This is a genomic window from Pseudoneobacillus rhizosphaerae, assembly GCF_917563885.1.
In the GTDB taxonomy this organism is placed as follows: domain Bacteria; phylum Bacillota; class Bacilli; order Bacillales; family Cytobacillaceae; genus Pseudoneobacillus; species Pseudoneobacillus rhizosphaerae.
This window is the reverse complement of record NZ_CAKJTG010000001.1, coordinates 1-230,686: the sequence shown is the minus strand read 5'-3', so window position 1 is coordinate 230,686 and position 230,686 is coordinate 1. Positions and strand designations below refer to the sequence as shown.

At 36.7% G+C, this 230,686-nt stretch carries 220 protein-coding genes, 1 tRNA gene, 3 pseudogenes and 2 riboswitches (1 of these 226 cut by a window edge); of the genes and pseudogenes, 125 read left to right on the top strand and 99 right to left on the bottom strand.

The genetic code is table 11. The features are described from left to right. On the bottom strand, window positions 1-486 hold the beginning of the coding sequence (gdhA, locus tag LRP83_RS01105; protein WP_230494817.1) for an NADP-specific glutamate dehydrogenase. Its footprint begins 897 nt before the window's first position; the window shows 486 of its 1,383 coding nt (coding positions 1-486); its start codon is at window positions 484-486; its stop codon lies beyond the left edge, outside the window. Between the two features lie 177 nt (window positions 487-663). Between gdhA and gltC the strand changes: the two genes are divergently transcribed. The 6 genes from gltC (at window position 664) to LRP83_RS01075 (ending at window position 13,330) form a co-directional block, all read left to right on the top strand. Further along, entirely contained in the window at window positions 664-1,566 is a 903-nt protein-coding gene (gltC, locus tag LRP83_RS01100; RefSeq protein WP_230494816.1) for a glutamate biosynthesis transcriptional regulator GltC, read from the top strand. 382 nt (window positions 1,567-1,948) lie between these two features. After that, window positions 1,949-3,958 (top strand): sigma-54 interaction domain-containing protein, encoded by a 2,010-nt coding sequence (locus tag LRP83_RS01095; protein WP_230494815.1) that lies wholly within the window; start codon window positions 1,949-1,951, stop codon window positions 3,956-3,958. A 424-nt stretch (window positions 3,959-4,382) separates the two neighbouring features. Next, on the top strand, window positions 4,383-5,633 hold the full coding sequence (locus LRP83_RS01090; RefSeq protein ID WP_230494814.1) for a M20 family metallopeptidase: 1,251 nt from the start codon (window positions 4,383-4,385) through the stop codon (window positions 5,631-5,633). Next, window positions 5,634-7,421: a S9 family peptidase gene (locus tag LRP83_RS01085; RefSeq protein ID WP_230494813.1), complete on the top strand. Its 1,788-nt coding sequence runs from the start codon at window positions 5,634-5,636 to the stop codon at window positions 7,419-7,421. It abuts the gene before it with no gap. Window positions 7,422-7,941: 520 nt separating this feature from the next. Then, on the top strand, window positions 7,942-11,865 hold the full coding sequence (locus LRP83_RS01080; protein WP_230494812.1) for an Ig-like domain-containing protein: 3,924 nt from the start codon (window positions 7,942-7,944) through the stop codon (window positions 11,863-11,865). 131 nt (window positions 11,866-11,996) lie between these two features. After that, window positions 11,997-13,330 (top strand): IS3 family transposase gene (locus tag LRP83_RS01075; protein ID WP_230494811.1). Its coding sequence is split into 2 segments (ribosomal slippage): window positions 11,997-12,378 and window positions 12,378-13,330, totalling 1,335 coding nucleotides; the frame shifts between segments, so codons are not numbered across the junction. A gap of 75 nt (window positions 13,331-13,405) precedes the next feature. Here LRP83_RS01075 and LRP83_RS01070 read toward each other — a convergent pair. Further along, the gene (locus LRP83_RS01070) at window positions 13,406-13,918 is read right to left on the bottom strand and encodes an acyl-CoA thioesterase (protein ID WP_230494810.1); all 513 of its coding nucleotides are present in this window, start codon (window positions 13,916-13,918) and stop codon (window positions 13,406-13,408) included. Window positions 13,919-14,256: 338 nt separating this feature from the next. Between LRP83_RS01070 and LRP83_RS01065 the strand changes: the two genes are divergently transcribed. From LRP83_RS01065 to LRP83_RS01010, 12 genes are all read left to right on the top strand, one after another. Continuing rightward, window positions 14,257-16,011, top strand: a complete 1,755-nt coding sequence (locus LRP83_RS01065; RefSeq protein ID WP_230494809.1) for a peptide ABC transporter substrate-binding protein — start codon at window positions 14,257-14,259, stop codon at window positions 16,009-16,011. A gap of 72 nt (window positions 16,012-16,083) precedes the next feature. After that, complete coding sequence (locus LRP83_RS01060; RefSeq protein WP_230494808.1) at window positions 16,084-17,013, top strand: ABC transporter permease; 930 nt, start codon at window positions 16,084-16,086, stop codon at window positions 17,011-17,013. Next, the gene (locus tag LRP83_RS01055; RefSeq protein WP_230494807.1) at window positions 17,013-17,942 is read left to right on the top strand and encodes an ABC transporter permease; all 930 of its coding nucleotides are present in this window, start codon (window positions 17,013-17,015) and stop codon (window positions 17,940-17,942) included. The genes LRP83_RS01060 and LRP83_RS01055 overlap by 1 nt, the downstream gene beginning before the upstream one ends. Before the next feature lie 15 nt (window positions 17,943-17,957). Beyond that, window positions 17,958-18,968: an ABC transporter ATP-binding protein gene (locus tag LRP83_RS01050; RefSeq protein ID WP_230494806.1), complete on the top strand. Its 1,011-nt coding sequence runs from the start codon at window positions 17,958-17,960 to the stop codon at window positions 18,966-18,968. Continuing rightward, window positions 18,968-19,936: an ABC transporter ATP-binding protein gene (locus LRP83_RS01045; protein WP_230494805.1), complete on the top strand. Its 969-nt coding sequence runs from the start codon at window positions 18,968-18,970 to the stop codon at window positions 19,934-19,936. Before LRP83_RS01050 ends, LRP83_RS01045 begins: the two co-directional genes overlap by 1 nt. A gap of 151 nt (window positions 19,937-20,087) precedes the next feature. Then, complete coding sequence (locus tag LRP83_RS01040; RefSeq protein WP_230494804.1) at window positions 20,088-20,825, top strand: GTP cyclohydrolase II; 738 nt, start codon at window positions 20,088-20,090, stop codon at window positions 20,823-20,825. Between the two features lie 155 nt (window positions 20,826-20,980). Next, on the top strand, window positions 20,981-21,658 hold the full coding sequence (locus tag LRP83_RS01035) for a hypothetical protein (protein WP_230494803.1): 678 nt from the start codon (window positions 20,981-20,983) through the stop codon (window positions 21,656-21,658). Window positions 21,659-21,920: 262 nt separating this feature from the next. Beyond that, window positions 21,921-22,721 carry an NUDIX domain-containing protein gene (locus LRP83_RS01030; RefSeq protein ID WP_230494802.1) on the top strand — a complete coding sequence of 267 codons (801 nt, stop codon included), beginning with the start codon at window positions 21,921-21,923 and terminating at the stop codon, window positions 22,719-22,721. Window positions 22,722-22,747: 26 nt separating this feature from the next. Beyond that, window positions 22,748-23,293, top strand: a complete 546-nt coding sequence (locus LRP83_RS01025; RefSeq protein ID WP_230494801.1) for a cysteine hydrolase family protein — start codon at window positions 22,748-22,750, stop codon at window positions 23,291-23,293. A gap of 30 nt (window positions 23,294-23,323) precedes the next feature. After that, window positions 23,324-24,802 (top strand): nicotinate phosphoribosyltransferase, encoded by a 1,479-nt coding sequence (locus LRP83_RS01020; RefSeq protein WP_230494800.1) that lies wholly within the window; start codon window positions 23,324-23,326, stop codon window positions 24,800-24,802. Between the two features lie 25 nt (window positions 24,803-24,827). Beyond that, the gene (nadE, locus tag LRP83_RS01015) at window positions 24,828-25,658 is read left to right on the top strand and encodes an NAD(+) synthase (RefSeq protein WP_230494799.1); all 831 of its coding nucleotides are present in this window, start codon (window positions 24,828-24,830) and stop codon (window positions 25,656-25,658) included. A 52-nt stretch (window positions 25,659-25,710) separates the two neighbouring features. Further along, on the top strand, window positions 25,711-26,262 hold the full coding sequence (locus LRP83_RS01010) for a GNAT family N-acetyltransferase (RefSeq protein ID WP_230494872.1): 552 nt from the start codon (window positions 25,711-25,713) through the stop codon (window positions 26,260-26,262). 563 nt (window positions 26,263-26,825) lie between these two features. On the opposite strand, the gene LRP83_RS01005 is transcribed toward LRP83_RS01010, so the two are convergent. Further along, window positions 26,826-27,035, bottom strand: a complete 210-nt coding sequence (locus tag LRP83_RS01005) for a hypothetical protein (RefSeq protein WP_230494798.1) — start codon at window positions 27,033-27,035, stop codon at window positions 26,826-26,828. 134 nt (window positions 27,036-27,169) lie between these two features. On the opposite strand from LRP83_RS01005, the gene LRP83_RS01000 reads away from it, so the two are divergent. After that, complete coding sequence (locus tag LRP83_RS01000) at window positions 27,170-27,625, top strand: GNAT family N-acetyltransferase (RefSeq protein WP_230494797.1); 456 nt, start codon at window positions 27,170-27,172, stop codon at window positions 27,623-27,625. 44 nt (window positions 27,626-27,669) lie between these two features. Here the strand turns inward: LRP83_RS01000 and LRP83_RS00995 are convergent, their stop codons facing one another. Next, window positions 27,670-27,888: a hypothetical protein gene (locus LRP83_RS00995; RefSeq protein ID WP_230494796.1), complete on the bottom strand. Its 219-nt coding sequence runs from the start codon at window positions 27,886-27,888 to the stop codon at window positions 27,670-27,672. Window positions 27,889-28,138: 250 nt separating this feature from the next. Between LRP83_RS00995 and LRP83_RS00990 the strand changes: the two genes are divergently transcribed. From LRP83_RS00990 to LRP83_RS00945, 11 genes and pseudogenes are all read left to right on the top strand, one after another. Next, entirely contained in the window at window positions 28,139-28,741 is a 603-nt protein-coding gene (locus LRP83_RS00990) for a class I SAM-dependent methyltransferase (protein WP_230494795.1), read from the top strand. 101 nt (window positions 28,742-28,842) lie between these two features. Continuing rightward, on the top strand, window positions 28,843-29,394 hold the full coding sequence (locus LRP83_RS00985) for a GNAT family N-acetyltransferase (protein WP_230494794.1): 552 nt from the start codon (window positions 28,843-28,845) through the stop codon (window positions 29,392-29,394). 17 nt (window positions 29,395-29,411) lie between these two features. After that, complete coding sequence (locus LRP83_RS00980) at window positions 29,412-30,083, top strand: AraC family transcriptional regulator (RefSeq protein WP_230494793.1); 672 nt, start codon at window positions 29,412-29,414, stop codon at window positions 30,081-30,083. Window positions 30,084-30,329: 246 nt separating this feature from the next. Continuing rightward, a complete protein-coding gene (locus tag LRP83_RS00975; RefSeq protein WP_230494792.1) occupies window positions 30,330-30,569 on the top strand; it encodes a hypothetical protein in 240 nt (79 codons plus the stop codon). A gap of 16 nt (window positions 30,570-30,585) precedes the next feature. Beyond that, window positions 30,586-30,792, top strand: coding sequence for a hypothetical protein (locus LRP83_RS00970; protein ID WP_230494791.1), 207 nt, complete (start codon window positions 30,586-30,588; stop codon window positions 30,790-30,792). A gap of 127 nt (window positions 30,793-30,919) precedes the next feature. Continuing rightward, window positions 30,920-32,257, top strand: a complete 1,338-nt coding sequence (locus tag LRP83_RS00965; protein WP_230494790.1) for an MFS transporter — start codon at window positions 30,920-30,922, stop codon at window positions 32,255-32,257. Window positions 32,258-32,570: 313 nt separating this feature from the next. Continuing rightward, window positions 32,571-32,990: pseudogene (locus LRP83_RS23395) on the top strand (DUF8729 domain-containing protein); the annotation flags it as partial. Between the two features lie 102 nt (window positions 32,991-33,092). Then, on the top strand, window positions 33,093-34,490 hold the full coding sequence (locus LRP83_RS00960) for a S8 family serine peptidase (RefSeq protein ID WP_494337127.1): 1,398 nt from the start codon (window positions 33,093-33,095) through the stop codon (window positions 34,488-34,490). A gap of 148 nt (window positions 34,491-34,638) precedes the next feature. Next, window positions 34,639-35,346 carry a DNA alkylation repair protein gene (locus LRP83_RS00955; RefSeq protein ID WP_230494788.1) on the top strand — a complete coding sequence of 236 codons (708 nt, stop codon included), beginning with the start codon at window positions 34,639-34,641 and terminating at the stop codon, window positions 35,344-35,346. A 530-nt stretch (window positions 35,347-35,876) separates the two neighbouring features. After that, entirely contained in the window at window positions 35,877-36,206 is a 330-nt protein-coding gene (locus LRP83_RS00950) for a VOC family protein (RefSeq protein WP_230494787.1), read from the top strand. 156 nt (window positions 36,207-36,362) lie between these two features. After that, the gene (locus LRP83_RS00945) at window positions 36,363-36,779 is read left to right on the top strand and encodes a VOC family protein (protein ID WP_230494786.1); all 417 of its coding nucleotides are present in this window, start codon (window positions 36,363-36,365) and stop codon (window positions 36,777-36,779) included. Window positions 36,780-36,909: 130 nt separating this feature from the next. Here the strand turns inward: LRP83_RS00945 and LRP83_RS00940 are convergent, their stop codons facing one another. After that, window positions 36,910-37,167 carry a zinc ribbon domain-containing protein gene (locus LRP83_RS00940; RefSeq protein ID WP_230494785.1) on the bottom strand — a complete coding sequence of 86 codons (258 nt, stop codon included), beginning with the start codon at window positions 37,165-37,167 and terminating at the stop codon, window positions 36,910-36,912. A gap of 244 nt (window positions 37,168-37,411) precedes the next feature. On the opposite strand from LRP83_RS00940, the gene LRP83_RS00935 reads away from it, so the two are divergent. Both LRP83_RS00935 and LRP83_RS00930 read left to right on the top strand, forming a co-directional pair. Then, window positions 37,412-37,870 carry a DUF3052 domain-containing protein gene (locus LRP83_RS00935; RefSeq protein WP_230494784.1) on the top strand — a complete coding sequence of 153 codons (459 nt, stop codon included), beginning with the start codon at window positions 37,412-37,414 and terminating at the stop codon, window positions 37,868-37,870. Window positions 37,871-37,903: 33 nt separating this feature from the next. Next, window positions 37,904-38,308: a DUF1761 domain-containing protein gene (locus LRP83_RS00930; protein ID WP_230494783.1), complete on the top strand. Its 405-nt coding sequence runs from the start codon at window positions 37,904-37,906 to the stop codon at window positions 38,306-38,308. A gap of 41 nt (window positions 38,309-38,349) precedes the next feature. On the opposite strand, the gene LRP83_RS00925 is transcribed toward LRP83_RS00930, so the two are convergent. Then, complete coding sequence (locus tag LRP83_RS00925) at window positions 38,350-38,733, bottom strand: hypothetical protein (protein WP_230494782.1); 384 nt, start codon at window positions 38,731-38,733, stop codon at window positions 38,350-38,352. A 231-nt stretch (window positions 38,734-38,964) separates the two neighbouring features. On the opposite strand from LRP83_RS00925, the gene LRP83_RS00920 reads away from it, so the two are divergent. The 8 genes from LRP83_RS00920 (at window position 38,965) to aspA (ending at window position 48,209) form a co-directional block, all read left to right on the top strand. Next, entirely contained in the window at window positions 38,965-39,894 is a 930-nt protein-coding gene (locus LRP83_RS00920) for a manganese-dependent inorganic pyrophosphatase (RefSeq protein WP_230494781.1), read from the top strand. 152 nt (window positions 39,895-40,046) lie between these two features. Continuing rightward, the gene (locus LRP83_RS00915; RefSeq protein ID WP_230494780.1) at window positions 40,047-40,790 is read left to right on the top strand and encodes a BsuPI-related putative proteinase inhibitor; all 744 of its coding nucleotides are present in this window, start codon (window positions 40,047-40,049) and stop codon (window positions 40,788-40,790) included. Between the two features lie 183 nt (window positions 40,791-40,973). After that, complete coding sequence (nirB, locus tag LRP83_RS00910; protein ID WP_230494779.1) at window positions 40,974-43,403, top strand: nitrite reductase large subunit NirB; 2,430 nt, start codon at window positions 40,974-40,976, stop codon at window positions 43,401-43,403. Between the two features lie 25 nt (window positions 43,404-43,428). Beyond that, window positions 43,429-43,749, top strand: a complete 321-nt coding sequence (locus LRP83_RS00905; RefSeq protein ID WP_230494778.1) for a nitrite reductase (NAD(P)H) small subunit — start codon at window positions 43,429-43,431, stop codon at window positions 43,747-43,749. Between the two features lie 94 nt (window positions 43,750-43,843). Beyond that, complete coding sequence (gene cobA, locus LRP83_RS00900) at window positions 43,844-45,286, top strand: uroporphyrinogen-III C-methyltransferase (RefSeq protein ID WP_230494777.1); 1,443 nt, start codon at window positions 43,844-43,846, stop codon at window positions 45,284-45,286. Window positions 45,287-45,311: 25 nt separating this feature from the next. Then, a complete protein-coding gene (locus tag LRP83_RS00895; protein WP_230494776.1) occupies window positions 45,312-45,998 on the top strand; it encodes a sirohydrochlorin chelatase in 687 nt (228 codons plus the stop codon). Further along, the gene (locus LRP83_RS00890) at window positions 45,999-46,634 is read left to right on the top strand and encodes a precorrin-2 dehydrogenase/sirohydrochlorin ferrochelatase family protein (protein WP_230494775.1); all 636 of its coding nucleotides are present in this window, start codon (window positions 45,999-46,001) and stop codon (window positions 46,632-46,634) included. It abuts the gene before it with no gap. A gap of 150 nt (window positions 46,635-46,784) precedes the next feature. Then, a complete protein-coding gene (aspA, locus tag LRP83_RS00885) occupies window positions 46,785-48,209 on the top strand; it encodes an aspartate ammonia-lyase (protein ID WP_230494774.1) in 1,425 nt (474 codons plus the stop codon). Between the two features lie 41 nt (window positions 48,210-48,250). Here aspA and LRP83_RS00880 read toward each other — a convergent pair whose 3' ends face one another. Then, complete coding sequence (locus LRP83_RS00880) at window positions 48,251-49,471, bottom strand: MFS transporter (protein WP_230494773.1); 1,221 nt, start codon at window positions 49,469-49,471, stop codon at window positions 48,251-48,253. A gap of 331 nt (window positions 49,472-49,802) precedes the next feature. On the opposite strand from LRP83_RS00880, the gene LRP83_RS00875 reads away from it, so the two are divergent. Further along, the gene (locus LRP83_RS00875) at window positions 49,803-50,147 is read left to right on the top strand and encodes a nuclear transport factor 2 family protein (protein WP_230494772.1); all 345 of its coding nucleotides are present in this window, start codon (window positions 49,803-49,805) and stop codon (window positions 50,145-50,147) included. 40 nt (window positions 50,148-50,187) lie between these two features. Here the strand turns inward: LRP83_RS00875 and LRP83_RS00870 are convergent, their stop codons facing one another. Then, window positions 50,188-51,255: a multicopper oxidase domain-containing protein gene (locus LRP83_RS00870; RefSeq protein WP_230494771.1), complete on the bottom strand. Its 1,068-nt coding sequence runs from the start codon at window positions 51,253-51,255 to the stop codon at window positions 50,188-50,190. A 297-nt stretch (window positions 51,256-51,552) separates the two neighbouring features. Beyond that, window positions 51,553-51,659: riboswitch (SAM riboswitch) on the top strand. A 116-nt stretch (window positions 51,660-51,775) separates the two neighbouring features. Here LRP83_RS00870 and LRP83_RS00865 point away from each other — a divergent pair. From LRP83_RS00865 to LRP83_RS00850, 5 genes are all read left to right on the top strand, one after another. Further along, window positions 51,776-51,928 (top strand): Fur-regulated basic protein FbpA, encoded by a 153-nt coding sequence (locus LRP83_RS00865; RefSeq protein ID WP_230494770.1) that lies wholly within the window; start codon window positions 51,776-51,778, stop codon window positions 51,926-51,928. Window positions 51,929-52,012: 84 nt separating this feature from the next. Then, the gene (locus tag LRP83_RS00860; RefSeq protein WP_230494769.1) at window positions 52,013-52,507 is read left to right on the top strand and encodes a L,D-transpeptidase family protein; all 495 of its coding nucleotides are present in this window, start codon (window positions 52,013-52,015) and stop codon (window positions 52,505-52,507) included. 235 nt (window positions 52,508-52,742) lie between these two features. Next, window positions 52,743-52,829 (top strand) — tRNA-OTHER (locus tag LRP83_RS00855). Between the two features lie 24 nt (window positions 52,830-52,853). Then, entirely contained in the window at window positions 52,854-52,985 is a 132-nt protein-coding gene (locus LRP83_RS23165) for a hypothetical protein (RefSeq protein WP_290369466.1), read from the top strand. A 153-nt stretch (window positions 52,986-53,138) separates the two neighbouring features. Further along, a complete protein-coding gene (locus tag LRP83_RS00850) occupies window positions 53,139-54,095 on the top strand; it encodes an ATP-grasp domain-containing protein (RefSeq protein WP_230494768.1) in 957 nt (318 codons plus the stop codon). Between the two features lie 353 nt (window positions 54,096-54,448). Here the strand turns inward: LRP83_RS00850 and LRP83_RS00845 are convergent, their stop codons facing one another. After that, a complete protein-coding gene (locus LRP83_RS00845) occupies window positions 54,449-55,711 on the bottom strand; it encodes an MFS transporter (protein WP_230494767.1) in 1,263 nt (420 codons plus the stop codon). 203 nt (window positions 55,712-55,914) lie between these two features. Here LRP83_RS00845 and recQ point away from each other — a divergent pair, with 203 nt between their 5' ends. From recQ to LRP83_RS00825, 4 genes are all read left to right on the top strand, one after another. Beyond that, on the top strand, window positions 55,915-58,068 hold the full coding sequence (gene recQ, locus LRP83_RS00840) for a DNA helicase RecQ (protein WP_230494766.1): 2,154 nt from the start codon (window positions 55,915-55,917) through the stop codon (window positions 58,066-58,068). A gap of 115 nt (window positions 58,069-58,183) precedes the next feature. Then, window positions 58,184-59,461, top strand: coding sequence for a glycosyl hydrolase family 18 protein (locus LRP83_RS00835; protein ID WP_230494765.1), 1,278 nt, complete (start codon window positions 58,184-58,186; stop codon window positions 59,459-59,461). A gap of 94 nt (window positions 59,462-59,555) precedes the next feature. Further along, a riboswitch (PreQ1 riboswitch) is annotated at window positions 59,556-59,598 on the top strand. A gap of 116 nt (window positions 59,599-59,714) precedes the next feature. Further along, window positions 59,715-60,254, top strand: a complete 540-nt coding sequence (locus LRP83_RS00830) for a VUT family protein (protein WP_230494764.1) — start codon at window positions 59,715-59,717, stop codon at window positions 60,252-60,254. A gap of 209 nt (window positions 60,255-60,463) precedes the next feature. After that, window positions 60,464-61,402 (top strand): NAD(P)H-dependent flavin oxidoreductase, encoded by a 939-nt coding sequence (locus LRP83_RS00825; protein ID WP_230494871.1) that lies wholly within the window; start codon window positions 60,464-60,466, stop codon window positions 61,400-61,402. 64 nt (window positions 61,403-61,466) lie between these two features. Here the strand turns inward: LRP83_RS00825 and LRP83_RS00820 are convergent, their stop codons facing one another. Both LRP83_RS00820 and LRP83_RS00815 read right to left on the bottom strand, forming a co-directional pair. Further along, window positions 61,467-61,667: a YwbE family protein gene (locus LRP83_RS00820; protein WP_230494763.1), complete on the bottom strand. Its 201-nt coding sequence runs from the start codon at window positions 61,665-61,667 to the stop codon at window positions 61,467-61,469. Next, window positions 61,667-61,852 carry a hypothetical protein gene (locus tag LRP83_RS00815; RefSeq protein WP_230494762.1) on the bottom strand — a complete coding sequence of 62 codons (186 nt, stop codon included), beginning with the start codon at window positions 61,850-61,852 and terminating at the stop codon, window positions 61,667-61,669. The genes LRP83_RS00820 and LRP83_RS00815 overlap by 1 nt, the downstream gene beginning before the upstream one ends. Before the next feature lie 263 nt (window positions 61,853-62,115). Between LRP83_RS00815 and LRP83_RS00810 the strand changes: the two genes are divergently transcribed. After that, on the top strand, window positions 62,116-62,724 hold the full coding sequence (locus LRP83_RS00810; protein WP_230494761.1) for an alpha/beta hydrolase: 609 nt from the start codon (window positions 62,116-62,118) through the stop codon (window positions 62,722-62,724). 191 nt (window positions 62,725-62,915) lie between these two features. On the opposite strand, the gene LRP83_RS00805 is transcribed toward LRP83_RS00810, so the two are convergent. Further along, window positions 62,916-64,142, bottom strand: coding sequence for an NAD(P)/FAD-dependent oxidoreductase (locus LRP83_RS00805; RefSeq protein WP_230494760.1), 1,227 nt, complete (start codon window positions 64,140-64,142; stop codon window positions 62,916-62,918). Between the two features lie 301 nt (window positions 64,143-64,443). Continuing rightward, on the bottom strand, window positions 64,444-65,601 hold the full coding sequence (locus LRP83_RS00800) for a TIGR04053 family radical SAM/SPASM domain-containing protein (RefSeq protein ID WP_230494870.1): 1,158 nt from the start codon (window positions 65,599-65,601) through the stop codon (window positions 64,444-64,446). Window positions 65,602-66,038: 437 nt separating this feature from the next. Here LRP83_RS00800 and LRP83_RS00795 point away from each other — a divergent pair, with 437 nt between their 5' ends. Beyond that, window positions 66,039-66,848, top strand: a complete 810-nt coding sequence (locus LRP83_RS00795) for a C40 family peptidase (protein ID WP_230494759.1) — start codon at window positions 66,039-66,041, stop codon at window positions 66,846-66,848. 35 nt (window positions 66,849-66,883) lie between these two features. Here the strand turns inward: LRP83_RS00795 and LRP83_RS00790 are convergent, their stop codons facing one another. Further along, window positions 66,884-67,528: a hypothetical protein gene (locus tag LRP83_RS00790; protein ID WP_230494758.1), complete on the bottom strand. Its 645-nt coding sequence runs from the start codon at window positions 67,526-67,528 to the stop codon at window positions 66,884-66,886. Between the two features lie 171 nt (window positions 67,529-67,699). Between LRP83_RS00790 and LRP83_RS00785 the strand changes: the two genes are divergently transcribed. The 5 genes from LRP83_RS00785 to LRP83_RS00765 all read left to right on the top strand — a co-directional run bounded on the left by LRP83_RS00785 (window position 67,700) and on the right by LRP83_RS00765 (window position 72,902). Then, window positions 67,700-68,956 carry an MFS transporter gene (locus tag LRP83_RS00785; protein ID WP_230494757.1) on the top strand — a complete coding sequence of 419 codons (1,257 nt, stop codon included), beginning with the start codon at window positions 67,700-67,702 and terminating at the stop codon, window positions 68,954-68,956. An 84-nt stretch (window positions 68,957-69,040) separates the two neighbouring features. Beyond that, window positions 69,041-69,268: a group-specific protein gene (locus LRP83_RS00780; RefSeq protein ID WP_230494756.1), complete on the top strand. Its 228-nt coding sequence runs from the start codon at window positions 69,041-69,043 to the stop codon at window positions 69,266-69,268. Window positions 69,269-69,329: 61 nt separating this feature from the next. After that, a complete protein-coding gene (locus tag LRP83_RS00775) occupies window positions 69,330-71,636 on the top strand; it encodes a helicase C-terminal domain-containing protein (protein ID WP_230494755.1) in 2,307 nt (768 codons plus the stop codon). Between the two features lie 62 nt (window positions 71,637-71,698). After that, on the top strand, window positions 71,699-71,875 hold the full coding sequence (locus tag LRP83_RS00770; RefSeq protein WP_230494754.1) for a hypothetical protein: 177 nt from the start codon (window positions 71,699-71,701) through the stop codon (window positions 71,873-71,875). A gap of 79 nt (window positions 71,876-71,954) precedes the next feature. Continuing rightward, window positions 71,955-72,902, top strand: a complete 948-nt coding sequence (locus LRP83_RS00765) for a Gfo/Idh/MocA family protein (RefSeq protein WP_230494753.1) — start codon at window positions 71,955-71,957, stop codon at window positions 72,900-72,902. A gap of 46 nt (window positions 72,903-72,948) precedes the next feature. On the opposite strand, the gene LRP83_RS00760 is transcribed toward LRP83_RS00765, so the two are convergent. From LRP83_RS00760 to LRP83_RS00750, 3 genes are all read right to left on the bottom strand, one after another. Further along, entirely contained in the window at window positions 72,949-74,322 is a 1,374-nt protein-coding gene (locus LRP83_RS00760) for a dipeptidase (protein ID WP_230494752.1), read from the bottom strand. Between the two features lie 122 nt (window positions 74,323-74,444). After that, window positions 74,445-75,908 carry a cbb3-type cytochrome c oxidase subunit I gene (locus tag LRP83_RS00755; protein ID WP_230494751.1) on the bottom strand — a complete coding sequence of 488 codons (1,464 nt, stop codon included), beginning with the start codon at window positions 75,906-75,908 and terminating at the stop codon, window positions 74,445-74,447. Beyond that, window positions 75,908-76,444: a cupredoxin domain-containing protein gene (locus LRP83_RS00750; RefSeq protein WP_230494750.1), complete on the bottom strand. Its 537-nt coding sequence runs from the start codon at window positions 76,442-76,444 to the stop codon at window positions 75,908-75,910. The genes LRP83_RS00755 and LRP83_RS00750 overlap by 1 nt, the downstream gene beginning before the upstream one ends. 379 nt (window positions 76,445-76,823) lie before the next feature. On the opposite strand from LRP83_RS00750, the gene paaA reads away from it, so the two are divergent. The 12 genes from paaA (at window position 76,824) to paaX (ending at window position 86,868) form a co-directional block, all read left to right on the top strand. Beyond that, on the top strand, window positions 76,824-77,786 hold the full coding sequence (paaA, locus tag LRP83_RS00745) for a 1,2-phenylacetyl-CoA epoxidase subunit PaaA (protein WP_230494749.1): 963 nt from the start codon (window positions 76,824-76,826) through the stop codon (window positions 77,784-77,786). A 22-nt stretch (window positions 77,787-77,808) separates the two neighbouring features. Then, window positions 77,809-78,168, top strand: coding sequence for a 1,2-phenylacetyl-CoA epoxidase subunit PaaB (paaB, locus tag LRP83_RS00740; protein WP_230494748.1), 360 nt, complete (start codon window positions 77,809-77,811; stop codon window positions 78,166-78,168). Beyond that, on the top strand, window positions 78,152-78,973 hold the full coding sequence (gene paaC, locus LRP83_RS00735; RefSeq protein ID WP_230494747.1) for a 1,2-phenylacetyl-CoA epoxidase subunit PaaC: 822 nt from the start codon (window positions 78,152-78,154) through the stop codon (window positions 78,971-78,973). The genes paaB and paaC overlap by 17 nt, the downstream gene beginning before the upstream one ends. Beyond that, window positions 78,967-79,482 (top strand): 1,2-phenylacetyl-CoA epoxidase subunit PaaD, encoded by a 516-nt coding sequence (paaD, locus tag LRP83_RS00730; protein ID WP_230494746.1) that lies wholly within the window; start codon window positions 78,967-78,969, stop codon window positions 79,480-79,482. The genes paaC and paaD overlap by 7 nt, the downstream gene beginning before the upstream one ends. Window positions 79,483-79,558: 76 nt before the next feature. Then, window positions 79,559-79,867, top strand: coding sequence for an EthD family reductase (locus LRP83_RS00725; RefSeq protein ID WP_230494745.1), 309 nt, complete (start codon window positions 79,559-79,561; stop codon window positions 79,865-79,867). Beyond that, on the top strand, window positions 79,860-80,639 hold the full coding sequence (locus LRP83_RS00720) for an enoyl-CoA hydratase/isomerase family protein (protein ID WP_230494744.1): 780 nt from the start codon (window positions 79,860-79,862) through the stop codon (window positions 80,637-80,639). The genes LRP83_RS00725 and LRP83_RS00720 overlap by 8 nt, the downstream gene beginning before the upstream one ends. A gap of 10 nt (window positions 80,640-80,649) precedes the next feature. After that, window positions 80,650-81,423: an enoyl-CoA hydratase-related protein gene (locus LRP83_RS00715; RefSeq protein WP_230494743.1), complete on the top strand. Its 774-nt coding sequence runs from the start codon at window positions 80,650-80,652 to the stop codon at window positions 81,421-81,423. Window positions 81,424-81,442: 19 nt separating this feature from the next. Next, complete coding sequence (locus LRP83_RS00710; RefSeq protein ID WP_230494742.1) at window positions 81,443-82,960, top strand: aldehyde dehydrogenase family protein; 1,518 nt, start codon at window positions 81,443-81,445, stop codon at window positions 82,958-82,960. 74 nt (window positions 82,961-83,034) lie between these two features. Beyond that, window positions 83,035-83,886, top strand: coding sequence for a 3-hydroxyacyl-CoA dehydrogenase (locus tag LRP83_RS00705; protein ID WP_290369465.1), 852 nt, complete (start codon window positions 83,035-83,037; stop codon window positions 83,884-83,886). 17 nt (window positions 83,887-83,903) lie between these two features. Beyond that, window positions 83,904-85,100, top strand: coding sequence for an acetyl-CoA C-acyltransferase (locus LRP83_RS00700; protein WP_230494741.1), 1,197 nt, complete (start codon window positions 83,904-83,906; stop codon window positions 85,098-85,100). A gap of 14 nt (window positions 85,101-85,114) precedes the next feature. Further along, window positions 85,115-85,891: an enoyl-CoA hydratase-related protein gene (locus tag LRP83_RS00695; RefSeq protein ID WP_230494740.1), complete on the top strand. Its 777-nt coding sequence runs from the start codon at window positions 85,115-85,117 to the stop codon at window positions 85,889-85,891. Window positions 85,892-85,992: 101 nt separating this feature from the next. Beyond that, the gene (gene paaX / locus LRP83_RS00690) at window positions 85,993-86,868 is read left to right on the top strand and encodes a phenylacetic acid degradation operon negative regulatory protein PaaX (RefSeq protein WP_230494739.1); all 876 of its coding nucleotides are present in this window, start codon (window positions 85,993-85,995) and stop codon (window positions 86,866-86,868) included. Between the two features lie 46 nt (window positions 86,869-86,914). Here paaX and LRP83_RS00685 read toward each other — a convergent pair whose 3' ends face one another. Next, window positions 86,915-87,436, bottom strand: coding sequence for a gamma carbonic anhydrase family protein (locus LRP83_RS00685; protein WP_230494738.1), 522 nt, complete (start codon window positions 87,434-87,436; stop codon window positions 86,915-86,917). A 230-nt stretch (window positions 87,437-87,666) separates the two neighbouring features. Between LRP83_RS00685 and LRP83_RS00680 the strand changes: the two genes are divergently transcribed. The 12 genes from LRP83_RS00680 (at window position 87,667) to LRP83_RS00625 (ending at window position 100,149) form a co-directional block, all read left to right on the top strand. Then, complete coding sequence (locus tag LRP83_RS00680) at window positions 87,667-88,620, top strand: NAD(P)H-dependent flavin oxidoreductase (protein ID WP_230494737.1); 954 nt, start codon at window positions 87,667-87,669, stop codon at window positions 88,618-88,620. 186 nt (window positions 88,621-88,806) lie between these two features. After that, entirely contained in the window at window positions 88,807-89,202 is a 396-nt protein-coding gene (locus tag LRP83_RS00675; protein WP_230494736.1) for a thioesterase family protein, read from the top strand. A gap of 114 nt (window positions 89,203-89,316) precedes the next feature. Then, window positions 89,317-90,423 (top strand): Leu/Phe/Val dehydrogenase, encoded by a 1,107-nt coding sequence (locus LRP83_RS00670; protein WP_230494735.1) that lies wholly within the window; start codon window positions 89,317-89,319, stop codon window positions 90,421-90,423. A gap of 31 nt (window positions 90,424-90,454) precedes the next feature. Beyond that, a complete protein-coding gene (gene pdhA, locus LRP83_RS00665) occupies window positions 90,455-91,522 on the top strand; it encodes a pyruvate dehydrogenase (acetyl-transferring) E1 component subunit alpha (RefSeq protein ID WP_230494734.1) in 1,068 nt (355 codons plus the stop codon). Beyond that, the gene (locus tag LRP83_RS00660) at window positions 91,522-92,517 is read left to right on the top strand and encodes an alpha-ketoacid dehydrogenase subunit beta (protein WP_230494868.1); all 996 of its coding nucleotides are present in this window, start codon (window positions 91,522-91,524) and stop codon (window positions 92,515-92,517) included. The genes pdhA and LRP83_RS00660 overlap by 1 nt, the downstream gene beginning before the upstream one ends. A gap of 13 nt (window positions 92,518-92,530) precedes the next feature. Next, entirely contained in the window at window positions 92,531-93,715 is a 1,185-nt protein-coding gene (locus LRP83_RS00655) for a dihydrolipoamide acetyltransferase family protein (protein ID WP_230494733.1), read from the top strand. Further along, window positions 93,715-95,148, top strand: coding sequence for a dihydrolipoyl dehydrogenase (gene lpdA, locus LRP83_RS00650; RefSeq protein ID WP_230494732.1), 1,434 nt, complete (start codon window positions 93,715-93,717; stop codon window positions 95,146-95,148). Before LRP83_RS00655 ends, lpdA begins: the two co-directional genes overlap by 1 nt. Before the next feature lie 19 nt (window positions 95,149-95,167). Next, a complete protein-coding gene (gene hppD, locus LRP83_RS00645; RefSeq protein ID WP_230494731.1) occupies window positions 95,168-96,286 on the top strand; it encodes a 4-hydroxyphenylpyruvate dioxygenase in 1,119 nt (372 codons plus the stop codon). A 49-nt stretch (window positions 96,287-96,335) separates the two neighbouring features. After that, window positions 96,336-97,466, top strand: a complete 1,131-nt coding sequence (gene hisC, locus LRP83_RS00640) for a histidinol-phosphate transaminase (RefSeq protein WP_230494730.1) — start codon at window positions 96,336-96,338, stop codon at window positions 97,464-97,466. Continuing rightward, complete coding sequence (locus tag LRP83_RS00635) at window positions 97,441-98,052, top strand: flavin reductase family protein (RefSeq protein ID WP_230494729.1); 612 nt, start codon at window positions 97,441-97,443, stop codon at window positions 98,050-98,052. Before hisC ends, LRP83_RS00635 begins: the two co-directional genes overlap by 26 nt. 11 nt (window positions 98,053-98,063) lie before the next feature. After that, window positions 98,064-98,987 (top strand): fumarylacetoacetate hydrolase family protein, encoded by a 924-nt coding sequence (locus LRP83_RS00630; RefSeq protein WP_230494728.1) that lies wholly within the window; start codon window positions 98,064-98,066, stop codon window positions 98,985-98,987. A 4-nt stretch (window positions 98,988-98,991) separates the two neighbouring features. After that, window positions 98,992-100,149 (top strand): homogentisate 1,2-dioxygenase, encoded by a 1,158-nt coding sequence (locus LRP83_RS00625; RefSeq protein WP_230494727.1) that lies wholly within the window; start codon window positions 98,992-98,994, stop codon window positions 100,147-100,149. Window positions 100,150-100,203: 54 nt separating this feature from the next. Here LRP83_RS00625 and LRP83_RS00620 read toward each other — a convergent pair whose 3' ends face one another. Further along, window positions 100,204-101,070: a DegV family protein gene (locus LRP83_RS00620; protein WP_230494726.1), complete on the bottom strand. Its 867-nt coding sequence runs from the start codon at window positions 101,068-101,070 to the stop codon at window positions 100,204-100,206. A gap of 259 nt (window positions 101,071-101,329) precedes the next feature. Here LRP83_RS00620 and LRP83_RS00615 point away from each other — a divergent pair, with 259 nt between their 5' ends. The 4 genes from LRP83_RS00615 (at window position 101,330) to LRP83_RS00600 (ending at window position 104,454) form a co-directional block, all read left to right on the top strand. Beyond that, a complete protein-coding gene (locus LRP83_RS00615; protein ID WP_230494725.1) occupies window positions 101,330-101,809 on the top strand; it encodes a GNAT family N-acetyltransferase in 480 nt (159 codons plus the stop codon). A gap of 7 nt (window positions 101,810-101,816) precedes the next feature. Continuing rightward, window positions 101,817-102,668: an arginase family protein gene (locus tag LRP83_RS00610; protein WP_230494724.1), complete on the top strand. Its 852-nt coding sequence runs from the start codon at window positions 101,817-101,819 to the stop codon at window positions 102,666-102,668. Window positions 102,669-102,812: 144 nt separating this feature from the next. Next, window positions 102,813-103,430, top strand: a complete 618-nt coding sequence (locus LRP83_RS00605) for a DUF47 domain-containing protein (protein ID WP_230494723.1) — start codon at window positions 102,813-102,815, stop codon at window positions 103,428-103,430. A 13-nt stretch (window positions 103,431-103,443) separates the two neighbouring features. Beyond that, on the top strand, window positions 103,444-104,454 hold the full coding sequence (locus LRP83_RS00600; protein WP_230494722.1) for an inorganic phosphate transporter: 1,011 nt from the start codon (window positions 103,444-103,446) through the stop codon (window positions 104,452-104,454). A 35-nt stretch (window positions 104,455-104,489) separates the two neighbouring features. Here LRP83_RS00600 and LRP83_RS00595 read toward each other — a convergent pair whose 3' ends face one another. The 3 genes from LRP83_RS00595 to LRP83_RS00585 are packed head-to-tail and all read right to left on the bottom strand — an operon-like array spanning window position 104,490 to window position 107,810. Further along, complete coding sequence (locus LRP83_RS00595; RefSeq protein WP_230494721.1) at window positions 104,490-106,142, bottom strand: PhnE/PtxC family ABC transporter permease; 1,653 nt, start codon at window positions 106,140-106,142, stop codon at window positions 104,490-104,492. Continuing rightward, on the bottom strand, window positions 106,139-106,894 hold the full coding sequence (locus LRP83_RS00590; protein WP_230494720.1) for a phosphonate ABC transporter ATP-binding protein: 756 nt from the start codon (window positions 106,892-106,894) through the stop codon (window positions 106,139-106,141). Before LRP83_RS00590 ends, LRP83_RS00595 begins: the two co-directional genes overlap by 4 nt. 16 nt (window positions 106,895-106,910) lie before the next feature. Beyond that, on the bottom strand, window positions 106,911-107,810 hold the full coding sequence (locus LRP83_RS00585) for a putative selenate ABC transporter substrate-binding protein (RefSeq protein ID WP_230494719.1): 900 nt from the start codon (window positions 107,808-107,810) through the stop codon (window positions 106,911-106,913). Between the two features lie 455 nt (window positions 107,811-108,265). Between LRP83_RS00585 and LRP83_RS00580 the strand changes: the two genes are divergently transcribed. From LRP83_RS00580 to LRP83_RS00570, 3 genes are all read left to right on the top strand, one after another. Then, window positions 108,266-109,456: a glycine C-acetyltransferase gene (locus LRP83_RS00580; RefSeq protein WP_230494718.1), complete on the top strand. Its 1,191-nt coding sequence runs from the start codon at window positions 108,266-108,268 to the stop codon at window positions 109,454-109,456. A 36-nt stretch (window positions 109,457-109,492) separates the two neighbouring features. Continuing rightward, window positions 109,493-110,440 (top strand): L-threonine 3-dehydrogenase, encoded by a 948-nt coding sequence (locus tag LRP83_RS00575; protein WP_230494717.1) that lies wholly within the window; start codon window positions 109,493-109,495, stop codon window positions 110,438-110,440. 162 nt (window positions 110,441-110,602) lie between these two features. Beyond that, window positions 110,603-112,090 (top strand): DASS family sodium-coupled anion symporter, encoded by a 1,488-nt coding sequence (locus tag LRP83_RS00570; protein ID WP_230494716.1) that lies wholly within the window; start codon window positions 110,603-110,605, stop codon window positions 112,088-112,090. A gap of 93 nt (window positions 112,091-112,183) precedes the next feature. Here the strand turns inward: LRP83_RS00570 and selD are convergent, their stop codons facing one another. Next, a complete protein-coding gene (selD, locus tag LRP83_RS00565; RefSeq protein WP_230494715.1) occupies window positions 112,184-113,233 on the bottom strand; it encodes a selenide, water dikinase SelD in 1,050 nt (349 codons plus the stop codon). A gap of 206 nt (window positions 113,234-113,439) precedes the next feature. On the opposite strand from selD, the pseudogene LRP83_RS23290 reads away from it, so the two are divergent. Continuing rightward, window positions 113,440-113,625, top strand: a pseudogene (locus tag LRP83_RS23290) (Rdx family protein); the annotation flags it as partial. 46 nt (window positions 113,626-113,671) lie between these two features. On the opposite strand, the gene LRP83_RS00560 reads toward LRP83_RS23290, so the two are convergent. Further along, the gene (locus LRP83_RS00560; RefSeq protein WP_230494714.1) at window positions 113,672-114,049 is read right to left on the bottom strand and encodes an Hsp20/alpha crystallin family protein; all 378 of its coding nucleotides are present in this window, start codon (window positions 114,047-114,049) and stop codon (window positions 113,672-113,674) included. 87 nt (window positions 114,050-114,136) lie between these two features. Here LRP83_RS00560 and selA point away from each other — a divergent pair, with 87 nt between their 5' ends. Next, window positions 114,137-115,549, top strand: a complete 1,413-nt coding sequence (gene selA / locus LRP83_RS00555) for an L-seryl-tRNA(Sec) selenium transferase (protein ID WP_230494713.1) — start codon at window positions 114,137-114,139, stop codon at window positions 115,547-115,549. Between the two features lie 65 nt (window positions 115,550-115,614). On the opposite strand, the gene LRP83_RS00550 is transcribed toward selA, so the two are convergent. Then, the gene (locus LRP83_RS00550) at window positions 115,615-115,755 is read right to left on the bottom strand and encodes a small acid-soluble spore protein P (RefSeq protein WP_230494712.1); all 141 of its coding nucleotides are present in this window, start codon (window positions 115,753-115,755) and stop codon (window positions 115,615-115,617) included. Between the two features lie 124 nt (window positions 115,756-115,879). On the opposite strand from LRP83_RS00550, the gene LRP83_RS00545 reads away from it, so the two are divergent. Next, window positions 115,880-116,137, top strand: coding sequence for a DUF2524 family protein (locus tag LRP83_RS00545; protein ID WP_230494711.1), 258 nt, complete (start codon window positions 115,880-115,882; stop codon window positions 116,135-116,137). Between the two features lie 87 nt (window positions 116,138-116,224). Here LRP83_RS00545 and sspO read toward each other — a convergent pair whose 3' ends face one another. Next, window positions 116,225-116,374: a small acid-soluble spore protein SspO gene (sspO, locus tag LRP83_RS00540; protein WP_230494710.1), complete on the bottom strand. Its 150-nt coding sequence runs from the start codon at window positions 116,372-116,374 to the stop codon at window positions 116,225-116,227. A gap of 327 nt (window positions 116,375-116,701) precedes the next feature. Between sspO and acnA the strand changes: the two genes are divergently transcribed. The 10 genes from acnA (at window position 116,702) to LRP83_RS00490 (ending at window position 126,310) form a co-directional block, all read left to right on the top strand. Beyond that, window positions 116,702-119,410 carry an aconitate hydratase AcnA gene (gene acnA, locus LRP83_RS00535; RefSeq protein ID WP_230494709.1) on the top strand — a complete coding sequence of 903 codons (2,709 nt, stop codon included), beginning with the start codon at window positions 116,702-116,704 and terminating at the stop codon, window positions 119,408-119,410. 203 nt (window positions 119,411-119,613) lie between these two features. After that, window positions 119,614-120,660 (top strand): S-methyl-5-thioribose-1-phosphate isomerase, encoded by a 1,047-nt coding sequence (mtnA, locus tag LRP83_RS00530; protein WP_230494708.1) that lies wholly within the window; start codon window positions 119,614-119,616, stop codon window positions 120,658-120,660. A 21-nt stretch (window positions 120,661-120,681) separates the two neighbouring features. After that, window positions 120,682-121,467, top strand: coding sequence for a class II aldolase/adducin family protein (locus LRP83_RS00525; protein ID WP_230494707.1), 786 nt, complete (start codon window positions 120,682-120,684; stop codon window positions 121,465-121,467). 199 nt (window positions 121,468-121,666) lie between these two features. After that, window positions 121,667-122,194 (top strand): redoxin domain-containing protein, encoded by a 528-nt coding sequence (locus LRP83_RS00520; protein ID WP_230494706.1) that lies wholly within the window; start codon window positions 121,667-121,669, stop codon window positions 122,192-122,194. A gap of 165 nt (window positions 122,195-122,359) precedes the next feature. Further along, window positions 122,360-122,491, top strand: a complete 132-nt coding sequence (locus LRP83_RS00515) for an FbpB family small basic protein (RefSeq protein ID WP_230494705.1) — start codon at window positions 122,360-122,362, stop codon at window positions 122,489-122,491. A 63-nt stretch (window positions 122,492-122,554) separates the two neighbouring features. After that, on the top strand, window positions 122,555-122,701 hold the full coding sequence (locus tag LRP83_RS00510) for an acid-soluble spore protein N (protein WP_230494704.1): 147 nt from the start codon (window positions 122,555-122,557) through the stop codon (window positions 122,699-122,701). A 179-nt stretch (window positions 122,702-122,880) separates the two neighbouring features. Continuing rightward, window positions 122,881-123,120 (top strand): small acid-soluble spore protein Tlp, encoded by a 240-nt coding sequence (gene tlp, locus LRP83_RS00505; protein ID WP_230494703.1) that lies wholly within the window; start codon window positions 122,881-122,883, stop codon window positions 123,118-123,120. 103 nt (window positions 123,121-123,223) lie between these two features. Then, on the top strand, window positions 123,224-125,572 hold the full coding sequence (locus tag LRP83_RS00500; protein WP_230494702.1) for an AAA family ATPase: 2,349 nt from the start codon (window positions 123,224-123,226) through the stop codon (window positions 125,570-125,572). A 3-nt stretch (window positions 125,573-125,575) separates the two neighbouring features. Further along, entirely contained in the window at window positions 125,576-125,995 is a 420-nt protein-coding gene (locus LRP83_RS00495) for an acyl-CoA thioesterase (RefSeq protein ID WP_230494701.1), read from the top strand. 24 nt (window positions 125,996-126,019) lie between these two features. Then, window positions 126,020-126,310, top strand: coding sequence for a hypothetical protein (locus LRP83_RS00490; RefSeq protein WP_230494700.1), 291 nt, complete (start codon window positions 126,020-126,022; stop codon window positions 126,308-126,310). A 77-nt stretch (window positions 126,311-126,387) separates the two neighbouring features. Here the strand turns inward: LRP83_RS00490 and LRP83_RS00485 are convergent, their stop codons facing one another. The 5 genes from LRP83_RS00485 to plsY form a co-directional block, all read right to left on the bottom strand. Continuing rightward, window positions 126,388-127,140 carry a CPBP family intramembrane glutamic endopeptidase gene (locus LRP83_RS00485; protein ID WP_230494699.1) on the bottom strand — a complete coding sequence of 251 codons (753 nt, stop codon included), beginning with the start codon at window positions 127,138-127,140 and terminating at the stop codon, window positions 126,388-126,390. A 73-nt stretch (window positions 127,141-127,213) separates the two neighbouring features. Further along, window positions 127,214-128,362 (bottom strand): CapA family protein, encoded by a 1,149-nt coding sequence (locus tag LRP83_RS00480; protein ID WP_230494698.1) that lies wholly within the window; start codon window positions 128,360-128,362, stop codon window positions 127,214-127,216. 456 nt (window positions 128,363-128,818) lie between these two features. Beyond that, window positions 128,819-128,995, bottom strand: a complete 177-nt coding sequence (locus tag LRP83_RS00475) for a hypothetical protein (protein ID WP_230494697.1) — start codon at window positions 128,993-128,995, stop codon at window positions 128,819-128,821. A 108-nt stretch (window positions 128,996-129,103) separates the two neighbouring features. Further along, window positions 129,104-129,811, bottom strand: a complete 708-nt coding sequence (locus LRP83_RS00470; protein ID WP_230494696.1) for an ATP-binding protein — start codon at window positions 129,809-129,811, stop codon at window positions 129,104-129,106. A 117-nt stretch (window positions 129,812-129,928) separates the two neighbouring features. Next, window positions 129,929-130,531, bottom strand: a complete 603-nt coding sequence (gene plsY, locus LRP83_RS00465; protein ID WP_435531315.1) for a glycerol-3-phosphate 1-O-acyltransferase PlsY — start codon at window positions 130,529-130,531, stop codon at window positions 129,929-129,931. A 152-nt stretch (window positions 130,532-130,683) separates the two neighbouring features. On the opposite strand from plsY, the gene LRP83_RS00460 reads away from it, so the two are divergent. The 6 genes from LRP83_RS00460 to LRP83_RS00435 all read left to right on the top strand — a co-directional run bounded on the left by LRP83_RS00460 (window position 130,684) and on the right by LRP83_RS00435 (window position 139,011). Next, window positions 130,684-132,426, top strand: coding sequence for a glycosyl hydrolase family 18 protein (locus LRP83_RS00460; RefSeq protein ID WP_230494694.1), 1,743 nt, complete (start codon window positions 130,684-130,686; stop codon window positions 132,424-132,426). 102 nt (window positions 132,427-132,528) lie between these two features. After that, complete coding sequence (locus tag LRP83_RS00455; protein ID WP_230494693.1) at window positions 132,529-132,936, top strand: CoA-binding protein; 408 nt, start codon at window positions 132,529-132,531, stop codon at window positions 132,934-132,936. A 359-nt stretch (window positions 132,937-133,295) separates the two neighbouring features. Then, window positions 133,296-135,278: a DNA topoisomerase IV subunit B gene (gene parE, locus LRP83_RS00450; RefSeq protein ID WP_230494692.1), complete on the top strand. Its 1,983-nt coding sequence runs from the start codon at window positions 133,296-133,298 to the stop codon at window positions 135,276-135,278. Then, entirely contained in the window at window positions 135,275-137,704 is a 2,430-nt protein-coding gene (gene parC, locus LRP83_RS00445) for a DNA topoisomerase IV subunit A (RefSeq protein ID WP_230494691.1), read from the top strand. The genes parE and parC overlap by 4 nt, the downstream gene beginning before the upstream one ends. Before the next feature lie 136 nt (window positions 137,705-137,840). Next, window positions 137,841-138,596 (top strand): YybI family spore inner coat protein, encoded by a 756-nt coding sequence (locus LRP83_RS00440; protein ID WP_230494690.1) that lies wholly within the window; start codon window positions 137,841-137,843, stop codon window positions 138,594-138,596. Window positions 138,597-138,846: 250 nt separating this feature from the next. Further along, window positions 138,847-139,011, top strand: a complete 165-nt coding sequence (locus LRP83_RS00435; RefSeq protein WP_230494689.1) for a hypothetical protein — start codon at window positions 138,847-138,849, stop codon at window positions 139,009-139,011. Window positions 139,012-139,300: 289 nt separating this feature from the next. Here the strand turns inward: LRP83_RS00435 and LRP83_RS00430 are convergent, their stop codons facing one another. From LRP83_RS00430 to LRP83_RS00400, 7 genes are all read right to left on the bottom strand, one after another. Then, complete coding sequence (locus LRP83_RS00430) at window positions 139,301-140,611, bottom strand: hypothetical protein (RefSeq protein ID WP_230494688.1); 1,311 nt, start codon at window positions 140,609-140,611, stop codon at window positions 139,301-139,303. A 39-nt stretch (window positions 140,612-140,650) separates the two neighbouring features. Next, on the bottom strand, window positions 140,651-141,544 hold the full coding sequence (locus LRP83_RS00425) for a hypothetical protein (protein ID WP_230494687.1): 894 nt from the start codon (window positions 141,542-141,544) through the stop codon (window positions 140,651-140,653). 784 nt (window positions 141,545-142,328) lie between these two features. Then, window positions 142,329-142,517, bottom strand: a complete 189-nt coding sequence (locus tag LRP83_RS00420; protein ID WP_230494686.1) for a hypothetical protein — start codon at window positions 142,515-142,517, stop codon at window positions 142,329-142,331. 45 nt (window positions 142,518-142,562) lie between these two features. After that, window positions 142,563-143,432: a hypothetical protein gene (locus LRP83_RS00415; protein ID WP_230494685.1), complete on the bottom strand. Its 870-nt coding sequence runs from the start codon at window positions 143,430-143,432 to the stop codon at window positions 142,563-142,565. A 164-nt stretch (window positions 143,433-143,596) separates the two neighbouring features. Beyond that, window positions 143,597-143,833, bottom strand: a complete 237-nt coding sequence (locus tag LRP83_RS00410; RefSeq protein WP_230494684.1) for a hypothetical protein — start codon at window positions 143,831-143,833, stop codon at window positions 143,597-143,599. Window positions 143,834-143,952: 119 nt separating this feature from the next. Continuing rightward, window positions 143,953-144,903 carry a nucleoside hydrolase gene (locus LRP83_RS00405; protein ID WP_230494683.1) on the bottom strand — a complete coding sequence of 317 codons (951 nt, stop codon included), beginning with the start codon at window positions 144,901-144,903 and terminating at the stop codon, window positions 143,953-143,955. 73 nt (window positions 144,904-144,976) lie between these two features. Beyond that, window positions 144,977-145,852 carry an amidohydrolase family protein gene (locus tag LRP83_RS00400; RefSeq protein ID WP_230494682.1) on the bottom strand — a complete coding sequence of 292 codons (876 nt, stop codon included), beginning with the start codon at window positions 145,850-145,852 and terminating at the stop codon, window positions 144,977-144,979. Between the two features lie 340 nt (window positions 145,853-146,192). Here LRP83_RS00400 and LRP83_RS00395 point away from each other — a divergent pair, with 340 nt between their 5' ends. Continuing rightward, a complete protein-coding gene (locus LRP83_RS00395) occupies window positions 146,193-147,146 on the top strand; it encodes a C40 family peptidase (RefSeq protein ID WP_230494681.1) in 954 nt (317 codons plus the stop codon). 84 nt (window positions 147,147-147,230) lie between these two features. On the opposite strand, the gene LRP83_RS00390 is transcribed toward LRP83_RS00395, so the two are convergent. The 3 genes from LRP83_RS00390 to LRP83_RS00380 all read right to left on the bottom strand — a co-directional run bounded on the left by LRP83_RS00390 (window position 147,231) and on the right by LRP83_RS00380 (window position 150,979). Further along, the gene (locus tag LRP83_RS00390; RefSeq protein WP_230494680.1) at window positions 147,231-147,665 is read right to left on the bottom strand and encodes a HEAT repeat domain-containing protein; all 435 of its coding nucleotides are present in this window, start codon (window positions 147,663-147,665) and stop codon (window positions 147,231-147,233) included. 99 nt (window positions 147,666-147,764) lie between these two features. After that, complete coding sequence (locus LRP83_RS00385) at window positions 147,765-148,901, bottom strand: metallophosphoesterase (protein ID WP_230494679.1); 1,137 nt, start codon at window positions 148,899-148,901, stop codon at window positions 147,765-147,767. 125 nt (window positions 148,902-149,026) lie between these two features. Further along, on the bottom strand, window positions 149,027-150,979 hold the full coding sequence (locus tag LRP83_RS00380; RefSeq protein ID WP_230494678.1) for a GTP-binding protein: 1,953 nt from the start codon (window positions 150,977-150,979) through the stop codon (window positions 149,027-149,029). A 152-nt stretch (window positions 150,980-151,131) separates the two neighbouring features. On the opposite strand from LRP83_RS00380, the gene LRP83_RS00375 reads away from it, so the two are divergent. Further along, window positions 151,132-152,127: a hypothetical protein gene (locus LRP83_RS00375; protein WP_230494677.1), complete on the top strand. Its 996-nt coding sequence runs from the start codon at window positions 151,132-151,134 to the stop codon at window positions 152,125-152,127. 80 nt (window positions 152,128-152,207) lie between these two features. On the opposite strand, the gene LRP83_RS00370 is transcribed toward LRP83_RS00375, so the two are convergent. Then, window positions 152,208-153,509 carry a serine hydrolase domain-containing protein gene (locus LRP83_RS00370; RefSeq protein WP_230494676.1) on the bottom strand — a complete coding sequence of 434 codons (1,302 nt, stop codon included), beginning with the start codon at window positions 153,507-153,509 and terminating at the stop codon, window positions 152,208-152,210. Window positions 153,510-153,551: 42 nt separating this feature from the next. Beyond that, a complete protein-coding gene (locus tag LRP83_RS00365) occupies window positions 153,552-154,019 on the bottom strand; it encodes a GNAT family N-acetyltransferase (RefSeq protein ID WP_230494675.1) in 468 nt (155 codons plus the stop codon). A gap of 104 nt (window positions 154,020-154,123) precedes the next feature. Between LRP83_RS00365 and LRP83_RS00360 the strand changes: the two genes are divergently transcribed. The 3 genes from LRP83_RS00360 (at window position 154,124) to hpt (ending at window position 156,770) form a co-directional block, all read left to right on the top strand. Next, a complete protein-coding gene (locus LRP83_RS00360) occupies window positions 154,124-154,807 on the top strand; it encodes a hypothetical protein (protein WP_230494674.1) in 684 nt (227 codons plus the stop codon). A gap of 131 nt (window positions 154,808-154,938) precedes the next feature. Continuing rightward, entirely contained in the window at window positions 154,939-156,090 is a 1,152-nt protein-coding gene (locus tag LRP83_RS00355) for a glycoside hydrolase family 18 protein (protein ID WP_230494673.1), read from the top strand. A gap of 176 nt (window positions 156,091-156,266) precedes the next feature. Next, on the top strand, window positions 156,267-156,770 hold the full coding sequence (gene hpt / locus LRP83_RS00350; RefSeq protein ID WP_435531314.1) for a hypoxanthine phosphoribosyltransferase: 504 nt from the start codon (window positions 156,267-156,269) through the stop codon (window positions 156,768-156,770). Window positions 156,771-156,806: 36 nt separating this feature from the next. Here hpt and LRP83_RS00345 read toward each other — a convergent pair whose 3' ends face one another. The 6 genes from LRP83_RS00345 to LRP83_RS00320 all read right to left on the bottom strand — a co-directional run bounded on the left by LRP83_RS00345 (window position 156,807) and on the right by LRP83_RS00320 (window position 162,403). Beyond that, on the bottom strand, window positions 156,807-157,076 hold the full coding sequence (locus LRP83_RS00345; RefSeq protein ID WP_230494671.1) for a DUF1292 domain-containing protein: 270 nt from the start codon (window positions 157,074-157,076) through the stop codon (window positions 156,807-156,809). A 75-nt stretch (window positions 157,077-157,151) separates the two neighbouring features. Then, window positions 157,152-158,063: a CBASS cGAMP-activated phospholipase gene (locus LRP83_RS00340; RefSeq protein WP_230494670.1), complete on the bottom strand. Its 912-nt coding sequence runs from the start codon at window positions 158,061-158,063 to the stop codon at window positions 157,152-157,154. 111 nt (window positions 158,064-158,174) lie between these two features. After that, window positions 158,175-158,777, bottom strand: a complete 603-nt coding sequence (locus tag LRP83_RS00335; protein WP_230494669.1) for a response regulator transcription factor — start codon at window positions 158,775-158,777, stop codon at window positions 158,175-158,177. A 12-nt stretch (window positions 158,778-158,789) separates the two neighbouring features. After that, a complete protein-coding gene (locus tag LRP83_RS00330; protein ID WP_230494668.1) occupies window positions 158,790-159,908 on the bottom strand; it encodes a sensor histidine kinase in 1,119 nt (372 codons plus the stop codon). 81 nt (window positions 159,909-159,989) lie between these two features. Further along, window positions 159,990-161,477 (bottom strand): D-alanyl-D-alanine carboxypeptidase/D-alanyl-D-alanine endopeptidase, encoded by a 1,488-nt coding sequence (dacB, locus tag LRP83_RS00325; RefSeq protein ID WP_230494667.1) that lies wholly within the window; start codon window positions 161,475-161,477, stop codon window positions 159,990-159,992. An 86-nt stretch (window positions 161,478-161,563) separates the two neighbouring features. After that, the gene (locus LRP83_RS00320; RefSeq protein WP_230494666.1) at window positions 161,564-162,403 is read right to left on the bottom strand and encodes an oxidoreductase; all 840 of its coding nucleotides are present in this window, start codon (window positions 162,401-162,403) and stop codon (window positions 161,564-161,566) included. Between the two features lie 181 nt (window positions 162,404-162,584). Between LRP83_RS00320 and LRP83_RS00315 the strand changes: the two genes are divergently transcribed. Then, on the top strand, window positions 162,585-162,743 hold the full coding sequence (locus LRP83_RS00315; protein WP_230494665.1) for a hypothetical protein: 159 nt from the start codon (window positions 162,585-162,587) through the stop codon (window positions 162,741-162,743). Here the strand turns inward: LRP83_RS00315 and LRP83_RS00310 are convergent. From LRP83_RS00310 to LRP83_RS00285, 6 genes are all read right to left on the bottom strand, one after another. Continuing rightward, on the bottom strand, window positions 162,740-163,336 hold the full coding sequence (locus LRP83_RS00310; protein WP_230494664.1) for an MFS transporter: 597 nt from the start codon (window positions 163,334-163,336) through the stop codon (window positions 162,740-162,742). The two genes, LRP83_RS00315 and LRP83_RS00310, sit on opposite strands and share 4 nt — an antisense overlap. Then, window positions 163,336-164,763, bottom strand: a complete 1,428-nt coding sequence (locus LRP83_RS00305; protein WP_230494663.1) for an FAD-binding oxidoreductase — start codon at window positions 164,761-164,763, stop codon at window positions 163,336-163,338. Before LRP83_RS00305 ends, LRP83_RS00310 begins: the two co-directional genes overlap by 1 nt. A gap of 84 nt (window positions 164,764-164,847) precedes the next feature. Continuing rightward, window positions 164,848-165,030, bottom strand: a complete 183-nt coding sequence (locus tag LRP83_RS00300) for a DUF6954 family protein (RefSeq protein WP_230494662.1) — start codon at window positions 165,028-165,030, stop codon at window positions 164,848-164,850. 126 nt (window positions 165,031-165,156) lie between these two features. Continuing rightward, window positions 165,157-165,753, bottom strand: a complete 597-nt coding sequence (locus LRP83_RS00295; protein WP_230494661.1) for a branched-chain amino acid aminotransferase — start codon at window positions 165,751-165,753, stop codon at window positions 165,157-165,159. Window positions 165,754-165,774: 21 nt separating this feature from the next. Continuing rightward, on the bottom strand, window positions 165,775-167,145 hold the full coding sequence (locus LRP83_RS00290) for an aldehyde dehydrogenase (protein ID WP_230494660.1): 1,371 nt from the start codon (window positions 167,143-167,145) through the stop codon (window positions 165,775-165,777). A gap of 195 nt (window positions 167,146-167,340) precedes the next feature. After that, a complete protein-coding gene (locus LRP83_RS00285; RefSeq protein WP_230494659.1) occupies window positions 167,341-167,889 on the bottom strand; it encodes a GbsR/MarR family transcriptional regulator in 549 nt (182 codons plus the stop codon). A 246-nt stretch (window positions 167,890-168,135) separates the two neighbouring features. On the opposite strand from LRP83_RS00285, the gene proV reads away from it, so the two are divergent. Genes proV through LRP83_RS00270 form a run of 3 tightly spaced genes read left to right on the top strand, consistent with a single transcriptional unit; the run spans window position 168,136 to window position 171,118 of the window. Beyond that, on the top strand, window positions 168,136-169,389 hold the full coding sequence (gene proV / locus LRP83_RS00280) for a glycine betaine/L-proline ABC transporter ATP-binding protein ProV (protein WP_230494658.1): 1,254 nt from the start codon (window positions 168,136-168,138) through the stop codon (window positions 169,387-169,389). After that, entirely contained in the window at window positions 169,386-170,219 is an 834-nt protein-coding gene (locus tag LRP83_RS00275; RefSeq protein ID WP_230494657.1) for an ABC transporter permease, read from the top strand. Before proV ends, LRP83_RS00275 begins: the two co-directional genes overlap by 4 nt. 11 nt (window positions 170,220-170,230) lie before the next feature. Further along, the gene (locus LRP83_RS00270) at window positions 170,231-171,118 is read left to right on the top strand and encodes a glycine betaine ABC transporter substrate-binding protein (RefSeq protein WP_230494656.1); all 888 of its coding nucleotides are present in this window, start codon (window positions 170,231-170,233) and stop codon (window positions 171,116-171,118) included. Window positions 171,119-171,176: 58 nt separating this feature from the next. Here the strand turns inward: LRP83_RS00270 and LRP83_RS00265 are convergent, their stop codons facing one another. Further along, a complete protein-coding gene (locus tag LRP83_RS00265) occupies window positions 171,177-174,227 on the bottom strand; it encodes an efflux RND transporter permease subunit (RefSeq protein ID WP_230494655.1) in 3,051 nt (1,016 codons plus the stop codon). 365 nt (window positions 174,228-174,592) lie between these two features. Between LRP83_RS00265 and LRP83_RS00260 the strand changes: the two genes are divergently transcribed. Next, window positions 174,593-174,982, top strand: a complete 390-nt coding sequence (locus tag LRP83_RS00260) for a VOC family protein (protein WP_230494654.1) — start codon at window positions 174,593-174,595, stop codon at window positions 174,980-174,982. A gap of 37 nt (window positions 174,983-175,019) precedes the next feature. Here the strand turns inward: LRP83_RS00260 and LRP83_RS00255 are convergent, their stop codons facing one another. The 4 genes from LRP83_RS00255 to LRP83_RS00240 all read right to left on the bottom strand — a co-directional run bounded on the left by LRP83_RS00255 (window position 175,020) and on the right by LRP83_RS00240 (window position 178,794). Then, window positions 175,020-175,286 carry a hypothetical protein gene (locus tag LRP83_RS00255; RefSeq protein ID WP_230494653.1) on the bottom strand — a complete coding sequence of 89 codons (267 nt, stop codon included), beginning with the start codon at window positions 175,284-175,286 and terminating at the stop codon, window positions 175,020-175,022. 122 nt (window positions 175,287-175,408) lie between these two features. Next, window positions 175,409-176,617 carry a DMT family transporter gene (locus tag LRP83_RS00250; RefSeq protein ID WP_230494652.1) on the bottom strand — a complete coding sequence of 403 codons (1,209 nt, stop codon included), beginning with the start codon at window positions 176,615-176,617 and terminating at the stop codon, window positions 175,409-175,411. Window positions 176,618-176,642: 25 nt separating this feature from the next. Continuing rightward, window positions 176,643-177,842 carry a DUF58 domain-containing protein gene (locus tag LRP83_RS00245; protein WP_230494651.1) on the bottom strand — a complete coding sequence of 400 codons (1,200 nt, stop codon included), beginning with the start codon at window positions 177,840-177,842 and terminating at the stop codon, window positions 176,643-176,645. A 1-nt stretch (window position 177,843) separates the two neighbouring features. Further along, window positions 177,844-178,794 carry an AAA family ATPase gene (locus LRP83_RS00240; RefSeq protein WP_230494650.1) on the bottom strand — a complete coding sequence of 317 codons (951 nt, stop codon included), beginning with the start codon at window positions 178,792-178,794 and terminating at the stop codon, window positions 177,844-177,846. A gap of 260 nt (window positions 178,795-179,054) precedes the next feature. On the opposite strand from LRP83_RS00240, the gene LRP83_RS00235 reads away from it, so the two are divergent. Beyond that, entirely contained in the window at window positions 179,055-179,678 is a 624-nt protein-coding gene (locus tag LRP83_RS00235; RefSeq protein ID WP_230494649.1) for a ribonuclease H1 domain-containing protein, read from the top strand. Between the two features lie 53 nt (window positions 179,679-179,731). Here the strand turns inward: LRP83_RS00235 and LRP83_RS00230 are convergent, their stop codons facing one another. Further along, entirely contained in the window at window positions 179,732-180,187 is a 456-nt protein-coding gene (locus tag LRP83_RS00230; protein WP_230494648.1) for an SRPBCC family protein, read from the bottom strand. A 148-nt stretch (window positions 180,188-180,335) separates the two neighbouring features. Here LRP83_RS00230 and LRP83_RS00225 point away from each other — a divergent pair, with 148 nt between their 5' ends. Then, window positions 180,336-181,412 carry a Gfo/Idh/MocA family protein gene (locus LRP83_RS00225; protein WP_230494647.1) on the top strand — a complete coding sequence of 359 codons (1,077 nt, stop codon included), beginning with the start codon at window positions 180,336-180,338 and terminating at the stop codon, window positions 181,410-181,412. A 54-nt stretch (window positions 181,413-181,466) separates the two neighbouring features. On the opposite strand, the gene LRP83_RS00220 is transcribed toward LRP83_RS00225, so the two are convergent. Both LRP83_RS00220 and LRP83_RS00215 read right to left on the bottom strand, forming a co-directional pair. Then, entirely contained in the window at window positions 181,467-181,904 is a 438-nt protein-coding gene (locus tag LRP83_RS00220) for a CBO0543 family protein (RefSeq protein ID WP_290369464.1), read from the bottom strand. Further along, complete coding sequence (locus LRP83_RS00215; protein WP_435531313.1) at window positions 181,837-182,967, bottom strand: DUF2515 family protein; 1,131 nt, start codon at window positions 182,965-182,967, stop codon at window positions 181,837-181,839. The genes LRP83_RS00220 and LRP83_RS00215 overlap by 68 nt, the downstream gene beginning before the upstream one ends. Window positions 182,968-183,047: 80 nt before the next feature. On the opposite strand from LRP83_RS00215, the gene shc reads away from it, so the two are divergent. Both shc and LRP83_RS00205 read left to right on the top strand, forming a co-directional pair. Beyond that, entirely contained in the window at window positions 183,048-184,940 is a 1,893-nt protein-coding gene (gene shc, locus LRP83_RS00210; RefSeq protein ID WP_230494645.1) for a squalene--hopene cyclase, read from the top strand. A 109-nt stretch (window positions 184,941-185,049) separates the two neighbouring features. Next, complete coding sequence (locus LRP83_RS00205) at window positions 185,050-185,985, top strand: VanW family protein (RefSeq protein ID WP_230494644.1); 936 nt, start codon at window positions 185,050-185,052, stop codon at window positions 185,983-185,985. Between the two features lie 16 nt (window positions 185,986-186,001). On the opposite strand, the gene LRP83_RS00200 is transcribed toward LRP83_RS00205, so the two are convergent. The 29 genes from LRP83_RS00200 to LRP83_RS00060 all read right to left on the bottom strand — a co-directional run bounded on the left by LRP83_RS00200 (window position 186,002) and on the right by LRP83_RS00060 (window position 218,940). Further along, the gene (locus tag LRP83_RS00200) at window positions 186,002-186,982 is read right to left on the bottom strand and encodes an ABC transporter permease (RefSeq protein ID WP_230494643.1); all 981 of its coding nucleotides are present in this window, start codon (window positions 186,980-186,982) and stop codon (window positions 186,002-186,004) included. Beyond that, complete coding sequence (locus LRP83_RS00195) at window positions 186,975-187,886, bottom strand: ABC transporter ATP-binding protein (RefSeq protein ID WP_230494642.1); 912 nt, start codon at window positions 187,884-187,886, stop codon at window positions 186,975-186,977. The genes LRP83_RS00200 and LRP83_RS00195 overlap by 8 nt, the downstream gene beginning before the upstream one ends. Before the next feature lie 12 nt (window positions 187,887-187,898). Continuing rightward, the gene (locus LRP83_RS00190) at window positions 187,899-188,678 is read right to left on the bottom strand and encodes an SGNH/GDSL hydrolase family protein (protein ID WP_230494641.1); all 780 of its coding nucleotides are present in this window, start codon (window positions 188,676-188,678) and stop codon (window positions 187,899-187,901) included. Between the two features lie 33 nt (window positions 188,679-188,711). Further along, entirely contained in the window at window positions 188,712-191,288 is a 2,577-nt protein-coding gene (locus LRP83_RS00185) for a DEAD/DEAH box helicase (RefSeq protein WP_230494640.1), read from the bottom strand. Window positions 191,289-191,387: 99 nt separating this feature from the next. Beyond that, complete coding sequence (locus tag LRP83_RS00180; RefSeq protein ID WP_230494639.1) at window positions 191,388-192,143, bottom strand: exodeoxyribonuclease III; 756 nt, start codon at window positions 192,141-192,143, stop codon at window positions 191,388-191,390. Between the two features lie 92 nt (window positions 192,144-192,235). After that, on the bottom strand, window positions 192,236-193,288 hold the full coding sequence (locus LRP83_RS00175) for a P1 family peptidase (protein ID WP_230494638.1): 1,053 nt from the start codon (window positions 193,286-193,288) through the stop codon (window positions 192,236-192,238). Between the two features lies 1 nt (window position 193,289). Then, on the bottom strand, window positions 193,290-194,234 hold the full coding sequence (locus LRP83_RS00170) for a dipeptidase (protein WP_230494637.1): 945 nt from the start codon (window positions 194,232-194,234) through the stop codon (window positions 193,290-193,292). Between the two features lie 23 nt (window positions 194,235-194,257). Beyond that, a complete protein-coding gene (gene dat, locus LRP83_RS00165) occupies window positions 194,258-195,088 on the bottom strand; it encodes a D-amino-acid transaminase (RefSeq protein WP_230494636.1) in 831 nt (276 codons plus the stop codon). Between the two features lie 131 nt (window positions 195,089-195,219). Further along, window positions 195,220-196,770 carry an ABC-F family ATP-binding cassette domain-containing protein gene (locus LRP83_RS00160; RefSeq protein WP_230494635.1) on the bottom strand — a complete coding sequence of 517 codons (1,551 nt, stop codon included), beginning with the start codon at window positions 196,768-196,770 and terminating at the stop codon, window positions 195,220-195,222. 609 nt (window positions 196,771-197,379) lie between these two features. Continuing rightward, a complete protein-coding gene (locus LRP83_RS00155; RefSeq protein ID WP_230494634.1) occupies window positions 197,380-198,726 on the bottom strand; it encodes an aspartate aminotransferase family protein in 1,347 nt (448 codons plus the stop codon). 11 nt (window positions 198,727-198,737) lie between these two features. Continuing rightward, window positions 198,738-200,204, bottom strand: coding sequence for a CoA-acylating methylmalonate-semialdehyde dehydrogenase (locus tag LRP83_RS00150; protein WP_230494633.1), 1,467 nt, complete (start codon window positions 200,202-200,204; stop codon window positions 198,738-198,740). Window positions 200,205-200,235: 31 nt separating this feature from the next. Further along, the gene (locus LRP83_RS00145) at window positions 200,236-200,466 is read right to left on the bottom strand and encodes a hypothetical protein (protein ID WP_230494632.1); all 231 of its coding nucleotides are present in this window, start codon (window positions 200,464-200,466) and stop codon (window positions 200,236-200,238) included. Window positions 200,467-200,524: 58 nt separating this feature from the next. Then, window positions 200,525-201,943, bottom strand: coding sequence for a dihydropyrimidinase (gene hydA / locus LRP83_RS00140; protein WP_230494631.1), 1,419 nt, complete (start codon window positions 201,941-201,943; stop codon window positions 200,525-200,527). 17 nt (window positions 201,944-201,960) lie between these two features. Beyond that, entirely contained in the window at window positions 201,961-203,247 is a 1,287-nt protein-coding gene (gene preA, locus LRP83_RS00135; protein WP_230494630.1) for an NAD-dependent dihydropyrimidine dehydrogenase subunit PreA, read from the bottom strand. A gap of 38 nt (window positions 203,248-203,285) precedes the next feature. Beyond that, complete coding sequence (locus LRP83_RS00130; protein ID WP_230494629.1) at window positions 203,286-204,656, bottom strand: NAD(P)-dependent oxidoreductase; 1,371 nt, start codon at window positions 204,654-204,656, stop codon at window positions 203,286-203,288. 482 nt (window positions 204,657-205,138) lie between these two features. Next, window positions 205,139-207,811, bottom strand: coding sequence for a pyruvate, phosphate dikinase (gene ppdK / locus LRP83_RS00125; RefSeq protein WP_230494628.1), 2,673 nt, complete (start codon window positions 207,809-207,811; stop codon window positions 205,139-205,141). Between the two features lie 3 nt (window positions 207,812-207,814). After that, window positions 207,815-208,627 (bottom strand): pyruvate, water dikinase regulatory protein, encoded by an 813-nt coding sequence (locus tag LRP83_RS00120; protein WP_230494627.1) that lies wholly within the window; start codon window positions 208,625-208,627, stop codon window positions 207,815-207,817. A 24-nt stretch (window positions 208,628-208,651) separates the two neighbouring features. Further along, complete coding sequence (gene ccpN, locus LRP83_RS00115; protein ID WP_290369467.1) at window positions 208,652-209,287, bottom strand: transcriptional regulator CcpN; 636 nt, start codon at window positions 209,285-209,287, stop codon at window positions 208,652-208,654. A 228-nt stretch (window positions 209,288-209,515) separates the two neighbouring features. After that, window positions 209,516-210,328 (bottom strand): Fpg/Nei family DNA glycosylase, encoded by an 813-nt coding sequence (locus LRP83_RS00110; RefSeq protein WP_230494626.1) that lies wholly within the window; start codon window positions 210,326-210,328, stop codon window positions 209,516-209,518. Between the two features lie 30 nt (window positions 210,329-210,358). Further along, the gene (locus tag LRP83_RS00105) at window positions 210,359-210,550 is read right to left on the bottom strand and encodes a YbxH family protein (RefSeq protein WP_230494625.1); all 192 of its coding nucleotides are present in this window, start codon (window positions 210,548-210,550) and stop codon (window positions 210,359-210,361) included. Window positions 210,551-210,691: 141 nt separating this feature from the next. Beyond that, window positions 210,692-211,195, bottom strand: coding sequence for a mismatch-specific DNA-glycosylase (locus tag LRP83_RS00100; RefSeq protein ID WP_230494624.1), 504 nt, complete (start codon window positions 211,193-211,195; stop codon window positions 210,692-210,694). 28 nt (window positions 211,196-211,223) lie between these two features. Continuing rightward, window positions 211,224-213,467, bottom strand: coding sequence for an AAA domain-containing protein (locus LRP83_RS00095; protein ID WP_230494623.1), 2,244 nt, complete (start codon window positions 213,465-213,467; stop codon window positions 211,224-211,226). Between the two features lie 273 nt (window positions 213,468-213,740). Next, window positions 213,741-213,971: a hypothetical protein gene (locus LRP83_RS00090; protein WP_230494622.1), complete on the bottom strand. Its 231-nt coding sequence runs from the start codon at window positions 213,969-213,971 to the stop codon at window positions 213,741-213,743. A gap of 304 nt (window positions 213,972-214,275) precedes the next feature. Next, window positions 214,276-215,784, bottom strand: coding sequence for a carboxypeptidase M32 (locus LRP83_RS00085; protein WP_230494621.1), 1,509 nt, complete (start codon window positions 215,782-215,784; stop codon window positions 214,276-214,278). Between the two features lie 192 nt (window positions 215,785-215,976). Next, window positions 215,977-217,191 carry an alanyl-tRNA editing protein gene (locus tag LRP83_RS00080; RefSeq protein ID WP_230494620.1) on the bottom strand — a complete coding sequence of 405 codons (1,215 nt, stop codon included), beginning with the start codon at window positions 217,189-217,191 and terminating at the stop codon, window positions 215,977-215,979. A gap of 32 nt (window positions 217,192-217,223) precedes the next feature. Continuing rightward, the gene (locus LRP83_RS00075; RefSeq protein ID WP_230494876.1) at window positions 217,224-217,421 is read right to left on the bottom strand and encodes a hypothetical protein; all 198 of its coding nucleotides are present in this window, start codon (window positions 217,419-217,421) and stop codon (window positions 217,224-217,226) included. Window positions 217,422-217,525: 104 nt separating this feature from the next. Continuing rightward, window positions 217,526-217,936: a hypothetical protein gene (locus LRP83_RS00070; protein WP_230494619.1), complete on the bottom strand. Its 411-nt coding sequence runs from the start codon at window positions 217,934-217,936 to the stop codon at window positions 217,526-217,528. A gap of 97 nt (window positions 217,937-218,033) precedes the next feature. Next, window positions 218,034-218,408 carry a VOC family protein gene (locus LRP83_RS00065; RefSeq protein WP_230494618.1) on the bottom strand — a complete coding sequence of 125 codons (375 nt, stop codon included), beginning with the start codon at window positions 218,406-218,408 and terminating at the stop codon, window positions 218,034-218,036. Window positions 218,409-218,532: 124 nt separating this feature from the next. Further along, entirely contained in the window at window positions 218,533-218,940 is a 408-nt protein-coding gene (locus LRP83_RS00060; protein ID WP_230494617.1) for a hypothetical protein, read from the bottom strand. Between the two features lie 168 nt (window positions 218,941-219,108). On the opposite strand from LRP83_RS00060, the gene LRP83_RS00055 reads away from it, so the two are divergent. Beyond that, window positions 219,109-219,276: a hypothetical protein gene (locus LRP83_RS00055; RefSeq protein WP_230494616.1), complete on the top strand. Its 168-nt coding sequence runs from the start codon at window positions 219,109-219,111 to the stop codon at window positions 219,274-219,276. Window positions 219,277-219,453: 177 nt separating this feature from the next. Here LRP83_RS00055 and LRP83_RS00050 read toward each other — a convergent pair whose 3' ends face one another. From LRP83_RS00050 to ltaE, 4 genes are all read right to left on the bottom strand, one after another. Continuing rightward, the gene (locus LRP83_RS00050; protein WP_230494865.1) at window positions 219,454-220,047 is read right to left on the bottom strand and encodes a peroxiredoxin; all 594 of its coding nucleotides are present in this window, start codon (window positions 220,045-220,047) and stop codon (window positions 219,454-219,456) included. A gap of 108 nt (window positions 220,048-220,155) precedes the next feature. Beyond that, complete coding sequence (locus tag LRP83_RS00045) at window positions 220,156-220,392, bottom strand: hypothetical protein (protein ID WP_230494615.1); 237 nt, start codon at window positions 220,390-220,392, stop codon at window positions 220,156-220,158. A gap of 102 nt (window positions 220,393-220,494) precedes the next feature. After that, entirely contained in the window at window positions 220,495-221,721 is a 1,227-nt protein-coding gene (locus LRP83_RS00040; protein ID WP_230494614.1) for a Na+/H+ antiporter NhaC family protein, read from the bottom strand. 176 nt (window positions 221,722-221,897) lie between these two features. Beyond that, window positions 221,898-222,914, bottom strand: a complete 1,017-nt coding sequence (gene ltaE / locus LRP83_RS00035) for a low-specificity L-threonine aldolase (RefSeq protein ID WP_230494613.1) — start codon at window positions 222,912-222,914, stop codon at window positions 221,898-221,900. Between the two features lie 123 nt (window positions 222,915-223,037). Between ltaE and LRP83_RS00030 the strand changes: the two genes are divergently transcribed. The 3 genes from LRP83_RS00030 to LRP83_RS00020 all read left to right on the top strand — a co-directional run bounded on the left by LRP83_RS00030 (window position 223,038) and on the right by LRP83_RS00020 (window position 225,696). After that, a complete protein-coding gene (locus LRP83_RS00030) occupies window positions 223,038-223,850 on the top strand; it encodes a hypothetical protein (protein WP_230494612.1) in 813 nt (270 codons plus the stop codon). 218 nt (window positions 223,851-224,068) lie between these two features. Continuing rightward, window positions 224,069-225,355, top strand: a complete 1,287-nt coding sequence (locus tag LRP83_RS00025; RefSeq protein ID WP_230494611.1) for a NarK family nitrate/nitrite MFS transporter — start codon at window positions 224,069-224,071, stop codon at window positions 225,353-225,355. Between the two features lie 161 nt (window positions 225,356-225,516). Beyond that, complete coding sequence (locus LRP83_RS00020; RefSeq protein ID WP_230494610.1) at window positions 225,517-225,696, top strand: hypothetical protein; 180 nt, start codon at window positions 225,517-225,519, stop codon at window positions 225,694-225,696. 80 nt (window positions 225,697-225,776) lie between these two features. Here LRP83_RS00020 and fdhF read toward each other — a convergent pair whose 3' ends face one another. The 3 genes and pseudogenes from fdhF to LRP83_RS23350 all read right to left on the bottom strand — a co-directional run. Continuing rightward, on the bottom strand, window positions 225,777-227,840 hold the full coding sequence (gene fdhF, locus LRP83_RS00010; protein WP_354002317.1) for a formate dehydrogenase subunit alpha: 2,064 nt from the start codon (window positions 227,838-227,840) through the stop codon (window positions 225,777-225,779). Window positions 227,841-228,000: 160 nt separating this feature from the next. Beyond that, the gene (locus tag LRP83_RS00005) at window positions 228,001-229,968 is read right to left on the bottom strand and encodes a PAS domain-containing protein (protein WP_435531311.1); all 1,968 of its coding nucleotides are present in this window, start codon (window positions 229,966-229,968) and stop codon (window positions 228,001-228,003) included. Window positions 229,969-230,226: 258 nt separating this feature from the next. Next, window positions 230,227-230,481 (bottom strand): annotated as a pseudogene (locus LRP83_RS23350) (MHYT domain-containing protein); the annotation flags it as partial. Window positions 230,482-230,686 lie beyond the last annotated feature (205 nt).

Here is a 230,686-nt window from a genome sequence, read left to right as displayed (position 1 = left end):
GAAGCTTTGTGTGAATCTCATGATTTCCCCGTCGGATTTTCCTTTAGGATCAAAATCAGATCCGCCTTTACCCCCGCCGATAGGTTGGCCCGTTAAAGAATTCTTAAAAATTTGCTCAAAGCCTAAAAATTTTATAATGCTTGCATTCACGGAAGGATGAAATCTTATCCCACCTTTGTAAGGTCCGATGGCACCATTAAATTGGACCCGAAACCCGCGATTTACTTTGACTTTCCCGTGATCATCAACCCATGGGACACGGAAAGTAATGATTCTTTCAGGTTCAACTAGACGTTCAAGAATTCCGCCTTCCATATATTTGGGGTGTTTAGCAAATACGGGTACAAGTGAGAAAAGGATTTCCTTAACAGCCTGATGGAATTCTTTTTCGTGTGGATCACGTTTTTTCACTGCTTCATATACTTCGTTGACATAATTTTTGGCTTTTTGCATTTCATATTGTTTGAAGTTTAATACAGTGGACATTATGAATCACTTCCCTCAATTATATATAAATTTGATTGTTTAATTTTTTTTGAAAATCATGTAGAAACGTATGATATTTATTAAAAGTATCTTATAAGTTATAATTAATCGAAACAATATGAAAATTAGATAATATTAATGCCGATATAAGATTAATTGAAATAGGGGTTGAATCTAATGGAATTAAGGCAAATTGAATATTTTATAGAAGTAGCCTTAAGGGAGCATGTAACGGAGGCTTCTCATGCACTACATGTCGCACAATCAGCCATTAGCCGACAGATTGTTAATTTGGAATCGGAATTGGGCGTTCCTTTGTTTATTAGGGAAGGAAGAAATGTAAAGTTAACTCCTATCGGGAGGATTTTTCTGGAACATATGCAGCATGCAATGAAGGTTATCGAAACAGCGCGGCGTGAAGTAGAAGAATATATAGACCCAGATCAAGGTACCATTCGAATTGGTTTCCCCAGTAGTTTGGCTACTTACATGCTTCCAAACGTCATTTCTGCCTTTCGAAAGTCTCATCCTCATGTAAAATTTCAGCTTAAACAAGCTTCTTATCATCAGTTGGTCGATTCCGTTATAAAGGGAGAAACGGATATGGCCCTTATCGGACCAGTTCCAAAGAACAATAAAAACATTAAAACAGATATATTATTTGTAGATAAAATCGTTGCTCTCTTGCCCTCTAATCACCCTCTAGCGGATAAACCTTTACTAAACCTTGGTCAATTGAGGGATGATTCATTCGTTTTATTTCCTGACGGTTTTATACTTAGGGATATTGTGGTTAACGCTTGCGGGCTTCAAGGATTCCAGCCAAAGGTATCATTTGAGGGGGAGGATATAGACGCCATTAAAGGGTTAGTTTCGGCAGGTCTAGGGGTAACCTTGATTCCTGAGATTACGTTAGTTGATAACATACCGCGGTCTACAGTCAAATTGCATCTAATGGATCAACAAGTTACCCGTACAGTTGGGGTTATTACACCCGGTGAGCGCAAATTACTTCCTACGGTAGAAATTTTTTATGATTTTATAAGGGAATTTTTTGAGAGAGTTGGGCGGTTTTCGTGACTGGGACAAGGGGGCGGGTTCCTTGTCCCACCACCTATTTTCCCTTGAATTATAGTAGTAAGAGGAAGCTGGCAGAGATTCTAGTCTACTCTCTGCCTGATTTTCTTTTTTCTATGGTGCCAAATATCGACAAAAGACAAAATAAAAGATTTGTACGTGTGGGAAATACACTGTCGTCGCTCTTTTATATAAGAATAGGGAGGGAGTTGATTTATTTCAATCAACTCCTCTTTTGCATGGCAAATAGTACTCTGTCACTAGGATCCAGGAAGGAATTTCTATTAAACTATCGAAATAGTACCATATACAAATTGAAAAAGAATGCTAAGAAATGGGACAGTAGTCATTAGCTTTTGTCCCCTGCGGTCTTGAGGTGATTAGGATGAAGAATATTTTACTTGTTACAAAGAGCGAGGAAGCCTTTTTGCTTGTGAAGAAGCAGTTGGAGGATTTGTTTTCCGGGTTGATTCAGGTTTTTGGAGAATTGGATGGTGGCTCTTTTCAGGGTAAGGCTGATTTGGTTGTGGCTACTTTTAATCATGAGAAATTAATAGAGTTCCCTAAAGAAAGAATCCTATTGGCCAAACGGACGATACATGTTTCTTGTATGGAAAAATTAATGCAAATTCCTAGTTCAACGTCTTGTTACGTTGCCAGTAATACATATGATGCGTCAGTAGAATCTATTGAAATGCTGAAGGGATTTGGAATTCAATTGAACATGATTCCTTATCCAGAAGGTGGAACGGATTTAAATAAAGATATTTCAACGGTTATTACTCATGATCTTAGCCTAATCAATCCAACTCGATTTTCAAACGTCATTGAAGTGGGCTTTCGTCCATTAGATTTTTCGACGATTGTAGAGATTGCCGTTTTCTTGAAGTTGCCGATAAGTACACAAAGTGTATATAAAGCGTCAAATATGGATGAAATTATCCGATTAAATATGAGTTTATCCCAATCCGTTCAACAATTAAAAAATATCAATCTACAAGTCGAAGCTATTGTGAATGCCTCCCAAGATGGAATTGTGACCCTTAATTCCGAAAAGAAGATTATTCAAATGAATAAAGCTATATTGGGCTTTTTACATAAGAGTGCAGGGAGTACAGAGCTGCTCGGAAGAGATTTTTCCGATGTTTTTCCTTCCTTTGATCAAATTCAAAATAGGGATCACTACCTTTACAGTTTGAATGAAACGCGATTTGTTGTGCAGCAATTACCCATTACGCTAGCGAACGGTGAAATTGGAACACTGATTGTTTTTCGAGAAATTAATCAGCTCCAACAACGGGAACAAGAGGTTCGACGTAAAATCCATGCGCCAGGTTTTATATCTAGATATCAATTTTCCCATTTGATTGGTTCATCCCCCCTCATAAAAGAAACGATTGAAAAAGCAACAAGGCTTGGGCAATTTGAACAGCCAATCCTAATTTCAGGAGAAAATGGGACCGGTAAGGAGATTTTTGCCCATTCGATCCACCATGTCTCAAAGCGAAGAGATCAGCCATTTGTTCCAATTAACTTTGCGGGACTGCCAGAATCATTAGCCGAAAGCGAATTATTTGGTTATGAGGACGGCGCCTTTACTGGAGCTAAAAAGGGTGGAAAACCTGGTTTTTTCGAATTGGCTCACAATGGAACGATTTTTCTAGATGAAATTGGGGATGCTTCCCCCTCGATTCAAGCTACTCTTTTACGAGTGATTCAGGAAAAGCAAATCTTACGTGTAGGTGGTACACAGCTTATTCCAATCAATGTTCGGATTATTGCCGCCACCAATAAAAATCTTTTGAAGTTAGTAGAGAATGGTCATTTCAGAGAGGATCTGTATTACCGATTGAATGTTTTACCGTTACATCTCCCACCTCTCCGGGAAAGAAAGGAAGATATTTTACCTTTGGTCGAGTACTTTCTTCGTAAGCAATTTTCAACCCCTGTTTTTCTGGAGGAAAAGGTAATCGAGCATTTTCGTTCGTACGATTGGCCCGGAAATATTAGGGAGTTAGAAAACTCGGTGTATTATTTGTCAGCGGTCATAAAAGGTCAAACGATCGGGATAGAGGATCTCCCGACGAAATTTTTAAAAATAAAACCAGAATCCGATTTTTCTATTGTTGAAAAGTTGGAGAAAGAGGGAAGTTTACAGGAGTTTTATTGGCTTTTATCGTACTTGTATTTGGCCAAGCAGCACCATTGGAATACCGGCCGACTTTCTATGGAATCGTACTTCATAAACGAAAAGAAAATTCGTTTTTCCGCGCAGCAAATTAAAAGTCGGATGCTGATTCTAAAAAAATATCAGTTAGTTGAAATCGGGTCGACACGCCAAGGAAGTTGGATTACCAATCTAGGTATCGAAGCAATGAACTCGATAAAATGTTAATTGAGTTGAATTGGGTTGTTTAAAATAACCTAATTCAACTTTTTTCTTGCAGAGCTTGGGATAAATAGTGGCTTATTTCAATATTTAGAAATTGGCACAATTCTTGCATTTTTCTTTTATTAAAAGCTCTATTGTTGTACCGTGTTGATATTTTGACAGGCAACCATTTTACGGACAGAGAATCCGTTATTTATCTAAAAGTGACCTATTTTCATTAGATTGCGGACATACAATCCGTTATTCCGATATTTACTATGAAAAAATACTTCTTTTTAGCTCAATAACGGAATCTATGTCCGCTTAACACCTTTAAGGTAACTTTTTGAACAATTAGCGGAACTGATGTCCGCAAAACCTATGTGATTGATAGAAAAATCAACACGGTACAATAACAGAGCCTTATTGAAAAAGGAGAGTGGAAGCAGTGAAAGATCATGTAATCAGCGCCGTTGATCTGTTGCAAAACGAAATCGTCACCCTTTTACAAGAAATGATTCAAATTCCTAGTGTCAATCCACCAGGTAACTATGACGAAATCAGTCACTATTTAGAAAAAAAACTATCCCATTATGGTTTCGTTGTAGAGGTATTAGACGTTCCTGAATCCCTCGTTATTGAAAAAAATTTATCCACCACGCGTAAAAATGTCATTGCCACTTTAAAAGGAAATGGAACGGGGCCATCACTGATATTGAACGCCCATCTTGATACCGTTCCTGAAGATGATGAATCGAAATGGACCCAATCCCCATTCTCTGGCCATTTGGAAAATGGAAAAATTTATGGACGCGGGGCAACGGACTCAAAAGGAAGATTAGCCTCCTACATTGGAGCCGCACTGGCCATGAAGCAGGCTGGAATTTTACTGAACGGAGATATTATCATCGCGGCTACATGTGATGAAGAGACAGGTGGAGAACTCGGTGCAGGTTATGTAACAAGCAATGGGTTACTAAAGGGAGATTTTGCACTTGTGGAAGGATATAGTCAAGAAATTATCCGGGCGATGGCGGGTGTCAAGCAATTACGGATCATCTCTAATGGAAAACCTGCCCATTCAGGATTCAAATGGAACGGAATCAATGCGATTGAAAAAATGGCTAAAGTCATTACAGGCTTAGAAGGCCTACAAACCGAGTTGAAAAATGAACCTTCCTCCATTGACGGAATGAAATACACCACGATCAATGTTGGTGTGATAACAGGAGGAACAAAATCAAACGTCGTTCCTGGAAGCTGTGAAATCGAAGTGGACCTCAGAATTATTCCCGAGCACTCGATTGATTACATCATCAATCGGATCGAAGCTATGATTCAACACTTACAAGACGAGGATCCTGAAATGAATATCACCATCGAGAACGGCGAGTTCGAAACCGTGCCTACCATTACCGAACCGAATCATCCTCTGATTATCGCTCTTCAAAAGGCAAGTGTTGAGGTGAATGGCAAAGAACTACCGGTGATTGGCGTAATGGGGCAATCAGATTCACGTTGGTTTATTCAAAACGGGATTCCGGCGATTAATTATGGACCTGGCACGCCAGCTAACCGGATACATGGCTATGACGAATGTATGGAAGTAGAAGATTTAATCAACACGACAAAGGTCATTTCTTTATTCTGTTTGAATGTTGTCGGTAGCGAAATCTCACTAAGTGAAGGAGTACGATAAATGTTAACTTCTAAATTAAACACCCTCAAGCAATTCCTTAGTCCTTATTCGATTTCAGCTTTTACAGTAAGTGAAGATGAATCTCATGCGATCGTCGGTTCCAACCAATCAGGCGTTTTTAATCTTTGGAAATTGGATTTACAAAATGGTAATAGGCTGTCTCAACTCACCTTTCATAATCAAAAAATTGGCGCTGTTGCTATTTCGGATTCCTCGATTTATTTTACAAGTGATAAGGATGGTAACGAGAATCTGCATATTTATTCCGTTGATCAAAATGGTGACAACTGGACGGATATTCGAACCGAAGCCAACTGTCTGTATCATTTTGGAGGATTCTCCGCGGATGGGTCCAAACTATTTTATACGTCTTCCAAGGATAATCCGCTCTATCTTTCGATTTTTTCCTATGATCTAAACTATGGCACGGAGGAGTTAGTCCATCAGGGAAGCGGAGCGGAGACATATTTATTGAACGTTAGCCCGAATAGTAAGGATATCGCTTATTTCGTTAGGTATAACCATAGTCATATGAACATTTTTATTAAAAAAAATGGCCAGGATATTGAGCTAATCCCCGGGGCAATTCAACCCTATCGCGTCTCGGATTTATCGTTTATCAATGAAGACAGAGTTATTTTTACAACCAATTATCAAGAAGAATTTACGTATTTGGCCAGTTACGAGATTTCATCTGGCACCTTTCGAAAAATACTAGAGTTAGATAGACAGGATATTGAAAAAATTCACTATCTCCCTAGTAGTGATGATGTTTATTTACAAACAAAGGCTGGTCCGATTGATCGTCTTTACGTATTTAATTTAGGCAGTGGTGAATTAGAGGCGGTGGAACTTCCAACCGATACCGTTCAACAATATGAGATTACGAATCAGGGATCCATCTATCTAATCGGTTCCTCTGCTACGAAGCCCCCTTCATTGTATCAAAAGCGTAGCGGTGAAAATTGGAACACGATTCTTGAAAATAACGTGCCAATGATTGCTGAAGACGAAATGATTAAACCTGAGCGGATCCACTACTTATCCTATGATGGTTTGAAAATTGAAGCGATGTTTTATCCTGCAAAAGCGGCGAACAGCAATGGCTATACGATTGTTTATCCACACGGCGGTCCGCAATATAATGAACAAATAGACTATTTTGGCTATTTTCAATACCTCCTTCATAGCGGTTTTAATATATTTGCACCTAATTTTAGGGGGACACCGAATTATGGAAGGACTTTTCTTCAGTTGATTGAAGGGGACTGGGGTGGTGGCCCAAGGATGGATGTGCTTTTCGGGATTGATCAACTTGTGAAGCAGAGGAAAGCAGACGCAGATAAGTTTATTTTGTTTGGCGCTAGCTATGGAGGATATTTATCTCTGCTATTATTTGGTCGACACCCAGAGCGATTCCGCGCTTGTATTGATATATGCGGTCCGGCAAATTTATTTACTTTTATAGAAAGTTGTCCGGATCATTGGAAAGCTAGAATGGATTCATGGATTGGGAACCCTGTAAGAGATCGCGAACGGTTAGTGGAGCATTCTCCTATCACCTATGTGGAGCAAATTTCTAATCCGTTACTGGTGATCCAAGGGGCCAATGATCCCCGGGTCAAAAAATCAGAATCAGACCAAATGGTAGCTGCCCTTAGAAACAAAGGAATCCCTGTGGAGTATATCGTATTTGAGGATGAGGGGCATGGCTTTTCGAAAAAAGAAAATGAACAGTTGGCTTACGAGGCGATTAGTCAGTTTTTGGCGGAGATTGTCTGGGAATAAGTGGGAGGGAGGACAAGGGGATAGGTGTACCTTGTCCTTTATTTTAGTTAAGGACAGGAAGGGGACAAATACATTAGAAGTCTTATATATTAGTAACTAGTGGTAGTTAAATCATAAGCGGAGATTTTCCGGTTAAACTGCGTATTAGGGCTGGATTAGGGGTAATTAAGCGGAGAATTTCCGCTTAAGCCAAGAAAAAGGGGCCCATTTTAACGTTTTTTGAGTAAATAAGCGGAATTCTTTCGTCTATTAAAGCCATTTTCAGTGCGATTTCGTAAATAAGGGAGAATTTCTCCGCTTATTTTTCAACCCTATATGGATCCCACTACTCTTCATGCTTATTTCAACCCAAGCTAGATCCCACTTCTCTTCATGCCTTTAATCAACCCCTCCCATCCTCATTTTTTATCCCCACTCCCCAATTCTAACAAAAACCTAACAATCACCCACCGAAGAAGGATAAGAAACAGAATTTATTGAATACTTTAATGTTTGTATTAAAAATAGGGGAGTATGATTTATGAAAGGATTTAGTAAGAAAAGTTTTACAGCATGGTTATTGATTTCAATGCTGATTCTTTCGGCTTTTGGTGGGCTAAGTAGTCCAGTGGCAGCTAATGAACAAGTAGTGAAAAGTCAGTTTGATTTGAAGGACCTTCAGTCGAAAGTGACGTCGAATGTACCAATTGATTTAGATTCAGCAGTCTCAGGTGACAATGAACCACAGCAAATTACGCAACAAACAGCTGTAGAATCCTTTCCACAAAAGTTAACGGACTGGGTATTGGATAAAGAGACAGGAATGATTTATGCGATATCTGAATCAACCAATAAGCTATATTTTATTAATAAGCAAACATTAGCCATCACTAATGAGCTACAGCTTAGTGGGGTACCGTCTGATTTGTACAAGTATGAAAATAAACTTTATATTTCGCAAGCTAACAATTTGATTCAAACTGTTGATATAGCAACGAAATCATTGGGTGAACAATTTCCAACAACCCAAGCACCTTTAGATGTGGCTGTATCAGCAACGCACATTTTTTTCGCTACAGATAGGGCATATGTTTACTCCATTGATCGGACTACTAAGGTTGTTAAATTTCACAATTTTAGAATGAGCGATACTATCGATATTCAGGTTGCCGATGATAATCGTACTCTATATATAGCGGATAGAAGATCGTCTAGAAGCACTTTCTATACCTTTGATATTGTCGAGGAAAAAGTAATTAGTTCTGCCAATTATGAATTCAACAGGCCTAATGAGGAAATTATCTTAGATGAGCAGAGCGCTTACTTTGCTGGCTACCGAATGAATAAAGGTGACCTATCACAATTTTGGGGTGAGTACCAAAAGGTAGGGGACAGTTCTTGGTATTATCATACAAGAATTTTAGGTGTGACAAGTAATCATGTTCTAACCAATCAAGGTATTTACGATAAAAATACGTATCTGAATCTGGCTACACTTCCATTTGAGCCAACACAAGGCATTTTGGAGGAAGATGGATCTGTATTACTTTTTAAATCAGAATCTTCAGATGTTAACAATAAAATCTATCGTTACTCGATAACGGTTAACCAAAATCCACAGGTCCAAATGAACAAGTTAGCCAACACGTTAGAAAGTAATTTTACCATTACGGATTGGGTAACAACCGAGGAATCTCCTTACATTTACGCTGTTTCGGATAAGGCCAATGCGTTAACGGTTATTAGAAAAAGTGATTTCAGCACCATTAAAAGTGTTTCGATTGGGTCTCGCCCAGTAGATGTTGAAATCAATAACGGGAAGGTGTATGTGGCCTTAAGAGGAGAAGCTTCTGTTGCTCAGTTCAATATTGCTGATACGGAAAATTCTAATATAGGTATCGAAAAGCGCATTGTTAAAGGCTTTCCGATAAAAATAGAACCTTTTAATGGGAAGATTTTTTATAGCGCTTATGGTGTTCAAGATACCATAAAGGTATTAACTGCAACGAATGAGCATAGTGTATTGCCATTTAGTGCAGATTATTATGATTTAGATGCTGAAGAAGAAGCCTTGTATCAGATTGAGAGTATGTATCACAGAAAAATAGACGCTAACACACATAGTGTTTTACTAATTGGTAATTACCACATAGGTGTTTCTTATGATACAGTTGATCTCCATAAAGATGGAAACTCCCTTTATTTTGACAGTAGAAGTTTGAGCGCAACTGATCTATCAACTTTAATGGGGGAATATCCAGAACACGTCCTTTATGCTAAGGATGAACTAGTCTTTGGAAGTAGAGCGGTATATGATCGTGATACTTCTTTGAAAATTATCGACTTACCAACGATTATTTCCAAAGCCTATGTAGCAGATGATCAATCCATCATCGTATCATCAGGAAAAAAGCTAATCAAATATGCAAATTTAAACGATGCTGACAAGAGTAGCATCACTCCTAGATACGCTTTATTTATGGATTCTGATGATAGAGAAGGATGGATTTCTGGGCAGTTAGCCATCGTTCCGACTGAAAATCCGAATACGATTCAATCTTATAATGCCTATTTTGTTGATGGTTGGGGAAATAAAACTGTAAAACTTAATATGACGTTAGAGTCACAACAGAATGGAGTATGGCTTTATAGAATATTAAGTACGTATTCGAGGCCATCGGTCGATAAAATTGGAATTTTTCCCGTTTCAGCAGGTGGAGTAGAAGCGGTTCAATATCTCAAAACAGAGCCTTGGGACTCACCGGCCTATCTGGCTAGAAACATTGTGTTAGATAATGCTACCATTACTAAAACCGGAGTCTCAGGAACACTAACCTGGGATAAGGGGCCACAACAACCAATAAACGCGTACCATCAAATTTATTTTATGGATGAGGATGGTTTGATTGGTGACCCAATCCAAACCGTAAAAGCAGATCAATATTTCTACTCAGTAGACATAGATAATGTCCCTATTCCAGATGGAGCGATTGGACTAGGTATTACCATCATAAAATCTAATGGGGAAGAGCCTCCATACTTCTCTGGTGTTCTTTTTGAGGAATTTATCAGTCCAGCACCATTATTCGAAAACATCACCATTACGAAAAATGATTCATCAGATGATACAGTAGCCGTAAGGGGACTTACTTCAGGTGATATCATTCGTGTTTATAATGAAGCGGAGACGACCCTTTTAGGTCAGGGAACGGTCGAAGCGGGTCAAACTTCGGTCACGATCTCGATTCCTAACCTTGGATCGGCTGGCCAGAAGATAAGTGTAACCCGTGAAACGATAGAATTATATGAAAGTGCGGGTACAGTGGTTGTCATTCCAACGACAGAAGCGGCACCAGTAGATCCGCCGCCGATCGTAACGCCGCCAGAAGATCCGCCACCGGTTGTAACGCCGCCAATGGATCCGCCACCGGTCGTAATACCACCAGTAGCACCACCAACTACTGGTCCAGCACCAACACCAAAGGTCCACACCATTACAGTAACGGCGGGTTCTCATGGAACCATTAGCCCGAGCGGTAGTGTATCAGTGGTTGAAGGAACAAATCAGACATTCACAATCACCCCTGAAACAGGGTATGAGATTGATCGATTACTGGTTGATGGAAAAGAAGAATCGGTAACAAATCATAGCTACACGTTTACTTCAGTAAAGGGCACTCATACGATTAGTGTAACGTTCAAAGCTACAAAAGATGGAACGGCACCAGTAGCACCTGATGTGAATGAAGTGACAGATAAGGTAACAACCATTACTGGTACTGCTGAAGCGGGAGCAAAAGTAACCGCTAAGGTTGGCGCAAAAGTGATCGGTGAAACCAAAGCAAGTACGTCTGGACAATTCAAAATGACCATTGCCAAGCAAGCGGCTGGTACTACTATTCTAGTAACTGCGACAGATGAAGCGAATAATGTCAGTGAACCTACTGAAGTGGTCGTGGAAGATGTAACATCACCAACAGCACCAGTGGTGAATGAAGTGAAAGATTATAATAGGAAGATTGCCGGGAAAGCCGAGGCAGGATCGACTGTAACGATTTATGTCGGCTCAAAGGTCATTGGAGAAACAACGGCTACTAGTAAAGGAACCTTCGCCGTCATGATCTCGGCACAAAAAGCCGGTACAGTCTTAAAGGTAGTGGCAACCGATTCTGCAGAAAATACTAGTAAGTCTACTAGTATTAAAGTAATCGATAAAACTCCACCAGCAAAACCAACAGTAAGCACCGTAACTACTGTTAGCACTAAAGTAACAGGAAAAGCAGAAGCGGGCGCAACTGTTATCGTAAAGGTTGGTAGCAAAGTAATTAGTACAGCAACAGTTGGAAAAGACGGAAAGTACAGTGTGAAAATTCCTAAGCAGAAAGTTAAAGTTGTGTTAACTGTTAGTGTGAAGGATAAAGGTGGCAATGAAAGTGTTGCTGTGAAAGTAGCAGTAAGGAAATAAACTTGTAGGGACAAGGGGACAGTAAACTGTACCCTATAGAGTAGACACCTTGATTAAGGGACGTCCTCTATAGGGTACTTTTTTTATTGTATAATAGGTGGAAATATAGAAGATACGGAGAGAGAAACCAGATGGATAAAAAAACTTTCACAGAAGCAGAAATAAAGAAGTTATTAGATAACCCCTATGTGGATGCGGTGTCGTCCTCCATAATTACGTATACAGATGAGTTTAAAAGGATCTTTATTGCTCAAGATAGAGATGGAAAATTGCCAAGGGACATTTTTAGAGATAACGGCTTTGATGTAGATCTAATAGGAGGAGCTAGAATAAAAAAGGCTGCTTATAGATGGCGTAAAGCCTATAAAGAACAAGGGCTTGATGGCTTGTCTGATACACGTAAATTTCCTAAAGAGAAACGTAATAAAAGAGAGTTGACCTTGGAAGAACAAAATGCAAAATTAGAAGCACAAATTCAGTTACTAAAAGCAGAGAATGAGTTATTAAAAAAGCTCGACATGTTGGAAAGGGGGCTGAAAACAGACAAGTAGTTTCTCCTGCACAAAAGTTTCTATTAATTAGTACAATCATAAATAAGTTTAATCTAAAGCACATGGTAAGTTATTTGTGTGAAGTAGCCGACGTGTCACGTTCGGGTTACTATAACTATTTTTCAAAAGAATCACATGAAAAGCGCAAGAAACGTGAAAAAGAAGACCTAGAAATAAAAATGATAATTCTAAAGGCATTTAACTTCAAGCGCCGTAAAAAGGGCGCAAGACAGATTAAAATGACTCTAGCTGGTCAATTTAAAATCAACTACAACCTTAAACGCATTGGCCGAATTATGAGGAAGTATAACATTGTGTGCCCCATCCGAAGAACAAATCCTTACAGAAAAATCATGAAAGCAACTCTAGAGCACACCGTTGTGCCTAATCTACTAAACCGTAGGTTTAAACAAGGTATACCAGGGAAAGTGTTACTAACGGATATAACGTATCTCCATTACTCTAAAGGTCAGAAAGCCTATTTATCTACTATACTAGATGGTTCGACGAGTGAGGTCCTAGCCTATTACGTCTCCACTAGCCTGAAAATGGACTTATCTACCGAAGCATTAAATCAATTAAAGAAGAACAGAAACTTTAAATTGGCAGAAGGAGCGCTCATTCATTCTGATCAAGGATTTCATTATACGAGCCCTATTTTCCAAGAGGAAGTAAAAAAATCAGGACTAAAGCAATCGATGTCACGCAGAGGAAACTGTTGGGATAACGCCCTACAGGAATCCTTTTTCGGCCATTTCAAAGATGAGGCAAATATCAAACAATGTAAAAATTTAACCGAACTTAAAAAGGAAATAAAAAGTTATATAACCCATTATAATCATACAAGATACCAATGGAATTTAAAGAAGATGACCCCTGTGGATTACAGAAATCATCTTCTTAGTATAGCTTGAAGTCCCTTATTGAAGTGTCCTTGACAAGGGGTACAGTTTACTGTCCCCCAGGCCTTTAAAGTGTTAAAGAAAAAACTAGTATTTTTCAATTTGTTCAGCTAAATAGATGCTAAGTTTTCTTCTGTTTTTTCTGAGCTGCATACGATCGACCGCCGAATCAAACAGATATTTTTCCTCTTCGGTTTCTGGAAACACCTCTGGCACTCTTTTTGGTTTGCCTTGTTCATCTAATGATACAAAGGTAATGAAGCTAGTCGCTGCTACCTTTGATTGCCCTGTGATTAAATGTTCAGCAATAACTTTAACAAATACTTCCATTGAACTACTTCCTGTATAGGTAACAAATGATTCTAAATGTATCGCATCAGTTGGCCGGATAGGATGCAGAAAGTCCACCGAATCCATCGAAGCTGTCACAATGCTTGCACGACAATGCTTTTGAGCGGATATGGAGGCAACAACATCTATGTAAGACATTAATTTTCCACCAAACAAGGTTTGGTGATTATTTGTATCAGGAGGTAACACTCGATTGGTTTGAAGAACCCTTGATGCAGAACATGGCTTGCGATTAGGTGTATTTGTCATTTCAATTATCCCCTTATTTAGCTGAGTATTCTAGCTACCTCTAAAAAATATATACTTTTTATCATAACACAATTTTACATAGACAATACTAATTGACTGCCCGCGAATACCCTAGCATTGATATTAATAATAGAACTAATTTTACATTTGTAATTTTTTTGTAATATTTATCCACATCTTGAAATATATTTAGTTTTAGCATTAGACTCGATATCTTCCCTTCTAAAAAATGGAAGTAGTAGGATATCAATCTGAGAGAAAGTAAAGGGGGGGGAGTTGGTTTTGCTACTAGTAGAATGATGAATATTTAAATTATAAATAATGCAGGAGGTTTAGGAATGAAGAAAAGATTAAATATCTTCATGTCGGTCTTTTTTGCTTTGATGCTAGTGTTAGCTGGGTGTACCACTACAGGTGATAAAGCAGACCCAGAAAAAGATGATGATAATAAAGATCCAAATGTAGAAACACCAGCTGAGAAGAAAGTTCTTCGTACGAATAACCATTCAGAGCCAGGTGCACTACACCCAGGTTTAGCTCAAGGTACACATGATTCATGGGTAATTGATCACGTGTTTGAAGGATTAACAGTAAAAGCTCCAGACGGAACGATTGCTCCTGGTATGGCTGAAACTTGGGATACTAGTGAAGATGGTTTAACTTGGACATTCCATTTAAGAGATGGTGTACAGTGGTCAAATGGGGATCCAGTTACAGCAGCTGATTTTGAATATGCATGGAAGTTTGCACTTGATCCAAACAATGCTTCCCAATATGCTTACCAAATGTATTATTTAGAAAACGGGCAAGCTTTTAACGAAGTTGGAGCTACCATTTTAAAAGAATACAATGAAGCTGTTGAAAAGGCTGAAAAGGATGGTACTGAACCACCAGAAAAGCCCGTCATCGCTGAAGCCGATCTTCAACCAGCTAGAGATAAAGTAGGTGTGAAGGCTTTAGATGAAAAAACTCTAGAAGTAAAATTAGCAACTGCAACTCCGTATTTCCTAGATTTAACTTCGTTCTATACTTATTATCCAATTAACAAAACAGTTGCAGAAAGCAATCCAGATTGGTTTAAAGAAGCTGCAACTTTTGTTTCCAACGGTGCATTTAAGCTAACAGAATGGAAGCATAAAGAAAGCTTAACTCTAGCAAAAAATGATTCTTATTATGATGCAGCTAAGGTTAATTTAGATGAAGTTGTATTATACGTTATTGAAGATAACAATACAGCATGGCAAATGTATCAAACAGGAGAAATTGACCTCCTTGATAACTTACCATCTGAAGTAACCGGAAAGTTAATTGCCGACCAAGCCCCTGATTTCCATAATGCTGCTGAGCTTTCTACTTACTACTACAATTTAAATTCTGATGTTAAGCCATTCAATAACCCTAAAGTACGTAGAGCATTTGGTATGGCCATTGACAGACAAACGATTGTTGAACACGTTGCACAAGGCGGACAAATGCCAGCTTATGGTGTAGTACCTCCAGGTATGCCAGATGTATCAGGAGACTTTAGAGAAAATGCAGGTGCTCTATTTGAAGAAAATTATGATGAAGCCAAAAAGCTACTTGCTGAAGGTTTAGCTGAGGAAGGACTCAAAAAACTTCCTGAACTAACATTACTATATAATACAAACGAAATTCATAAGGTAATCGCTGAAGCAATTCAAGAAATGTGGCGTAAAAACCTTGGTGTAGAAAACGTAACATTAGAAAACGTTGAATTCCAAGTGAAGCTTGATCGTGAACAATCTGGTGATTACATGATCAGCCGTGCTGGTTGGATTGGCGACTATGTAGACCCAATGACATATCTTGATCTTTGGGTTTCTGATGGACCATATAATGATGCTAACTATAGCAACCCTGAATACGATGCTCTAGTAAATACAGCTAAAACGTCAATGGATCCAACAGTACGTATGGAAGCGATGCATCAAGCAGAACAGATTTTAATGAATGATATGCCGATTATCCCAGTTTACTATTATACTAGACCACATGTTTACAAAGAAAATGTGACTGGTATTTATACACTGATTAATCGTCAACCTTCATTTAAATTTGCTGATATTGAATAATTAATAAAATTAAAAAAGGTCTGGGTATGCTGCTTTCGTTAGCATACCCAATCTTTTAAAAGAGGGGTATTCATGCTCAAATTTATCGTGAAGCGTATCCTTTGGGCCTTAGTCACAATCTGGGCAATCATATCGATTACATTTATTATTATGCATAGTATTCCTGGGGATCCATTTGCTAGAGAAGGCTCCATGCCAGAAGCAGTCTACCAAAACCTTCGATCCTTTTATAATTTAGATGAGCCACTTTATGTTCAATATGGACTCTACTTAAAGCAAATTGCACAATTCGATTTTGGACCATCCTTAAAGTCAAATACTCTAACAGTTAATGATTATATTGCAAATGGCTTTCCAGTTTCCTTACAACTTGGGGCACAAGCATTAATTTTAGCCGTATGTTTAGGATTAATACTTGGTGTCATTGCAGCGGTAAACCGAAATAAATGGCCAGATTACTTTGCAATGGTTCTAGCCATTATCGGCATATCCGTTCCAAGCTTTATTCTTGCCACTTTTTTAATTAACTTCTTAGCGGTTGAGTGGAGACTTTTCCCAGTTGCAACCTGGCAGACAATGAAACACACCGTACTTCCAACTATTTCCTTAGCGATGCTCCCTATGGCTTATATTGCCCGCTTAATGCGCTCTAGCATGCTTGAGGTATTAAATCAGGACTATATGATTACGGCAAAATCGAAGGGACTAAATAAAGGATTTATTTTAATAAAATATGGTCTTCGGAACGCGATTTTACCTGTTGTCACCGTTTTAGGCATCATTACAGCCAATTTAGTAACAGGTAGCTTTATCGTCGAACATATATTTGGAGTTCCAGGAATCGGGGAGCTATTTGTAAAAGGAATCTTTAATCGTGATTATCCAGTTATTTTAGGTTCTACCATTTTTTATAGCATCATCTTAATCTTTTTAATTCTCATTGTAGATATCGCTTATACATGGATTGATCCAAGAATTAAAGTAACGGGGGAGAGTAAATAATGGCTAATAAAATACAATTAACTGAAGATCTGTTTACCCCTGTAACGGATAACTTTAAAGATGCAGAAAAAATTGCTAGACCAAGTGTTTCCTATTGGCGAGACACATGGAGGCGTTTAAAAGAAAATAAATTAGCAATGTTTGGACTTGTGCTCATTATTATTTTGGCAATTATGGCTATCATTGGCCCTTATATAAGTGGTTATAGCTATTTCGAACAAGATTTTACTAGGAAAAATTTAAGACCGAATGCGGAGCATTGGTTTGGGACAGACACATCTGGTCGTGACTTATTTACAAGAGCTTGGTATGGAGCAAGAATTTCTTTATTTATCGGTTTAATGGCAGCCACGATAGATTTTGTTATTGGAATTATATATGGTGGTGTTTCTGCTATTCGTGGTGGAAGAATAGATAATTTCATGATGAGATTAGCAGAAGTATTATTTTCGATTCCTTATTTGTTAATGGTTATTTTAATGATGATTGTACTAGAAAGAGGAATTTGGCCAATCATTATTGCGATGACAATTACGGGTTGGATTCCGATGGCACGACTTGTTCGCGGACAGGTACTTCAACTGAAAGAACTAGATTACGTTCATGCAGCCAATGCGATGGGAGCTCCTACTAGCTGGAAATTACGAAAACATATGATTCCAAATACAATGGGACCTATTTTAGTAAATATTACTCTAACTGTTCCAACCGCGATCTTTGCTGAAGCAACATTAAGTTTCCTTGGATTAGGTATACCTGCACCACAGGCTAGTTGGGGAACAATGGCCAGCGATTCACTAAGTAGCATATTGGTAGGTAACTTCTATCAGTTAGCTATCCCTGCGCTACTAATATCTATCACAATGTTTGCCTTCAATGTTTTCGGTGATGGGCTAAGAGATGCGCTTGATCCGAAACTTAGAAACTAAAGCGAGGTGAAAAATATGGAAAAACTGTTGCAGATAGAAAATCTAAACGTTTCTTTTAACACCTATGGTGGAGAAGTGAAGGCAGTTAGGGGCGTTAGTTTTTCAGTTAAAAAAGGAGAGGCCGTTGCGATTGTCGGTGAATCGGGATGTGGAAAAAGTGTTACAGCTAAATCGATTATGAAACTATTAACGGCTCCTCCAGCCGAATATAAAGAAGGAAAAATTTTATTCCACGGTCAAGACCTTTTACCCTTACCTGAGAATGAAATGAAAAAGATTCGTGGAAATAAAATTAGTATGATCTTCCAAGATCCAATGTCCTCACTTAATCCAACTAGTAGAATCGGGGATCAATTAATCGAAGGACTAGTTAAGCATAATCGGATGTCAAGAGCAATCGCCCTACAACATGCTGTCCAGCTTTTAGAGCGAGTTGGAATTCCACATGCAAAAAGCCGTCTTAAGCATTACCCTCATGAATTTTCTGGTGGGATGAGGCAAAGGGTTATGATTGCGATCGCTTTAGCTTGTGACCCTGAATTAATTATTGCGGATGAGCCGACGACTGCTCTTGATGTAACGATTCAAGCTCAGGTTTTAACTTTAATGAAAAAACTTCAGAAAGAAACGAATACGTCGATTATTTTAATTACTCATGACTTAGGTGTGGTAGCAGAAGTTTGTGACAAGGTAATCGTGATGTATGCAGGTGAAGTGGTTGAGTCGGGTTCGGTAGAAGAAATTTTCAGTAACCCAACACATCCTTATACAAAAGGATTAATGAAGTCAATACCTCGTTTAGATATGGACCGCAGCTCTAGGTTATATTCAATTGTGGGAAGCCCTCCAGATTTATTAGATCCCCCAAAGGGATGCTCTTTTTATCCAAGATGTGAATACGCTATGAAGGTATGCAAAGATTATCATCCTGAGTTAGAGCTAGTTAGTGGAACCCAGCAATCGTCATGTTGGCTCCATCATCCAATGGCACAAGCTGCTGCAGCAAAGGTAAGGGAGGATCATTAATGTCAGTTCAAGAAGCAGACCAACCACTTATACAAATAAAAAACTTAAAAAAGTATTATAAAGTTTCGGGTCGTGAACTAAAAGCAGTTAATGATATCAACTTAGACATCTACAAAGGTGAAACAATTGGACTTGTTGGTGAAAGTGGCTGTGGAAAATCAACAGCTGGAAAAACAATTATTCGTATGCATGAAGCGACGGCTGGAGAAGTTCTTTTTAATGGAGAGGATATTTTTAAATTAAAAGGAAGAGCTCTTAATAAATTCAAGAAAGATATGCAAATTATCTTTCAAGACCCTTACTCTTCATTGAATCCAAGAATGACGGTTGAGGAAATCGTTGGAGAACCACTAGATCTACACCATATTGTTAAAGGGAAGGCTAGAAGGGACCGAATTGTCGAGCTACTTGAATTAGTCGGTCTAAAATCAGAACATTTTAGTCGCTATCCACATGAATTTAGTGGTGGCCAACGTCAAAGAATTGGTATTGCACGTGCGCTAGCATTAAATCCTAAATTTATTGTTTGTGATGAGCCCATTTCTGCTCTAGATGTATCCATTCAGGCACAGGTTGTTAATTTACTTAAAGACCTTCAAGATAAAATGGGATTAACTTATCTATTCATCGCTCATGATTTATCCATGGTCAAATACATTTCAGACCGGATATTAGTGATGTACTTAGGAAATATGGTTGAATTAACGGACAGTGACTCTCTATATAATGACCCACTACATCCGTACACACAAGCTTTGCTGTCTTCAGTTCCGATACCAGACCCAACTATTAAGAGAGAACGCATTGTCCTTGAAGGTGAAGTACCAAGTCCGATAGATCCTCCGAGCGGTTGTGTTTTCCGGACTAGATGCAATCGTGCTATGGAGTTATGTGCATCCTCCGTGCCAGAATGGCGAGAAGTGAAACAAGGTCATTTTACCGCTTGCCATTTGTATAATAATGCGTAACCCTGCCTGCTGCGGTAGGGTTTTTTTACCCCTTCACAGATTTATGAGTAAAAAAGTTCATTTCATGATGCACAACTTTTTCCAATTAGTAATAGTTTTTTTCCTATCCAAACATACTAAGATGAGATAATGGTTTCGAGGAGGAAGTTCAATGTTCGAAGAAAATGCATTTTCGGTATTGAAAAATAAGATACAGTTGATCCGTAATAAAGAAAAAGCCATTTACTTAGTTGGCCCTATTAAATTACCTGTGAACCTTTATGGGGAAACTGAAGTGTTCCAATGGTATTGTTGGCTTCATTGTGATGAAGTAACCGATAATATGGAGAGAATCATTGAAAAATTATCTTCCTCAAATTTAGCGGAAAAGCAACAATCTAGTGTGCTCGTTTACGGAGATTTTGCCAATGATGAAAATGCGTTAATTCGGATGCATAGCATCTGCCATACAGGTGATATTTTTGGCAGCAAACGCTGTGATTGTGGATACCAATTGAAACATTCGATGAAAATGATTACAGAGCATGGCTCAGGAGCACTTTTCTATTTAGCAAACCATGAAGGTAGGGGAATCGGACTTTTTAGTAAAGCTATGGCATACGTTCTGCAAGAAGAAGGATTTGACACAGTCGAAGCCAATCTATCGTTAGGATTTGTCGACGATGCACGAAATTATGACGATGCGATAGAGGTATTAAAGAACCTTCGTTCCAAACCTGTTACATTAATTACGAATAATCCAAAAAAATTGAATGCCCTTCAAAAAGCAGGACTAAATGTTTCTGGCAGGGAGCCTTTATGGGGAGACAAGTCTGAGTTTAATGAAAAATACCTTCAAACCAAAATAAACCGTTCAGGTCATTTCGAAGGGGAACAATCCGACGAGTGATAGGTGAAAATAACTACAAAGATGAGTTGTATATTCCATTATCGGAATTACAACTCTTTTATTTTGCGAAAAATGGTATAGTATGAATTGACTAATTTTTCTAAATTAAACATAATATTGAATTAAGAGATAGTTTAAAAAGGGGAGAAATTTCTGTGCGAATAAAGAAAAGTTACTTTATTCTAGGTGTAATACTAGTAGTAGCATTTATAGTTGGTATTTTGAGTGAGGATAAATTAAAAAAAGAAGAAACATGGCTATTTAACGAAAAAAATGTATACGAAACAAATATCAAAGATAGCTGGTCCGAATTTAAAAAGGAGCATGAATTTTCTAATGATGCTAGAATCGGAGAATTTTCGATGACCTTGAGTACCGTCGGAGATTTCGAATCTGTAAAATTTAGATTAGTGGAGCTCGAGGGAAAAAAATATAATATCTTTAACTATCAAGACTGCAGTACCTGCCCAGAGTTACAGGATGGTGAGATTACCATTTGGAAAGAAAAAGCCAAAAGTATCAAAAATTATTCTGAATTAATGAAAGCTGATGAATTTTTCGAAAAACTACAAGAGGTAAATCAACAAAAAGCATTAACTAAGGAAACGGCAAGTTCATTATTCTTAGTTAGAACACGACATTGGAGTGATGAAATTAACTCCCCGGGTGAATACTATTCCTTGGAAGGAAACCAACTGAACAAAATAGAAGCAGGAAGTGAGCAAAATCCACATAAGGGCTACAACTTGCAAATACTTGAAAACACCTTGAAAGATTTCATTCCAAATGAAAATACAGTTAATATTATTATTGGCGATAAGACGGAACAATAAAATTAATTTACGGGGAGGAAATCTTATTGATTTCCTCCTTTTATTTTACTCCTTGGACAGAACGAGGAAATATTTTTAGAAAATTCAATTATTTCTCGGGAAAGCGCAGAATTAGACATTTCCCGCATCTGAAGTGTCGATTTCTGCTTAAGTTAATAAAACTTGTTATAGATTAGAAAATAGTGTAAATTAAAATTAACAAAACGTTAATTAAAATCAACTTAGATAATTGTCCATTAAAGCTCCAATAGGAGGTGTACGAATGCAAAATAACCAATCTGATCAAGAAGTGTCCCTTAATGATACTCATAAAAAATATCGCACTCCTGATGGCTACACGAGTGATATTGCCATTTTCACAATCATCTCAGAACAAGCAGATATGTATAAACCACCTGAAAAGAACTTGAAATTGATGCTGATTCAACGTGCAAAAAAAAATGCCGAAGGTCTCCCAAATATCGAAGCAAGTAAATGGGCTTTACCTGGAGGATTTATCCAACCAACTGAAACTGCTTTAGAAGCTGCCAAACGAGAGCTAGAAGAAGAGACGGGAATTATTGGTGTCCATATCAAACATTTTGGTGTTTATGACACGCCAGGAAGAGATTCACGTGGATGGATCATTTCCAATGCACATTACGCTATTGTTCCGGAAATACAACTTTCTACTAGGAGAGCAGCAGATGATGCAGCGGAGGTTGAACTTTTTACTTTACAAGAGTTGGAAGGGCTAGAACTTGCTTTCGACCACAGGCAAATCATAGACGATGCCATTTGGTTCATCAAGAAAGACATGGCATTAACGACTTTAGCTAAAAACTTTCTCCCTGCTGAATTCGTTTTATCGGAATTACAAGGAGTATTGCTTACGGTATTAGATGATCCATCAATTAAAGTAGATTCAGCTTTTTTTAGAAAAGGACCCACACTTCCCTTTTTAGAAAAGGTGATCATTAATGGCAGACCGAAAAAGTCCAATAAATTCTCAAAGACCCCAGCACAGCTCTATAGATTTAATGATTACCAACCTTTTATATCGGTCTATCAGGGTAAATTTTAATTTAATAATACGAAGGAGTGGGGAGAATGAAAGCATTAATAAATATTGATTACACTTATGATTTTGTAGCAGATGCGGGTGCATTAACATGTGGGAAGCCTGGTCAGGAAATAGAAACTGAAATTGTCCGAATTACAGAGGAATTTATCTCAAATAAGGATTATACGGTTTTTGCCATTGATCTTCACATCGAAGGGGAAGAAAGACATCCTGAAACAAAGCTATACCCACCACATAACATCAAGGGTACAAGTGGACGAAATTTGTATGGACAACTACAAAATGTGTATGTGAGTAATAAGGAGAAGGAAAACGTGCATTATATGGATAAAACAAGATATAGTGCGTTCGCTGGCACGGACCTTGAAATCAAATTGCGTGAAAGAGGAATTACTGAGGTTCATTTAGTTGGAGTATGCACGGATATTTGTGTATTGCACACAGCCGTTGATGCTTATAATAAGGGGTTCCAGATCGTTATTTACGAAAAAGCAGTAGCTAGCTTTAATCAAACTGGTCATGAATGGGCACTTGGCCACTTCAAAAGCTGTTTAAATGCTAAAATAATATAAAAAAATAACTCCTAAGATGGAGGAGAACTCATGAGAAAAGAATATCCAGATGATAGTTTAATTTTGCATACAGATGCTTATCAAGTAAATATGATTGAAACGTATTGGCATGATGGAATTCATAATCGGAAAGCTGTTTTTGAATTGTTTTTCAGAAAGCTTCCATTTGGAAACGGTTACGGTATTTTTGCAGGATTAGAACGGATTATTCAATATATCCAAGATTTTCGCTTTACTGATAGTGACATCGAGTATTTAAGAGATGAATTTGGCTACGAGGAAGAGTTTTTAGCGTATTTAAAGGGATTAAAATTCACTGGTAAAATTCGTTCGATGCGAGAGGGCGAATTAGTATTTGGTAATGAAACAATCTTACAGGTAGATTCAACACTTGCTGAGGCTCAATTAGTGGAAACAGCTCTATTAAATATCGTAAATTATCAAACCTTGATCGCAACAAAAGCATCTCGAATCAAACAAATTATTGGTTCGGAGCAAGCGATGGAATTCGGTACACGTCGGGCGCAAGAAATGGATGCTGCGATATGGGGGACTAGAGCCGCTTTTATTGCTGGATTTTCTTCGACTAGTAATATGAGAGCTGGTAAGTTATTCGGAATTCCTGCTTCAGGAACACACGCGCATTCGATGATACAAGCTTATATGGATGACTATACAGCGATGAAAAAGTATGCAGAAAGCTGTGTTCGTCGAAAGAATAAAGCCTTTATTCCACTTGTTGACACATATGACACCCTTCGTTCTGGCGTTCCATCAGCTATTAAAGTGGCCAAGGAATTTGAAGGTAGAGTGAAATTTGATGGCATACGTTTAGATAGTGGTGATATGGCCTATCTTTCAAAAGAAGCTCGTAAAATGCTTGACGATGCGGGATTCCCAGATGCATGTATTGTCGCTTCGAACGATTTAGATGAATACACCATCATGAATCTAAAAGCACAAGGGGCAAAAATTAATGTGTGGGGTATAGGAACAAAACTTATTACAGCCTATGATCAGCCTGCTTTAGGTGCTGTGTATAAAATTGTTGCTATTGAAAATGAGCATGGAGAAATGCTAGATACGATAAAAATTTCCGGTAACCCTGAAAAAGTAACAACGCCAGGCATTAAAAAATTGTATCGAATCATCAATATGATTAACCAGCGTTCTGAAGGGGATTATATAGCATTAGATGAAGAGAATCCGAATGATGAGGACCATTTAAAAATGTTCCATCCCGTTCATACCTATATTAGTAAATTCGTTACAAATTTTGAAGCAAGAGACCTCCATCACGACATTTTTGTAGATGGGCAATTAGTTTACGAATTACCAGATATATTTGAAATTCAGAAGTTTGCTTTGAGTAATATGGATGTCCTGTGGGATGAATATAAACGTTCACTAAACCCAGAAGAATACCCTGTTGACTTAAGTCAAAAATGCTGGGATAACAAAATCGCTGTAATTCAAAAAGTAAAAGAACAGGTAGCTAATTTGAAATAAGGCATGAAGGGATCTGTTTTGATAAATGAATCGTTTACAAAAAGAAATCATTACTGTGCTGAAGACCCAACCAACGATTGATGTAAAGGCCGAAATCCGTAAAAGTGTAGACATGATGAAAAATTACTTAAAAAAGTATTCCTTTTTGGAATCCATGGTTTTAGGTATTTCTGGAGGTCAAGATTCAACATTAACTGGAAAATTAGCCCAGGTTGCTGTTAACGAGCTAAATGATGAACTAGGTACAAAAAAATATAAGTTTATTGCCGTAAGATTACCTTATGGCGTGCAACTTGATGAGGATGATTGCGAGGATGCCATCACTTTCATTCAACCAGATGAAGTTGTTATAGTTAATATAAAGGATTCTGTCGATGCTAGTGTTGCAGCCGTTGAAAAAGGGATGGGCAAAAAGTTGACCGATTTCCTAAAAGGGAATGTAAAGGCAAGACATCGGATGGAAACACAATATAGCATAGCAGGCGCAAACAATGGGATTGTATTAGGTACTGACCATTCTGCAGAAGCGATTACTGGTTTTTATACAAAGTTTGGAGATGGTGCGTCTGACATGGTTCCGATTTTCCGACTTAATAAGAGACAAGGAAAACTACTATTAAAAGAACTTGGCTGCCCAGAACATTTATATTTAAAAGTCCCAACAGCCGATTTAGAAGATGATCGACCATCCTTACCAGACGAAGTAGCACTTGGTGTCACCTACGAGGATATCGATGACTACTTAGAAGGTAAAGAAGTGAATGAACAAAGCAAAGCGAAAATTGAAGGTTGGTATACAAAGTCAGAGCATAAACGACAGCCACCCATTAATGTTTTTGACGATTGGTGGAAGTAGAATGAAGCGTTGTTCCTTGTGAACAACGCTTATTTTGAGGAGGAGAGTATTGGTGAAATTCATTACTGTTGACCATTGGGACGATGAGCTATGGGAAAAAGCAAAAATCATATACGAAGAGGCTTTTGGTAAAAGTGGAGCCAAGTCTGAAAAAATCATTCGAAATATGTTTGCCAAAGGAATTTGTTTCCTTCATGTCTTGTTTATCAATGATGAAATCGTTGGAATGGCCATAACCGGAAAACTTAAAAATACGAATGCTTTGCTTATAGATTACTTAGCTGTACGAATAAATAAACGTAAACAAGGAATTGGACAAAGACTTTTAGATTACATAAAAGAATGGAGTATTTCAGAGCAGCAGCTAGGTGCTGTCGTTATTGAAGTCGAATCTGATCCAACTCCAGAAAATCTTGCGAGAATTAATTTCTGGCAAAAAAATGAGTTTCAACTAACAGATTATATCCATCATTACATATGGGTACCGGAACCATACAAAGCCATGTACTGCAAGCTAGCTTCTGATGCAAAAACACCTCAAAATGGCGAAGAACTATTTCAGCTCATTGTTCAATTTCATAAAGAATCGTTTACATTAAATTGACAGGATAATTTTTAACTGTAGTAGGGTTTCTATTGGACACTTGGTTTGGTCGGGAGAGTGGATTTGTCCAATAGAGGGCTTCTATTGGACACTTTGTTTGTTTGAAAGAGTGCGTTTGTCCAATAGAGGGCTTCTATCGGACACTTTGTTTGTTTGAAAGAGTGCGTTTGTCCAATAGAGGGCTTCTATCGGACACTTGGTTTGTTTAGAACAGTGGGTTTGTCCAATAGAGGGCTTCTATCGGACACTTGGTTTGTTTAGAACAGTGGGTTTGTCCAATAGAGGGCTTCTATTGGACACTTTGTTTGTTTAGAACAATGGGTTTGTCCAATAGAGGGCTTCTATTGGACACTTTGTTTGTTTAGAACAGCGGGTTTGTCCAATAGAGGGCTTCTATCGGACACTTGGTTTGTTTAGAACAGTGGGTTTGTCCAATAGAGGGCTTCTATTGGACACTTTGTTTGTTAGAACAGCGGGTTTGTCCAATAGAGGGCTTCTATTGGACACTTTGTTTGTTTTGGGGACGCTGTTTGTCCTATTAACTGGCTCATGTACATTTCTTCTTAACTATCACGTTTTTCCCTCTTAAAGATGTTTATTCTCTTAAAATAATCATTCAGTTCTTTTTCAGAAACGATAATTTTTCCTTCTAATTTTTTTGTTTGTAATACAAACTCTTTTACACCAATAAACTCCGATTCAGATAGGACAAAAAACTTAGTCCCTTTTTTATAAAAATCCTTATAATCTTTCATTAATTTGTACCACTTCATTTACGTACCTCTAACGTGAGTTTTCTTTTGGCTATTATTTTACTCTTAGTTCTAAAAAGACACAATATTTGTGCAGGAAGAACCATTTTTATCACGAATAAAGTAAATGGATTTGTTAAAGGAGTGAACGATTAATGGAAATAAAATTAGATGATTTAACAGGGCCTGAAATAGCTCAATTATTGGATGAACATCTTCAAAACATGGCAAAACATTCACCACCAGAAAGTAGACATGCCCTGAATTTAGATGGGTTACGTAAACCTGAAATTACGTTTTGGAGTGTTTGGGAGAATGGACATTTAGTAGGTTGTGGGGCACTTAAAGAACTAGATTATAAACATGGTGAAATCAAATCAATGAGAACTTCTTCTTCACATTTAAGAAAAGGTGTAGCAAAAAAGGTACTTCAACACATCATTGCAGAAGCTAAAAACCGTAACTATCGACGCCTCAGTTTGGAAACAGGCTCCATGACTGCCTTTGAACCAGCAAGAAGGTTATACGCAAGTTTTGGCTTTCAATATTGTAAGCCGTTTTCAGATTACATCGAGGATCCGAATAGTGTATTTATGACAATGGAATTATGAGATAAATAAAAGAACGCACATAACGAAATGTACGTTCTTTTGAATTACCTTTTTTTCTTTTTTGAGTTATCTACAATAGGAGCATTTTTCTTAACACTTTCTAATGCAACTTGCACATGAACATTTTTTTCATCAATACTATTAACACTTGAAACTTTCCCTTTACGACCTTTAATCGTTAAATCTTCACCTACAGCTGGGACACTCTTTAGTAGCTGACTTAATAATAGATTTTTGTTATCGAAAAAATAAACAACAAACATTTCATTCTCACCTTTTTCATATGGAATGGTTTTACAAAAAAATGCTTATAATGTATCCTTTCTAATAAAATATATGATTATAGCTAGATTTAGACCAAAAAAATACTAAAATAAATAAATCTTTGATTCTACAAAATCGGAATGAAGAAAGGTTATAGTATTTTAAGAGAATACAAGTCGGAGTTTTATACCACATGTAGAAGAAATTACTATCAAACCTTCCAAATAGGCGTAAGGTGGGAATATCAAAATGGGAAAATTATTTGCTAAATGGTATGATTTTTTTATGAATCCTTTAGAGAAAACAGCGTTTAAAGCGCTACGAAAGAAACTCCTTTCAAACGCTACTGGCAGTGTATTAGAAATAGGTTCCGGAACTGGTGTGAATTTCCCCTTTTATATAGAAGCTAAGTCAGTAACGGCGATTGAGCCTAGTCAGTATATGCTTAAAAATTCTGTTTCAAAAATCCAACAGGCTACTGTACCCATTGAAGTAATTCAGGCAGGTGCTGAGCAACTTCCCTTTCCCGATCATTCCTTTGATTGCGTAGTGGCTACATTGGTATTTTGTACAATCCTTGATAGGGATAAGGCCATGATCGAAATCAAAAGAGTTTGCAAGCCTGACGGTCAAATTCTCTTGTTTGAACATGTGAGAATGGACAATCGTTTTCTTTCACATTTGCAGGATTTTTTTACACCAATTTGGAAAAAAATCTGCGATGGTTGTTGTTTGAACAGAGAAACATTGAAGCTTTTAATAGACCATAATTTAAAAATTATTAATGTTGAAAAGCATTATCAGGGATTATTTTTATTGATTGAGGCAAGGAATGTTCCAGAGAATAAATAGATGCAAGCCAGGAATACTACCAAATCGTAATGAATGAAACTGTTATACTATTTCTTCATATTCGTAGATATAAAAGTATAAAAAGAATTGGAGTGAAATGTATGAATATTAAATATGAAATAATTTCTGAGGAAAACATAGAAGACTGTCGTGATGCATGTAATGAACTCATGTCATATCAAAAATCGAAAGCATACATAAAACCTGAGCTGTTTGATAACATGAATTTCGATACACGCATGATACCATCAGTAAAAAGTGCCATACATAATTATATTGTAGTAGTTAAAGTTGAAGATAAAATTGTAGGATATGTTTATTCAAATATTTCTCCAAAAGAAACTTATTCAAATGCGTTTGCTACTTTTTTTGACCTTTCTTCCGTTAGTAAGGGTAATGTAGGCTGTTTATCTCAATTTTATATTAAGGAAGGGTATAGAAAATATGGCATAGGATCAACCCTTTTTAAGATGTCAATGGAGTGGCTGCAGCAATTTGATGATGTTGAAGACTATTTTATCTACGTCTCAAATGGAAATGATGACGCATTGGAATTCTATAAACGAAAAGGATTTTCTGTTAGCCATGACATATTGGATGGATTTATTACAGTGTTACGTAATAGTAAACAATCCAATCAGAACAGTAACTAAAGAAGGAGTTATAAGCAATGATTAATCAAAATACCTTAAATATTTTAAATGGACAAGCAATGTATAATTATTTCCAGAAGACCGATTTTCTCAAACAAGAAATCATGATCCCTTTTAATGAAGCCATGTGTTATGGAAACACGTCAAAAGATCTATTTTCAGACGAATTCGTTGAAATACGGTCAAATGTTCATCACGTCACACCTTCACAATATACTGAAATCGCTATATTACCATTGCAGCCGCTCTTTAGTAAAAACTTTACTAACATTGCATTATGGTTTGATGCCGATATGTTTTGTCAAATCAATCTGATCACCATTCTTGCATGGCTAGACAAAAACGAGTATAAGGGTAAAATTGTTCTTCATCTAGTCGGTGAAAATTTTGAACCTGAAGAACATTTTAACTTAGAGGCGAACGGGTATTATGAACTTTATAATCAAGTTTTGATTCATAAAACAAGTCCCGATTTTTTTGTTCCACCACCTTTAAAGAAGGGAATAGAATTATACTTACATTATCTAAATAATGATAGTGATCTAATGACGTATATTGAAATGAACCGAAATGTTTCAGAAAAAGAACTAGTGTATGCACTAATTGAAAATTTTAAGGATTATGGATTAGGAGATACACAATACTTAGAAATTATTAAGGGACATCACAAAACCAATCATAATATATAATAAATGAGAAGTTGCTATCCAATAATAGGGTAGCAATTTTTATTATCCAAATTTCTTGCTAGAGTTAAAAAAAGATGGCTCTATTGTTGGGATGAGTGATGATTTAATTCATTCCATACATAAAAATAAATTGGCCACCTTTTCTATGGAAATCCGATGTCAAAGTTACAAAATTTACATATCAGAAGAAGAGTAGGAAATATTAATGGATGAAATATGGATGATAAGAAAGGGGGAGGTGTTTATATGTCAGAATTGGAACCTTTAGAGTACGACACAGGAACGACGATTCGAGATTACGATATCATTACAATTACTCAAACAGCAGTGGGTTATGAAGTCCTACTTGATATTAACTTGGATAGTGGATATTCCTTAACTAGAACTAAATTGGAAATTTCTAATGAAGATTTGTTAGCGTATGAAACAAGCAATATTGAAGAGGGTATAAAATATGCTTTAGGATTCTTTGATGAAACCATATAAAAAATGAAAAAAAGATATGGGTGTATCAGTTTATTCAAACCAATTACATCCATATACTTTATCCTTTATTACAGAAACTCGACAATTCTTATTTTTGCACAACTATAAGGAGCAAGCTCTATTGTTACAAATCTTAATGGCGAATAATGCTTTGGATTTAATAGCGTTTCAAGCATTAGTAATTCTTACAATCTATGTTTATCCGTCTGCAGACGGAGGATAAGGTAGCAAAATATCAGTCTAAAAAACGAGAAAACCTCCGTTTATAGCTAGGTGACCCAATCCTGAATATTTACTAAACTAATAGTAAGAAATGATTGTTTACAATCAAAGAGAAAAGGAGCACCTAAATGAGAGAATATTCGTTCCGCACTTTTTTTACTATATGGTTTGGTCAGTTAGCTTCCATCATTGGTTCTGGGTTAACCAACTTCGGTCTTGGTGTGTGGGTATTAACGGAAACAGGTTCAGTCACTCAATTCGCATTAATTATTATGTTTGCAAGCGTACCAGCGATCGTCGCTGCACCCTTTGCAGGTGTCATTGTTGATAAATGGAAACGAAAATGGTTAATGGTGATAAGCGATTCTATTGCAGGTATAAGTACGATTATAATCTTCGTCCTCATCTATTTTAATGTATTCGAGGTATGGCATTTATATATTACAGCAGCAGTATCCTCCCTCTTCAGTTCGTTTCAAATGCCAGCTTACCAAGCAACGATTCCCTTACTGGTACCGAAAGCTCAGCTTGGTCGAGCTAACGGATTGGTTCAAATGGCAGACGCGCTTTCGATCGTGTTTGCACCTGTTATGGCTGGTTTTTTACTAGCTTCAATGGGGATTAAAGGAATTCTGATCATCGACTTCTTTACTTTTATTATTGCTTTATCCACCTTACTCTTTGTTAAATTCCCAGAATTGTCACTAAGTGAAAAGGATTCGAAAAAGGTTTCATTTTTTCAAGATGCTTTATTTGGATGGAGATATATTGTCGACCGTCCTGGTTTAAGAGGACTTCTCGTCTACTTTGCGGTTGTCAATTTATTATTAGGCTATTTCAACGTTCTCTTGCAACCACTCATCTTATCCTTTACCAATGAAAGAATGTTGGGAATTGCTCTTTCCATTACAGGTATAGGCATGCTTGTTGGGGGAATTACGATGAGCATTTGGGGAGGTCCGAAAAATCGAGTTTTAGCTGTAATTGGTTCTGGTGCGATTAGTGGACTTTTCTTAATGGTTCTAGGGTTTAAAGAATCTGTATTTTTAGTAACTCTCTCAACCTGTCTAATGTTTTTGTTTTTACCAATAGGTAATGCCGCCAGTCAAGTAATCTGGCAAAGTAAAGTTCCTTTAAACGTACAAGGTCGAGTTTTTGCACTTCGTCGGATGATTGCCATATCTCTATCGCCAATCGCTTATATCTCGGCTGGACCTCTTGTGGAAAAAGTCTTCGACCCAGCTGTACAAAATGGGGGATTCGCTCAAGGGTTAACAAAGCTCATTGGAACAGGTGATGGTCGAGGCATTGGGTTATTATTTATTCTTTTAGGGGCAGGGTGGATCGTAACTTCCTTAGTAGTATTTTTAAATCCAAGAGTAAGAGGGCTAGAAAGTGAAATTCCTGATGCCGCCGCTACTGGTAGTGAAGGTAAGGATGAGAAAGTATTGGCTGGTGCTCATTAATCTTCAAATCAGATTTCTCGTTAAGAGGAGTCTGTTTTTCCTATTTTTAAATCCTTTTTTTACTCTTCCTAGTATTTCAAATTGATAGATTCATAAACTTTCCCAATATTAAACCCTGTTTTCCGCTATAAATAATCATGATTATCTATCCATTCACTCAAAAATACGTTTTAAAATTAAAAAAGAAGCGCATATACCAAAAAATTACCAATGAAATTTTCCCGATTTAACTTTACTAAACTGCATGATAACTTAAGGTATGTGAATATTATCAATTTTCACAAAACCAATAAGTGAATGTGGAGGTAGTTAAATGAGAAGAACAAATTGGGCAATAGTAGGGCTTCTAGGTTTTACCTTAACAGCGTCAACCATTTTCTCATCACCATTAAAAACGCCAGCAAGTAATGGAGAGATCCTCTTTAAAGGAGTGGAAAGCGTTTCAATGGATGAATTCCAAGGTCAAAAAGAATATGGTGGAAAAGCTAAATTCTTAATTGATTCAGAAGTGGAAAAAAATATTCCAAAAGGATTACTAAAAAAATTAAAAGAAATTCCAGCCGATAATGATTTATATGTTGTCCAGTTTAGCGGCCCGATTTCCAAGGAGAACCAAGAATCCTTAGCTGCAAAGGGTGTAGAAATCCTAGAGTACATTCCTGCCTTTGCTTATATTGCCAAAATTAAAGATTCAGATACTTTGAATCAAGTAAAAACTTCCAAAGGTGTGACCGATGTAAAAGCATTCCTTCCGCTTTATAAATTTGATCCAGTTCTATTTGACAAAGGTGCTTCTAATCTAGTAAAAGCCGTTTTGAAAAAGTCGGATAAAAATATGGAAAAAGTCAGTGTAAAAGGAATCGATGAATTAGTTGATTATGCCTATCAAAATAATGTGTTAACCATTTCAGCAGAGCTTGAATATAAGCTAGCCAACGACCAAGCAGGCGTGATCACGAAAACGAATGTAGCACAAAGCGTATATGGATTAAGTGGCGCAGGTCAAATCGTTGCTGTTGCTGATACCGGTCTAGATACAGGTAATAACGATACGACAATGCACGAAAGCTTCCGTGGAAAAATTAATGCCATTTATTCATGGGGCAGAACAGGAAACGCTAATGACCCAAATGGCCATGGGACACATGTAGCGGGTTCTGTTTTAGGAAATGCTAGCTTTAAAGGAATGGCTCCAAGTGCAAATCTAGTATTCCAATCTATCATGGATTCTAATGGCGGCTTAGGTGGTCTTCCAACTGATTTAAAAACTTTATTCTCCCAAGCTTGGAATGCAGGAGCTAGAATCCATACGAATTCATGGGGAGCACCTGTTGGCGGAGCCTATACAATTGATTCTCAAGCGGTTGACCAATATGTCTACTCTAATGATATGACAATTCTTTTCGCAGCAGGAAATGAAGGACCAAATTCAAGAACCATTAGCTCACCGGGATCAGCTAAAAACGCAATTACTGTTGGTGCTTCTGAAAATAATCGTCCTACCTTTGGAAGCTACGCTGACAATATTAATCAAATCGCTGAATTCTCATCTAGAGGACCAACAAAAGACGGACGTGTTAAACCAGATATCGTAGCACCTGGTACGTACATTTTATCTTCCCGGTCTTCCTTGGCTCCAGATAGCAGTTTCTGGGCTAATTACAACAGCAAGTATGCCTACATGGGTGGAACATCAATGGCGACACCACTTACAGCAGGTAATGTAGCATTACTTAAAGAACATTTCTTGAAAAATAAAGGCATTGATGCAAAACCATCCTTAATTAAAGCAGCACTTGTAGCAGGTGCGACTAATCTTGGAACAACAACAGGAAATCAAGGCTGGGGTCGTGTAAATGTAGAGAAATCGATAAATGTTGCTTACGTGAATGAGTCGAAAGCCTTAACAACTGGAACTAAAGCAACTTATACGTTTAGTGCAACTAGTTCAAGACCATTAAAATTCACACTAGCTTGGACAGACTACCCAGGTAGCCCAAATGCAACCTATTCATTAGTCAATGATTTAGATTTCGTAGTGAAGTCACCATCAGGCAAAGTATACGTTGGTAACGACACAACATCCCCTTATAACGATAATTGGGATGGAGTAAATAACGTAGAAAGCGTATCCATTGCGGTTCCTGAAAACGGAACATACACAATCGAAGTTCAAGCCTACAACGTAGCAAATGGAGGATCGCAGGATTTCTCATTAGCATTAATTAACTAGTTTTCAAAGCTCAAAAAGCCATCATATTCGCTTTTTCTCTCTAAGATAATAGAACAGGCAGGTATTAACTTGCCTGTTTTTTCGTTTACAATTTTTTTTTAATATGGTAACAATGAGGTAGGAGATTATAAGGAAGGATGAATATAAGATGGATCTCGAAACGGTTATGCAGGAACTAGAAGCGCTTGGCAAGGAACGAATGAAGAAGATGTACATAAGTAATGGTGCACATGAGCCACTATTTGGTGTGGCTACAGGCGCAATGAAGCCATTTTCTAAGATAATCAAGAAGAATCAACCTTTGGCAGATGAGCTTTATGCCACAGGGAACTACGATGCTATGTATTTTGCTGGCGTTATTGCTGACCCGATGGCAATGACTGAGGAAGATTTTGAGCGTTGGATGGATGGGGCGTATTTTTATATGCTTTCCGATTATGTGGTTGCCGTTACTTTGGCAGAAACTGATATTGCGCAAGCTGTTGCAGATAAATGGATTGCAAGCGGTGAAGAGCTTAAAATGTCTGCAGGGTGGAGCTGTTACTGTTGGCTTTTGGGAAGCCGCAAAGACAGTGAATTTAGTGCAAGCAAGCTCTCTAACATGCTTGATCAAGTGGCAAATACGATTCACCATTCTCCAGAGCGTACAAAATCCGCAATGAATAATTTTATATACACAGTCGGAATTTCCTATTTACCTCTCCATGAAAAAGCATTTGAAACTGCAAAGGCAGTTGGACCCGTCGAAATGAAGCGTGAAAAGAAAAAAAGCAGTATCCTGCTCGCTTCTGAAAATATTCAAAAAGAATTAGATAGAGGAAGACTTGGTTTCAAACGCAAATATGTAAGGTGTTAGGATAGTTTTTATTGTAGCTATACTAACGATACTCACATGATTCGTAGATTACTGACAAATATGGTATAGGGGCTATCAGCAATCTGTCGCTTAATTGATTTAAATGAATTAAAGTCCAATTTGACTATATTGGGCTTTTTATATTAGAGAGGGGAAATACTTGTCCATTGATTATCCTTTTTTAATTTTATGCCTGATGGTAATGTTTTAATTGGAATAATAGTGGATGTGTCCAATAGAAGGGTTTTATCGGACAAAACGAGGGTAGTTAGTCATGGAAGTGTCCAATAGAAGAGCTCTATCGGACAAAACGTGGATGGTTATTGGTAGAAATGTCCAATAGAAGGGCTCTATCGGATAAAAGGCGGTCAGTGGAAGGTAGATGTGTCCAATAGAAGGGCTTTATCGGACAAAACGCGGTCAGTGGGAGGTAGATGTGTCCAACAGGACGGCTCATTAGCTGAAAATATTCAGGTTTTTAGTGAAGTGGAAGGACTACGATTAATCTAAATAACAGTAGGAGGAAGCAAATGAAATACACTGCTTCGAATAATATCGGTTTCCAGGTTAAAGATGTCGAAAAGGCGAAATTATTTTATGAAAAGGTTCTTGGATTTAAACAGCCTGAAGAAAGTTTTGTTAAAGAAATTGAGTTTAGGACTGATTCTAATAACATTTTTTTAATCCCAGGAGATGAAAATCTTGGTCCCGTCATGGAAGTGATTGTGGAAGATTTAGAAGCCGCCAAACATCATCTCCTTGAAAATGGTTGTGAAGTGATTCGGTGGCGTGGAAAAGGTCAGGATTGTTACGTAAAGGATCCATTTGGAATGATTTTTAATGTATGGGAAAGTAAGTGACAAGAGAAAGAATAACTCTGATTTGAAGAATATATCCAAAAAGGAACAAACGTTCGATAAAGTAAATATAGGTAATCATTCTATATAAAATGGGTAAAATGATTCCGAAACTATTTACAAGATATACATAGAAAAACTAATTGGAGGAAGACATGAATGAAAAAAATCATTCCACACTTTTCGATTCCTAATTGCCAGGAAGCATTAGAATATTACAAAGGAATTTTCGGTGGCGAAATTAAGAATACCCAAACTGGTGAAGGTATGGAGATGTTTAAAGGGCAAGAGGAGAAACTTATCCATGCTGAATTACATGTGAATGAAGAGTGCATTTTTTATTTCAATGATGTATTCCGACCTCAACATACATTAGGAACGAATGTAAGTAATGTATTAGATATGGATACTGAAGAGGAAATTGACAGAATTTATGATGCACTATCTACAGAAGGAACAATAATGATGGCATTACAAGATACTTTTTGGGGGGCAAAACATGCGGTAATAGTAGATAAAAACGGCCTACAATGGGATCTAAACTTTACAAGAGCAATGGACACCAGTATAGACTAACATGAACAGAAAAAATGGCTTGGCACCTTTGAAAGGGACAAGCCATTTTTTTTTATTATTTAAAAGCTTTAAAGTTTGGAAATGGATGCCCAGGTTCCCAGCAAAATAAATTTATGTAGTCTTTTATTCACTATTTCCAACGTTCAAGTTTATGAATATTCCTAGTGAAAACTCCAAGTAAGAACTTCGGAACACCCACTTCACTTAGTTTGCCTTTAACACGACACTTCATTTCATCCGCCGTTATATTCGGAAGAGTAAATTGACCTTCTGTATAACAATGACTACAATACTTCAGACTTTTCGTCCCATTCTTTTCAGTTCCGCCACCTTTTTCATCCCGTGATAAAGGCATCCCACAACTTTGACAGTTTTTGTAGGTGGTCAATGTATCACCTCCTTAAAAATTCAAAATCTTCAATAAAATAATACCATTAAAGAATTTAAATAACCAAATCATTTAAAATGTGTTTTCTTCACTATTTTTGTCGCTCAGTTATTGCTTAAATGTTGTTATCACTAAAATATATTCCAAAAATTATAAAAACTCTTTTTTTAGTCAATAATATCCTGTATTGTTATTATGTTAAAAGTAAACAAGCCTATTAACTAGAGAAAGGATCGAAAAACGCATGTTGGAAACACACCCTGTCATTAAAAAATTGAATTTCAAAGAACATGGCCAACCTGTTCTGATTGTAAATGCGCCTAAAGCCTATGAAGAAGTAATTGCTGCCTTTCAAGGTGATGTTCATAAAAAAGCATCAAACGAAAGTTACGATTTTGTCCAAGTTTTTGGTGCGACCAATGAAGAGCTTCAAACACTTGCCCGTAAAGCCATTCATCATGTAAGCGAAGATGGTTTGTTTTGGCTCTGTTATCCAAAAAAGTCCTCAAAGCAATATAAAGGATCAGATTGTAGCCGTGAGAGTGTCGCAGGAATGCTTGCCGCAGAAGGCTATGAACCTGTCCGCCAGGTTGCGATTGATGATGACTGGTCGGCTCTCCGGTTCCGAAAGCCTGAAAAAATCAAAAAGATGACCCGAGGTTTTGCCGTTACAGAACTAGGCAAACAACGAACAGAGAAATAACCATATTGGGAAATTAAAAGGAGAAATAAAAAGTTGATCGATTTCACAGAAATTAACTACTTAGCCGTTTTAATAGCAACAGTTGTCACAATGGGATTAGGATTCTTATGGTATTCGCCAGTCTTGTTCAGTAATGCTTGGGTAAAGGAAATGGGATTGAAACGGGAAGAAATGTCTGGTGGAAGTCCCTATACATATGTATTAACAGCTTTAACCGCTTTATTTGGAGCTTTTATATTAGCAATACTAGTCTCTATGGTTGGGGAAAAGACGATTGCGACTGGAATTACCGTCGGCTTACTTATTGGTATTAGTATCTCCGTTAAAATTGGGATGAATTTTTTATTTGAAAGTAGATCGCTAAAACTGTTTATAATCACGATTGGTTATCATTTAGTCACTTACTTATTAACTGGAATCATTATCGGGGCAATGTAATAGTTTTATAGACAAAAAGAGATAGGAAAAATCCTATCTCTTTATTGTGGTTTTACATAAATAGCCCCTGAAGAATGAACAGCGATACAGCCTTCAAGATCCTCATCCTTTAGAAATCCAAGGTTTAGCGCAGCCTTTACTTTTTCCTCATCAGGCTTCTTTATGACTTGAATCAAGTCCACCATATTTAAGCTCTCAAGACGGTCTACCGTTTTATCGATATCAAACTTTTCGACCTTACGTATGGCGCGTTGCAGCTTATATCCATCAATTGTCAGTTCACCTTTTTCATTAACCCCAACATTTTCATCAAAATATAGGTGAAAAGTCTTTTTCAACGCATCTAATCTTTTCTCTACATCTTTCTTCAACTCATTCAAATCCTCAAACTCACACAACATCTCTTTGGTAATCTCGTTCCTCATCGATTTACACTTCTCCCATCCCATTAATAGATATTTCATCATATGGTGACTGAAGAGAATTTATTCATAGATTAGTAGTGCAAGGAAAATGTAATTCACCAAAAGTGTACCTTTAAATGATTATTTAGTACGCAAAATAAAAAAATCTCCTTATCATTATTTACCTTTTAAAAGAAAATAAGTTAAGATAAGATTTGGATTAAATTAATTTTTACGAGGAGAGTCATCAAAATGGCAAAAGTACTTATATTCGGGCATAAAAACCCAGACACCGATACCATCTGTTCCGCAATCACGTATTCAGATTTAAAAAATAAATTAGGTTTTCAAACTGAACCAATCCGACTTGGAACCATTAGTGGAGAAACTCAGTTTGTACTCGATTACTTTAAAGTAGAAGCTCCACGCTTAGTAGAAAAAGTAGCAGCTGAAACGAAAGAGGTCATTCTTGTTGACCATAATGAATTCCAACAAAGCGCTGACGACATTACAGATGTTCAAGTTAAAGAAGTAATCGACCATCACCGTGTTGCTAATTTTGAAACAAAAGACCCTTTATATTTCCGCGTTGAACCAGTAGGCTGTACAGCGACGATTCTTAATAAAATGTACAAAGAGAATGGTATAAGTATCGAAAAAGAGATCGCTGGTTTAATGCTTTCAGCGATTATTTCGGATACACTCCTATTAAAATCACCTACTTGCACGCAACAGGATGTCGATGCAGCACACGAATTAGCTTCCATTGCTGGCGTTGACATTAATGAATATGGGTTAGAAATGTTAAAAGCCGGTGCAGACCTAAGCGATAAAACAGTGGAACAATTAATTTCGATTGATTCTAAAGTATTCCCGATGGGGAACGCGAAGGTGGAAGTGGCTCAAGTAAATGCTGTTGACACCAACGATATTCTAGCTCGTCAAAAAGAAATAGAATCGGCTCTAGAAAAAGTAGTCATTGAAAAAGAACTAGATTTATTCCTTTTGGTAGTGACAGATATTTTAAAAAATGATTCAGTAGCATTAGCGATCGGAAAAGAAAGCAATAAAGTGGAACAAGCCTTTAACGTAACATTAGACAACAATACTGCGCTTCTAGAGGGCGTAGTATCACGTAAAAAACAAATTGTTCCTCCTTTAACAGAAGCTTTTACTTCGTAAAATCAATTTGAATTTCATTAAAATGCTTGGATCCAGTTGGATATCCGAGCATTTTTCATTTGAAGGATAAATTTTTCTTCAGCCTAGTAACTTTTTCCACCGATTATCGTCTTCTTAAGTGCCGGCAATAAAAAAACAAGAGGTGTTTACAAATGAATTTCAAAAAAGGTATTGGAAGTGTATTAACCACTTTATTTATCATAACTTCATTAGCAGCATGCGGAACGACAGAAAATGGCACATCAGAACCAAAGAAGGTTGTAACTGGTTCAAATGGCGAGGCACCAACTGGAATTGTCGCAGGACAATTAACTCCTAGTCTTGAAAAGGTTATGAAAGAGGGAAAATTAACATATATTTTCACGATAAAAAATGATAAAGAAGTAGAAGATGTCCTAAAATATTCTAGTAGCCAACAATATGATTACAAATTAATCGACAGCAAGGGAAATGTAGCCTACACCTATTCAATGGATAAATTATTTATGCAAGCTATATCCGAACAAATCGTAAAGCAAGGGGAAATTGTGCAATTTGAAATTGATTTATCTGAAGACTTAAAGAAACTACCACCGGGAACCTATCAATTTGAAGTTTGGTCAACTGCAACAGATAGAGAAGACTTAAAAGCCAAATCAGAATTCAATTGGGGCGGGGAAGGTGAAGGACTAGAAGAGGAAGCTGGAAAATTAGCTGGTGCGGTCGTCACTTATGTAGGATTAATGGATCAAAATTCCATAGAAGTCATTAACGAAAACGGTGTGTACGAACATTACCGTCTATCTAATGCAGTAAAACCTGATTTTAATACCCTTGAAAAGGACGCTAAAATTACCATTCATTATGGGATTACAAGTGATGGACAAAAGATAATTGAAGAAGTCATAACAGAATAGAATTTAATCCAAGCTGTACCACATGGTGCAGCTCTTTTTATGACATATTTGTGAAACAATGAACAAACAAACACGATATGTGAAGTTCATCACAATCTTTTTCCTTATACCTTATTACAATGTAAATATAGAAATAATATTAATAACTACTAACATACCTGCACTTCTTAGGAGGCTCTACTTATGGAAAAGAAAAAACTAGTAATGATCGGAAATGGCATGGCTGGGGTTCGAACAATAGAAGAAATTATCAAATTAGCTCCAAATCAATACGACATAACGATTTTTGGTAACGAGCCTCATCCAAACTATAATCGTATTCAATTATCATATGTTTTACAAGGGGAAAAAAGTCTTCAGGATATTATCATGAATGATTGGAATTGGTATAACGAAAATAACATCGCTTTATATACGAATGAAGCTATAAAAAGCATTGATGTTCCCAATAAACAAGTCATTTCTGAACATGGAAGAGTTGTAGACTATGATGAATTAATTATCGCAACAGGGTCTAGTTCATTTATCCTTCCAGTACCAGGAGCTGATACACACGGTGTCATTGGTTTTCGAGATATCCACGATTGTGAAATGATGATCAAATCAGCCAAACAATATAAAAAAGCCGTAGTTATAGGTGGTGGATTGCTTGGTCTTGAAGCTGCAAAGGGACTATTAAACCTTGGGATGGAGGTAGATGTTGTTCACCTTATGCCATATTTAATGGAAAGACAGCTTGATGCAGAAGCTTCTAAAATGTTGAAAAATCAACTTGAAACTGAAGGCATGAATTTTTTACTAGAAAAACAAACAGCAAAAATCTTAGGTGAAGAGCGTGTCACTGGAATTCGTTTCCAAGATGGTTCAGAAGTTAATGCTGACTTAATTGTCATGGCAGTCGGTATCCGTCCTAACATTCAATTAGCAAAAGATAGTGAAATATTTGTAAATAGAGCCATTGTTGTCGATGACTATATGGAGACTAGCGTTCCTCATGTGTATGCCGTTGGTGAATGTGCAGAACACCGTGAAATCACATACGGTTTAGTTGCTCCACTTTACGAACAAGGACGTGTCCTAGCAGCCCATTTAACAGGAGTTCAAACAAAGCCATATGAAGGCTCGATAACAGGCACACAATTAAAAGTATCAGGGGTCGATCTATTCTCAGCAGGAGAAATAATTGACGATCCATCAACGAAAGCGATAAAGGTCCACAATGAATTTGATGGGGTTTATAAAAAAATACTCATCCGCAACCAAACGATTGTCGGCATTGTTCTTTACGGAGATACAAAGGACAGCACAAAATTGTACAAAATGCTATCTCAAAAAGAAGATATTAGTGGAATGACAAGTGTATCCTTATTATCTTCTGGTTGTTGCGGTGGTGGTACAGAAGCAAGCGATGTCGCCATAATGGCAGATGAAGATTTAGTTTGTGGCTGTAATGGGGTTACAAAAGGAACGATTGTTGAGGCGATTCGTACTAAGAACCTGAAAACCGTGGATGAAGTTGGTGGCTGTACAAATGCTGGGCGTTCATGCGGTCGTTGTAAATCATTGATTTCCGATATTCTTGCATACACACTAGGGGACCAATATGATACTACTGCCAAAAAGACAGCTATCTGTAAATGCACAACGTTAAGTCGTGATGAAGTAGTCGCTGAAATTGAAGAAAAAGGATTAACCAATGTTCGTGAAGTAATGAATGTCCTTGGTTGGAAGGAATCAGAAGGCTGCTCAAAATGTCGTCCTGCTTTGAACTACTACCTTGGTATGATTTATCAAGAACAATACAAAGATGACCGAGATTCTCGACTTGTTAATGAAAAAATGCATGCCAATATCCAAAAGGATGGCACTTATTCAGTTGTTCCACGCATGTATGGCGGAGTTACTACCGCTGAGGATTTGAAAAAAATAGCTGAAGTAGCTGAAAAATATAATGCTCCTCTTGTTAAGCTTACTGGAGGACAGCGCATTGGACTATTCGGCTTAAAAAAAGAAGACCTCCCACAAATTTGGGAAGACCTAGGAATGCCTTCTGGGTACGCCTATGGTAAAACGCTTAGAACGGTAAAAACCTGTGTCGGTGCAAAATTCTGCCGTTTTGGAACACAAGATTCAATGAGCTTAGGTATCGAACTAGAAAAGAAATTTGAACGAATTGATACACCGCATAAAGTAAAAATGGGGGTTTCAGCTTGTCCTCGTAACTGTGCAGAGTCAGGTATTAAAGATATTGGCTTCGTCGGAGTAGATGGAGGATGGGAAATATATGTTGGTGGTAACGGCGGAATGGATCTTCGCCCAGCAGACTTATTAGGTACGTTTAAAACGGACCAAGAGGTCATGGACATTACGGGAGCGTACTTACAATACTACCGTGAAACAGCTAATTATCTAGAACGTACATCCAAATGGCTTGAACGAGTAGGACTTGATCATGTGAAGGAAGTTTTAGCAAATAGCGACCTGAGAAAAGCGTTAAACATACGTCTGAATGAAACATTAAAACGTTATCAAGAGCCATGGCAACAAGCCATTGAAAATGACGACGTTTTAGCGAAATATTATCAAAAAAATAAAGTAACAGTTTTAAACTAATTTTTCATAGAGGAGATGACAATATATGATCCAAACCTTAAAGAAAGTTAAACTAACTAACTACCAATCAATTCCAGTTAATATTGGTCAGCTATTTCAATTGGGAGAAGAGGAAATTGCTCTTTTTAAACTTTCCAATGGTCAAATTAAAGCAGTAGAAAACCGAAGTCCGCATCCAAAAGGGGGAACCTTAGTCGAGGCTCTTGTAAGTGGAAGTTTCATCTATTGTCCGTGCTATGATTGGAAAATCAGTTTAGAAGATGGACAGGTTCAAGAACCTGATTTTGGGACAGTTAAAACGTACCGTATTTTAGTAGAAGAAGATTCTGTAAGTATCATTATTTAATCAGCTAACAAAACAGAGAGGATGCTAAATGTCCTCTCTCCACATTAAGAATGTACACACCACAGTTACACAACTTGGAAAGGATGACGGGGATATGAAAAGGGGAAAAGTATTTTTAGTTGGAGCGGGTCCAGGAGATGTAGGACTTATCACAGTCAAAGGTCTAGAAGCCATCCAAAAAGCTGATGTCATATTATATGACAGACTCGCAAACCCAAAGCTTTTACAGTTCGCTCCGTCAACCTGTGAATTCATTTACTGTGGTAAGCTACCCGATCGACATACTTTACGACAGGAACATATTAATGACCTTCTTGTTGAAAAAGCGCTTGGTGGAAAAACAGTTGTCCGCCTTAAAGGTGGCGACCCTGGGGTATTCGGAAGAGTGGGGGAGGAAGCAGAAGCTCTCGTCATGCATGACATTTCGTTTGATATCGTACCAGGAATTTCTTCTGGAATAGCTGCACCTTTATACGCTGGAATTCCAGTTACACACCGGAAATTCGGAGAATCCTTTGCAGTCGTAACAGCCCATGACAAGTCAGCAGATGGTCAACCACAGTTGGATTGGAAGGGACTTGCAACTGGTATTGACACGTTAGCTTTTTATATGGGAATCGGTAATTTACCATTTATTTGCGAAAACTTAATCAAACATGGAAAACTAGCAGAAACTCCAGTCATTATCATCCAGTGGGGGACATTCGGAAGACAAAAAACGCTTGAAGGTACTCTTGGAACAATAGCTGATAAAGCACTTAGTGAAAAATTTAGTAATCCAGCAATCACGCTCGTAGGTGACATTATTTCACTTCGTAAAAAAATCAATTGGTTCGAGAAAAAACCGTTGTTTGGTAGGCAAATTCTATTGGCTAGGACTGGAACAAATGAAAGCAAACTGGCAAAAGAATTATCTGAACAAGGGGCCGATGTATACGAATACCCGAAATGGAAAAAAAACTCGATACCTGTTGACTTTACCATTCTAGAAAAACTTAAAAGCTATAACCATATTCTTTTTACATCACCAGAATGTGTAGATGAGTTCTTCCAAATTTTAGTCCAACAGAAAATTGATGTTCGAACAATAAAGGCAGAGGTTTTTGGAGCATCCACAAAAAGTATTGCGGTGCTTAACGAGAAGGGTTTAATAGCCACACATGTGAACCAAATGCCCAAAGTAGGAAATCTCCTTATAGTTAGTGATCATGCTAGTAGTCAAAATACCGTTTACCAAATCGATAAATCTGAAACTTTTTTAACTAGCGTAAAACAAATCGATGAACAATTTCTGCCAATTAATAAGCGAATATTTGAAGAAGCTAATATTGACACAATCATTTTTCCGAGTGGACAGTCTATTACTCCATTTTTACAAGAAATCGGCAAAATTTCAGCAAACCTTACAACGAGTGCAAAAATCATCTGTATGGGTGAACAAACGTTACAAACTGCCGAGCAATTAGGGCTTTATCCTGTTGGAATGCCCGAATTACCAAATCGTAGTTCATTATTAGACTTTTTAACGAATACTTAAATTACTTGAAGGAGGTAGCGGTCTTATGGAAGCTGTAGTCTTTATTGGCCATGGTAGTAGAACACCAATCGGAAATGAGGAGTTTATTCAGTTTATACAATCCTTATTAGAAAAAATCGATGTATCCATTAAAGGCTACGGTTTTTTAGAAAAAGCAGAACCTTCGATTTTTCAAGCAATCTCAAACGCGATTGAGGCAGGAGCCACTAAAGTGACTGTAATACCTGTACTATTATTATCAGGGGTTCACGCCAATCGAGATATTCCAAATGAGCTTTTAATTGTAAAAGAATTGTATCCAAGTGTTTCCATTCGCTATGGTGAACCTATCGGCATTGACAATCAAATGGTTGAAATCATACAAGATCGTTTAATAGCTAAAGGTCATGTAGAGGAGGATATTATTATAATTGGTCACGGTAGTCGTGTGCCTGCCGCCGCAGAACAACTTCAGCAAATAGTCTCAATGCTTGAAAAGGTAAATCCCGTAAAAATAGAACTAGCGTATATAACTACAGCACCTTATTATCAAGAGGTATTGAAATATAAGAACAGAAAAACGTTTATCGTTCCATATCTGCTATTTACTGGTGGTTATATTAATCAAATTAAGGAAAAAGTAGGAAATGGGCAACTTTGCAACCCAATCGGCTTTGACCAAAAACTATATTCGATTTTATTAAAAAGAGTTCAATTAGCTAGGGTGATATAAATGAACAGTCCTTATCCCATTCATCTTAATCTTTATGGTAAAAAAGTAAGCATAATAGGTGGAGGAGCAATAGCTGAAAGAAAAGTTAAACAGCTCCTTGATACAGGAGCAATTATCGAAATTATTAGTCCAGATTTGACTGTAACGTTACACGAAACGTTAAAGGGAAATGAAAATATTTTTTGGAAGAAAAAACGATTCACAAGTGAAGATTTAGTTGATGCCTTTCTAATTATTGCCGCTACCAATGATAGAGAGACTAACCAACTTGTTGGTAAGTTAAAAAACAATTACCAGCTAGCAAATATTGCAGATGACCCTTCAGCTTCTAATTTTATCGTACCTTCCATTGTGAAAAGGGGGAAGTTGACGTTTTCTGTATCTACTTCTGGAGCAAGCCCGACATTATCCTCAAAAATTAGCAGACAATTAGAAGAAGTGTATGATCAAAGATATGAAGACTATCTTGAATTTCTAGACTCATGCCGTAAATTTGTCCTAGCTAATGTAACGGACAAGGTTAAAAAGAAACAATTATTATCAGCAATTGTGAATCACACATATTTAGACAGTAACAAGAGAGAAGCAGACTTTATAGTTTTATATAATAATGTTATGTCAACTCAAATAGAGTAAAAAACTAGATTTCCGTAACATATTGTCCAAATTACACCTTTTATTCATACAAAATAGCATAATCCGGTTGGATTAATAACGAAAATCTATTATGATGGGTAAGGGAATGATTTTAATATAACATCCAACTTACTTTCGGGGGGATACATAATGGAAAATACACAATATCGTTTGGAAAAAGATTTTCTCGGCACAAAAGATGTAGATGTAAACGCTTACTATGGAATTCAAACACTTAGAGCGGTTGAGAATTTCCCAATCACCGGCTACCGAATCCATGGAGAATTAATTAAGGCGATGGCGATCGTCAAAAAGGCAGCTGCATTAGCTAACATGGAATCAGGTCGTTTATATCATGAATTAGGTAATGTCATTGTTCAAGCAGCTGATGAGATTATCGAAGGTAAACATCATGACCATTTTATTGTTGATCCAATCCAAGGCGGGGCAGGCACGTCCATTAATATGAATGCAAATGAAGTCATTGCGAATCGTGGCTTAGAATTACTGGGTAAGGATAAAGGAGATTATTTCCATTTAAGCCCGAATTCTCACGTGAACATGGCGCAATCAACGAATGATGCTTTCCCAACAGCTATACATATTTCAACTCTAGCTTTACTAGAGACATTACTACAAACCATGAAAAAAATGCATGATGTGTTCGCTCAAAAAGCGCAAGAGTTTGACGGAATCATTAAAATGGGGCGAACTCATTTACAGGATGCCGTACCTATCCGTCTTGGACAGGAATTCGAGGCATATCGCCGTGTACTTGAACGCGATATTAAGCGAATTAGTAATACCCGCGAGCATTTATATGAAGTGAATATGGGGGCAACCGCAGTTGGAACAGGGCTAAATGCGAACCCAAATTATATAATTAATGTTGTTAAACACCTTAAGGAAATTACTGGCTTCCCATTGGTTAATGCAGAACATTTGGTAGATGCCACACAAAATACAGATGCCTATACAGAGGTTTCAGCATCTCTTAAAGTATGTATGATGAATATGTCAAAAATCGCTAACGATTTACGCTTAATGGCATCTGGTCCACGTGTAGGATTCAATGAGATTTCATTGCCTGCCCGTCAGCCTGGCTCATCCATCATGCCTGGGAAGGTGAATCCAGTTATGCCTGAGCTTATTAATCAGGTTGCTTTCCAAGTAATCGGAAACGACCATACGATTTGTTTAGCTTCAGAGGCTGGACAACTTGAATTAAATGTTATGGAACCAGTGCTTGTCTTTAACTTAATCCAATCCATAAGTATCATGAATAATGCGTTTAATGCATTTACAGATTATTGCCTAGTTGGTATTGAAGCAAATGCGGAAAAATTAAAAGCAGATGTTGAACGTAGCGTAGGTATTATTACCGCGATCAATCCTCATTTAGGGTATGAGCCTGTTGCAAGAATTGCCCGAGAAGCGATTTTAACAGGTAAATCTGTTCGCGAATTATGCTTAGCCTATGATGTATTAACAGAAAAGGAATTAGATATTATTTTAGACCCATATGAAATGACCCACCCTGGAATTGCAGGAGAAGCATTATTAAATAAGGACTAATATCAAAAAGCCCGGCGCAACTTTTGCCGGGCTTTTTGGTATTAAACACTATGATTTACAGGTTGAACTACTCTTTTCTTCAAACCAATTAAATACAATAGAACCAGAATTGTAGTTGTTATTAAAGTCCCATGAAAAATCCAAACCATTTTAGCCAACGATAAACTTTCTAATAAGACCGGAGCCACTACAAAGCCAAGGGCGAAGCCTAAAGATTTTAAAAGCATTCCAACTCCAAATATTCTGCCTCTTATATGATTGTCTGTCTTTTGAAGAATGGTTGCATGTAAAGTGGTAAAACAAGCATCAAAGATCCCAGTTAAAAAAGCGAAAGGGAACACAATCCAAAGATTACTACTAGACAAAAAGATAATGAATCCAGTAGACATGAGAATGGTCCCTGCAAAACAAGCATAATAGATTCGATTTCCATGTAACCAGCTTAACTTCGGCAAGACCATCGTACATAAAACGGACCCAATTCCCCAAACACCCCAAATCATTCCGTAATAGAAGCTTTGGTTAGAGGGATCAATATTTTCTGCTAACAGTGGAATGCCTAAGTTATGTGAAGCCCCTGCAAAGGCTCCGACTAAAAATACGAGATTCACTAGCAGTAGCATCGGGGCAAGTCTGATAAAGGAATATACCTCTTTAAGATCAGAACCGATTGAGATAATTTTTTGCATAACACCTGTTGCCATACCTGACTTTTCAACTGATGAGGTTGGCCATTTCATTTTTAATAAAACAAGCGCAGAAATGATGTAGGTAGCACCATCAATAATCAAGGTGAATTTGTATCCAAGGAAATCAGTGATGATTCCCGCTCCAATAAAGCCTCCTACTAAACTGATAGAAGTCAATCTTGCAATTAACGAATTGGTTTGTAGCACTTTATCCTGCCCAAAAATCTGAGGGATTTCAGCGCTATAGCTTACAGCAAAGAAACTACTAGTCATACCAATTAAAAAACAAACGATAATAATCATCACCGGATTAGGAAAGGGAATTAAACATAAAATAATGAGTGCTCGAAATATATCCGAATAAATCATTATTTTCCGTCGATCAAAACGGTCGGCAATAACTCCAGAAATTAAACTGGCCAGTACTCCGCCTAGTGTTCGAAATGCTAATGTTGCTGCCAGCCAGGCTGCACTGCCTGTAGCGACGTAAATGAGAACGTTAATGGCAATTAAGTCCATAAAGGTTCCTAGATCAGAGAATGCTTTTACATATAGAAAGATTTTGCGGTTCATAGGTTCTCCCTTAACATGAGTGTAATACGTATATTGTAATTAGTTTCAATTTATTTCGCAATACGAAGTTTTGGAATTTTTAAAAGATTAAGTAGGTTAAATTTATTTAACTGTTGAAATCTATTAAAAAATCGGGCAGAATTAACAAGGTACATAAAGTAGTTACTTTTTTTAGGAGGAACCCTTCATGCTTCAAACACCTATTGGTCGTTTTCGAATGATGGGCTTTATCAAAAATACAACCTTTAAAATCCGCTGGTCACTTTTAAGGGCAATCAGCGCCGTAATATTTTAAGATGATTTATTATTTTTAGAAGGAGGTACATATGTTATGGAAAAAAAGTCACCTGAACAGCTTGCACAGCTCCAGCTCGATGCCTACAACTCTAAGAAATTAGTAGAGTTCGTTGATCAATATGATGATAATATCGTCGTTATGGATTTTCCTTCAAACAAAATTACTTTAGAAGGTAAGGCTGCTTTTACAGAACGATATAAAAAATTATTTGATGAAAATCCCTTATTACATGCGGAGCTTACAAATCGTATGGTAAAGGGGAACTATGTGATGGACCAAGAATTTTTAACAGGAAAAGCAAATGGTACAACTGGTGAAGCTATTGCTATTTATGAAGTAAATGATACCCATATTGTGAAGGTTTGGTTTATTAGATAAACAGATAAAAACCCCTTATCCAATGGATAAGGGGTTTTTATTAATGTCCCATAGTAGCACTGCCATCATCTTTCCCATCTTTTGTAACCTTTAGGATTGCAACCGCTCCTTTTGTAGCATGATTAAATTGGTGAGTAACAATTGGATAATTGCCTTCTTTCGTTACGGTAAATTCTACAACTGCACCACCACTAGCAGGTAACATAACAGTCTGTAACCCTTTCATATGATTAAATGGATTTCCATCGATATAGACATCGTCAAATATCGTTCCCACAACGTGAAAGCTACTAACTTCATTTGGACCAACATTATTTACATAAATCCGTACACGGTCGCCAACCTTAGCAATAAGGGGAGTGTCTACTAATCCACTAGCCGTTCCATTCGTATTTAATTGACCTTCCTTTAGAGCTTTCGTTGAGAAGACTACATTAGTAGGTACGCCATTTGTCATATCATCTAAATCATTGTACTTATACCATTCATTTTGAACAATCACGAATTCACGGTCAATTTCACCATCGTTCGGATAACCATCTTTAGGCATTACGATAATTGTTCCGTGCATTCCATTTGCGATATGAGATAATACAGGCTTTGTACCACAATGATACATGAAAACACCAGGTTTATTAGCAGGATACGTAAAGGTACCGCTTTCATTTGGCATTACATCAATGAAATCTTTAGATGGTGCAGCATGAACGGCATGAAAGTCCATGCTATGAGGTATGGAAGGGTCCATATTTTTTAACGTAAAGTTAATCTTGTCACCTTCTTTTACAACCACTACTGGGCCTGGTGCTTCCCCGTTAAAAGTCCAAGCCTTGTACATATTCCCTTTTGAAATTTCAATGTCGGTAATTTGTGATGTCATTTCTACATTCACTTCATTTTCACCCACACGTTCCATTTTAAGAGGTACTGGAGGTTGATTTAGGCCCTTATGTGGTTCGATGATGTTAGTTACCTCTGGGGCTGAAGCTACCTTTGGTAATTTTGTTTCTTCCTTTGTTTCTGAGGCTGTATTTGCGCTACATGCCGTCATAAATAAAACCATAGTCGTAATAATAGAATTTCTAAAAAACTTTCGATTGTACATCATTTTTATTCCTCCCATTTCCCTTTTAGTTTTTTTAAAAAAATTGATTTCTTGAGATAATTTTATCTTCTGAAAAGTAAATTAATCGTGATTGGAATCACGTTTTTATTAATCATAATTGAACGATATGTGAACTGTTTAACAGTTGCTGCGACTAATATCACTCCGTCAAGAGATAGTCACTATTAGTACTGTATTAATGTTATATTAGAAAAGGAATCCTATTTTCTTAAAAAGTAAATATTCTAATACCATTGACATTCATTCTAATTTTTCCTATATTAAACACTAATTGAATATTTCTTATCCAGAGAGGTGGAGGGACCTGGCCCTATGAGACCTCGGCAACAGGCTATTACTAGTACTGTGCCAATTCCATCAAGCGAAACATGCTTGAAAGATGAGATGAGCGGAGTATATTAACCCCCTTCTTATTTTTGGAAATCATCAATAAGAAGGGGGTTTTTTGTATAGTAAATCATCTAACCTATCAAATAATCATTTTTAGATGGGAGGAGTAATTGTGTCAGATCCATACTGTAGTAATGAAACCGAAAAGGAGCAACTCATTCAGCAGTTGCTCTTATTAGGAGTATTTAAAAAAGGTGAATCACATTTATTTGAATTAACCATTCGAGAATTAGAAGAGGAATATGAAAAGTTAACTAACTTTTAAGGTAAATGACCAAGTTATTCGATCAGGGATAGGCACACACCATTTTTTTTTACATATTTTATGAAAAAAAGGTGTGATAGATGGATGATCCATACAGTCAAGCCTGGTGAGTCGCTTGCATTGATTGCTGCGAACTATAGGATAAACTTTCAAAAATTGTTATCTGCTAATCCAGCAATAACCAATCCGAACATGATATTCGTTGGTCAGAGAATCGAAATTCCAGGACTTCAAGATCCAACTAGTATTCCATATTCGATTCGAGTATCACTCGGACAACGTCAGCTTACTTTATTGAATAACGGAAGGGTTGTTAAAACTTTTCCAATCGCTGTTGGAAAAATGCTAACGCATACTCCTTTAGGTGAGTACGTCATTGTAAATCGCGAACCAAATCCAGGTGGGCCATTTGGTGTATTATGGCTTTCACTTTCTAGAAGAGGATATGGAATTCATGGCACCAATAATCCTTCTTCCATTGGGAAAGCTGTTTCCCACGGCTGCATCAGGATGCATAATAAGGATGTTTTAGAGCTTGCTAGCATGGTACCAAATGGTACAAGAGTTGTTATTCAATAATAAAGGCTCTTTTCGTAAACTTTGTTGCTATTTATAACAAAGTAAAAATCGGCAATAGGATTTTTTCGGGTTTACTCACGAAATTATTAAGTTTGAAATCTTTTGAACAAGGAAAAGAGCACGAAATCCATATTTGGTGTGTGAAAAGAATGCGTTCGAAAAGCAACAATATTTGCGAAAACAGCCACTATAAAAAAAGTGAATAATTTTATGAATCTAATCCATAATAAGTTTAGGACTTGTAGCTCAATGGGTAGAGCAGCCAATGAAGTACAAACGGTCTTCGTTGTGCATTTTGTGGGTTCAAATCCCACCTGGTCCTATATTTACTCGGAGGCGATCAAGAATGAAGGAAGAACACCCCTTTCCTACACGAGATGAATTAGACCAAGCCTTTACGCTGCTTCAGGATCAAATTACACGAATCACTGTTGCCGAGGAAGAGGAATTAGTTAAGCAAGAAAAGGAAAATGAATAATATAAATTAATCCAAACTCTCTTCTTTAGAAGAGCGTTTTTTTTATCTAAAAACTTACTAAACAGGTTGGAAAACTTGTATTATAATAAGAGTAGGAAGTGATGAAAAATACAACCAAGTAAACTAGTAAGGTAATTGGAAGGGGAAAGCATTATGAGTAAAGTCTATGTCATTCATGAGAATAGTGAATGGACGATCCATTTAACACGCAGATTAGAAGAGTTGGGAGTACCATATGAAGAATGGCATTTAGACGAAGGTACTGTTGATTTAGCTAGTGAGCCACCAGAAGGTATTTTTTATAACCGAATGAGTGCATCCTCTCATACTAGAAATCATCGATATGCACCCGAATTCACGTTACAGGTGTTAGCTTGGCTTGAAGCACACGGAAGAACGGTAATTAACGGAACTCGAGCACTGCAATTAGAGGTGAGTAAAGTTCAACAATATTTAGAATTAAATAAATATGGAATCAAAACACCTAAAACAACTGCAGCAGTTGGAAAACAACATATTTTACAAGCAGCTGAAAAATTCCGTGGGCAACCATTTATCACCAAACATAACCGTGCTGGTAAAGGGCTTGGCGTTCAATTATTTCATACCGTTGATGGATTAAAGTCTTATGTTGAAGGACCAACCTTTGAAGAACCTGTTGACGGAATTACACTTATTCAAGACTATATCCAAGCACCAGAAAGCTTTATAACTCGCTGTGAATTTGTTGGCGGAAAGTTTGTATATGCGGTGAAGGTAGATACTTCAAAAGGATTTGAGCTATGTCCTGCTGATGCTTGTCAAATTGGCGATTTATTCTGTCCCGTTGGGGAAGAAGTAGAAGATAAACCGAAATTTCAAATCATCGAAGGCTTTGATGAACAAATTTTAACAAAATATGAGCAAGTCTTAGCTGAAAATAACATCCAGGTTGCAGGAATCGAATTTATCAGAAATGCAGAAGGCGACATTTTCACCTACGACATCAATACGAATACGAACTACAATTTCGATGCTGAAGCAAAAGTAGAAAAATACGGAATGCTTGAGTTAGCAAAATATTTGAAGAGAACACTAGAGGAGAAAACTCTTTCAACGACAAATGTTTAAAGTAAAAATAAGCCATTAAGTATTTTCAACAATAACTAATATGACTATTTGTCCGATAGAAGCGCTCTATCGGACATTTCAACTGAACCGAACCATTTATTTGTCCGATAGAAGCGCTCTATCGGACATTTCACCTGAACCGAACCATTTATTTGTCCGATAGAAGCGCTCTATCGGACATTTCACCTTAACCGAACCATTTATTTGTCCGATAGAAGCGCTCTATCGGACATTTCACCTTAACCGAACCATTTATTTGTCCGATAGAAGCGCTCTATCGGACATTTCAACTTAGCCGAACTATCTAAATGTCTGTTAGGAAATGAAATTTCTTATTAATGAAGATTACACTTTCAATCAGACATATCTTCTGACAAACTCCTACTAAAAGCTTTCCCATTAATTTTTACATGTTCTTCTTTCACATTGACACTTAATGACCAGATTAAGTAAAATAAACCGAAGGTAAAATATAACATTCCGCAAATAACACCCATTGTTCTTGGTTCATAAACCTCAAGTAATACTCCCGTTACAAACATTGAAACACCTAATATGGAATTAGATATTGTTGCTGACATCCCAAAGTACATTCCTTGTAATCGTAACGGAATCGTCTCCATTACTACCGTATCAATGAGTGTATTTCCAACTCCACCAAAAATGGTTAAGATCCCAAACAATATGACCACTAAGGCAAATGAGTTTGATTGACTAACCAATATGAGAATAATACCTTCAATCATCATACAACTAAAACCAAAGAGGAGGTAATGCCCTTTTATCCATTTAGTAATCATCGGACTTAAAATAAATCCAGATCCGAGCACACTATAAAGAATCCCAACCCCTAAATCAGCAGCATCGAAAGTTTCAATGGCATACACACTAATTAACACATTTTCAATTCCATTTGTAAGCGGAACAATAAAGTCGATTGAAACTAACATTAACAATAGTGAGGAAGACATAACCACAGAGAACAATGTCGTTAGTTTTGCCTTTTCATCGTTCCTGTCAGCTTCTATATTTGTACGAGCCTCCAAAGTCGGGATGGTGACAATAATGAATCCTGCAATCAAAAAGGAAAGAATATTTATGGAAAATGCCGCTTTTGCTCCAAAAGCAAAAGATACCACTCCACCTGTTAATGCCCCTATGATTAACACAAAACCTAATAATACTTGTTCCCAAGAGTTTACTTCTTTTAGGTTCTTTTGATTAATAATAGCTGGAATACTGGATCTTCTAGTTGGGGAGTATAGGGCTTCACCACTAGCTAATAGAAAGGAACCCACATAAACAATCCACATATCCTTTGGACCTTGAATCCACAAAAAGGAAAGGGCTATCAATACTCTTGTGAAGTCTGTATAAATTAATAGTTTTTTCCGCGAAAGTTTTTCTGCTATTGAACCACTTAGTGGTCCGAATATTAGGAAGGGCAACATTCTTAGCGCCAGTGTGATTCCAACAGATAATCCCGAGCCTGTCATTTGTAGAATTAATGTTAATAAGGCAACCTGACTAAAACGGTCACCAATCCCATTAATAATTCCTGCAAAAAATAATTTCCGATACGTTTTTTCCCTTTTTAACGCTCTGAACACCTTCATCACCTAAATCCACTTTGATTATCATCTAATTAAACCACCATCTAATTAGATGATAATCGAATCGCATGAAACATGTAAACTGTTTTCTTTAAAATTTTTCATGTTTTGCAGTAAAACTTACTGATTTATTTAAAAGACAAAAATCAACGTGTATAATAGGGAGAGAAAACTAGTCTCCTAGTTTTAAAAAAGGAGCGATATAAATGTTTCAAACAGCTCAACAAATATTAAAAAGTCATTTTGGATATGATGAATTTCGCCCAGGGCAGAAGAGAACCCTTGAACATGTTTTCAACGGGGAAAATACTTTATGTGTAATGCCTACAGGCGGTGGGAAGTCCTTATGTTACCAAGTTCCCGCACTTGTTTTGTCTGGGACAACCATTGTCATTTCACCACTTATTTCATTAATGAAGGATCAAGTGGACACCCTTCAACAGCTTGGGATTGCGGCTACATACATCAATAGTAGTTTATCTACAAACGAGATAAATGAAAGGATGACCCTTGCACGAGCAGGTGAATATAAACTGCTTTATATCTCGCCAGAACGTCTTGATTCTGGATTATTTTTAAAAGAGTTGGGAAATGTGGAAATCCCCCTTATTGCAGTCGATGAAGCACACTGTATATCCCAATGGGGACACGACTTCCGTCCAAGCTATATGTACATCTCTAGTATTCTTAATCATATTCAAACAAAGCCAATCGTTCTAGCCTTAACTGCAACGGCAACGCAACAGGTCCGAGACGATATATGTCAATCTTTAAAAATTGATAATGAGGTAGTTACAAGCTTTGAACGTAATAATTTGTCTTTTTCGGTGGTAAAAGGGCAAGACCGAGACCGATTTTTATTAGATTATATAAAAAAGAATGATAAGGAATCTGGGATTATTTATGCAGCCACTCGGAAAACAGTAGACCAGCTATACCAAACATTAACGAAAGCAAAATTGAATGTGGCGAGATATCACGCAGGCTTAAGTGATAACGAGAGATTAGAGCAGCAAAATGCTTTTTTACAAGACGAAAAACCGCTTATGATCGCCACTTCAGCCTTCGGTATGGGTATCGATAAATCCAATGTTCGCTATGTGATTCACTACCAAATGCCAAGAAATATGGAGAGCTATTATCAGGAAGCGGGACGGGCGGGGCGAGACGGACTTGATAGTACGTGCATCCTCCTGTATGGTGCTCAAGATACAATGATCCATCGATTTTTAATTGACCAAACTTTAGATCGTAGTCGAATTTCACTCGAGCTTGAAAAACTGCATCAAATGGTCGGTTACTGTCATACGGAAAATTGCTTACAATCCTGGATTGTTGAATATTTTGACGAAAATTCGGCTGGTATATGTGGTCGTTGCAGTAATTGTACCGATACAAGACAAGCAGTAGACGTCACTAAGGACACCCAAATCGTTCTATCTTGTATCATAAGAATGGGGCAACGTTTTGGAAAATCTGCCGTTGCAAAGGTCCTAACAGGCTCTAAAAGTAATACCATTACCCAATTCAACTTTCATCAGCTAACCACTTATGGAATGCTGCAATCAAAAAGTTCCAAGGAAGTCACTGAATTTATTGATTATTTGATAACAGAAGAGATTATTGGAATCGAAACTGGGCAATTTCCGACTATTTTTGTTACAACGAAAGGTAAAGAAGTACTAACAGGAAACATACTGGTAAGCCGAAAAGAGGAAATCCAAGCCAAAACAATATCCAAGGCAGATCCTCTATTTGAAGAATTGCGTTTACTTCGGAAACAAATTGCCGATAAAGAAAAAGTTCCTCCATTTGTTATTTTTTCGGATACAAGCCTACAAGATATGTGCCTAATTTTACCTAAAACAAATGAAGAATTTTTACAGGTAAAAGGGGTAGGAGCACACAAGTTAGATAAGTATGGACTTGAATTCATCCAGAAAATTAGAGCCTACTGTGCTGATCATCCTGAACGAGTGAGCGAAATAAGTTCAACTATAGAAATGACTAAAGCACCAAAACCAAAGGCCAAGAAGGAACCAAAAGAGCCAAAGGATCCGAATGCTAAAGCTTCGCATCTTATTACCTATGATCTCTATTGGGCAGGTACCTCGATCCCAGATATTGCAAATGAAAGAGACATGACATTAACAACGATTGAATCACATATTATTCGATGTGCAGACGAGGGTCTTTATATCGATTGGGAGAAAGAGATTCCAATTGAATATAGGTCGTTAATTGAGGGTGCTGTTGCAGAAGCTGGAACTGAAAAATTGAGACCAATTAAAGATCTATTACCTGAAGAAGTCACTTATTTTATGATCCGAGCTTACCTATCCTTGAATCCTTCCAAATAACTTAGAAAGACAAGAACAAATACAGTTCTTGTCTTTTTTCGTCATATTAATAGTACTATTTACTATACATTCAACCATAAAATAAGAAAAAGGACCAAGAAAAGGGGGTGAGAGAGTGTATGTCCATGTTGTGAGCAGTGGAGATACCCTTTGGGCAATTTCAAACCTGTATAGAGTTTCAATTCCATCCATACTGAGTTTGAATGGTCTAACTAGTTCGGAAATTGTTCCAGGAATTGCTCTATATATACCAACAACTAACCTAGCCCTCCGTTTTTATAGGATTTCTCCAGGTGATTCATTGGGACAAATAGCTTCTAATTTTCAGATAAACGCAAACGATCTTCTATTAGCAAACCCTGGGATTCATCCTAATCAATTAATAATTGGACAAAAAATTACCATACCTTCACCTAACAAAATGACAATTCAAACATTAGGTTTTATAGTCCCATATTCTTCCTCAAAATTACTTCCCACCTTAAGAAAGTTAGCCAAAAATATTACCTATTTAGCCGTTGTTTCCTATTCCTTTACAGATGAAGGGTGGGCATATGTTCAATTAGATGACGCAGAAATCGTTTTAGAAAGTAAACGATTAGGAATGAAGCCACTATTAATGATTAGAAATTATTCAAATGAAGCATTTAGTCCAGAACTTGTCGGACGTGTCTTTGAAAATCCAATCTATAGAGCGAATTTAGTTAATAGCATCACCAATCTCGTTCAGCAAAAGGGATATGAAGGAGTAAGTATTGATTTTGAATTTGTTCCTCCCCCTAGAAGAAACGATTTTAATACGTTTTTAAGTGATTTAAAAAGGGCTTTAGGAAATCGAATTTTACAAGTAAATGTACATGCCAAAACGGAGGATATTCCAACTAATCGTATTATCGGTGCCTATGATTATAAGGCGATTGGTGAGATTGCTGATATTGTCGGTGTTATGACCATCGATTATGGATATCCGACTGGCCCGCCGAATCCTGTTTCCCCAATATGGTGGGTAGAGCAAGTAGTTCAATATTCAATTCAATTGATTCCCCCATCTAAATTACAAATATCAATAGCCATGTATGGGTATGATTGGAGATTAATCGACAATGTTACAACAGCTAAGTCCAATTTAAATGCACAGAATTCAGCCATTTCCAATAAAGTTAGTATTCAATACGATGATTATGCTGCGGTACCCTGGTATCGTTATTGGATAGGAACAGAAGAACATATTGTTTGGTTTGGAGATATCCGTAGTGTAATCGAGAAATATAAGCTCATTGATTATTACCAACTGCTAGGAACAACCTATTGGCATATTGGATTAGATTTCCCACAAAACTGGGCGTATTTAGAAGGTAATGTCCATGTAGTTAAGCCGTTACGCATTTCATAGTTTAACATTTTTTAAGAAAAACATAACTTTTTAACGCACAATCTCTAATTATGTGGTAAAATCTTTTTGGCTAATTAAATAAAATCCGCACTTCGCGGTAGAGGTTCTAGCTACCCTCTCTAAAAAACTAAGAAATCAGTACAGCTTTCTTAGTTGTACTGTTTTTCTATTTTTAAAGGAGTTTTGACTATGAAAAATATTTAATCAACAAGTTATCAAAAAATAAAAATTCAGACGATAAGGAGATACAAACATGAGAATACTACTTTACTTAATTTCTATTATTGCTGCTAACGTGGTTACAGCTAAATTTGCACCTTTGAATGTAGGTGTATTTATTGTTCCGATGGGAACCTTGTTAATCGGAGCAACTTTTATTTTCCGCGATCTTGTACAAAATCAATATGGACGGAATAAAACATATGTATTTATTGCGATTGCTTTAGTTCTTTCTGCATTAGTCTCGTTTTTGTTAGGTGATACGTTATTAATTGTGCTAGCTTCTGCATTATCCTTTGCAGTAGCAGAAACAACAGACACCGAAATTTATTCGAGACTAAAGCTACCAATGGCTTGGCGTGTATTTTATAGCGGATTAGTTGGGGGCATTCTAGATTCTGCAATATTCGTCGTCATCGGATTAAGTCCACTAGGTGCTGGATTCTTACCATGGGAAGCCGTACCATTTGCCATCGCTGGCCAAGTCATTTTTAAAACAATTATCCAGGGATTGGGAGCTGTTATATTAGGCTTTGTAAACAATCAATCTAACAAGAATGTACTATCAAACTAAATTTCACAATTTGAGGCTGCTTCTAATCGAAGTAGCCTTTTTATCACCTGAAATTACTACTAGATTTTATGAGTTGGTGCTAAATATCACATCTTAAAAGGATAATACCTGTTACAATCATTTTAAGTCTAGGTTTTCTAATACTAGTACTTACTATATATTGAAAAGAGGTCATTATTTTGAAGCTTCCACAATTAAAAATAGGGCATATGATGCCCAAATTACCCATTATCCAAGGTGGTATGGGTGTAGGAATATCACTGAGTGGTCTGGCCACTGCAGTTGCCAAAGCTGGTGGAATTGGGATTATTTCAGGAACTGGAATCACGGTGGAGGAGCTTCGTTCTCATATTAAGACCGCTAAGGATGCCGTGAAGGATGTTGGATACATCGGAGTAAACGTGCTATTTGCGATGAACGACTTTGCAGAAAAAATGAAAATAGCGATTGAAGAAAAAGTGGACTTCATCATATCAGGAGCAGGTATATCACGAGATATGTATTCATGGGGAAAAGAAGCTGGGATTCCAGTAATCTCAATCGTATCAACTGCCAAATTAGCTAAACTATCTGAGCGGCTTGGAGCTTCTGCTATTGTAGTCGAAGGCTTTGAAGCAGGAGGACATTTAGGAACAGATCGCCCGATGTTTGACATTTTGCCTGAAGTAGTGGAAGCGGTCAGCATTCCTGTCATTGCAGCAGGGGGAATAATGACAGGTGAAGATATTGCGAAGGCGATAAAAATGGGGGCATCAGGTGTTCAAATGGGAACGCGATTTGTTGCTAGTGAAGAATGTGATGCGCCATTATCATTTAAGCAAAAATATGTCGAGGCTACGTCAGACGATTTAGTTTTAGTGAAAACGACCGTTGGACTTCAGGGAAGAGCCATCAAAAATAAATTTACCGATTTAATCTCTGGACCTGATAAATTAAGAATTGCCAAATGTCATGATTGCTTAAAAAATTGCTCATACCGCTTTTGTACTTTAGATTCCTTAATGGTATCACTTAAGGGGGACGTTGAGAATGGACTCGTCTTTGCTGGAGCTAGAGTCCATGAAATCAAAGAAATATTACCAGTACAGCAAATTATCGATCGTATTGTTTCGGAATATCACCTGTCTACTAACAATCACGCTTTATAATCTTAATTGATAAAACAAAAAAAGCATTTCAGGGTAGATTGCCTGTAATGCTTTTTTTATATAATTATTTATTAGTTAGTATTTCTTGTACCCGGCCAACCTGTCCATCCGTAAGCCTTACTTTGATCCCGTGTGGATGAAAGCTTGAATTGGTTAGGATATCTTTAACGATTCCATTCGTTAGCTTTCCGCTTCTCTGGTCAGCCTTCAGTACAATTGCCACTGATGTTCCAGGCAAAATATCCTTTCGATTCTGACCGTTCATTATGTACCCATTTTCCTTCTTTGATTACTCACCTTTTTAGTTTGCTGGCTTTGCATTTTTTTCGTTTGTTGTGGGCCACTTCCATTTGATTTTCCTTCTGTAGCCTGATTTTTTTTACTTTCAAGCTTTTGCTTCATCGCTTCTTGCAAGCTTATTTTCTTTTTTGGTTCATTCACTTCTGACATCAAATATTCCTCCAAATCAAGAGTATAGTAATACAAGTATAATCTATTTTTCGACATATATGTTAATTATTAAACTAATTAGTTGAAAAGATTTAATAAAATTGACAATTGAATTCATTCTTTGTTATGATTGTCTCGAATTCAAGATAAATAACATAGTGTATTTATTAGATTAGCAAAATTAATGATTTCATAGGTTTTTTATAAAAGTTTAGGTAAAAATATGCCATAGCGAAGTAAACGAAGAGAGGAAGAATACACAAATGAAACACTTTTATCAAAAAGGAACAGACTCAACAAAACCAACGCTGCTTTTATTACATGGGACCGGTGGAAATGAAATGGACCTTATTCCACTTGCATCAAAAATAGATGAGGATTGTTCCATTTTAAGTATTCGCGGGAATGTCCTAGAAAATGGTATGCCGCGTTTTTTCAAAAGATTAGCAGAAGGGGTATTCGATGAAGCTGATCTTGTATTTAGAACGAAGGAATTGTATGAATTTCTAGATGAGGCAGCGAAAAAATATGATTTTGACCGTAGTAATATCGTAGCCCTTGGTTATTCAAATGGAGCGAATATTGCAGGGAGTTTATTATTTCATTATCAAAATGCTTTACGAGGTGCGATGCTTCTTCATCCAATGGTTCCTAGACGAGGAGTAGAAATGCCCGATTTAACAAACATTCCAGTCTATATTTCAGCAGGGGCCAACGATCCAATTTGTCCGCCAGAGGAAACGAAGGAGCTTCATACTATACTAGAATCTGCCCATGCTGATGTTCAAGTGCATTGGGAGAACTATGGTCACCAATTAACCTATTCTGAGCTAGAGGCAGCAAGAGTTTGGTATCAAAAGAATCTGTCTTAATTAGGGGATCTGTAGGAGAATTTATGCATTTCGTTGATTACAAATATAAGAACTAATAAAGAAGACAAGGTCTATTAGCCTTGTCTTCTTAAAGTTCTATTCTAGAAGGGGAGGATAGCAGTCTTTTACCATTGGGGGATGGCTTAGACTTTTATTAAACCAATAGGAGGGACTATTGGGATTAATTAAGATTAATGTTTTGCATACACTTTTGTAGGTGTTGAATGCCAACGTTTAAAAAACTGTTTGAATACTAGCGCTGGGCCACCTAGAGTAAATAAATAACGCATCTCAATGACTTGTTTCATCAATGCAGCAAATGCTCCCTTAATTGTGAGCTTTCCAATCTTTCCAACGGCTGCACGGTCACCAATCGATGCCACAGAGCCCTTATGATGGTACTCAAACGATTTTAATTGTTGACCACGAATGGCTGATACTATATTATCTCCGCACGTAAGCGCTTGTTGAATTGCGATTTGAGCGGTAGGGGGATATGGTGTTTTTTCATCTTTCATAAACATGGAGGAATCACCGATACAAAATACATTTTTGAAACCTGGTACCCGAAGGTCTTTATCCACTATAATTCTACTTTGAATTGTCGGAACTCCCATTTTATCAATTAGATCATTACCCTTTACACCACAAGACCAGATTAGGGTTCGAGTTGGAATATCTTCGCCATTATCTATTCTGATTTGAACACCGTTATATTCTTTTATTTTAGTAGAGGTAAGGATTTCTACCCCTTCCTGCTTAAGTAATTCTGTTGAATAATCAATTGCTTCTTTTTCAAAACCCGGCAAAAGAGTAGGGGAGGCTTCAACACTAATAATTCGTGTTTTTTCATATGGAACCCCAGTTGCTTCACAGAGGGCTGGTAATCCTTCTATCAATTCTCCAATCATCTCAATCCCAGTAAATCCTGCACCAGCTACGGCAAAATTAATTCTGGAAGGATCTTGATCTTCTTTATACGCAACTAATTGTTTTTGTATATGATGGAAGATTTTTTTTGTACTTCGGAAACTACGAATCTCAAATGCATGTTCTTTTATTCCTGGTATCCCGAATGTTTGAACCCCAAAGCCAAGTGATATTAATAGGTAGTCGTATTGTACATCTTCACCAGACTCTAAGCGAACCAATCGGGCATTTAGATCAACAGAAGCAATCTTTCCTTTTTTAAAATCAATTTTATGATGATCGATTAAATCTGCAATATTTAAAGTAATTCGATCATCTGAGGCAGTACCCACACCTGTTTTGTGAAGCTGTGTTGTAATGTAATGATAGTCATGCTTGTTGATTAAAGTAACCTCAGCTTCTCCAGCGTTTAATAGCTTTGCTAACTTTTTACTTGTAATCAAACCTCCGTACCCAGCACCTAAAATTACAACCTTTGGTTTTTTCATTTTCCTTTCTCCTTTCTTGATTTTGTTCCGATGTCGTTTATATTATGTGAAATGATTCACATGATTGTTTTAAAATAAGAATCGGATGAGTTTTATATTGTGAAACATTTCACAAGTTACTATATTTATATAATACGATAATAATATCAATTTCTCAATATGTCTCACATCTAATTTGTGACAATTCTGTAAACAATAGCTGTATAGTGAATACTTTTTATTTTTTTAAAAAAATAGGCAGTTTCTAAAAAATGAAAAAAGCTGACCAGAGAAAGCAGGTCAGCTTTAATGTTGGTCAATCTTAAGAAACTGGAGTCTCTTTTTTTCTCATTGCTTGTGGAATGTAAACACAAAACGGTTCACTTTCCATATAATCACCTGTGACAGCAAAAGTACGAGAACGAGATCCTCCACATACATATCTAAATTCACAGACACCACATTTACCTTTATATAGGTCAGGTTGACGTAGGTCTTTAAATACTTTCGATTCACGGTAAATCGTGCTAAGTGGGGTTTCTCTTATATTCCCACCTTTAATAGGGAGTAGTCCACTTGGGAAAACATCACCTGTATGGGATACAAATGCAAACCCGTTACCATCGTTCACACCACGTGGGGCACGTTTAAGTCCGTCAATCGTTGAAGCCATATCCTTTGTTAACGTATCTTCATAGCGAATATCTTCCAAACTCACTTGATTTTCACGCGCTTTTTGTTGGAATACAACACGTCGATAATGCTGTGCTGCAGTTGTTTTAATATCATATGGTGCTGTTTTGCTTAGTTCATATAACCATCTAAATACCTTTTCGTGTTCAGCAGGGGTGATACACGCATCCATCTGGCCACGACCAGTAGGTACTAGTAGAAATATATACCACATTACGGCTTTTAAATCTTTTACTAGCTCTGCCATTTCTTCAAGATGATCATAATTGTACCTAGAAATAACCGTATTGATTTGAAGAGGCATATTCAATTCATTTAAATAGCGGATTTTCTCTCGCGTTAACTCGAATGAACCAGGTGTACCACGGAAATGGTCATGAATTTCTGGTGTTGGACCATCTAAACTGAATCCCCAGCGAGATAAGCCAACATCCTTGGCACGTTCCATTCTTTCCTTCGTTACATTTGCCGTCGCGCTTGGAGTCATGGACACACGCATTCCTTTTTTCACTGCATAGTCAGCTAATTCAAATAAATCCTCACGCATCATACAATCCCCACCGGTAAAGACGAGCATCGGATTATTCATTTCATAGATTTCATCAATTAGTTTAATACCTTCTTCATGAGTAAGTTCATTTGGATCTTTTGTTAGTTGTGCATCTGCGCGACAATGAACACACTTAAGCTGGCAAGCTCTCGTGACTTCCCAAATAACGATATAAGGGTTTTGATTATAATCCACTATACTATTTCCATGCGGATGTCCTGTTGGATGTCCATGCATTTTCATCACCAAACTTTTCTTGAATTTTTTAAGTTGTTGTTGGCCATTCACTATAAACATACTTCATATATTTATTATAGATTTGAAATTGGCCTTACAGCATGCATAGGTTGTTACAATATTTCAACGAACTTATGAGCAATTGATGAAGTTTTTGTGTGCAGGAGGTAATTTAAGATTCAAATGTAGGATTGTACATGAGAGAAGTTATATTAAAATTACATTACAATTAGATTACAAGACATTGATAGACTAGTTAGCAAAAGGCTTAAAGTCACTACTTCTAGCACAGGTATTTACTTTTTTTCCATTGAAATGTAGGTGGAATACTTTACTAGAAAAGTGTTATATTAACATTCTATCCAATTATTAAACCTATCAATCAAGTTGTCAGACTATTAGTATGGTGATATAGACATCGGAAGAGGGGAACTACTATGAAAAAAAAACTAATAACTTTTGCCGCTGCCGCTGGCTTTTTACTTACCACTTTTAACGGGAATGCTAGTGCCCACGATTTAACCTACAATGTAAAATCCGGAGATACTCTTTGGAAAATTGCCACTGCAAATGGAATTAGCCTATCAGAGCTAAAGGACTGGAATAATTTGTCGACGGATTCTATCCTCGTCAATCAGTCTCTAAGTCTATTACCACCACACACACATACAAATACTTCCACCTACACCGTTAAGTCTGGTGACACCTTAACTGGAATTGCTAGACTATCTGAATTAACAGAAGAAGAATTGAAAACCTTAAACAAATTACGATCAAACCTCGTTTATAGTGGACAAGTCCTCAAAATTGGAACAAGTTCAACTCCTTCAGTTTCACCTCTAGCTGCTATATCTGCAATTAATAAAGTAGATGTAGAGACATCTTCTTCGAAAGTGGATTCTTTAGTTGCCGAGTCAAAAAAGTACATTGGTATCCCTTATGTATGGGGAGGAACAAGCCCATCTGGATTTGATTGTAGCGGCTTCTTAAATTTTGTATTTGTTAAAGTAGGAGTTTCAATACCAAGAACGGTTGCGACCATTTGGAAAGAGACAACAACGGTTGCCAATCCAAATGTAGGTGATATCGTATTCTTTGAAACCTATACATCTGGGCCTTCACACGCTGGAATATACTTAGGAAATAACAAATTTATCCATGCTGGCTCATCGACTGGTGTAACCATTAGCGATCTAAACAGTAGCTACTGGAAAAAACGATACCTAGGTGCAAGAACTCCACTTTAATTCATTAAAGTAGTAGTAAAGCAAAAAACCCGTCATTAACGGGTTTTTTGCTTTATTGTATCCAGTTCCGATTTTACTTCAAACAAATTTCCACTTTCATCCTTTTGTGAGTATTCATCTTTCACTTTTCCATATTCTTCAACCCAATATTGCCGATTGATACTACCGTCTTCATTTGTTTTTTCTAAAACAATTACATCAGAAAAGGTACCAAATGGAACAGTTATAGTATCCGAAAGACTTACAATTTTCCAATCTCCCATCATTTTTCCTATTTCTAAAGGCAAAGTCAGTAATGGTTTATCTTGAAAAGAAGACTCAAGAGAGGCGATGGACGGTATTATATCTTCATAAAATTCAGGCTGCTCATGAACTAGGGTAATTTCCTTGTCAGTAACTCTATATATTCGAAGTACACGAGTTCCACCGTTATCAACAATAGCTGGATAATAATCTCCTTCTCTTTCATATAAGGTTTCTGTATATTGGGCAAATTCATTTCCTATTCCTTTAAACTGCTTTTCGATTGGTTTATTGGGAAAGTAATCAAGTAGGGAGACCGTTTGTTCCTCAACATTAGGCTGAGGTGGGTTTTCCTCATTTTTGGACTTATTTAAATTTATTTCAACACAGCCTACAAGTAAAAGTGAAGTTACCAGAAGTAATAACCACTTTTTCAATACCAACACATCCTTTAATACAATGTTAACTACTATTCCTTCAATTAGACGAAAAACAACTTAACAAGTTTCAAAAAATTCACTTTAATTATTACGAATACCGTAGTAAAATGAGTAGAAACTGGTAAGTGTGCAGCTATGTATTTTTACATATAGAAGGAAGATGACTTTGTGGATGACAATTTCAAGAGTGTTAAACAAAATGAAAAATTCAGCATTTTAAATGGGGTTGCTTCTACAATTGTGGCAAGCACTAGCAATAATTATTTTTCTTTATTTGCAATCAGTGTATTAGGCGCAACAAATTATCAAGTTGGCTTAATTTCATCATTACCCCAATTTATTGGTATGTTTGCGATGATCATTGGATCATTTATTCTTAGTAGATTAGAAGAGAAAAAGAAATTTACCGCTATTTCGATACTTTTTACTAGATTGTTCGTATTTTCAATGGTATTTATTATGTTTGTACCTCCAGAGTATCGAAGCTGGGTTTTTGTCTTGCTAATAGGATTGATGAATTTTCCTGGTTCATTTATGCTTCTTAGCTGGCAATCGCTTATTGGCGACCTTATACCTGACCAGCGTCGAAATAGCTTTTTTAGTGAACGGAACCGCATTCTCACGATTGTAGGGATGATTACCACTTTTCTAATGGGGATCATCCTTCAGCAATTCGATAAAGCGAACCCGTTACCGTACCAGATATTATTCTTTATCGCCTTTGTTTTTGGGATTGTTGAGGTTTACTATTTATTTAAACATGTTGAGCATAAAAAAGAGAAACCTGTAAAACCAATAAAGCAAAAAAGACTAACACTGAAATGGGATGTATTTAAAGATAAACGTTTTGTCATTTTTCTAATTTGTAGTTTATATTTTAATTTCACTTGGCAAATGGCTTGGTCACTTTTTAATATTTACCAAATCAAGTATGCCTATGCAAATGGGCTATGGATTAGTTTATTTACGGTCGCCAACCAAATTTCACAAGTCATCAGTTATAAGTGGTGGGGAAGAATGGCTGACAAGCATGGCAATGCGAAAATGCTCATTTTTGTTTCCTTAGGGATGGCCAGTGCACCGCTATTAACAGTATTGTCTACCAATCTATATTATTTAATTGTTGTGAACGTATTTACAGGCTTATTTGTAGCTGGGACGGTACTCATTCTTTTCAATCAGCTTTTAGAAGTGACAAAAGAAGAAAACCGTAGTAGCTACATTGCAAACTACAATATATTACTAGCCATTATTGGGTTTATTGCCCCGCAATTTGGCGTATTTTTATTAGAAATTTCGAATATTAACATTGCGATGACTACTTCTACTATATTCAGGGCATCAAGTGCGTTCGTTTTTATTTGGCTTTATATTTCCCTAAAAAAGAAATATCCCGCTTCACCACTCATGTTAAATCAGAAGTGATACCGTTAAATCATTTGTATCATAGATTGTCTTTTGATTTTCCATTATAATAGAAGGATAGACGCGGTAATTGGAGGGGAAACAATGAGTCAATGTAATATCGATCACTCACATGAAGATGTTCAGAAAAAATATGAATCACAAAAAGATTTTTTACCAAAAGAATTACTAGAGTTGTTTCATTCATTTTTTACGAAAACTCATACTCAGGAAACACTCAATGAAGTCTTTCATTTACTCAAAAAATATGATTTATCAAACAAAGACGAAAAACTAATACGTAATGAGAAGTTTTTAATAGTTTTAAAATAATGTCAAAAAAGGTTTAGAGCTATATTCTAAGCCTTTTTTCATTTAGATGAGGGGATTTGTCGTGAATAATCTTATCCAAGTTTCCATCAGGTCTTTAGTTGAATATGTTTTTACAAGTGGAAGCATTGACATCCGATTCCGTACAGCTTTATCCATGATTGAGGGAACGAAAGCCCATCAAAAGCTTCAAAGTGCTTATCGTGAGCACGATCTAAAGGAAGTTCCTCTAAAAACTCAACTAGAATGGAACCGTTATCAATATGAGATTGATGGTCGATGCGATGGTATATTATTTGAAGAAAATAAAGTAACAATTGATGAAATAAAATCAACCTCAATGAAACTATCAGCCATTCCAGATAATGGGTATCCTGTTCATTGGGCGCAAGCTATATTTTATGCTTACATTTATTCAAAAAAAGAAGGCTTAGAAACAATCAATGTCCGATTAACTTATTACCAGATTGTTTCAGAAGAAATCAAACGGTTAACCCAATCATTTACAAGTTCCGAATTGGAATCCTTTGTATTTGATACTATCTCGCAGTTTGCTCCATTTGCAGAATTAAAATATGAACATATTCAAAATCGCAATGAAAGTATCAAGCAGCTAGCGTTTCCTTTTGAACAATTTCGTCCAGGGCAACGGAAGCTAGCTGGCGCAGTATATAAAACGATTATCGATAAGAAAAATTTATTTGCTATGGCTCCAACAGGTATTGGTAAAACCATTTCAACATCCTTCCCAGCAATAAAAGCAATGGGAGAAGGACATATTGGGAAAGTCTTCTACTTAACAGCGAAGACGATTACGCGTCAAGCAGCTGAAGAAGCGTTTCAACTTATGAAGCAAAAAGGGCTTTGTTTAAACTCTGTGACCATTACAGCTAAGGATAAGGCCTGTTTTAAAGAGGAAACCATCTGTCAAAAGGATTATTGTGAGTTTGCTAATGGCTATTATGATCGATTAAATGCAGCCTTAATCGATATTTTCCAAAATGAGCAATCGATTGATCGTACAAAAATTGAAAGCTACGCCCGAAAACATACTCTTTGTCCGTTTGAGTTTTCTTTAGACCTATCGTACGTAGCAGACGTTGTCATTTGTGATTACAATTATATTTTCGATCCGAAAGTGTCCTTAAAAAGATTAATTGAAGATCAGAAAAAGGAAACCTGCTTATTAGTAGATGAAGCACATAATTTGGTCGACCGAGCTAGAGAAATGTTTTCGGCGGAAATTTTTAAATCGCCATTTTTAACGTTAAAAAAAGAATATCAAACAAAAAATTCAACATTATCTCGGACGGCGAAGGGGATAAATGATTTCCTCCTAGCAATAAAGAAAGAAATACAAAGTAGTGGTAATCCAATAGTTGAGACCATAGCTAATGAATTACTAGAAGGTCTAGAACAATTTAAGATTGAAGCAGAGATTGAATTATTAAAACAAGCAGGAGGAAAAACAGACGAACTTTTGCTAGAAACTTATTTTTTCGTGCAAAACTTTTTGAGAATACACAAGCTATATGATGATCGATTTACCACCTATGTAGAATTGGAAAAAAGTGAAGTTAGGTTGAAAATCTTTTGTCTGGACCCTTCACACCAATTAAGCAAAATGAGTAAAGGGTATCGTTCGTTCGTCTATTTTTCTGCGACTTTAAGTCCGATTGATTATTATCAAAGTCTTTTAGGCGCGAAGACAGAGGACTACTTGATTAATATACCTTCTCCTTTCAGTAGTGACCAAACGGATTTCCATATAGAACCACTTTCGACAAGATATAAAGATCGTGAACGAACAAAGGACCAGATTGTGAATTTACTTACCTCACTATTAAAGAACAGGACGGGTAACTTTCTCATTTTTTTCCCTTCCTATCAATATATGATGACGGTATATGATGCCTTTCAAGGTGAATTACAGAATATAAACGTCTTGTTACAAGCACAAGGCATGTCTGAGATCGAGAGGGAGGAGTTCCTAGCTACATTTCAGCCTAATACATCCGGAACATTAGTTGGGTTTGCTGTGCTAGGTGGTATTTTTTCAGAAGGGGTTGATTTAAAAGGGGACCGTTTGAATGGCGTCATCATTGTTGGTGTTGGATTACCTCAAATAGGATTAGAACGTGACCTCATTAAAGATTACTTCCAAAAGGTAGGAAAAAACGGTTATGATTACTCCTATGTATATCCAGGAATCAATAAAGTACTCCAAGCTGGAGGACGCCTCATTCGCTCAGAAGAAGATGAAGGTCTTATCGTCCTAATCGACGACCGATTCCTTCAACCCAAATACCAAAAACTATTACCAACCGAATGGAAAGAAAACAAACAAAACCTAAACATTTTCACACACTAAAGCACTGGGGGACTGTCCCCCAGTACGTTAATGCGTTACAGTGATTAGGTAGGGGGATGAGAATGAAAGATTTCCATTGTTGTGCTACTTGTGAGCATTTTAGGGCGTTGAAATCAGTTGGCTCTATGAATTATTTGTGTAGTAGGCTTGGCTTTGAGACGAAACCAAAATTTCAGTTTAACTGTTGGAATCCAAAAGAGAACATAAAACGGCTCATTGAAAAGAATCAACAAAAGTAAGATTAATTTTTTCAAAGATTCAGTTTAAAGTGGTAAAATAAGCTTGTGGCTGATTTTAATAGAGTTGAGGTGTTTTTAAATGACAGTAAAAGTAGGCGTAATTGGCCTTGGGGCCATAGGGGAACGAGTTATACATAAATTTATTCAACACCCAGAAACAGAGGTTGTCGCTGTTTGTGATGTAAATGAAGATAGACTTACTAGTATCCGGGAAAAGTATGATGTTGAAACATTTAAAGATTATCAAGAAATGCTTAAAGATGAATCGATTTCATTAGTTTATTTGGCAGTTCCACCTAAATTTCACCATCGTATTGCACTAGATGTAATGGCTGCGAAGAAGAACTTGTTATGTGAAAAGCCGCTTGCCAACTCCATCCAAGAAGCGAAAGAAATGGTAGCTGCTGCAGAGGAAGCAAAAATAGTAAATGCTATCAACTTCCCAATGGTTTACTCTAATGTGTTTCAGAAGTTTAAAGAACACATTGTAACTGGAAATATTGGACAAGTGAATCGTATTGAAGTTCAGATGCATTTTACAACTTGGCCACGTGCTTGGCAGCAAAACGACTGGATTGCAGGTCGAGAACAAGGTGGATTTATAAGAGAAGTCGGACCACACTATATCCAAATGATGTTAGATGTGTTCGGTGGAGTTCAAAATATCCAATCCTTTGTCGATTATCCAGAGGATCCAACACTTTGTGAAAAAGGTTTTATCTCTAGAATGGAGCTCCAAGACGGAACAACTGTTCTGTTTAGCGGTTTGAGCGGCATTGGTCAAAAAGAACATATTTCCTTCAAGGTATTTGGGGATACAGGAACGATTGATCTTACGAATTGGAGTGTTTTGTCGATTTCTGAAGGGGATTCTACCCCAGCTGTTCTTCCACTGCAAAGGGTTGAAGAGATTGATCTTGTAGGAGAATTAGTGAAAGCCGTGACTGGAAAAGAGGGACATCTAGTTTCATTTAGAGATGGGTATGAAGTACAAAGAGTGCTAGAAAGTTTACTTGGAAATAAATAAGTAAAAAAAGGCTGATTCCTATTCGAATCAGCCCTTTTTATTAGGATTATAACGAATCTTCTAACTCAAACCAATAGTGACACAATGTTTCCATACCTTTATCAAAGTTTTCTAAATGAAAATGTTCATTTGGTGCATGGAAGTTTTCATCTGGTAAACCAAAGCCCATTAGCACAACGGGCTTTTCTAAAATTTGATCAAAGGTTGCCACAATTGGAATCGAACCGCCACCTCGAGTAAAGGAAGTCGGAACGTTATACACCTTTTCGTATGCTCGACCAGCCGCTTGAATGGCAGGATGATCAAATGGAGTCACGAAAGGTGCGCCTTTATCAAACAACGATACTTCCACGGTAACCCCAGAAGGAGTGTGTGCCTTAATATGTGCTTGTAATAATTCTACAATTGTATCCGGATCTTGATCAGGAACTAGACGGCAAGTAATTTTTGCATGTGCCTCTGAAGGAAGGACGGTCTTAATCCCTTCACCCTGGAATCCACCATAAATGCCATTTACTTCAAGAGTTGGGCGCACCCAGGTTCTTTCTAAAGTCGTGTAACCATCCTCACCAAACATTTCTGTGACTCCTAATTGATTGATGAAAGATTCATCTTTTATCCCTAAAGCTAAATAAGCTTCTTTTTCAGCAGGAGTTAACTCTGCCACTTGATCATAAAAGCCTTCGACTGTAATTTGTCCATTTTTATTATGAAAGGAATTGACGATTTCAACTAGGGCATGAATTGGATTTTGAACGGCACCACCGTATAATCCGGAATGAAGGTCACCTTTTGGTCCTTTCACATCAATCTGGACACCACATAATCCTCGTAGCCCATAACAAATCGTCGGTTTTCCTCTTTCCATCATACTGGTATCCGAAATCACAATAATATCAGAGGATAAAAGTTCTTTATTTTCCTCAACAAAAGCCGGAAGATTAGGACTTCCAATTTCTTCTTCGCCTTCAATGAGGAACTTCACATTGATTGGAAGGGTACCCGTTGTTTCAAGAATAGCTTGTAATGCTTTTACATGCATAAAGCCTTGTCCTTTGTCATCGCTCGCGCCACGAGCATAAAGCTTTTCATCACGAATATCCGCTTCAAAAGGTGGGCTTTCCCATAAATGTAAGGGATCAACAGGCTGCACATCATAATGCGCATAAATAAGTACAGTCGGTTTACCTTCCGCTTTTAGCCATTCACCATACACCACAGGATGACCTTTAGTTGGATGCACTTTAATATTTTCCATGCCAATTTGTTCAAGAGCGGTAGCTACCCAATTCGCAGCTTTTTGAACATCTTCTTTATGCTCTGGAAGGGAGCTAATACTTGGAATTGCTAAAAAATCCTTTAACTCAGCTAAATGCTTTTCTCTGTTTTCGGTAAGGTATGTAATAATTGATTGATCCACCTAAAAATCCTCCTTTGTTAATTCACTCATTATACTATTTCTTCAAAGAAGAATAATATTCCTGCCTGTTTTTCTTTAAGACAGTAAAGCGGCGGGGGACTGTCCCCCGCCGCTTTAACGCGTTAAGCAATTTTGGTTAAATCTGAATTTTCTTGAGAACCAGCGCTTTTGATTCCCATGAAGAATCTGATTGTGAAAATAAGACTTGCACAAATAATCAGAACTCCACAAAATGCTCCTATTTGGTCTGAAAATACCCATTCAGGTAAATGTTCAGCCCAACGTCGTGGAACGCTTATTCTTCCTGCGTATAAGAATGAACCACATAATCCGAGGAAGAACGTAAAATATAAAACGATACTAAACAAATCCCAACTGTTTTCTTTTACTTTTCCTTCTTGATGATTGAAGTAGGACATAAATCCAAAAATCATCGTAATAACACCCATTCCCATGTACATATGGAAATGCCCAGGTACCCATTTCGTGTTATGCATAATATGATTTACGACAATGGTAGCATCGATAATAGCAGGAATCGCCCCTGATAGCCAACCAAACATTGATAAGAAGAAGAGTAAGGACCAGAATTTCCACTTAATCCCTGAACGATAAACAATCAATAATGCCCCGTAGGCTGTAACTACCATTACTGGTAAACCATTCGCATAGGAGAATACTTGTCCAACGATTAACATCCATTTTGGTACAGCAAAATCCATCAGTAAGTGATGTGTATAGATCATTAATGTAAATATAGTAGAGAAATTCCATGCTATAAAAAAGACTTTATTCGATTTCCAAGGACGATTGGTTGCTTTTGATAGACCTTCATAAACGGCAATGACCGCCATATAAATAGTACAGTTTGCAAAGATATGACCAAAAGCATAAGTTAAGTGCTTCGCCAATAAAGGGTCTATAACAATGGCAGGATTTAATATGTTAAGAATGGAAGCTATGATGACAACCGCACCAGCTAATATAGCGGTTGAGTTACAGATGACAACCATCGTACTTGCAACAGCGGCAGGTGGTGGACCGTAACCTGTTTTTTTCCCTAAAATATAATCCCAACCAAGTGATTTATGAAGTCCGCCATACACACGAGTTAAATGGTAGGCAACATATCCATATATCACTAAAAAGCCAACACCTAAAAGTAAAATTCCAGATAAGAAAAATAAAGCACCAGCTGGCCCGCCAAATTGTGCGGATTGAGATGGTAATGGATATAAAAATGTCCATCCGTCTGAAAAGTTAAAACCAAAGATTCCAATTAATACGGAAACTACACCAAGTAAAAACATGATGAAATTCGCAACCAAAACTTTAGGATTTAACGGTAGGTATTTAGATAGAAAATACCACATGATTGCTAAACCACCAAGAGAAGCTATCCCAATCATACCTATCCCGTGTGCAGTCATAATTTTATAAAACAATTCTGGTGATATCGAAATCAGTTCTCCCTGATTCAATAACATCATTACACCGAAAACCATCATAAGTAAAATAACAATAGCAGTTGTAATAAGATGCCACATAACAGCTTTTTTAGCTAATGGTTTAATCACGTATTCCATTATTCATTACCCCTTTCGCTGTCTGTTACGATAATCTCTTTCACCATAATGTGGTGACCAACACTACAATATTCCATACAAAGAATTTGATATTTTCCTGGTTTATCAAATGTGTGATAAACAGAATTCGTGTACCCTGGCATTGCCTGAGTTTGAGCAATCAACTGCAAATTCTCATCGTATAAGCCAAAACCATGAGTCACATCCGTGCTCGTAACTCGAAATTCTATCGGTTCACCTACAACAAATTTGTCTTCACTCATGTTCCAAGCAAATTGAATACCTTCCACATCTACCGATTTATAATCTTCGGCAGCAGCTTCGTGGTGATAGGGAAGTCTAGTAAGTGTAACAGCTGATATAATTGCCATTACTGCTAAGATCCCAATAAAATAATATTTTCTAATTTTGTAGCCTTTTTTCTGGATAGGACCGTACTCATTTAAACGTTTAGATTCGCCATACACAAAGGAAAATGCCAATGCGATAAGAAAAACCAAAAATAACGTGACAGTCCAAGCAATTTGTTGATACATTTTATCCCCTCCAACCGTAACTTCTAAAATTTCCAAGGTCCCCCAACCTATGGGAAATTTCTTTACCATTTTACTCCTAACAAAACACAATTACCGTGATTTAAATCATAAAGTGTATTAAAACAGTGCTAAAGGAAGAAAGACACGAAGACACCGAACGATTTACCACTTTAAAGCATCGAGGGACTGTCCCCACACACTTTAAAGCGGTAAAATAATGTAAATTTTCTGAAAGTATATTGACTTTTCACTATGCGCGCGTTACATTTGTGTTAAAATAAACATATAACACTATATAAGCATTACGATAAATAAACGTTATATAAAAGGATGGATATTAATAAAATAGTTATGGACAATTCATTGGAGGTGGAGAGGTTTGAATGAAAAGGTTTCTTCTCAGCAGATAACTGATGATGGTCAATATCAAAGATTTATCGAACGAATTCAAGCAGGAGAAAAGATTGAAGCGGATGATTGGATGCCAGAGGAGTATCGCAAAACTCTAATCAAATTAATTTCGATGCATGGAATTAGTGAAATTATGGGGGCTCTCCCAGAAAAAGAATGGGTACCAAAGGCTCCAACCTTAAGAAGAAAGCTTGGCATTATGGCAAAAGTGCAAGACGAAATGGGGCATGGACAATTACTTCTTCGAGTGGCTGAAGATTTAATGAAGCCCTATGGGAAAAACCGTGAAAATATAATGGAAGATTTATTTTCAGGAGATTTAAAGTTTCATAATGTTTTTCATATGGAAGCTCCAACATGGGGTGATGCTGGTTTAATCGGTTGGTTAGTGGATGGAGCAGCCATCATCTCCCAAACCAATATGTTAGATGCATCGTACGGTCCCTACGCAAGAGCCTTGAAACGGATTTGCGCGGAAGAAGTCTTTCATGCTCAACATGGTGAATCTATCATTATGGCACTTGCGGAGGGCACTCCTGAACAAAGAGCTATGATTCAAGATTCCATCAATCGCTGGTGGGATGCCCTTTTAATGTTTTTCGGTCCAAGTGACGCCTCAACGACGGGTACCTCTAAACAAGATATCACGATTAAATACGGTATTCGTACAAAAACAAACGAAGAGCTTCGCCAGGATTTTTTCACCAAATATATTCCTAGAATGCTTTCACTTGGATTGAAGCTGCCTGATGACACGATGTACTTTGATACGGATCAACAAAAGTGGATCTATCAACAGCCTGACTGGAGTCAATTTAAAGAAATCATCAAAAATAATGGCCCAAAATCGAAGGATCGCTTACGTCTCCGTAAAATTTCATATGAAACGAACGAATGGGTTCGTGATGCCCTAAGCAAAGAAATCTCGTAAACACACGAAAGGAGTAAGGTCTATGGGAAGTGAAGGCTTCTATCAGGAATTTGAAGTATTTAGCAAAAGATCCGATACAGCTCCTATGCAATATCAGTTTTCATTACTAGCGCCAAATGAAGAGATGGCATTGGTAATGGCTCAAGAAAATTTTATGCGCCGCGAACCTGTAGCGGACATTTGGGTAGTCAAACGGTCTAATATCCGAAAAATGACTAGAGAAGAGAAAGAATCCTTATATCGTCTTGACAACAAGGATTATCGAAACACAAAAGGCTATGGCTATTTAAAAAAGAAGTGGCGTCATTATGAGCAAGGGATGTTAGATGAAAAAGAAATTATGTCTTGGGGAGGGAAGCGAAATCATGACCAACACGACTAACGAAATAAACCCTTCTGATAGCAAGAACAGTCCGAATGCCCTACATGAGTTACTTTTCCAATTGGCTGATGACGATTTTATACTAGCTTATCGCGGTTCCGAATGGCTTGGATTAGCGCCATTTATTGAAGAAGATGTCGCCTTTTCTTCTATCAGTCAAGATACCATGGGTCATGCGACGATGTTCTATCAGCTATTAGAAGGTGTTGTTGCAATCAATGCTAATGATTTAGCTCATAGTCGCCCCTTAACCGAAAGACGAAATGCTATTTTATTAGAAAAAGTAAACGGGCCAGGACATTACTTAGTTGAACCACGGTATGACTGGGCTTTTACGGTAGTCAGAAATTACTTTTATGTTACAGCTAAAAAGGTGAAAATGGATGCTCTTAAAAAAGGGAGCTACAAACCTTTGGCAGAAGCGGCTGTAAAAGTAAATCTAGAACTCTATTACCATATCCTCCATTGGAAGACTTGGTTCACTCAGCTGCTAAAAGCGGGTGGGGAAGCACGAACAAGGATGATCGCTGCGATAGAAAAGGTTGCAGAGGATATGGATGGTGTGTTTAATCTCGGCCTTTGTGAAAAAGAAATGGTCGAATCAGGGTTTATTGAAAGTGAGCATAGCCTAAAGCAACAATGGCTACGTTTAATGAATCCTATTTTAGATGAATTGAAAGTGACCCTACCTCCTTTTGCTATGAAAAGCGGAAATGGTCGCGCTGGTGAGCATACGAAGGATTTAGAAGATGCACTATCCACTTTGAAGGAAGTATATGAACTTGACCCTTCGGCCATATGGTAAAGAAAGTTGGTGCAGGAATGTCCAATTCATTGCTTGAAACCAAAATTTTGGAAGCGCTTCAATCGGTAAAAGACCCTGAAATCTCTACCGTTTCAATCATTGAGCTAGGGATGTTAGAAAAAATAGAAATCGACTTGCCAAAGTTAACAGTCTATTTATTACCAACCTTTCTAGGCTGCCCGGCCCTTGAAATCATAAAAGCAAATGTATGTAAGGCTTTTGAAAATTTTAAAGACTTAACAGAGGTTAACGTTGAGTTTCTATTAAGCCCTCCATGGACATCAGACCGAATTACCGAAAATGGACGGAAACAACTGCTAGAATTCGGAATTGCCCCACCACCCCAATTCATAACCGAAACAGGGGAATGGCAGGTCGATTGCCCTTATTGTGGGTCTATCTATACCACACTAGAAAATCTATTTGGACCTACGGCATGCCGTAGCATTTTATACTGCCGAAGCTGCAAGAATCCTTTTGAGGCCATGAAACCCATGGCTAACCTGTAATAAATGATGTCCGGATGCATATAAATAAATCGCTTACAAAATAATCTATTAAAAAATGAATCTAGGAGATGAAGAGATGATTAAAATGATCGCCTTATACAAACACCCTGAAAATAAAGAGGCTTTCGACAAACATTACTATGAAGTTCATGCTCCATTAACTGCAAAAATTCCAGGCTTACGTAAAATGGAAGTGACTAAGGTTATCGGAAGTCCTATGGGTGGAGAAGGAAAGTACTATTTAATGTGTGAAATGTACTATGACGATATGGAATCGTTTAAAGCAGCCATGAAAACACCTGAAGCTAAGGCATCTGGAAAAGATGCAATGTCGTTTGCAGGTGAAATTATTACCCTTATGATCGGCGAGGAAGTAAATGAGTAACACGTTCCAATATATTTTAACCAGTATTGAAGGCCCATTAGCCCATATCCAATTAAATCGGCCTAATGTTTTGAACGCTCTTAATCGGCAAATGGTTACAGAAATCTTAACCGCAATGGAAAAATTCGATCGAAGTCCAGACGTTCATGTCATCCTCTTAAGTGGAGCGGGGCGTGCTTTTGCCGCTGGTGCTGATATTGATGAAATGGCCACCGTTAACTCTACTGATCTAGAACTTCTAAATCAATTCACTGACTGGGATCGAATCGCCTGGATTAAAAAGCCAATTATCGGGGTAGTTCATGGTTTTGCACTTGGTGGTGCATTTGAATTAGCTTTATGCTGCGACCTATTATGGGCGGCAGATGATGCTGAATTTGGCTTTCCTGAAGTGAATCTTGGCATCATGCCTGGTGCAGGTGGAACTCAACGATTAACAAAGCTCGTGGGAAAAACGAAGGCAATGGAATGGCTGTTTACAGGGGCAAGAATTACCGCTAAGGAAGCTGCCCAATTCGGAATCGTCAACAAACTAGTTTCAAAAGAAGTGCTCATGGAAGAAGTAATAAAGTATGCGCTTACTCTTGCAAAACAACCGCCTATATCCATTCGCTACATTAAAGAAGCCGTGCTAAAAGCAGTCGATCATTCATTATATGAAGGCATGCAGTTTGAACGCAAAAACTTTTCGCTTTTATTTTCAACAGAGGATCAAAAGGAAGGGATGAAAGCGTTTATTGAAAAAAGAAAGCCTGATTTTAGAGGGAAGTAAGGGGTGCCTTATGTTTGAGACCGTGAAATATGAAACACGAAATGGAGTCGCATGGCTGACTTTAAATCGTCCTGATAAACTCAATGCTTTTACTAAGCAATTAAACAAAGAATTGGAAAAGGCACTTAAGGAAGCCTCACGAGATTCTGACGTACGTTCCATTGTCATAACAGGAGCAGGTCGAGCTTTTTGTTCGGGACAGGACTTGGCTGACGTTGATGACCAAATGGATCACGGAGATGTCCTACGAAACCACTATAATCCGATGATGAAGGCACTCTCTAAATGTGAGAAACCTGTCATTGCAGCTGTTAATGGTGTTGCTGCAGGTGCTGGTTTTAGTTTAGCACTAGCTTGTGATTTCCGAATAGCCAGTGAGAAAGCCAGTTTCTTACAAGCCTTTATCCATGTTGGCTTAGTACCTGATTCTGGAAATCTCTACTTTTTACCAAGGCTTATTGGACATGCAAAAGCATTGGAGCTTGCAGTCTTAGGTGAAAAAATATTAGCAGATGAAGCACGTAACCTTGGGCTCGTAACAAAGGTGACAACTGTTGATACATTCTTAGAAGAGGTAGGTCAATTTGCCGAGAGATTGGCCAATATGCCAACCAAAGCCATTGGATTAATAAAGAAAAACCTTCATGCAAGCTGGGATGTAAGCTATGACGAATTTCTAGAGCTAGATGCACAGGGGCAGCGGATAGCAGGATTAACAGCTGACCATGCAGAAGGCGTTCAAGCATTTTTAGAAAAAAGAAAACCTCAATTTAAAGGGGTTTAAACTTAAGGAGTGAAGTGGAGTGTCATCTGTAAAAGAGCAAAAATTTGAGACATTAGAAATGAAACGTGATCAATACTGGATGATTATTAATGGAGAACGCGTAGAAAGCTCCACTGGAGAAACGTACATAACCTTTGCTCCAGCTTCAGGAGAGCCTATCGCCACTGTTGCAAAAGCAACAAAGGAGGATGCAGAACGCGCTGTTCAGGCAGCCAGAAACGCGTTTGATCATGGAAAATGGCGTTTATCTCCTGTCAATAAAAGATCAAGAACCTTAAACAAAATCGCTTCTATCATGCGTTCCCGCTTTAATGAATTAGTAGAATTAGAGATTCTTGATACAGGAAAATCACTAGGTGCTGCTCAAGGCCAAGTGATGCAAGCCATCGAGGACTTTGAATTTTATGCCGGTGCGATTGTCAGCCATCGAGGCGCCAATAATAGTATGCCTGGGCAGTTCCAAAACATTACCGAGAAGGAACCAGTAGGTGTATGTGCGCAAATTATCCCTTGGAATTACCCGTTAATGATGGCTGCGTGGAAAATCGCTCCTGCCATCGCTGTTGGTTGCTCTGTCGTTGTAAAACCCGCAACGTTAACACCATTAACGGCAATCGTCCTTGGTGAGATTTGTATCGAAGCGGGTGTTCCAGCAGGTGTAGTCAACATCGTCCCTGGAGCTGGTTCGGAAATTGGCAATTACTTAGTAGAGCATCCCCAAGTGGATAAAGTTGCGTTCACAGGCTCAACTCCAATTGGAAAAAACATTATGGCGCGAGCGTCCGAAACATTAAAAAGAGTCACCTTAGAACTTGGTGGAAAATCACCAAATATCGTCTTTTCTGATGCTGATTTAGATGCAGCAGTAGATGGCTCTTTATTTGGTATTTTCTATAACACAGGTCAATCTTGTGAAGCCCGCTCTCGTCTATACGTACAAGAAGACATATACGAAGCATTTATCGATAAATTCACCGAAAAAACAAAGAAGCTTCAGCTTGGTAACCCATTCGCTAAGGAAACACATGTTGGGGCCATTATTAGCCGCGAACAATTAGAAGTGATTGATGGCTATGTTCAATCTGCAATAGCCGAAGGAGCTTCGATTCTTACAGGTGGTAAAGAAGCTAAGGTTGAAGGTTTTGAAAATGGCTTCTGGTATGAGCCCACTATCATTACGAACGTTCATGATGATATGAAGGTCGTGAAAGAAGAAATCTTCGGTCCAGTTGTGGTCGTATTACCATTTAAGGATGAGAAGGAAGCGATTAAGCGTGCCAACAATAGTGAATACGGATTAGGGTCAGCAATTTGGACGAAGGATTACGCTCGTGCTACACGAGTTTCTAAGCAAATACAAGCTGGTATCGTAATGGTCAATTGTCCGTTCTCCGCCTTCCCTGGTACACCATTCGGCGGCTATAAACAATCAGGATTTGGACGTGAGCTATGTATCGAAACACTTGATTTATATTGTGAGACGAAAAGTGTAATTTCCTATTTCGGAAGCCGTCCATTGAATCCGTTTGGGCTATAAAATTTCAATAAGAGGAATGAGCACTCTGATAATGATGAGTGCTCCTCTTCTTTTTAAAAAAGGGGGTCATACATTTGCAAAACATAGTTGTAATCGGTTCAGGAGTAATGGGTCGTGGAATTGCTTATGTAAGTGCTGTAGGTGGTTTCACTACGACACTTGTAGATATTAACGAAGCACAGCTGAAAAGCGCTGAAAAGGAAATTGACCTTATTTTTAATAAAGCCATTCAAAGAAACAAATTAACGCAACAGGAAGCTCACGAAGCACGTGCCTTTTTATCTTACTCCAACCATCTGATACCTGCCGTAAAGGAAGCTGACCTTGTTATTGAGGCGGTTCCAGAGGTTACGGAAATTAAAAAAACAATCTTCGAGGTAATTGATCAGCATGCGCCAGCCAGTTGCGTATTTACATCTAACACTTCAACAATGAGTCCAACTGAGCTTGGATCTTTCACTAAAAGGCCTGAAAAGGTTATGGCGATGCATTTCTTTAATCCCGTACAAAAAATGAGATTGATTGAGATGGTTCGCGGTCTAGAAACAAGTGATGAAACTGTTGAAAAAGTGAAATTGGCCGCGGAAAAAATGGGCAAAGAAACTGTTACGATCAACGAATTCCCTGGTTTTGTGACTAGTCGAATTAGTGCTCTTGTGGGAAATGAAGCCTTCTATATGCTTCAGGAAGGGGTAGGAACACCTGAAGAAATCGATAAGGCTATTAAACTAGGACTTAATTATCCGATGGGACCATTTGAATTAGGAGATTTAGTCGGGCTAGACACGCGATTAAACAACTTAAAATATTTACATGAAAAATTAGGTGAGAAATATCGTCCAGCACCCCTTTTAGAACAATACGTAAAAGCAGGGCGTCTCGGAAGAAAAACAGGACGAGGAGTTTATGATTATCGTAATCATTAATGAAGGGAGGTCTGGCAATGAAGGAAGTAGTCATTGTAGATGCGGTTCGGACTCCGTTCGGGCGCTACAAGGGAGCCTTAAAAACAATTCGCCCAGATGATTTAGGTGCTATTGTCATTAAAGCTCTGGTCAAGCGAAATCCGGAGATGAATCCACATGAAATCGAAGAAGTTGTTATGGGGAATGCCAATCAAGCAGGGGAAGACAACCGAAATGTAGCGCGTATGTCAGCTCTTTTAGCAGGACTTCCCATTGGGGTTGCTGGTACTACTATCAATCGACTATGTGGGTCAGGACTAGATGCAGTGAATTACGCAGCTAGAGCCATTATGGCTGGTGAGGGTGATATTTTTATCGCTGGAGGTACAGAAAGCATGACAAGAGCTCCGTTTGTCATGGCAAAACCTAACGATGAATTTCCAAGAGGGAATATGGAAATGTTTGATACAACAATTGGCTGGCGTTTTACAAATCCAATCCTTAAAGAGATGTTTGGTGTAGACAGTATGCCTGAAACAGCTGAAAATGTCGCCAAGAAGTATGGCATTACTCGCGAAGCACAGGACCAATTCGCTTACCATAGTCAGCAAAAGGCAGCATATGCGATGCACAATCACTATCTATCAGATGAAATAATTCCTGTCATTTACCAGGATCGCAAAGGAAATACGATAACAGTCGACCAAGATGAACACCCTCGTCCTGATTCAACCCTCGAAAAGCTGGCGAAATTAAAGCCCATATTCCCAAATGGGACTGTAACGGCTGGTAATGCTTCAGGGGTAAATGATGGAGCTGCAGCTCTTCTCTTAATGAGTGCTGAAAAAGCTAAACAATTAAATATTGAACCATTAGCCAAGTATGTGATTTCAGCAGTTAGTGGTGTCGAGCCTTCCTGTATGGGAATCGGGCCAATTGAGTCCACAAAAAAAGCCTTAAGACGAGCAAATCTCAAGGTGAGTGATTTAGATTTAGTTGAATTAAATGAAGCGTTTGCCTCACAATCACTTGCTTGTATTCAGGAATTAGGCTTGGATCAATCAAGAGTAAATGTGAATGGCGGTGCCATTGCATACGGACATCCACTTGGCGCAAGCGGGGCTAGGATACTAACGACTCTTATTTATGAAATGAACAGACGCGACGCTAAGTATGGACTTGCTACGATGTGTGTTGGAGTTGGCCAGGGGGTCTCAACTATCATTGAAAGATAAAAGGGAGGATAGACGTGAAAAACATTATCCTAGAAGAGAAAAATGGGATCGCTTATGTGACGATCAATCGACCAGAGGTATTAAATTGTTTTAATTATGATACACTCGTCGAGCTTGGAGATGTTGTGGGAGAACTTTATTCCAGTCATGAAGCCAGAGTAATTATTTTTACCGGAGCTGGAAATAAGGCTTTTAGCGCAGGTGCAGACTTAAAGGAACGACGTAGTTTGACAGAGTCAGAGGTCAGACGAAATGTCCGTAAAATCCGCGATGTTTTTCAAGAAATCGCCAATCTGCCACAGCCTACCATAGCTGCCGTCAACGGGTTCGCCTTTGGTGGTGGATTTGAATTGTTATTAGCATGTGATTTTCGTATATCGGTTGAACAGGCAACGATGGGCTTAACAGAGGTGAGCTGGGGTATCATTCCAGGTGCTGGTGGGACACAAAGACTTACTAGATTGATTGGTGAAATGAAAGCGAAGGAGCTCATATTTACAGCTAGAAAAATATCAGCCTATGAAGCGTATAATTGTGGGATATTAACAAAAGTCGTTTCACAAAACAGCCTAATGGTAACATGCGAAAAACTCGCCAACGAAATTCTTCAAAATGCGCCAATTGCTATACGTCAGGCAAAGCTTGCCATCCAATTAGGGGCAGAGGTTGATATTGTCACAGGTTTAGAAATTGAAGCAAAGGCATATGAAGTGACCATCCCATCCAAGGACCGTTTAGAAGCCTTAGCTGCCTTTAATGAAAAAAGAAAACCCGTTTTCACTGGAAAATAGAATTTTTTATTATTTTCAAAAAACATTTTATTCTTCTCCGTTTTTTAGTAAAATGTGCTTAACCTAATAAGTGTGTAATCGAAAGAGGATGAAGTGATAAAGTGAATACAAGGTCAATGATTTTTACATTATTTGGAGATTATATTTTTCATTATGGTAATAAAATTTGGATTGGTAGTTTAATTCGGTTTTTAGCTGAGTTTGGACATAATGAACAATCTGTTCGGGCGGCCATTTCAAGAATGAACAAACAAGGCTGGATCCAAGCAGAGAAGATTGGCAATAAAAGCTACTATACATTAACCGACCGTGGTGTAAGCAGGATCGAAGAGGCTGCAGAGCGTATTTTCAAGCTTAAGCCTGTTAAGTGGGATGGAAAATGGCGAATCTTTATGTACACGATTCCAGAAGAAATCCGAAATATTCGAGATGAACTTCGCAAAGAGCTCGTGTGGAGCGGTTTTGGTACAATGTCAAACAGCTGTTGGATTTCCGCTAATCAACTTGAAAAACAGGTACAGGATTTAATTGATAAATATGATATTAGCTCCTATGTCGATTTTTTCATTGCGGAATATAAAGGACCCCATGATAATAAAAATATCGTTGAAAAAAGCTGGAATATTGATGAAATTAATCAAAAATACCAAGAATTTATTAGTGAGTATTCACAAAAATATGTGATTGATCGGAACAAAATTCAAAAGGGACAAATGACAGATGCTGAATGCTTTGTGGAACGAACAAAGCTTGTTCATGAATACCGCAAATTTCTATTCGTTGATCCAGGTTTACCCGAAGAGCTTTTACCTGAAAAATGGCTAGGTGGTCATGCTGCTTCCCTTTTTAGTGAGTATTATAAAGAATTAGCTGAACCAGCTTTACGATTTTTTGAGAATGTTTTTCAGGAAGGCAATGAGCTCGGTTCAAAGGATGAAGACTACGATGTATTAGGCCATCCCTATATGATTGAGTAGCCAAAAAAAATACCGTATCCCTTATAGCTATAGGGATACGGTATTCTTATTTCACTTCCATTAGATTCTGTTTGTATTCTTTTCCTTTTTGAACATATGAATCTATAGAAAGTTGTATTAACTCTAAATCTCGATCAGTAAGTTCACGTACGACCTTACCAGGGGAACCAACCACAAGGGAGCGTGGGGGAATTTTTTTCCCAGAAGGAATTAATGTATTTGCCCCAATAATACATTCAGTTCCAATTTCCGCACCGTCTAATATAGTCGACCCCATACCGATGATACATCTATTTCCAATCGTACATCCATGTAAAATCGCATTGTGACCAACCGTTACTTCATTTCCAATATATAAAGGAAAGCCTTCATATAAATGACCTGTCACATTATCTTGAATACTAGTTCGTTCCCCAATCACGATGGGGCCTTCATCCCCACGGAGAACGGCATTAAACCAAACGGTCGACTCCTTGCCAATCTTGACATCCCCAATGATTGAAGAGCCTGGTGCCAGAAACACCGATTCATGTACATCAGGCTTTTTATTGTTATAAGAATACTTCATTTACCTGCACTCCATTCTGCGTCGTCCAGCTTCATCACCCATCGCCTAGTGGACTTCACATCCCTCCCTACGATAAGTCAACATCGAATCGCCAAAAACGCGATTCGTGTTTCCTTTATCGAAAGGGAGTGTAGCTCCAGTCCATACGTCGCTAAAAAGGCACTTCAGCTTTTGGTATTGTCTGATAATTAAAACTAGTATAACATTTATCTTACGAGGGAGGAATTTTTGTGAATCGATTAACTCAATTTTTAAACATTCAATATCCTATTTTACAAGGTGGAATGGGAAATATCAGCAATGCGCCTTTAACAGCAGCGGTTTCAGAGGCTGGTGGACTTGGAACTATTGGTGTCGGGACCATGACACCGGATGAAGTCGAAAAAATCATCTTGGAAACAAAGGCCTTAACATCCAAACAGTTCGCTTTAAACATCCCGATAAGTGTAACGCCATATTTAAAAGAAATGCTAATGCTGTTACTAAAACATAAAATTCAAGTTGTATCATTATCAGCTGGAAATCCATCACCATATATAGAGAACTTACATAAAAATGGAGTCAAGGTGATTGCCGTTGTTGCCTCAGTTAAGCATGCGCTTAAAGCCGAGGCTGCTGGTGTAGATATTTTAGTTGCAGAAGGGTATGAAGCAGCAGGAATCAATTCTCCATTCGAGACAACAACGATGACACTTATTCCGCAAATTGTAAATGCTGTCGATATCCCTGTAGTGGGAGCGGGGGGGATTGCTGATGGAAGAGGACTAGCTGCAGCGATTTGTTTAGGGGCTAGCGGTGTACAAATGGGAACAAGGTTTATTGCCACAAAAGAAGCCCCATTTCATACAAACTATAAAGAAAAAATACTGTTTGCTGATGATACAAGTACCGTTATCATTGGGCGGTCGGTCGGAAAAATTCGTCGCGTCCTTCAAGCACCCTATACAGGAAAACTATTAGAATACGAAAAAAAAGGGATGACCGATGAAGAATATTTAGCACTCACTTCTGAAGATTTACATAAACGCGGTGCTATAGAAGGAAATGAACAGGAGGGCTTTATGAACGCCGGCCAAATTGCTGGAATGGTGTCTACGATACCAACAGTTAAAGAGCTAATGGAAGGAATGATGGAGGAAGCAAGAACACAACTTCAAAGAGGGATAGGCTTATTCAAACTTTAAGTTTCCTAGAATTAAAAACTTTATTATGAAGTTATAAAACTTTAACTTTTTAACAATACTAAATTTTTAGAATATTATTGACTAGAGTGTTCTTTCAATGATAGTATAACGATATATTCACGGTGTTAACGGTGAGTATCATACCATTAATGGAAGCGATTACATTGTATTTTAGGAGGGTTGGAATTGAAATCTGGATTAAATATAGGGCAAACAGAATCAATCCAAATTACAGTATCCTCCGATATGTTTGCTCAATTTGATGGTAATGTGGTTCATCCAACCTATTCAACTGTTTCTATGATTTATCATATGGAATGGGCTTCAAGAAAAATTATCCTCCCCTTTTTAGAGGAAGATGAGGAAGGAATGGGAGGAGCCGTTTCTGCCAAACACCTCGCTCCCGCTCCAGAAGGATCGAAGCTTACTATTATTGCGGAATTAATCGAATACGACAGAAATATAGTAATAACAAAGGTCTCCGTTTTTCGAGACACAGAACTAATCGGCATCGGCGAAATTAAGCAAGTCATATTACCAAAACGAAAAATCACAAAAATGTTAAATAACGGCCTCCAATGAGGTTGGTTTTTTTGTTTACAGAACTATTACATCCTTTAAAGCGGTGAAGTGCTGGGGGACAGTCCCCCAGTGCTTTAAAGAAATAAAGCATTATACATTTAGGAGGTATTTTTTATGAATGTGTTTGAGAAGATTCGTGAGCATGAGCAGGTGGTTTTTTGTAATGACGAAACTACTGGATTACGTGCGATTATTGCCATACATAGTACTCGACTTGGTCCTGCCTTAGGCGGTTGCCGCATGTTTCCATATAAGAGTGAAGAGGCAGCTTTAGAAGATGTATTAAGATTGTCTAAAGGAATGACCTATAAATGCGCGGCAGCGGATGTTGATTTTGGTGGTGGGAAATCAGTTATTATCGGGGATCCACATAAGGATAAAAGTCCAGAGCTGTTTCGCGCTTTTGGCCAATTTGTTGAATCCTTAAATGGTCGTTTTTATACGGGGACGGATATGGGGACAACTACAGACGATTTTGTCCATGCTTTAAAAGAAACAAACTGTATTGTCGGAGTTGACGAAGCGTATGGAGGAAGTGGAGATTCTTCGATTCCAACTGCTCACGGTGTTATTTACGGCATTCAAGCTTCCAATCAATTTTTGTGGGGAACAACGGATTTAGCCAATCGGAGCTATTCCATTCAAGGTCTTGGAAAAGTAGGCTATAAAGTAGCCGAACGGTTATTGGAAAGTGGGGCAGACCTTTATGTAACGGACATCGATCAAAATGCGATTGACCAATTAGTAAAAAAAGCAAAAGAGTTAGGTACAGGTATCAAAGTAGTTTCAAGTGAGGAAATTTATAGTTGCCCAGCGGATGTCTTTGTTCCTTGTGCTTTAGGTGGGATTATCAATGACGATACGATTCCACAATTGAAGGTTCAATCGGTTGTTGGATCGGCCAATAATCAATTACTCGAGGTACGTCATGGCAAGACTCTTCATGAAAAAGGAATTCTCTATGCACCTGATTATATCGTAAACGCTGGTGGATTAATTCAAGTTGCCGATGAATTATATACCCCAAACAAAGATCGTGTCCTTCGTAAAACGAAAGCCATTTACAGCTCTTTACTTGATATTTACAGTCACACGGTTGATTCAGGAATTACTACCGTAGAAGCAGCAAACTCTTTCTGTGAGAAACGTATCGAAACTAGAACCCGTCGCAATAGCTTTTTCTCCCATATGAAACGTCCTAAATGGGATGTAAGGACATAGCGAATTATTTTTCCCTTAAAGGAGTGTTCTAATGATAAAACAATTTCCAATCCAACAATTCTTAGATGAAAATGGAAAAATTTTAAATAAGGACATACGTTCACAAATCACAACAGAACTAGTGAAGAATTTTTATCAGCACTGTGTTCGAATCCGCACCTTTGACCGTAAAGCAATAAGTCTCCAACGCCAAGGACGTATCGGGACCTATGCCCCATTTGAAGGACAAGAAGCAGCACAAGTCGGTAGTGCACTAGCCTTACAACAGGATGATTGGCTTTTTCCAACCTATCGCGACCATGGTGCCGCAATGACATTTGGTCATTCTTTGCGTAATATTTTACTTTTCTGGAATGGGCGGAATGAAGGCTGTATTCCCCCTGAAGGAAAGAAAATCTTTCCACCAGCCATTCCGATTGCAACGCAAATTCCTCACGCGGCTGGTGCAGCATATGCTGAAAAGAGAAAGGGTACAAAAAATGCAGCCATTGTTTATTTTGGGGACGGAGCCACTTCTGAAGGAGACTTTCATGAAGGAATCAATTTTGCTAGCGTCATGAAGGCACCTGTTGTTCTGTTTAACCAAAACAATGGTTATGCGATTTCAGTGCCAATTAATAAACAAATGAGCAGTCAAACGATTGCGCAAAAAGCATTAGCCTATGATATACCCGGCGTTCGTATTGATGGTAATGATATCTTTGTGGTTTATTTTGAAACATTGAAAGCGCTAGAACGAGCAAGACAAGGGCAAGGGCCAACCTTAATTGAGGCTGTGACATGGAGATACGGAGCACATACTACTGCTGATGACCCATCAAAATACCGTGATCAAACAGAGAGTCAACAGCGCCGCCATACCATGGATCCGTTATTGAGAATCGAACACTTTATGAAGAATGAAGGGATGTATGATGAACACTGGATTAATGAAATCGAAGAAGCTGCACAAGCTGAAATTGATTTAGCAGTTCAAGAAATGGAAGAATTTCCAGTGGCCAATCCTGCGGATATTTTTGATCATGTTTTTGCTGAACCAACATGGGGTATCCAAAAGCAAAAAGAAGAGTATTTGAGATTACTAGAGGTGAATCCATGATGAATACTGTAATCCAGACAAAAACACTTACCCTTGTTCAAGCCATTAATGAAGCGATGGATACCATGTTAAAAGAAAATGAACAGGTGATTCTTCTTGGAGAAGATATCGGAAAAAATGGTGGAGTTTTCCGTGCTACTGATGGTCTCCAGGAAAAATATGGTGAAGATCGAGTGTTAGATACACCACTAAGTGAAGCTGGCTTCGTTGGAGCTGCCATTGGAATGGCTGTCAATGGCTTCCGTCCCGTTGTTGAGATCCAATTTTTAGGGTTCATTTATCCTGCCTATGAACAGATTATGACCCATGCATCTAGATTAAGAATGCGGACAATGGGCTACTATACCGTTCCAATGGTTATTCGTGCACCTTATGGAGCAGGAGTTCGTGCCCCTGAGATCCATTGCGACAGTACTGAGGCTATTTTCACACATATGCCTGGTATTAAAGTTGTATGCCCATCTAATCCATATGATGCTAAAGGCTTGTTAATTGCCGCCATCGAAGACCCAGATCCAGTTCTGTTTTTAGAACCTATGCGTAGCTATAGATCGGTTCGTGATGAGGTTCCAGATGGTAAATACATTGTTGAAATCGGAAAAGGCAATAGACTTATTGAAGGGGAAGATGTCACTCTCATTTCGTGGGGAGCCATGGTTCCTGTAGCCCTTAAGGCTGCCGAACAAATGAAGGTAAGAGGGATTCACTGTGATGTTCTCGATCTTCGGACACTTTATCCTTTAGATCATGAGTTAATTGCCGAATCTGTACAAAAGACGGGAAGAACGGTCATCGTTCATGAAGCACATGCAACTGGCGGTGTAGGAAATGACATCGTTTCAATAATAAATGACACATCATTTTTATTCCAAAAGGCACCAGTAGAAAGAGTTACGGGTTTCGATACACCTGTTCCGTATTTTGGTTTTGAAGATCATTATCTACCGACACCAAAACGAGTCGTTCACGCAATTGAAAAAGTAATGAAGTATTAGTGAGGTGAAATTTTTGGAGGTAAAGCTTAGTGATATTGGCGAAGGGATGGCCGAAGCAACCATCAATTGTTTTTTTGTCAAACCTGGTGATGTTGTTAAAGCCGACCAACCATTACTCGAAGTACAAACAGATAAAATGACAGCAGAAATCCCTGCTCCAGCAGCGGGTATTATTAAGGAAATCAAAGCCCTAGCTGGTGAAAACATTCCAGTTGGTACAACCCTTTTAATTCTAGAAAAAGAAATAAATACAACGGTGCAAGTTCCAATAACCACAATATCAAACACAACTAGAGTCATGGCCACTCCATATACTCGAAAAATTGCCCGTGAAAACGGTATTCCTATTGAGGATATTTTTGGCACAGGTCCAGCAGGTAGAATAACGGATGAAGACGTTTATCGATATATACAAAATCAATCTACACCGATAGAAGCTAGTATCCAAGTTGAAGAACAAAACATGACTGAGCCATTTAACATCCAAGAAACCTCAACCATCCAACAAGACATTATTCCTTTCCGCGGAAAACGAAAGCATATCGCTAAAAAAATGGTTCAATCACTTCATACGATTGCACATTGTACTCATTTCGAGGAAATCGATGTAAGCAACTTATTAGAGTTTCGTCATGAATTAAAAAATAGGAACCGAAACATTACAGCAACCGTCTTCTTCTTAAAAGCTATATCCATAAGTTTAAAAGAGTTCCCAATATTTAATGCAAGTTTACTAGAAGAACAAGAGTCAATCCAGTTAAAAAAAGAACATCACATTGGTGTTGCCATCGATACACCAGACGGTTTAATGGTTCCTGTTATTCGAAACGTGGAGCAAAAATCAATTGAAACACTCCATATTGAATTGAAGCAGCTTACCGAGAAAGCATTGCAAAATCAACTCACCCTTAAGGATATTAGTGGTGGAACTTTCACTATCAGCAACGTAGGTCCATTAGGCGGCAGTATTGGAGCAACTCCAATTATTCAACATCCAGAGGTAGCTCTCGTTTCCTTCCATAAAACAAAGAAGAGGCCAGTTGTAACAGAAGATGATCAAATCGTTATTCGCTCCATCATGAATATCTCGATGTCCTTTGATCATCGAGTAGCAGATGGGGCAACTGCGGTAGCATTTACAAACCGATTAACAACGCTCATTGAAAATCCAAACTTAATGTTATTGGAGTTGGTGTAATGGTTGTCGGTGAGCTTGCCCATGAGAAGGATGTTGTCATTATTGGCGGTGGTCCAGGTGGTTACCATGCTGCAATCCGCGCAGCACAACTCGGAAAAAAAGTAACATTAATTGAAAAAAAAGAGTTAGGTGGAGTTTGTTTAAATGAAGGTTGTATCCCTTCAAAAGTGTTCACAGCAGCCGCTTCAAGGCTAAATCTCTTTAAAGATAGTCACGAAATGGGAATTGGCGATTCTTTACCTAACTTTGATTATCAAAAACTCAGATCCTATCAGAAGAAAGTCATTGCCCAATTACAAAATGGTGTCAAAGCCTTAATCCAAGCAAATAAAATCGAGCTATTAAATGGAACTGGCTATTTTTTAAGTGAAAATCGAATTGGCGTAGAAATCGAAGAGCATTATGAGGTTTTGCAATTTAATCAAGCCATCATCGCTACTGGATCCCTACCGTCAAAATCTCTAGGAATCCAACCTAATGGGAAAACGATTTTTCATTCAGGAATGATCCCACAAATTTCAGAAATTCCAAAACACTTAATAGTTTACGGGGTTAATGAAATAGCCCTTGAAATGGGGATGGCCTTTCAAGCTTTTGGGTCCGAGGTCACAATTTTACTAGAAAAAGAGGAATTTGGGTATGATTCCTCCATTGAAAAAGAGATAAAACGGATATTAAAAAAGAAGAAAATTCAAGTTTTGCGTAATGTCCAACTTATTAATGCCCATTCTTCTAATGAGGAACTCTTAGTTGAATTAAATATCCAAGAAGAAAAAATTAGCCTTAACGCAACTCATTTACTACTTTTAATACCCAGAATTCCAAACATAAAGGAACTAGGTATTGAAAAGATAGGCGTCACTTTAACAGATACCGGTTATATTCATGTAAATAAGCAGTGTCAAACAATGGTTCCAACCATCTATGCAATTGGGGATGTCACTGAAGGACCTGCTTTAGCAGTGAAAGCGATTACCCAGGGTAAAGTAGCTGCAGAGGCTATCGCAGGAAAGCATCCAGAATATGATGCTAACTATATCCCTAAAATTGTTCATTTCCAGCCACCCATTGCTTCGGTCGGTTTAACCGAGGAAGGGGCTAGAGTTGAAGGAATCCCAGTAAAAGTAGGGAAATTCCCTTTAGCGAGTAACGGGTTTGCCACATTATTAGGTAAGAAAGATGGTTTTGTGAAGGTCATTTCCCATTTAGAAAATGAAACTATATTAGGTGTCCATATGATGGGAGAAGGGGCTATCGAAATGATCTCTAGCGGCATACTGTCGTTAGAGATGGTTGCGAGAGAAGAAGACATAAAATTCCCTTTCTACCCTCACCCCAGTATGAATGAAGGAATACTCGAGGCAATGGATTCGCTTAATAGTGAAGCGATTCACCTTCCACCACAAAAAACACAAAAGAAAGTAACTACTTAACTTATAGGAGGAATTAATAATGAAAGAAAAGACAGCCGCAACAAATCAAAAAGTAGAAGACTTTTTTCCAGTTATCGATGTTGATTATTTAGAAATCTATACAGGAAATGCTAAACAGGCATGTCACTATTTTTGTACTGCATTCGGATTTACACCTGTCGCTTATTCAGGATTAGAAACAGGCAATCGTGAAACAGTTTCTTATGTTCTTCAACAACGAAAAATTCGACTTGTGATCACCGGCTCATTAAAAGAAGATACTAGGGTCTCGCAATTTGTAAAGCAACACGGTGACGGTGTTAAAGATATCGCCTTATTATTTAATGATGTCGAAAAAGCCTATAATGAAGCCGTTTCTCGAGGAGCAATTGCCATTACCCCGCCTTATGAACTGAAGGACGAACATGGTGTCATTAAAAAAGCCGTTATCGGTACTTACGGTGATACTGTTCATACTTTAGTCGAACGTAAAAACTATAAAGGGACATTTATGCCAGGGTTTGAACCAATTGATGGTGGAACGATGCCCATTAAAGATGCTGGGTTAATCGCAGTGGACCACGTCGTTGGCAACGTAGAAAGAATGCCTGAATGGGTGGATTATTATGCAAATGTAATGGGCTTTAAAGAGATGAAGCATTTTACAGACAAAGATATTACAACAGAATATTCAGCCTTAATGTCAAAGGTAATGCATAATGGGGGACGTATCAAATTCCCAATTAATGAACCAGCTGAAGGGAAAAGAAAGTCTCAAATCCAAGAATATCTAGAATTTTATAATGGACCTGGGGTACAGCATCTTGCGATTTTAACAGAGGATATTTGCGAAACGGTAAGAGTATTACGTGATAATGGTGTAGAGTTCCTAACGACTCCAGATTCTTATTATGAAATGTTATCGGAACGTGTTGGAAAAATCGATGAGTCCATCGATCAAATTCGTGAGCTTAATATATTAGTAGATCGAGATGATGAAGGCTATCTTTTACAAATTTTCACAAAGCCTATTGTTGACAGACCCACTCTATTCATGGAAATTATCCAGCGTAAAGGGGCAAGAGGGTTCGGAGAAGGAAACTTTAAAGCATTATTTGAATCAATTGAACGTGAGCAAGCAAGACGCGGAAATTTATAAATCCATTTAAAGGGAGGGAATGTTTTCCTCCCTTACCTGAGGTGTTCAGATGAGTATAAAGCCTAAGAAACAAATTGAACAACTAAAGCCATACCCAATAGGCATGACATTAGAGGATATTCAAAGTAAATATCAACCTAAAAAACTAAGAAAGATGTCAGATAATGAAAATGTTTATGGTTTCTCTTCAAAAGTTACAGAGGCATTACGGAGCTCACTCCATTCCTTATCCCTATATCCAGATGCAACGACAGAGAGGCTCTGTGAACAGCTTTCCTATCAACATAAAGTCCCTAAGAATTATTTTTTAATTGGAAATGGCTCTGAAGAGTTAATACGTTTACTAACAAGAGCGTTTATTTCCGATGGGGATGAAGCGATAATGGCTGACATTACTTTTCCAATCTATAAATCAAATGTCATGATCGAAGGTGGATTACCTGTTTTTGTCCCAATCGTAGAAGGGACGCATGACTTACAAGCAATGTATGAAGCTATTAGTGACCGTACAAAAATGATTTTTATCTGTAACCCAAACAATCCAACAGGTACATGTGTAGATCCATCAGAATTAAAGAAATTTATTCAAAAGATTCCAGCTCATATTTTAGTTGTACTGGATGAAGCATACGATGAATATATGGAACAACATCAAAAAATAGATTCCATTACATTACTGATGGAACATCCTAATCTAGTCCTATTAAGAACGTTTTCTAAAATCTACGGATTAGCGGCCCTTCGTGTTGGATATGGGATCATGCATCCGACAGTTATGGAGCAACTCATCAAAGTTAAGGAAGTTTTTAATGTCAATAAACTCGGACAAAACGCTGCCATAGTGGCCCTTAAGGATCAGCCCTTTGTAAAAGATTGTGCTGAGAAAAATCTAATTGAGCGTAATTATCTCTCTAGACGTTTATCTGAACAGAATTTATCATTTTTCCCATCGCAAACAAACTTCCTTTTTATCTATAATCTTGGTGAAATAGAGAGTCTCAACGAGCGTCTTTTACAACAGGGAATCGTCTCACGTTTCTTTCCGTTTCCTCAATTCAATGGAAGTATGCGGTTAACATTAGGAACTCGTGAAGATCACGAAACCTTATTAGATGTTTTTGATGGCCTATACACAAAAGAGGAGGTTGCCAATAATGGAAGTCAATCCAGCCTCACTTGATTGGAAAGATGCATACAAGTTACTAGTAGGCTCCATCCTACCAAGACCGATTGCGTTTGTAAGTACAATAGATAAAAACGGTATAGCAAATGCTGCACCCTTTAGCTTTTTTACTGCCATATGTGCAGATCCCATGTTAGTTTGCTTTTCACCAATGCGCCGAGGTACGGATGGAAAAAAGAAGGATACGCTCGTCAATATTGAAAATACAAAGCAATTTGTCATTAATATTGTTAGTGAAGAATTTGTTGAAAAAATGAATGAATGTGGTAAAGAATTACCACCAGAAATCGATGAATTTGAGTTTTCGGGACTGACCAAGCTAGATAGCGTTTGTGTAAAAGTACCTCGGATCGCCGAATCAAAGGTTCAACTAGAGTGTGAGTTATTTGAATCATTAGATTTCGGTAGTCAAGCAGGGGCAGGAAGTCTGGTCATTGGGAAGGTAGTTCATGTTCACATTCAAGATGAGCTTTATGATAAAGGACGAATTTTAACGGAAAAATTATTGCCAGTAGGTAGGATGGCGGGACAGACATTTACTAAACCGTTAACAGATACATTTGAAATGATACGGAAAAAGTAGGGAGAACTTTTATGAAATTTATAACGTTTGACAATCATAATGGATTAAATCGATTAGGGCTCCTACAGAATTCTACTCATGTAATTGATATTAATGAGGCTAGTAACGGAAGGCTACCAAGCAATATGCTTGAACTAGTGGAACGAAATGATCATTACCTACCATTAATCGGAGAATTAGAGAGCTTATCTACTAAAGATAAAGGGGTTTATTCCTTAGCAGAAGTAAAGCTAAAGGCACCACTGCCTAATCCTCGTAGTTTCCGAGATTTTTACGCTTTTGAGCAGCATGTCAAGACGGCTAGGGCAAATCGTGGCCTTGAAATGATTCCTGAATGGTATGAGATACCTGTATTTTATTTTTCCAATCATCTTGTAATGAAGGGGCCAGAAGAGCCGATTAAAAGGCCAAAGAACTGTGAATGGCTAGATTATGAATTAGAAATCGCCTGCATTATTGGAAAAGAGGGTCAAAATATCTCTCGTGAGGAGGCAGATGAATATATATTTGGCTACTGTATTTTAAACGACTGGAGTGCCAGAGACTTTCAGAGAAAAGAAATGATGGTAGGTCTTGGACCAGCGAAAGGGAAGGATTTTGCGACATCCATTGGCCCTTATATCGTGACGTCAGATGAGCTCTTGGAATTTGCATCTAACAAAGGGTTCAATTTAAAAATGACGGCTAAGGTGAATGGCGTCCTTTTATCAGAAGGAAATATGAAGGACTTATTCTATTCCTTTGCCGAAATGATTGAGCGTGCATCCAACGGTGTTACCCTTTATCCAGGTGAAATCATTGGGTCTGGAACCGTAGGGACAGGATGTTTACTTGAGCTAGGTCAGGAAATTCACCGTTGGTTGGAACCTGGTGATTTAGTAGAATTAGAAATTGAAAATTTAGGAGTTTTACGAAATACGATAATAAGCGGGTGAAGAAATGTTTTATCGTCAAATGGGAAAGATTCCAAGAAAACGCCATACGCAGTTCAAAAAGGACGACGGATCGCTTTTTCGAGAACAGGTCATGGGAACAAAAGGCTTCTCAGGATCACAATCGATTTTGTACCACCACTATATGCCGACTGAAGTGGTCAAATCCGAACTAATTGGTAGTTATTTACCCGAATACGAAGACCAACAACCTTTAAATCACCGCCACTTAATCACAACAAAGGTGGTTAAAGAGGGTGATGCACTAGAGGCTAGACAGTACCTTTTAGGAAACAATGATTTGCTTATAGGAACAGCGAATGTATCAAAAGAAATGAATTCTTTTTATCGTAATGGTGATGGCGATGAAATGTTATTTATTCACTATGGAACAGGAAAAATTGAAACGATGTTTGGTGTTATTACGTACCGCCCTGGCGATTATGTTGTTATTCCAATTGGAACAATATACCGTGTTGTGCCTGATACAGCTGAAGTGACAAAAATCTTATTTATTGAATCCTTTAGTCAAATTACGACACCTAAAAGATATCGAAATGAATATGGTCAGCTGTTAGAGCATAGCCCCTTTTGTGAACGAGACATTCGCGGTCCGGAAAGCTTAGTATCAATAGACGAAAAGGGTGAGTTCGAGGTAATCACTAAATCTAGAGGCACATTGCATTCTCATGTACTCGGACACCATCCATTAGATGTTGTAGGCTGGGATGGATATTTATATCCTTGGGCATTTAATATCGCAGACTTTGAACCCATTACAGGTCGAATTCATCAGCCACCACCCGTTCACCAGACGTTTGAAGGTCACAATTTTGTTGTTTGTTCCTTTGTACCAAGATTGTATGATTATCATCCAGAGGCTATACCTGCACCTTACTACCACAGTAACGTGAATAGTGACGAACTTCTTTATTATGTGGAAGGAAATTTTATGAGCCGTAAAGGGGTTCATGAAGGATCAATCACTCTTCATCCAAGCGGTATTCCGCATGGGCCACACCCAGGTAAAACAGAAGCAAGCATTGGTAAAAAAGAAACATTAGAGCTAGCTGTTATGATTGATACCTTTAAACCATTAAAGGTCGTCAAAAAGGCAAAAACCATTGAAGATCCAAATTATATGTACAGCTGGATAACAAAATAGTGCTACCTTACCGCATCAACGCACCGGGGGACTGTCCCCCGGTACGTTAATGCGTTAAAATGTCTGGAGTTTTGAATTTTTGTTCCATAGAATGGCGACTGTTCCTTCACCAGCATGGGCAGCGATAGTGGAGCTAATTTCACCTATAAATATATCTATCTTAGGGAAGACAGCTCTTACTTCATTAGCAAGTTCTACTGCTTTATCCTGTACATTTCCATGCATAATTTGAATATTAGTAATTTGATAATTATGATAGGAATCCTTAAGCAATTCTATCATTCTCGCAACCGCTTTCTTTTCTGACCGCACCTTTTCAAATAATTCAAAATCTCCATTACGATTGATACGTATGATTGGCTTTATTTTCAAAATACTACCTAATAAATAGGAGGTACCCGACATTCTTCCACCTTTATAAAATTGATCAAGATTGCCTAAGAGAATGTAATTATCTGATAAGTCTGCTTCTTCTCTTAATGTTTCTGCAATCTCGGTTAGCTTAATCCCTTTTTCATTCATTTGAATGCCTAATTGAATAAGGTAGGTAATCGCATATGACATCGATCTAGAATCTACCGTTTCAATAGGGAAGTTAGCCATTTCAGCTCCTGTTATACAGCTAGAGAGAGTCCCGCTTAATTTACTTGATACATGTACAGCAATGGCACCTTCATATTCTTCTTTTAACTTCTCAAAAAGCTCTGCAAAACGCCCAGAAGATGGTTGAGACGTTTTAGGAACTTCTTTATTATTACGAATTCGTTCATATAATTCTTCCGTAGATAAATCTACTCCGTCTTCAAAAGCATTATCTCCAAACATAATTCCCAGTGGAACTACATAAACATCAGGGTGATTTTTAAGCTCATCTGTTACATAAGCAGTACTATCAGTTACCCAAGCTATTTTTTTCTTCATAAGTTAATATCCTTTGCATAAAAAATATTTAGAAAATCACTTCATTATAGCTTAATAAGTATCAATTGTTATCATTTCAAGCAAGGAAATAGGACAAATCAAATCAATTGTCGAAAATTTATCACATTAACGTATGTGGGGACTGTCCCCACATACGTTAAAGCGTCAATGCACTAAACAAATTAGTAAATATTTGCCTATTTATCATTTTGAAGGTTAAAATAAACTGATTATTATTTATATGAGGAGGGAATTGACCATGGTATTTCTTGAGAAGGTTAATTCAGATAAGGAGCAAATTTTACATAATATTATGCAATTTTATATTTATGAGTTTAGTAGATTTATTCCTGCTATTAAACTAGAAGAAAATGGGGCTTATCAACCATTTGATTTAACAACCTATTGGCAACATAAAAATCAACACGCTTTCTTTATTAAAATACATACTGAATTAATAGGCTTTGCATTAGTAGAATGCGGAATAAATGGAGAACCGCATTCCATTAACGAGTTTTTTGTCATGAAAAAATATAATGGTAAAGGGTATGGAGCTATAGCAGCAATGAAGCTTTTTAGTCTGTTTCCAGGATCATGGAGAATTACTCAAATCCATAATAATTACCCCGCCCAAGCATTTTGGAGAAAAGTAATCAATGAATATTCGAACGGAAATTATTATGAGTACTATGACTCTAAACGCCGTTCCATCCAAGAATTTAACTCTGAAGGGGTATAGGTTAACTATGAAAATTCAAGTAATCGGAATTCCTAGTCATGCAGGCGCTTTGTATGAAGGTACTGAATTGGCACCGCAAGCTATTAGAGATGCAGGACTTCTAGAAGCTTTAGCTCAAAAAGGTTTTACCGTAACTGACTTAGGAGACCTTTTAAATGGCGTGGAATTACCAAGACACAATATCGGTCCAGTTCGAAATTGGCCAGCCCCTAGAATCGTTTGGGATGAAATAGCCCAACGAGCTGAAGACATCTTTCATGAAGAAGTATTTACCATTCTATTAGGTGGTGACTGTAGCATTGAAGTCGGAACATTTCATGCCTTTCAAAAGGTTTTTGGAACCAATAGCCATTTACTTGTCTTAGATGCCCATATCGATACAATGAAACCGTCGGGTGAAAACTGTATTGGTGCAGCAGGTATGGGACTTTGGTTTTTATTAAATGATGACAAAATGTGGTGGAAGGAGGATTCGGTAAATTCTGATTGTATTTCCATTATTGGCTCACAATCAAACTCAGAAACTGAAGAAAAGCTAAAAATTACACCATTTGAGAAATTAAATGCCGACTCCTTTTTACCGATTGTCCAAGATCATTTGAACTCAATCACTTCAGATTCTATATTCGTTCATCTTGATGTTGATGTATTACACAAAAGTATTATGCCGGCTGCATACGCACCAAGTCAGGTTGGTTTCGATTTACAAAAGGCTACTAAGATTCTTCAAATTATTTTAGCTGACCAACGTGTCAAAGCAATCGAAATTACTGAATTTGCAGCCAATAAGGATAGTAATGGGTCTTGTGCAGAGCAAATTGTAAATTTACTTTCTTTACTAACAATCAATCGTAATTGACGGAAAATTCAGATTGTAAATTCAATGTAAAGATATTGTAAAATTTATTAACAATACCTTTTCAATTCCGACATTTTTCGTATAGAATAGTTTAGCTTGGCACAAAATCATTTTAATGGGTAACTACATAATGGGGGTAAAAAAATGGCATTCGGGAAAAAGGACAAATTCTCAATCTTATTAAGTGAAATTGCAGTAAACCTTAAAGAGGGCGCTAACTATTTTGCTGATTACAAGTTGAAAAATGTAAGTGATTTACAAATCTTTTTTGAAAAAATGAAGGAATATGAAACAAAAGGCGATTCCTATGTTCATGATATTATTAAAGAATTAAATAACGCTTTTATCACACCTCTTGAAAGAGAAGACATCCTTCATCTAGCTATGAGTATGGACGATGTGTTGGATGGATTTGAGCAATGTGCAGCACTTTTTGAAATGTACTCTATCACCGATGCTGATGAGTTCATGCTTAAGCTAGTTGAAGCTATTCGCAATGCTGTTATCGAAATCGAAAAGGCGATCGCGCTTTTAACCAATAAAAAACTGCTTCAGATTCGTGCACATTCCATATTGATTAAAGATTATGAGTCTAAGTGTGATGGAATCTTAAGACAATCCATTAAACAATTATTTGCTACAGAAAAAGACCCAATTAGAATTATTCAATACAAAGAAATTTACGAAAATCTTGAGGATATCGCTGATAGCTGCCAAGGAGTTGCGAATACATTAGAAACTATTATTATGAAAAACGCTTAAGGAGCCTAAAACAATGGATTCATTATTTCTTATTACAATCTTAGTTGTCATCATGGCCTTAGCATTTGATTTCATAAATGGTTTTCATGATACCGCAAACTCGATTGCGACTTCAGTATCAACCAAGGCATTGAAACCACGCCATGCAATTATTTTGGCTTCGGTAATGAACTTCGTAGGAGCGATGACCTTTACAGGTGTAGCCAAAACCATTACAAATGATATCATAAATCCTGCAAGTTTAGAGCAAATAGAAAATGGGACACTAGTCATTCTTGCTGCTTTAATTGCGGGTATTGCCTGGAATTTAATCACATGGTATTACGGTATACCTAGTAGCTCCTCCCACGCAATTATTGGGGCTGTTGCAGGTGCCGGGATTGCAGCAGCAGGATTTGGGGCTTTGAAAGCTGAAGGTGTTACAAAAATTGTAAAAGCATTAATTTTTTCACCATTACTAGCATTTGTAGTAGGATTTATTCTTTATAGTATTTTTAAGGTCGTATTTAAAAATAACAATTTATCCAAAACGAATCGGAACTTCCGCTTTATTCAAATTTTAACAGCAGCTTTACAGTCTTTCACACATGGAACAAACGATGCACAAAAAGCGATGGGAATCATTACAATGGCACTTATCGCAGGCGGATTCCAAAGTCCAGATTCTGATATCCAAACCTGGGTTCAAGTATCCTGTGCCACAGCAATGGGATTAGGTACTTCTGTAGGTGGTTGGAGAATCATAAAAACAGTCGGTGGCAAGATCATGAAAATTCGCCCCGTTAATGGAGTTGCGGCTGACTTAACAGGTGCAGCTGTTATCTTTGGTGCTTCTTATATCCATTTACCAGTAAGTACAACCCACGTTATTTCGTCTTCTATATTAGGTGTTGGTTCCGCTCATCGATTAAAAGGTGTTAAGTGGGGAACTGCACAACGGATGATCATAACTTGGTTTATCACATTACCAATTTCAGCCGGATTATCAGCATTAATTTTCTTACTATTAAACTTGATATTTTAAAAAAAGAAACCGGATGTATCTTTTCCGGTTTCTTTTTATTTAGCCGCTTTTCGAAACCACTCCGAAAAGAAATCAGCAATAAATACTAATATTAAATAACAAAAAAGAAGTAACGTAATCTCACTATAATGGAAAAAGCTCATACTAAGTTTGAACTCCTGTCCCAATCCGCCTGCACCAATAAAACCAACGACAATCGTCGTTCTCATAATAACTTCCCATCGATAAAAAATATAGGATAAAAACTTTGGCATTACCATAGGGAGAACACCATATAATAACATCTGTGCTTTATTTGCTCCGGCAGTAGACAAATTACGTACAGGCTTATGGTCCATTTCCTCAATTACTTCAGCACAGAGCTTTCCAAGAATTCCAAAGTTGTGAAGTGCTAATGCAAGAGCACCAGGAAGTAATCCAGGTTGTAATAAAAAGACAATCAGCATTGCCCAAATCAATTCTGGGACTGCCCTTGAAAAAATGTATGCAATACGAATAATACCAAAAGAAAGCCACTGCCAAAAGCTACTTGACGCTGTTAACGTACCATTAGCAAAATTACGTGCAGCAGGAATTACTGTTAGTAAGGTAACAATAGTAGCAATCCCAATGGCCATAACGCTCATTAGCAATGTTTCCCATGTTAAACCAATTGCAGTTTTCCAATAATCAAAATTAAGAAACGCAGGCTGCACTTCATTTAACCCTAGTAAACCAGTAAAAAATTTTAGCGCATATTGAGCATTTTCACTTGAAAAAAGCTTAAGTAAGCTAGCTTGTTGAACAAAAATGACATAATACCAGGAAGTACAAACTAATAAGGTAAAAATGTATATCGATAATCGATCAATTGAAAAATACCTCAGTAGAGCATGAGCAGAAAACTTAGAGTTATTAGAATTTCTTAACAATCCACTCCAAAGATCCACGATCACAACTAATAGGATGAGGAAGAATAAAAACGTCCAAACCTCGTCAAATTTCAAATCAGCCAAGGATAATTGGATTTGATACCCTAATCCGCCTAAACCGACAAAACTCATGATTGTTGAAGAACGAATCGCACATTCAAATCGGTATAACGTGTAGCTAAGCATATGATTCCAAACAAAAGGCAAATAGCCATAAAACAAGCATTTCCAATTCGAAGCTCCAGCTAATTTCAATGCCTGAATTGGTTGTTTAGGAACATCATTTAGTGCATCTGCAAGAATTCTTCCCAGTATACCACCATAAGGTATAGCCAAGGCAAAAATGGCTGCATAAGGTGACAATCCAAAGGAAGCAACGAATAACCATGCCCAAACGAGCTCATGAATCGCTCTAGTAAAGCTTAAAATCCCTCTAAAAATCCCAACCGAAACTTTTTTTAAAATCCGATTATTTGTAAGAATTCCCGATGCAAGTACCCCAGCAATGCTTCCGTATAAAATAGCTAATGTCATACCAGCAACGGCATAAACAACGGTAATCCAGGTAGACTCCAAGGCGATTTGGATAATTTCAAATGAAAGATTGGGCTGAAGGATACTTTTCAAAATTTGAATAATCATAACCCCACCACCGGGGTGAACTAAATCTTCATTCCAATTTATTGCAGTTAAGCTCCATAGAAAGATGAGTATTAAAAGTAAATTAATATAAAAACGTTTACGGCGATCAAAAGAGTCAATGATGTCATGCATCATGGGGATAGCTCCTTTAATCGATACAAATTAGTTAATTCTTCAGTTGTTACTTTTTCAGCAGGTAAGTCAAAAAAAAGCTTTCCATTTTTCAAAGCAATAATTCTCGTGAAATATTTTTTTGCGAATTCAACAGAGTGAAGGGTCGTAATAAGAGTTTGATTTTCTTCATCAGCTAGCTTCGTTAACATGGTCAGGATATCCTCAGAACGGGCAGGGTCCAAGGAAGAAACTGGCTCATCAGCTAATATAATTTCAGGTTTTTGAACAAGAAGACGCGCTAACGCAACACGCTGCTGTTCTCCACCAGAAAGAGTAGAAGTCCTAGCAAATATTTTATCCTCAATTCCAACTCGTTTTAACGCATTAAAGGCGATTTGTTTTTCTTGAGGATAGATTAAAGACCAAACGGACTTGAAAAATCCCCAATCCTTTAATCTCCCTGCTAAAACATTGTGAATCACAGGAAGGGAATCTACTAAATCGAATTGTTGACGAATAACACCTATTTTATTTGCAAGCTGTTTTTTCCTTTTCCAATACTCTAATGGGTGACCATCTATATCGACGCTTCCTTCTTCGAAAGGAAGGGAGCCAGTAAATAAGTTGAAAAGGGTCGTTTTCCCAGCTCCACTTGGACCAATAATGGCTATTTTCTCACCTTGTTTAATAATAAAAGAAAGGGAAGATAGTGATATCTTCCGCTCAAAGTTTTTACTTAAGTTTTTAACCTCTAGTTTATTTGAGGTAGTCATGATTTAAGATCACCTTCTATTTAATAATACCTAATTGCTTCGCAACTTGTTCGATTGCTTGATAATTTTCATTTTTAGTTTCGATAAAGTTGTCTGCTTGTAATAAAGTCATAACTTCACTATCATCCTTTGACATTGAAAGAATTGCTTCTTTTACTTTATCCTTCGTTCCTTCACCATACTTCTCATCTAACCCTTTGTTCACAGTCCAGTTATAGTCAAAATAAGGAGGAGTTGTGTAGAATACTTCCACTTTATTTACATCAACTAAACCTTCATTAACTGCTTTTTCCCAAACTGAAATATTAAGGGCACCAGCTTGATAAGCACCTGATTCAACTAACTTATACGTTGTATCATGTGAACCAGAAAAGTTTGGCTTTCCTTTGAAATCTGATTCGGGATTAAGACCATCTTCCATTATGAAGTATCGAGGCATTAAATGTCCAGAAGTCGAGCTTTCACTACCAAATGTAAAGCTGACATCTTTTAAATCAGCAAGACTGTTAATCGGCAAACCTTTTTGTTTAATAAAAACAGACTGGAACTTCTCATCGATTGGTCTTTGGGCAATAGCTTCTGATTCTGGTACTAAACTACGCGCTTGAACACCTGTTAGACCGCCAAACCAAGCTAACTGGATTTCACCACGTTCAAAGGCTGTTACTAATGCTGCATAATCAACTGCTGGAACGAATTTTACATTTAAATCTGTTTTTTCAGAAAGAATAGCAGCGAAATCCTCCATACTACGATTTAAATCAGCTACATTTTGATCTGGAATCATACCTATATTAAATACTTCTTTTTTTACATCTTTTTCGTCAGTTGTTTTTGTTGAATCTTCGCCTTGAGAACAAGCAACTAAACTCATTATTAGCATAATACTAAAGATATTTAGTAACCATTTTTTCAAATTAATAACCTCCAAATATGTAATATATACAAGTTAATTTTACAAAACTTAAACAGATAGACAATCAAGTTAACAAATATTTAACATATTGATGTTACAAATATGTGTAAATGATAATCCCTCTACTTGTATTGGCAATAGCCATTTTTCAATCATACTAAAGACAAACCAATATAACTAGTTTTTTTTACTTCCAATTACGTGGCAATTCAGACAGTTATGTGGAAGAAATAATTTTATTAATTATTGAGTGGGTTGGAAAACCTAAATTAATGAAAAAAACAAAAAGAAGGAGATTTTTTGTCCACATCAGATGAACAATTCATTAAAGTATGTTACATTATATTTACGGAAACCTATGATACATAAAGAAAGAAAGCGATTTCTTTTGTCCTCGTGGAAAATACAATTGTATTCCGTGTAATGACATTCAAAGTAATAAAGGAGGATGTTTTATGTCAAGCCACATATTAAATCAATTTTTATCAGAAAATCTAGAAGATCTAAAAAATAAAGGCTTATACAATGTTATTGATCCGTTAGAAAGCCCAAATGGTCCAATTATAAAAATTAAAGGACAAGAATTAATTAATCTCTCGTCTAATAACTATCTTGGATTGGCTACTGATGATCGTTTGAAAAATGCAGCCAAAGAATCGGTCGATAAGTATGGAGTTGGGGCTGGAGCAGTTCGCACCATAAACGGCACTTTGGAATTACATACTCGTTTAGAAGAGAAACTTGCAGAATTCAAACATACCGAAGCAGCGATTGCTTACCAATCAGGATTCAACTGTAATATGGCTGCCATCTCAGCTGTTATGGATAAAAACGACGCGATTCTCTCTGATGAATTAAATCACGCATCAATTATCGATGGCTGCCGATTATCTAGAGCAAAAATTATTCGAGTTAATCATTCAGACATGGATGATTTAAGAGCAAAAGCAAAAGAAGCGAAGGAGTCTGGCTTATATAACAAGATCATGGTTATTACTGACGGCGTTTTTTCCATGGATGGCGATATTGCCAAGTTACCTGAGATCGTGGAAATTGCAGAAGAGTTTGATTTAATTACGTATGTAGATGACGCTCATGGTTCAGGAGTACTTGGAAAAGGTGCTGGAACCGTTAAACATTTTGGACTATCAGATAAAATTGATTTTCAAATTGGAACTCTATCAAAAGCTATCGGCGTTGTTGGGGGGTATGTAGCAGGGAAGAAGGACTTAATTGATTGGTTAAAGGTTCGTAGTCGTCCATTCCTGTTCTCAACTTCATTAACTCCAGCTGATGTTGCAGCAAGTATCAGATCGATAGAGATTTTAATGGAAAGCACTGAATTAAACGAACGCCTTTGGGAAAACGGAGATTATTTGAAAAAAGGACTTAAGAGTCTTGGATTCAATATTGGCGATAGTGAAACACCTATTACGCCATGTATCATCGGGGATGAAGTGAAAACACAACAATTTAGTAAGAGATTATATGAAGAAGGCGTTTATGCAAAATCCATTGTTTTCCCAACCGTCGCAAAAGGTACTGGTCGGGTCCGTAATATGCCTTCAGCTGCTCACACGAAAGAAATGCTAGATCAAGCGATTTCTGTTTATGAAAAAGTGGGTAAAGAATTGGAAATTATTTAACAACAGACGATCAAGAATACTTCTTTGGAGGATTATATGAAAAAGATATTAATAACGGGAGCACTTGGACAAATCGGATCAGAACTTACTTTAACTCTTCGCGACATTTATGGCACAGATAATGTGGTGGCGACTGATATTCGTAAAAATGACAGTGAGGCTGCTAACAATGGACCATTTGAAATACTAGATGTTATGGATGGCCAAAAAATGGTCGACTTATCTAAAAAATATGAAGTAGATACAATCATTCATATGGCTGCACTTCTATCAGCAACTGCTGAGGCAAAACCTGTATTCGCTTGGAATTTGAATATGGGTGGGCTAATGAATGCGTTAGAAACGGCACGTGAACTAAATTGCCAGTTTTTCACACCAAGCTCAATAGGAGCATTTGGTCCAACGACACCGAAGGACAATACACCTCAAGACACGATTCAACGCCCTACAACCATGTATGGAGTGAATAAAGTAGCTGGGGAGTTGCTTGCAGATTACTACTATCATAAATATGGTGTAGATACACGTGGGTTACGTTTCCCTGGTCTGATTTCTTATGTAACCCCAGCAGGTGGTGGCACAACTGACTATGCAGTAGATATTTATTATGAGGCTATAAAAAATGGTAAATATACTTCTTATATTGATAAAGGAACGTATATGGATATGATGTATATGCCAGATGCCCTAAATGCCATTGTAAATCTAATGGAAGCAGATGCAAGTCACCTGAAGCATCGTAATTCTTTTAATGTGACCGCAATGAGCTTTGACCCAGAAGAGATCGCAGCTGAAATTAAAAAGCATATTCCTGGATTTGAAATTTCTTATGAAGTAGACCCTATCCGACAAGGTATTGCGAATAGCTGGCCGAATTCAATTGACGCCTCAGCAGCAAGAGAAGAGTGGGGCTTTAAAGCTGAATACGATCTAGCTAAAATGACTAAGGATATGTTGGAAAAACTGACTGTAAAATTAAAATAAATTTAGATATTGTAGGATTCACTCAAAATGGGTGGATCCTTTTTTGTTTATCGTAGAAAGTTTCACTAAATCTACATATGTTTTAAAAAAACTCAACATTATTTACTCCTCTCAAAACTACACTAATAAAGTAAGACATGCAGTAGGTGGGAGATATGTGCTATGAAAAAGCTAGCTAAAAAAACTAAACCAAAAATCAAATGGAAATCTCTGCTTCTTTCAATAATAGTACTAATTGTTATTTTACTTTTGCCCATACCCGAAGGTTTACCGATAGCAGGGAAAAGAGCATTGGCGGTATTAGCATTTGCCATTTTGTTATGGGTGACAGAAGCAGTCACATACCCAGTAAGTGCAGCGTTTATAATTGCGTTGTTAACCATTCTTTTAGGACTAAGTCCAACGCTTGATGGGAGCGAAGGTCTACTCGGGACCAAATTATCGTTAGAATGGGCACTTTCGGGATTTAGTAGTGCGGCGGTTGCATTAGTTGCAGGAGCTTTGTTTTTATCGGCAGCTATGCAAGAGACAGGCTTAGATCGTCGACTTGCATTAATTGTTCTATCAAAGGTTGGATCAACGATAAAGGGGATACTTTTAGGTGTTATTCTTGTTGGTATCTTACTGGCATTACTAATTCCAAGCCCGACAGCCAGAGTGGGAGCTATGATTCCGATAATTCTTGGGATGATGACAGCCTTTCAGCTACCCAAAAATAGCAAGCTTGCCGCTCTATTAATATTAGCTACCGCCCATACTGCGACCATTTGGAGTATAGGTATCAAAACAGCAACTGCCCAAAATATGGTAGGTTTGAATTTTATCGAAAAATCCTTTCCGCATAACGTCTCCTGGTTACAATGGTTTATCGCAGCGGCACCCTGGTCTCTCTTAATGTCCATCATTCTTTACATTGTATTGTTAATATTCATCAAACCTGATTCTAAAAGTATTGCTTCAGGAAAGGAAGTTGTTCGTAAGCAACTGAAAGAGATAGGACCGATTACAGGAGCGCAAATCCGGTTATTACTTTTATCTTTTCTTGCCTTAATACTTTGGGCAACAGAAGACAGTATACATCCATTTGATAGTACAACCATCATATTAATTGTGGTTGCATTAATGCTTGCTCCCGGTATTGGAGTTTTATCATGGGGAAATGTAGAAAAGCTCATACCATGGGGAACTATAATCTTATTCGCAGCAGGTATCTCTCTAGGAACAGTCTTATTAGAAACAAATGCGGCAACTTGGTTAGCAAGTTCATTTTTCGAAACATTTGGTTTAGAAAAACTGCCAATACTATTTATTGTCGCGATTCTAACTGCTTTTACAATATTAATCCACATTGGCTTTGCCAGTGCGACTAGTCTAGCCTCCACACTCATCCCCGTCGTCATTGCCTTTGTCCAGGGAATGGAGGTACCTGGCACTATTCAAGGAATGGGAATTGTCTTAATTACTCAATTTGCAGTAGGATTCGGATTTATCTTGCCAGTAAATGCACCACAAAATATGCTAGCATACAGCACTGAAACATTTGAAACGAAAGACTTCGTGAAAACAGGAATCGTCTTAACCATCATTGGCTATGGGCTCTTCATCCTCTTTAGCCTAACCTATTGGCGTTGGGTCGAACTACTTCCATAACATTAACGCTTTAAAGTACATGGGGACTGTCCCCAATGTCATTAACGCATTAAAGCAAAGAAGTCTTAACCACTGGGTTAAGACTTCTTTGCTTTAATTAACTACTATGAGCTTGTCCTTTTTAGTAAGGACTTTTCCAATAATAGCAGAGTGTGTTAACCCTTTATCGTGTAAGTCTTTTACGTATTGAACAGCTTCATCCTCAGATAAAGATACTAAGAGCCCACCCGAGGTAATCGCATCACATAGAACTAACTGTTCCTCTGTTGATAATGTCCCAAAGTTTATATCGCCCTCTAACCATTTTAAATTAGATTTAGACCCTCCAGGTACTACACCGTTGCGAGCAAGCTCGTAAGTCCCCTCCAAAACAGGAACTTTCTGATGATGTATTTCTAAGCTTACTTCACTTCCACGAGCCATTTCGCTTCCATGACCAAGTAGACCAAATCCAGTAACATCCGTTACAGCATGAGGGTGATATTTCTTTAAAGCTTCTGCAGCTGTTTTATTTAATGATGCCATTGTCGACGTTACGATTTCTTCTTGTTCAGCTGTTACTGCTCCGCGTTTAATTCCTGTCGTTAATATTCCTACCCCAATTGGTTTTGTAAGTACAAGTACATCCCCAGGAATAGCGCCGACATTTTTCCAAACCTTATCTGGGTGGACAATACCTGTCACGGATAATCCGAATTTAGGCTCTTGATCGTCAATCGAATGACCACCAACCGTTATGGCTCCCGCTTCTTTTACTTTAGCAGCCGCTCCGTTTAAAATTTGAGCTAATATTTCTGAACCCAATTTTTTAATCGGATAGCCAACGATATTTAGAACCGTTTTCGGTTCTCCACCCATGGCATACACATCGCTTAAGGCATTTGCCGCAGCGATTTGTCCGAACATATAGGGATCATCAACAATCGGAGTAAAATAATCTAATGTTTGAATAAGAGCAATCTCATCCGTTAATTGATACACACCTGCATCATCTGATGTCTCATGTCCTACAAGTAATTCAGGAACAGGATCTTGTTTTGGTAATAGACGCAAAACTTGCGCCAAGTCCTCAGGACCAATTTTACAGCCTCAACCAGCCTTTGTTGAAAAAGAGGTAAGGCGAATTTTTTCTTGCTCACTCATTTATATTCCACCTCCAAGGACTAGTATATCTCTAAATTGCCCAATTGGCCTAATAGAAACAAATAATTTGCGGAAAAATAGTACGTGTACTAAAATATCAATACATTCGCAAGTGTGAATATTCTTAAAACAGGAAATGAGGAGTGGGCCAAATGAGTAAGTATGAAGTAAAAGTTGAATTTTGCATGCAATGAAACTACGCACCAAAAGCCGCGAGGTTCGCGGAAGCTCTATTCAACCATTTCCGGCACAACATACCGAAGTTAGACTTAATTCCAAGCTCAGGTGGTGCTTTTGAAATCACCGTAAACGGAAACAAAATTTACTCCAAATTGGACACAGGGATTTTCCCAGATACACAAGAAATGATCCAAAAAATAGAAAATCTTTAACGCAATAAAGCGATGAGGGACAGTCCCTCATCGCTTTATTGCGTTATTATATTAAAGGAATATTTCGATTTATTTGTTTCACTTGGTGTATTTTAGATATGACAATTTCTAGTATTTCATTAGAAAAAGTAGCTTCCACTTTTTGAGAATTAATATGGAAGGGAAAGCTTAATATTCGTTCCTTCGGATTTTTAGATGAGTTTACTTTAATGACAACACTTGAAACATCCAAGTTAACATCAATTTGTGAGGAGAGATGCTGAGGTAGCATGGCTTCAATAATCACTTCAGTTTCTGAATCGTATAGCTCCACTCGGAACTGGGTTTGATCCAAAATGGATGTGAAAGGATCTAGAAAATAGGATTCCAACCATTTTTCCCACAAATCGGTTTGGAAAGGCTTCTCGTTTTTCTTCGAATTCATAATGATTCGCTCCTTTCATCCATATCATATTCTGATAATAAAAAAGTGATATAATGGAAGGGAATTATATTCAAAGGAGTTTTCGATGTGAGAGAATGGCTTCGTTCCATCCCTGCTGTACATGAATTAAAAGCAAATCAACGATACAAGGATATTCTTTTCCATTCTGGTTTAGACGAGATAGAACTAACGAAACAGCTTCGTTCCATCATCGATTCTGTCAGAGAACAATTTTTACAAGAAACCTGGACAGGTTCAAATCCTGCGTCTGAATTATTTATTGATGAAGTTTTCACATTATTAACATCCAAAGTAACCAAAAGCTATGACTATACTTTAAAAAGGGTCATCAATGCTACTGGTACGATTCTACATACAAATTTAGGGAGAGCAAGATTAAGTCAAAATGCGATTGACCATGTGGTTGAAACCGCTAGACATTATTCCAACTTGGAATATAAGTTAGAAGAAGGAGAGAGAGGCTCTCGCCATACCCATGTTGAATCCTTAGTTAAACTACTAACTGGTGCTGAAGCTGCAATGGTCGTTAACAATAATGCCGCAGCGATTTATTTAATTCTGAGAGCTCTAACAAGTAAAAAGGAAGTCATTGTCTCTAGAGGACAGTTAGTTGAAATTGGTGGTTCCTTTCGAATTTCTTCCATTATGGAAGAGAGTGGAGCAAATCTCGTTGAAGTTGGTACTACAAATAAAACACATTTATATGACTATGAGAATGCCATTAATGAACAAACAAGAATGATATTAAAGGTACATACTTCTAATTTCAAAACGATTGGCTTTACTAAAACCGTTGAAACTGACCAGTTGGCAGAGCTTGCTTCTAGACATGAGGAGATTATTTTTTATGAAGACCTAGGTAGTGGTGTCCTTTATGATTTTAGTCATCATGGGATAGGCGATGAACCGGTCGTAAAAAAGGTCATTGAGATGGGTGCGGATATTGTATCTTTTAGTGGAGATAAGCTTTTAGGTGGGCCGCAGGCAGGAATCATCGCAGGAAAAAAAGTATTAATTGACCAGTTAAAAAAACATCAGCTTGCACGAGTGTTACGCGTTGATAAAATGACTTTAGCTGGACTTGAGGGTACCTTATTAGATTACTTAAAAGGGGAGAAGGGAAGAAAGAATATCCCTGCTTTCCGAGACATGATGGTTACAAGGGATGAGTTACATATTCGAAGTGGAAAGTTGATGAATCAAATTTCGACCTTAGCACCTCAGTTTATGGTTACTCTTAGAGATGATTTTAGCCAAGTAGGTGGGGGGACGATGCCTGAGGTAAAGCTTCCGACGATTTTACTTGGATTAAAGCATAAAGAAATGTCTTCAGCTACATTAGCAAAGAAATTAAGAGCGGAACACGAACCTGCTATTGTAGTTAGGATCCAAAACGAAGAGCTACTTATTGATTTACGTACTGTTGAAATTAGGGAAGAAGAAATAATATTAAACGCTTTAATTCAATTAGGAAACTAAAAATATTCTTTTAAAGCTACAGGCATAGACCTGTAGCTTTCCTATTTCTATAATACGTAAACCAGCTACATATCATGATGGGAATTATGTTTTTGGCGTGTATGATTTCGGTTTTTAACTTTTTTAGATCCACTTAAAGGTTCTGGTTGACCAGATTGTTTTGGAGCATTTTTGCGCATATCCTTACCATCGTTTTTATTTGTCATAAGTTTATCCCTCCTAAAAGTTAGGATGTGAAGCAGGCTTTTTTTTATTCTAAATTAAATCCTGAATAATTTTCTTCACAATGCGCAATTTAACTTTACACATTTCAACAAGGAGTGAGACATTATGCCATATCACAAGGATAAACAACAAGCCTTTCAAGCAGCTCAACAAGGAGTAGAGGATGCACAAGAACTATATCATGAAATTGTGCGTGATAGTGCCAGCTATGGTCATCAATTAAAGCATCTTCAACAAGAAGTAAATGAAGCATATCAGCAAATTGAAAATGCATTAGAGGTTGCATCCGAGCACCAAAGAGCTCAATTAGAAAGATTCCAGCAAGACTTACAACAGATGGTAAGTGAAGTAAATTTAGATTAACTTTTAACCCCCACTTAAATAAGTGGGGGTTTTATTGCCTATGCCTACAATACAACAGTCCCTTTAATAAAAGGGACCAAGTCATCCTTATTGATTTTTTTTCCGCTTTTTATTATTTTGCTTTTGAGCCTCAGTTAATGGTTCATTAGAGAACTCTTCATTATACCCAGCACCCATCCCTTGAGAACTTGCAGCGTTAGCTCCAGGAATAACATGATTTGCTTTACGTTTAGCCATAAGATGCACCTCCTTTATGAACATAGGTTTTCCAAAGGAAGGGAAAACATTTGCATTCCATCCCGTTTTTTTCAATAATAGTGAGGGAATGTTTTTTTACAAAAATGGTTTGAAAAAATCATCACAGTAAAAAAATTACATAACTACTTGATACATCTATGTTTACAGGGTACACGATAAGTTAATCTTATCAAATTCTATAACATTCTTGTTATTTACTTATGTAAATGGTTGTATTAAGATAAGAATTGTAAGAAAAGTTAGGATGGATGGGAATATTCCAACTTTTCGGCATTTATTTAGTTTCATATTGTCAAGGGGGTACGAATGATGTCAAAAGATGTTTTTAACGCACGTAGTTCTTTTGAACTAAACGGCAAACGTTATCATTACTACAAATTAGCAGCACTAGAAGATGCTGGTATTAAAAATGTTTCAAATCTACCTTATTCTATTAAAGTGTTACTTGAATCGGTTCTTCGTCAACATGATGGACGCGTTATTACAAAGGAACACGTTGAAAACTTAGCAAAATGGGGAACTAGCGAAGTGAAGGAAGTGGATGTACCATTCAAGCCTTCTCGTGTTATTCTTCAAGACTTTACAGGTGTACCGGCAGTAGTAGACCTTGCTTCTTTACGTAAAGCAATGGCTGATATGGGCGGAGATCCTGATAAAATTAATCCAGAAAAAACAGTTGATCTAGTTATCGACCACTCTGTACAAGTCGATCAATACGGATCAGCCGACTCTTTAGAAGCTAACATGGTTTTAGAATTCGAACGTAACGCAGAGCGTTATCAATTCCTAAGCTGGGCACAAAAAGCTTTCAACAACTACCGTGCTGTTCCACCTGCTACTGGTATCGTTCACCAAGTTAACCTTGAGTTCCTTGCTGACGTTGTTCATGTTCAAGAGAATGCAGACGGTGAATTAGAAGCTTATCCAGATACATTAGTAGGAACTGACTCTCATACGACAATGATCAACGGGATTGGTGTTCTTGGATGGGGTGTAGGTGGTATTGAAGCTGAAGCAGGAATGCTAGGTCAACCATCATACTTCCCAGTTCCAGAGGTTGTTGGGGTTAAATTAACAGGCGATCTTCCTAACGGAGCAACTGCTACTGACTTAGCTTTAAAAGTAACTCAAGTTTTACGTAGCCAAGGTGTTGTAGGTAAATTCGTTGAGTTCTTCGGTCCTGGAGTTCCTTCATTACCATTAGCAGACCGTGCGACAGTTGCTAACATGGCACCTGAATACGGCGCAACTTGTGGATTCTTCCCAGTTGATGCTGAAGCCCTTGATTACTTACGTCTAACTGGACGTGATGAAGAACAAATTCAAGTTGTTGAACAATATTGTAAAGCAAATGGCTTATTCTTTGATCCAAGCTTTGAGCCAGTTTATACAAATGTCATTGAAATCGATCTTTCAATTATTGAAGCAAACCTTTCTGGTCCTAAGCGCCCGCAAGACTTAATTCCTCTTTCTAACATGAAAGAAGAGTTTGTTAAAGCGGTTAGTGCACCACAAGGTAACCAAGGATTTGGTTTAAATGCTGATGAGCTTAATAAAGGTGTAACTGTTAACTTTGCAAACGGTGATCAAACAGAGATGAAAACAGGTGCTGTAGCAATCGCATCTATCACAAGCTGTACGAACACTTCTAACCCATATGTACTTGTAGGTGCTGGTTTAGTTGCAAAGAAAGCTGTAGAGCTTGGTTTAGAAGTTCCTAAATTTGTTAAAACTTCTTTAGCACCAGGATCTAAAGTTGTTACTGGTTACCTTCGTGATTCCGGATTACTTCCATATCTTGAGCAATTAGGCTTCAACCTAGTTGGTTATGGCTGTACAACATGTATCGGTAACTCCGGTCCATTAAAAGACGAAATCGAAAAAGCTGTTGCAGAAAGCGATTTACTTGTTACATCTGTCCTTTCTGGTAACCGTAACTTCGAAGGACGTATCCATCCTTTAGTAAAAGCTAACTACTTAGCTTCACCACCACTTGTAGTTGCTTATGCTCTTGCTGGAAATGTAAATATCGACCTTCAAAAAGAAGCAATCGGTAAAGATAAAAATGGCAATGACGTTTTCTTAAGTGATATTTGGCCAACAACTGCAGAAGTTGCTGATGTGGTTAAACAAACAGTAACTCCTGAGTTATTCCGTAGCGAATATGCAAATGTATTTGGTGACAATGCTCGTTGGAACGAAATTAAAACAAGCAATGAGCCATTATATACTTTTGATGAGAACTCTACTTACATCCAAAACCCTCCATTCTTTGAAGGGTTAACAGCAGAGCCAGGTGAAGTTAAGCCATTATCAGGTCTTCGCGTAGTAGCTAAATTTGGAGACTCTGTAACAACTGACCACATTTCTCCTGCAGGTGCTATCGGTAAAAATACACCAGCTGGTAAATATCTATTAGAAAATGGCGTTGAGCCACGTGATTTCAACTCATACGGTTCTCGTCGTGGTAACCATGAAGTAATGATGCGTGGTACATTCGCAAACATCCGTATTCGTAACCAAATCGCTCCAGGTACAGAAGGTGGCGTAACTACTTACTGGCCAACTGGCGAAATTACACCAATCTATGATGCTTGTATGCAATACAAAGCGGACGGAACAGGCTTAGTAGTATTTGCTGGTAAAGACTATGGAATGGGATCTTCTCGTGACTGGGCAGCAAAAGGAACGAACCTACTAGGAATCAAAACAGTTATTGCTGAAAGCTTTGAGCGTATCCACCGTTCTAACCTTGTGTTAATGGGTGTTTTACCTCTTCAATTCAAGGATGGCGAAAGTGCTGATACTTTAGGCTTAACTGGTAAAGAATCAATCGACGTTCAAGTTGATGAAAATGTAAAACCACGTGACCTTCTAAAAGTTACAGCCACTGATGAAGCTGGAAACAAGAAAGAGTTTGAAGTTCTAGTTCGTTTCGACTCAGAAGTTGAAATTGACTACTACCGTCATGGTGGAATTCTTCCAATGGTGTTACGTGAAAAATTAAAAGCATAATAATTAAAAGGCCGCCTTACTTTTATGTAGGGCGGTTTATTTTTACGAACATTCATTTTGTAATATTATCCTCACAACCCGTAAAACTTATGAAAAACATATAATTAAAAAGAATCATTTTTTTATATCTCAAAAAAAATATTCATGTTAAAATAGGCAAGAATATTTAGAAGTTTCACAAATGGGAGGAGTCAAAAAGCTTTATGACAGAATCATTTTTACAATCCGTTTCATACGAAAATGGAACTTTAACCATTTTAGACCAAACGAAATTACCAAACCTAACAGAATTTATTAAAATAGATCGAATTGAAGATGCATGGGATGCCATTAAACAATTAAAGGTTCGTGGAGCCCCAGCTATTGGAATTGCTGCTGCATATGGTTTGTTGCTAGGAATTCAACACGCTACTGAAGAAAACTTCGATAATTTTTATGAAGATTTTCAAAAGCATTCAAACTATCTCTCCACGTCAAGACCAACAGCAGTCAATTTATTTTGGGCCTTAAAACGCATGAATGAACGAGTTCTCAAAGAAAAAGAAAAACCAATATCCTCCATAAAGAATGCTTTAGAAGAGGAAGCACATCTAATTCGTCAAGAGGATGAAGAGGTATGTCGCTCCATTGGTGAGCACGCCTTAACTTTATTTCATGATGGAATAGGTGTCCTTACTCATTGTAATGCAGGTGGAATTGCTACAGCAAAATACGGAACTGCATTAGCTCCGATGTATTTAGCAAAAGAAAAAGGCTGGAATATCAAAGTATACGCCGATGAAACACGTCCCTTGCTTCAAGGAGCTCGTTTAACAACTTGGGAGCTCCAACAGGCTGGAATTGACGTTACCCTAATCACAGATAGTATGGCAGCTATGGTTATGAGTAAGGGATGGATACAAGCAGTCATAGTTGGCTGTGACCGCGTAGCTGCAAATGGTGATGTTGCTAACAAAATTGGAACGTATGGTGTTGCGCTTCTAGCTAAAGCTCATAATATCCCGTTTTATGTAGCTGCACCTATTTCAACTATTGATTTATCGACACAAACTGGTCAGGATATACCGATTGAAGAAAGAAATGCCGAAGAAATCACAGAAGGTTTTGGGACCCTCACAGCACCTGTAGGTGTTAAAGTCTTTAACCCTGCTTTTGATGTTACCCCAGCTGAATTCATAACGGCCATTATTACCGAAAAGGGTGTACTAAAAGGGAATTATCAAGAAGAACTACCAAAGTTATTCCTATAAACGGTTGAAAGCAGGGAAATCATGATTTCAGAAATCAAACTAAAATCACAAGTGTGTGAAATCGGAAAAAGAATTTATGAAAAAGGCTTTGTTGCCTCCAATGATGGCAATATTTCCGTTCGAATTGATGAGGATACCTTCCTAGTAACTCCTACAGGTGTTAGTAAAGGGTTTATGACACCAGAAATGTTAATTAAAGTTGATGGTGACGGCAATCTCTTAGAAGGAGAACGAAAGCCGACTTCCGAAATTAAAATGCATCTTCGAGTTTACAAAGAACGTCCTGAAATAAAATCAGTTGTTCATGTTCATCCTCCGTATGCAACTGCTTTTGCCATTGCAGGTGTTCCTTTAGATCAAGCGACAATGCCGGAATCGATTGTTACACTTGGAACCATTCCAATCGCGGAATATGGTACACCTTCGACTGATGAACTGGCTTCTGCTATTAGTCCATTTATCCTTAATCATAATGGTGCCTTATTAGAAAACCACGGAGCCTTAACATGGGGAGAAAATTTAGATCAAGCTTATTTTCTAATGGAATCGCTTGAATTTTGTGCAAAGGTTAATTGGATTGCAAGGCAAATGAACGGAGATCGTGAATTAAACACGACAAATGTTGATCGTCTCCTTGAGATCAAGCGTCACCTAGGAAAGGAAAGTGCGTCACCAAGTGGAGTTCAAACAGCTAGTAACGCGCATGCAGAGAAAATAACCCCACCACTTGAGCGAAGCCTGACAGCAAAAGATATTGATTTGATTGTTGAAAAAGTGACTCAAGCAGTTGTTAAGTTATTAAAATAAAATTATTAGGGACTAGTGACAGTCCCTTTTTTGACTTTGCAGATTATTTCTATTAAATTAATGCTAAATGACGTTAACGAAAGATGTTTACTGAATCGTCACATTTATCGTCATTTAGTACATTGTGCTAACTACATTATCCTTGTTAATATAGGGTAAATGATATCGAGTTAGCAATGCATAAAGGAGGTCAAAGCAAATGATTAAAAAAGTAATTGCTGCGGTAGTACTGATTGCTTTATTTACAGTGGCTATTGTCCAAGCAATGGATAAACCAGCTGAAAAGAACGCATCTGTTTCAACAAAAAGTGTAGGAATTTCTACAGGTGTCAAAGCGCCTGATTTTGAACTTAATCAATTAGATGGTAAAAAAGTGAAGCTTTCAGATTTACAAGGGAAAAAGGTTATTTTAAACTTCTGGGCTACTTGGTGCCCTCCATGTAAAGCTGAAATGCCAGAAATGCAAAAGTATTTCGAAGAAAGTCCAAAAGACGTCGTTATTCTTGCTGTAAATATTGATCCACAATTAGACGTTCAAAGTTTTGTAGATGAGATGGGCATTACATTTCCAATTCCGTTAGACGAAGAGGATGATGTAAACTCTATTTACCAAGTAATTTCCATTCCAACTACTTATTTTATTGATACAAAAGGAATCATTCAATATAAACATATTGGTGCCATGACGTACGACTTAATGAAAAATAACGTCAAAAACATGAATTAACATGCAAAGAACTTAACATATAAGAGAACTTAACTTATATGTTAAGTTCTATTTTTTTGCTAAATAATAAATCTGTAAGTGCTAAATTTTCAAAAAGTTGTAATAATTATAACCGTTTCTGGGCATAATAACTGTTATCATAGGAAATAAGGAAGGTGAACAACAATGAGAAAACCTAGAAAACGCTCCTTTGCTGAACTTGTATTAGAAAACAAACGTCAACTTATGAAAGATCGCGATGCGTTAGATAGAATTGAAGAACGACTTGAAGAAAAGCGTTTAGGCAAAGCAGAGTAACCAAACAATTCCAATCATGTCTTTTCTCCGAAAAGGGAATACTCCTAATGAGGAGGGATAATCATGAGTAATATGAAAGGGCAACATCCAAAACAGTTTAAGCCAGATCATATAGGTACACAACCTAGAGGATTCGGTGGAAATAAAGGAAAAAAGATGCAGGATACGTCAGGAAAACATGCGCAAGTAATCCAAACAAAAGGTGAATAATTAAACATCACTTTTTTAAAAACTCACTAGCTCTTACGGCTAGTGAGTTTTATTTTAGTAAAATATAATTTATGTATGGATTGAAAAACTTCATTATACCCAAAAATTATCTGTGTGACAGAGGCACTTTCATCACATACTATTTTTGTACCAGCAAACATCATCGAGGAGGAAATAAAATGGCATATAATAACAAACCAAAACCTGATGACCGTTCTGACAACGCAGAAAAGCTTCAATCCATGATCCAAGACACGATTCAGAATATGGAAGAAGCGGAAGAGTCATTAGAATTTGCAAACGATGACACACAACGTGCTCAAATTGAAGCAAAAAATGAAAGACGTCGAGATAGCATTGATGCTATGCGTGCAGAAGTTAAAGACGAGTCCAATGCTCAAGGGAACCAATACGAATAGCCAATAAAAAAGAGAGAGAGTGGAGGATACCTCCAATCTCTCTCTTTTTATCTATACTGATTTATATGGTAAGATAAGAAAAAAATACAAAAGTAGTGATTGAATGAACCATAGACAGGCAAACAATATTGGAGAAAAAGATATATATATGTGGATAACGAAGTGGGAACAAGAAATATCAGCACATGGCTCCATGAAGGATGAAAGTGAAATTTACAATTTTCTAAAGACTATTAAAGAAGATGAAAGTCCCAATATTTATTCTCAACTAGTAACTTTATTAGCAAGATCAAGAAGCAATAAAAAAGAAAACAACACACTGATTACAAAGTGGTTGGAAAAAGCTATTTCGCTTGATCCAAACAACCAATATGCGAAGGAATATTTGTTAAAAGACAAATGGCTATCATACCAAAATATTTTTGATAACTTGAGTTTCCCTATATTTAGGGAAACAGATAATAGAACTGCTAAGAAGAAAATAGTGGATGAATATTTAACGATTTGCCGAAGCTTTCTTTCCTCTGCAGATGAAATCCATGATGAACTAAACAAGCAATGCGAACTAATCCAAAATGATGACAGCAGGACCTTAAATAAACTTAAACAAGTACGGACCATGTTTGAAACCATGGTAGACGAAGTTAGTAACCTTCTCAAAGTCGTAACTGATTTAGACGAGTCTTTTTCAGGTGTATTTTATGCTACTGTCCATTTAGAAAATCTAAAGCTCCATTTGGAAGCAATTAATACATTAAAAACAAACTGGTCAGCCTTTTTTAATGAGGATAATAGTACCACATATGAAGAAAAAAAGGCACTTGATCAACTTAAACTTATGATTGGGCTTGATACTGTAAAAGAAAGAGTTAAAGATTTTTATTCGTTTTTAAAATACCAAAAGGAAAGAAGTTCTTTTGGTTATCAAACAAAGGATGAAATCAGTTTGAATATGATTTTAACTGGTAATCCTGGAACTGGTAAGACAACACTAGCAAGGCTTTTAGCAAAAATTTATCATGAGCTAGGTGTATTGCCTCGAGAGGAAGTAATCGAGACCAATCGTGCACAGCTCGTTGGTTCGTTCGTAGGGCAAACCGAAGAAAATGTCCAAGCTATCGTAAAAAAAGCGGTTGGTGGTGTCCTTTTCATAGATGAAGCCTATAGTTTAAAAAGAGAAGGACAATCTGGAAATGATTATGGACAGGCAGCTATTGATACACTAGTTTCACTTATGACTAGCAAAGAATATGGAGGGAAATTTGCGGTAATCCTTGCTGGTTATCCGGAAGAAATGCGACAGTTTATCGACGCAAACACTGGTTTACGAAGCCGTTTTCCGCAATCCAATTTCATTCATCTTCCAAACTATTCGAATGTTGAATTGATTTCAATAGCAGAATCGATTGCCCAAGCAAATGATTATCTGCTTACAAATGAAGCGAGAGTAGAATTAGCAGACAGGCTAGACAAAGAGAGAGTGGATGAAACCTTTGGAAATGCTCGAACGGTCAAAAATATTGTCTTAGAAGCCATTTTTAGAAAAGGGGCAAATGGGAAGGAGGACAATGATTCAATCATCAAATATGTATTGTTAGAGAAAGAAGATTTTTCCTCAATAACTGATGACCAAGATGAAAATCCTAACGAGCTGCTTAAAAACCTAATTGGACTAGAAACTGTTAAGAAAGAAATGGAGTCATTAATAGCCTTTGTCAAAGTTCAAAAACTTCGCCAAGAAAATAGTTTACCAATTGTTCCTATTCAATTACATGCTGTTTTTAGCGGTAATCCCGGAACGGGAAAAACGACTGTCGCCAAGATTTATGCAAATTTTTTAAAGACGTATGGGATTTTAAAAAGAGGACATTTAATCATTACTAGTCGTTCCGATTTTGTAGCTGGTTATGTAGGACAAACTGCAATTAAAACAAAGAAAAAAATTAAGGAAGCTTTAGGCGGCGTCCTCTTTATCGATGAGGCATACTCATTATTAAGCCCATCTGGTAATGATTTTGGCAAAGAAATGATTGATACACTTGTCGATGAAATGACAAAACATAATGAAAATCTTGTCGTTATATTAGCTGGATATCCGAATGAAATGGAAAAGCTACTCGAAAGTAATCCAGGTTTACGTTCTCGATTTAAGAAGTTTTTCTCTTTTCCTGATTATTCAGTTGAAGAGCTCGTAATAATGATGGAAAAGTATGGAGAACGTTTTCATTATCAACTAACTGAAGAAGCCAAAAACTTTTTATACGACACATTGAGGACTATGAAAATAGAAGGAAACGGTCGTTTTGCGACTAATTTAATTGATGAAGCCATTCAGGCACAATCTCTACGATTAGTTATTGAAACAGCTGAAAATGCCCACCTCCTAACACCAGAGATACACATAGAAAAATCTGACGTGGAAGTGGCACTAAAAAAGAATAGAGGAGAATAATAGATGTTGGTTTCAACTAAAGAAATTGAAGTTCGATATGCCGAAACGGATCAAATGGGAGTCGTTTATCATGCTAATTATTTAATATGGATGGAAGTAGGAAGAACAACCCTCATCCAAGATTTGGGATTTAATTATGCTGAAATGGAAAAGGACGGAATTATTTCACCAGTTATGGATATTCAAATTTCTTATAAAAAACCTTTACGTTATGGTGAAAAAGCAACCGTTAAGACTTGGATTGATGAATATGATGGGTTGCGAGTTAGCTATGGATACGAAATTTTGACGATGGATGGCGAATTAGCCGTTACAGCAGTATCCAAACATGTCTGTGTTAAAAAAGAGAATTTCCGTCCAGTAATTATTAGAAAACTATACCCCGACTGGCATGCTGCCTATGAAAATGCAAAAAAGCAGTAGATAGACTTTAAGAGGTGAAAAACAATGGCTTTCGGATTAAAAAGGGAGCAACTCGTCGAATGGAAACAAAAAATTGATGATGGAGAAGTGGCATTTTTAACACATTATTGGCAGGACGATCGTTTTCCAGGCTATAATACTGTCACAAAAGTAGGGTGCTCAGATTTAAGTAAACTAGCGGATTGGGGTAGTAAACATTCTCTAGATCCCAAATGGATCCACCATCGTAAAGATGGCTACTCCCATTTTGACCTAATTGGAGATAGACAAAAAGCCATTCTGTTGAAGGAAGGATTGTTAGAACATATTTGGTAACCAAATATTAAACAAAAAACGATCACTTCAAAAATGAGGTGATCGTTTTCTACACTAAAGTTCCCATTTTACGCTATCTATACGGGAATGAAAAATTGACCTGAAAGAAATAAAAGGAAAACGATTATAGTATGTAACAGGATGGAGAGTAATATGTTATTTGTTTTTAGTTTTATCAAGGAAAAACCTAAGCTAAAAAAGGCCATAAGAATGGATAGAAAAAGGTTGTATCCAAAACTAAATAAATAAATGCCAAATGCAACAGCCAGTATGAAGACTGTCCATTCAGTACTTAAAAACTGGCGAAATAAGTCTAAGAGAATTCCTCTCCATAATGATTCGAACAGAATCGCATGTACTAAACAATACATAAAAGCCCCCAATAAATTGGAATCCACTTGAGGAAAAAGTCCAAGGAACATTAAACTAACTGCTATGATTACAATTAAATATTTATTTAACTTTGAAACTCTTCTGGATTTAGTAGTAAAGCCTAATTGAACGGTTTGTTTAAACATTTTCAATACGTAATGAAGGGCTATTATAGGTATTAATTGCAACAATTCACCTAGTAAAAGGATTATGTTTAGGGATAAATTTAAATTTTCAATAAATCGATACCCATAAAGAATCATCAAATAGCTAAACACAAAAGCATTTAAGCTCCATACTAGCATTCTAGATTTTTCCGAAGATAAGAATAAAATGAAAATTAGTTGAATGATCATGATAAAAAAAACAATTTCGTATAATCGGAAATGAAACGCGAGCAATTCAACAGGGAAGAAGGCTATTAATAAAAAAGTAAAAAGTCGATTTGTTTTGTCCATAGAGACTCCCCTCCATATCATACCCTTTCAAATTCATTTTAGCAGGGATATTAAAATAAGAAAACTCCGCCATTTAGCGGAGCCACTGGGTCATATGATTTATTATTTCTTTATATTGTTTATCAGCATCTTTTAAACCAAAGGCTTTCGCTTCCTGAAGAGGAACCACTCTGTATTGTGTTAAATGTTTATTGGATACATATGTTGGAGAAAATTCAGGGTTTGATAATTCAATATCAGTTCCATTTGGACTTACTTTTTTAGTGATTTTGATGGTGGCCAACCCACCGATATCTTTATAATCCCGCATTTGACCTGATATAAAGTTCCCCAATGAATATACAATAAAAGCATTTCTTTGATCTTTTGTTTTAACCATTTGCATGGGCTGTAAAACGTGAGGATGGTGACCAAAAATGATATCGACCCCTTCATCAACTAAAAACTGTCCTAATAATTGTTGCTCTTCTGTAGGGATTCGCTGGTATTCGTTTCCCCAATGAATGCTCATGACAACAACATCAGCCAAAGCTTTTGCTTTATGTATTTCGGTTTTCATCTTTTCCTGATCAATTAAGTTAACCAAAAAGTCCTTACCTTTCGGGACAGGTATTCCGTTCGTCCCATATGAATAGGATAAAAACGCCAACTTCACACCATTTTTATGTAATATTCTTAGTTTCTCCTGGTCCTCTTTATCCTTAAAGAACCCTACATACGGTAAACCAACCTTTTCGTAATACTCGATAGACCTAAGAATTCCTTTTTCCCCTTTATCAAGAGAATGATTATTGGCCGTTGATACGATGTCAACTCCTGCATCAATCAGTGCATCTCCAACCTCTTGTGGACTATTAAATGTCGGATAACTGGTTAATCCCATTTCAACTCCACCAAGAACCGTTTCCTGATTAGCTATCAATAAATCTGGTTTTTGTAACTTGCCTTTTACATGCTTAAACATTGGCTTAAAATCATATCCAGAAGAGGACAGTGCATCCTCATAAACCCAGTCATGAATTAATATATCTCCAATTGCTCCTAAGGAAAGTTGGGTAGTCATTTCTTTTCCACTTAAGAAGACTTCCCTAGTTTCGTGGCCGGAAGCGGGATAGATGACCTCTTTACGAGAATCTTGGTAGAAATTAACTATTAAGAAGGTGGAAATTGCAACAATTCCTAAAATAAAAATAATCGAAAACAAAAATGAACGCTTTTTCATCGAATACTCCTTTATAAAATTAGGCATACCTATCATAAAATAATATAATATATTTAATTGTCTAATAGTTGATTTTTTAAAAAATTGTTTTACTGAACTACTAAACAAAGAGGTGATTATCATTTTCCAACTGACTGGTAGTGCTTACCAAAAGCTAGAAGAAATCGTACACTCAGAGCAAAGAACTCCCGATGAAAAACTTTATGTAAGATTGTCAATGGGAATAGGGTGAGGGGGACCTCAGCTAAAGCTGTCTCTGGAGGAGCAGCCATTAACCAAGGATCACCATTACACTTTTCACGATCTTCAAATCCTCATACATCCAAATGATTACGTTTATTTTCATCAAACAAAGTTAGATTATATTAAAGATGTATTTGGAAATGGACAATATAAGCTGTTGAAAATGTAAAAACGGATTCTTTAAAAGAACCCGTTTTTATTTGTATACTTTCATTATTCCCATTCATCTAACAAATTTATTAGCTCATCAAAATTTTTGACAACCCTTATCGGATTACCCTCACAATACAATTCCTGATTATATTCAAAAAACTCCACATTAAAATCATCCACAGTCAAACTCTCACCAACATTCATTGAAAATACATAGTTATCATGATCTTTTTCCATATAGATCTTGCTCCTTTTCGAGTGAAGAAACTATTTATATTGTTATTTTACTCGAAAAGGAGAGTGTAAAAATCAGTCTGTTTTGACAAAATACCGACACTTCACGATCTACCTAAGATGGAATTCTATCCGAAACATCGTCCCGAAACCTTCTGTGCTTTCAACAGTTATTGTGCCATGGTGTTCCTCAATAATTCTTTTACAAACACTTAATCCAACTCCAGTGCCCGTATCTTTGGTAGTATGAAAGGGAAGAAAGAGATTTCGCAAGGTTTGTTCATTCATCCCACAACCATTATCTTTAATCACCACAACCGCCCTGTTTTCTTCCATAACGGTATAGTAATCGATGATACCATTTCGACTTTTATCCTGTCGTAATTCAATCGCTTCTAGTGCATTTTTTAATAGGTTTAGAAACACCTGTTTAAGTTGCTTATCATTAGCGACAAAATCAATTTCCTCATCAGTAAATCGATTACGGATGGTTATATTTTTTAATATCGCTTCACATTCGTAAAGCAAGCTTGTATCTTTTACTATTTGATTTAAGGATATTCTTTTTGGGGTTTGTTCCGATGGTTTAGATTCATTTAAAAACTCGTAAATCAATTGATCGGCACGTTTAAGTTCTTCTAAAGCAATATCTACATACTGCTCTTTCCCAATTTCTATTAAATACGGTTTAAGTAGTTGTAGGAAGCCACCGACAACTGTTAATGGATTTCTTATTTCATGTACAATTCCAACCGCGAGCTTATCGATAGTTTGATAGTGATAGTCCTTGATAGAATCTGTTTGTGACTGCATATCCATTTTTATCATCCTCATTGTCAATTAATTTTTATCTTCTAATAAATTTAATGACAAAAAGCCTAATAATATTCCAACTTTCGACTAAACATTTAATAAAAAAACAGCAGAGACACCTTACTAAAGGCGTTTCTGCTGTTTAGATCCCATCCACTTAATCTTCGGTTCTGTTTTATTCATTATTCTCTTGAAGTTCGCACGATGTCGGTATATAACGAAAAAGGCTAAAATAGCTACAACAATTATTAACCAAATGTCCCAAACAATTAAAGAATAAATAATGGCAGCTATTGCGGCAAGCATCGAAGAAAGAGAAACATATTTAGTTATGTACAGACATAGGAAGAAAATAACTAGCACAATTAAAAACATCAAAGGAGCATAAAATAAAAGAACGCCTCCAGAGGTAGCAACGGCCTTTCCACCTCTAAAATTAGCAAATATCGGATACATATGTCCTACGACAGCAAATATACCAACTAGTAAAGCATGCATTTCTAAATCAAATAAAAATGGTAAGGACGCAGCTAGTGTTCCCTTTAAGATATCCGCTATGGTAACCGTCAATCCTGCTTTTATCCCCAATGTCCGAAAGGTATTGGTTCCGCCAAGATTTCCACTTCCATGCTCACGAATATCTTTTCCATAAAATAGCTTCCCAATGATCAGTCCAGAAGGGATTGACCCAAGTAGATAGGCTATTAGGATTACAACTATGTTCATTGCCATGAGAACTTCCCCTTCAAATAAATATTCGTTTTTTTATTGTACCATTAATCCATAATTATTAGCTACTCATGATTGAATTGGAAGGTAAAATTAAGTGTTTGTTTCGTAAATATATAGTACGATGGAGACGGGAGGAGATAAAAAATATGGCACGCGTTGAACACTTCCGAAAGAAAACAATCTCACCAAAATGGATTGTTACAGGATTATTTTTGGCTATTTTGATGATTATATCTTCAATTCTACTGCTCTTATATCCATACGCTTCGAAAGAAAAAATTGATTATTTTCAAGGCAAAAGCCCAATCCTTTATCAAAATGAGCAACAAGGTAATGCCCTTATAGACGGAGAAACTGTTTTTTTACCGATTAAATTTATTAAAGAGCAACTCGATGATTCTCTCATTTTTGATGAAAAATCTAAATCTATTATTATTACAACAGAAAATAAGGTGATTCAAATGCCGACTGAGTCATTAACTTATTATGTGAATGAAAAGCCCGTTACGCTTCATTTTCCTTCGATCCAATCTGCAAATGGAGAATTGTATGTGGCTCTAGAACCGTTACTTAAATATTATCCCATTCAATATACATTATTAACCGAGAACGAAGGGATATGGATTCATTCAAATGGTGATGAATTGGTTCATGGTTCCATAAAAGCGGGAGACATCCATAGGGAGATGCTTCGCCTAAGAACAGAACCTACATTGCGATCTAGCTATGTTGCAGAATTGAAAAACACTGAAAAAATATATATAGAAAGCGAAAAAGAAGAGTATTACTTCATTCGTAAAGAAAACGGGATTGCAGGATATCTTAATAAAGAATTTGTCATAGAAGAGAATACCGAGCAAATCCTAGTAAAAAATGAAAACAAAGCGAAGAATTTAACAAAAATTAAAGGTCCAATTCGTCTAACATGGGAAGCGGTGTACACGAAAAACCCAAACACGAAACAACTTCCTGAGATGCCTGGCATTAATGTAGTTTCACCAACTTGGTTTGAACTAGAAAATGAAGCAGGAAATATCCAAAACTTAGGCTCACTAGATTATGTGAAATGGGCTCATTCAAAGGGATTCCAAGTATGGGGATTATTTTCAAATGCCTTTGATCCCGAGCTTACTCATTTAGCATTTAAAGATTATGAAACTCGACAAAAGATGATTCGTCAGCTTTTACATTATAGTCAAATGTATCAGTTAAATGGTATAAATCTTGATATCGAGAATGTAAATGTGGAAGACGGTCCACTGATTACCCAATTTGTAAGAGAAGCAACGCCACTTTTTCACGAGGCTGGCCTCACTGTTTCCATGGATATTACCTTTATCTCTACAAGTGGCAATTGGTCTGTCTTTTATGAACGAGAAAAGCTAAGCAAAATTGTTGATTATATAATGGTGATGGCCTATGACGAGCACTGGGGATCTTCACCTGTTGCTGGAAGTGTCGCAAGTTTGCCATGGGTGGAACAAAATATTGAAAAGCTACTCACAGTTGTTCCGAATGAAAAATTGATTCTAGGAGTTCCTCTATATACTAGACTTTGGAAAGAGCAAACGTTATCCGATGGTCAAATTGAAGTGACATCAAAAGCATTATCAATGTCTAAAATAAAAGAATGGCTTGCTAAGAACAATCTTAAGCCAACATATGATGCTGCAACTGGACAAAATTATGCGCAAATTTACTTAAAAGATGAGGATGCTACCTACAAGGTGTGGCTAGAGGATGAGCTTTCACTTAGTAAACGAGCCGAAGTCATGATGAAATATGACTTAGCAGGAGTGGCGAGCTGGTCTAGATTTTTCGCGGATGATACCGCTTGGGCTGCATTGCATACGACCGATCCTAACTATACAAAAGCTGATGAAAAGTAATCTTTATGTCAAAATCTCTGAGTAAGGCACATTGCTAGTAATTTTTTACCGAAACAAGGTAAGATTAAGGTAGTAAAGCCAATAGCAAAGGAGAGTAGGCCAATGAATATTCCATCCCGCGAAGAATTAGGTGCCATCTTAAAAAAAGCGAAAAGGATTGCCGTTGTTGGACTTAGCGATAATCCTGAACGAACTTCCTACATGGTATCCGCAGCAATGCAAAAAGCAGGCTACGAAATTATCCCTGTGAACCCATCTGTTAAGGAAGTATTGGGCGTTCCATCAGTAGCTTCTTTAAAAGAAATTGATGGTCACGTGGACATCGTAAATGTATTTCGCCGCTCCGAGCATTTAGTAGAAGTGGCAAAAGAATTTGACGAAATGGATGCAGATGTATTTTGGGCGCAACTAGGTTTAGTTAATGAAGAAGCCTATCAATTTCTAACAGATAAAGGTTATAAAGTTGTAATGGATCGTTGTATCAAGGTCGAGCATGCACTAACAAAATAAAAATTTCAGGATAAACTTAACCAATAAAACATAGGTCGTTTTGACCTATGTTTTATTATGTTCTCAGTACAAATGCCAAATTTTTAATACTAGATTCTCTCGAAGTAAATATCGACTTTTTGATACTTTATGACGAAATAGGGTTTGCCAAATCGTAATTAATAGATAAAATAAACGGTAGACAATGCTTAAACTATGTTAAAATAGAAATATCGAACTATTGTTCTATTTGCATAATTCTTATTTTTTTAGAGGAAAACAAGATTACCTCGCGAATTCTTAAGCAAAGTATAACTAAACAATTATTATAAAAAGATCTACCTAAAGAGAGAAGCTTTAAAAGTGAAAGGGGTATATTAGTGGCAAAAACAAAACAAGCCTTTGAATACAATGATGATGCCATACAAGTGCTCGAAGGTCTTGAAGCCGTTAGAAAACGACCGGGAATGTATATCGGAAGTACAGATAGCCGCGGACTTCATCATCTCGTATATGAAATTGTTGACAATTCTGTTGACGAAGCTTTAGGGGGATATGGGAATCATATCACCGTTAAAATACACAAAGATAATTCAATAAGTGTTATTGATAGAGGACGTGGTATGCCTACAGGTATGCACAAGATGGGCAAACCGACGCCTGAGGTAATCTTAACCGTTCTTCATGCTGGAGGAAAATTTGGACAAGGTGGTTACAAAACAAGCGGTGGCTTGCACGGTGTAGGTGCCTCTGTTGTTAACGCCTTATCTGAATGGCTAATTGTAAAAATTAAACGCGATGGCTTTGTTTACGAACAAAGATTCGAAAATGGCGGTAAACCGGTAACAACACTTGAAAAAGTGGGGAAAACAAATCAAACGGGTACAACTATTCATTTTAAACCCGACCCTCAAATCTTTTCTACAACCTCATATAACTATGAAACCCTGTGTGAACGCCTAAGAGAATCCGCCTTTCTCTTAAAAGGACTAAAAATCGAAATTATCGATGAACGTAATGATGTACAGGATGTTTATCACTATGAAAACGGAATTGAGGCATTCGTAGAATATTTAAATGAGGAAAAAGATGTCCTCCAGCCTGTTGTAAGCTTTGAAGGTGAACAAAACGGGATTGAAGCTGATTTTGCCTTCCAATTTAATGATGGTTATTCAGAAAACGTCCTTTCATTTGTAAATAATGTACGTACTAAAGACGGCGGTACACATGAAGCGGGAGCCAAAGCAGCCCTGACAAGAATTTTTAATGAGTATGCCCGAAAGGTATCGCTATTAAAAGAGAAAGATAAAAACCTTGATGGATCAGATATTCGAGAAGGGCTTTCTGCTATTATTTCCGTTAGAATACCAGAAGAAATGCTCCAATTTGAAGGTCAAACAAAAGGCAAGCTAGGGACAAGCGAAGCAAGATCTGCGGTTGATGCAATCGTTTCGGAGCATTTATCCTACTTTCTTGAAGAAAATCCAGATATTAGCTCGCTGTTAATAAAAAAATCTATAAAGGCCTATCAAGCACGTGAAGCTGCTAGAAAAGCACGTGAAGAGGCTAGAAGTGGGAAAAAGCGCAAACGTTCGGAAGCCGCACTATCCGGAAAACTAACTCCTGCCCAATCAAGAAACCCTCAGAAAAATGAATTATATCTTGTAGAGGGAGATTCAGCAGGCGGCTCTGCAAAGCAAGGGCGAGACCGTAAATTCCAAGCAATCTTACCGTTAAGAGGTAAGGTAATTAATACAGAAAAAGCCAAGCTATCAGATATCTTTAAAAATGAAGAAATCAACACGATTATTTATGCTATTGGCGGTGGTGTTGGCACTGATTTTAATATTGAAGATATCAATTACGATAAGGTTGTCATCATGACCGATGCTGATACAGATGGTGCACATATTCAAGTTCTTTTATTAACCTTCTTTTACCGTTACATGAAGCCTTTAATTGAAGCAGGAAAAGTATTCATTGCTCTTCCACCGCTATATAAAGTTAGTAAGGGAACAGGCAAAAAAGAAATAATTGAATATGCCTGGACTGATGATGACTTACAATCGGCTATTAAAAAGGTTGGTAGAGGCTATATCATTCAAAGGTATAAAGGACTTGGAGAAATGAATGCAGATCAGTTGTGGGATACCACAATGGATCCAGAAACTCGAACCCTCATTCGTGTCCGTATTGACGATGCAGCCCGTGCTGAACGCCGTGTGACTACGTTAATGGGTGATAAAGTTGAGCCTCGTCGAAAATGGATTGAATCCAATGTGGCATTCGGATTAGATGATGAGGATTCTAATATACTTGAAAATGAAATTATCACAATTACAGAGGAGGATTCTGAATCATGAGTTTAGGAGAAAAATTTCGGGATCTCCCTCTTGAAGATGTTATAGGTGACCGATTTGGTCGATATAGTAAATATATTATTCAAGAACGTGCATTACCAGATGCAAGAGATGGGTTGAAGCCTGTTCAACGGCGGATATTATATGCGATGCACGTTGAAGGTAATACTCAAGAAAAGGGCTTTAGAAAATCAGCTAAAACAGTTGGTAACGTTATCGGTAACTATCATCCACACGGTGATTCTTCCGTATATGAAGCAATGGTTCGTATGAGTCAGGATTGGAAGGTTAGGAACCTATTAATTGACATGCACGGAAATAATGGAAGTGTCGACGGTGATCCTCCTGCTGCAATGCGTTACACGGAAGCAAGGTTATCTGCTATTGCAGGGGAGCTCTTACGAGATATCGAAAAAGAAACAGTTGACTTTATTCCAAACTTTGATGATACATCAAGTGAACCAACCGTTTTCCCAGCAATGTATCCAAATTTATTAGTTAATGGTTCTACTGGAATTTCAGCTGGTTATGCAACCGATATACCACCACACCATCTTGGTGAGGTTATTGATGCGGTTATGATGAAGATGGACCAACCGGATGTATCTGTTGAACAATTAATGACTGTCATTAAAGGACCTGATTTCCCAACAGGTGGGATCATCCAAGGTGTCGATGGAATAAAGAAGGCCTATGAAACAGGTAAAGGTAAAATTATTATTCGTTCCAAAACGGAAATCGAAGAGGTCCGTGGCGGTAGACAACAAATTGTCATTACAGAAATCCCATATGAAGTGAATAAATCCAACTTAGTAAAGAAAATGGATGATTTCCGTCTTGATCGTAAAGTTGAAGGAATTTCAGAAATTCGTGATGAAACAGACCGAACTGGCCTTCGAATTGTAATTGAACTTAAAAAGGATGCTAATGCTGAAGGGGTTCTAAACTATCTTTATAAAAATAGCGACCTTCAAGTGACTTATAATTTTAATATGGTCGCCATTCATAAAAAACGACCAATGCTTATGGGGCTTCGTGAGCTTTTAAGTGCTTATATTGAACATCAGCGTGAAGTTGTAACCAGAAGGTCACAATTTGAGCTCAAAAAAGCAAGCGAACGCCAACATATAGTTGAGGGCTTAATGAAAGCTCTTTCCATTCTTGATCAAGTGATTGCAACCATTAGAGCTTCAAAAGATAAACGAGATGCAAAAGATAATTTGATTGCTAAGTTCATGTTTACCGAGCCACAAGCCGAAGCAATTGTTTCTTTACAGCTTTACAGATTAACTAATACGGATATTACAGCATTACAAAATGAAGCTGCTGAATTAGCTAAGAAAATTGAAGAGTTAACTGCAATTTTAAATAGTGAATCAAAATTATTATCTGTTATTAAGAAGGATTTAAAAGATGTTAAGAAGAAGTATGCTGATGAGAGACGCTCAAAGGTTGAAGCAGAAATTGAAGAGATTAAAATCAATCTCGATGTGATGATTGCCAATGAGGATGTTATTGTCACAGTCACGAAAGAGGGCTATATCAAACGAACAAGCCAACGTTCATATGCAGCCTCGAACGGTCAAGACCTTGCAATGAAAGATTCTGATCGATTACTAGCAAAGCTTGATATGAATACAACAGATGTTGTGCTTTTATTCACAAATAAAGGTAATTACTTATATTGCCCTGTTCATGAGTTGCCAGATATTCGATGGAAAGATCTTGGCCAACATATAGCTAATATTATTCAAATCGACCGAGATGAATTTATCATAAAGGCAATTCCAATAAAAGATTTCGAAGCACCAGCCTTTTTACTATTTGTAACGAAGAACGGTATGGTTAAGAAAACGGAGTTAAATCAGTACAAAGCACAAAGATATTCTAAACCTCTAACAGCCATTAATCTAAAGGACGATGACGAAGCAGTTGATGTCCATTTAACAGACGGATCAAACGAGTTGTTTATAATCACTTCAATTGGTTACGCTCTTTGGTTCCCTGAGGAAGAAGTAAGCATCGTTGGGGCAAGAGCTGCTGGAGTGAAAGGTATCAATTTAAAGGATGGCGATTTTGTCATTGGAGGAAAATTACTTTCACCAGCAGATAAAAAATCAATCGTAATTGTCACCCAACGCGGATCAATCAAGAGAATGAAATTATCCGAATTTGAACGGGCTTCAAGAGCGAAAAGAGGAGTAATCATTATTCGTGAACTAAAGGCAAATCCGCATCGTGTTATTGGATTCTCAATAGCTAGTGAGGGTGATGTTCTTTTCCTACAATCCGAAAAAGGAAAGATTGAGAGCATTAACACCTCTGATATTCGATTTAACGATCGTTATTCAAATGGATCATTCCTAATGGATGAATCTGATAGTGGACTGACTAAAGAAATCTGGTTAATTGAAAATGAAAATAATTGAATAAGCACTAATTTGTTTACCCCTCATTTATTTTTATGAGGGGTTTTTATATTTTGCTATTACACATATTACATATATTACATGATTTTCCCAAAAATGGTGATACTAACGTAAAAGGCCATAGGAGGAATCATTGATGAAAAAGGAACTTTTATTTGCATTTACAGCACTATTTTTAATGTCTTTAACCGCTATCACGGGGGTATATGCAGTTGAAAATGATCCCGAAATGGTACCATTAGTAAATCAGCAACAAGAAGATATAAATGGGGATGGACAAAATGATGAAATTTTACTTTTAGGGTTACCATATCAAAAAAATGATATTGTTTATAAAGAGTTTTCGTTAACCATTCATCTTTCTAATGGAAAAACCTATCAAGAAATGTTACCTTACGGATTAGATCCTAAACTGGATTTAATGGATATAAATCATGACGGAATTAAAGATGTATTTATTAGCATTCCGACTGGCCAAAGTGGAGGTATGAGCAAGCATTACCTCTATTCAGCAAAAGAAAATCAAATCTCCAACATACCAATTCCTGAACTAGAAATACTAGGTCAATTTAAAAATGGATATAAAGCACAGATATCAATCCCAGCGACAAAGAAATCCTTTGTATTTGACTTAATGGTTCGAAAAGAGATGTATGAATCATTAGGAATGTATCAGAATGGTAAATTAAATGAACCAACAGAACTGATGGTACTTCCTTACAAAAAATTAAAGCCATTGGCAACAAAAGGATTAGACTATGGGCTAAAAGGAGTACAAATGATTACTGGAACTTCAAAAACAGATAAAATTGCCTATGTGGAAACAAGTTGGTATTACCGGAATGGGGATTGGAAGTTAATTAATACTGAAGTTAAGGAAGTCAGAAAATAAATAATAGGCTTTTGTCACGATATTATTGCCTGAACCATACGGTATGCTAAGTATTGCTACATTGAAAGGATAATTAAAACTTATTCAACTTGAGTAGAGAAATTAAACATAATAATATTATGTAAACTAACAATAAAAAAAACCAAGATGATACAATCAGTCTTTGTTTTTTTTATCATTATTAAAATGATTCTACAACATGAATAATACATCAATTTAGTAGAAAAATAACAATGAGGTGTTGAAACTTATGAAAAAAGATGACTTTGATCAAGTAGAAAGCGAAATCATTCAAGCAAGTTTATTTGGTGCTAAAGAAGATATCATTCATAAAAGCACATCAGATGAAGGTCACGATTTACGTGTAGCTAATCATTTTGGAACAAATTTAAAACAAGTTCAACAAGACGAATAAAAAAATCTCTGGCGATCTAATTGCCAGGGATTTTTTTATCAATAGTTTAGATATTTTATGTAAATGAATCTGAAGGATATTTATAAGAAAATTTTTATTCCGTCTCACTATTTAAAGTAAACTTGGTATTTGAGACCCCTTCTTTGTTTTTTGTTACAGCTTCCTAGAATAGATATTATGTTAACTAGGAAAATTCCTTAATAGAACAATAACTCCCCTTTCAACTTTTACAATTACAATGAATACAAAAAACCGAGGAGTAAAGTAATCCCTCGGTTTTTTATAAAATTTATTCTTTTGCAGTAGTTGTAGCTTCTTCCAATACATCTGAATGCATTTCGTTAGTTACAACAGTTGTTGCTTGTACAGCAGAGTTTTTTGAAGCATGTAGTTTTGCATTTTCGCTTGCTTTTACACTAGCCTTTGCATTAACTTTATTTTGAACAGCAGGTTTAACTTCTTCAGTAGTTGTTACTGTTACAGTTGGTTCTACTGCCACTTCAGTTGTCGGTACAGTTGTTTCAGCATCAGTTTCAGCTACTGGTGTAGTCCCTTCTGTTACCACATCTGTAGTTGTAGCAAGATTTGATTCTACTGCTTCGTTAGAAGTTATTACTGGTGCAGTAGGTTCTGCTTCCACTTTACTTGTTACTACTGGAGCAGTTTCATTCTCAGTTTCTACCTCAGTAATTTTTTCAGTTGCTACTTGTTTTACTACAGCTAATACTGCAGAGTTGGGGGCAGCATGTAGTTTCGCAACAGCACTAACATGAACACTCGCTTGAGAGTTTGCTTTATTCTCAGCAGATGGATTTTCCTTTACTGCGCCATCAGCGTCTTCATTAGATACCTCTGCCTCTTCATCATCTTTTGTTTGTACTATAGCATCAACATTAAGGTCCATTTTCTTAGAATTTTCATCTGAATCTTCATTATCTTCGTCTGTTTGTACGGCTGAATCAGAATCAGCATCCATGTCCACTTTTACAGCTTCTATTGCTGCATCTTCTTCATCTTCTGTTTTCACAACAACATCGTTATTTACAGTGATGTCTTCATTCGATTTAGAATCAGCATTTGTTTCTGGAGTTGAACTTTGATCTGTTATTGCTTCAGAATCAACTTTCACAGTTTCTTCAGTTGTAGGTGCCTGAACAGTAGTATCTGCTGTTACATGATCATCAGCTTTTACCTTATCTGTTGCAACTTCTTCGGTTTTCTCCACTACCACTTTACCGTGAACAGCTGAGTTAGCTGCAGCATGCTTTTTAGCAGTTTCACTTGCATGAATACTCGCTTGTGATTTGGTAGCTTTTTTAGACTTTTCTACTATTTTATCTTCTACTTCTACATCTTCGTTCGAATTTGTTTCCACTTTTGTTTTAATTACTTTTGCCGCAGGTTTAGCAGACACTACTATTTTACCTTTAACTTGTGCCTTTACATTTAATTCACTGTTTACATGAACTGAATGTTCAACTTTCACCTTTTCAGGTCCTGCAGCCTCCGTGAAGTGGCCACCAGCAAGTACTCCAACAGATAATGCTCCAGCTAGTACAAAAGATTTCACCATTTTATTAGTATTTAGATAATGTTTCATTTTTATATTCGCTCCTTTTAATTGTATGGTCCGTGACTTTTAGGGACGGTTTATACTGATTAAATAAGGAGCTTCTTGTGGTGGTGGTGAAGGTGGAGCATTCATCCATTGGTTACTCATCATTGCATTCCGAGAAACATATGGCAAGATAAGCTGATTTTCATAGAAATTATTCCAATCCATCCATTTATCTACCATATTAGTTGAACTTAAGCCACCATAACTCATTCGATCTTTTGATTTCCCGCCTGAAGAATTGGATTGTGACGATACATTCAATATTTGCTTCGAAACTGGATCATCCTTCGGGAGCTTAGGAACCTTACTATCCTTTTTAGGAGAGGAGGTTTCCAACCGTTCCGTACGCATTTTGTCACCAGATTTCAAGAGCTTTGAATTTTCTTCTTTAACTTCAGCTTTATGAACCAAGGAATTGGTTTTCAATTCAGATGGTTTTTTTGGTAAAGAAGAAATCACCTTTTTTCCTGTTTTAGTTTTAGTAACATGCTTTTTCTCATTCTCTACAAGTTCTCTTGCCGAATTTAGCCCAGCTGCTACTTTCTCAAGCCCAGGAGCATTTACAATCTTGTCTTTTTCTTTTTGAATAGCCTTCTTTGTTTTTTCAGGCAAAGATTTTAATTTTTCAGTTGCTTTTGAAGAGACAGCTTGTCTAGGAGTGACCTTAGGTGTTTTCCTAATTTGATCGTTACTTACAGTTTGCGGATTCACGACCGTTTTATCATGGGCCTTAGTAGTTTTCCCATGAACAGTAGCATTCTTTACTTCATATACAGGCTCAACTAAAACAGACTTTACTGAAGATTTTTGTGCATTTTGTCCACTTAGTTCATTTTTCTCTGCAAAGGCATTGTTTGGTAGTAATAATGCTGCGCCTACCACCAGTCCCGATATAATAAAATGTCGGAAGTGCAAGTTTTCACCCCCTTTCACGTATTATCATGGACAGCATTCGAGTCAGTCTGATAATTTTTGACCGTTTTCTCTTAAAAAAAATTAAAAACTCCTTTTCAACTAGTACCTCTTTCTTACTATAGTTCTATTTTTTCTAGTATAGCTTCACTTTAAATAGAACTATTTAGAAGAAACACTATTTAAGAACAATTGCTTCCATAAAAAAACCTTCCTATAAAAAGGAAGGAAAAAATAAGACTTACCAACCTATTAAAAGAATACGAAATCGTCACAAATTGTTTGGGGGGTCTATAAGTTTTGTAAAATTTCTGTAGTAAATGTAACAAAACTCTAACATCCATAGTCCGCCTATTTGCTCTCCCTTTTTTTAAAATTATCGTCTAGTCGTATTTGATTCCTTCTTTCTTCGATTTATTATTCATATGGAAAACTTAGTTAAAGTCATACTTTCATATCTGAATTAATATTTATGTAGTATGTATAAATTGGAATACCATAGACATATTAAAGGTTAGGGTTAAGAGACACGATTATTAATATTGCAAATAAAAGGAGTTAAGAAATGAATATGGAACGAAAGAAAAAGTTAGTCTTGAAGGCCAAAATGATTTTAAATCCGGAATCGAACACAAATTTAAAGGTTGTCCCCTGGAACCTAAATAAAATCACAAGAGCCAGCCACTGGTTTGGTAATAATGAAAGAGTTCAGCAAGTCATATCAAATTTTTATCATATAAAAAAATAAGAGGGCCAGAATCTAGTAGAGATTCTAGCCCTTTTCTATTTAGGAATGAACTACTTTTTTAGTAATAATGCTGTTATTCGTGATTTTAATATTGGAGCTGCGATTACTGCCTGTAGAAGCATTTCCACTTAATATATTTTTAGCCTTATTACTGTATTTCTTTATAGCTTTTAAAGAAACTGTGTTACTATCTTCCACTGAAATTGTGATATTGCCTTTCCTCGGCATAATAATCACCTCTTTACACTATTTTACTCGTTTTCAGATATTTCTTCAAGCTTCCTCTACCTCAATCAACTCGAATAGTTCTAGCATTTCTGTTCGTTCATAATACTGCAATGCTAATGATACTAATCCTGATAATAGAATCGCATCATACTCATCAAATTCTAAATCAAAACTAGATAAGGTGACAGCATATTCCCTTCCTTCATATTCTACAATCGTTAATAGGTAATTTTTGATGTAGATATGATCCTTGTTCTCTTTATTGATAGGAATACCTTCCATCCTCTTCAGTGCGATTTCATAAGCATTCTTTACTACTAATGGAATATTGTAATCTCTTTTAAAGCGTTCTCCTGCATAAACCTTGTAATCTACAGCATACTGCCAGGTTTCAAGATAATGCTCACTTAAGGACTTTAGCACCAACTCAATACCGTCTTCAATCTTATCAAAGTTTTTTGCCATTTCGGCATAACCGTTCGCATATTCCTCTCTAGACCATTTGGAAAGGAAATATATTTTTTGAGTGGTTACATTTAAAACGTTGATCAGATTATCTCCTTGTTTTTCCACCTCAAATTCAAAGTTAAAAAACTTCAATCTCTTTAGCCTAGTGAAAGCAACCGGAAATAATAAAAATAGGAAAATCCAAACAAGCAAATAAAAAATATGCTTAAAAATACTCAGAATAACCGGGTTTGACACAATAGGTTCAACAACAAGTGTGGTCAACGTTGTTTTATTTGATTCAACTTGTTTTTGGGCAATAGTATCGGTTGAAAGTGATACTATGTCTATTGTAAACATACCCAAAATAGAAGCAAAACCCAATGAATATACGATAATAATAAGAATCTTTAACCAATCTCTTCGAATAGGATGTTGCTTTTCTTCTTTTTCCCCCTTGTAAACCAATATTCGTTCTCCTTCCTTACTTATGTACAACTACACAAATTAATTATACCTAAAAATAGTTTCTTTCGACAAAATAATGCACACCAAAAAATCGTATTAGCTCACTACTAATACGATTTTACTTTTTCTTAGAAATCAATTGTTAAGATAAGTTTGAACTTGTTTTAGGCGTATTTAATTCCCGCAGGCTTAATATTGTTAATATCCCCTGAACTACAAGGAGTTACCGCATAAGTCATTTCACATTTAGGACAATTCATAATCACTTTAGTAAAAGTAAATGTCTCTCCACAGTCACATTGAATCTGGTGCTCTACTTTTGAAGCGAAATGTTCTTTCCCTTTGCTTTTTACATGATCAACGACGTCTTGCCCATCTTTTAAATTATTACATTCACACATATTATCCCTCCGTGCATCTTATTAATATAAAGAATAGCATAAAGTGTCTAAAATCTATGTGTCGAAAATGTAAACGTTACACTAAACACGGGAAAAGTGACAATCTGACAAACTCAACTTTAAAACTTTTCACCTGTCATAGTAGTCATAAAGTCAGAAAAGAATTCATTATAATTGAAATCAAAAGCAATACGATGTTTCTTTTCATTCTCTTCGAATTTCATCCAAGGACGAATATCGGCAATAGTTTGTCCTCTTGAAATTCCTTCTGCGGTAATTACGTGGACAGGTAGCATCTTAAAGGTGAACCAATCCTCGTGAATGGTCGCCATTAACGTGATAGCATCATGAACGGGACTCCCCTTAATAGCAGGATTACGTTTTTTATAAAACTGATAATAATAATCGAGCATTGGTTTAAGAACACTTGCCTTTCCTTTTGCATGGATGTAATCCACCATTCCTGGTGTAACAATGGCTCTGTCCGTTACATTTAACGGAATAATGGTTAAATTATTTGCATATTGCAAAACAATCTTAGCTGCAATTGGATCTCCATATATATTGGCTTCCGATACAGCTGTCACATTTCCCGGTACCCAAAAGGCACCTCCCATAATATAAATCTCCTTTACCTGTTTCATTAATTCTCTGTATAAAATAAACATCGTAGCTAGAGAGGTAAGGCGACCGGTATTAACTATGGTTAATTCTTCTTTATATTGGTTAATTAAGTTTACAATCTCATAAAAGTTCTCAGTAAGGGTTACTTCAAGGTTTTGCATTGGTGATGGAATAATCGGGCCTAGACCGTGAACACCATGGACCTCCGGGTAAAAAGTCGGTTCCTCCCCTGTCATTGGTTTTTCCGCACCCAAAATCACCTTTACTTCAGGCATGTTAAACAATCTAATTAAATATATTATGTTCCGTAAGGTCATCTCACGAGATATATTTCCATAATCGGCAACAACGCCTACAATATCAATTTGTTCATTAAAATATCCATATAAAAGAGCAACGGTATCATCAACGCCAACATCTCCAAACAATAATACTTTTTTTCCCATACCATACAACCACCCTTTGTACGTTTATTGTATGGTATGAAACAATGTAGTTAGAGGTAGGTTGTTTTAATTCCTATTCAATCAATCCTAAAAAGTTTTTTCCAAGTATATATTCCTTTTGGATATCGGGAATTTGAATCGCTTCAATCCAGCTTTTCTTTTCCGAATAGTCATATTCATTAAATTTTTTCATTCCATATGGTCCGTCGCAGCCAAAAAGTACTTTACGATATCCTAAAGTCTCCACTGCCATTTTTACAATAAACGGATTGAGATAATCACTTGATGTGTCAACAAATACATTTGGTTGATCCTTAACGTATTTCCATAGTTTTTTCCAAAATGGTAGACCGCCGTGAGCATAAATTAATTTAAGTTTAGGAAAATTTTCAGGTAAATATTTATAGGATTCTTTCTCTGAAGAAAGATGTATGATCATCGGTACTCCTTTTGATTCACAAATAGCCGCTATTGGTTCAAGTTCCTTAATGCTATAGCCATGCATGAAAGGATGAGCTTTCACTCCAATAAAGCTTGGTTTACGAAGATAGAAATCTACTTCTTCTATTAAATTTGGGAACAATGGATTGACTGCTACCCAGCCTAGAAATCGGTCTGGAAATCTAGTAATTGCATCAGCAACGATATCGTTGTTCGGTTGGAAAAAAATCTTGTATGAGTTTCCATAAAGCTTCAAATAGCCATCTTTTACTAGACCATCATAGATTTTAAGACCAATTTGAGGAGCGTTTAAGATTAATACACGGAATAATCGTTGTAAATAATGTTGAAAACTACTCTCCGGTTCAAACATTGTGTCGTTCATGGGTGCGATAAGTGCTGTTTTTGTTATATTGTTTTTTTCCATACCTTCTATCATTTTTTCAAGTGTCAGCATAGTTTCATCAACATGAAAATGACTATCAACAATTATATGAATCTCCTCCATTGATTTTTAATAGTGATCACTGAATGAAATCATTTAGTCAATGTAACAACAGGTATAGCAGTTGGGATGCTCCCCTCTCTATTCACTTTATTTTATGTTATCACCATCCAAATAGAAGCAGCAAAAAACCGGCGGCGGAATATCTTCCGGTTTCCCTTTATTGTTTATAAAATAAATCATGAATATTTTTCTATCAAATGAATAAATCATGGAAAAATAATGAATATCATCCACTATTTAAGGGGTTTAGAAATTTCCTCATGCAGGATATGATTATTTTCGAGAGACAAACGCACAAAAATTATGCAGACAAAAACTACCATAAGGAGTGTGTTGATACTTGAAAAAACAACTTATCGCTGCAGCTACTACTTTAGGAATCTTGGCTACTGGGTTTTCTAGTCAAGCATCTGCACATGAACTAACATATAAAGTTAATTCAGGTGATACTCTTTGGAAAATATCAACTAGTAACCAATTAACTGTACAAGAGCTAATGCAGTATAATAATTTAACTTCTTCATCGATTTATGTTGGTCAAGAACTCTCATTACTCGCCCCACATACACATGAAATAGAACCACAAATGTCAACTACTATCTACACTATTAAGTCTGGAGATAGCCTTTCTTTAATTGCAAAAAATTACAATACAACCGTAAATGAATTAAAATCTATCAATAATTTAACTTCGGATATGATTTATGTTGGACAAGTTCTTAAAGTCCCTAATGGAACAACAACACCTGAAGCTAAAGGTTCTACAACATACACGGTTAAATCAGGAGATTCTTTGTGGCGAATTGCAACAAATAATAACCTAACTGTTACTCAATTAAAGTCATACAACAACTTAACTACTGATTCCATCTATGTGGGACAAGTACTACAATTAACTGCTAAATCCATTACCAATCCAGATGTTAAACCTTCACTGAATGTGGATGCGTTAATAACAGAGGCGAAGAAATATATGGGTGTCCCATATGTATGGGGAGGAACTACTCCATCAGGCTTTGATTGCTCAGGTTATCTAAATTACGTCTACAATTCTCAAGGGGTTACCATCCCTAGAACAGTAGAGTCTATTTGGTCCTCCGCTTCACCAGTTTCAACTCCACAAATTGGTGACCTTGTTTTCTTTACAACCTATGCACCTGGAGCATCTCATGCTGGGATCTATATCGGAGATAACAAATTCATCCATGCTGGAAGTTCAACTGGAGTAACGATTACAGATATGAATAATTCTTATTGGAAACCTCGTTATTTAGGAGCGAAATCAATAAAATAAATAGAATAAATTTTTATAAAGAAGCCTCCCTTAACAAGGGAGGCTTCTTTAGCAATTGTATTCTTTATTAGTATGGAATTCTGCCTACAAACCTAACCACAAAGTTTTTAGCCAATTGTCAAAGTCTGCTCCCTTATCACCTTCATAAGTATCGTAGACGTCAACTCTCATCTTTTTTAACTTTTCTTTAAACTCTTCGTACGTATGACCTTCAGGTAAACTCTTCTTAATTCTTACTAAAATTTTAGTTACACCTTTAACTAGATCCCCTTTTATTTGAGGGGGCAATTGTACATTTTCCCCAAATGCTTGAAGTCTGTGGAAAGCTGCTTTCCGAATTTTATAAACAGGATCATTACTCATTCTATTTTTAAGTATTTCGATGGTTTGGCTGCTTTTCCATTGACCTAACTCGTCAATTGCATCTAATCGGTCTCTCCAACTTGATGTCCGACTCGCAGCTCTTTTTAATTCATCGTAGTTTTCAGGTAATTCGATTTTTGCTTCTTTGTTATTCAAGAATACTATCTCCCTTATATAAAAAATCTAATAAAATTTATGGCTTTACAATTGTAACACTAATTTTTAAAATCCATACTTTATTTTTTCTATTTTCCACTATTTCAGAGAATCTAACACCCTAATGTGATCCTTTTCCATAACTTTTTTAACAGTTGGGTCAGGTGATAGCATTGGAATTTTTTTTAGTTTCAACGTACGATAAATAGGTTTTACCATTGAATGACTATTACTTATAACCCATTTACCATTATTCTTAACTAAATATAGGTCAATGATTCCAAGATGGTTCCCCCAATAACCCGCTTGCACTGCTGCGATACCATGTATAGTTCCTGCTTTAACATTGATTCCTTCTAGATTCGAATGGATATCCTTGTTTGGAAAAAGAGAATGACTATGCCCATACAATATGGCATCGACCCCTTTTACTTTACTCAATGAATAGACAGAATTTCCTTTCTTATATTTTAAACCTTTGTCGGCATTCAACCCAACGTGGGCAAGGGCAACAATAATATCTGCTCCCTTTTCCTTCATTATTGGAATAAAATGCTCTGCCGTTTCGGTCATATTTTTTATTTTAAGCTTTCCGTAAAATGTCTCCTTATCCCATTCCGCTGCAATCGGCGTAATTAAGCCAATCACACCTATTTTTAATCGATGGGTTTTGCCGGAGGAATCTGTGAACTTTTTTTCAATTATGGTATAGGGATTAAAAAAATTTATATCATCTCCCCCATATTTGTTTTGATCATCAATATAGATATTAGCGTTGACATAAGGAAAATTCGCTCCTTTTAAACTTTCCATTAAGAAAGCAAGACCATAATTAAATTCATGATTACCTACAGTTGCAGCATCATAATTTATTAAATTCATTACTTTATAAACAGGGTGCATTTCCATCCAATTGAATAAATATGTATTTGATACATATTTACCAAGGGCATTCCCAACAAGTACGTCTCCAACATCAAAAAGGACCGAATTGGGCACCTCATTTCTAGCTTTCTTAATAAAAGAAGCAGTCCATTCAAGACCATATTCTACGGTAGGTTTCCCTTTTTCATAATCATAGCCCAGCATTTTAGCATGCAAATCCGTTGTTTCTAATATTCTCACTTGGATGTATGGCTTTGATGGTACTTGAGCTTTTGGATTATTGAAGACAACTTGCAAGGTGATTACTGTAAAAAAGAATATAAAAATGACTTTTTTCTTTCCTTGGATCACCTTTAAACACCTCATATCTACCATGCCTCTGGATAATTTCAGTTATTTTACCCCAAAATTTACACTTAAAATCAAAATAAAAGAAGCTGGCTATGCCAACCCCTCTATCGATGTATATTAAGTACTTATGTGCAATGCATTTTCCCCTCAACTTCATTCCAGACCACGGAATAACCTTGCCCTTTAGAACAAAAAATAGAGGAAGAGCTATATTCAGGATCTGCATTTTTATTATACTCGATTTTTTCTATTACTTCCTTTTCATTATGGCAGCGGTCATAGCCTGCATAAACTAATTGGATGGACCCTTTACCTTGTGTAAATGAGGCCAGTTGACTACTATAATTCATAAAAGTAGCAACTGGCACAATTCCAGTTAAAATGGCTTTATTTCCTTCGGTAATGGGAGTATCAAAGTTCCCATATGCAGTTTGTAGGTCGGAAATGACACGACCCATTTGATCTACATCCACTTTAATTTTGTATTGGTAGTAAGGCTCAAGCAGAAGGTTTGTTGCTTTCTCCAAGCCTTGTCTTAGTGCTCTTAAGGTTGCTTCTCTAAAATCTCCACCTGTAGTATGTTTATTATGAGCTCTACCCGTTAATAAGGTGACTTTAACATCAGTTATCGGTGAACCAGACAAAATTCCATGGTGCTCTTTTTCAAACAGGTGATGTCTTATTAAATTCTGATTTCCAACACTTAAATCATCTGCATGGCACTTATTTTCAAACTCAATGCCGCTGTTGCGACTACCAGGTTCTATTTTAAGATGAACTTCTGCATAATGTCCTAGCGGCTCAAAATGTCCGTAGCCAATTACCTCTGAGCTAATGGTTTCTTTATATAAAATTTCAGGTTCAGTAAATGTCACTCGTAATTGGAATCGCTCCCAAGCAATTTGTTCCAAAACCTCTAGCTGAATTTTACCCATTACATGTATATGAATTTCCTGTAATTCTTCCGCCCAGGTTACATTTAAAGAAGGGTCCTCCGAATCCAATTGCTTAAAATATTGAAGTGCTTCTCTTATATTTACAGTTCGTTCAAAATTCACCTTTGACTTAAGTGTCGGTATCATTTCATAGCTATTCTTTTCCCGTAGTAAACCTACTCCATCACCGACATCCGCCTTCGATAAACCGATTACAGCAAATAGCTCACCCGCTTCGACTTCATCGACAGCTTTATAATTTCTCCCGTTGTATACACGTATTTGTGTTACTTTTTCCATAGTGGAATTTTCATCATTTCCATACATCAATTCTTCACGGACTTTCAAACTGCCAGTTATGGCTTTAATAAAAGTAATTCTAGTCCCATTTTGATCATGACGTATTTTATAAACAGACCCAGAAAATGGTTGATTACTTTCATAATAGGTCATCGTTAATTGGTCTAGTTTCTCTAAAAAGCCTTCAATTCCAAAGTCCTGAAGGGCAGACCCACTTGCACAAGGAAAAAGCTTGTTATCTTTAATCATTTCTTGCATATTACTAAGCCATAAATCCTTTTGATAGCCTTTTTCCATATAGTGTTCTAACAGAGAGTCGTCTCGTTCAGCGATAAATTCAACTAAATCCTCCCCCATTTCTCCACTTGAAAACGACTCTGTAATGTCACAAGCATCCTTGGTTAAGTTGAGATTTATTTCTTTTAGTACTTGATTTACATCTGCCCCTATGCGGTCCGTTTTATTAATAAAGAAAAAGGTTGGTACTCGATATTTTCTTAAAAGCCCCCAAACGGTTTCCGTATGACCTTCAATTCCTTCTACGGCACTAATAATAATAATGGCAAAGTCCATTACTTGAATGGCTCGTTCCATTTCAGGTGAAAAATCAATATGGCCAGGTGTATCCATTACATAATACTGAGAATCACTATAGGTAAACATCCCTTGGTCTGCAAACACCGTTATTCCTCGTTGTCTCTCAATATCGTGGCTATCGAGGAAAGCATCCTGATGATCAACTCGACCTCTCTGTTTAATACTCTGTGTATGGTATAGAAGTTGCTCTGAAAATGTCGTTTTTCCAGCATCAACATGTGCCAAAATTCCAATTGTTTTTTTCATTTTTACCTCTCACTTTGGTGTGCCCTCTAAGTATTTATTACAATTATAACAAAATTGAATAAATCAATTCTAAAGGATTATACTCGTCCACACCATCCTAGAAAAAAACTCATTAAATAGAATTATATATATAGTGAGGGAGAAACAATAGAATGAAGGATTATAAGGATGAAAGTAATAACCCTGAATTAGAGGATGAATTTTACTATTGTGATTGTGATTGTGAACCTTGTGAAGACGAATCAGTTGATTTTAATTGCGATTGTGAATGTACATCCTTTGAACAATCGTTAACGCTTAAAGGAAAACAAATGATAAAGATTCGCATTCCTGTTCCTGGAGTAAAAATGAATTTACCAATTAAAATAAGCTCTAAAAGGACTCCCGTGAATCGACCAATTAAAGTTCGTATACCCCGTGCCATTATTTTTAACCACTTACCTAAAGGGGCACTTCGAACAGAACTATGTGAACCTGAAAGTATGAATCCAAAAACAATTGATACAGGCACTATAAATATTTGTGCCTTTATACATCCAGGAGCTCATGTTGGTAGCAATCCATTTGATAATAATTCAAAAATTCCTATTCGAATTAAGTTAGATATAGATGCAGCCAATAAAGTCTGGCAACAGCAGATTAACGAGAAAACTCAAGGTATCAAGTTTAATCTACTTCATACAATTGTATTGGAAAAAAATCTACTCGGAGTTGGTGGAAATGTACAAGACTTCCCGTGGAATCAAACTAATATTGGGAATATATTATTTGAATATGGAAAAAAGGTTTGTCCAAACGCACATGTTTTCGTATATTACATGGCTGGAAATCATATTGGGCCAATTTATTCAAACGGAGCTAGAACCGATGCCATTACCTTTAGAACGGACCCCGTTATTATATTATCAAATAGTGCCCTTTTAAATAACTTTATACTTGCACACGAATTAGGTCATTTTATGTATCTAAACAATCTCTTTGGATATAAATTTGATCCAGAACCTTCGCCTTTTGACCCTGATCATAACATCCATCCGACCAATTTAATGTATTATAAGAGCGATTATTGGCCATCATCACCACAAAAACCATCCATCACTCCCGCTCAAATAAGAAAAGCATTGAATACACGTTTTTTTTATGAGTAATTCAAAGTTATATAGAAATAAAAAATAAATAGAGCCCTGGTTAAACACCTTGGCTCCATTCACTATTACTTTTAATAGCATTAAATATTTTGTTTCCTGCGTAACATTCTTGAACCGTTAAATAAAGCCCATGGTTTTTTGTTCTGATCGAAAAAGAAGCGTATTGGCTTTTCGCTTTGAATGAACACTAATGTTTCGGGACCACTAGCTCTAAGTTCAAAAGTTTGATCTTCTATTTCAGCAATTATCTTTTCATTATTCAAATAGACTGATACATTATCACCTTCATTAGATGAATAAATGCCTTCGAATTTTCTTAAATCATTCAGTGACATTTCAAAATTAGGTTCCTCAGTAAGTTTGTATTCGATTGAAAGCCCAAGTGCTGTATTTACAGCTGCTAGCCAAATTTCGCCTACACTTACTCCACCAACATTTGTTAATACGGTTACTACTAGTTTTCTTTCTGGGATAAACCCAAAGTTGGATGACACCCCAGGTTGCCCTCCACCATGTTGAACAACCGTATATTCACCTGCATAATTAGGTGTAATATTTAAAGCATAGCCATAATAGCTGTCTCTTCCTACCCTTATTACTGGCTCCCACATTTTTTGGCAATGCGAATTCTCTTCATTTACATATACCTGACCATATTTTAATAAATCAACTACGTTAGAACGAATTCCACCGCCAACCTCGTAATTTCCTAGAGTTGGCCAGTTAACTTCTACTAAAGTATTTAAATTTCGATCATAGTTATAGGGTATAGACACATTTTCGAACGTATTCAATTCATCTAAACTGAAGGTAGAACGGTTCATGCCGAGTGGCTGAAGAAATTGTTTCGTTATATAATGGCGAAATAGTTGACCTGTTACTTCTTCAATTATGGCTCCTAATAAAAGAAAGGTATCATTACAATAACTAAAATAATCCCCTGGATCTCCTAGTAACTTGATTTCAGCCTCTCTCAAATAGGTAAAATGATTATGAAATTGATTGAAATGTTCCTTCCGCTCCATTGGTGGTACTCCTGTACTATGAGATAGAAGATGATGAATTTTGATGGTCTCCATGTCACCAATACCGTTAATCTTAAAATCTGGAAGATATTTAATAACAGGATCTTTAACAGATAAAAGCCCTTTTTTCTCAAGTTCCATAATGGCTAACGCGGTAAAGGATTTTGTTACAGAAGCAACTCCAAAAATGGTTTCTGGGGTAACAGGTAATTTTAAATCCTTATTTCTAAAACCAAAGCTCTTTTGAAAAATGGTTTCTCCATTCTCAGAAATACCAACAGATACACCAGCAATGTGTTCTTCCATCATTTTTTTAGAAATAAAGCGTTCTAACTTCTCCCAATCGACCATATCCATGAACATACCTCCATCAGTCTTCGCCAGAAAATCCTAGCTACCTTACTCTATTTCGTAAACTAACCAATCTGAGATTTTTCCACCTAATTTATTATATAAGCCTTGGGCAATTAGATTATCTTTAGCCGTTTCCCAGGTCATATACGCAAATTCGTTCTCCCTAATATGTGATAAACAACATTGGAATAATTGCTCTCCTATTTTTTGTCCTCTACCTTTTTCTGTCACATATAAGTCATTAAGAATGGCTGCTTTTTTAACCTGAAGAGTACTAAACGTGAAATATAATGTAGCAAATCCTATTAGCTCCCCGTTTCTTTCTGCAACAAATTGAAGCCCAATGGATGGATTTTCAATTAAATGATTTATTAGGTTTATTAACTCTTCATCATCCGGTCTAGGACGTTGATAAAAATCAACTATGTATTGAAGCATCAAAACTTGTAATTGTTGGATATCTGCTTTGTTTATAGGTCTAATAGTTATATTGTTTAAAAGAGTTTTTTCCATTCTTTTTCACTCCAATTCATAAATCTTTATTTCATATAAAAAGTATATATCACATAGGAAATTTTGGTAATAGCCTTTATAATAAAATAAACAGGGGTGATTAAATGAAGTCATGGTTAATTGCTATTATTTTAGATATATTATTTTTCCCTTCTCCAAAAGTTGTAAATAGCCAAGAGGAGGTAATTTTATTTAATCAACTATATGAAAGTGCTATTGCTTCACCGGACAAAACAATCAATTACAATCTCTCCATTCCTAAATATAAGTTTCTTCGATACTTATCAGACAACAAACAGGTTCTATTTCACGGTTCAAACAATCCGTTTATTCAAACCTTTGAACCTCGGGAACAAACATTATTCGATGGTAAAATGGACAAAGCTGTTTTTGCAACGAAAGATCCGATATGGTCCACATTTTATGCTGTTCTATGTAAAAAGAGTTTACTAGGAAGTATCAGAAATGGTTCAATGACAGCTAACAGAAAGCAGCAGTACCATTTTTACTCTCTAACTGAACCTACATTGAAAAAGAATCCATGGACAAATGGTACGGTCTATCTGTTGCCTGAACAAAAATTTAGTCCTATTAGCAAGGGACCTTTACAATTTGATGAATGGATTTGCAGAGAGACGGTAGTCCCAATAGTCAAAATAGAAGTTGAACCATCAGACTTCTACTTTTTAAATAAGGTAGCCTGTCATAATGAAACAGAATCAATAATACAATCCTGGTTATTATACAAATTTAGACTTACATTTAGTGGGAGAAAAAACGTCGACTAGCTCAGATATAGTCGACTTTTTTGATTTTTCAATGCTTCAAAGTAAAATGCTCAGCAAATATTACCACCGCTATTACTCTATTTTTCTGTTACACTTTTTATAGACAAATAAACTTTAGGAGGACACATCGTATGAAAAAGCGCCATTTCCTCCTTGCTCTGGTATTGTTAATTACCTTTACAGGAGGTTTCTTTGCAGGATTTTCTTATAACAAACAACAACCTATTGAAAACTTAACTATAGATAAAGTATCACCCTCAGGAAAACAGCCAGAAGTAAAACAAAGCCCAGAAATTAAGCAAGAACAATCAAAAGTGTTAATCGGTTATGTTCAGGATTTTCGTGATCCAGATGTCGTTGATTACGATAAATTAACACATGTTATTTTTTCATTTGCTCATCCAACAAAAGACGGTCATCTCTTAATGAATGGTGAGTCCGCTTTAAAAAATTTAAGAAAAATGGTTATTAAAGCGCATAAACAGGACACTAAAGCGATTTTAGCTATAGGTGGTTGGTATCATATTAGCGGCGGAGAATCGTATGATTATTTTAAGTCTGCTATTACAAATACACAATCACGTACAAAGTTAATAAATGAGCTTGTGAGTATAGCTGAACGTGAAAAGCTAGACGGCATTGATATTGATTTTGAGCACCCTCGTTCAAGAGAAGATGCAAAAAATTTAGCTCTTTTTACAAAAGCTTTAAGTATCAAACTCCACAAAGCTGAAATAGAATTATCGATTGCTGTAAATGCCAAAGTTCATAGTGTCGCTGGTACAGAAATCAACAATGTTGTCTACAATTCATCGATGTTTCAGCATGTAGATCATGTGAATATTATGGCCTATGATGGACATTGGGATGGTAGCTACAACGCTGCCAATCTGTCTCCGTATTCGTACAACGAGAACATCGTAAAATATTGGACTAACTTATTTGAGCAAAATAATATTTCCAAAGACAAGCTTGTTCTTGGTGTTCCGTTTTATGCCCAACCTGAAGACCCATCCATTAAACAAATATCGTATGAAACGATTATTAATAAAGATCCAGCTAATGCCAGTCAGGATACTGTAAAATTGAACGGCACAACGTACCATTATAACGGTGAAATTACCGTACAAAAGAAAACTAAACTAGCTCTTGACTATGGCTTTGGAGGAATGATGGTATGGGAGGCCGGACACGACTCAAAAGGTGAACATAGTTTGACAAGTGTCATCTCCAATGTTCTTACTAATGCAAATTTAGTGGCCGTAAAAGACACAACAAATTAGTAGACTTTTTAGAGGGCGATCTTTTGCCCTCTCTTTTATTTTTTCTTAAACATTATAATTGTATTTAAAGAAATAATAGTATTAAATGTAAAGGTAATTACATTTATTTTCACCTTATTTACATATATTTAAATAAGAAAGAGGTTAAATTCGTGCCATACAAAGTAAAAGATACAATGATATCAGAAGCTGAAATTGCAAAAAGAGTTAAGGAACTAGCTAGTGAAATCGAAAAAGATTTTAACAATGAACCGATTTTTCTAATCGTTGTTCTAAAGGGTTCGTTTGTATTTGCGGCAGACTTAATTCGCCAAATGAACAGCGATGTTAATGTCGATTTCATCTCCGTTTCTAGCTATAGTGATCAAACCGAAACGACAGGAAAAGTAAAACTTTTAAAAGATCTAGATGCTGATATTACGAATAAAAATGTGTTAGTCGTTGAAGATATTATTGATAGTGGCCTTACTTTACATTTTCTTCGGGATCATCTCCAAATGCATAAACCAAAGAGCATCAAAATTTGTACATTGTTAGATAAACCAGAGAGACGACGAATAGATTTACCGGTTGATTATGTAGGCTTTGTCATTCCAGATGAGTTTATTGTTGGTTATGGTATTGACTATGCTCAGAAATATCGTAATTTACCTTATATTGCAACTGTAGAAGAAGCTTAAAAAATAAATAAAAGAGAGGGAATGGCTCCCTCTCCTTTATTCTTCATCTTCAAAAATCTCATCAAAAGCAGTTGTTACTTTATCAAATTCTTCATCACTTTCGATAGCGGAGAAATCACCATCTTCATCTACCTTTAAGAAGAAGATATCAATGTCATCTTCTGATTCTTCCTTTATATCCTCAACAAAACCTACTGCAACATAATCTGTACCTTCAATATTAATAGCACCTAATATTTCAACTTCTTGCTCTTCATCGTTCTCATCACTAATGGTAAAGATTTCGCCTACTTCAATTTTACTCATATGTAGTTCACTCCTCTTTAGCTTTCAAAAATCTACATGATTTAGTATTTTCTAATCAGTATCTTTTCAAACACTTTAATTTTCCAAAAAATATAAAATTTCATCTCTTTTATTATTGAATACTTGTCTTCCTAAGTCAATAAGCTCAGCCATATACTTTACTTCATCAAAGGGAACTTCTTCTCCTAACTCTCCATTAATTCGTAAATAATGATCATTTAAAAGAAGCTGACAATGATAAGAGATGGACTCAGATGATAGGTTTAATGCTAAATCTAGAAGCTTAGGTGTCACCTTCATCGATGGAAAATGGAATGGTAGCCAATGTTTGACTCCCCAATATTTTTCGGAATCTATCGAAAAATCAATTCTTTGCTGACCTGTACCAATGGAAAGAATATGAATATCCGCTAGGCTAATATTAAAATAATGGACTGCATCTGTAATACATACTAATGAAGGATTATTTGCCCATAATCCCCCATCAATAGACAAATACCGATTTTCAACATTATTTGGAGGGAAATAGACGGGTGCAGAACAAGAGGACAGAACAGCATCCCAAACCTTAATTGATAAGTCCCCGTTTTCAGCATGACCATAATTTGAACGGTGGATAAAAGGTTTCCCGTGAGTAATATCTACAGCTGGTATGAGGAGCGGCTTTTCAATATCGGCTAGTGTTTTCTCACCGAACGCTTTTTTTAACAACCGTCTTAAATAACGATCATTGTAGACACTTTTAAACAAGCCTACTTTCGCTTGACGGATAAAGATTTTTTCACCATACGTTTTATAACTTTCAAGAATATTATCCATGCTTATATTTAATGCGATCGAAGCTGCAACAATTGAACCTGTACTGGTCCCAGCAATGACTTCAAACATATCAGCTATAGGGCGATTTGTTTCCTCTTCAATGGCTTTTAAAATACTAATCGCAAGTACCCCTCTAATTCCACCGCCATCAATGGATAACATCTTCATCGTTTTCACCTAATTTACCTTTTTACTAATTCTCCCCAATATGTATGAAATATATAATGAAAAGTAAACCTAGGTAAGAAGTATAAGCCTAGCTTAGCAAGAGTTTCTAATTTATTTTTTAAACCAACCTTTTTCCTTTGATTGAGTGATTGCTTCAATTCGATTTTTCACCTGAAGCTTATCTAAAATCGTAGAGATGTAATTACGAACCGTACCAGCAGTGATCGTTAACTGAGTGGCAATTTCTTTTGTATTTTTCCCATCAGCTACTAGCTCTAATACTTCCATTTCACGATCAGTTAAAGGATTATCCTCACTATAAAAGTCATCCATTAACTCTGGGGCGTAAATTCGTTTCCCTGCGATTACACTACGAATAGAGCTAGCTAATTCTTCACTAGGGCTATCCTTCAATAAATAGCCGCTAACTCCCGCTTTGATGGCTCTTTGAAAATAACCTGTTCTGGCGAAAGTTGTTAATATGATTACTTTGCATCCCAATCCCTGTAACTCTTCAGCTGCATCCAGCCCACTTTTTTCGGGCATTTCAATATCCATTATACAAATATCTGGTTTGAGCTGTTTAACGAGTGTTATCGCTTCTACTCCGTTACCAGCCTTTCCGACCACTTCCATGTCATCCTCTAAATTAAGAAGTGAACCTAAGGCACCTAGCACCATTCGTTGATCTTCGGCAATAACAATACGTATCATATTCCTTCCCCCTTACGATTGTTTTACTACTGTTGGTATTTTGATTATAATCGTTGTACCTTTTTCACCTTTGATTTCTAGAATACCATTTACAAATTCGAGACGTTCCTTTATACCATGAAGTCCACTGCCTTTTCCGAGATCATTTTCAGCTACAATTCCCACTCCATTGTCGTGAATTATAATACATACCTCGTTCCAAGATTGCTTGGTCGTCACCCGACAGTAGGTAGCTTTGCTGTGTTTGACGACATTGTTAACGGCTTCCTTCAAGCACATACTCAAAATATTCTCTAAAAATAAGGAAACGTTTGTTAATTTTGTTTCTTCTTCATATATAAAATCAATCTCGGCAGCTTTAAGTATTTGTTTTACGCGAATGATTTCTTCTTTCAATCTAATTCCACGCATTTGCGATACCATTTTCCGAACTTCATTTAAGGCCGTTCTTGCTGTTTGCTGTACATCCTTTAATTCATTACGTGCTTGATCAGGGTCTTTATAGACTAATTTTCCTGCTAGATCACTTTTAAGACCAATTAATGATAACTTTTGTCCGAGTGTATCATGAAGATCCCTAGCAATACGCTGACGCTCCTCTTGTTTAATCAGCTCCGCTATTTTTTTATTAGCATCTTTAAGCTGTAGTTCTAGTTTCTCCTGTTTCTTTTTATTACGAAGATTAAAGGGTAAGAGAATAGCACTAATCCAAATGATAATGACAAATGGCAATTGTTTCAAAAATAATGGTTCCTGTAGAACGACATTATAATTAATTGATATAGTGGCGCAGATTAAATGAATAATATATAAAACCAAGAACGGAATTTGGTTTCTAATTTTCCCATTATAAAAAGCAATAAAGAAAGCAAAGTAGACGTATTGAAACAAAATTGCCATCGCGGTACTTATTCCGATTAGAATACATGACCATAAATAGACGGGCCATTTTTTTGAAATGAAGGCAAAACGATAGGATATAAAAAAAATAACGGTCAAAATAGTACCAACAATTTTTTCAATCAAGGAAGGAGACTGGAAAATAAAATAGAAGGGCAGTATGCTAAATACACTCCATATATATGGAGATATTCCGGAACTTTTCAGAAAGGAAAAATACTTTTTTATCATAAAAAAAACCTCATTTGCTCTGTTAGATTATTCCTACACTTATATTAACATAAAGAAAGAGCAAGGAAATAATTCCCTTACTCATAATGTCACTAATATTTCAACTAACCTATCCTCCAGTTCTTTTCCTTTTTTTTCATCAATTAAATTATTTAATAAAATTGAAAAAATGAGTTCTTCGCCAGATATCGTTTCTACATATCCAGACAACGAACTCACGGATGTTAATGTGCCTGTTTTCGCTTTAATTTTCCCTTTAAACATAGGGTGTTCCATCCGATGACGGAGTGTTCCTCCAACCAATTTATCTTTTTCGCCTGATACAGGTAAGGAATTCAGAAACGTTTTATACCAAGGTTTCTTTTGAATAGTAAATAGTAATTTGGAAATTTCATTTGCAGGAACTAAGTTCAAATGGGAAATACCTGATCCATCCCGTATAAGTAAAGTTTCGGTATTTACTCCAAAGCCTAGTAGCTCTGTCTCAAGTACTTCGATACCTTTTTCCCAGGATCCTACTCCCTTTTTCACTCTTCCCATTTCTTTAATCAGGGTTTCTGCATGTACATTATTACTTAATTTCATAAACGGAACTAGGAGATTGGAAAGTGGCATAGACTGATGGGTCGATAATAAACTTGCTTTGTTAGGGACTATTCCTCTTCTTACGTTTCCATAAATGACTATTCCTTGTTCCTCTAACGACTGTTTAAATATGTCTAAAGCATAACAAGTGGGATTCGATACAGCTATCCAGTCCGTTATTTTGGCTGACTTAACTGGGATAGTACCTACGATATTTATCGTGTTTGTCCCGTGTTCTCTAACGATATCTATGTTTTTTCTACCATCTGATTTAACAGTTTTAGTATTATTAACAATTTTCATATAATCATTATTGGGTGTAATCGAAATAAGTGCATGTTGACCCACTTTTTTGGAGGGTTGCACTTCTACAATAACCGAACCAGCATCAAAATCCTTGTTAGGTGAAGCCGTTAAGGCAGATATCTGTGCTCCGTAATAAGTATGCTCATCACTCCATGGTAAATCTACAGATAACCGAACATCGTCATACCAAGTATCATCTCCAATTAAATCTCCCTGAATAACGGTTACCCCCATTTGGATTAGTTGCTCTGCAAAATTGTCAAAGTCTTTTTTTAAAAGGGTAGGATCTCCCTTTCCTTTTAAAAAAAGATTACCAAAAATCATATTCCCAACCACTGGGCCATCTGTAAATAAACTAGTAGAAAAAGTATAGTTTTCTCCTAGAACAGAAAGAGCTGCTGCTGCAGTCATTAACTTCAAATTGGATGCTGGTCTTAATCGAAGATCACCTAAATGGTCATAAATTATATTTCCTGTTATAGCAGAACGGATGCTTACACCCGCTAACGCCCCTTGCATTACTGGATCATGATTGAATAACTCGGAAAATTTTTGATTTAGTACGTCTTCCTTTGTTAAAGTATTGGCTGAAGAGGAAATACCATTGTTTATAAGAGGTATCATTAGTACTAAAAAAGTCATTATTAAACGGATTCTAGCTGAAAAAGTTTTCTTCAAACACGATGCCTCATTCCATAAAAAAATAGGACAATCGTAAAATTGTCCTACCTATTTTATGGAGCATTTAACAAAATTATCAAAACTTAACTTAATCTTTTCATAAAGAGTTTTTCCCATGTCTTCCATGATAGTGAACGTTTTAAAAAAAGGCTAAGTTTTACACCATTTCCGATAGGATACCTTAGATTTGGGCTTGGATGTTGGGCAATCTCTACTATCTTATTTGCTACGTCCTCGGGATTTCCTAACTGACTCTCTCCCTTACTAATATATGCATCAATGTTTTTCATATAGGAAAAATAAGGAGAATCTGCTCTTAAAGATTTTTCGGTTATTTGTTTACCTGTTGACCAAATATTAGTTTTGAAGGATCCAGGTTCAATTAAAGATACATAAACACCATATGGTTTCATTTCTAGCCTTAAGCTTTCCGTCCATCCTTCTAACGCATGCTTTGACGCAACGTAAGGTGAGATGCCTGGAAAGCCAATAAGACCACTTATACTACTAACATTGATGATTTTTCCTTTTCCTGCTTTTCGCATAAGGGGGAGACAGGCTTGTGAGACCATTATTGGACCAAAAACATTTGTATCAAACTGTTTTCGATACTCGACAATGGGAATTTCCTCCACAAAACCAGCGCCAGCATAACCTGCATTATTTACAAGAACATCTACACGTCCTATTTTTTCAATTAGATCTTTAAATACTTTAACAGATTCCTCTGATGTTACATCCAATTTTTGAATTTGTATTCGCTTGATGCAACCCATTTTGTTTGCGAGTTCTAGTAACTCAATCGATTTTTCTTCATTTCTCATTGTCGCAATTACGTGGAAGCCATTCTTGGCTAGTTCTAGCGAGGTTAACAAACCAAATCCGCTAGAAGCTCCTGTTACAACTGCTATTTCATTTTCCATTCGTTTACTCTCCCCTTAGCTACTCTGTATCCAATGCTATGTATAATTTTATCAAATGAGAAGGCATTCTGATTCCTTTTGAATCTCCTGATGAATTTTATTGATTTGCCTATTGTACACATATTCCAATTTTGTTTTGTTCATCCTAAAGAAGAGACGATTAACCAATTGGAGGTTACATATGAAAGACGGCGATAAAGAAACTAGTGATGGCTTAAATCAATTATTTGAAATTATAAATGCTAAAGGTGATATAGGAGAACTGAAGAATATCGTTGATGGAAAAGAAGTAAAAACATATTCTCCAAAGGATCAACAAGTTTATGAAGACCTTACCTAAAAGGGTAAGGTCTTCGCGTCTGCATTTTGTCTTTCTTCTGCTTTATCACTCAACGTTTTACTACCTCTGCTCAAAATAATTCCAGCAGTAAAAAACATTAGGGATGCTAGATAAAAGAGTGAGCCAATTGTTAAAAAATCAATCATATAACCTGTACCTATAATAGCAGCTGCAGACGAAATAGACGTCCAGAGATGATAATGTCCAATTGACCTGCCGGCTGTATGTGACATTCTTTTAACATGCTGGGAAAGGGCAGTTTTTTCTACTGTCTTTTGCACAGCTCCCAAAAATCCCATTAAGATTTGAATCACATAGATAGCCCAAATCTCTGTAGTGATTGGGATAATGAGCATGACGATTGACATACCCCAAGTATACACAAGTAGCATCTTCTTATCTCCAAAACGATCTGTCATTTTTCCTATTAGAGGATAGGAACATGCAGCAATGAGGGTAAACAACCCATAAGCCCAACCAAATTGGGAATAGCTTTCGCCAATATTTCGAATAAACAACAGATAAAATGGAAATACGACACTTCCTGCAGCAACCATCAAACTTTGTGAACGCAAAAAACGTTGGTAGTTCATTATTTGTACTCCTTATAAAAAAGATTTACAAACACTTCCTTCGGATCCAATTCCTTTTTCTTATGAAAAAATTGATCAAGCTTTGGATACGATTTTCTGATTTGTTCCTCTGAAGCGTAAGGATAGTAAGGAAGATAGTAGGTGCCACCAAGTGATAGAGTTAATTCAATCATTTGCTGTACGACTTTTTGAGTGTGGTTAATATCCGTTTTACTTTTCCCTTGATTAATTAATAACACAAGCCCAAACATATCTTCCTTTGCATAGGAGAGAATGGCCTGCTCATCCTTCTCAACAAACCGAATGGTAATATTTAATAAATTCAATTGCTCTCTAGTTAAGATTATTTTAAGATCATCAATTAAATTAGGAAACTCGTCAATTGGAATAAACAACTCTGCCAATACCTCAGTTCTTCCTGGTTGTTCAAATGCCATAAACCTACTATCCGATCGCATCACATTGTTTCGAGTAATATAGGAACCATCTTCATTAAATAAATAGCTTTTTTGAGTATCCCAGAGTAGATTTTTTCCATAATCACTATAACGTGACAGACCTAATATTGCCTTTGGAAGAGCGATAATGGGCTCACCTTTTAATTTACTATACCTAGATATCATAGTTTGATTGTTTGCTAACTGATAATTTATTACATACATATCTGTCAGAAACGTATCGGGTGCTACAGAGATTCTCGACATATGCATTCGAATGGCTTCATCTTTTCTTACATGCTCATGAAAGTATGAAGGATACTCTTGAACTGTCATTTTTTTTGTTTCAATCTGATATAGCTCATCTTGTGTTAAATGTAATGTTACATCCAAAATAATCCCAAACAATCCATATCCACCTATTACATATGGAAACCATTCTCTATTTTCCTCTCTTGAGACTTCAATTACTTTTCCTTCTGGAGTCAATAAACGAAAAGATTCGACTGTATCGTATAATGAGCCAAAACGAATGTCACGACCATGTATGTTAGCACTTAGAGAACCTCCAACCGTAAAAACAGCTTGTGATTGCGTTACTCTTAATGCTAAACCATCAGGATTAATTTTCCGTTGAATCTGCTCCCATGTAATCCCACTTTGAACAGTTATTACTTGTTTATCTGGCTTGTAATCAAGAATTTTATTGTAACTTTTCATATCAATCATCGTTGCGCCAGGATACAACGTATGGCCACCCTGTGTATGCTGTTGACCTGCGATTGTGAGTTTTTGTTTTTGGGTATTAGCAGTTTTCACCCAATCTTGGAGAGAACTTTTACTTGTGGCCGGCCGAATTTCCTTAATGGCTGTTGGTAACAATTTTCCTTCATCTTCTGCATATAAAGGTATTTTGTAATAGATAAAGATGGAAGTAAAAAAACAAAGTAAATAAAAACTAACTACTAGAGCACTTAGCTTTTTCAACACGGACCACCTTTCCTTTGATATTATGGAAAAAAAATAAACCTATTTGTGTAATTTTACACTAAAAGGTTTATTTTTACAATATTATTATTTACGTGATTTCTTCCATAACAGTAATACTCCTGTTAGGACCATATATATGACAAGCACCACAAAAAATGTCATGATTCTTTCTTGCATTGTGCCATCTGCAAATAATACAGGGCCTAATCCAAAAAAGGTTACCCCTAAGTACAATATTATAAATATAAAATAAATAAACCATTTCATTCCTACCATTCCTTTCAGAAATCCCTTTCTATATTAGACGGTAATTTATGATAATCGTCGCAAGATTATACAGGGTAAGAGCGGAAATTTGGATTAATTTTAAACTAAAATAAAAAAGAGCTGTTATCAGCCCTTTTTACCCTCTTCTACAGCTTCAGCTAATCTAAATAAAAATTGATAAATCAATCGAAATGCTTCACCTAGCGTAAGAGCTTCACTAAATCCAAACACTGAATCTAAGTCGAAATTCAGATTCCACAGCCCGTCATCTAGACTAAACATTAAATCAAATTTTTCATCACTACCTAATTCGTCTATTAGGAACATCTTAATAGATGATTCAAATTTCTTCTGTAGTTTTAAACCTAACATGACATCATAAGCACCAAATAAATCATCTACCTCAAGGGATACAGCATCCACACCAATGATCTCAAACCAATTGGACTCAAGGTAAATAAATTCATTCATATGCTTTTTTAAATATTGCAGTGGCTGATCTAAAAAAGCATGTCCTTCTTCACCGATTACCTCCTCAGATTCTTTATCACTTCTTTCAATATATGCATCTACAAATCGTAATTCTGGGCTATTCAAAACTAAATCAGTATCTGCTTCAATCAACCCATGCTTTAACAAATAATCCTTTTCTTCTGTAAAAAGTTCAAGTTTTTGTAAATCATTCACACTGTCAATCAAATTCTTCATTTGTTTATTTAGCATTATAGAAATCCTCCAAAAGTATTATTTAATAAACATTTTTATTTTCTTTAAAGCATTTTTTGTATTTGGATATCGGAAAGGCAAATCAAATAATGTTGTTTGTTTTAAAATACTTTTTTCATGAGAAAAGACATCGAAGCTCCCTTTTCCATGATAGGCACCAATACCACTTTCACCTACTCCCCCAAAAGGAAGATAGGGCGAACTTAAGTGAAAAACCGTGTCATTAATACAGCCACCACCAAATGAAACGTTATTTAAAATGTAAGATTGAACATCTTGGCTATTAGAGAATGTATATAGGGCAAGTGGTTTGGCTCTACTATTTAATTTATTAACCATAGATGATAAATCGTCAAATTCAAGAACAGGAAGGATAGGTCCGAATATTTCATCCTGCATGACTTCATCATCCCACGAAACGTCTATTAGTACGGTTGGTTCTATCATTAGTTTTTTTAGATCATGTTCACCCCCGTAGTAAATCGCCCCATCTTTTAAAAAAGACGTAAGTCGTTGAAAATGCCTTTCACTAACTATCCTCGTGAAATCTCCCTTTTGAATAGGGTTCATTCCGTATAAGTCTAATATTGATTCCTTAAACAATCGCAAAAATTCATCTTTTACTCGTTTATGAACATATAAATAGTCAGGTGCCACACAAGTCTGTCCAGCATTTATGTATTTCCCCCAAGCAATCCTTTTAGCTGCTAATTTTAAATTGGCATCTTCATGGACAATACATGGACTTTTCCCTCCGAGCTCGAGCGTTACAGGAGTTAAATGCCTTGAGGCAGCCTCCATGATGATTTTCCCTACAGCAACACTACCTGTGAAAAAAATATAATCAAACTTTTCCTTTAGTAGCGCGGTACTTGTTTCAACACCACCTTCCACTACGGAAATGTAGTCATTAGGAAAATTTCCATTAATCATTTCACTTAAAATTCTAGAAGTCCTTGGTGTGAGTTCTGAAGGCTTAATAATAGCACAATTTCCAGCAGCAATCGCTCCAATTAATGGTGCGATTGACAACTGAAATGGGTAATTCCAAGGAGCTATTATTAATGCCACACCATATGGCTCTGGATAAATATAACTTTTAGATCCAAGACCAGTTAAGGACGTCTTTACCCTTCTTGGGTTAGCCCATTTTCTCAGATTCTTAATGGTAAAACGAATTTCTTCAAGAACGATTCCAATTTCTGATATAAATGAATCGAACTCACTTTTATTCAAATCTTGTTTCAAAGCATCCATTAAGGGTTTTTCATTTGTTTTTATTAGCTTTCGTAATTGATTTAACATTTCGATTCGAAATGATACACTTTTCGTTTTTCCTTGAGTGAAAAATGCTCTTTGCATTTGTATTAGGGTATTATATTTTTCCATAGATTCCTCCAGTTGTCATTTAATACGGAATCAGCTTGTATTTATTATCTTATTTTATACTTTTTGGTAAGGTATGGAAAGGTGGATGATGAAACCCTACAATTAACTAAAATCATGCTAAAGACCAAATCCACAGCAGTGAAATCAAACTTAATGAAAAGTAAAGCATCTTAGGATAAACAAAAAGACACTCCTTTAATTTTTCGGAGTGTCTTTTTGTTTTGGAACAAATTTAAATATTTCATTTGTTTCGAATGTATCAATTAAGCGATTTAGCCAATCATAGTACTCTAATGCATAGAGAAATCTATCTTTATCATTATTTGCTGCTTCTTTAATTTCTATTGGAGTATTTGGACTTTCCAATAGTTCGGAAACTTCTTCTAAAGATTTATTAATGGAAGCAATATTTTGAGAAATACCCTTCCTCCACTTAATTGAAAAATAATCAGTGAAAGTTTGATACCAGTCATCAACGGAATGATATAAATCCTTTCTCGTCCCTTTTTTCCATATTTTCTCAACCATTTTCAACTCCTGCAATTGCCTTACAGAAGTACTCATGCTTGTTTTACTCATTCCCAGTTCATCTTTCATACTGTCTAGACTCATCGGTTCTTCATTAAAATATAAAAGTCCATATAATCTACCTACTGATGGAGTAATTCCATACAGATTCATATTCTGCGTGATTGTGTCTATGACACGCATTCTCGCTCTTTCTAGCTTTAAATCTTCATCCATACCTTCACGTCCCTAATAATTGAATCTATATAAGACTATCATACAAAAACCAAATCGAAAAATCACGAAATATAAGGAATCGGGAGTATTCAGAAGGAATTGTAAGAATACACACTGTACAGTACATACAGTAAATTCTGTACAAACAATACGGCTATATATCCCCTTATATGCGCTTTGTGCTCCGTAGAAAATCTTTTCTATAATTAATAAGGTAGTTGTGAGACAGAAAGTAGGGGTGGAAATATGGATGAAAAAACAATAAAAATTAAAGTAGAACAAGTGACCAAAATTTTCGGCAAAAATACAAAGCAAGCTTTGCAACAACTCAGTAACGGTAAATCCAAACAAGAGATTCTTCAAAATACAGGCTGTACAGTTGGTGTCAACCAAGCAAGCTTTGAGGTTAGAACAGGAGAAATATTTGTTATTATGGGTCTTTCTGGGAGTGGGAAATCAACGCTCGTACGATTGTTAAACCGTTTAATTGATCCAACCTCTGGCAAGGTCCTAATAGATGACCAGGATGTAGTAAAAATGAGTAAGGAAAAACTAAGACAAGTTAGAAGAAAAAAAATAAGTATGGTCTTCCAAAAATTTGCCTTATTACCTCATTTTACGATACTAGAAAACACTGCTTTTGGATTAGAAATTCAAGGTATGTCGAAAGAAGAACGACAAAAGACGGCTATGGAAGCTTTGCATCTTGTCGGATTAAAGGGGTTTGAAAATCAATTTCCTGACCAACTTAGTGGTGGGATGCAGCAGCGTGTAGGATTGGCACGAGCGTTGGCAAATGACCCAGATATCTTACTTATGGATGAAGCATTTAGTGCTCTAGATCCACTTATCCGTAAAGATATGCAGGATGAACTTTTGGAGCTTCAGTCGTCCGTTGAAAAGACGATTGTCTTTATTACTCATGATTTAGATGAAGCATTGAGAATTGGGGATCGAATCGCCCTTATGAAGGATGGTAATATTGTTCAAATTGGTACACCTGAGGAAATTTTGATGAATCCATCTAATCAATATGTTGAGAGATTCGTAGAAGATGTTGACTTATCAAAAGTATTGACAGCCCATCATGTGATGAAACGAGCCGAAACGGTTCAAATTGAAAAAGGCCCCCGTGTAGCCCTCCAATTAATGCGAGAACTCGGAATTTCCTCTATTTATGCTGTAGACAAGCAGAAAAAATTATTAGGAGTGGTTTCAGCAGTTGATGCAAGAAAGGCGTTAGAAACTCAGCAATCCCTCCACCAAATTATCACTACTGATCTATCTACGGTTAGCCCTGATACTTTACTTACAGATTTGTTCGATAAAGTATCTGAAGCAACTATACCTGTTGCCGTCATTGATGATCAAAAGCGATTAAAGGGGATTTTAATAAAAGGGGCCGTTATTGGTGCTTTGGCTGGTAACGAAAAACACATTAATGTTTGGAATGAAAAACAAGATGTCAACAATGACAAACCTAAGGTGGTGATTAAATGAATGACTTGATTCCGAAATTACCATTAGCAAAATATATCGATGAATTAGTAGTATGGTTGACCATCAATTTTGAATGGTTCTTTGATTCCATTACGACCATTTTAGAAGGCTTTGTTGAAGGTTTAGTTGCATTACTAACATTTATTCCCGCGTTATTACTCATTGCAATGATTGGGTTCTTAGCATGGAAAGTGAGTAAATGGCGTTTAACTCTTTTCACCGTTATCGGACTTTTAATAATCTATAATCTCGGGTATTGGGTAGAAATGATAGAAACGTTAGCAATTGTACTAACGGCAGTTTTTATATCGATTATCATCGGTATTCCACTTGGAATTTGGGCTTCACAAAAGAAAGTTGTCAAACAAATTGTCACCCCTATCTTGGACTTTATGCAAACAATGCCTGCGTTTGTGTATTTAATACCAGCTATTTTCTTTTTCAATATAGGTGTAGTTCCAGGTGTTGTCTCATCTGTCATTTTTTCAATGCCACCAACGATTCGATTAACGATATTAGGGATTCAACAAGTTCCCTCAGATATAATTGAAGCCTCTGAAGCATTTGGATCTACAACAAGTCAGCGTCTTCTAAAAGTTCAATTGCCTTTAGCTATGCCAACCATTATGGCAGGTATTAATCAAAGTATTATGTTGGCATTATCTATGGTTGTAATAGCATCCATGGTCGGAGCGCCAGGTTTAGGTACAGAAGTGTATCGAGCTGTCACGCAAATTAAAACTGGAATAGGTTTTGAAGCGGGTCTATCCATCGTTATTATTGCGATTGTTTTAGACAGGATTACCCAAAAAATAGGGACTAAAAAATAGGAGGAGATTAAATGATTAAGAAACTACTAGGATTAACAACTTTGTCCGTATTAACATTTGGTTTAGCAGCATGTTCAGGAGAAAAAGCGGACACCTCTTCTCAATCAATTGGTGAACAACTAGATTATAAGATTGTTGGCATTGACCCTGGTGCAGGTTTAATGAAACTTACTATAGACAAAGTGTTACCAGAATATGGTTTGGATGAATGGGAAGTTGTTGAAGGCTCAGGAGCAGCGATGACAGCTGCATTAGCGAAGGCTTATAAAAAAGAAGAACCGATTATTATTACTGGTTGGAGCCCACACTGGAAATTCGCTGAATTTGACTTAAAATACCTAGAGGATCCTAAAGGTATTTATGGCGATGCGGAAGATACAAACACAATCGTTCGTCTTGGCTTAAAGGAAGATCATCCTGATGCTTATAAAGTATTAGATCAGTTTCAATGGGAGCCAACTCATTTAGAGTCTGTCATGAAATTAATCCAAGATGGAATGGGTCCTGAAGATGCAGCAAATAAATGGACTAGTGAAAATTCAGACCTTGTTAGTCAATGGACAGAAGGTGTAAACAAGGTATCTAAAGAAAAGTTACGCTTGTTGTATGTAGCTTGGGACGATGTTATTGCTAGTACACATGTAGCCAAAAATCTTCTTGAAGGTGTTGGATATGAAGTAGACGTTGTTCAGGTTGATGCTGGTCCGATGTGGGCAGGAGTATCAAGGGGAAATGGTGATGCCATAGTTGGAGCTTGGTTACCAACCACACATGCTGATTATTACGAAGAATTTAAAGGTCAATTTGAAGATTTAGGCCCTAATCTACATGGAACAAACCTTGGATTAGTAGTTCCAGCTTATATGGATATTGATTCAATTGAAGATTTACTAGAGTAAATATAAAGCCAGAGCCTTCAAATGCTCTGGCTTTTTGCAATCTTTCAAAGACTAATAATTAAACAGCCTTTGTGTAAGTTTTTTCTTCATTCTTATTTGCTTTCTTTTTAAAGCTCATCAAGCTGTATAAAACAGGTACAATAAATAGAGTAAGCATGGTAGATGTCGTTAATCCACCAATAACGACTACAGCCAGTGAAGCTGAGACAATTCCCGCATGGCTTGATAGAGCCATTGGAATTAAAGCTCCTACTGTCGCAATCGCTGTCATGAGGATTGGTCTAATCCGAATTACTCCAGCTTCGATTAATGCATCGTGTTTAGACATTCCCGTTTTTTCATTTTGCTTCACTTTGTCAATTAATACGATTGCATTCGTCACAACAATTCCATTCAACATGAGCAATCCAATCATGGCAGGCATGCCTATTGGTTCTTTTACAATGAAAAGACCGATTAAAGCACCAATCACTGAAAACGGGATGGCAAACAAAATAACAAACGGAGCTTTCCCCTCACCAAATGCTATAACCATAACTAAGTAGACTAAAAGGATACTAACAGCAATGGCAATGGCCATATTTTTAAAGCCTTCCTCCATCGCTGCAGATGCTCCCTCCTTGTAGTAATCCACAGATTCTGGTAAATCTAGCTTGGCTATTGCTTCATCTGCTTTTTTCGTTACTTCACCTGTTTTTGAATCAGTAATTTGCGCAAACACCATGACATATTCATTTCGATTTAAATGAGTGATCACTGTTCGATTGTTGACACGTTTCAGAGTCCCTAATTCTTTTAGAGCAACCGGCATTCCCATTACATTGTTAATTTCTTGTTCTCCTAGAGTTTCAAGGCTATTAATCTCTTTCATTTTTAAGCTTAGCTTTACATCTGTATTTTTATCATCAAGATTCATAGTTGTTATGATATCACCATTAATAAGTTCGCGAAGGCTTTTTCCAACCATCGCTGGCATCAAACCATTTTCAGCAAGCTTATCTTCGTTCAAATCAATTTCAATTTCCGGTTCATCACCTTCTAGTGAAGAACTGACGTCAGCCATCCCATCAATTTCTTTAAGCACATTGACTATTTTATGACTAGCTGTTTTTATCTCTTCAAAGTCAGAGCCGTTTACTACCATTACATACTGGGACTGAGCCCCACCTGCAAAACTGCCAACTCCCCTTACAGAAATTTCTTTTGCTTCAGTAATTTTAGTAAATTGATCACGTAAACCTTCTATTAAACCATCTACATCTTCTACAGAATCATTTAATGAAAAGGTAATGGAAGCATACTCATCTCCTCCATATACACTCGTGCTAACTAATTTAACTTCTTCTTTATCCATAAGAATTTCTTCCACCTTGCTTGCCACAGCACTAGTGTCTTCTGGTGAGGTCCCCTTTTCCATTGAAATGTTCACGTCAAAATTACTCGCTTTTTCTTGTGGTAAAAATGTGGTTCCAAGTTTTGGTGCAATTAGACCAACAGAACTAACAAGAAGAACAATTGACATCATTAGAGTTAAAACTCTATTTTTCAATACCCATTGAAGGCTTTTACGATAACCTTTTTGCAAAGTATTTTCACTATGTTCTTTTGGTGAGATTTTTAAAAGAAAAATTCTCGACATGAGTGGAACAATTGTAACGGCCACTATAAGCGAAAACAATAAGGAAATGACAATGGTCCAAGCCAATGGCGCAAAGAATTTACCAATAATACCAGGAACAAAAGCCATCGGTAAAAATACGGCGACCGTTGTAATGGTGGAGGAAGTAATAGCAGATGCCACTTCCCTTGTTGCCTGCTCAACTAATCGTTCATTTCGCTCTTTTGTAGCACTAACTCTTCTAAAAACATTTTCAATGACAACAATTGAATCATCAACTACTCGCCCAACTGCAACTGCAATCCCAGCCAATGTCATAATATTCAAGGTATACCCCAGCATATTAATAACTGTAAAAGAGGCAAAGATAGAAAGTGGAATGGAGATTATGGCAATTAGTGTGGATCGGATATTTCTTAAAAACAAGAATGTAACGACAACGGCCATTATAGCCCCTAGTAAAGCTTCTCTAAGCATTGAATATACGGAATCCTTAATTTCGATTGATTGATCTCTAAGTGTTTTGACTTCAACCCCTTCAGGAAGCTGTATGTTCCTGATTTCTTCCTTCGCATTTTCAACAATCTCGACTACATTGGCTCCACCTTCTGCGATAATTCCGACACGTACACCAGGCTCTCCATTGATACGAGTAAAATTACTTTTAACCTCACTTCCGTACTCTACCTCTGCAATTTCACTTAGTTTTATATTTTCCAGCTCTGGGTTTACCGATTGTATAGGAGATCCCATTGTAAAAAGGCGGATATTTTTGACATCATCAAGTGATTTCAGTTCTTTACTAACACGAACTGGCAATACTTGATTAGAAATTGCAACATTTCCTGTTGGAATGGTAAGATTGTTCGCATTAATAGCTGTTCTGACATCATCAAGAGTAATGCCTCTTTTCTTAAGTTCTTCTGGAATAAGTCGAATGGTCACTGTCTTCTCTTCTATTCCACCAACATCAACCTTACTGACCCCTTCGATGGATTCAAGCATCGGAATCATTTTTTCCGAAACAAATTTTTCTAATTTTGATTGGTTGTCTTTAGCAAATATCCCCAACGAAAATACCGTTGGATCTGGCTCTGGGCCTTGTTTAAAAAATTCGATATCCCCTGCCGTTTCTGGTAATTTAAGTTTATCTATAGCTGACCTTACAAGCTGTTCTGCATCATCCATACTAATTGATAAATCAAACTCCATCGTCGAATAAACGACATTCGCGACTCCATCCGTATAAACATTTTTGACACCATCAATATTCATTATTTCTCTTTCAACTGGCTCTCCAATATCCTTTATGGATTGCTCAGGTGAAGCACCTGGGTATGGTATCACTACAGTTAAATAAGGTATGTCTACATTGGGATACTTTTCAATATTAATTTCCCTTAAAGAATAAATACCTCCACCTATTATGAGTAGCATCACTAGAAACAAAGCTACTGCATTTTTCATACTAAAACGGATAATCTTTTTCAAAATAATACCTTCCTTCCGAAATAGGACTTTCTCCCTAACATTAAAGTTTTCAACACTAAAATGAATTCTCCTTCATATAAATTTAAATTATATGGAACTTTATCCATAATTTACATATTGTTATGATAATTGATTTTACGCTAAGACAAATGCACCTGGAGATTTAACTTTTTCTAAGACTTAAGATGTAGTTAGGATATTTCTTATGTAACACAAAAAACCCTCCTAATATTAGGAAGGCACTGAAATAGGTTAAAATAAATGACACTTCAATTTTTTTAAACAATTCAAAGCTTAATTGAATTGATCTGTCGTGATCGAGTTTTAATTTTCTGATAAAATAATAATAAAAAGGGGGATCCAAATTGCTACATCATATAGAAATTTATGTCTCTAATTTAGAAAAATCCACTCAATTTTGGGACTGGCTTTTAACCGAATTAGGATATGAGACATACCAAAAATGGGATAAGGGAATCAGTTGGAAGTATGGAGATACATATATTGTGTTTGTTCAAACAGAAAATCGATTTATGGATATTACTTACCACCGATGTCGAGTTGGTCTTAACCATTTGGCCTTTCATGCAAAATCTACACAACAGGTGGAAGAAATAACGGCAAAATTAAAAGATAAAGGAATCAACATCTTGTACCTTGATAAACACCCATTTGCAGGTGGGAAAGATTATCATGCTGTCTTTTTTGAAGACCCAGACAGAATTAAAGTTGAGCTTGTATCACCCAAAATATAAATTATAACCATCTAAGTGCTGTAAATCTTATTAAACGTTATTTTAGGCTTTTTCTTTTGTTCCAAAAATGGACAATTCCTCCACCAATTACGGCTCCAATCGTAATCGTTCCAAATATCATAAAGTAGACAATTTCACCTAAAACCTCCATTTCAGGTGCGGGGAAAAACTTGGCCTTTCCACCCATTAATATGGTTGCAACAAAAAATATAAACGCTGGAATCCACTTTGCCCATTTGGATTTAACTTTTATGAAAAGTAATGTACTTAGCAATCCAAGTACAAAAACAATAACAAAGAACATTTTCTTCAGCCCTTTCATTAAAAAACTGTTGTTTAATATATTTGACGTTTTTTTTTAATTAGGGTTTCATTATAACAGTAAAATCTTATGCCTAAAAAAAAGGGATAGAGAAGCTTTCTTCTCTATCCCTTTTTCTTATTATTTCGATCCTTAATTTCCTTTTTTATCTTTAGAATCATATCTTCAAAACGCTGGGCATCATGTTTATCGAGTACAATATCAATATTGCCATATCGAACACTTTCGTAAGCAGCGAATAGGTCTTCGTTTTTCTGGAACTCTACACGCTCAAACCATTCTCGAACGGTTTCATTTGGATATCTACCAAGATGATATTTACTTGCATATTCATCAAGATGAAAGACCAATTTACGCATATATTCATGTGGAGAAGGACTTCTGAAAAACTTTCGCTTCCTACCCATTTTGACTGATAATGGGATATGTTCCAGTTTAATCTGTGATGATTCTTGAATTTCTTTATCCACTATTTTTGATTTCCTTTTTATAATTACCCAAATTATTATTAGTAATACGACTAATAAGACTAACCAAAACCAAGATGGAATTCCTTCTACAGGAATAATTTTTTCATAGGTTTCCTTTCTATCACCTACTTCTCCTTGAGCAAACGGATCATCTGGTGACTCGGGTGATTTAATACCAAGGATAATTCCTTCAATTAAGGCAAAGATTGGACTTCCTATAATACTAGCAATAACGGCTAAACCTGAGAATATTTTAATAAACACAAACTTCACACCAGGTATAAGTAATGTTCCTAATACAGTTAAAACGACCGCTATAAACAGGGCACTGGATAAGCCCAAAACATCACGAGCTTCAAAATGATCACCCGTTTGCTGTAAAAACCTACCAATACTATAAAGAACGGTGAAAGCAATGACCATTCCGAACAGGACATTCATATAAGGATAACGGAAAATCCATCCGATAAAGAAAACAAGAATGCTACTACTATAAAATACTATCGCTAAATTGGTTCTTTCCTCTTTCCATAAAGAAGAATCCTTAATAAACGAACTGATTCTAAAATATAAAAAAACAGAACATAACACAATAGACATTATAGAAAAACCAAGAAAATAAGCAATCCCACTTAATAAAATGGCACAAATAAAGGGAATGCCGTTATTAACAATATTTTTTTTCGAAACTAAATAAAGGAATAAATTCCCTCCTATGATAATCGATAATATGGCAGGGATAGAAGGAATCTCTCCTGAACGTGTATAAAACACAAAAACTAGGAAATAAAGAAAAAAGCATTCTAGCATAAAAAAGTATGCAGGCTGTAATCGCTGTATCATTTATCATCACCTATTTTCATACAAATCAAGTCCGACCGAATGGGACTATGGCTGGGTATTCATAATCATCTTGAAGTATATACACCATTTGTCCCTTTTTCTGCATTTTAGAAAAATATGACACTCCTTCATCTTCATACGGTCCACTAAAGATGACGACTGGTGAATGTTGTTGTTGCTTCTCAACGAAGTTAAACATTTTGTTTAATGGTACCGTATTTCCTCTTTCGTTTAAACGTGCTAGAAGATCCAGTACCTTACCTAATTGTTTCGAGCCTTCACCCTTTGGAAGATGATAAACCGCTGCTCCACTGGCCATGCGAAGGTTCAGAAACAACTCAAATTCAATTCCCTTTTTCGTAGCAAATTTTGCCATATAAGCCACATTGCTTATGATAGACTCTAAATTCTCAACAACACCTAAATGGTAGGTCGGCATATTAGGTACTCGTAAGTTGATAATAAAAGTCCAAGAGTAATGAGCTGTTTTCTCAAAAACCTTCGTTTGCAATGTTTGTGTTTTAGCACTAGCCTTCCAATGAATACGGCCAAAGGAATCGGAGTAAACATAATCCCTCGTACCGATGGGTGACAATAAATGTTCATGTATACTAGATTGAATCGGAAACTCACCTTGTGCTTTGGTGGCAAATAATTTTTCAGTTTGTGGAACTGAAATAATCTGAGGATGTACGATTAATTCCTTATGAATAAAAGGATTAAAACTAAGTTCAACAAACCCGAAACCGAAGAAGTTAGGTATTGTTACATTTATGGATTTAATCCTAGTAGCCCCACGGGTAATTGCTTTTAATGGAAGAGGAATTTGGATCGTCTCTTTCCCTTTTAAATGAATTGGAATTGTAAAAACTATATTTGATTCTGAGGGATAAGAAGGGATTCCTACGCCTTCGACGATTGACTCAAGTTTTAATTCTACTATTCCTCGAAAAATCGGTAATCTGCTAAGCTGTGATAATTTTAAGGTTAAAATGGTTTCTTCTCCAACAGATAAACGAATTGTTTCTCTACGATTTTCCAATTCAAGTTGATCCGCTACATGATTTAAATAGTATAAACTCATCCTACTAAGAACCAATAAAAAACAGCCTAGAAAAATTAACCAATACGTATCTTGGTAAAAGCTAACAAGCAGGAGTACACAAGCAATGAGTGTAACAAGCTCTAATGCATTTCCTCCATGAACATTTTTTCTCCATGTCATTTTATTTCAACGCCCCTGTTTCTGCAGGCACTTCAACGCTTTTTAAAATGGTTTCTAACACTTGACTATTCGTTCTTTTCAGTGACGCATCTAACGTTAAAACTAAACGGTGCGCTAACATGTAAACTGCTATATCCTTGACATCCTGAGGGGTGACAAATAATCGGTTTTGTAGAAATGCTCTACCTTGAGCTCCTCTCATTAGAGCTAACGTTCCACGCGGACTAACACCCATTTCGATTTCATCATGATTTCGTGTCAAATGGACAAGTTCAAGAATATAATCTTCTACATCCTCAGAAATCGAAACTTGCTTAACGTCTTCTTTCAATTTAGTGATCTCATCCAAAGTAAATACCGTGTTTAGGTTGTTGTATGGCGTCCCATTACGGTATGTCTGCATAATTTTCTTCTCTTCTTCGATTGTCGGATACCCTAATGGGATTTGCATAAAGAAGCGGTCCATTTGCGCTTCTGGTAATGGGAATGTACCTTGCTGAGACTCAATTGGGTTTTGCGTAGCAATAACCATAAAAGGTTTTGGAAGTGCAATCGTCTCTCCATCAATTGTCACTTGGCGTTCTTCCATAACTTCTAATAAACTAGCTTGTGTACGTGGCGTGGCACGGTTAATTTCATCTGCTAAAAGAATATTCGTCATTACTGGCCCAATACGAAGCTGAAAATCTTGCTCCTTAGGATGGAAAAATTGAATCCCTGTTACGTCACTTGGTAATAAGTCTGGGGTAAACTGGATTCGCTTAAAAGAACCATCAATCGTTTTTGCAAAGCTTTTTGCGAGTTGAGTTTTTCCTGTTCCAGGAACACTCTCTAATAATACATGACCATCGTTTAATAGCGCGATAAACACCATTTCAACGATATCGTTCTTACCGATAATAACCTGACTAATTTGTTGCTTTAATTGTAAAACTTTTTCTGTTAAGTTCAAGATTGATTTCCCCTTTTCAACTTTATCTCTTTTTAATTTGTAAGAGTAGTCTGTTAAGTAAGACACCTCGAATTTATGTTCTGAATGCTCGAAAGATTCAGACCATACGACTTTAATTATGCAACTAAAGACTGGTTTTGTCCATTTTTTTACAAAGTAACATGTGATACAAATCACCTATTTAGTTTTATAGCTTCTTATTACTATTTTTGTTATTCTATATCATAAAAAGGAAGATACATGAGGAGGAAACAATTAGAATGGCTGGCAAAAAATATTATGTTGTTTGGAGCGGAAGAAAAACGGGTATTTTTGAAACATGGGCAGAATGTGAGCTACAAACTAAGGGATACCAAGGTGCTCGGTTCAAATCCTTTCCGACCATCGAAGAAGCAACAATGGCATTTAAAGGAGGGTATGTTAAAACATCCTCTGCTGGCCCTAAAAAAACAATCTCAAAAGAAAAACCAAGTGCCATTTCAATAGATATGGATAGTATATCCGTTGATGCCGCTTGTAGTGGAAATCCAGGGATGATGGAATATCAAGGTGTATATACAAAAACTGGAGAACAAATATTTCATTACGGCCCTGTTCTTGGCACGAATAATATCGGTGAATTTTTAGGAATCGTTCATGCCCTTTCCTATCTAAAGCAAAAAGAGAAAAATACAACCATTTACTCTGATTCAAGAACCGCTATTGCTTGGGTCCGAAATAAGAAAGCGAATACCACCCTAGAACGAAATATGAAAACTGAAACCGTTTGGTCACTTATAGAACGTGCGGAAAAATGGCTGAAGGAAAACTCTTATTCAAACAAAGTGTTGAAATGGGAGACAAGTCAGCTTGGAGAGATTAAAGCCGATTTTGGGAGAAAATAAAATATCATTCTAAACATAACAAGAGACTGAATCGCTTCAGTCTCTTGTTATGTTTACCTTAAATTCCCATTCAATTCTTCTAATCTCCCAGAAATCGCTATAGCCATTTCTTCTGCTGTTTTAGGAATGGATGCTTTTAAGATATTATTTACAATTGAACCCATTGCTCCTTCAGCAACAATTTCAAGGAAACCCGTCATTCTTGTCATATTACTTCTAATCTTTTCTGCTTTAAAATAGCCGTGACCTGTAAACTTCTCATTTAATCCTTTTAAATTAAAGGTTACTAGGTTTGGCTCATTCCATTCTGTAATATCAATCAATAAACTAACCTTTTTCTTCATAATTCCAATATCACTTTTAAATTCCCACGTTGATCTTCTTTCATTCATTTTTTGATGACCAATATAACCTGGAACTAGTGGTGCCCAATTATCCATATCCTTCACAAAATCCCAAACATTCTCTATAGGTAGATGAACTTCTACTTGATGCATTCCGCTTGGCATAAAATTTCCCCTCTTTCCTTTTCAAGAAAGTTATATGCCTATAATGGTTTATTTAGAAGAATTAATTTCACCAATCCAATCAAAATTAGCTATATTTTCAGAAAACATTTAAAATAAACATAAAGTACAAGGTTAGGAGAGATAAGGTATGAAAACAATCAAGGTTGGTATTATCGGTACGGGCTTCGGAGCAAAAGTACACGCTCCAATGTTTCATTTTCATGATGGATTTGAAGTAGTATCAATCTCAAGTGTTTCGAGAGGGAATATTGAAGAAGCAAAGAAATCTAGCGGTATTGAAAATGTGTATACTGACTGGAAGCTAATGCTAGATCAAGAACAGTTAGATTTAGTTGTTGTTGCATCCGCTGTTCATTTGCACCGAGACATGGTCTTAGCAGCCTTTGAAAAAGGATTAGATGTTTTATGCGAAAAGCCTATGGCCTTACATATTGCAGAAACAGAAGAAATGATGTCAGCTAGAGACCACGCAAAAAAACTTGGACTTATTAATCATGAGTTCCGATTTCTCCCTGCCCGTACTAAGGTAAAAGAGATTTTAGAAAGCGGGAGCCTTGGTCAAATCTTACATGTCCGATATTTGTGCTCCTACGCAAGTTACACCTCATTAGTGTCTAGAACACGTGGTTGGCTTGGCCAAGAAGAAAAAGGTGGTGGAATGCTAGGCGCAATTGGGTCGCATATGACGGATTCCCTCCAATGGTGGATGAATAGCCAATTTAAAGAAGTATTTGCCCAGCTTCCAACACACGTACCAATCTATAAGGATGAAAGTGGAAATATAGAAAACCGAACGGCTGATGATGCCTTTCAGTTAATAGGCACATTCGAAAATGGTGCCACTGTAACGATGGAGCTTTTATCTGCAGCACGACAAACGGAAAATAACTGGCGTTTAGAGGTATTCGGTACAGAAGGCACAATTGTCATGCTTGATGATAATAAAGTATTTTTCTCTACTATAGATGAGCCGCTTAAAACAGTAGAGCTTGTTCCAGAAATAAAAGCACCTGTCGGCATGTCCGATGTTGCTTCAAGATATTATAATGGATTCCACCGAATGCTTGATGCACTATATGAGTCAATGGCCACTAGATCCAAACATCCTTATTTAGCCGATTTTGAAAACGGCTATTCCACTCAAAAGGTACTTGATGCAGCTCGACACTCAGCAAAAGAAGGTAAAAAAATTGTAGCAAATTAATATTAATATAAAAATACTAGGATCCCCCATCTCTCTTGAAGGCTCCTAGTATTTTTATTTTATCCATTTAAAACAACGCCACATTCCAAACATATAGAAAAGGTATCCAAAAAACGAATAGATATGCTTCCACTGGTCCGAGTGGATAAAAAAGCCATAGCTTTCAGATAGCCTTTCAATACAGGCAATAACGATACTTGTAAGAACAAGGAAACTCCATCTTTGAACTAGATTCATTTTCATAATAATGATCATCATTAAGTACGTAAATACAGGAAGAATGATTAAAGTAAAAGCGATATTAATAGTAAAAATCTCTGGAAAAAGTCTTTTTGGAAATGAATACATCCCTATGCTAACAAAATATAAATCTAAATATGTTCCGATTATAACCGCTAGCAAAGGTATGGCTATGTGTTCTCTTTTATAAGAAAATCGCTTTTTTGGCAATGGTGGCGAGCTCAAGTTTTTCAAGGGTTTCGCAGTATTCATGTACAATCTCTCCATCTATTTTTTGAGTGTCTTCCAATAAATAATCAATGACCCTCCAATCGTCATACCAATCTCCTTCTTCCGCTGGTTCGTGCTCGACATTTTTCCATGCAAAATCCAATCTTGGACTGTATATACGTGCTACACCTTTTCGAAGCTGGCATTTTTTCAATCTTCGAATATAAAAGTTCCCAGGCGCATAATCCTTCACATCATTAAACAAATGTGGCCAGTAGTCTTTCCTTGAACCAGTATGAGAATTTTCAAATGCCCAACTCTTCGATTCTTTTAATATTTGATCATTAGAGAATAGGAGAGAATATAAACGTTTACCTAGCATTATTCGTTCGTGCAATGAATCAAATTGGTTAATCGTCTGACCCATTAACTTTATTTTGTTGTTTTTAATATAGGGAAAGAGAATATGATTAAAAGATAGGAGTTCTTGAAGCTTATATTCAAATGTTTCAAAGACCGTTTGTTTAAAATGGTTATTATCCATCACTCTTTTTTCTAGATAGCTTTGCTCATTAATTACTAGAGCAATCGTTAAAATATATTTGTCACCGTGTTTCCAAAAATCATTCCAAATCGTTTCCATAAATACGGATACATTGAAATAGGGTAAGAGATGGAATAGCTTACGATTTCTTATTAGACTTTCTTCATATAATAAGAACTGTGGATAGGCATCTTGAAAAATAAGCCAATTCCCTCTTTCTAGAAATGAAAAGAAGTATTGTCTAGATTGCTTGTCGAGCAGTCCTTTTAAGAAATCCCCCTTCAAGTCTGTCATATTCCACCCACCATTACGAGAGACCATATGACCTAAAAAAGCCCATTGTATTTCTGGATGCTGCTTATAAAATTCGAAATAGGCTTTTGTTCTTGTAACATTGCTGTGATTAAGCTCCTCCGTTTTTCTTTTAATTTTTTTAATTAACACTTTCTCGTCTATTGAGAGTGTAGGAAGAGGTCGCGTTTTTGATTTGATAAGCTCCTTTTTTAATTCAATTAAATCTCTAGTAAAAGCAGCATTTTTTCTCTTCTTAAAGCCAAAAATCTTAATCCCCCCTTTGCATGCTTTTATTAAGTCATGAATATCTTTGATACTAAACAATCATTGGAAAGGATGATTTACTGGTGGCTCTAGATCCTAGCTCGGAAATCAACCGAATTATCGATAGATTAAAAAAAGACCAAACGCATAATGGTACCTGGAATTACCCTTTTGAGACAGGAGTCTCTACAGATGCCTATATGATTATATTATTGCGGTCTTTACAAATTAATGATGAACAATTAATTCAAGAGCTAAGCAATCGAATATTAAGCAAACAAGAGGAAAATGGATCATGGAAACTTTTCATAGATGAAGGAATGGGGAATTTAACAGCAACAGCGGAAGCCTATTATGCACTTTTATATTCAGGCTACTATTCGCAAGTGGATAAACCATTACGTGCTGCAAGGAAGTTTATCCTAGCAAACGGTGGCATTGAAAAATGCCATATGTTAATGAAAATTATGCTTTCCATAACAGGTCAACATAAATGGCCGAACTTCTTTCCTATACCCATTGAAACCGTCCTCTTACCACTAACATTTCCAATCAATTTCTTCGATTTTTCTGTCTTTGGAAGAGCCAATCTCGCCCCCATTATGATTCTTGCAAGTAAGAAATATATGATTCGAACAAGTAAAAGCCCTAATCTTACTAACATTTTTATCAATAGAAATTATAATAGGGATGACGAGTTCTTTGCTTTGATGCGTTCTAATGAATATCGCTCCATTTTTTCAACTATAACCACTGGTATCAAAAGTTTAATCGGTTTCCCAGAACAACTTCAGCAGTTAGCTTTGGAACGAGCCAAACAATATATGCTAGATCGGATTGAACCAGACGGGACCTTTAATAGTTATTTTAGTTCAACCTTTTTGATGATTTTCGCCTTATTAGCCCTTGGATATCCAAAAAGTCATCCCATCATTCGAAATGCCATTTCAGGATTGAAGTCGATGAAATGCCAAATAGACGGTAAAACTCACATTCAATATACAACCGCCACAGTTTGGAATACTTCACTAATCAGCTATTCCTTACAAGAAGCAGGAATACCTGATTCTGATCCAGTTCTAGAGAAGGCGACTCACTATTTACTGTCTCGTCAGCAATATAAATTTGGCGATTGGGTTATTCATAATCCTAACAGTTTACCAGGTGGGTGGGGATTTTCCGACGTTAACACGATACTTCCAGATATCGATGATACCACTTCTACATTGAGAGTTCTTCGTAATCAAATAAATAAAATCCCACATACTTCCCACGCATGGGAAAGTGGCATACGTTGGTTGTTTTCTATGCAAAATGACGATGGTGGTTGGTCAGCTTTTGAAAAAAATGTAAACAAAGGCTTCTTTCACTTCATTCCTATTCAAGGGGCAGAATTTTTGATTTCTGACCCTTCCACTCCTGATTTAACAGGTCGAACATTAGAATTTTTTGGTCATTATACAAACTTATCGAAAAACCATCCTTCCATGAATCAAGCAATACACTGGTTACTAGATCATCAAGAACGAAATGGATCATGGTATGGAAGATGGGGTATCTGTTATATTTATGGGACTTGGGCAGCGATAACTGGACTTACGTCAGTTGGTGTCTCACCAAGTCACTCATCAATTCAAAAAGCCGTGAAATGGTTAAAACATATTCAAAACCCTGATGGCGGGTGGGGAGAATCCTGTAAAAGTGACATGGAGAAAACCTATATGCCATTAGGTGCAAGTACATTGACCCAGACTGCCTGGGCACTTGATACACTCATTTCAACTTCAAAAAAACCAACTCCTGAAATCATTGCTGGAGTCAAATTCCTTTTAGAAAACGGAAACCGTGTAGACTGGACCACTGATTACCCCACTGGACAAGGAATGGCTGGCGGTTTTTATATTCATTATCACAGCTATCGGTATATCTTTCCTCTATTAGCACTTTCCCACTATCACCAGAAATATATGAAGTAAACATAAGAATCAACTTGTAATGCTCTTTTCGCATAAAAGAAGTGCCAAGGAACATCCTAATATGGATGGACTTGGTACTTCTTTTTATTTATTGGAGGTTTTGAGATAAATGAAGATTTCTTTCCTATTAGGCATATTACTTTTTAGCCAACAAACGAATTCATATGATCAAATCATTGTACAACAAGAAGGAAAAACGATTGCGATTGAAAAACGATCCGATTTCATCCTCCCTCTCCCAGGTGGTCCATTTATTAATCTTGAATATTTAAGTCCTTTTCTAAAAAAAATAACAAAAGAAAGTTTTCAAAAGCCTATGAATGCCACTATTGATGAAAATGGAGGGATTCACTCTGAAACTATCGGTTATAAATTAGACCAAACATCCTTCACCACACAACTTTTTGACAGTCTTTTTCAAAAGGGAACTACTATAATTGAAGTAAAAAAAACACCTATTTATCCAGAGGTAGACAGTGAAATCCTTTCTAATATTCAAGAAAAACGCATTGGCCAATATATAACCTATTATAACGCTACAAATAAAGAGCGCTCTTTTAACATACAACTTGCGGCAAACGCAATAAATAATCACGTTGTATTTCCCGGTCAAACATTTTCATTTAATAAAGTTGTTGGCAAGCGCACGGCTCATAAAGGGTATCTTCCTGCTCCTATCATCGTAAAGGGTGAATTGTCTGAAGGTATTGGTGGAGGTATTTGCCAAGTTTCTTCTACCTTATTTAATGCGGTTGATAATTCGGGACTTAAAATCGTTCAACGCTACTCGCATAGTAAAACTGTACGTTATGTTCCACATGGAAGGGATGCAACGGTTAGCTGGTATGGCCCCGACTTTAGATTTATGAATAAGTATAATCAACCGATCCTAATAAAGGCTAAAACATATGGAGGTAAATTACTAGTGTCCATATACTCTTCTGATTCGGTTAATTTTAAGCCTCGAAAAATCCCAAGTGCATCACACCAATTACCAGAAGAAATTAAGGTTTCAATTGAACAAGAAGAAAAGAGTCCCGAATGAATTCGGAACTCTTTTTTTAATAGACATCTTGCTTAATAAATACAATAAATGAAATTAGTATAGCAACGAGACCCGAAATTGTAAGGACTACCAACGAAAACCCTAACGTCATTCCTTCGATAGGTGGTGCATTTCCCGCTAAATAAGCTGTTAAATCAAGGTTTATCATGAAAAAATATTTGGCAGTCTCCCAGGAAGAAACCATATTACTTAAAATGGCTCCAGATATCAAAGCGGCTAGCATGACACCCATACCAACTGGGGTGCTTCTAATTAATACGGAAAGCATGAAGGTTATCGTACCAACAATGACGGCCACAAACCAAACTAAGCTAAATTCCATAAAGAGATATTGCCACTGCGGTATCATTTGAGCTGAACTTGTTATTAATTCTCCCGCTTCACTTGTAAACCCTGTTAGGATGGGAGCAGACCATCCTTGGTACCCAAAAACTATGCCAGAAATCATGTAGGATAGGAACCCATACATAAAAATAATGATAGATACTGACAGGATTAGAGCAACATATTTACTTAAAAGGATTTTCCATCGTTTTACTGGCCTTGTAAGCAATAGCTTAATTGTTCCTGCACTTCTTTCAGAGGATACGAGATCAGCCGCGATGACCATAACCATTAGAGGCAAGAATAAAGTTATTGAATTTTCAGCAAATGTTCGGGTAAAGGTAGGAGCACCCGGTTCCATTGGGTTAACATTGTGATCAAGATAATATTGCTGTTGCTGAATTCTCAAACTTAACTGGCCTTTCCATTCCTCTGATATCCCACTGCTCGTCAATCGATTTTGCGTATCAATAATTTGCTGCTGCAATGTTGTACGCCAATCTATTGAGCCTACTCTTTCAATCCTTCTTTCAATTTCTTTAAACTGGGCATATGTAAATAGGCTAACGAGAACAGCAATAATTAAAGCCACATAGACTAGTTTTTTTCTGCGAACAATTTTAAGCATTTCATTATGTACTAAATTAATCAACAGATTCCCCCCCTGTCATTTCCAAGAATAAATCCTCTAATGCAGGAAGTTTTCGATTCATCTCCTTAACCTCAACTCCGTTTTCGATTAGGCTTTTGTTCCATAATGCTGTCTCACCTTCGATAAATGGCGTAATAAGTTCTTCATCACCTGATTTAGTAACGTTTGTATATTTACTTAATATAACTTCAGCTTTTTCTATCGGGCAAACTTTCCAGATTAAACGTTCTTGAAGAGTTAATAGATTATCTACTGAATCAACTTTGATTATTTCACCTTTAGTAATGATTGCAACTCGATCGCACATTAATTGGATTTCACTAAGTAAATGACTAGATACCAATACCGTTAACCCTTCGGTCTCAGCAAGATACCGTATAAAGCTACGCATTTCCCTAATACCCATTGGGTCAAGACCATTGGTTGGCTCATCTAAAATAAGTAGAGAAGGTTTTCCCAGCAACGCTTGGGCTATTCCAAGTCTTTGTCTCATCCCTAAAGAATACGTTTTCACAGGATCATGAATTCGTTCTTGAAGCCTTACTAAATTTACCACTTCTTCGATATGATTTTGGTCCACTTTTGGCAACATTCTAGCAAAATGTTGAAGATTTTCCCAACCAGATAAATAAGAATACATTTCTGGGTTTTCGACAATACAGCCTAAATAACTCATCGCTTTTGTAAAATCAGTTACGACATTATAACCACAAATCTCAATGGAACCTGAAGTAGGTTTAATTAATCCAACAAGCATCCGAATCGTTGTTGTTTTCCCTGCACCATTCGGCCCTAAAAAACCAAAAACCTCTCCTCTTTTTAATTCAAAATTAACGCCTTTAATGATTTCTCTTTTTCCAATTGCTTTGCGTAAATTTTTTACAGAAAGTGTGACCTCGCTCATTTTCCCGCTCCCTTACCATGTAATTAATGAGGATACACGTTCTGCTATTAACTTGTACCCCTTAGTGTTGGGATGGAACTTATCTGTATATAAATAGTCATTAACCTTTAACTGGAATAAATCAAAGGTAGGAACGAACACCGTTTGTGGATGCTTGTCCAATAATTCACTCGTTTCAAAGTTCCAATGCCGTACTGCCTTCGTCATTAGTGCTGCATCATTCAAATCAATAAATGGATTATATAGGCCAACGAAGAAAATAGTAGCCTCTTTATTCAATACCCTTAAATCAACTATGATTTTCCCCAAGTTCTTAAGGTATTGTTCTCTAAGACGATCTATATTTTCAAGATTTAAGTCCATAATTGTTTGTCCACTTTGAAATAAATCATTACCACCTATTGTAATGAGAATAAGATCCGCATTTTTCAATTGCTCTTTAACTCCTGTTTGTTGAAGCTGATTAACCAATTGTTCAGATCGATACCCCTTCACACCTAGGTTTTGTAGCGTGATTTTCTCGTTTGTCTTGTCTTCTAATTCCTCTACTAAGTAACCAATATAACCCTTTCCTTCAATATCTCCCGTGCCTCTAGTTAATGAATCACCTAGTGCGACAATTGTTTTATTTTGATCATTTTGATCCTTTTTAACCATTTCCTCTTTAACAACAACATTGGTCGTCTTTTCACTAAAGAATTGATTTTGTAAGGTCCAAGTAAATCCTACTAAGAAAAGGGTAAGAGTTACGAGTGATATCACGTATGTTAACTTGACTGTAAAATTTTTCACCCCATTGCTCCTTTTATACAATCTAGATTCAATTTAGTACCAATCATGTTGATCCGAATGACGTCGGTAGCGTGATTCATAACAGCCATTGCAAATCGGAAACTCATGCTCTAACGATAGCTTCTTCCCACAATTTTTACACTTTTTCGTTAATGTTTTAACTTCTTTCTTTAGGCTTTCATGAACATCATCACTAATTTCTGCACGTAGACGTTCCCAATATAAAGCTTCCGTCCGATGACCAAGACGGTATAGGAATAAAAGATGAAGGCCAATTGCCTTATAGGTAAGCTCTAAATCTTCAAGTGTTCGTTTTTTAATTCTAGGTTCGGGTAGTTCTACACCCTCTACAATGGCAAACATATTTTGTTGCCATTGCTGAATAAGCTCTGGCTCCTTTTGTGAAAAAGGCATATGCAAAAAGCCATATAAATCAACCATCGGAAGTCTTGCTTCAATATCAGTACCTCGAATCAGCTCATAAAGCTCACGTTCTTCTGATAATGTCGCTTTCTTCGTCCCTTTTGGAGATTTGAAAATTTCCCACAGTTCAAAAAAAGTACCTAGGTCACGGTAATATCTTTGGAAACGTTCAAAAACGGTTGTAGTTGGGGCAATGGCAAATTCGTGAACAGGTATATCTTCTTTCTCTAAAAGTTCATTCATTAACTTAATATCGGTCATAAAAGCAACTTTTCCGATATTGTAGATACCTTTCCTACCAGCACGGCCCGCAATTTGCTTCACTTCTTGAGATGTTAATCGACGTCTTTTTGTCCCATCGAATTTATCATTTTCTAAAAAGACAATTCGTCGAATAGGTAGATTAAGCCCCATTCCAATTGCATCGGTAGAGACGATTACCTTTGTTTCTCCTTTGATAAATCGTTGAACCTGCTTTTGCCTAGTCTCAGGTGGCATGCTCCCATAGATCATACTGACAGAATGTCCAGCTCTTTGAAGGCGGGCAGCATTTTCTAATACTCTTTTTCGCGAGAAGCAAATTAGTGCGTCACCTTTTTTCACATCGTTCAACTTAAAAGTTTTCGATTCAACCTCAAGCGGAATATCACGGCTATACTCGTTAATAACGATATCTGCATCACCTAATAGCTTTAATACCATCGATTTTGAATTTTTACTTCCAATAATATGTACTTCATTGGCATTCGCTTTTGTTATTGCCTTATACCAAGAAAAGCCTCGGTCCTTGTCGGTAATCATTTGTGCCTCATCAATCACAATGACCCCGTAAAAATCCTTTTCATGGAACATTTCTACCGTGCAAGATATATGTTGGGCATTTTGAACAACCTTTTCCTCTTCTCCTGTTTTTAAATTACATGGAGTTCCTTCATTATTCAATTTGTCATATACTTCAAGTGCTAAAAGTCGTAACGGCGCTAAGTATAAGCCACTTTCTGCTTCCTTCATTTTTTCTAATGCTTGATGTGTTTTACCAGTATTGGTTTCCCCAATATGAAGTACGTATTGAATATTTCTACCATAGGAAGGACTATATTCTCTACCAAATATATCTTCAAGCATCCTCGACTCTTCTTGTTTCTTCCGTTCCAGTTCAGCGAGCTCTTCTATTTTCTTTTTAGCCCAGGCAGCCCGGTCATGGGCTAATAAATCGCGATGTTTTTCTTCATCAAAAGGGATTTCTGAGAGCTTTAGAAGGTCCTCTACATACTCCTCCTGTAGTTTTGAGTAGAAATTTTCAATTAAATCATAGAGTGGTTCCTCAATCATATCTTCATCCAAATCATTAATGCTTTCTTCAAACAATTCCTCGTATTTTTGGACTAAATCAGTAGGCAAGTGCTCTAGTACTAGATTTGAGGTCGTTTCAAATAAGAATTCACCGATTAATCTTTCATATTCAAAGTAATAAGTTTCATATTCAAAATGAGTTCTTCCCCCATGTAAGGTTTTATGAATATCTCCCGTTAACTCTTCTAAAAACTCAGCAACTATAGTAAAGGAAGCAGGATTAAACTTTCCTTCCTCTTCTAATTTTAATTCGAGAGCAAAGGTATCTATTTTTTTATATTTCACTTTATTCGTAAAATCATTTTTCAGTTGAACGGAAACATAGTGTCGAGTTTTTAAAAATAATACCTCTTCTAATTCATGGATGATTTCGGTAATTTCATTATCTATTTCATCCTGAACTTGTCTTCTCTGCTCAAAAAGCTGTTCTTCTGACTCCCGATTTAAGAATCTTTTTCTTGCTCGTCCATGTCTTTCTATCCATTTTTCTTCTTGATTTTTAAAGGTAGTATTTAACCAATCCACTACTTGAAAAGGTTGATAGCTTCTTATTTCATTTCGAAATAGAGTATTGATTAATTTACGATCGACCCCTTCAACCTCAAACCCTTTTTCGACTAAAAATTGCTTTTTTTCACTTTTAGAAACTTTATTGGTGGCCGAATTTAACCAAACATTCACCCAAATTTGCTCAATATAATGATTTCTATCTGCGAGATACTCATTAAAGGATGGCGTTATCTCTTTATTTTCTAAATAGTGATCGATATCATCATAAATTTTTTGTTTTGTATGCTGTATGGCTAATGGATAAATCATTTCTATGCTACTCATAATGGTAATTGTCCCCCCTTTTTATAGGTATCCATGTAATTTTAGTTTGCATCATTATTTTAAAAAGTTACTAAATATCAAAAAAATCAATCCTCATGTTTAAATCTCTATTTCAAGTACTACAGGACAGTGATCACTTCCCATTATCTCCGAGTGAATCTTGGCATCTACCATGTTACCTGCAATTCGTTCAGAAAGAATAAAATAATCAATCCTCCATCCAATATTTCGTTCCCTAACTTTATTCATGTATGACCACCAAGTATAAGCACCCTCAAAATCAGGATATAAATAACGATAGGAATCAACGAAGCCGTTACTTAATAAATGCCCCATCTTTCCTCTTTCTTCATCCGTAAATCCAGAATTCCCTTTATTGGTTTTCGAATTCTTCAAGTCAATTTCGTTATGAGCGACATTTAAATCACCACAGAGTATGACTGGCTTTTGCTCATCTAATTTCAACAAATACTCCTTCAAATGGTCCTCCCAAGCTAAACGGAAAGGAAGTCTGGCTAAGTCCCGCTGTGAATTTGGCGTGTAAACATTCACAAGATAGAAGGTATCGTATTCCAATGTTATCGATCGACCTTCAGCATCATATTCTTCTAAACCAATACCGTATTGAACTGAAAGTGGTTTATTTTTTGAAAAAATAGCTGTCCCAGAATACCCTTTTTTAACAGCATAATTCCAGTGTTGTGTATACCCTTCTAACTCTAGGTTAATTTGTCCTTCTTGTAATTTTGTTTCTTGCACACAAAAAATATCTGCATTCACTTGATGAAAATAATCTAAAAAGCCTTTACCCACACATGCCCTAAGTCCGTTAACATTCCATGATACAAGTTTCATTATTTTTAAACTCCTTATTATGTAAAATCTATCCTTATTATACATCAATAAAATGTAACAAGGACACATCCGCATATGTGTCCTTGTTAAACCTATTGATGAAAAGGGTAGTGATGAACCACTCTTCCCGCTCTACCATATGTTGTTTCCGCTTGGGATAAGGAATTGACAATGGCTTCCTCGGTTACTTCCGCTGCAGCAGTAAATAATTGATTAAAAAGGGGATTGTCTTCCCTTAATGAAAGGGATTCGACATAAAGTTGTTCTAGAACATGAGAATGACTATTAGCAGTAGAAAACGCGATAACAATATCCCCGCTTCCATGACTAAAATGACTTCCTGTCCGACCAAGACCAATTCCACAACGTTTTGCTACTCTTAATAGCTGCCGTTCATTTAAAGGAGCATCCGTAGCTAGCACCATAATGATTGAACCATCCGCGGTTTCAGATAGACCTGTATGATTTTCAACCTTGTCGCAGAGATATTTTTGTGCTTGAAACTCTTCCTTTTTCCCAAAATTAGTAAGAACTAAACAACCAATTGTATATTGTTCCTCGTTCCCACTTTGTACAATTCTAGAGGAGGATCCAATACCACCTTTGTATCCAAAACAGACCATTCCTTTTCCAGCACCAACTGCCCCTTCATCTACCACTTCATTTGTAGCTTTTTTAATCGCTTCAATGGCGTGTTCCGCTTGAACTGGGAATTTCCGAATAGAATTCAAATAACTATCATTACATTCACCAACAACAATATTAATCGTTCCTGTAGTATCACCGATTTCAGGATTGGTCTCTAACATGTATTGTAATGTCCCTTGGGTAACAGCAGGCACACCAAACGTATTTGTAAGCATAATGGGAGATTCAATTACCCCAAGTTCATTCACTTGAATAAGACCAGTAGTTTTCCCAAATCCATTAAGAACGTAACTGGCTGCGGTTACCTTTTCTTTAAAAAGATTACCACCATGTGGCAGAATAGCCGTTACTCCAGTGCAGGCAAATTCCTCATTAGCTTCATCTAACCGATAATCTACAGTTACATGACCAACTTTCACACCTGAAACGTCGGTAATACAGTTTTTTCGTCCAGTTGGTAGAGAGCCAATTACGACCCCTGCTTCTCTAATTTTCATCTTACCCCTCCAAAGAAACAGCTTTTGGACGATGATTCAAGAAATTTTTGTATGCAAATCCTTTTACTTCTTCTTCTTTAAAATTCTTTAATAATTCATTGATTAAATTTTGACTCTTAGAGGAATCCTCTAACCCTGCTACATATGTAGAAATACCATCAAAGTCAGAGCCTAAGCCAATTTGCTTTACTCCACCTAATGAGCAGAAACGATCTATATGCCTTACAATATCAGATACGCTTGCCTTTCCATCCTTCTTCACAAACGGAGGACAATAAACTACATGAATCATGCCGCCTTTTTCAAACATGGCAGTTGCCTGAGCATCAAATAAATTACGAGGATGATCGCACAGAGCTCGCGAATTAGAATGACTGGCAATTGGATACTTGGCAAGCTCCATCACATCCCAAAAGGCTCTCTCACTTAAATGGGATACATCGGTTAACACCTGAAACTCATTGTTCAGCTTTACAATTTCTTTTCCGAATAAAGTCAATCCGCCCCCGCGAGGTTCTCCTGCTCCATCAGCAGCAAGGTTAGCATTGTTCCACGTTAGACCTACAGAACGTACACCTAATTGATACAGTATTCTTAACTTTGTTAAGTCATTACCAATGGCATCAACACCTTCAAGTGTTAACATGGCCCCAATTTCGCCTGGTTTTAATTGGTCAAAATCAGCCCAATTTTTGATATGCTTCATTTCAGGATTTTTACCAAGAACTTCTTGATAGAAATAATCAATTTGCTCTAGAACACATTGGAATTTTTGTTCGGCTTTTATGTCAGGTTCAATAAATATCGCAAAGCACTGTACCTTGACTTTTCCCTGCTGTAGACGGAGTTTGTTCGTTTCTAATTCTTTTGCATCAGCAAATCGTAAAACTCCCTTTGCTTCCCATAGCTTAAGAAGAGCATCACAATGAAAATCGATTATGTTCATAAAATTCCCCTCCTTCGCTCTTGTTAAATCAATTTTAAAAATTGTTGGTAAATCCTATTTGTGACTTCACCTGGTTTCCCCGTACCGATCAGCTTACCGTCAACCTTTACAATCGGCAATACCTCTGAAGTTGTACTGGTTACAAATACTTCGTCTGCCTCTAGAAGTTCCTCCGGTGTGAAATTTTTATCAATAAAATCTATATTTAATAAATTGGTTGCATTTTTTACAGCCATTCGAGTTATCCCAGGTAGAATCTGCTTAGAAAGGGGGGTTGTAAAAACCTTACCGTCTTTTATAATGAATACATTTGAGCTCGATGCCTCAGTCACATAGCCATCTCTTACTAAAATTGCCTCATAACATCCTGCTTCAAAGGCAGTTTGCTTCGCTAAAATATTTGGTAAAAGATTAAGAGATTTAATATAACAATTTGCCCAACGTTCATCCTCATGGAATATAGCTGTTTCACCTTTTTCTCTAGTCGTTTGAGAAATAAGTTTGGCTGGTCTAACGGTCATTGTGATTGAAACAGGTACAGTAGGGAAAAGATGATTTCTTGTAACAATCCCTCTTGTAATTTGCATGTAGACATTACAATCCATTAATTGAGATTTATCCACTGCCTCCAGGATAAGATTTTTAAAATCTTCCACTGTTTGAGTAATGGGTAGCTTGATGGCTTTTGAGCTATTTATTAACCGATCTAGATGTTCGTCTAACATAAATGGAGTACCATTATATACACGAATGACCTCGTATACGCCATCCCCAAATTGATGCCCTCTTTCATCTATTGGTAAGACCAACTCATCTAAATTTGTAAATTTCCCATTAATATATCCAATGCCCATGATTGTTGCTCCTTTTTAAAAAAATTTTGAAATAAATCCTTTCTATAAAGATATATGATTTTTCAACGTAATCCAATAATAAATGAAAAATAAAAACCCACAAAACTGATCTTTGTGGGTGAATTTGAATTTTATCTCTTCCATTTTTCAAGGTTCCATACGTCCGTAACCCAATCTTTGTAAAACTCTGGTTCATGAGAAACCACCAGTACTGTTCCCTCGTATAACGAAAGAGCATGTGCCAAAACTTCTTTTGATTGAATATCTAAGTGATTAGTCGGTTCATCTAAAATAAGCCAATTGCTTCTTGTTAACATCAACTGACAAATTCGCACCTTTGTTTGCTCTCCACCACTTAAGGAGCTTAGCGGTTGAAAAATATGTTCCGTTTTCAAACCTGATCGGGCCAACGCTTGCCGAACCTCTTTTTGGGTCATCTCTTCGTGCAAAGACCATATATACTCAATCGGAGTTTGAGCAGAAGCTGTATTCCACTCCTGTGCAAAGTAGGCAGGTTGAGCATTTTGTCCAAACAATATCTGACCATTTATTGGTGATAGTTCGCCAATGATCGTTTTTAACATCGTTGATTTTCCGATCCCATTATAACCAATTATAGCTATTTTATCTCCTCGTCTTAAGGTAAAGTCAAACGGCGGTAACAACTCCGTTTCATACCCAACCGCTAATTCCACTGCCTCTACAATTAAACTTGCAGGTCGCTCTGAAACCTTAAATGAAAATCTAGGTTTCGGCGTGTACGCTGGTTTGTCGATACGTTCAATTTTTTCTAGCATTTTCTCACGAGACTTCGCTTGCTTTGAGGTGGATGCGCGAGCCTTGTTCTTTTGGATATACGTTTCTAACTTGTCAATTTCTTGCTTTTGCCTTGCGTACTCCAAAAAAATTTGCTGTTTTCTTAATTCATACTGCTCCGTGAATTTTTGATAATTCCCCAAATATCTTGTTAAATTTTTATGCTCAAGATGGTACACCACATTAACGACTTCATTTAGAAACTCCATATCATGTGAAATGAGAATAAAGGAGTTTGGATAATTTTTCAAATAATCCTTTAACCAACTGATATGCTCAAAATCAAGATAGTTAGTCGGCTCATCTAATAGCAAAATCTCTGGTTCCTTTAAAAGAAGTTTTGCTAGAAGGAGTTTCGTTCTCTGCCCACCACTTAACTGTGAAACATCCTTTTCCATTCCTAATACATGTATCCCCAACCCATTGGCCACATCATCTATTTTTGAATCAATAAAATAAAAGTTGTGATGTTCTAATAACTCTTGTAGCTGTGAAAAGCGTTTTAGATACTGTTCTAAAGTTTCGCTGTCTTGGCAATGGGACATTTGACTGGTAAGCTCGAGTAATTCTGTTTCATAATCATATAAATGCTGAAACGCACTCCTTAAATAATCACGGATATTTAATCCTGCTTGTAACTCTGTTTGTTGCTCTAAATAACCAACTTGAATATTTGGCTGCCAGCTAATTTTTCCATTATCAGGTAGAATAGCCCCAGATAATATTTGAAGAAGAGTGGATTTACCAGCCCCATTTGGCCCGACTAATCCAACTCGTTCTTTTTTTAGTAAGCGAAATTCTATATTTTTAAAAACTAATTTATCTCCAAAATAATGGGTGAGATTTTCTACATTGAGAATACTCATTTAAATGTCTCTCCTTTTAGTTCAATTTTATGAACCAATCCGTAAACTTGGAGGACTCGTTCCCAATATTTTAAAAATAAAAGGTAGGGGAAATAAACCCCTACCTTCTTCACGCACAAAAGAAGCCTGCTATAGCACTTCTTAAACACGAATATATAGGAAGATAGGGTACGAAACATTCGTCGTTTACGATTGGATTTACTAAAAATGGGCACACTATTCCCGTTTTAAGTTTCACCCTAAACAAACAACGAACGTTGACATCGTACCTTGATTCCTCCTTAAATGTAAAAAAATAGTAGTACCATTTTATCATATGCAAGAAGTGGAAAATTGTAAAGGGATTTAATGGTAAAAAAATAAAAGAGCACTTTGATGACTGTTTTCTCTCTTTTTGAATAAAACTGGGCACCTATCTGGTTTTTAGTTACCTTTTTTTATAATTTAGACCAAAACAGGCAACTATCTGAGTTTACGTTCCCCTTTTTCACTATTTTGGACCAAAACGGGCACCTATCCAAGTTTACGTGACTGCATCTTCCTTTTCGTACTGAAACCACACCCACAAAAAAACACCCGCAACCAATCACGAGTGTTCAACCACCACAACTATTTAATCTTCTCAAGTGCAGCAACCAATGTCTTCACAACAAACGCCAAATCCTCTAGTTCAATATTCAATGGTGGCGACAGAGTTAACACATTATTAAAGCCTGCAACTGTAACCCCATTCTTTCCAATTATGAGACCGTTCGCCTTACACGACGCAATAACATCATTCACAAGACTTGTATCTAAAGGCTCCTTGGTCACCTTATCCTTCACTAGCTCAAGTCCTAACAATAATCCTTTACCACGGATATTCCCGACATAAGGGTGGTCTGATAAAAGATTACTTAGCTCATTTAACACTTTTTCGCCCAATTCCCTTGAACGATCAAATAATTTTTCCGTTTCCATAATCTCAAGGTTTTTCAAAGCTAAGGCACAGGCAGCTGGACTTCCACCAAACGTATTTACGTGACGGAAAAATTCGTACTCATCCGAGCCTTTAAAAGCTTCATAGATTTCTTTCCGAACGGCAGTTGCTGACAACGGAAGGTATCCACTCGTTAACCCCTTTGCCATCGTAATAATATCAGGCTTGACATCATAATTCATAAATCCGAATGGTTTTCCAGTACGACCGAAGCCACAAATAACTTCATCCACAATTAACAATGCCCCATGTTTTTCACACACTTCTTTTGCGGCCTTCATATAGCCATCTGGTGGAACGATAACTCCTCCACCCGTGATAATTGGCTCCATAATCATCGCTGCAATTGTATCACTTAATTCCCAGGTCATCGCTCTATCGATATCCTTTATCCCATGTGGATCTGTTGCACCGAAATCATCTCGATAACTGTCAGGAGGGGCAACATGTATAAAGCCTGGTGCTAGCGGCTCATATTTATACTTTCTTTGGGCTTGCCCGGTTGCAGCTAGCGCTCCCATTGAGCTACCGTGATAGGATCGATATCGGGAGACAATTTTATACCTACCGCCTTCACCCTTTTGCTGGTGATATTGACGAACAATTTTAAAAGCTGCTTCATTTGCTTCCGATCCACTATTGGAAAAAAAGATAACATAATCGCCACCGAGCATGTCATTTAGTTTTTCCGCTAGTTTAATAGCTGGTACATGACTTTGTGACAGTGGAAAATACGCCAATTCTTTTAATTGCTCGTAAGCTGCCTCTGCAAGCTCTGTTCTACCATAACCTACATTCACACACCATAAGCCAGACATCGCATCTAAGTATCGCTTTCCATCTACATCGGTGACCCAAGACCCTTGCGCTTTCTCAACAACTAGAGTTGCGTTAGGGTTATAAGGCTTCATACTATGCCAAACATATTTTTCATCTTGTTGCTGTAGTGTTTCTTTGGAATGACTCATTTGAACCATGGTAAGCCCCCTTAATCATCAAAACGAGATGTAATCATTTTTTTCCGAGTAAAGAAATTTAGTCCATCTTTTCCGTTTACATGAAGATCGCCATAAAAGGAATCCTTCCATCCAGAAAATGGGAAGAAGGCCATCGTTGCTGGTACACCTACATTTATTCCAAGCATTCCTGCGTCCGCTTCTTCACGGAACTGACGGATTGCTTTTGCGTTATTTGTATAAATGGTAGCACCATTTCCATATCTAGATTTACGGATAAATTCTAAACCTTCATCCAAATCTTTAGCTCTAAGTAAACTTAAAACTGGTGCAAATATTTCATCCTTTGCTATTGTCATCTCAGGGGTAACATGGTCAAAGATTGTTGGGCCAAGAAAATTCCCTTCTGGTAGTTCATCCATTTCAGAACGTCCATCCCTAATAAGGTTCGCTCCTTCCTCCAAGCCCTTTTCTATATAACCAAGAACCTTATCTCGATGCTCTTTTCGAATGACAGGCGTTAATAACACCTCATCATCCATTCCATTACCGATAATTAATTCATCGGCTTTTTTCTTTAGTGCATCTACAAACGGCTCGTTATCGCCAACTACGACGACCGCACTACACGCCATGCATCTTTGCCCTGCACTACCAAATGTTGAGCTGAGTACATGTTGGACAGCCTTATCCATATCCGCATCAGGCATGACAATATGGTGGTTTTTTGCACCAGAAAGAGCTTGCACCCTTTTTCCTTCAGAAGCCGCACGTTCGTATACATACTTAGCAACAGGCTGAGAGCCTACAAATGAAATAGCGGCAACATCCTTATGCTCAAGTAAGCCATTTACCACATCGTGAGCACCATGAACCACATTTAATACTCCTGGAGGTGCACCAGCCTCAGCAAACAATTCTACCAATCTATTAGCTAAAATTGGCGTCCGTTCTGAAGGCTTGAGAATAAATGTATTTCCACAAGCAATGGCCAATGGGAACATCCATAGTGGTACCATCATTGGGAAATTGAAAGGAGTGATTCCACCCACCACACCTATAGGATAGCGAAACATCTCGGAGTCAATATCTTCTGCAATTCCAGATAAGGTTTCGCCCATCATTAACGTAGGGGCACCAGCTGCAAACTCTACACATTCAACACCGCGTTGAACCTCACCATATGCTTCTTTGTAAGCCTTTCCATTTTCTTGAACGATTAATCGAGCTAATTCTTCATGGTTTTCAGTTAAGAGATGGTGGTATTTAAAGAGAATTCTAGCACGCTTTGGTACAGGAACATTTCTCCATTTCGCGAATGCTTTTTTGGCTGCTCCAACCGCCAAACTGACATCCTCTTTTGACGAAATTGGTACTCTAGCCAATAATTCGTTCGTTGCTGGATTCGGAACCTCAAGCGTCTTTTGGCTGTTTGACTCTACCCACTGTCCGTCAATGAAATTTTTTAACACTGTCGTTTCATTTTTTGTAATCGCCATAATGTTTCTCCTTTACATGGTTTGGACGAAGCTACTCATTCTTTATATATGAAGTGGTATTTTGTTTAATGAGAATACTTGAAAAATACTTTCGACCATTTGCTGTTGAAATATGAAGTGTTTCTTTTGATTGATCATTAGGATGAATGAAATCTACGTATGAGCCATTCAGATTTTCTAGTATATTGTTAATTAGATAACCCTTTTGAATGAGAAAATCAACTTTGTTTCTTTCAACTAAAAATTGTTGATATTCAGACATGAAATCCCCCCCATTTTTATAAAAATTTTCGGTACCTCATAACCCCCTACTTCCTCTTCTAAATTGATTGAAATTCATTTTGGTCGTTAGAAGTTTGGGCATTATATTTCGCTCTCCTTAAATACTGTCCTGAACCTGGTCGACCAACAAATTGCTTATCACGGATTACAAATTCTCCTCGAGAAAGAACGGAAATTGGTTCTCCACATACCTTCATTCCTTCAAACGCATTGTAATCTACGGCCATGTGGTGAGTCTCCGCAGAAATCACCCGCTCCACACTCGGGTCAAAAAGAACAATATCTGCATCTGAACCTACGGCAATCGTTCCTTTTTGTGGGAAAAGTCCAAATAGCTTCGCAATTCTTGTTGATGTGATATCAACAAATTGGTTAACCGTAATTCTCCCTTTCATTACACCTTCGGAAAAGAGAATAGACACACGATCTTCAATAATGGGACCACCGTTAGGAATTTTAGTAAAATCCTCTCTGCCTAAGTCCTTTTGACCTTTAAAATCAAAAGAGCATTGATCCGAGCCTAGGGTTTGCAATGAACCATTCTTCAAAGCATTCCAAAGGATTTCTTGATGCCATTTTTCTCTTAAAGGTGGAGACCAAACATATTTGGCACCTTCGAAATTCGGTTTTTCTAAGTAACTTCGATCAAGAACTAAATATTGCGGGCACGTTTCACCCCAAATATTAAGTCCTTTGTTACGAGCTTCTGCAATCTTTTCAACCGCATTCGCACACGATACATGAACGACATAAAGTTGAGAGTTTGCTAGTTCTGTAAGAAGAGCTGCCCGCCCTGTTGCTTCACCCTCCACCTCTGGAGGTCTTGTTAAAGCATGATAGATTGGCTCTGTGTTTCCTTCTTCAATTGCTTTATTGGTTAAATAATCAATAACATCACCGTTTTCAGCATGTACCATGACCAACGCTCCGTGTTCTTTTGCAGCTAGCAAGGTTCGATATAACGTAGCATCATCTGCCTGGAACACATTTTTATAGGCCATAAAAACCTTAAACGATGTAATACCTTCCTCCTCAATAACTTGAGGAAGCTCGTTCAAAACATTCTCGTTGATTTCACCAATCATTAAATGGAAACCATAATCAATAACAGCTTTATCTCTAGACTTATCATGCCAGGTTTGAATCGAATTCTTTAAAGGCTCGCCTTTTTGAGTTAAACAAAAATCAATCACTGTTGTTGTGCCACCAAATGCTGCCGCGATGGTTCCTGTTTCAAAATCATCCTTTGTAACCGTTCCACCAAAAGGCATATCTAAATGGGTATGTGGGTCAATTCCACCTGGAAATACATAATGACCTTTAGCATCAATAATTTCTGCACCTGGAGCAGAAAGATTTGACCCGATTGCTGAAACCTTTCCATTCTCTATTAAAATATCAGCCACGTACATGTCTGCTGCTGTTACAATCGTTCCGTTTCTAATCAATTTACTCATGCCCAATACCTCCTTAGTTACTTAGCAACATCTGTTTTGCATTGTGCGACAAGATTTAATGCTGCCTGACGTTCATTCCAGGTCATTGGTTGAAGGTCACTCGATACCTCAACCATATCAATCGCTCCATCAACTGGACAAACAATGGAACATAGATTACAGCCCACACAATCTTCCTCTCGAACCTTTAGATAGCTATTTCCATTTGTATCCGTTAGCATATCAATACATTGATGCGAAGTATCTTCACAAGCAATATGACACTTATTACAGTTAATACACACATCCGTATTAATCTTCGCCACAATATTGTAATTTAGATCTAAATTTCCCCAATCAGAATATCGAGGAACTGATTTACCAATCAATTCAGAAACAGAAGCAATCCCTTTTTCATCTAAATAATTATTTAAGCCATCAATCATATCCTCAACAATTCGGAATCCATGGTGCATAGCAGCCGTACACACTTGAACACCAGTCGCTCCCATTAACATAAATTCAACAGCATCTTGCCAACTCGAAATTCCACCAATACCTGAAATAGGAACATTTATTCTCGAATTTCGGGCACATTCGGCGACCATATTTAGTGCAATCGGCTTCACAGCTGGACCACAATATCCTCCATGAGCCCCTTTCCCCGCTACATGTGGAATGGTATTCCAATTGTCTAAATCGACACCCATTAAACTGTTAATCGTGTTGATCATACTAATGGCATCTGCTCCACCTCTTACCGCCGCTTCCGCAGTTGCTGTAATATCCGTTATATTGGGCGTTAATTTTACAATAACAGGTGTTGTTGCTACTTCCTTCACCCAAAAGGTTTGCCTTTCAACTAGCTCTGGGACTTGCCCAGAGGCCGAACCCATTCCACGCTCTGCCATTCCATGTGGACAGCCGAAGTTTAACTCTAGTCCATCAACTCCAACATCCTCTACACGTTTAACGATTTCGTGCCATTTTTCTTGCTTCGGTTCAACCATTAACGAAACAATGATTGCATGATTAGGAAAGCGCTTCTTTGTTTCATAAATTTCTTTTAAGTTGACTTCTATTGGTCGGTCTGTAATAAGCTCAATATTATTAAAACCAGCTACTCTTTGACCATTAAAGCTAACTGCTGCAAAGCGGGAGGAAACATTTAAAATAGGATCCCCCAATGTCTTCCAAACTGCGCCTCCCCAACCTGCTTCAAAGGCTCTTTGTACCTGATAGCCTGAATTGGTAGGTGGGGCTGATGCAAGCCAGAAAGGATTTGGAGATTTTATGCCTGCTAGATTAATCGATAAATCAGCCATTATTTGTCACTCCTATTCTTTTAAAAATTAGGATCAGCTTAAGTATTTTCCACCGTAGAAAATTGCTTATGAAGGGAATAGGCTGCCACTTTTCCTTGTTGAGCAGCTGTTACAACCATTGCTTCACCCTTCCCTTTACCAGCAAAAACAATATCTCCACATGCAAATATTTTTGGATTTGAAGTTTGATAGGTTTCTTGATTCACATGGACAACTCCATGATTGTGATTTAGATTCAGTGCTTCAATTAAATCCAAATGCCTAGTCTGACCAATAGCTTTAATAACGGCATCTACGGGGAGTATATATTCAGAGTTTTCAACTGGCTCTGGACGACAACGACCATCTAGGTCTGGCTCTCCAAGTTGCATCTTGTAGCATTCAATTCCAGATACATTTCCATTTTCATCACCGATAATCCGTTTGGGAGCTGTTAACCAACGAAACTCGACCCCGTCTTGTTTCGCGAATTCGTACTCAAAATCATAAGCGGACATTTCCTCTTCTGTTCTCCGATATAAAATTTTTACGTTCTCTGCACCTAACCTTACCGAACAGGTGGCGCCATCAATTGCGGTATTTCCAGCTCCAATTACTACTACCCGTTTCCCAACAAAGTCTTTTGTTATTTCATTGCTTTTTGTTGCTTTCACAAACTCAATTGCATCATAGACACCGGTTAAATCTTCACCTTCTACATTCAGCTTAGGAACAGTTGACATACCAGCCGCTAGAATAATGAAGTCATAATCTTCCATTATTTCTTCAACTGAAATATCGATGCCAACTTTTGTATTAGTTTTAATCGTTACATTTAGCTTTTGAACTTGTTCTACTTCCCAAAAAGAAATCGCCTGCGGTAGACGGAAGGATACAATTCCAAACGTATTTAATCCACCCGCTTTTTCTTCCGCTTCAAAAATCGTTACTTGATAGCCGAAACGTGCCAATTCTCTAGCAGCTGATAATCCTGCTGGACCTCCACCAATTACGGCCACTGTTTTACCATTGCTTACCCCTGGTTCAAATAGTGTTTGTTCATTTCTAATCGCCCAGTCAGTGGCAAATCTCTGAAGCTTTCCAATTGGGATCGGGTTTGTCGAATGATTTAACACACATGCACCCTCACAAAGCTCCTCTGTCGGACAAACACGTGCACAACTTGCTCCAATCGGGTTAGAAGTCATAATTGTTTTTGCAGAACCTTTAAGGTTTCCTGAGGCAATTTTTTTAATAAATGTAGGGATATCTATTCCTGTTGGGCAAGCTTTAATACAAGGGGCGTCATAGCAGTAAAGGCAGCGATTTGATTCTTCCAATGCTTCTTGATTTGTAAAACCTAAATCTACTTCTTGAAAATTTTTTTCAAGATTGGTGTAGGAAATCCTCTCTCTTTTTGGATTTGCCAATGAAATAGCCTCCCTCTCTGAGTAACTTTTAAGGTCAGAATAACGATTCGTAATGTATAAAATCAATAAATTACGCTCTCATAACATAAATACGACAAAGGACTAGACTTTATTCTTGTACTTCTTTCAGAATCTTTCATTTAAATTAAATTCATATCCTTTTTAACTAGTCAAAGAAAAATAAGGACTCTTTTCGTAAACTTTATTGCTTTCACTATTTTGTTTACTCTTTAATTAGAATTTTAGATAGGTAGACAAAGTGATCCGGAATCAGTGGCTATTTGGACATTAAAGGCCAAATTGAAAGGTCCGTTGATATCCGTTTTAGGAAAAAAATCAGTGAAACGGAATTGGCCCATTCAATCATTCAAGCATAATGAGCCGAAATCGGCTGGTTATTATATAAAAACAACAATCATTAAGAAAAAAGCATAAAAAAAACATGGTTGTATATTTCGCAACCATGTCTTCAGTCAAATCAATTATTTTACTTCAGTTAAATTCCTAACCTCGGTTGTATCAAACTTGATTGTTGCTTGGGCAGCAGCTAAACGTGCTAGTGGGACACGATAAGGTGAACAGCTCACATAATCCAAGCCTGTTTTGTAACAGAATTCAATCGAGCTTTTTTCTCCCCCATGCTCCCCACAAATACCTGTTTTTAGCTCTGGTTTCGTTTCACGTCCTAATTTAACACCCATTTCCACAAGTTTCCCTACACCTTCCTGATCAAGAACCGCAAATGGATTTTCAGGAAGTACCTTGTTTTCTATATATGTTTGTAAAAATTTTCCTTCAGCATCATCACGGCTATAACCAAATGTCGTTTGGGTTAAATCATTCGTCCCAAAGGAGAAAAAGTCAGCTTCTTCTGCAATTTGGTCAGCTGTTAAAGCCGCACGAGGAATTTCAATCATCGTCCCAATTAGATAATCAAAGTCTTTCCCTGTTTCTTCTTTTACTTTTACGGCTGCTCCAATGACAAGCTGACGCATTTCCTTTAATTCAGTTACATGGCCAACAAGCGGAATCATAATTTCAGGCTTAACAGCTACGCCTTTATCTGCAAGATTCGCTACTGCATAGAAAATGGCTTTTGCTTGCATTTCATATATTTCAGGGTGAATCATTCCTAAACGACAGCCACGATGTCCTAACATAGGATTCGTCTCGTCTAACTGACGGACCTTTTTAAGAAGAAGCTCTTTTTCTCTTAACTCTTTTGATTCAGGTTGTAAGATTTGTAGCTTCGTAACTTCAACAAGAAGCTCTTCCTTATTAGGTAAAAACTCATGTAGTGGTGGATCTAATAAACGGATAGTTACGGGATAGCCTTTCATGGCTTCAAAAATGCCTTCAAAATCCCCTTGCTGCATAGGTAATAGTTTTGCGAGTGCTTCCTTCCGTTCTTCATAGCTTTCTGCTAAAATCATACTTTGTACAATTGGTATTCTCTTTAAATCCATAAACATATGCTCCGTACGGCATAATCCAATACCAGCTGCCCCAAATTCGAAAGCTTTCTTCGCATCTTCTGGATTATCGGCATTCGCACGAACCCCTAGCTTGCGCTCTTGGTCTGCCCATCCCAATAATAATTGGAATTCATCTGATAATTCAGGCTCTATCATCGGGATTTCACCTAACATTATCTCGCCTGTAGCACCATCGATTGTGATGATATCACCATATTTTACAACTGTATCACCAATCGAGAATTGCTTTGTTCTTAGATCAATTTTCAAAGCTTCACAACCACAAATACATGCTTTACCCATTCCTCTAGCAACAACAGCAGCATGGCTTGTCATTCCACCACGACTCGTGACAACAGCTTGAGCTGAAACAATTCCGTGAATATCATCAGGTGTCGTTTCTGGACGAACTAGAATAACCTTTTTACCTTCATTTGTTAAGCTTTCCGCTTCATCCGCATCAAATACGACTGAACCTGTTGCCGCCCCCGGAGATGCTGGTAAACCTTTTGCTAAGACGGTGCGTTTATAAGATTCGTCAATTCGACTGTGTAAAAGTTGGTTTAGTTGATCTGGGTCAACGCGTAAAAGAGCAGTCCTTTTATCAATGATGCCTTCTTCAACCATTTCAACAGCGATGCGAATCGCTGCTTGAGCAGTTCGCTTTCCAGTCCTTGTTTGCAAAATAAATAGTTCTCCACGTTCTACGGTAAATTCAATATCCTGCATATCTTGATAATGCTGTTCTAAGCGCTTACTTGTTTCTACAAATTGTTGAAAGACTTCAGGCATTTCATCCTTAAGTGTTCGAATTGGTTGGGGAGTACGTATACCTGCAACGACATCTTCTCCTTGAGCATTAATTAAGTATTCTCCGTACAAAAGATGCTCTCCTGTAGATGGGTTACGTGTAAAAGCCACACCTGTCCCTGAATCATTGCCCATATTTCCAAATACCATGCTCTGTATGTTAACTGCTGTACCAAGATGGTCTGGAATTTTATTGAGGCGTCGATACACAATTGCCCGTTGGTTATTCCAAGAATTAAACACCGCATTTATGGATAAAAATAATTGCTCCTTTGGATCCTGCGGAAAATCCTTACGTGTATGTTTTTTAACGATTCCCTTATAGCCTTTAATAACTTCTTGCCAATCTTCAGCAGTCATTTCTGGGTCTGAGGAATATCCTTTTTGTTCTCTTACTTCTTCTAAAAATTGTTCGAAGAAGAATACATTAATATCTAGGACAACATTACAAAACATTTGAATGAAACGGCGATAAGAATCATAAGCAAAACGGGGATTATTAGTTAATTTTGCTACTCCTTCTACTGTTTCATCATTCATACCAAGATTTAACACGGTATCCATCATACCCGGCATTGAAAACACTGAACCTGAACGAACAGATACTAATAAAGGATTTGCAGGATTGCCGAATTGTTTTCCTGTTGTTCCCTCTAAAATAAGAAGAGCTTCTAAAACTTGAGCAGTCACTTCGTTTGGAATTTGTTTATTTGCTTCATAATAAGCATTACAAGCTTGTGTTGAAATGGTAAAACCAAAAGGAACTGGTAAGCCGATATTCGTCATTTCGGCTAGATTAGCTCCTTTACCACCTAAAATTTCCTTCATTCCACTATGGCCTTCATTAAATAAATAAACAAATTTACTCATTGATTAGCTCCTCTCACTTTTTAAGTAATCCATAATTAAATTGGCTGTTTCTTCTATTGCTTTGTTCGAAACATTGATGATGGGACAACCAACTCGTTTCATAATTTTCTCAGCGTAATCAAGCTCTTCTAAAATTCGTTCAAAGCTGGCATAATTCGCTTGAGAAGTTAATCCTAGGGCTTTTAGTCGTTCCTTTCGAATATCATTCAATTTATCTGGAGAAATAATTAAGCCTACACATTTATTTCTAGGAACTTCAAACAACTCATCTGGTGCTGGTACCTCAGGAACAAGCGGAACATTTGCTACTTTTAGCCTTTTATGCGCTAAGTACATTGAAAGAGGAGTTTTAGATGTCCTCGAAACCCCGATTAATACGATATCTGCACGCGGTATCCCACGTGGATCACGACCATCATCATATTTCACAGCGAATTCAATGGCTTCAATTTTTCTAAAATAATCTTCATCAAGTTTTCTCATCATTCCAGGCTGACGATTTGGTAGCTTGTTGAACTTATTTGTGAATGCTTCAATTAATGGGTTCATTAAATCAACAGCAATAATTCCTTCTTCTTTTGCACGCCGATCAAGATATTCCTTTAGCACTGGGATGACGACTGTATAAGCAATAATCGAATTTGTTTGCTTGGAAAGCAAAATAACATCCTCAATATCCTCTGTATCTTCAACATAAGAACTACGGCGAATATCTACGTGGCCCCCATTAAATTGACTTGCTACAGCTTTAACAACAAACTCTGCTGTTTCACCAACAGAATCAGATACGACATAAACAACTTCTTTTGAATTCAAATTGTTCTCACTTCCTATATACGATTATCGTTCGATCATTTCAAGAAATGCTTTTGTAATTGTTGTTTTTGTTATTCGCCCAATTACCTCATATGTATGAGAATCTGAATCAATTTCTCGGACAACGGGTAATGAATCAATACGGTTTTGAATAAGCTTCTTCGCAGCATCCATCAAAGTATCTTCTTGTTTGATTGTGACTATGTTTGGCATCCGTGTCATAATCACGCTAACTGGTAAATCGTCCAAGTTTTTGTTTCCAATCGCTGCTCTGAGTAAATCCTTTCTAGAGATTACGCCAGCCAAATGCCCATTTTGATCCACAGCATATAATGTTCCGACATCCTCAAGAAAGATTTGAACAATCCCATCGTAAACCGATGCAGACTTTTGGATGACAATTGGATGCGCTTTGTAATCCTTTACAATTTGCTTTGAAAACTTCGCTACTTTTAAATTCATTTCAGTATCTTCATTCAAAAAATAACCAACCCGCGGTCTAGCCTCTAAATTTCCCGACATCGTCAAAATCGTTAAATCCGGCCGAAGAGTTGCACGAGTTAAGGATAGTTTCTGTGCGATATCCTTCCCTGTGATTGGTCCCGCTGCTTTGACTATTTCAAGGATTTCTTCTTGACGTTTTGTTAGTTTAATAGGAATCACCACCTTATACTTAACGCAATAATGCTATACTTCTTTGCATTCACTCTAATTGTGTTATACTTATTATATATTTAGTATATAACATTGGTGCTAATTTAGAAACAATGAGTTTTGTTTTTTTATGACAAAATAGCAAAATATGATAAATAGCGAGCAACAAACCTAATTATTTTTATATAAATGAAAAAACCGACAGTGGTAAAAACACAACTGTCGGATTACACTTTATTTTTGGCAATTCAAACAATAAAACGTTTTTCGCGAAGAAATCATTTCTTTTATTATTTTTGAACCACATCTTAGACAACTCTCACCCTCTCGGTCATAAACCTTGCAGAGGTTATTATAGCCACCTGTAAGAGTATCTCCTTTGAATAATGGATTCTCCATATAACCACCATGTTTTAGTGCATCCTTTAAAACATGATGGATGGATTCAAATAGCTGTTTGTTCTCGCTTGATGAAAGTTCGTTTAACTCCCTTTTCGGAATAGTCCCTGCATGAAAGCAAATTTCATCTGAATAACAGTTTCCAATTCCCGATAGAAATTGTTGATCTACTAATTTAGTTTTTAACCGCCCTCTTCTTTTTTCGATTAAAGCCATAAACTCCGTAAATGTAAAATTAGGACTTAAAGGCTCTGGACCTAGACCAGCTAATTCTTTCTCCACATCAGCTTTTGAATTGTAAATATGTAAAAAACCAAGACGTAAGCCAATAAAATATAGATGTTCGTTTCCAAAGGACAATTGAATTTGGATTGTTCTATCTGGCTTATCCTCATCTTTTCCGTAGAACATCCATCCACCTAACATCAAGTGCAATAACAATACATGTCCGTTGTCTAAATAAAATAATAAATGCTTTGCTTTTCTTTCAATATTGATAATTTGATGCCCTTTAACATTGTTGAGGAAAACTTCAGGGACAACATTAATCGACTTTTCCCGGTTTACCTCTACATTGGAAACAGTTTTACCTCGGAGTTTTTGAAGAAGCAATAATTTGTAATGCTCCATTTCAGGTAGTTCCGGCATGGTTACCTACCTCCAGTTGGAAAGGAATAGTTAAATTTGGTGATTTTCACAATAAGTATTAATTAACTCCTCTAAATAGCCAGGTTCCGGGAAATCTCCCATATAATCAAACTGGATTTCTTCAACAAATTCTCCAGCATGGTATACATGAATAGCCCCTTTTTGGTTGATGACACTAAACTCAGGTTCGAACACATAGCCATTACGCTCAACAGCTCCCATTTTAACAGCTCCTATTTTTAATTTTCTTCTATAATAGGTTACAAAAAAACAGCAAAACCTATACAAATAAGGCAATAATAAAAAAGAGGAATTCTCATTTACGAATCCCTCCATTGATTTGCTATTTTATTACCGATCTTTTTATTTTATTAAAGTAACAAGTTCTCGATATATGTCAACAATCTCATCCAATCTCATCCTTACAAGACCACTTGAAGAAGGAGCGACAAAATCAATTGTATCGTCAACAACAGAACCGTCTTGTACTCCCCAAGGTACATCCTTTTTCCCACTATATTCTTGATAAACCCCTTTACCGACAAAACAAACATATTTCGGTTTGTACTTCTCAATTTTTTTTCGTAATTCAGCTTTACCTGATATATACTCTTCCTTTGTAATCTCCAGAGCGGTTTTCGTAGGTCTAGCCACTATGTTTGTAAGTCCATATCCTAAATCAACTAGAGTATTATCCTCTGATGTATCGAGCCTTTTAGGTGTTAACCCTGATTCGTGAAGAATCTTCCAAAATCGATTATTGGGGTTTGCAAAATGATGTCCAGTTTCTGAAGAACGGATACTTGGATTAAAGCCCACGAAAAGAATAGTTAAGTTCTCTGTTATATGATCTGGTATAGGTTTCATTACCGTTTACTCCTTAAAATATAAACTACTAAATCGGAACCTGGGCAAAAATGTATTGACCCACTGATTCAGAATGCAATCGCGCAGCAACGTACGGAGGTTTTACTCTTTTTGCACCTTCTAAAGGAAGACCTAACCACAAAATTCGTTGATCAATCAACACAAACGGAAATGGTATTAAGTCTGGAACCCAATGATTTGCGTTTAACTTCGAATCCATTTCGGGTGAAACAAACGAAAGCTCCACACCTTGTGGTCGTTTATTTAATAACTCTGACCATTCTGGATTTAACCCTTCCGAACTCGGATATGAAAGCACAATGGAGTTTGTTGCGTTCGTTATATCAGTGAAAACTTGTTCGAGCTTTCGTGCATGTATCCATTTAAGATAGGGGTGTTGATTTTGTATCCAGCTACCAATTTCGTGTTGATCAATTTTTTGCCTGTGATGGAGTTGATGATCAACTAATTTTCTTATTGTTTTTCCTGTACTTATTTTGCTTCTGACGTATGTTGCATCGCTAACTTGAATAAATTTTCCTTTTGTTCTTGTAATCGCTACGTTGATTAATCGTTCACTATCATTACCGATTAACAGCATGCCTGGACGATTTTCTGGGTAGCTATCAACTGTGTCAAATATCATAACATCCCTTTCACTCCCCTGGAAACGGTGAACGGTTGCTGAAATAATATCCGCTTCAGCCCTTTCCTTCTGAAAAATATCCTCTAATAAATTTTCCATAAGGACTGACTGGGCTCTATAAGGGGTAATATATCCAATTGACCTTGCCCCTCCTAAAAACGCTTCATAAAGAAGCTGAAAGGATATTAATAACTGCCAAGGATTAATTCTAGAATTCGATGATCGCTCTTTTATACAATTTTCGCCCGAATTGCTGACATCTAGCAATACTGATGCTTGATTCGGAAAGGGACTTTTTGATATTATTTCTTGTCGTGATTTTATTACAGATGGATGATCAAATACTAGTGATTGATAAATATGCTTGTTTGTAAACGCTGAAATATCAGGGTGCATTCTACGTTGTTCTTTTAATAAGAGTAAATGTGGATGTAGCTCACCTTTATTAAATGTGTGTGTAACTCCAGCTTTATGAAATATATCCTCCCTAAGCCACTCACCAATAAGTGGATTTCTACCCACTGCAATGGGCGGCAGCTGTTTGAAATCACCACAGACGATGATTCTTTTAGAAAGGCTAGCTGCAAAACCCAGTTGAGGCACATAAGCTTGGCTTACCTCATCTACAATGACTAAATCAAAATCATCCTCATATATGGCTTGTTCACTTGCCGCTTTCGCTATGGTAACGCCAACTATTTTTGCTTCCTTAAGAAATTGAACCTCTTTTTGGCGAGTTTTTTCTAAAATACTCGATAATTTCGTCTCCAATTCGAGGAGGCGGTCAGAGTCCCGTTTACTAAAAGAACGGTTTAAATCCCCTTTCACTCCCCGACGTTCTTCTATTAATTGCTCCTTTTGTTTGGCTAAATCGGGATGAAAGGTTTCTAGCAGCTGAAGTGATGTAATCGAGGCGTGTTGGAATAATTGATTGTTGGATTGTCTACCAAAACGGAGTATCTCTCCTTCTTTAAAACGTCCTTGTTTTTTAATAAAAGCAGAAATCTCAGCCATTAATACATCTATCGCCTGATTACTATGGGCCATAACGAGTATTCTTTTATGATTAAAATATTTATTAGCAGCCACCCGGGCTAGAGTATACGTTTTCCCTGTACCTGGAGGTCCCCAAACAAAGGTTACTGGGTTATATTGAGACCTGAGCATCAGCTCGTGAACATTTGATTTAATGTTGTTAGTTGGATGCTTCGCTACTTCGTTTGGATTCATAAGTCTTTTAATCCGAGAGCGTTTAACCTTACTTTTCTTAACATGATCTAGCCTTTCAATCAGTTGCTCTAATAATTCCCATGGATCATGAAAAAGATGTACCTCTGATAGTAAATCGCCTATATTTTGTTCTAAACTCACGATTACACTTTTACCTTCAGAGGATAAAATCCTCCCCTTAATTTTCATTGAACCCCATTCTATACGGATGCTAGCACCAATCGGTACTTTTATGGACTGAGTTGTTTCAAAATAGTAGGAAAACATATCATTATCCGAAAGTAATCTTCCATTCATCAGTACATATTTACTACTGCCATATTTCTGTAGATGGTTTATTTCTGCTTGTAGTGCATCTTGCCATTCTTTAATTAAATTTCCAACTTTTTTTATCATACTTTATCTTCCTTTACTTACATAACTTCAGATTCAATGAAGGATGAGTTTCATTAAAGAATATCATTATTAATAAATAAAACCTAACATATGCATATTTTTTGTAATTTCAGATATAATAATAATGTCCCTTCTGGAACATTCGCTTGTTGCGGGACACTTAACCAGTTCGGACCAGAAGGGACGGAGCGTCTGACTTGTCAGACGCTTTTTTTTTTCAATAAAAAAACACTTATCTAATCAAAGATAAGCGTTCGTTCTAACTTCTTCAAATTAGGCAAATAAAGTGCCTCCGCCTTCCATAGGGTATTGATCATAAACTACTACTTTAGAAGAAATATTATAAATTCTCATTAAGCATATTTTCATATTTTGTGCAGCCTGTAAATTTGAAGTCTTCCAAGCTTCTTCCTGATCAACCGAATATACTAAAGAATCTTTATTTCCTTTAAATTGAACAAAATATACCCCGTCTAATACTTCAAGAAGATAGTAGTTTTTCACAATTCAACCCCCATTCGTAAATTGATTAATTAACCTTATTTTGACATAACCAACTGTTTAATTTTGTGACTGACATCACTTTTTAATACATTAATTTTGTCAACTTCGTTAAATAGGAATCTAATGTGAATTATTAATACTATTTTATATTTTCTTCTCTAACTCTTCTAATGGAACCATACAAAGAAAAGCATCGAATTTTTCGATGCTTTTCTTTGTATGCTTTAATTTGATTCAAATAACTAATTTTAAACTTATAGTGACTATTTACCGCTTCTGAAAACTACTCCTCGAAAGGTTCCTCTTACAGGTCATATATTTTTGAATACTTAGTATTTAAATAGTCAGCCATATACTTAGCATTAAGCTCTTCCCCTGTAACCTTCACAATTAATTCATAGGGTGATATAAGGCTTCCATATTGGTGGATTTTAGATGTCAACCAATTTTTAATTAAGTCAAATCTTCCCGATTCAATATTTTGATAAAATTCCGGCATTTCCTGTTCAATCGTGTTTAATATTTGTGCTGCATATAAATTCCCTAATGTATAGGATGGGAAATATCCTAGTCCACCAAATGACCAATGAACATCCTGTAGTACTCCTTCACGATCATTTTTCGGAATAATCCCCAAATATTCTTCCATTTTCTTATTCCATATTGTTGGTAGATCTTTGGCTATGAACTCTCCAGCGATTAAGCCTTTTTCAATTTCATAGCGAACCATAATATGAAGGTTATAGGTTAATTCATCTGCTTCCACTCGAATGAAAGTAGGTTTAACTGTATTTATCGCTTTATAAAAATCATCTACAGTGGTTTCACCTAACTGTTCTGTAAAATAACTTTGTAAAGTAGGGTAAAAATATTTCCAAAATTCCTTGCTTCTTCCAACCATATTCTCTAAAAACCTAGATTGTGATTCATGGATACCAAAGGATGTACCATTCCGTAAAACCGTTCCTTCAAAATCTTTATTAATATTTTGATCATATATCCCATGACCAGCTTCATGAATAGTTCCAAAAATAGCTGATCTAACGTTATGCTCTAAATATCTTGTTGTTATTCTTACATCGCCAGTGTTCATAGGCTGTGCAAATGGATGAATCGTTTCGTCAAGTCTTCCAGCTTCCATGTCGAATCCAATAATTGGAAGCATATACTTATTAAACTCCTTTTGCTTCTCAACACTGTAAGTTTTTTCAAAAATCTCTTCCGGAGTTTTGGTAGATGAATGTTGAATTCTTTTTAATAGTTCAACACTTACCTTCCGTAATTCGGCAAATAGTGGATCTAATTTTTCAACTGTTAAACCTGGTTCAAATTCATCTAATAAGGCATCATATGGATGACTTTTATATCCGTATAGCTCTGCGAATTTTCTTTTCATTTCTATGATTCTCTCTAAATATGGAAGAAAATGATTAAAATCATTATTAGCTCGTGCTTCTTCCCATATATGGTTTGCTTCTGATGTTAACGTCGAATATTCTTGATACAAATCAGTAGGGATCGTTTTAAATTTATCATAAAAAATCTTTCGTTCACGAATTCTAGCATTAGTAACATCATCAAAATTATCTTTATTCGTTGTTAATTCTGTTAAATAGTCTCCCATTTCTTTCGAAATCATTAATTTAAAAATTTCCGTTTCTAAAGTTGAATATGCCTTTGAGAATAGCATTCTTCCTTTTTTAGGTGCCATCACTTTTTGATCCCATCCAACTAATGCCGAAACAGTCGATAAATGGGTGATTTTTTCATCTAATTCCTTAAATTGTTCCAGTGCTGATTTTGTTGTAATCATTTATATTCCTCCTGCTATGACAAGATTTTCTCTAAAACCTGTACTTCCAGGTTTATCCTATTACGCTAAAACAAAATGACTATTCAGTTTATTTAATTAAAACACATGAACCCTAACTCATCAATATTTTTTCCCTATAATTCCCACAATAAAGGTCAGGCAAAAAACCCCCAAAAAAATTATTTGGAGGTTTTAAACTTGTGGAATAGCAATGGACTTTAAAGCTATTTCTAATAGTTCGTTACCTGTAAGTACCAAATCTCCTCCACCCTGTGCCATAACCTCATTACCTCCACCTTTACCATTAATAGTAGGAAGTATATCTGCAAGCAATTCTTTCATACTTACCTGTTGGCCTGATCCCCTAGCGATTACGACTTGGAGCTGAGATTCATTTTCTGATATTAAGAAGACGATAACTTCATTTAACAAATTGGTAATGATACGGGCAAGCTGTTGCAAGTCCTTTAAAGATCGATTCTGTACTACCTTGGTAATAACCCCTTGTCCATTTATCTTTAGCTGTGTTTTGGTCATTTCCCTTGCTTCAAATTGTAGAAGTGTTTGCCGAGCCTCTTCTAATTGCTTATCTGAACTTTTCACACTCTCTAATAACCGTTCTAACGACTGTATCATCCCTTGTTCAGGAGCATTCAGTAACTTGGTAAGCTGAGTAAGTATTTGATGTTTTATATGAAATTGTTGTAACACTCGATTACCACATATAAATCGGAGACGAATCTTTTTTCTTTGTTTTTCCCAATCTAAAATTTTTATCGCTCCGACTTGTCCTGTTGAACTCGGATGAGTTCCGCCACACCCGTTATAATCAAATTCAGGAATAATCACTAGTCGGATATTTTCCATTACTTTTGGTTGTTTTCGAAGTGGATATTGTGATAATTCTGCTTGTGAAACCCATATGGTTTGAATGGGACGATTTTCTAATATAATTTGGTTGGCACGTTTTTCAACAATGACTGCTTCATTTTCGGTTAGTTCCTCAATATCTAAATCGATGGTTAATACTTCTTCACCTAAATGGAAGCTAACTGTTTTATAATTTAATAACTCATCAAAAGCAGCAGATAAAATATGCTGTCCCGCATGTTGCTGCATGTGATCAAATCGTCGTTCCCAGTTAATTTGACCATCCAACTTCCCCTTAGTATCTATAACAGGTGTTTCCAAATAGTGCCGAATAGCGCCATCGATTTCTTCTACATTTAATACACGAATGTTATTTATTGTTCCTGTATCAAAAGGTTGTCCACCGCCAGTTGGGTAAAATGCCGTTTCTTCTAGCACGATATACCAAAGACCATTTTCATCTATTTCTTGTTTTATTATTTTTGACGTAAAAGTCTGTATGTAAGAATTTTGATAAAATAATTTTTTAATCTCCATATAATAGGTCCCTTCAAATTCCACCCGAATTTCTAGTATTTTTTCGACATACTCATCTGCTTTTTCATTAGCTCATACGATTTATCAATAATATCCGTTAAGACATCAGCTTTATAAATTCTTCCAAGCTTTGTGTTTTGTTGATAATATTCAACAATTTCATCTAGTTTCATTGAAGTTTCCTTCGAAATTCGCATATTAAGTTGAATTCTACTTGTTGGTTCAGTCACATTTTCACCCCCGTATCTCCATAATAGCAAAGTGGTAGCATATTGATAGACAAAATATAACATATTGCTACATATTTTGCGAGGAGGATAAAAACCCTAAAACTTCATGTCATATATTTTTTTTGACCAAATCTTCTATGATAGACGAATTTACGGAGATCTAATTCGTTTAAATGACCGTCATAATACCGAAATAATAAAGATTGAAATTGTGGATAGTTTTCTTTTATAAACAGGGCAAATTCTTTTCTTGTTTTTTTGGCTGCTTCGATAAACTCTTCTTGTGTTCCGATATCTGCAATTTGAGCACGGACATATTCTTTAGTGTCCTCCCATTTCACCTTTCTCTCTTGCAAAATACTCTTGGCAAATGTCGGCATCTTCTCTATTACTGTATCGATATACCCTTGCAACCACATTAGCATACGATCCCTCTCAGCCAATTCAAAAACCATATTCATTAACTGAAGTTCGTCCATATCTTCCCTTTGGGCATACTTTCCAACTTTATTCAAAAGCCTTCACCTCAGTACCATTTTTCACAAATAATACAATTATTAATTAATAAAAAAAGCCTCTATCATCACATTATGTGACTAAGAGGATTCCCATTTATTTGACTTGGTATTCTAAAAATTCAACTCTATTTCCAAATGGATCGCTAATAAAAAAGCGAGTTCTTCCATCAATAGGCGCATCTTCTTTTGTTTTGATATCGTTTTGCTCCAAATGCTTTTGAAACGCTTCAAGATTTTTAACTAAAAAAGCTGGATGTGCTTTTTTAGCTGGCTGAAAATCTGCCTCAACACCAATATGTAATTGCTGGTGGCCAAATTCAAACCAGCAGCCACCTCTTCCTTGCAAGCTTTCAGGCTTCTCTATTTCAGTTAATCCAATTTTCTCTCCCCAAAATTTTCGCGCCATCACTTCACAGCCATTAGGAGCTGCCAACTGGATATGGTCAATTCCTACATATTGAAACACCATTTGTATTTTCCTCCTTTAATAAGAACATATTATACTTATTCTCCCTTATTACATTAATTCCTTTTAAAAAGCTGTCTTATCAAAGAAAAAAAGCTCTAGAAAGATATCTAGAGCTTTTCATGTATTATATAGAATTATCCTCATTAAGATTATTATTATCCGCTACCTTTTGAATATCCTCGTTCGTTTTTGGCGCAATTTCATTTGCGAATTCCGCTAATACCGTCCGATCTTTCATAGTTAGAAATTTTTGGATGTCAACCGTATTACTCATTTTCGAGGCTTTATTTTTCAAAGGATTTGTCGGCATTTCCATTTGACCATTCTTCAGGCCTCTCAATGCAATCGCACTAATAATCACACTAATGATGGATGCCCACATCATCCCTCTTCCACTCTTTTTCTTTTTCCTCCCCATAGTCAAAAGCGGAGTTAGCCACGCCTGTAAGTTCATGAATAGCACTCCTTTTGATTTAATCGGAAATCTAAATACCTTTCCACTATTAAGGTTTACTTGTACAGGTTTCATCATACGTGGCAATTTCCCCTTCAAAATCATAAAAATTCCCATAATTATTATTTTTAATTAACTTGAGCTAGGTAAATTTCATGAAAAGTATGAGATAATATAAATAGGGGAATGGATAGATAGAGTTTTTCTCCAAAAAGATGAAGAATAATTAAAAGGCAGGAGACTAGTATGAAACAAAACAATAAGTTCATTGAAGGAGAAAAAGTTATTTTAAACACAACAGGAGAAACAGTTACTATAAATAAGTTTAGCTATGTAGCAAATATGAAGAAATATTCTTATACTTTAAAGGAAAAACCAAGCTTCTATTTTGAAGAAGAAATTAGCAAGCAATAAAGTTTTTTTAAAAGGAAATAATTTCTGTCTTGTATTCGTTAGGTAACCGTGTTATATTTATCAAGCGATGAGCTGAATTGTGTAAGTCGAAGACACGTCGTAAGACATGCACGATGTGGCGTGCAGTCTCCGCCTCAATACGCAGAAGCCCCCATTTATGGGGGCTTTTTTCTATTCCTAAAAACGTCCAATCCATTTAATATCCCTTTTTACCCCTGATTGACCTGGCATCCAATTTGCAGGAATAACTTCTCCTGTAGCTTTATTATGTTGAATTCCTGCTATCAACCTTAAGATTTCATATATATTTCTTCCTACATCTGGAGGATTACTTAATCTAGCAGCGATAACTCCTTCTGGATCAATAATGAATGTTGTTCTGGACGACGCTCCTATTTTTTCATTTAACACCTGGTAGCTTTTACTAATCTGATGTGTCCGATCACTTACAAGTAAGAATGGAAGATTTATTAATAATTTTGAAACCTCTGTATAAACTTTATGCGAATAGACACTATCTGTGCTAATAGCAAGTACCTCTGCATTTAATGCTTTAAATTCATGGTAAACAGCAGCGACCGCTGCCAATTCAGTTGGTCAAACAAAGGTAAAATTACTCGGGTAAAAAAATAGGACAATCCATTTACCACGATAATCCTTTAATTGAATTTCTACGATAGACTTCTCAATATTATTATATGCTTCTGCATGAAACAATGGCGCCTTTGCATCCGGTTGTGCCACTTCAAAATGTTGGCTATTTTCATTCATTTTCGAAATCACCTCACATCTATTGTGCTATTACAACTTATTCGACAACAGATAATTGGTTCAATAAAAAGGCTTTGTTCGAAAGAGTGAACAAAGCCTTTTTTTTTACTAATATTTACCACTTAATGCAACATAAACCATATAAGCTAGTGCTAAACCAAGCCCTATTATATATGCTAGAAAAACTGGGTTTTTTGTAATCGGGTGTTCTTGTATCTTATCACTAATTTCCACATCATATTCACCTTGATATCGTTGTCTTTTGGCCACTCGTAATGTGTATAAAAGTCCACCTGATAACACAATAACAGCCAAAATAGATAGGAGAAATTCCCAATGGAACAAATTTGCCACCCCCATTTAAAAATCGACTTATTTTTACAATTCCACAAAAGTAAAAACTGTATTCAAAAACAGGAGATGGTAAAGAATATAAATACCGTAGCATTATGACGTTTTTAAAATTCCTTTTTGTCGATTCATTTTAATTACAGATAGACAAATCGTAAATATCGGAAGGATCCAAAGGAAAATAGCATAGCTAAAGTAGTCAAAGATGGAAACACCTGTAATGGTACTACACATTATGGTTAGTACACTCCAAGGAACAATTCCAGGGAAAAGCATAGTCGAATCTGCCATTACCCTTGCAAGTTCTTCTTTACTATATTTTGAAGACCAATATTCTAAAAAGGATCTTCCAGTTAAAATGATTGGCAAAGTTTGATTAGCTGCGATTAAAGTAATTCCTAATGTAGTCACCATAATTTTAAGAGTATCACTAAAAATGGTATAGGATGTTTGAAGCCAACGGTCTAAAATGCTTTGAATCACTTTTAGTTCCTCAAGCAAACCGTTATAGGCACCTGCTAGGCCAAGGAATAATAGCAATAAATACATATTCTTTAAGCCACCACCTAATCCCGTTATCCCATACCATAATGAGAGGATTAGCTTTAGTAATCCGACTCCATTCCACATAGCGAGTAAACACGCAAACACTATACTACATAGAAAGGCATATAAGACTTTTATTCGCATAATGACCATTAATATTAATATCATAGGTGGAATAAATTCCCAAAACGATAGGCTTATCCTATTTACGGAAACTTGATTGTGAATTTCATTAAGTAAACGATTATCTAAAAAGCTATAAAAGAAAATTCCTGATAAAATAGCCAACATACTTGTGACACCCATTGCACGGAATTGTTGTTTTACTGTTATTTCAACTGTTTGTGCTAATAACTGATGGGCACTCGAAAAAGGTGATGTTCTGTCGCCTACAAAAGCACCTGAAATTAATGCGCCGGCCACAATTTCAACGGGTATATGTAGCGCAATGGCACTCCCCATAATGGGTATACCAATAGAGCTTAATGTTCCAACAGAAGTACCTAAAATCATTGAGAAGATAATGGCTACAACAAATGACAACGTAAAAAAATGTTGAGGGGTAATAAAATGTAAGGCAACAGACACCATCTGATCAATTGTTCCAGCTAAATACCAAGATGGTAATAAAAAACCAACTAGAAACAAAATCCAAATAACGCCACTCGTTCGTTTTACACCCTTTTTACTGATAAAAATAATTTTTTTAAAAGAAACTCCATTTCCCTTTGCTAATCCAACCAATAATAAATATCCAGGTAAAAAGCCTACTACCAATGGTTGATGAAACGAAACGGCTAAAAGGACACCGATTAATGTTACGGATAGGAGACCAATAATCTGTTTAAGTGAAAATTTCAGATAAAAACCCTCCTTTCAAATCGGGAAATAAATTTAGAGATATTTCCTAGGCAAGCGCATCATCTGACAAAAACTGATGTTTTTCAACTCGCCTATAAAGTAGTTATTATTTGCAGTGCTCGTTTTATATTTTCTGTACTAACATTAAAATGCGTGACAAAACGAACTAAGTTAGAACCAAAAGTACCTGCTAATATTTCTTTTTCTTTTAATTTTTCAACAAAAGTGGTTGAGTTCATATTCAATTCACTTACATCAATGACAACAATATTGGTGTCCACTTCGTTTACCACCTTTATACCAGAAATAGATGCTAGACCAGATGCTAATAATTGAGCATTTTCATGATCTTCACTCAATCGGTCGCGCATTGTGGTAAGTGCAACAAGTCCCGGTGCAGCAATCATTCCAACCTGTCTTAAACCGCCACCTAATCTTTTTCTCCACTTCCGTGCCTTTTGAATAAACTCTTTGTTACCTGCTAAAATTGATCCGACAGGGGCACCAAGACCTTTGGATAGGCATATTTGTACTGTATCACAATACTGAGTAAATTCCTTTACATCCCTTTTGGTAGCAGCTACAGCATTAAATAAGCGTGCCCCATCCATATGAACTGGAATATTATGTCTTTCAGCAATATCATATATCTGCTTCATATTTTCCAAAGGTAAAACAGCGCCACCCGCTCTATTATGCGTGTTTTCTAAGCAAATCAAGCCTGTCTCAGGATAATGTTGGTCTTCCCCCCTAATTGCCCCTTCAACAAGATCTGGTGACATTGCACCTCTAAATCCTTTAATCGTCCTTGTCTGCACTCCTGCAAAGGCGGAAACGGCACCTGATTCATAATAGAATATATGAGATTCCTCTTCTAAAATAATCTCATTTCCAGGGCGACAATGTGTTAAAACAGCAATTTGATTACCTTGAGTACCACTTGTCACAAAAAGGGCTGCCTCTTTCCCTAAAATCTCTGCTGCAATTTTTTCTAATTGGTTTACTGTAGGGTCTTCACCATAAACATCATCTCCAACCATAGCTAAATATGCTGCTTTTCTCATTTCCTCTGTCGGTTTCGTTACGGTATCACTTCTGAAATCTATCATCTCAAACTTCCTTCCAACATAGTTTAATAAAATTATAACTTATTTAACGATAAATTTATTCACCTATTTCCCCTTCTTTTACATAACATATAAAAACGGGCATTTTAGAAAGGGGTGTATATATTGCTAAATAAGGATAAGGACCTTAGCTCAAGAGTTTTCACTCCTGAAAAACCTACCAATCTGCCAAATCAACACAGCTATCGACTTAATTATCTAACTGAATTCGTATCCCAACAAGTAAATCAAAATCTAGAAATTAAACATTCAATCAATAAAATCGTCGAAACGGTTAATACAACTCATCAAAACCAAGAAAAAAAGATAGATCAAGTACTCCAAGATCAGCACCTACAAAAGAAACAATCTGATTTCTTTCGCGAAAAAGTCGAGAGTCATGGCAAAACGTCAGAGGATATTCTCCATTCCCTTGATCATATTAAAAATTATCAAGATCAATTAAATGAATCTATGCTTAATGAACAATTATTAAATCAAGCTATTCTGGATCAACTAAACTTTCAAGATCAGCAATTACGTCATACAAATAGTCAGCTTGAAAGTTATGTTGCATTAGCTGGGCAGCTATCAGAACAATTGATTATTCAAGGACAGCTCCTTAAAGAAATGGAGCAAAAACTACAAGTTCAAGATGTCTATCATCAGACTGTAATGTCAAAGTTGGATAAACAAGATGCTATAAATGACAAAATCATTAGGCAGCTAGACCATTTAAAAGCTATTGTGTTTGAAAGAGCAAATATCATTGTCGAAAAAGTCGATAGTTCATTTCAGTCCACATCCGATTACTTTCAAGATGTAATCAAAAAGTCGGGATTTATGAAACCTTTCCTATTATCAAGTCGATCGAAGAATAATGTAGAAATCGATTTCGAGGCAGAGACAGAGGCAGAAGAAAATAATAATATAATATAACATTAAGCCTCCAATTGAAAAGGAACCCCCTTTTTAATTGGAGGCTTTTTGTGTTGTATTAATTTTTACAACTTTATGTCTTTCGATTTGTGTTCACATTTCCTTCACTACTTTTGTGACAAACCTCACACTACTAGAAATCGGAAATCACTATAGTTACATTATAAAGTTAATCGTAGTGATAACTAATCTAGTAAACATAAATGGAGGAATTAAACATGGCACGAATTAATTATTGGAACCCAGAGGATGAAAAATTTTGGAACACTGAAGGAAGGAAACATGCAAGAAGGAACTTATGGATCTCAGTACCATCATTAATGTTAGCTTTTATCGTATGGCAAATTTGGTCCGTAGTTGCCGTACGCTTAAATGATATCGGTTTTCAATTTACTGAGGAACAGTTGTTTACATTAGCAGCCATTCCAGGCTTAGTAGGAGCCACAATGCGATTTATATACACGTTCGGTGTAGGAAAATTTGGTGGACGTAACTGGACTGTAATCTCAACTGCTGTGTTAGCCATCCCTGCAGCAGGAATTGGTTTTGCTGTACAAAATCCTGATACTCCATATTCAATCATGTTATTACTAGCTGCTTTATGTGGTCTAGGTGGAGGGAACTTCTCTTCTTCAGTAGCTAATATCAGCTTCTTTTTTCCTAAAAAAGAAAAAGGAACTGCCCTTGGTATAAATGGTGGTTTAGGAAATATGGGTGTATCTGTCGTACAATTCGTTACACCACTTATCATCACAACTAGTACATTCGCTTTCATTGGTGGAGAAGGTCAAGTATTACCAGACGGTTCACAAGTATGGTTACAAAATGCTGCATTTATTTGGATTATCCCTATTATTCTATTAACGATTATCGCAGCTTTTAAAATGGATAATTTACCAACTGCAACACAATCTGTAAAAGATCAATTTGTTATCGTAAAACGTAAACACACATGGATTATGTCTGTACTGTATGTCGCAACATTTGGTTCTTTTATTGGTTATTCAGCCGCATTCCCGTTATTATTAAGATCTTTATTCCCTGATCAAATTGCTCTTGCTTTCTTAGGTGCCCTAATTGCTGCAGCAGCTCGACCAATCGGTGGTTGGATATCCGATAAATTTGGCGGTTCTAGAGTAACAGCTATCGTCCTTGTAGTAATGTCTTTCGGTGCTTTATCAGTTATGCATTTCATAGGTCAAAAAGAGTTCTCAGGCTTCTTAATTTCATTCTTAGTATTATTCTTTGCAGCTGGTATTGGTTCAGGCTCAACATTCCAAATGATTCCAAATATCTTTATTCCAAAGGAGGCTGCTCCTGTTCTAGGATTTACAGCCGCATTTGCTGCTTATGGTTCATTTGTTATACCAAAGCTTTTTGGTTGGTCAGTTAAAACCACTGGTACACCAGTAACAGCATTCTACTTCTTTATCGCCATTTACATCATCGCAATCCTATTAAACTGGTTTTATTATCAACGAAAAAATGCAGAAGTTAAGTGTTAAAAACAAATAATGTCATAGCCTTTTCCCTTAAACTGACCAGCTAAGCTGGTCTTTTTTTTTTGTAGAACTTTATTACTATTTTGAGAAAATTCAATAAATAGTACGGGCGTTTTTATTCCACTGTACATATATTACTAATAGAAGGAAAGGAGGGATTTAGGATGAATCTTGTTGCACTTTATTTAGCCTGTATTATTGCTGGTTTCACTCTAACTAGGTTACCAGAAATTCCGTTTTTATCTAGCCTAGGGAGTTTGTTCGATATAATTGGTATTTTAACAATGTTGGTCTTTTCATTAGTATTAATTTATATGGGAATTAAAGCACTTATTAAGAAATAAACACCAGGAAAGATCAAATGACTTTATTAGGAAAAATATGAAAGGGCCTTCCACTATTTCATGGAAGGCCCTTTCAAACTTTATTTCGCTATTGACACATTAACTGCACAAGCTTTAAATTCAGCGGTACCCGAAATCGGATCAAACTCATTTATCGTTAATACGTTAGTTGGTACTTCTCTCCAATGGAAGCTCATAAAGACTAGCCCTGGAACTACTTGTTCAGTTACTTTAGCCTTTACTGTTAAAGCACCGCGTCTTGAAGAAACTTCAACTAATTGACCATCTTCAATTCCTAATCTACCTGCATCAAGTGGATGAATATCTAAAGTTTCTTCAGTTTGTTTCACTTTTACTCCAGGTGCATAGTACCTTGTTTGAAAATGTGTATTATAGGATTCATAGCGTCTTCCAGTAGTTAATACGAATGGGTACTCTTCATCAGGCATCTCAATTGGTTCCGTGTAGGTTACAGGAACAAATTTGGACTTCCAACCTGTTGGATTGTTTTCTTGATGAAATTTCTCATGCATAATAAATGTCCCCGGATGGTCTTCGGTCGGGCATGGGTAGTGAATGGAGTACTCCGTTTCTAATCTTTCATACGAAATACCGCCATACATTTCATGTGCAAGACTTCTTACTTCATCCCATATTTCTTGGCTATTGTTATAGCTCATTGGATATCCCATTCTTGTTGAAAGTTCACAAAGAATTTCCCAATCCTCTTTAATACCTGGGTCAGGTTCCACGGCTTTTCTTACTCTTTGGATTCGACGATCTGTATTAGTATACGTTCCGTCGACTTCTCCCCAAGACATCGCTGGTAGTACGACATCGGCAATTTCAGCCGTATCCGTTAAGAAAATATCTTGAACAATTAACAGCTCTAAGTTTTCAAAAATCTTTCGTGTGTGATTCATATTAACGTCAGCAAGGATGGGGTTTTCCCCAATACAATAAAGCGCTTTCACTTCACCGTTTTCCATTTTCTCAAAAGTTCTCGTTTGGGTATCCCCTACTTTTGAAGGAATTTGAATACCCCATTCTTTTTCAAAACGAAGACGATATTCATCATCAGTTATACTTTTTGCCCCTGTTAACTGATTAGGTAAGCAGCCCATGTCACCTGCGCCTTGCACATTATTTTGTCCACGTAAAGGCATAATTCCAGTACCTTTCTTACCGATGTTACCAGTTAGCAGCGCTAGATTGGCGATGTCAAAAACGTTATTCACGCCGCAATGATGTTCAGTTATCCCCAATGTATAAGCTATCATTGAGTTTCCAGAAGTTGCATACTCCCTAGCCGTCTCAACAATTTCTTCTGGAGATATCCCAGTGATTTTAGAAGAAAATTCTGGGGTATATCTTTCGACCTGTTTTTGTAAAGAATCAAAATCTACCGTAAATTGGTTAATAAATTCTGGGTTATATAGATTCTCCTTAATAATGACATGAATCATAGCATTTATTAGGGCGATATCAGATCCAACCTCTATTTGTAAATGTCGATGAGAAACTTTCACCATATCTATTTTACGAGGATCAATAACAATCACTTTTAATCCTTGCTTTGCTGCTTTTTTAATGCGATTAGCAATAATAGGATGAGCTTCCGTCGTATTCGAACCCATAAGTAACAGTACTTTTGCATCGTAAAAGTCATCTAACGTATTCGTAGGGAAACCGCTTCCAAACATTGTTGCCAGACCGGCAACACTAGGAGCATGTCAGGTTCGGTTACAGCCATCGATATGGTTACTTCCAATTACAGCTCTCATAAATTTTTGGGTAACATAGTTTGATTCATTTGTGCTTCTAGCACAAGCGAATAAGGAAATCGCGTCTGTACCGTATGTTGTCTTAATATGAGTTAATTTTTCAGCAATAAAATCATAGGCTTCTTCCCATGTAGCTTGAACTAATTTCCCAGCTTTTCGTAAAAGTGGATACTTTAATCGTTCATTTGCATGAACATACTCATATGCAAACGCACCCTTAACACATGTTTGACCATTATTTACAGGTGCATCCTTATCTCCACGGATTTTCGTGATTCGATTATTATTTACTTCTAATACAAGACCACACCCGGTTCCGCAATATCCACAAACCGTTTTGACATGCTTTGTAGCTTCCACCTAATCTCCTCCCCAATTTGAACCTTTGCAACTGAGAAATATCCTCTATTATCATATTAGTCTATTATTGTACTGGAATGGTGAACTTTTTATGAAATTTTTAAAAAATTTTATAAAAAAAACAGGAAAAGTAGATTTCCTGTTTTTTGAACAAGTATTATTAGGCTGTTTTTGCCGGAAGTAAAATGTTAAAGGTTGTTCCTTTGTTTAATTCACTTTCTACATAAACTCGACCATTATGACTTTCAATAATTTTAAAACTAACCATTAACCCTAGACCATTTCCATTCTTTTTCGTTGTATAAAAAGGTTCACCTAATTTTTTTAACTTTTCCTCCGAAATTCCTACTCCGGTATCCTGAATCGAAATTTGTACGTTTTGATTGTTAATGGATGTTCGAACTATAAGATCTCCTCCATTAGGCATGGCTTCAATTCCATTTTTAATGAAGTTTAAGAAAACTTGTTTTAGACGATTTTCATCACATTCAACTTGAATAATTTCTTCTTGGCATTCTAAGTGTAGGCGAACATTTCTTTTTCTAGCTTCAAATTCTAACATGGAAACAACATTTTTAATGACTGGAATAATATTCTTTTCTTCCAGTTCAATTGCTTTCGGTTTTGCTAAGACCATAAATTCTTCGACAATGTTATTTACACGTTCAATTTCATCAAGAATAATATCTAAAAATTCTTTTCTTTGTGGGTCTGTTTCATCAAGACTTAAGAATTCAGTATATCCTCTCATTGAGGTAAGCGGATTTCTAATTTCATGTGCGACGCCTGCTGCGAGTTGACCAACTGCAGCTAATTTATCTTGACGATGAATAATTTCTTCAGTACGTTTACGTTCGGTAATATCGTTTCTAATGGCGATATACTGGTATGGTTTACCATTTTCGTTAATAAAGGGGACAATGGTTGTATCGACCCAATAAATAGAGCCATCTTTAGCTCGATTTTGAATCTCGCCTTTCCACACATGTCCTGTACCAATTGTCCTCCATAGCTCTTTAAAGAACTCCTTAGAATGTGTCCCAGAATTAAGTATTCTATGATCCTGACCGATTAATTCCTCACGACTATATTTAGAGATTTCGCAAAAATTATCATTTACACTTGTGATAATCCCTTTTTCATCTGTAAAAGCAACAATGGCCGACTGGTCTAATGCAAATTTAAAATCAGTCATTTCCTTTAATGCATTTTTCAGCTGTTCTTTTGTCTTCTTACGAGTGGTTATATCTGTCCGAATAGCAATATATTGATAGGGCTTCCCTTTTTCGTTTAGAAACGGAACAATTGTCGTATCTACCCAATAAATTGAGCCATCTTTAGCACGATTACAAATTTCACCTTTCCAAACTTCCCCAGAACCAATAGTTTTCCATAGCTCTTTAAAGAATTCTTTAGGATGATGATTAGAATTTAATAATTTATGATCTTGACCTATTAATTCTTCTTCACTATATTTAGATATTTCACAGAATTTATCATTAACATAGGTAATGGCTCCTTTTTGATCGGTAATAGCCACGATGGATGATTGATCGAGTGCAAACTTAATATCTTTAATGTCCTTTAATGTGTTGATTACGTTTTCCTCAGCCAATTTCCGATTTGTAATATCACTTCTAATCGAAACAAATTGATATGGCTTCCCCTTTCTATTTAGAAATGGGACAATTGTTGTATCAACCCAATAATAGGATCCATTCTTTGCTTTATTTCTAATCTCACCTTTCCAAATTTCCCCACTACCAATGGTTTTCCAAAGGTTTTTGAAAAAGTCTGAAGGATGATAACCAGAATTTAAAATATTGTGATTTTGACCCAAGAGTTCATGCTCTTCATACCCAGAAATCTCAATAAACCTTTTATTAACGAAGGTAATGATCCCTTTCTCGTCAGTAATTGCTACTATTGATGAAGCATCCAGTGCGGATGTGATATCTTTTAAATTTGAATCACTATGAGCTAACTTTTTACTAATAATTGCACTTGTTCCTATTAACCCCGTTAGGATAAATAAAGCAACTATTAATACTAAAAATAAGATAAAAATTTCTGGAGACGAATTTGGCTGAACGATATTATTCGCCTGACTATGAGTAGAAGCTCTCATTAGTAGGAAGTGACCTTCAACAATAGCACCTGTAATGATAAGGGAACTTATTGGTTTTAACCAAACTTGATTAGTATAGGTGAAGACGTTTGAAGAGAATAACATCCAAAGTGAAAATAAAAATGATCCAAAGATTAAGGCTATGGATACTAGAAAAATAACTAAATCATAGTTTATTTTCAACTGTATACCGTACATCCCAAAAACATGAACTGAAATTACCGCGACAGTTAAAAACATACTTCCAGTAAATAGCTGTGCACCATGTAGTTTTCTCCCGATTATCGTATAAAAAGCAAGACCAGTGAAGAAAATACCAAAAACCATTGATAACAGTGTTAGTGGCACATCATAAGCAATAGTTCTGTCTAAGTCTATCGCTAGCATCCCAAGGAAATTCATTACCCATATCCCGATTCCAAAGGAGAAAGTACCTCCTAAAAATAAAAATCGCTTATTTCGCTTTGATGAAGCAATCAAAGTAAATAAATCTAAAGCAGTATAAGAAGACATGATTGTTAGCACTATGGCGATTAAAATCATGAATGGATTTGAAGTTAATTCTGAAATGGTCATAAACTGGGAATCAACCTCCCTAATAAAGAAAATTTATATATATATCGATTGTAATAGAAACACAGGATATAGGGAAGAAGAAAATTGTCTAAAAATGTTCAAATTTTATCCAAGATACCTATTTCAGTCTGGAATTCTTTAT

What these genes read in the sequence shown, in the direction of transcription:
- LRP83_RS01045 (WP_230494805.1), top strand. Translation starts at nt 18,968, where the DNA reads ATGTCAGTTCAAGAAGCAGACCAACCACTTATACAAATAAAAAACTTA.
- LRP83_RS00330 (WP_230494668.1), bottom strand. Translation starts at nt 159,908, where the DNA reads ATGATAAAAAAGTATTTTTCCTTTCTGAAAAGTTCCGGAATATCTCCA.
- LRP83_RS00470 (WP_230494696.1), bottom strand. Translation starts at nt 129,811, where the DNA reads ATGGATATGCAGTCACAAACAGATTCTATCAAGGACTATCACTATCAA.
- aspA (WP_230494774.1), top strand. Translation starts at nt 46,785, where the DNA reads ATGGAAAATACACAATATCGTTTGGAAAAAGATTTTCTCGGCACAAAA.
- LRP83_RS00920 (WP_230494781.1), top strand. Translation starts at nt 38,965, where the DNA reads ATGGCAAAAGTACTTATATTCGGGCATAAAAACCCAGACACCGATACC.
- LRP83_RS00550 (WP_230494712.1), bottom strand. Translation starts at nt 115,755, where the DNA reads ATGACAAATAAAAACGATGGTAAGGATATGCGCAAAAATGCTCCAAAA.
- LRP83_RS00635 (WP_230494729.1), top strand. Translation starts at nt 97,441, where the DNA reads ATGGAAGTCAATCCAGCCTCACTTGATTGGAAAGATGCATACAAGTTA.
- acnA (WP_230494709.1), top strand. Translation starts at nt 116,702, where the DNA reads ATGATGTCAAAAGATGTTTTTAACGCACGTAGTTCTTTTGAACTAAAC.
- LRP83_RS00285 (WP_230494659.1), bottom strand. Translation starts at nt 167,889, where the DNA reads ATGGATGAAGATTTAAAGCTAGAAAGAGCGAGAATGCGTGTCATAGAC.
- LRP83_RS00915 (WP_230494780.1), top strand. Translation starts at nt 40,047, where the DNA reads ATGAATTTCAAAAAAGGTATTGGAAGTGTATTAACCACTTTATTTATC.
- LRP83_RS01050 (WP_230494806.1), top strand. Translation starts at nt 17,958, where the DNA reads ATGGAAAAACTGTTGCAGATAGAAAATCTAAACGTTTCTTTTAACACC.
- LRP83_RS00380 (WP_230494678.1), bottom strand. Translation starts at nt 150,979, where the DNA reads ATGAAAAAAACAATTGGAATTTTGGCACATGTTGATGCTGGAAAAACG.
- LRP83_RS00630 (WP_230494728.1), top strand. Translation starts at nt 98,064, where the DNA reads ATGAAATTTATAACGTTTGACAATCATAATGGATTAAATCGATTAGGG.
- ppdK (WP_230494628.1), bottom strand. Translation starts at nt 207,811, where the DNA reads ATGAGTAAATTTGTTTATTTATTTAATGAAGGCCATAGTGGAATGAAG.
- LRP83_RS00480 (WP_230494698.1), bottom strand. Translation starts at nt 128,362, where the DNA reads ATGAAAAAGCGTTCATTTTTGTTTTCGATTATTTTTATTTTAGGAATT.
- LRP83_RS00560 (WP_230494714.1), bottom strand. Translation starts at nt 114,049, where the DNA reads ATGAATTCGAAGAAAAACGAGAAGCCTTTCCAAACCGATTTGTGGGAA.
- LRP83_RS00005 (WP_435531311.1), bottom strand. Translation starts at nt 229,968, where the DNA reads ATGAGAGCTTCTACTCATAGTCAGGCGAATAATATCGTTCAGCCAAAT.
- LRP83_RS00625 (WP_230494727.1), top strand. Translation starts at nt 98,992, where the DNA reads ATGTTTTATCGTCAAATGGGAAAGATTCCAAGAAAACGCCATACGCAG.
- preA (WP_230494630.1), bottom strand. Translation starts at nt 203,247, where the DNA reads ATGGCTGATTTATCGATTAATCTAGCAGGCATAAAATCTCCAAATCCT.
- LRP83_RS00170 (WP_230494637.1), bottom strand. Translation starts at nt 194,234, where the DNA reads ATGAACATAATCGATTTTCATTGTGATGCTCTTCTTAAGCTATGGGAA.
- LRP83_RS01005 (WP_230494798.1), bottom strand. Translation starts at nt 27,035, where the DNA reads ATGAAGTGGTACAAATTAATGAAAGATTATAAGGATTTTTATAAAAAA.
- LRP83_RS00595 (WP_230494721.1), bottom strand. Translation starts at nt 106,142, where the DNA reads ATGATGCATGACATCATTGACTCTTTTGATCGCCGTAAACGTTTTTAT.
- LRP83_RS00870 (WP_230494771.1), bottom strand. Translation starts at nt 51,255, where the DNA reads ATGATGTACAATCGAAAGTTTTTTAGAAATTCTATTATTACGACTATG.
- LRP83_RS01080 (WP_230494812.1), top strand. Translation starts at nt 7,942, where the DNA reads ATGAAAGGATTTAGTAAGAAAAGTTTTACAGCATGGTTATTGATTTCA.
- LRP83_RS00180 (WP_230494639.1), bottom strand. Translation starts at nt 192,143, where the DNA reads ATGAAACTTGTATCATGGAATGTTAACGGACTTAGGGCATGTGTGGGT.
- LRP83_RS00435 (WP_230494689.1), top strand. Translation starts at nt 138,847, where the DNA reads ATGAAAAAAGATGACTTTGATCAAGTAGAAAGCGAAATCATTCAAGCA.
- LRP83_RS00820 (WP_230494763.1), bottom strand. Translation starts at nt 61,667, where the DNA reads ATGAACGGTCAGAATCGAAAGGATATTTTGCCTGGAACATCAGTGGCA.
- LRP83_RS01025 (WP_230494801.1), top strand. Translation starts at nt 22,748, where the DNA reads ATGAAAGCATTAATAAATATTGATTACACTTATGATTTTGTAGCAGAT.
- LRP83_RS00065 (WP_230494618.1), bottom strand. Translation starts at nt 218,408, where the DNA reads ATGGTGTTTCAATATGTAGGAATTGACCATATCCAGTTGGCAGCTCCT.
- paaD (WP_230494746.1), top strand. Translation starts at nt 78,967, where the DNA reads ATGGTAAAGAAAGTTGGTGCAGGAATGTCCAATTCATTGCTTGAAACC.
- LRP83_RS00610 (WP_230494724.1), top strand. Translation starts at nt 101,817, where the DNA reads ATGAAAATTCAAGTAATCGGAATTCCTAGTCATGCAGGCGCTTTGTAT.
- LRP83_RS00375 (WP_230494677.1), top strand. Translation starts at nt 151,132, where the DNA reads ATGAAGGATTATAAGGATGAAAGTAATAACCCTGAATTAGAGGATGAA.
- LRP83_RS00580 (WP_230494718.1), top strand. Translation starts at nt 108,266, where the DNA reads ATGTCAAGCCACATATTAAATCAATTTTTATCAGAAAATCTAGAAGAT.
- LRP83_RS00340 (WP_230494670.1), bottom strand. Translation starts at nt 158,063, where the DNA reads ATGAAGATGTTATCCATTGATGGCGGTGGAATTAGAGGGGTACTTGCG.
- LRP83_RS00905 (WP_230494778.1), top strand. Translation starts at nt 43,429, where the DNA reads ATGATCCAAACCTTAAAGAAAGTTAAACTAACTAACTACCAATCAATT.
- LRP83_RS00460 (WP_230494694.1), top strand. Translation starts at nt 130,684, where the DNA reads ATGGCACGCGTTGAACACTTCCGAAAGAAAACAATCTCACCAAAATGG.
- LRP83_RS00490 (WP_230494700.1), top strand. Translation starts at nt 126,020, where the DNA reads ATGGCTTTCGGATTAAAAAGGGAGCAACTCGTCGAATGGAAACAAAAA.
- LRP83_RS01040 (WP_230494804.1), top strand. Translation starts at nt 20,088, where the DNA reads ATGTTCGAAGAAAATGCATTTTCGGTATTGAAAAATAAGATACAGTTG.
- LRP83_RS00660 (WP_230494868.1), top strand. Translation starts at nt 91,522, where the DNA reads ATGAATACTGTAATCCAGACAAAAACACTTACCCTTGTTCAAGCCATT.
- LRP83_RS00500 (WP_230494702.1), top strand. Translation starts at nt 123,224, where the DNA reads ATGAACCATAGACAGGCAAACAATATTGGAGAAAAAGATATATATATG.
- LRP83_RS00975 (WP_230494792.1), top strand. Translation starts at nt 30,330, where the DNA reads ATGTCAGAATTGGAACCTTTAGAGTACGACACAGGAACGACGATTCGA.
- LRP83_RS00955 (WP_230494788.1), top strand. Translation starts at nt 34,639, where the DNA reads ATGGATCTCGAAACGGTTATGCAGGAACTAGAAGCGCTTGGCAAGGAA.
- LRP83_RS00615 (WP_230494725.1), top strand. Translation starts at nt 101,330, where the DNA reads ATGGTATTTCTTGAGAAGGTTAATTCAGATAAGGAGCAAATTTTACAT.
- mtnA (WP_230494708.1), top strand. Translation starts at nt 119,614, where the DNA reads ATGACAGAATCATTTTTACAATCCGTTTCATACGAAAATGGAACTTTA.
- LRP83_RS00890 (WP_230494775.1), top strand. Translation starts at nt 45,999, where the DNA reads ATGAACAGTCCTTATCCCATTCATCTTAATCTTTATGGTAAAAAAGTA.
- LRP83_RS00770 (WP_230494754.1), top strand. Translation starts at nt 71,699, where the DNA reads ATGAAAGATTTCCATTGTTGTGCTACTTGTGAGCATTTTAGGGCGTTG.
- LRP83_RS00100 (WP_230494624.1), bottom strand. Translation starts at nt 211,195, where the DNA reads ATGAAACCTATACCAGATCATATAACAGAGAACTTAACTATTCTTTTC.
- LRP83_RS00150 (WP_230494633.1), bottom strand. Translation starts at nt 200,204, where the DNA reads ATGGCGATTACAAAAAATGAAACGACAGTGTTAAAAAATTTCATTGAC.
- LRP83_RS01060 (WP_230494808.1), top strand. Translation starts at nt 16,084, where the DNA reads ATGCTCAAATTTATCGTGAAGCGTATCCTTTGGGCCTTAGTCACAATC.
- plsY (WP_435531315.1), bottom strand. Translation starts at nt 130,531, where the DNA reads ATGAACATAGTTGTAATCCTAATAGCCTATCTACTTGGGTCAATCCCT.
- LRP83_RS00020 (WP_230494610.1), top strand. Translation starts at nt 225,517, where the DNA reads ATGAATCTTGTTGCACTTTATTTAGCCTGTATTATTGCTGGTTTCACT.
- LRP83_RS00755 (WP_230494751.1), bottom strand. Translation starts at nt 75,908, where the DNA reads ATGGAATACGTGATTAAACCATTAGCTAAAAAAGCTGTTATGTGGCAT.
- LRP83_RS01055 (WP_230494807.1), top strand. Translation starts at nt 17,013, where the DNA reads ATGGCTAATAAAATACAATTAACTGAAGATCTGTTTACCCCTGTAACG.
- gltC (WP_230494816.1), top strand. Translation starts at nt 664, where the DNA reads ATGGAATTAAGGCAAATTGAATATTTTATAGAAGTAGCCTTAAGGGAG.
- LRP83_RS00310 (WP_230494664.1), bottom strand. Translation starts at nt 163,336, where the DNA reads ATGAACTACCAACGTTTTTTGCGTTCACAAAGTTTGATGGTTGCTGCA.
- hppD (WP_230494731.1), top strand. Translation starts at nt 95,168, where the DNA reads ATGAAAGAAAAGACAGCCGCAACAAATCAAAAAGTAGAAGACTTTTTT.
- hpt (WP_435531314.1), top strand. Translation starts at nt 156,267, where the DNA reads ATGATATCAGAAGCTGAAATTGCAAAAAGAGTTAAGGAACTAGCTAGT.
- LRP83_RS00420 (WP_230494686.1), bottom strand. Translation starts at nt 142,517, where the DNA reads ATGCCGAGGAAAGGCAATATCACAATTTCAGTGGAAGATAGTAACACA.
- LRP83_RS00430 (WP_230494688.1), bottom strand. Translation starts at nt 140,611, where the DNA reads ATGAAACATTATCTAAATACTAATAAAATGGTGAAATCTTTTGTACTA.
- LRP83_RS00590 (WP_230494720.1), bottom strand. Translation starts at nt 106,894, where the DNA reads ATGACTACCTCAAATAAACTAGAGGTTAAAAACTTAAGTAAAAACTTT.
- LRP83_RS01030 (WP_230494802.1), top strand. Translation starts at nt 21,921, where the DNA reads ATGCAAAATAACCAATCTGATCAAGAAGTGTCCCTTAATGATACTCAT.
- LRP83_RS00360 (WP_230494674.1), top strand. Translation starts at nt 154,124, where the DNA reads ATGAAGTCATGGTTAATTGCTATTATTTTAGATATATTATTTTTCCCT.
- LRP83_RS00995 (WP_230494796.1), bottom strand. Translation starts at nt 27,888, where the DNA reads ATGTTTGTTGTTTATTTTTTCGATAACAAAAATCTATTATTAAGTCAG.
- LRP83_RS00795 (WP_230494759.1), top strand. Translation starts at nt 66,039, where the DNA reads ATGAAAAAAAAACTAATAACTTTTGCCGCTGCCGCTGGCTTTTTACTT.
- LRP83_RS00440 (WP_230494690.1), top strand. Translation starts at nt 137,841, where the DNA reads ATGAAAAAGGAACTTTTATTTGCATTTACAGCACTATTTTTAATGTCT.
- LRP83_RS00815 (WP_230494762.1), bottom strand. Translation starts at nt 61,852, where the DNA reads ATGTCAGAAGTGAATGAACCAAAAAAGAAAATAAGCTTGCAAGAAGCG.
- LRP83_RS01000 (WP_230494797.1), top strand. Translation starts at nt 27,170, where the DNA reads ATGGAAATAAAATTAGATGATTTAACAGGGCCTGAAATAGCTCAATTA.
- LRP83_RS00185 (WP_230494640.1), bottom strand. Translation starts at nt 191,288, where the DNA reads ATGAGTAGCATAGAAATGATTTATCCATTAGCCATACAGCATACAAAA.
- hisC (WP_230494730.1), top strand. Translation starts at nt 96,336, where the DNA reads ATGAGTATAAAGCCTAAGAAACAAATTGAACAACTAAAGCCATACCCA.
- LRP83_RS00400 (WP_230494682.1), bottom strand. Translation starts at nt 145,852, where the DNA reads ATGGAGGAGATTCATATAATTGTTGATAGTCATTTTCATGTTGATGAA.
- nirB (WP_230494779.1), top strand. Translation starts at nt 40,974, where the DNA reads ATGGAAAAGAAAAAACTAGTAATGATCGGAAATGGCATGGCTGGGGTT.
- LRP83_RS00845 (WP_230494767.1), bottom strand. Translation starts at nt 55,711, where the DNA reads ATGAAGGTGTTCAGAGCGTTAAAAAGGGAAAAAACGTATCGGAAATTA.
- LRP83_RS00575 (WP_230494717.1), top strand. Translation starts at nt 109,493, where the DNA reads ATGAAAAAGATATTAATAACGGGAGCACTTGGACAAATCGGATCAGAA.
- LRP83_RS00780 (WP_230494756.1), top strand. Translation starts at nt 69,041, where the DNA reads ATGAGTCAATGTAATATCGATCACTCACATGAAGATGTTCAGAAAAAA.
- LRP83_RS00060 (WP_230494617.1), bottom strand. Translation starts at nt 218,940, where the DNA reads ATGATGAAACCTGTACAAGTAAACCTTAATAGTGGAAAGGTATTTAGA.
- LRP83_RS00700 (WP_230494741.1), top strand. Translation starts at nt 83,904, where the DNA reads ATGAAGGAAGTAGTCATTGTAGATGCGGTTCGGACTCCGTTCGGGCGC.
- LRP83_RS00750 (WP_230494750.1), bottom strand. Translation starts at nt 76,444, where the DNA reads ATGTATCAACAAATTGCTTGGACTGTCACGTTATTTTTGGTTTTTCTT.
- LRP83_RS00245 (WP_230494651.1), bottom strand. Translation starts at nt 177,842, where the DNA reads ATGACATGGAGAAAAAATGTTCATGGAGGAAATGCATTAGAGCTTGTT.
- LRP83_RS00270 (WP_230494656.1), top strand. Translation starts at nt 170,231, where the DNA reads ATGATTAAGAAACTACTAGGATTAACAACTTTGTCCGTATTAACATTT.
- LRP83_RS00220 (WP_290369464.1), bottom strand. Translation starts at nt 181,904, where the DNA reads ATGAATACTGCGAAACCCTTGAAAAACTTGAGCTCGCCACCATTGCCA.
- LRP83_RS00145 (WP_230494632.1), bottom strand. Translation starts at nt 200,466, where the DNA reads ATGTCTGAATATCAACAATTTTTAGTTGAAAGAAACAAAGTTGATTTT.
- hydA (WP_230494631.1), bottom strand. Translation starts at nt 201,943, where the DNA reads ATGAGTAAATTGATTAGAAACGGAACGATTGTAACAGCAGCAGACATG.
- LRP83_RS00255 (WP_230494653.1), bottom strand. Translation starts at nt 175,286, where the DNA reads ATGTTCTTTGTTATTGTTTTTGTACTTGGATTGCTAAGTACATTACTT.
- LRP83_RS01095 (WP_230494815.1), top strand. Translation starts at nt 1,949, where the DNA reads ATGAAGAATATTTTACTTGTTACAAAGAGCGAGGAAGCCTTTTTGCTT.
- LRP83_RS00965 (WP_230494790.1), top strand. Translation starts at nt 30,920, where the DNA reads ATGAGAGAATATTCGTTCCGCACTTTTTTTACTATATGGTTTGGTCAG.
- LRP83_RS00205 (WP_230494644.1), top strand. Translation starts at nt 185,050, where the DNA reads ATGAAGATTTCTTTCCTATTAGGCATATTACTTTTTAGCCAACAAACG.
- dat (WP_230494636.1), bottom strand. Translation starts at nt 195,088, where the DNA reads ATGGGCATTGGATATATTAATGGGAAATTTACAAATTTAGATGAGTTG.
- LRP83_RS00925 (WP_230494782.1), bottom strand. Translation starts at nt 38,733, where the DNA reads ATGAGGAACGAGATTACCAAAGAGATGTTGTGTGAGTTTGAGGATTTG.
- LRP83_RS00095 (WP_230494623.1), bottom strand. Translation starts at nt 213,467, where the DNA reads ATGATAAAAAAAGTTGGAAATTTAATTAAAGAATGGCAAGATGCACTA.
- LRP83_RS00810 (WP_230494761.1), top strand. Translation starts at nt 62,116, where the DNA reads ATGAAACACTTTTATCAAAAAGGAACAGACTCAACAAAACCAACGCTG.
- LRP83_RS00510 (WP_230494704.1), top strand. Translation starts at nt 122,555, where the DNA reads ATGAGTAATATGAAAGGGCAACATCCAAAACAGTTTAAGCCAGATCAT.
- LRP83_RS00515 (WP_230494705.1), top strand. Translation starts at nt 122,360, where the DNA reads ATGAGAAAACCTAGAAAACGCTCCTTTGCTGAACTTGTATTAGAAAAC.
- LRP83_RS00155 (WP_230494634.1), bottom strand. Translation starts at nt 198,726, where the DNA reads ATGGTTCAAATGAGTCATTCCAAAGAAACACTACAGCAACAAGATGAA.
- LRP83_RS00355 (WP_230494673.1), top strand. Translation starts at nt 154,939, where the DNA reads ATGAAAAAGCGCCATTTCCTCCTTGCTCTGGTATTGTTAATTACCTTT.
- LRP83_RS00985 (WP_230494794.1), top strand. Translation starts at nt 28,843, where the DNA reads ATGAATATTAAATATGAAATAATTTCTGAGGAAAACATAGAAGACTGT.
- recQ (WP_230494766.1), top strand. Translation starts at nt 55,915, where the DNA reads ATGTTTCAAACAGCTCAACAAATATTAAAAAGTCATTTTGGATATGAT.
- sspO (WP_230494710.1), bottom strand. Translation starts at nt 116,374, where the DNA reads ATGGCTAAACGTAAAGCAAATCATGTTATTCCTGGAGCTAACGCTGCA.
- LRP83_RS00315 (WP_230494665.1), top strand. Translation starts at nt 162,585, where the DNA reads ATGAAAGACGGCGATAAAGAAACTAGTGATGGCTTAAATCAATTATTT.
- LRP83_RS00405 (WP_230494683.1), bottom strand. Translation starts at nt 144,903, where the DNA reads ATGGGAAAAAAAGTATTATTGTTTGGAGATGTTGGCGTTGATGATACC.
- LRP83_RS00525 (WP_230494707.1), top strand. Translation starts at nt 120,682, where the DNA reads ATGATTTCAGAAATCAAACTAAAATCACAAGTGTGTGAAATCGGAAAA.
- LRP83_RS00850 (WP_230494768.1), top strand. Translation starts at nt 53,139, where the DNA reads ATGAGTAAAGTCTATGTCATTCATGAGAATAGTGAATGGACGATCCAT.
- LRP83_RS00195 (WP_230494642.1), bottom strand. Translation starts at nt 187,886, where the DNA reads ATGAGCGAGGTCACACTTTCTGTAAAAAATTTACGCAAAGCAATTGGA.
- cobA (WP_230494777.1), top strand. Translation starts at nt 43,844, where the DNA reads ATGAAAAGGGGAAAAGTATTTTTAGTTGGAGCGGGTCCAGGAGATGTA.
- LRP83_RS00370 (WP_230494676.1), bottom strand. Translation starts at nt 153,509, where the DNA reads ATGGATATGGTCGATTGGGAGAAGTTAGAACGCTTTATTTCTAAAAAA.
- paaC (WP_230494747.1), top strand. Translation starts at nt 78,152, where the DNA reads ATGACCAACACGACTAACGAAATAAACCCTTCTGATAGCAAGAACAGT.
- LRP83_RS00825 (WP_230494871.1), top strand. Translation starts at nt 60,464, where the DNA reads ATGATGCCCAAATTACCCATTATCCAAGGTGGTATGGGTGTAGGAATA.
- LRP83_RS00485 (WP_230494699.1), bottom strand. Translation starts at nt 127,140, where the DNA reads ATGGACAAAACAAATCGACTTTTTACTTTTTTATTAATAGCCTTCTTC.
- LRP83_RS00110 (WP_230494626.1), bottom strand. Translation starts at nt 210,328, where the DNA reads ATGCCGGAACTACCTGAAATGGAGCATTACAAATTATTGCTTCTTCAA.
- proV (WP_230494658.1), top strand. Translation starts at nt 168,136, where the DNA reads ATGGATGAAAAAACAATAAAAATTAAAGTAGAACAAGTGACCAAAATT.
- LRP83_RS00765 (WP_230494753.1), top strand. Translation starts at nt 71,955, where the DNA reads ATGACAGTAAAAGTAGGCGTAATTGGCCTTGGGGCCATAGGGGAACGA.
- LRP83_RS00085 (WP_230494621.1), bottom strand. Translation starts at nt 215,784, where the DNA reads ATGATTACAACAAAATCAGCACTGGAACAATTTAAGGAATTAGATGAA.
- LRP83_RS00620 (WP_230494726.1), bottom strand. Translation starts at nt 101,070, where the DNA reads ATGAAGAAAAAAATAGCTTGGGTAACTGATAGTACTGCTTATGTAACA.
- LRP83_RS00875 (WP_230494772.1), top strand. Translation starts at nt 49,803, where the DNA reads ATGGAAAAAAAGTCACCTGAACAGCTTGCACAGCTCCAGCTCGATGCC.
- paaB (WP_230494748.1), top strand. Translation starts at nt 77,809, where the DNA reads ATGGGAAGTGAAGGCTTCTATCAGGAATTTGAAGTATTTAGCAAAAGA.
- LRP83_RS00950 (WP_230494787.1), top strand. Translation starts at nt 35,877, where the DNA reads ATGAAATACACTGCTTCGAATAATATCGGTTTCCAGGTTAAAGATGTC.
- LRP83_RS00025 (WP_230494611.1), top strand. Translation starts at nt 224,069, where the DNA reads ATGGCACGAATTAATTATTGGAACCCAGAGGATGAAAAATTTTGGAAC.
- LRP83_RS00860 (WP_230494769.1), top strand. Translation starts at nt 52,013, where the DNA reads ATGATCCATACAGTCAAGCCTGGTGAGTCGCTTGCATTGATTGCTGCG.
- LRP83_RS01020 (WP_230494800.1), top strand. Translation starts at nt 23,324, where the DNA reads ATGAGAAAAGAATATCCAGATGATAGTTTAATTTTGCATACAGATGCT.
- LRP83_RS00345 (WP_230494671.1), bottom strand. Translation starts at nt 157,076, where the DNA reads ATGAGTAAAATTGAAGTAGGCGAAATCTTTACCATTAGTGATGAGAAC.
- LRP83_RS00880 (WP_230494773.1), bottom strand. Translation starts at nt 49,471, where the DNA reads ATGAACCGCAAAATCTTTCTATATGTAAAAGCATTCTCTGATCTAGGA.
- LRP83_RS00080 (WP_230494620.1), bottom strand. Translation starts at nt 217,191, where the DNA reads ATGGAGATTAAAAAATTATTTTATCAAAATTCTTACATACAGACTTTT.
- LRP83_RS00320 (WP_230494666.1), bottom strand. Translation starts at nt 162,403, where the DNA reads ATGGAAAATGAAATAGCAGTTGTAACAGGAGCTTCTAGCGGATTTGGT.
- lpdA (WP_230494732.1), top strand. Translation starts at nt 93,715, where the DNA reads ATGGTTGTCGGTGAGCTTGCCCATGAGAAGGATGTTGTCATTATTGGC.
- LRP83_RS00230 (WP_230494648.1), bottom strand. Translation starts at nt 180,187, where the DNA reads ATGCCAAGCGGAATGCATCAAGTAGAAGTTCATCTACCTATAGAGAAT.
- LRP83_RS01070 (WP_230494810.1), bottom strand. Translation starts at nt 13,918, where the DNA reads ATGACAAATACACCTAATCGCAAGCCATGTTCTGCATCAAGGGTTCTT.
- LRP83_RS00175 (WP_230494638.1), bottom strand. Translation starts at nt 193,288, where the DNA reads ATGAAAATTAGAGAAGCAGGGGTCGTAATTGGCTCTCTACCAACTGGA.
- LRP83_RS00365 (WP_230494675.1), bottom strand. Translation starts at nt 154,019, where the DNA reads ATGGAAAAAACTCTTTTAAACAATATAACTATTAGACCTATAAACAAA.
- LRP83_RS00475 (WP_230494697.1), bottom strand. Translation starts at nt 128,995, where the DNA reads ATGGAAAAAGATCATGATAACTATGTATTTTCAATGAATGTTGGTGAG.
- LRP83_RS00970 (WP_230494791.1), top strand. Translation starts at nt 30,586, where the DNA reads ATGGGTGTATCAGTTTATTCAAACCAATTACATCCATATACTTTATCC.
- LRP83_RS00520 (WP_230494706.1), top strand. Translation starts at nt 121,667, where the DNA reads ATGATTAAAAAAGTAATTGCTGCGGTAGTACTGATTGCTTTATTTACA.
- LRP83_RS00725 (WP_230494745.1), top strand. Translation starts at nt 79,559, where the DNA reads ATGATTAAAATGATCGCCTTATACAAACACCCTGAAAATAAAGAGGCT.
- LRP83_RS00275 (WP_230494657.1), top strand. Translation starts at nt 169,386, where the DNA reads ATGAATGACTTGATTCCGAAATTACCATTAGCAAAATATATCGATGAA.
- LRP83_RS00945 (WP_230494786.1), top strand. Translation starts at nt 36,363, where the DNA reads ATGAAAAAAATCATTCCACACTTTTCGATTCCTAATTGCCAGGAAGCA.
- parC (WP_230494691.1), top strand. Translation starts at nt 135,275, where the DNA reads ATGAGTTTAGGAGAAAAATTTCGGGATCTCCCTCTTGAAGATGTTATA.
- LRP83_RS01085 (WP_230494813.1), top strand. Translation starts at nt 5,634, where the DNA reads ATGTTAACTTCTAAATTAAACACCCTCAAGCAATTCCTTAGTCCTTAT.
- LRP83_RS00495 (WP_230494701.1), top strand. Translation starts at nt 125,576, where the DNA reads ATGTTGGTTTCAACTAAAGAAATTGAAGTTCGATATGCCGAAACGGAT.
- LRP83_RS00685 (WP_230494738.1), bottom strand. Translation starts at nt 87,436, where the DNA reads ATGAAGTATTCTTATAACAATAAAAAGCCTGATGTACATGAATCGGTG.
- LRP83_RS00960 (WP_494337127.1), top strand. Translation starts at nt 33,093, where the DNA reads ATGGAAAAAGTCAGTGTAAAAGGAATCGATGAATTAGTTGATTATGCC.
- LRP83_RS00545 (WP_230494711.1), top strand. Translation starts at nt 115,880, where the DNA reads ATGCCATATCACAAGGATAAACAACAAGCCTTTCAAGCAGCTCAACAA.
- LRP83_RS00290 (WP_230494660.1), bottom strand. Translation starts at nt 167,145, where the DNA reads ATGGAAAAATATAATACCCTAATACAAATGCAAAGAGCATTTTTCACT.
- LRP83_RS00570 (WP_230494716.1), top strand. Translation starts at nt 110,603, where the DNA reads ATGAAAAAGCTAGCTAAAAAAACTAAACCAAAAATCAAATGGAAATCT.
- LRP83_RS00235 (WP_230494649.1), top strand. Translation starts at nt 179,055, where the DNA reads ATGGCTGGCAAAAAATATTATGTTGTTTGGAGCGGAAGAAAAACGGGT.
- LRP83_RS00720 (WP_230494744.1), top strand. Translation starts at nt 79,860, where the DNA reads ATGAGTAACACGTTCCAATATATTTTAACCAGTATTGAAGGCCCATTA.
- tlp (WP_230494703.1), top strand. Translation starts at nt 122,881, where the DNA reads ATGGCATATAATAACAAACCAAAACCTGATGACCGTTCTGACAACGCA.
- LRP83_RS00160 (WP_230494635.1), bottom strand. Translation starts at nt 196,770, where the DNA reads ATGAGTATTCTCAATGTAGAAAATCTCACCCATTATTTTGGAGATAAA.
- LRP83_RS01065 (WP_230494809.1), top strand. Translation starts at nt 14,257, where the DNA reads ATGAAGAAAAGATTAAATATCTTCATGTCGGTCTTTTTTGCTTTGATG.
- LRP83_RS00335 (WP_230494669.1), bottom strand. Translation starts at nt 158,777, where the DNA reads ATGATACGTATTGTTATTGCCGAAGATCAACGAATGGTGCTAGGTGCC.
- LRP83_RS00980 (WP_230494793.1), top strand. Translation starts at nt 29,412, where the DNA reads ATGATTAATCAAAATACCTTAAATATTTTAAATGGACAAGCAATGTAT.
- LRP83_RS00895 (WP_230494776.1), top strand. Translation starts at nt 45,312, where the DNA reads ATGGAAGCTGTAGTCTTTATTGGCCATGGTAGTAGAACACCAATCGGA.
- LRP83_RS00410 (WP_230494684.1), bottom strand. Translation starts at nt 143,833, where the DNA reads ATGTGTGAATGTAATAATTTAAAAGATGGGCAAGACGTCGTTGATCAT.
- LRP83_RS00605 (WP_230494723.1), top strand. Translation starts at nt 102,813, where the DNA reads ATGGCATTCGGGAAAAAGGACAAATTCTCAATCTTATTAAGTGAAATT.
- LRP83_RS00600 (WP_230494722.1), top strand. Translation starts at nt 103,444, where the DNA reads ATGGATTCATTATTTCTTATTACAATCTTAGTTGTCATCATGGCCTTA.
- LRP83_RS00295 (WP_230494661.1), bottom strand. Translation starts at nt 165,753, where the DNA reads ATGCTAAATAAACAAATGAAGAATTTGATTGACAGTGTGAATGATTTA.
- nadE (WP_230494799.1), top strand. Translation starts at nt 24,828, where the DNA reads ATGAATCGTTTACAAAAAGAAATCATTACTGTGCTGAAGACCCAACCA.
- LRP83_RS00935 (WP_230494784.1), top strand. Translation starts at nt 37,412, where the DNA reads ATGTTGGAAACACACCCTGTCATTAAAAAATTGAATTTCAAAGAACAT.
- pdhA (WP_230494734.1), top strand. Translation starts at nt 90,455, where the DNA reads ATGATAAAACAATTTCCAATCCAACAATTCTTAGATGAAAATGGAAAA.
- LRP83_RS23165 (WP_290369466.1), top strand. Translation starts at nt 52,854, where the DNA reads ATGAAGGAAGAACACCCCTTTCCTACACGAGATGAATTAGACCAAGCC.
- LRP83_RS00805 (WP_230494760.1), bottom strand. Translation starts at nt 64,142, where the DNA reads ATGAAAAAACCAAAGGTTGTAATTTTAGGTGCTGGGTACGGAGGTTTG.
- LRP83_RS00055 (WP_230494616.1), top strand. Translation starts at nt 219,109, where the DNA reads ATGAAACAAAACAATAAGTTCATTGAAGGAGAAAAAGTTATTTTAAAC.
- LRP83_RS00250 (WP_230494652.1), bottom strand. Translation starts at nt 176,617, where the DNA reads ATGATACAGCGATTACAGCCTGCATACTTTTTTATGCTAGAATGCTTT.
- LRP83_RS00105 (WP_230494625.1), bottom strand. Translation starts at nt 210,550, where the DNA reads ATGGGAGCTGTTGAGCGTAATGGCTATGTGTTCGAACCTGAGTTTAGT.
- LRP83_RS00670 (WP_230494735.1), top strand. Translation starts at nt 89,317, where the DNA reads ATGAATGTGTTTGAGAAGATTCGTGAGCATGAGCAGGTGGTTTTTTGT.
- LRP83_RS00830 (WP_230494764.1), top strand. Translation starts at nt 59,715, where the DNA reads ATGAGAATACTACTTTACTTAATTTCTATTATTGCTGCTAACGTGGTT.
- LRP83_RS00300 (WP_230494662.1), bottom strand. Translation starts at nt 165,030, where the DNA reads ATGAAATGGTTTATTTATTTTATATTTATAATATTGTACTTAGGGGTA.
- LRP83_RS00225 (WP_230494647.1), top strand. Translation starts at nt 180,336, where the DNA reads ATGAAAACAATCAAGGTTGGTATTATCGGTACGGGCTTCGGAGCAAAA.
- LRP83_RS00990 (WP_230494795.1), top strand. Translation starts at nt 28,139, where the DNA reads ATGGGAAAATTATTTGCTAAATGGTATGATTTTTTTATGAATCCTTTA.
- LRP83_RS00455 (WP_230494693.1), top strand. Translation starts at nt 132,529, where the DNA reads ATGAATATTCCATCCCGCGAAGAATTAGGTGCCATCTTAAAAAAAGCG.
- ltaE (WP_230494613.1), bottom strand. Translation starts at nt 222,914, where the DNA reads ATGATAGATTTCAGAAGTGATACCGTAACGAAACCGACAGAGGAAATG.
- LRP83_RS00800 (WP_230494870.1), bottom strand. Translation starts at nt 65,601, where the DNA reads ATGCATGGACATCCAACAGGACATCCGCATGGAAATAGTATAGTGGAT.
- LRP83_RS00715 (WP_230494743.1), top strand. Translation starts at nt 80,650, where the DNA reads ATGTTTGAGACCGTGAAATATGAAACACGAAATGGAGTCGCATGGCTG.